Here is a 230,686-nt window from a genome sequence, read left to right as displayed (position 1 = left end):
AAGGTTCTGAGGTTGTAAAAATTACAGCGTTTGTAAAACCAGATCCTAATAAAGTGGTTCCAGCTAAAAGCTAAATATAGAAAACATGGGAGAAGGAGGAATTAGTAGTTTATTACCATTTGTATTAATGTTTGTGGTCGTGTATTTCTTTATGATTGCACCACAAATGAAACGTGCTAAAAAAGAAAAGAAATTTGCAGCCGAATTAAAACGTGGTGATCGTGTGATTACAAAAAGCGGATTACATGGTAAAATTGCAGATTTAAATGATAAAGACAACAGTTGTATTATAGAAACTATGGCTGGAAAATTAAAGTTTGATAGATCTGCTATTTCCATGGAAATGAGTACAAAACTTAATACACCTGCTACAGTAAAGTAAATCATAGTTTTATACTATAAATTAAAAAAGCTCCTGATAGGGAGCTTTTTTTTTGCACTTTACCCAGCTCCTAAAACTTAAATTTCAAATTTTTTTAAGGTTTCAGCTAAATAGTATAAAAAAATGTAAAACTGCCATTTTTAAAGGCATACAGCTATTTATTCTTCATAATTGGATTGGTACTATTTTATCAAAATCGTATAATATATGAGTGTTAAGTTAGGGTAAAAGGTTTTTAAATTGTCTTACTAATGTATTGTAAGTAATTTAAAATTAATTCATTATGTATTTGTTCCTCTTTATAGTCGGATTTTTGGTTCTTAATTGTTTGGTATTGTTTTTGTTTCAAGAAAAGAGTATCGCAGAAGATGATTCTAATATTTTATTTGAATTATATAATGATAGAACTGCTTTTAATGGTCAGTATAAATACACAAGAAGCTTTATGTTACCTTTTAAAAAAAGAATGAATTTTAAAGAAAAAAGAAAGTTTATCGAGTATAAACGCCGACAAGATTTAAATCTTGAAAGAATTCAATTAGAAAATAAACTTAGAATGTTAAACTATATTTCAGATTTTGAAATGTATTTAGATCAAAATAAGATTGATAAAAGTAAGTTCAATAAAATGAGAGCATTTTTAGATTTAAAGGTTTCTACGCAAAGAAGTATATTAGAATCTACAGAACGTATCTCTGGATTATGTGTCAACGAATAAAATAAATCTAGCAGTTTTTATACTTATCATTTAATCCTATGCCTTGCAAAATCATTGGTGTAATTTTTTCCAGTCTTGTTTGTTTTGTAGCTTCCCGTTTTGCAGAGTCAATATATTCGCAATACTCGCGCTGCTTGTAGGGCGACAAATTTTTAAATGCTGATTTTAAGTCTTTATTAGAGTTTAATATCAAGTTAAGTTCCTTGGGAATAACAGTTTCTTTTTTGCCTCTTTCCGGTTTAATTTCTTTACCTAGTTTCTGGTTTTCAATTGCTTCTTTTACATATTGTAAAACAATAGTTTTGTCTATTTGCTCTATCGTTTCAAAACGCATTTGTCGTAACGCTTTGGTTTTATTTTCTTGGGCGTTCACTAGTAAATTGTGCTTGTCTTTTAAAAATACACCATTAAAAAACCAAATTCCGAAATGATTCTTAAAAGCGCCTAATCCTAGAACATTTTTGCCATTTACAGTGTAAACAGGTGCGCTCCACTTAACGGTCTCTTCAACTTCTGTGGTTAAAATAATATTTCTCAGCTTACTTAATGCGTCACTAAAGTTTGGATGTTCTTCTACGTATTCTTCAACCGAATAAATCTTTTTCATCTGTTCAGAGTTTTATCATGGATTAAATTAATCACTCAATTTTAATTTTGTATTTATGTAAAAGCCCTTCAACCGTAAATAATGAAAAACGAGCGCCACTTAAATTGTTTTTTTCAGGATCTATTGAAAAGTTTTTAGCACTCCTAAAATCTACATTATTTAAATTTGCGTTCAAGAACGTACTGTTAAGTAAATCGCAATGATTAAAAACAGCAGAATTCAAATGACAATCTCTAAAATCTACACCTTGGATTTTACAATTTTCAAAAACTGTTTTTGCTAATTTTTTGTTATTAAACGACGCGTGATTAAGTTGGCAATTTTTAAAATTAAGTTCAAGAGCAAAATCGCTACATTTTTCAAAATCAATACCCAGCATTTTACAATCTTTAAAATGCACATTTTGTAAACCTGTGTCTGAAACTATAATCGAGCTCAAATCACAATCGTGAAATTCGCAATCAATAAATTGGCTATTCGACAAGTCGCTATTCTGAAAATCGCAATTTATAAATTTACATAACTCATAATCACCTTTTTCAAATTCATATTTTGAAAAGATTTTGTTTTCAAAAGTTTGCTCTTCTATAAAATTCTGCATGTTTCAATTAATGGGTTTAAGTGTAAATATAATTAATATGAGCTTAAGACAAGAATCTAAAAACCTGTCTAAAACCCGAATCAATCGTACTTTGCTCTTTTGTTAACTTAAGTTGAAATCTTAATTAGTTTCATTCAACAATAGAAGATTTAAAATAACCCACTTATTTCACCAGCTTCATTAATATCAATATCTTCTGATGATGGATGCGCTGGTAGACCAGGCATACGCATAATATCACCTGTTATTGGAATTAAAAAACCAGCACCAGCAGCTATTTCAATTTCACGCACAGTGATGATAAAATCTTTAGGTCTGCCCAGTAATTTAGGATTATCTGATAATGATTTTTGCGTTTTGGCGATGCAAATAGGTAAGTGGTTCAGACCTAAATGGGCTATTTTTTCCAATTGTACTTTTGCCTTATAGTTATAATCCACATGTTCAGCCCCGTAAATTTCAGTGGCAATTGTAGCTATTTTTTCTTTTACGCCAGACTTCCAATCATACAATGGCTTAAAATCCGATTTGTTTTCTTCTACAATTTCAATCACCTGTTTTGCTAATTCTAAAGCGCCTTCACCACCTTCTTGCCAAACATTGGCTAAGGCAACTCGAATGCCTTTGCGTTTAGCAAATGCCATGATGAATTCAATTTCAGCATCGGTATCAGATTCAAATTTATTAATCGCAATCACGGGCGCAACACCAAATTTACCAATGTTTTCAAGATGCTTTTCAAGGTTTGGAATTCCTTTTTCTAAGGCTTCTAAATTTTCTTCAGTTAATGATTTTAAATCTGAACCACCATGATATTTTAAGGCACGTATAGTGGTGGTTAATACCACTGCTTTGGGCTTTAAACCCGCACTTTGGCATTTAATATCAAAGAATTTCTCTGCACCCAAATCAAAACCAAAACCAGCTTCGGTCACTGTATATTCGGAATGCGACATACCCATTAACGTTGCAATAACCGAGTTGGTACCTTGGGCAATATTCGCAAAAGGACCGCCATGAATAATTGCTGGGTTGCCTTCAATAGTTTGCACCAAATTTGGTTTTATAGCATCCTTTAAAAGCACGGTCATGGCACCTTCGGCTTTTAAATCTCTTGCGTAAATGGGTGTTTTGTTAAAAGTATACCCAATAAAAATATTACCCAATCGAGTTTTTAAATCCATTAAATTTTCAGCTAAACAAAGAATAGCCATAATTTCAGAAGCCGCTGTAATATCAAACCCTGTTTCTCTTGGCACTCCAGAAGTTGTGCCACCTAAACCAACAATAATGCGTCTTAGTGCTCTATCGTTTAAATCTACAACACGTTTCCAACTTATCGTTCTGGGGTCTATATGTAACGAGTTTGTTTTACTTTGTATATTATTATCAATAAGAGCAGCTAATAAGTTATGTGCTTTCTCAATTGCCGAAAAATCGCCTGTAAAATGTAAGTTAATATCTTCCATTGGTAAAACTTGCGAGTAACCGCCACCAGTTGCACCACCTTTAATTCCAAATACAGGACCTAACGAGGGTTCTCTTAAAACCACTGTGGTTTTTTTATTTAAACGGTTTAAACTTTCAGATAATCCAATGGAGATAGTTGTTTTACCCTCTCCAGCTGGTGTGGGCGAAATAGCCGATACTAATACAAGATGACTCCTATCAGCCTTCTTTTTATCAATAAACTGCAACGGGATTTTTGCTTTATAATTCCCATACATTTCAATAGAATCAGCTGGAACTCCAAATTTTTTGGCAATGTCGATTATGGGTTTAAGAGTTACTGTTTTAGCAATTTGTAAATCAGTCATAAAGCAAGAATTTAGTTTGTAGAAAAATTAACGCTTTTAAAAGTATAAAATTTAGGAGATTAAAATCGTGATTTTTATCATAGTACAAACCTGTCAATTAAAAAGCAAAAACCCCAATAAAAATTGGGGTTTTGTAATATTTAAGAAAAGGAACTTACATGGTATAAAAAAACTGCTCGTTTACAATTTTACCATCGTTAACTTCAAACACGCATACTTCATCCAATTGCTGGCGACCACGGTCTTTAAACGTCACGTCATAACTCATTTTACTCGTAAAATGGTTACCAGCCACCACGGGATCTGTTATTTCACCACCATGAAACTCAACCACATTATCCAGCCATTGTTTACTTTTGTTCCACACATTTTGTTTACCCGTTATAACCTCGCCATAAGGTACCCCAGGCATTTCTTTGCTCGTTACATTATCGCCATAAAGTGCTTCAATACATTCCATATTTTTGCCCTCTCGACACATCTGTACCCACTTATTTGCTACCTCTTTTGTATTCATAATTTTAGTTTGTTTTTATTCATTAATAAAGGTACCAAAATTATAAGCAACGTATTCTTAATAAAATGTTATGTTTTTTAAGCTTCAATTATTTGGGCACCTGCCTGCCGGCAGGCAGGTTACCACAAGGGTCGCGCTTTACATTTATAGTTTTGCCTCGATGCTTGCCTCGGCAAAAGCTAACCATTACAATCGCTAACGCAAGTGTTTACATTGGTAAGGGGAATTGGGGTAGGTATTGGATGTTTTTACAAGGGCTGTTTATAAAATTTAATTTAAAGCCGCCTTATAGGTTTCTAAACAACGTTCTCTAGCAAATTTATGATCTACAATGGGTTCAGGATAAGTCAATTCTTGAAAATCTGGTACCCATTGTTTTATGTATTCTAATTTCTTGTCAAATTTGTCAATTTGAGTTGTAGGATTAAAAATTCTAAAATAGGGTGCAGCATCAACACCGCTACCTGCAACCCATTGCCAATTACCAACATTACTGGCCATTTCGTAATCGTGTAGTTTTTCGGCAAAATAAGCCTCTCCCCAGCGCCAATCAATAAGTAAATGCTTGCACAAAAAGCTTCCCACTAACATGCGAACACGGTTATGCATGAATCCTGTGGCATTGAGTTGTCGCATACCAGCATCCACTAACGGATAACCTGTTTTACCTTCACACCACGCTTTAAATTCAGTTTCGTTGTTCCGCCATTCAATACGATCGTATTTAGCTTTAAAGCTTTCGTTTTGTGTGTGTGGAAAATGCCAAAGAATACTCATAAAAAATTCGCGCCAAATAAGCTCTTGCCAAAATATTTCATTGTCTTCAGCAATGGCTTTTTCAACCATTTTTCTAATACTCACCGTTCCAAAACGTAAATGCGGCCCTAATCTCGACGTTGCATCTTTCGCTGGAAAGTTCCGTGTGGCTTCGTAGTTTTTTATTAAGCTTGGAGTAACAGTGTAGGGTGTTATATGTTGATCAGACGTTTTAAAACCAATATCTGATAAGCTTAAATTTGGTAAATCGGTATTGGATATTAAGTTGTCCAGTATGTTTTCCGAAGGGAATAGTTTAAAATCGAGATTTCTAAAGGTTTGTTTCCAAAGTTTCATGTAAGGTGTGTAAACCACATAAGGTTTCCCATCACTTTTTACAATCTCATCTTTTTCAAAAATAACTTGGTCTTTAAATGTTTTAAAAGCAATAGCGTTGTCTTTTAATAATGATGCCACTGCTTTATCTCTTGTTTTAGCATAAGGCTCGTAGTCATGATTGGTGTAAACTTCTTGAATGTTATATTCCTTAATCAGTTTATTATAAACTTCAATAGGTTTCCCTTGGTAAATCGCAATGCTGCTATTGTGCTCTTTCTGCAGCAAATTGCTCATATTTTGTAATGTTTCATGTATAAACGAAACACGAGCATCATCCTCGGGTAATTTTTCTAAAATCTCAGAATCAAAAATGAAAATGGGTAAAACAGGATGTTCAGATTGTAAGGCTTTATATAATCCTACATTATCTTCTAATCTTAAATCTCTTCTAAACCAAAATATGTTTATAGGTTTGCTCATTATTTATATTTACCAAACAGTTCTTCTAATTTTGTGGTTCTGTAATTAAAAATTTCTTCAAGTTTAGGTTTCACTAGAATAGGATGAACCAATTGTCCAAGCCAACCAAATGGTACTTTATAGTCAATAATATCTTCCATTTCAACACCACCATCAATAGCTTTTATAAAATGCTTGTGATGCCATAACGCGTAGGGTCCAAAACGCTGTTCGTCTACAAAATAATGTTTGTCTACACTATGTGTAATTTCGGTAACCCATTTGGTTTTTATGCCTAAAACAGGTGTTACAATATACTGAATTATTTGACCAGCAAACATAGGACGGTCTGCACCAGATAGTATATGAAATCCCATATAATCTGGCGTAATGGTTTTTAAATTTTTAGGGTCTGAAAGAAAGTCCCAAGCCTCCTCAATACTTATGGGTAAATTCTGCTTTTTATGTAGTCTGTAAATTTTCATTCTAATTATTTAGTAAAATGTAGCCATTTAAAGAGGAAGCAATGCATAACCAAATTAAATAGGGTAGGATTAAGAGGGTTAACAAACCCATTTTTTGAATATATTTTATGGCAAATACGGCCACCACAAAGGTTAATAATAATATGACCGTGAAGCCTAAACCAACAAGGTGCTGATTGAAAAAGATATAATTCCAAACAATGTTTAGCATAAATTGAATGGCAAATAAAACTAAAACATTACTCTTGGGTAACTTTTTATAGAGGTTGGCCATATAAATTGAAAAACAAAACATAATGGTAGTCCATGCCACACCAAAAACCCAACCTGGAGGTGTCCAAGGGGCTTGATTAAGATTTAAATACCAATCTGTTTGTGGGCCATTATCCATAAGCCAACTGCCTATGGCTAGGGCTCCAAAATTGAGTACTAGAAATACAGCGATGTATTTAAGAAGTTTCATGTTTTAACGAACTGATTTGTTGAGCGATTAATTGAGCTTCAGCGTATTTTTGGTCGCTAGCAGCTCTGTTTATCGATGATAACTTATGCCATTCAGCCATAAGTTTTTTAAATTTTGCTTCTAATTTTTCTTTTTTTGATTTCTTTTTAAATAATGAGAACATAGCAATTATTTTATGTGATTTGTGATTTTTGAACTCAATGGGTTTGTCGTTGAAAAATAATAATCAACGAAGTTTCCTGAAGGGTCTATTAAGTATTTTTGAAAGTTCCATTTGACTTTCGAATTTTTTATACCGTTGTTTTCTTTGGTTGTAAGCCAATAATATAAAGGATGTTGGTCTTTGCCTTTAACGTCAATCTTCTCAGTGATTAAAAAAGTTACACCATAATTTAATTCGCAAAATGATGATATGTCTTCTGCATTACCTGGTTCTTGCCCACCAAATTGATTACAAGGCACGCTAATAATTTGTAATTTATCTTGGTAAGTTTCATGTAATTCTTGAAGCGCTTTGTACTGTGGTGTAAAACCGCATTTAGAGGCTACATTGACAAAAAGTATATGCTTACCCTTAAATTTCGATAAGTCGATAGGTTCGCCATTTAAGGCATTTATTTTGATGCTATATAGACTATCTATTTCCATACTTTTTTGTGGTTTCGAATTTGATGATAATGTTGCGAGAAAAGCTTTTAGAGGGTTCATACTTATATTTTAAAACTTACAATGCCACAATCCATTTCGAATATTTGACCAGATATTGAAGATGAGCCATCAGATAGTAAAAACACAGCCATTTCTGCCACTTCTTCTGGAGAAAGGAACTTTTTGAGTGGATGACGTTCTGTTATGTTTTCAATCATTTTCTCGTTTCTCAACAATTTCGATGCAAGATCGGTATCTGTTACGGTTGGCGCTATGGCATTAATGCGTAAAGTCGGCGCTAATTCTGCTCCTAATGATTTTACTAGACCTTCAACGCCAGATTTTGCAACTGCTATGCTGGCATGATAGGGCATACCTAATTTGGCCGCCACCGTACTAAAAAGAACCACAGATGGGTGCTCTCCGTTTTTAAGAATCGGGAGGTATTTCTGTATCACTTTAACCGCACCAAGTACATTAATTTCAAAATCATTTTTAAAATCGTCTATACTTAAGCGAGCAATAGGTTTTAGGTTAATACTACCTGGGCAGTATACTAAACCATCTGCTGATTCAATTTCGGGTAAATCGTTCTGTATAATATCGCAACTGTAGTGTGTTAAATTTTGATGCGATATTTCGGGAGTACTTCTGCTAATGTTTATAACATTGCTATGAGCTAAAAGCTTTTCTACTAAAGCTTTTCCAATGCCCTTACTTCCACCAACTACTATTATTGTTTTCATAGGTTTCAGGGCATAGTTTATGTTATGGCCTGCCCTTTAGCCTTTTTTCAATTTTTTGCTTAATGACTGTTAAGCGCTTCATCAAGTCCATTATTTCAGGATCTTTGTCTTTTTTGTATATTGTGTTTAAGCTTAATATTAAATCTTTAACTTCTCTAGACGATTCGATGCGCTCACTTGTTGTTTTGAAAGTGTGCTTGCGTTTTTCGAACTCTAAAGCTTTTTCAATAATCTCCATAATTTGTTTTTAATCTTACTAAAATTGTGCGATTTGTGCACGAATTTGGCAATATAGTAAATTATGCGAGATTAACTATTTTTCTATAGATTTATTAGGAAATTTTTAATATTTCTTTAAAAGAATAGTCTGTTTTTAATAGTTAAGCAGTTAGAGGCGCACCTTTTAATCGCTTTTCTACCTTTCTTTTTATTACGGTTAAACGTTTCATGATATCCATGATTTTTTCGTCTTTTTTAACCTTGTAAATTTGGTTTAAATCCAAAATTAAGGCTTTGGCTTCTCTAGAGATTTTTACTCGGTCACTAGTAGATAAAGATCTCATTTTTCTTTTTTCAAATTCTAATGCTTTGTTTATTAAATCCATAATTTTAAGTGTTTATATAGTTCTGTAATTCTGTTATTTTTTCTGATGTATTAAATTGCCCGCCATAATAAGCCGTAACGGTTGAGGACGTGTCGTCCTTTATACCTCTTGAAGACACACATAAATGTTTGGCATCGATTATTACGGCAACATCATCGGTTTCTAAAATAGATTTTAACTCGTTCGCAATCTGGTTAGTTAAGCGCTCTTGCACCTGTGGTCGTTTGGCATAGTACTGAACAATTCTATTTAGTTTTGAAAGCCCAATAACTTTTCCAGATGATATATAAGCCACATGCGCTTTCCCTATAATGGGTACAAAATGATGCTCGCAGTTTGAATAAAACGTAATATTTTTTTCAATCAACATCTGGTTGTATTGGTACTTGTTGTCAAACAAAGCAACCTTTGGTTTATTGGCAGGGTTTAGTCCAGAGAAAATCTCATCAATATACATTTTAGCGACACGCTCGGGTGTTCCTTGTAATGAATCATCATTCAAATCTAAACCCATAACATCCATAATTTCTTCAAACAGAATAGCAATACGCGCTTTCTTTTCAGAATCCGAAAGTTTGAAAGCATCTGGTTTCATTGGTGTTTCTAAACCTGTAAATAAATGATCGTTTCCAATGTCTTCCAAAGTGAAACCATTCAATTTATTACCGTTTTTTTTAGTGATTAATTTTTCTATTTCCATAGCTTCTTTTTTATGTGCTGTCTTGAGGTTTTAATTCAATCAAAGCACGTTATTAACGTTTTGAAATATTGTTGTGCGTAATTTGCTTTTGTCTGCTGCATTTAAATCGTCCTTTTTCAAAAACTCTCAATTTTTCATGTTTGGTTTTTCTTCCTTGTACTCGCTTTCGCCAAAGCCTGAAACTACTTGGTTTCATTTCTTTTCTCATGAGCTCAATAACTTGTTGCTCATCGAGTTTAAATTGATATCTAATGGCTTCAAATGTGGTTCGGTCTTCCCAGGCCATTTCAATTATTCTATCAATTTCATTGATCGTTAAATTCATACGCCTAAAAAATTATATTTTTCATCGTACCTAATCTTTTCATCAAGCATTTTTCTGAAAAATGATTTGTTCTCTCTAAACGTTTTGTTATTTTTAAAGTGAATGTATCTTCCTTGAGCATGAATGCTTGCGCCGTTTGTTTTATAGATCACCAATTGATAGTATGGAATAGCCCAAGTATAGTTTTGTAATCCTTTATTAATGTAAATGAGAACCCCGTTTTTACGCAACTCGATGTTGGCGTAATTAATATCTGAAACAAGATTCATATATAACTGTAAATTTGGACTCACATCTTCAATGATCATACGCTTTGACCCAACACCTTTCATTTTAAATGCTTCTAAAAATGAAAAAGGCACACCTACCAAATCGCTTAGTAACTGCTTGTGTTCTTTATTAAAGTGTGTTGTGTTTAGTATCATTTTGTAATCTATTACTCAAATTTACAAAATGTTTAACTTTTTACGAAATAAATTAAACAAAAATTATCATAGCACTATTGATTTTTTCTATTATTTTGATTAAATAATTGAAAATGAGGAGATTGAAATTCTTAAAACCTATTTTTTACAATATGTTTTTTAAGAATTCTTTGGCTTTCTGCTTTTACTTTCTTGTTTTTTCGAAGATTCCAAAGAATGTCACCTGCTTTTTTACGACTAGATTCTAACGCTACAATAGGATACGGATAATCTTCGCCTAGTTTAAAATTGAATAACTGTTCTTCTAAAGGCGTCATTAAATAGGGCTGATGTGCTAAAGGCGTATCTAAAAGTTTTAGTTCTGGTACCCATTTTTTAATAAATGAAGCATCCGGATCGTGTTCTAAACTATTCTTTACGGGGTTGTAAATACGAAGCATATTAATTCCAGTTTCACCGGCTTGCATTTGTAATTGCGGAAAATGAATACCCGGTTCAAAATCAAGAAACATCTGCGATAAATGGGTGGTGGCTTCTTGCCAAGGTTGCCACAGATTGTGCGTTAAGAAAGATACTACCAAAGCTCTCATTCTAAAATTTAAATATCCTGTTTCGTTTAAACATCGCATGCAAGCATCAATGAGCGGATATCCAGTTTGACCTGTTTTCCAAGCCTCTAAATACTCTTGTGAAATACTTTTTTTAAGTTTATGAAACCCTTTATTGATACTGGCTTCTTCCATGGTATGTTCCATTTCAAATTTTTGTATAAAATGGGCTTGCCATCGTAAACGCGACATAAAGGCTTCTAAAGCTTTTTTATGTTTTGCCGTTTTTTTTAGATGATATGCTTGTTGATAGACTTCTCTTATTGATAAGTTGCCCCAAGCAATATAAGGTGAAATTCTACTACAACTCTTTCTAGCTAATTCTGGTTTTGAAATATGAAGCATATAATTAGGGTAGCGTGTTTCAAAGAAGGAATTTAAGTATTTCAAACCCATGCTTCGTCCACCTTTTTGGAATGCTGTAGTTTGAGGTGTAATTAAATTAGGGATTTTAAAATTTGCCTCAAGTATTTCAATGTCGCTAATACTCAATAACTGATTGGGTTTTGGTTGAAAAGGTAAAGCCTCAATTTCAAAAAAGGCATTGCAAAGCGCCGTCCATTGCTCCCGATTTTTTAATCCGCGCTGTACACCATTATTTATGTTTTCTATCCAATCAATAAGGTTGTTTTTGCAGAATCGTTTAAAGTTTTTATCGCGATTGTAGGTAACCAAAAGTCCTGTTTCTTGATGTGAAAAGATTTTGTTTATTTGATATTTTGTAAGTAATTGATTGAATACCGCGATTATATCGGATTGAACAATCAATACTTTTGAATCAAAACGTTTCAGTTCGTTATTTAAATCTACCAACGATTCTTTGATGAAATTCCAATGACGCTCGCTGTAATGTGAGTCGTTAATAAGTAAAGGCTCAAAACTATATAAAAACAATACCTTTTTACCAGTAGCTAGAGCATTAAAAATAGCCTCATTATCGTGCAAGCGCAAATCGCGTTTCAACCAAACAACATGTATTTGTGGCTTAATATTCATCTTGATGATTTATAATATGTTGAGCTCTTTTTTTGATTTCGTCTACATCTTGCGTTTTCATTTTATCTAAAACGCTGTACATCATTTTCATCCTAAAATTATCTTGTAATTGTGGTCTTTTAGAATCAAGAAAATGCCAGTATAGGCTATTGAATGGGCAGGCATCTTCTCCAATTTTTTTATTTTTATTGTAGTGGCAACTGTCACAGTAATTACTCATTTTGTTAATGTATGAAGCGGAAGATACATAGGGTTTTGTTGCTATTTTGCCACCATCAGCAAATTGACTCATGCCTCGCGTATTGGGGAGTTGCACCCATTCTACAGCATCTACATAAATCCCCAAGTACCAATGGTCCACTTCATCTGGGTGTGTTTCTGTTAATAGCGCATAATTTCCAGTAATCATTAAGCGTTGAATGTGATGTGCATACCCGGTTTCTAATGAATTATCAATAGCCTGCTTCAAGCAATTCATCTTGGTGTTTCCTGTCCAGAAAAAGTCAGGTAACTTATTTTGATTTTTCAGTTGGTTTTGATTCTTAAACTCTGGCATTAAAGCCCAATACATACCGCGCATGTATTCGCGCCATCCAATAACTTGCCTAATAAAACCTTCAACCTGAGAAATGTCGATATCCTCACCATGTTTACGATAGTAATTCAAAACACTCTGCACGACATCCTTAGCAGAAATAAGTTTTAAATTCATCGCAAAAGATAATCGGGAATGGAAGAGATATGTTTCATCTGTATGCATCGCATCTTGATAATCTCCAAAATGAATTAATAACTGTTCGCAAAAATATTTTAGTTGCTCTAAAGCTTGTGCTCTCGAAATAGGATAGGAGAAGGTTTTGGTATCAAATTCACCTATGGTTTTTATTTTAGATTTTTCAATATCAGAAACAATATCATCAACCTTGTTTTTAAATAATTTATAAGCAGGTATTTCAACATCGCCTTTCCATTTATTTCTATTGCTTTTATCGAAATTCCATTTACCACCTTCAGGTTGGCCTGCATGCATTAATATATCATGTTTTTTACGCATATCTCGATAAAAATTTTCCATGAGATACTGTTTCTTTCCTTTAAAGAAAGTTTGCAAATCGTAACGCTTTGTATAAAAATGTTCGGTAGAAAAAACGCTAGATTTTATGCTGAGCGAATTACAGTACTCCGCTAATTGCTGGTCTAATCGATATTCGTCGGGTTCCAGATATTCAAAGGTTTCAATGTTGTTTTTTTCTATTAATTGTGAAAGGTTATCCGTTAAATTCTGGGTGTTATTTGTATCGTTAATTTTATAATAAACAACTTCGTGCCCTTTGCTTTCTAAATCTTCGGAAAACTGACGCATTGCTGCGAAAAACCCAATAACTTTTTGAATGTGATGCGTAACATAATCAGTTTCTTGACGCATTTCAAACATACAATACAAAACACTATCGTTAGTTTCTTTAAACCACGAGTGTTTCATGTTGAGTTGATCGCCAAGTATGAGTCTAAGTGTTTTCATTTAGAAAAGGGTTTCTTGTAACCATAAGTTTTGAAATTTCCCATTTGGGTCATATCGTTCCGCTTGTAATTGCACATTAAATTTTCTATCTCTTGGATCGTTGCCTACACCCGATACATACATCCAGTTGCCATAGTTGCTATGTACATCAAAATCTATGAGCATCGATTCAAAATAGGCTGCACCAATTCTCCAGTCTAACATCAATTCTTTCGAAAAATATGAAGCTACATTCTGTCGACCTCTATTACTCATCCATCCTGTTTTTTTAAGCTCTAGCATATTCGCATTAACGAAAGGTGAGGCTGTTGTTCCATTTATCCAATGCTCGACCATAGATTGGTTGGTGTTCCAGTCGTAATTTTTATCAAGAATACCTCCAATTTTAAAAATGGCATTGCCGTGTTTTAACGAGATGTATTTAAAATAATCGCGCCAAATTAATTCGAAAATGAGCCAATACGTCGATTCGTTTTTAACGTGTTCTTTTTCGAATCTTTTAACTTCCCAATAAATTGTTCTAGGTGAAAGACTGCCGTTTGCTAACCACGGTGAAAATTTCGAACTAAAATCTGTCCCTATTAATCCGTTTCTTGTTTTCTTGTAAAAGCCCAATTTTTTAGATTCAAAAAAATAGTTGTCTAGTCTTATTAAAGCAGCGGTTTCTCCACCTTGAAATGGAAACGCGGTGTTCGCATGTGTTTCAAATTCGTCAAATCCCAAATTGCTAAGCGATGGGATTTCCGTTAGGTTATTAATTTCTAATGCTTGTTGAATTGAAAGCTCGGTTAAAGAAGGTCTTACTCGACTTTCTTTTTCTACTTTTTTTCTGAAGTTGGTAAAGACTTGAGGAATCTCTGGTATTTCTAAATTAATATCGGCTGGATGAAATAAAAACTGATTGTAAATCGCATGCCATGTTACGCTTTCAGGAAGTGAAGATTTTACATTATTAATCGTTTTACATTCTTGACTGGTCCATTCTTTTTGTAGATAAATGTTCCGTATTTGATAATCTGAAACTAGATTAGGTATGATTTTTTCAGGTTGAACGTGGTATACAAAAAGCTCAATATTTAAAGACTTAAGTTGCTGTTTTAAATCATGAATAGTTTCAATAAGAAATTTAGCTCTGTATTTTTCTGTTTTTCTGAATCCGAATGGGACTTTCTCGAAAAGCTGAGGTTCAAAACAAAATAAGCCTATAATTTTATCGTTTTCTGAAATAGCTTTATTTAATACGGCATTGTCATGAACGCGTAAATCGTTTTTAAACCAAACTAATCCTATGTTGTTTTGTTCCGTCTGCATCGTTCACTGCAATATTTTACATTCATCCAATTCTTTTCCCATTTTTTTCGCCAGCTGAATGGCTTTTCACAAACAACACATATTTTTTGTGGTAGGTTGTTTTTTTTATGATTGGACATCAACTAATTTGTTAATCATGCCGTTAAAAATTAATCCGTGAAAAGGCAACACAGTATACCAATAAAGCCTTCCCCAAAGTCCCCGAGGTCTAAAAGTTGCGGTTTGTTTTAGTAAATTATCTTCAATTTTAAATTCTAACCATGCTTCACCAGGCAATCGCATTTCAGCGTATAGTAGTAGTTTCTGTTGGTCTTTATCAGCAAAAATAACACGCCAAAAGTCTAGGGCATCACCTGCATCAAGTTCTGTAAGGCTTGTGCGCCCGCGTCTTAATCCAATACCACCAACAAGTTTATCGATATAACCCCGAATACGCCATAAAAAAGTACCATAATACCATCCAGTTGTACCACCAATGGCCCAAATTTTATCGATAGTTTTTTGCGCATCTGTAATTGGTCGTTCTTTATAATCTGTAAAGCATCCGTACTTGGGGACATTAACGTATTTATGCAATTGCTTTCCCAACCTGCCGCTACTTACCATAGAATCTTTCCAACTTGAGATGATGCTATTTTGCTCTATTTTTTCAAAAGCTAAGGCCACGGCTTCTTTGTAAGTTAAAGGGTTAACGTCTAATAATGAATTAATATCGCTGGCTTTTCCAATAATTTGAACTCCCATACTGTCTACCAAAGAAGTTGCTAATTTGTATGACGTTGAGGTTACAAAATACAACCAGTAAGATGACAATTTTGGGGTCATAACTGGCACCGTAAGAATGTATCTCTTTAAGCCTCTTACTTCAGCAAATTGTAACAGCATTTGTTTGTAGGTTAACACTTCCGGACCAAAAACATCGTAAGATTTATTGTATACTGCTTCGTTACCTGCGGCTCTGGTTAAAAATGCTAATACATCGCGAACCGCTAATGGTTGCGTTTTGGTATTTAGCCATTTAGGCGCAATCATTACTGGGAGTTTTTCAACAAGATCTCTTATGATTTCAAATGATGAACTACCGGAACCCACAATAATTCCAGCTTTAAAAATGGTTAAGGCATAGTTTGAAGATTCTAACAGCTCTTCAACGTTTTTTCTAGATTGTAAATGTTTTGAAAGCTTATCTTCATTGGTAATACCGCTTAAATAAATAACCTGCTTTACATCTGTAAATTCCAGAGCTTCTTTAAAATTAACGGCGCATCGCTCTTCTAACGATTTAAAATCTTTGGAGGTGTTAGACATAGAATGTATAAGATAATAAGCTATATCTATGTCTTTCGGGATGTTGTGTAGTGTTTCAGGTTTTAAAAAATCGACTTCAACAACATCAATCAGTTCTTCTTCAAAATAACTTTTCTCAGCTCGTAACTTGTCTCTAACGGCACAAACCACTTGATGCCCTTCATTAACTAAAAAGGGAACAATGCGTTTACCAATATATCCTGTTGCACCAGTTACAAGTATTTTCATGCCTTAGTTTAATACGCATTGCACGAATTATTACTAATTCGAAGATTAATTTAGAAACTAGCTTTTAGTTCTTTTGGGCGTTGGTAGCCATAGCGTGTTTTGGTTTCTGGAATCACGTATCCGTCTAAACCATTAATTGCAGCTACTTTGGCTTTTGTTAAGTTAACAAAACCATCGTCCTCCACCAAATCACCATTAATATATAAGCCCACAATTTTACCAATAACTAAAATGGTATTATTGGCTTTAATGTTATACTCTTCAACAAATTGCATTGCTAATTGAATAGGCGCTTCTTTTACAAAAGGTGCCAAAAACTCAGATTTATATTCTGATTTTAATTGAGTCGCATCAAATTCAGAGATTGAAGCATCATATTTTGCAGAGGTATGATGTGCTTCTTCTGTTATGTTTTGATGAATATGATTTATGGTATAAAATCCTGTGGATTTTAAGTTTTCGTAGGTGTTTCTAATGACTGTTGTTGGCCTTAAAAAGAAACCAAGCATAGCAGGACTTGAGCCTATATGCGTCACCGAACTAAAAACCGCTACATTTTCAATACCATCAACAGATTTTGTTCCGATAAGGTTGGCCGATTTGTATCCAGAACAACTATTTATCAAGTTGATTTTGTAGATATGCTCTAAATTCTCTATGTCGGATTCACTAAAATAAGTCATGATAATTTAAGATAATTATTGATTTGAATATCTTGAGCTTTTAAATCGAACATGAGGTTATAAAGACCAAAAAATGTACGATTAATGTAAATGAAGTGTTTCGAACCGCGATTACCATTCATCTTTTTTAAATCGGTACTTTTTGAATAACGTTCACCTAATTCGGCAATTTTACCAAAGAATTCGTCATCGGAAAAATCGAAAGTATCTTGATGAAAAGGCTGTGTGAACAAACTCAACATATCGTGAAACATGGCTGTAAAAAATTCTAACTCTTCTTTGCTATCGTCGTTTCTTAGAATTTCAAGTTCGTACAATTTATCAATAAAATACGCTTTGTTACTAATGTTTTCTTTTTTGGCTAGTTCAAAATAGGGTGTATAAAATGCCATAGGTATGGTTTTCATACACCCAAAGTCTAGTGCTATTAATTCTCCTTTTTCAGAAACTAAGAAATTCCCCGGATGCGGATCTGCATGTACTTTTTTCAGATTATGAATCTGGTACATGTAAAAATCCCAAAGTGCCTGTCCTAGTTTATTGGCTTTTTCTTGATCTTGATTGTATGCAGTAAACTCAGAGAGGTGCTCACCAACCATATAATCCATGGTAATGATGCGTTCTGAGGATAAATTTTCGTAATAGTTTGGAAACGATAAATTAGAAATGTGCGAACATGCTTTGGCAATTTCCTTGCTTTGTTCAATCTCTAAAATATAGTTGGTTTCTTCAACCAGTTTGTTTTCAACTTCCTTAAAGTATTTGTCAGAATCTTTTCCTTTAATATTAAACATACTCATAGCAACAGGTTTAACCATAGCTAAATCTGAAGCAATACTTTCCGCAACTCCTGGGTATTGGATTTTCACAGCAAGTTTTTTCCCATTCTTTTCTGCTAAGTGCACCTGACCGATGCTGGCAGCGTTTACAGAAGTTGCGTTGAAAGTATCGAAAATATCATTTGGATGTTTTCCAAAATATTTTTTAAATGTTTTGATTACTAATGGTGGCGATAATGGTGGTACCGAAAATTGTGCTAAAGAAAATTTCTCCACATAAGCCTGCGGAAGTATACTTTTTTCCATGCTTAGCATTTGTGCCACTTTAAGCGCACTTCCTTTGAGTTGTTTTAGCCCATCGTAAATATCGGTAGCATTGTTTTTGTTTAAACGTGCTTTGGCATCTTCTTCGGTACTTACAATCTTGTCGCCATAATATTTCAAATAATTCACGCCAACTTTAGCGCCCGTAGACACCAATTTGCTGGCACGTTGTATTTTTGAAGTAGGTATTCTATCTATAGTTTTCATAAGGTCTTAGTTCATTTGAAATTTTTCTTTAAACAGAAATTTTCCTAAATCTAACACGCTTTTTAAAGGTGCAATATCTAGCACATCAAAAGTGGTGTTGACTGATTTTTCGATAAAAATATCGGTCTTCTCGAAAGATGCCGAAGTATCATCAAGCCAAAATTTCATGGTGAGCAACAATTGTAACCACGCCGATTCTTTAAGGGCTTTATCTTGTATTTTTTCTATTTGTTCTTGCTTAATCTCTAACATTTGAATGCCCAAAGCACCAATGTATGCGGTAAAGTGTTGCTTTAAACCAGATAGCATTTTTAACCCTTTTAAGTCGCTTTTGTATTTGTCTAAAACGTGTGTTACATAACTGCGGTTGGCAGTCAGGTTTTCAAAGAAGGTGTAATAGAAACTTAATAGTTTGTTTCTAGCATCAAAAATGTTGTAATCCTCATTATTGTCAAGTGCTTCTAAAGAGTTTACAAAAAAGGCTTCGAAAATTCCTTTCTCTATAGCTTCGAACGATGCAAAATGTTCGTAGAATTTAGCCTCGTCAAAATTATTAGCTTTAGCGAAGGCGTAAACGCTTTTCGGATTTTGGTCGTGCTCTAACACATAACCCATATAATTGGTAATGATATCGTTTTTTGAAACTGTTTTTTTCTTTGCCATAACTTCTAAATTTGTTGTAAAGATATAAAATGTTTAACAAATAATAAAAAAAGTTAAACAAAATATTTGATAGCATGATAAGATAATCCTATAGTTGCCTAAAACTACGGGATTGCATTAGGGATTGTAGTGGTAGCTTTTGGCGAGGCGTGCATAGAGCCAAAACTTTAACGAAAAGCCCGACCCTTGGGGAATGCCCAAATAATTATTCTGTAATGTATTAAGTTGTTTTTTAAGCTTTTGTTAACACTAACCGATTTAATATTGATTAATTTTATGATGTTTAAAACTTAATTATTAATAACTACTAACATGAAAAAAATACTCTTATTATTTATGGCGTGTGCTACATTGTACACCGTTAACGCACAAGTGCAAACGCCAGCACCAAGCCCATTTTCTAAAATAGAACAAAAGGTGGGATTAACCGATGTTATTATTGAATACTCCAGACCAGGAGTGAAAGATCGTGTTATTTTTGGCGATTTAGTACCGTTTGACAAACCATGGCGAACCGGAGCAAATGCAAGAACCAAAATTACGTTTAGTACCGATGCGACTTTTGACGGACAAACGTTAAAAGCAGGATCTTACTCGATTTTTACCGTTCCTAGTGCAGAATCTTGGAATATCATTTTTTATAACGATGGTAAAGATTCTGGCACTCCAGAAGAATTCAACCCGGATTATGTAGCTGTAAAAACGACTGCAAAAATGTATCCTATACCATTCAATGTAGAGACGTTTACTATTGATATTAATAACATAACCAACACTGGTGGTAGACTGGAGTTTATTTGGGAAAAAACTTGGGTTGGAGTTGATTTTACGGTGCCAACAGATGCCGCGGTTATGGCAAGTATTAAAGACGTAATGAGTAGCGATTCGCCAAAAGCGCAAGATTATTTTGAATCGGCTGTTTACTATCTTGAGGCAAACCACGACATTAATAAAGCCGTTACTTGGATTGATAAAGCTGTGGACATGACAAAGGATAAACCTAAATTCTGGTTCATTCATCAACAAGCCTTAATTCATGCCAAAGCTGGTAATACTAAAGATGCAATCGCAGCAGCTAAAGCATCGTTAGAGCTAGCCAAAGAAGCCAAGTACGAAGCCTTCATTAAAAAGAACGAAGATGTTTTAAAAGAGTGGGGGGCAATGTAGATTAGATCTTTAGACTGGTTAGATTTTTAGACTAATTAGTTCTTCAGATTTATAGATATTTAAAAAAGCGTAATCCAATTTTGGGTTACGCTTTTTGTATTTGGGCGCCTGCCTGCCATCAGGCAGGCTACCACAAGGGTCACGCTTTTCGTTCATAGTTTTGGCTCGATGCACGCCTCGCCAAAAGCTAACCACTGCAATCGTTAGCGCGGGTATCCGCTAAAGTATGTGCTTTACGTTTAGTCCGAGTCCTCCAGAAAGAAAATGTCCTCAACAGGAACCTTAAAAAGCTTAGCAATTTTTAGCGAAAGCACCGTAGAAGGCACATATTTATTTTTCTCCATGGCATTTATGGTTTGCCTGCTCACACCAATTTTTTCGGCTAAATCGGCTTGCGTCATGTCATGAATGGCCCGCTGTACTTTTATACTATTCTTCATGGCTATTCGATTTTAGTTTAAGAAAATTAAAACGAAGGATAAAGAATACCAAAGGCGTAAACATATTGTAAACCAAAACATGAAAAAATGTTAAGTCGTAAATAAATAATATTGTAAAAATTAATACCGCGTAGTTGAAAATAATTGCCCAAACTAAAGAATCTTTGCGCAGCTTATAAATAAACTCATCTTCAATTTTTTCTTTTGAAAATCCAACTATAAGTCCGCCAAGAATTATGGCTATAGAGGCTATTTCGTTTGATACGCCCGTTTCAATAATGTTAGCAATGTTACCGTTGTAAGGTTCTAAAATACCTTCGTAAAATAAGGCCAATACTTTCATGCGCAGCGGTTCGTGGTCGTATCCTGAAGCGGCAATAACCAAACCGTAAATAATGCCCAGAATGAATAAAATCCATCCAAAGATTTTATACTTGTGTGGTAATAAATAATTTGTTTTCATGTGTTCGTTTTTTAGATGATTAAAATGATTGATGTAACAAAAGTAAAACAAACTTTACATTTAGACAAATAAAAATTACTTAAAGTCGTAAAAACTAAACTATTAGTTGGCTAATATTCTAAATTGATGAGGTTTCTAACCTGGTCTAAAGTCTTGATAAGTTGTTGGCTAAACTCAAAAGTCATCACATCGCTTTCGGTTTTTCCTTCTTGTAAGAGTTTAGTAAAATGTATGGCTTCGTAGTTGTAGCCAATAGTCTTGTAATTAAAATCTATTGTTTCAGCTGTACCTGTTTTCGGAATTAACGTTACCGTCGTGGGCATATGAAACATCGTATTTATTTTAATGGTACCACGTTCACAATAAAATATGGCTTCCGTTGCGGTGTCTTCAATCAAAGTACTTTTTAAAATGGCTTTTACGTCGTTACCATAATCAAAAACCATATGGCAAGACGAGTCTGCACCGTTTTCAAAATAAGTCGCTTCGGATTCAATAGATTTCGGTTTCCCTAAAGTGGAAAGTGCCGCAAAAATAGGGTAGATGCCAATGTCTAATAAACTTCCGCCACCTAATGCTTTATTAAATAGTCGCGAGGTATCATCAAACGGTCGGTTAAAACCAAAATCGGCTTCTAGTTTTAAAACCTTTCCGTAAGTTTCACTCTTGAGTGCTTTTAAAACATACTGGTAATGTGGTAAAAAGTAGGTCCAAAGTGCTTCCATAAGGAGCACGTTTTTTTCTTTGGCTTTTGCAATCATTTTTTCCACTTCATCGGCATTCATCGCAAAAGGTTTTTCGCATAACACAGCAATACCATGCTCTAAACATAGTAAGGTATTTTCATGGTGTAATGCGTGTGGTGTTGCAATATAAACGGCATCAATATTCGGGTCTTTGGCTAAGGCTTCGTAAGTGTCGTAAGCTTTCGGAGCTTTGTATTTGTTTGCAAAAGCATCAGCCTTTTCTTGATTTCTTGAGGCTACGGCGTACAGTTTACCGCCTTCAACGGTTAGTAAATCGGTTGCGAATTTATGGGCGATATTACCTAATCCTATAATGCCCCAATGTATGGTTTTAGCCATGTGCTGTTTTGTTGTTTGGTGTTACTATTTGTAATAAACAGGCAATTGCAATAACGATCATACAGCCTACAAAATTCAACCATAAAAATGGCAGATTTATGTATTCGTATTCGTTTAAAAAATACAGTGCAATCACGAATACTTGCGTTATTAACGCGGCGATAAAAACCGCATTGCCTTTTACAAATTTAAAAAAGAAAGCCAATAGAAAAATACCTAAAACATTCCCGTAAAAAATAGACCCAATAATGTTAACTAACTGTATTAAGTTTTCAGCAAGATTCGCCACACAAGCAACGCCTATGGCAATAATGCCCCATAAAAATGTAAACCAACGAGAAGCTGCAACCATTTCGATTTCGGTTTTTTCGCTGGTATTTCGTTTGTATAAATCCATGGCTGTTGTAGAGCCTAAAGCGTTTAATTCGCTGGCGGTACTCGACATGGCAGCACTTAAAATAACCGCGAGCAATAAGCCTATTAATCCGCGTGGGAGATTATTCAAAATAAAATGAATAAACACATAGTCTTTATCGTTACTTTCTACTTTTAGGTCTTGTTTTTCCGAAGCTTTATCAATGAGGGTTCTGGCTTCCTGTCTGATGTCTTCATTGGCGGCATTAGCTGCTGCAATAAATTTGGCAACCTCTGGATTATTTGAACTGGTGTAAGCTTCAATTATTTTTTGCTTGTCTCTAAAAATTAGTTGTTGCTCGTTTTGCAAGACTTTATATTCTTCAGCAAACTCTGAATTTAAAACCAATTCCGTTGCTGTGGGATTAAAATTTACAGGCGCTTCATTAAACTGATAAAACACAAAAACCATAACCCCAACCAAAAGAATAAAGAATTGCATAGGTACTTTTAAAAGTCCGTTGAAAATTAAACCCAATTGCATTTCTTTAACCGATTTCCCTGATAAGTATCGTTGCACCTGACTTTGGTCTGTCCCGAAATAAGACAGCATTAAAAAGGTTCCGCCAATAATACCACTCCAAAAGGTGTAGCGGTTATTTAAGCTAAACGAAAAATCTAAAACCTCCATTTTACCACTGGCACCAGCAATTTCTAAAGCTTTCGTGAAGGTAATATCTTGAGGTAGTTTATCGACTATTAAAAAGAAGGCGATAAGCATCCCAATAAAAATCACAACCATTTGATGCTTTTGAGTCACGTTTACAGCTCTGGTTCCACCAGAAACGGTATAAATAATCACTAAAAGCCCAATGGCAATATTTAATGTGAGTAAATCCCAACCTAATACCACCGATAAGATGATAGCAGGCGCAAAAATGGTAATGCCTGCCGCTAATCCGCGTTGGATTAAAAACAGAATAGCCGCTAGGGTTCTGGTTTTTAAATCGAAACGATTTTCAAGAAACTCGTAAGCGGTGTAAACTTTTAGGCGATGATACAAGGGAATAAACACCATGCAAATCACAATCATGGCAATAGGCAATCCGAAGTAGAATTGCACAAAGCCCATACCATCGTTAAAGGCTTGCCCAGGAGTTGATAGAAAGGTGATGGCGCTGGCTTGTGTTGCCATAACCGATAAACCAATAGTCCACCATTTTGAGGTGTTTCCGCCTCTTAAATAATCTTTTACATTTTGGCTACCTCGGGTTTGCCACGTGCCATATGCTACGATAACAATTAATGTTGCACCAAGAACCGACCAGTCAATCCAACTTAAAGTTTGCATGTTTTAAAAGGATTTGGTGATTAGGTAAAACACAATAAAATAAATGGCGTTGGCAATAAGCACAATAGAGTAGAGCCTATGCCATTTTTGTTTTGGTTCTTGTGCGTCGTCCATAAATTAATCGTTTAGTTTGGTGTTTGGTTTGATGTCGTTTTTACCTAAAGACAACATATTTGCAAATAGGCGATAAGCACCAGAAACACCAGCGGGAAACTCTCTAAAAAAGCTTAAACCTGTGTAAATGTAATGGCCTTTACCATGTTTGGCAATAAGTAAACTCCCATCTTTGGCAGTTTCACCTTGGTCGTTCATGGATAATACAGGGGTAAATTCACTACTCCATGAGTCCGGAAAGTATAAACCACGTTCTTGTGTCCAACCTTCAAAATCATTGGTTGTGATTTTATTTGGTGCGTTTAAAACCTCATGATTCGGATTTAAAAAACGTACTTCGGCATGTTCATCGGTTACTCTGTCTCGCGATAATTTTAAATCGAAAGGCGCTAGTGCATCCACTTTTAAGCGGTGCGAGGTGTTGTATTGCACAATCATATTACCGCCATTTTCAACAAAATCGAATAATTGTTGTTGTTTGAAATTCAAGTCTTCAAGGGTGTTGTACGCACGAATACCAACCACTATAGCATCAAATCTGCTTAGGGTTTCAGGATTTATCTCGTCTGGAGTAATCACACGCACGTTGTAACCTATTTGTTGTAAACTTTCAGGCACCACATCGCCGGCACCTTGAATGTAACCAATATTTTCACCTCGCTTTTTAATATCTAAACGCACAATTTTACTTTCACTAGGCAGTAAAACAGTTTGAAATGGAATGTGTTCATAGTTAATTTCAATCAACTCTTTAGTATATGCGGCATCGCCAACATGCACAATCGGACTTATAAATCCTTCGCTTTGATTTTTAGGCGGAATCACTGTAAAAACTAAAGTTTGCTCTTCGCCTTTATGGGCAATGTTTACTTTTTGCTTTTTCGGAAATACGCTCCAATCGTTCGGGTGGCATACTTCAACATCGCCTTCAAGGTTGTCTCTTCCGGCTTTGACAACTACCGTAATATCGCGTTGCGCATCCGAATTCAAAATAATCACCTTTTCGGTAATTTTTGCGGAAGCTTCGGGTATGATTTCAAACGGACGGTACAATTCACCTTTATCGGGTTTAGAATACCTCTGTATTATGGGTTTGGTAAAGGTTATGGGCGTGTTGTCTATCAACAAATTAAAATCGATGTTGTAGGTTCGTGGGGTTTCTGGCAAGCCTATTAAATTTGCGTCATCCACTTGGTACATGCCTAAAGTGCCTTTGGTATTCAACCAATAAGGTGTGGTAGGTTGCGCATCACTTTCAACTTTCAATACTTCTTTAAAATCGTATTTTACGTTGTTTTTTAGCGTGATGTTTTTTGCAATATTCAGGTCTCTGGCATTATTCAGGCTTTGTAATACCATAGGATAGTAGCTACGGTTAAGCACTTCAATATTCAAATTAACAATATCGTTTTGTGTGGCCCAATTGGTTTCGGCAGAAGCTTCTAAATACAAGCCTGCACACATTTGTATGATGTCTTTAAGTTCTTTGGTCTTTTGGGTTTTCCAGTGCTGGTCTTCCACTTTTTGTAGCCATTTGTAGGCTTCAACAAGCTGTGGAAGGTGGGCAGCAGGATTTTTAAAATTGAAGTTCTTTTCAACGCCATTTAAAATATTACCAACCGCTTTACCGCCTTTTACACGGTTCCATGAGGTATCGATGCCTTCAAAAACGCCAGTTTTGTTGGAAAGCGTGTCGCCTTTTAGCAACTCGATGTATTCTTGTTGTGTGCCACGTTGTGCTAGCGTTCCAAAACCCTGACTTAAATGCTGGCTACGTGCCAAGGCCGCCATTTCGTTATTGCTCACGCCTTCAAGTGGATAATACGTGCCTATATCGATACTCAGCATATTACTTTTATCTAGTTTATCGAAGGCTTCTTGACTGCCGTAGCGCCACCAACTCGTGTTGTAAAACAAACGATTGGGTTGCCACAGGCTGGTTTGATTAAGTTGCTCAGGATATGCTGTTTTATCGCTAGCAAGTTCAAAAGCTTCGAGACTCAATAGGGCAGAACTCGTGTGATGCCCGTGGGTTTCTCCTGCTCTTCGGTGGTCGAATCTATTGATTATCACATCGGGTTTAAATTGCCTAATGGCTAAAACCACATCGCTTAGCACTTGGTCTTTATTCCAAATTTGTAAGGTTTCGTCTGGGTGTTTGGAGTAACCAAAATCGTTGGCTCTGGTAAAACGTTGTTCGCCACCATCAACACCTCTTGCTGCCAAAAGTTCTTGGGTTCTAATGACACCTAAAAGCTCACTTATTTCTGGCCCGATTAGGTTTTGTCCGCCATCGCCACGCGTTAACGATAAGTACGCGGTTCGAGCTTTCACGTGGTTAGACATGTAAGCAATTAATCGGGTGTTTTCATCATCGGGATGCGCCGCCACGTATAACACCGAACCTAGAAAGTTAAGCTTTTGTATGGCTTGGTAAATCTCTGAAGATGCTGGTGTTTTGGGTTTTTGAGCGTGAGTAAACGCTAACGAAAAAGTAAATAATAAGGCGTAAAGTAACTGTTTTTGCATAATCTCGATTGGCTAAAGTTCAAATATAAAAAACAAACCAGCGCTAGGGCTGGTTTTAATTTTTATTTAACGCTTTTGTAAGGTTGTGTTTCGTAGCCTTTTCGACTGTGCTGAGACTTACGGCATAACACACCTCACAAAACGCACAACTAAATTTGTTTGAACTCTGTTTTTTTGGTTTCGGGTTTTACTTTTTCGGGTTCTGCAGGAATGATGGGTCTATCAAAATTATTGAAAAATAGGTTTTGAATAGAATCCATACGCTTCATCATGTTTTGGAGGTGTTGGTTGTGGTTCATAAACCCTTTCTGAAAGAAATTATCGGGATAAAAACCGCCTCCAGAAATGGAATCTTTTCCAAAAAAGTCATCAAAAAACGAATCGTTAAAAAAGTTGTGGTTGTTAAAATGCTGCTGAAATTGCACTTTTAAACTGTCGTTTAGCTTACCGTTAGAGGAGTAGCTGTAAGAGTAAATAGAATCGTAACGGGTTAGGTTACCATGCTCGTCGTACTCTTTATTTACGGTAATATTAGCGTCGGGTTTAAGCGCTTGGGCTTCGCTTTTTTGTTTGTCTTGTCCTGAACAATTAAAACATAACAAACAAAACAACGGTATAAGATACACTGTTTTCATTGGTTTATATTTTAAAATGATACAATCGTTAACAGCTGTATATTTTCAAAAAATATGCCAATGGGTTTTATGGAAAGTTTGAGTGGGTTGCGGTGTCATTTTGACAGAATCTGTGATTTGTGCTAGGTATATTTTGTTCGTTTAACGGTCTTGTATGTGTTTAGTTGCGTGGTTTAAATAACAAATTTAGAAAATACAAACCGAATATAAATTCCGCGAGGATTCTCTTAAATAGGCTAGAGCTAGCAATATATTTTATGCGGTGTTGTCCAAAGTTATTTTATTCTACTATTAATAATTCTTCTGTTTCTAAATAATATATATTTTTCAATGGATTAACTATTTTTCTAAATGATAATTGATGTTTACAACTGAATTTAATAATATTCTCGATTAATTCCGAATATTCACTTAATGCTTCTTCTTGGTTTAAAACTCTAATCATTTTGTCTGAATTGAGATAAATTTTGACATTTGCTGTCTTTTTTAATTTAGATAATCCATCTGTAATTGCACTCAAAATTATTTTTTCCTTTGATGCTAAATAAAATGATTTTGTGAAATTCTTTTGGTGCTTTAAATTATTTCTTTCGTATTTTAATAATAAAGCATACAATCCTTTACTATTTGAGTCATCTACTTTCACACTTAAATAAATTTCAACTAAAGGAATATCAGAATCTAGGTTTTCGGTTTTGTTTTTGGTAAAAGACAGATTCGTGTTCAGTATTTTGGAGATGTATTTATCAATTTCTCTCTGAAAAACCCCTAAATTTTTGTAATAAGTGAAGATTAAATTTCCGTTTTCTTCCTCAATATTTTTAAATCCAGCATTTTGATACCAGTTTATGGTTTTTGGTATTTTAGATAAATAACCTTCGTCATTTGTCATTCCAAAATGTTCCCAATAATATTCTGTATTATCTCTAAGATTCTCAATAAAAAAATCAACATTTTTTCTTTTACCATTATAAACCAAAGGATAGTCATAAACAATATTTAATTCCTCGTGCTTAATCAAACTTTCATAAATCATTTTTTCCTGTTCTGACCGAACAAAAGTATTATCCGAAGTTTGAATATTTAAATTACTCCTAAAGTGGATGTAATTTCCATTAATTCCACTGGTAACTTTATTTTCTTTTTTGGGTTGGCTTTTTTTTCTAAAATGCCACTGAAAAAAATCTCTATTTGTATCGTCAACTCTGCAATTTGGAATAATCTGTTTAAGATAGCCTTTGTCGTGTTGCTTTCTTAAAAATTGATTAAATTCTCTTTGATTATAAAATTTTGAAGATAGATATTTGTCTTTAATTGCGTATTCATATAATTCATTAGACCTAATCTCAACAGATGTGTAGGCGTCTTTCATTAAAGAATCCAGCCTTTCGCCAATACGCTTTAAAACCTTTAAATCTACTGGTAATTTCTTCACTTGATTTTTTGTCTAATTGTGGGCTATACTCCTGATATGAAATCGTTTTAATATTTTATATCAGAAGCTAAACGAAAATAGCAAATTTTTCCCACGAACCCAAAGTGAAATTTAAAAATTGAAGCTTAAATTTGAGTTAAAAACCAGTGCTATTGATTGCAAAGACTTATTCTTTTGCAATTTTTGGCTTTTGTTTCAGTTGTAGCGAATTGTAAATATGCATAGCTTTAAGCGTTGGCATTATTCGGTTCAGATTTTATCAATTCACGCGCAAAATCAATAAATAATTTATATGCTTTTGTAAATGAATAGTTGTCATCTGAATGTTTAACTGCTATATTTCTTTTTACCATAGTAGAACCAACTAACCTTTTAATACTATCTGCATCATTCAATTGCTTGTTAGATTTCACAATATCAGTCCAAGAGCTGTTTTTTATATAATCGACTATTTCGTCAATGTGAAAGTCCGAAAACCCTAATTCATCCATAAAATTCTTTCCGTCTTTATCTAGTTCATAACAGAAAATTGAAAAAAATATGCTTATATCACGAGAAGTGTTTTCATTTGTTTCTTCTGAAATTAGATAATAAAACTCTTGTGTGTTCTTTAATTCAAAACCAAACGACTTATCAAAAAACTCAGCATAGAAATCTTGATTATCCTTTACGATATCAAAGTAAGACTCGTCAATGGTTATAAATCTACCATCCATCAAAGATGTAACTATTTGTTTATGTTTATTCGGATACATTTTCTTTTTTCGCGATTTTAAGTTTTGGCATTATCAATTCTCCTTGTTCTGTTTTAAAGGAAATATTTCGATTCTCTTTGTCCTGCTGCACTTCATAATCTTCTTCAAAGATTAAACTGGTAACCATAAAGTAGTTGTCAAAATCAAAGTTTTTGTTTTCGTTTTCAAGTGATGTTTTGCACCAAGTAAAAAAGTCGTCAATGGGAAGTTTAGAGTTTAACTGAGATTTGTACTCACTTTTATTGAAAATCCATTGCTCTGCAATATCAGTTTCCTCTTCAATAAAGACATCTTCTTCATTTTTAAATTGGTCAAAATATTCTTTTGTGTTTTCGTAAATAAACGGATTATAGAGATTATCTCGTGTTGTATTGAAAAGCTCTGGTGGTTTAATTCCTTTATAGCAATTTCCGTTTGTTAAGTATAAGTGAAAACCTTGTAAATATTCACTTTCTGTTCTAATTCTATCTATAAGAGGTAAAAGTTCATTGCTTAAGATTGAAGACTGTTTACTAATATCTTTTACTACTTGCCTTAACAGATTATAAAGTTTTTCGAACTGTCTTCTTATGCTTTCGTCTGTATAATCAAAACGTTTGTTATTTGAAAATTGAGAAATATTTAGTAGTTCATTATAAATTGATTGAGAATGATTTGTATCTAAAATTGTGTTTAGTGGAATAATATAATAATCAATTAAATACCTAGCTTTTTGTACTTTTTCTTGATATTCAATTTTTCGAGTATTTGCTTTTAGTTCTCTAGATTCATTTAAGAGACTTATTGTATTATTTGTAACTGCATTTGAAAATTTCTTAATCTCGTTTGCCAAAGCTTCAATTCTATCCAGCAGAATGTTTTTGTCCTGATTGATACCTTCTTTTATATTTAAAAACAAAGTTCTGATAGATTGACCAAATTTTTCAATCTCTTCTGGAAGTAACGGCTTGAATTGTTGAAGAACAAACTCAAATAAAACGAAATAAGGTTCATTAATTACATAATCATCATTTTGTTCAACAAGTAATTTGTGTTCAAAAAGCTGATTCTCAATATCACTTCCAAATTCGATAAGTGCTTCAGAAACTTGACTTTTCAAGATAATTTCATTTTTAACTTGTATGTCAAAGAGTTGCCTTAGCAAGTCAAAATGAGTTGCCAAAAATTGTAATATGGTTTTTGGTTCTGACTTAAACATTGATTAAAATTTCTTGTTCTAAAAATCTATTTGTACGAGCAACTTGTTCTCTAATTTGAATAACGATTGAATCTTTTGAATTTTTTACAGGATTGCTCATTTTAGCTTTGTTTCCTTTTAACGATGCTGAATGTTTGTCGAAAAGTTCGTTGTAATTGGATGGCAAATACAATTTAGCATTAGTAAAGACTTTTTTTATTCGTAAATATTCATCAAGCCCATTAAAGTCAAAATCCACAAAGACTAAAACTTCCTTTGCTCTAATTTTTGAAATTGATTCTTTTCCGATTCTACCATATTTATGTATGTACAAATATTTGTTACCTAAGAGTTTTTCCGCATTTAAGAAAGTTTCTAAATTTTCTACAAAACAGATGTTATCAGCAATAATTGAATTAGGAATTACAGAAAATAAACCAAAATCAAGAGTTTGTTTTTTAATATCTACAAGTTGATTGTTTATCTTAACTGAATTAAAACCTCTTAACAAGAAAATTGGGCTATTATCAATTTTTGTTGCTTTTGAGTTTCTATATTTTTTAATATTTCCTGATTTGCTTTTACTAACGTTTTGTTCTGGAAATGATGTTTTAAAAAATTTTTCAAATTCATTTTCTTTAACGACTTTAATTTTAAAACCTCTTCCAAGTTTTAAAGATTCTAAAATTTCAGCACGAAGCAAGTTTTGAAAAGTATCAGATTTTAAAACGCTTTTAGGAATTGCTGATTTTGAAACTGATTTGCTTTCAAATAATAGTTTATATGTTTTGAAGTCAACTTCTTTCATTACACTTCAATCGGTTTTCTTAATATGACATTTCCATTCTTCTCGCTAACCACGATTTTACCTTTGTTTCTTCTGACTAAATAGTATTTGTCAAAACCATCATAAGGATGAAGTGGTGCAGCTGAAATTGGTATAAAATTATGTTCTTTACAAAAGTTTAATATTTCAATTCTGTTTGCTTCGTCAATAGTTCCAATTTCATCAACAAATAGGACAATTTTGTTTTCATCATCTTTTACAACTATTTGATTAATAATAGACATAATTAGAACCAAACGAATCATTTTATCTGTACCATCAGATTCAATTTGATTTTTTAGGTCAACAACTTTGTGTTGTCCTTTTTTATGTAGGTGAAGTTTAATATCAAATAAATCATTAAATGTAATTGTGGTTTGATTATCTAAATATTTATTAAGTGTGTTTAGATTTTCTGATTGGTCATCAAAAATTAATTCTGATGTTAAATCTCTAATTTGAATGATTTTATTTAAGTCCTTAATAAGTTTCTCATTCTCTACAATTTCAATTTTTAAGGTATCAATATCAGAGATTTTTATTTTCTTAATTTTCGAATTGAATTGATTTGTAATGAATGAGTTAAATTCTTCAAATCTTGAATAAATTGTACGACATGGATTTGCAAATTGGGTTGATATATTTTTAAGCAAACCATCAATTGCCTTTTGTTTGTCTTCCAATGTTACTAATTCAGAATCAACGTGTTTAATAAAATCAGTTTCGTTAGCGAAAGATGTTTCTGTTTTTAGTTTTAAGCGTTCAAATAAACTATCCTTTTTGAGTTTGATTTCTCTTCTTTCTTCAAAGTTTCTTTTGAGGTTTTTGTAAATATTGTCAAGTGAATCTGTTGATTGATATTCAATAGGTTTAATTCCAAGTTGTTCAAGTTCTACTTTCCAAGTTTGGATTTCTTCAATTCTTTTTTCTTTTTTAAATATCTCTTTACTCGCTTGTTCAATAGTCTCGTTAAGTTTTCTGATTTCTTCATCAATTAACTTAACGTCTTTAGTTGATTGTTCTTTTTGTTTTATTAGATTCTCAAATTCCACTTTAAGAGCTTCAAGTTCTTTTTCAAGAGTTGGAAGTTGTTTCAGTTTATGAGTTTTTTCCGTTAAAGTTTTGATTTTAAAGTTTATATCTGCTAAATCCTTTCTGTGTTTTTCTAAATCTTTGGCTATAGGTAATAGCTTGTCATTTATTTCTTTTTCTTTCTCTAGTTGCTTGATTTGTTTTTTTAATTCTTCAATAGATTCTATTGGTTTTCCTTTAAAATCATTTGGCAACTCAATAGCACCATCAAATAATTTCATCAAGTTTTCTGTTTGCTTGATTTTTACTGAAATATTGTCGGAAGATAAACTTGTTATATCTGTTGAAAGGATTCTATTTAGTAATTCTTTATTTTTTTGGTTATCTGAAATTTGATGAATTAGTTGGTACGAATAGCTATCAACTTGATTTTTAATTCTTGAAATTTTAGATTCAGATTTTTGGATATTACTTTCAATTTCTTTGCTACTGAGATTTTGGTTTTCTATTAAAGTTATTTGACTTTCAATGTTTTTTCTGTCTTTGTCTAAGTTTTGAAAAGACTGCTCTAGAAATTGTAAATCTTCAAAAGCTTTAATTTCAAGCACTAATTTCTCTTTTGAATCTAAATCTTTTTGTTTCTGTTCAATTTGATTGGTGATTTTTCCAATAAGTTGATTTAATTCTTTTTCTTTTGGATTAAGTGTTTCATTTAAGTGAGTTCGTTTTTCGGCTCTTTCGGTTTTCATTTTAGAAACTGAAGTACCAAGCTCAGAGTATAAAGAAGAATATTGTTGGTTAAAAGCAAAAATAAATTCAGATAGAATGGCACTTTTTCCTTTGTATTGATTTACCAATTCCTTGAAATCAGAAAAGCTACGTTGAATGCTTTTGATAACTTTTATGTCTCGATTGTGTTTTAATAAAGTTTGAATGTCTTTTTGATTTTTCTTTGAAAAAGAAACACTCTCATTTTCTTTGTTATCTGCTATAATTAAAGACTCTTTAAGGGAATCGTTATTGATTAATTTTGAGTTTATTAAGTATTTGTAGATTTTAGAAAAATTATTGCTAATACCACGTCCATCTTGATTTACGCTTTGATTTAGCCAAACAACTCCGTTGTTTCTTTTTCCTTTTTGGTATACAAAATTAAAAACGTCTCTACGATTAGAGAATTTGCTATGTTCTATTCCATTTGTAGCAAATTCAGATAGCAATGAGTCAAATTTTCTAATTTTTTGACCATTAGCAGTTTCCATAAAATAAAGTTCCTCTTTGTATTCGCTATCAATTTTATAGTAATCTAAATTGCCTTCGGCATTTTTCTTTACCAAAATAGAGTAGTAGCGATTTTTGAAGATTTCAAAGATTATAAAACTAGAATTTATTGAAGGGAAATAATGGTTGAAAGTAGTTTTGTCTCCTGTTCGATTTCCGCTAAAAGTCATTTCTCTTCCATCAATTATAAATAGAAAGTTTAGAGCGTAAATCAGCGTACTTTTTCCGATGTTGTTTGGTCCTACAATTTGAAGAGAATTACAATTGTCAAGTTCTATATCTGCTTTTGAGTAGATGTCAGAGTTTAATATAATAAGTCTTTTTAGCATTCAGTTATATCTAATTTTAGCTTGTTAAATTCATTTAAGAATTAAATTAATAAAAAGTCGTTTGCTTTGTTCGTCATTTTAGGGAATTCAATAATTAGCTTTTTATAAATAAAATAAAAATTTGATTTAATTAGCAAAACGAATTTCGTCAATTTTTCCCACAAACACAAAGTGAAACGCAAAAAATAAACTGAAAATTTTAAACTTCAATTGGAGTTATAAACCCGCGCTAGGGATTGCAGTGGCATCCTTTTTTTGAAAGATGAAAAACACACCTTATTAAGAACTCTAACTTAGCAGATAGCCGCGTCGTTCCTCCTCGCTATGACGTATAAAAAAGATATAGCGGAAAGCCCGACCCTTGTGGTAGCCGCCCAAAAACTAAAGCTTTATAGCCACTTTTTGCGTTTAAAATAAAACAGCATGCTTATAAACAGCACCACCATAACGCCCCAAAGGATGAAATAGGAGTATCTGTATTGGAGTTCTGGGATGTACTCGAAATTCATGCCGTAGATGCCCGCTATAAAGGTGAGCGGGATAAAAATGGATGCCATAATGGTGAGGACCTTCATGACTTCGTTCATTTTATTGCTTATGGTGGTCATGTACATATCCATTAAACTCCAAATCATTTCGCGGTAAATATCGATGTTTTCTGAGACTTGGATGAGGTGGTCGTACACATCGCGGTAAAAGGTGAGGGTGCTTGGTTGTATGAGTTTGTTATCGTTTTTTTCGATACGGTTAATGACCTCGCGAAGTGGGAATATGGCTTTACGCACCCGTAGGATTTCGCGTTTTAGGTTTTGTATGTTTTGGCTAATATCGTCATCGACATGGCCCGAGAAAATGGCGGTTTCAAAATTTTCGATTTTATCGCTTAAGGTATCGATAACGCTATAATAATGATCGACAATGGCATCGATTAATACATAGAGTAAATAATCGGATTCCATATCGCGCACACGCCCTTTACCTTGGCGGATGCGGTCGCGCACAGCATCGAACACATCGCCTTCTGATTCTTGAAACGAGAGCACGTAATTGTTACCCAACACAAAACTGACTTGCTCTGATACGATTTTTTCGTCGGTATCGTAATACAGCATTTTTAAAACTACAAAGAGGTAGTTTTCGTATTCGTCTATTTTTGGGCGTTGGGAGATGTTTACAATATCTTCTATTACCAATGGGTGTAACTCGTAATGTTTGCCTAGTTTTTCTATTTCGGCAACGTGGTTTAAACCATTAATATTAAGCCATGTTACGGTGTCTGAGAATTTAAAACCGAAGCTTTCTTCGACATCGCGAAGTTCTTTTTCTTTGCACTGCTGCTTGTTATAATCGAAAGACTCGATGAAGAGTTTTAGGGTAGATTTTTCGCCGGTATAGATGGCGCTTCCTGGTATTTGACCAACGAGTTTTTTAGATTTATGCTTCTTAGGTTTTTTCATGCTGTGTGTTTCACCTCTTAAATATATGGAATATTTTATACAGCTTCACCATCATCTTCGATGAATTCTTCGATAGCATCTTTCTCTACAAGCGTTACCGCTTTTTGTAAAATAAGGTTGTTTGGATAGGTTACTAAATCGCCATTTTCGAGACGTAAATGCAATTGAAAGGCACGAATATCTTCTATGATGGCTTCTAGTGGGAAATCTTTATCGTGAATGCATATTTTATCGCCTACTTTATAAGGAAACGAGAAAAACATGATGATTCCTGAAGTGACATTGCTTAAAATAGACCAAATGGCAAACATGGCAATACCTATAATGGCGAATACCGATGAAAAGAGAACCGCTAAATCTTTAAAATTGGCACCAAACACAAAAGATTCGATAACCAAAGCGATGATAAAAAGGGTTACGGTAACATACCTGCGAATAAGACGGATACGTGCCTCGTTAATGCCATTTTTTCTGGCCACCTTACTTATGGTGAAATTGGTGATAAACCTTATGATGAGTAAGGTGAGTAATACAAAGCCTGTAATGATAAGCTCGGTTTGGTAAGTTTCTAATAACATGCGGATGTTGTTAAATTTCGATGCAAAGATACAAGCTAAATTGAGACTGAAAAGCAATTTGAAAACTTATTATTTTAATTGAAGCAGGTCTCTTAAAGCTTCATCTTTATTGCTGTTTTTTTGCCAGTAAGCCGATTTTATGGTGTTAAGTTTGGTGGCTTTGGTGGTTAATGTTGTGGTGCTATTACCAAAACCGCTTTTTGAGGTTTCTTCCCAACCTAAAATCTCATAAGGAAATTCAGGATTGAAGGTGATAGCCAACGTACGGTTTAATTCTGGGTAATTTATGGTATAGGTATTGGCTTGTAAAGTTGCAGTAGCTTCATAGGCTTTTATGGGCACATGACGCAAACGGTGAAATTCTAGTGCTGGAATGATTTTTAAATTCCCAGTGGGTAAGGATTGCGGATTGATACGCAATTGGGTCCATAATTCGTTTTCCAGAATGGTTTTATCGAGTTTGAAATGTTGGTCGGCTTCTCCTTCGAAATAGGAATGCGACATGATTTCGAACTCGTTGCGGTTATTGAGTTGGGTGTACACGTGTCCGCACCATTCTTGTATGGAACTTGACACTTTTAGCGCGTGTTGATTATTAGCCACAGGGTAAAAGGTACTTTGCATGATGCTATACGGATAAATACCGGTGTTGAAATTTTTAGTGGCGTTGAGTTTTAAAACAGGTATGTTTGATTTGCTCGAGTTATTGGCTTTAACTTGCACGTCTGGAAGAAAATCTTCGGTAACATACACCATAACAGCAGTACCTTCGCGCAATTCGCCATAGCGTGCTTGCTCTAATTTATAAGATGATAATTCGGCTTCTCCGGCATACCAATAGGCTTTAAACTCTGGTGAGGTTTTTTGTTTGGCTTCCGCTTTAGGCGTTACGATATTACTCATGGTATGTATCGCAACGGGTGCAGCTTTGGTATTGTTTTGGCAAGATGCCAGTAATAACAACACACCAATAATAACCCAAAGGATGATTTCGGCTTTTAAGACTTTTACTAATTTGTTCATAATTTGCATACCATAAAATTACAACCCTAAGTTGTTTCTGCAATGGTATTTAACGTTTTGTAAACAAGATGAACGGGTAAACCCATCACATTGAAATATGAGCCTTCAATTTTGGTAACGCCTATTTGTCCTATCCATTCTTGAATGCCATAGGCGCCTGCTTTATCAAAAGGTTTATAGGTTTTGATGTAGTGCCAGATTTCATCATCGGTTAAGGATTTGAAGGTCACTTTTGTGATATTGTTCAGGGTTTTTTCGTAACCCAAACTGGTAAAGCAAACCGAAGTAATCACTTCGTGAGTGGCATCGCTTAACGATTTTAAAATGGCATAGGCTTCTTGTTCTTCTCGTGGTTTTCCTAAAGCGGTGTTGTTGTGCCATACGATGGTATCGCTGGTAATTAAAATGTCTTTGGGTTGTAAGGCTTCTTTAAACGGTAAGGCTTTAAGTTGGGCGAGGTAGTCGCTAATTTCAGCATGGGTTAGTCGCGGTGGGTATTCTTCAACGACGGGTTTGAGTTGAATTTCGAAATCGAGACCTAAATTTTTGAAAAACTCCTGCCTGCGCGGTGATCCTGAAGCGAGAATAATACGGTGGTTTTTAAGTTTTTCTTTGAGCATATTTGGGTTTATAATCTTTGTTTGTGTTTGCTAATTTGCACCCGAAGGCAACATTTACTTTTCTACAAAATAAACAAATAAAACAACAACGACAACATCCCGAAAAGCATCACCAATTTGTACATGAGGCTTAAATGCTTAAAGTCTTTTTTTGTTTTGGTACCAAAAGTTTTTACGGTGATGTAAAGCAACGGCCCCACAATAAAAACTAAAAAATAAATCACGGCTACAGGTTGCTTATACAGGTCTGTAATTACGTAATACACAAGGGCTGCCAGCGGAATAAAATTGAGCACCGTAAGGATGTTTTTAGCACGTTCTCTTCCAATGGCAATGGGTAAGGTATTCATGCCGGCTTTATAGTCGCCATCAATATCTTCAATGTCTTTAGCGATTTCGCGCAATAGGTTTATACCAAATGCAAAAAGGGCGTAATCTAAAATTACTTTAAAAAACACGACTTGAGTTTCTTGGTTTGTGGGTGTCATGGCAGGAATGAGTTCAAAAACCCCAACAATAATTAAACTTAAAGCCACCAATGCCGAAATCACCAGATTGCCAATTAAAATGCTGCGTTTTAAATACGAGGCATACACATAAAGCAATATGGAAATAATAACGAATATGGAAAAGAAAGGCGCTCTACCAACCCGATGCGATAAGTAAAACCCAATGCCAACACCAATGATATTCAATACAATAAAAGCATTAAAGGCTGTTTTTTCTGAAATCGATTTGCCAATAATCATGCGGTCGGGTTTATTGATGGTATCGGTTTCTACATCATAAATATCGTTAATGATATTTCCAGCAGCCGCAATACACACTGTGGCTAAAATTAACAATGAAATCCCCAAACCATCTAAAGTCGTTTGCACACCAAAAGGTTCTAAAAGTGCATATTTAATGAGTAATTGCACGACGGCAATCATCATTAAATTTTTCCAACGTATGAGGTTTAAAACATTCAAATTTTAAAAATTAGAAGCTAGTTTATCAATAAAAAACTTAAAGAAAAAAACCACAGGAATGGCGAGCAGCACAAAAACAATAATGGTTTTTCGGGTTCTTAATTGTTCCTGCTTTTTAATGTTATTTTTTATGGCTTGTTTCTCTGCTTTGGTAAGTGTTTTGTGCAAGAAATCGACTTGATGGTGGTAATGTGTTTCTCGGTTTAGTTTTTCTTTTAGCGACGAAAATGCTTTACGGGTAGACTGATTAAATACCTGTTGGTTATTTCCAAAACCAATGTATCCAAATCCGGTGCTATGTCTGCGTTTGTTTCGTGCCAAATTAAATTCTAATCGTAATTTGCACTATAATTACCGTTCCATTTTCCTTGTACTTTAAGGACCTGCTCAATCACATCTCTGGCAGCACCTTTACCACCTTTTTTATGTGATATGTATTTCGATATTTCTTTAATTTCAGGCACTGCATCTTGCGGGCAACAGGGTAAGCCTATGCCTTTCATTACAGGATAATCAGGAATGTCATCGCCCATATACAAGACGTTTTCAGATTTGATGCCTTTTTTCTGAAAGTAATCATCCAACTGCTCTATTTTATTCGAAGCGCCCAAGTAAATATCTTCAATACCTAAATTTTGCAACCGGATTTTCACACCCGGATTCGTACCGCCAGAAATCACACAAACATGATAACCTTTATCTACCGCCGTTTTTAGCGCGTAGCCATCTTTAATATTCATGGTTCGTAACATCTCGCCAGTGGTCGTTACCGTTACCGAACCGTCGGTTAAAACGCCATCAACGTCAAAAATAAATGTGGTAATGTGCTCTAAATATTCTTTATAACTTTTTTCTTCCATGGGTTTGTATAATAGATTCGGTAAGAGATTTATAAATGGCTTTATGTTGCTCGTTTTCTAAAAGTTTTAGGTGTTTTTTAATCGTTTTTTTATCGTTACGTTTTGCGGGTCCGGTTTGTGCTTTGTAAGGCGACATCTCTTGCACTTTTTTAGCAGTTTCCAGAATTAGTGGCTTCAACAAATCAAATTCCGCACCTTCGTGTTCGGTAATTTCGTGCCCAATACGGTAAAGCTGATTGGTAAAATTATTCACAAAAACAGCCGCCAGATGCAACACGCGCCTTTGGTCGCTATTAATGCGCTTGGTTGGGCTGCCTAAACTCCGCGCCAGTTGCTTTAAAACCGGATAACTTTTTTTATCAATCGTTTCAATACAAATAGGCACATTGGCAAAATCAACTTCGGCATTTTTACTTAAACTCTGTAGCGGATATAGCACCCCGCGTTTGTGTTTTTTATCCAAATCGTAAACACTCACACTTCCAGAGGTATGCACCACCAATTTATCATCAAATGGAATTTGGCGAGAAACCTCGGCAATAACATCATCGCTAACCGCCAAAATATAAACGTCGGCCGCTTTCAAAGCACTTATATCGTCGGTAATTTCTACAGCGTTAGCATACGGTTTTATGGCCGCCAAACTGCGGTTATACCATTGTATAACGCTAATGTCTTTTGCTTTTTCAAAGCCCTTAAAAAAATGGGTCGCTACATTTCCAGCACCCAGAATTACTACTGAAATCATAGCGCTAAAATACTAATGAATTATCAAATAAAACGCAGAATTATTAATTTTTGGGCGCATCCCTATCGGGTCGGGCTATTCACTGCAAGTCCTCGGTCGTGCCTCCCTGTGGGCTTTTCGTTGCTATCCCTTGCGCAACGGTTCGCAACGTGCCTTTTTTGCAGCTTTGTTTGGTCTCTATCTCAGGTTAAAACTTTGAGTTTTATCGTATCAATTCATGCCTTAAATCTTTAAAATAGCGTACTTTTGTGTATCATGAAAAACGATCTCAAAACCCGCGACGATGTCCATCTTTTAGTCTCCTCTTTTTACGTAAAAGTGAGAGCAGATCAGGTTTTAGGTCCGTTTTTTAACGACGTCATTAAAGATTGGGATGCGCATCTAGACCGACTGACCACCTTTTGGGAATCCAGCTTATTTATGACTCGTAGATTAGAACAACGCTATAAAGGCGACCCTTTAGAGGTGCATGTAAAAGTCGATAAAGAAAACAACCACAGCATCACCGAATTACACTTTGGCTTGTGGTTAAACTTATGGTTCCAAACCATCGATGAACTTTTTGAAGGCGAGAACGCCGAAAATGCCAAACGTCGCGCCAGAAAAATGGGCACTTTTTTGTATTTAAAAATTTTTGAAGCCAGAACAAGTCAATCGTAAAACAGTGGTCATTTTGTTTCAAGTGATGGCTTCAAACTTCAAAATTTCAATCAACTTTTTAAATACTTTAACACTTCTTAATAAACATTAATCCTTAAATTTGCAAAACCTTAATAAAGGGTACTGATTATGCAAAAAAAGCTCGCCAATATTTTATTTTCTACCAAACTTACTGCCGTTTTATTTATTGTGTTTGCTGCTGCTATGGCAACAGGAACCATTTTAGATGCAGGACAAGAAACATCGCCAACGCCATACACTCGAAATTTAATCTATAACGCTTGGTGGTTCGAGGCTATCATGGTATTTTTCGTTATTAATTTTACGGGTAATATTTTCAGATTCAGGCTGTACAAAAAAGAAAAATGGGCTACTTTCATTTTACATTTAGCCTTTATTTTTATTCTTTTAGGGGCTTTTATTACACGTTATGCAAGTTTTGAAGGCATGATGGCCATTCGCGAGGGCGCTTCAGAAAACACTTTTTTATCTCAAAAAACATACATCACCGCTTTCATTGATGGCGATTATATGATAGACGGCGTACCACAGCGTTTACCAATTGAGCGCGAAGTTGATTTTTCAGGACGCTTAGAAAACGATTTTAAAATAGAAACCAAATACGATCAGCAACCCGTAACTATCGAACTCGAGAAATTTATTGTTGGGGCTGAAGAAGATATTATCCCAGACGACAATGGCGAGGAATATTTAAAAGTTGTAGAGGCAGGACAAAACGGACCCCACAATCACTTCTTAAAAGTAGGGCAGGTGCAAAGTATTCACAATGTGCTTTTTGCTTTAAACAAACCAACCGATGGGGCTATAAATATTACTTTTCAAGGTGATTCGCTAAGTATTAATTCACCATTTGAGGGTGAATACATGACCATGGCAACTCGGGCACAAGGTAAATTGGTTGCCGATAGTTTACAGCCGCTTTATCTCCGTTCTAGATATGTTATTGGTAATATGCAAATGGTATTTCCAAAACCTGTAGTTAAAGGTGTTTTTGATGTGGTTCAAAAATCACAACTCCTAAAAAATGATGCCGATGGTGTGGTATTAAACGTTACTACTGGTGGTGAAACGAAACGTGTAGGGTTATTGGGAGGTAAAGGTATTAACGGTAATTTTAAACAGATACAAGTTGGCGGACTCGATTTGGCATTTAAATATGGCTCGAAAATTTTAGAGTTGCCTTTTGCGTTAAAATTAAACGATTTTGAAGCAGAACGCTACCCAGGAACCGAACGTGGTTATTCGGCATATTCTAGTGAAGTAACGGTTTTAGATGAGCGCTCTGAAAACTACGACTATAAAATTTATATGAATAATATTCTGGATCATGATGGTTACAGATTTTTTCAATCGAGTTTCGACCCAGATGAAAAAGGAACTATTCTCTCTGTAAATCATGATTATTGGGGTACCTTAATTACCTACATTGGGTATATGATGCTGTACTTTGGTTTAATGGCTATTTTATTTTCTAAGCACTCACGTTTTGGCGATTTAAAGCGTCATTTGGAAAGTGTTAAAAACAAAAAAGCAAAAGTACTGAGCATCTTTTTATTATTTGCGAGTTTAGGAGCTTTTGCTCAAGAACATTATGAAGGCGATGGTCACGACCATACGGCACCAACAAAAGCGCAAATCGATTCTATTTTAAGAGCGAATATCACACCAAAAGCACATGCCGATAAATTTGGGCATTTGGTGATTCAGGATTTAAGCGGACGAATGATGCCTGTAAATACTTTTGCATCAGAAATGCTGAGAAAATTAAGCAAGAATGACACTTATGAAGAATTTGATGCAAACCAAGTTTTTTTATCCATTCAAGAAAGTCCGATGCTTTGGTACAATGTGCCTATTATTTACTTAAAACCTAAGAAAGGCGATTCTATTAGAAAGCTTATTGGTGTTGATAAGGAAGTGAAATATGTGCCATTGGCCGATTTCTTTTCTAATCAAGGAGCGTATAAATTAGCGCCTTATTTAGATGAAGCTTATAAAGCACAAATACCAAATGGGTTTCAAAAGGAATTTAAAGAAACCGACCAACGTGTTAACTTGTTGTATAATACGATAGAAGGGATGTCCTTGAAGATTTTCCCAATTCCTGATGATGAAAATAACAAGTGGATTTCAAACTTCGATTTTAAAAGAGACGCCTCGAAAGTAACGGATTCGTTGTATGCTAATTTTATAAAAAATGGATTTAGAGCGTATTTATATACCTTAAATCAGGCCAAACAAACGGGCGATTTTTCGGAAGCTGAAAAGCTTTTAGGAGCTTTCACCAAAACCCAACACCGTTATGGTAGCGAAGTGATGCTGAGCGACGAAAAAGTTAAAGCCGAAGTGCTTTATAACAAATACGATATTTTTAAGAAGCTCTTTAGCTGGTATTTATATGCTGGAACTTTGCTGTTTGTATTATTAATTATGCAAATATTTAATGACAAGCGCAAGTTTGTAAATGTGTCTGTTACTGTTTTAAAATTTGTGGTTTTAGGCTTGTTCGTATTGCATACAGCGGGGTTAATTGCACGTTGGTACATTTCGGGCCATGCACCTTGGAGTGATGCCTACGAGTCTATGATTTACGTGGCTTGGGCAACCATGTTTTTTGGATTAGCCTTTGGGCGAAAAAGCGATTTAACCATTGCCGCAACCGCATTTGTTACCGCCATGATTTTAATGATTGCACATTGGAATTGGATGGATCCTGCAATTGCAAATCTGCAACCGGTTTTAAATAGTTATTGGTTAATGATTCATGTAGCGGTGATTGTTGCAAGTTACGGTCCGTTTACCTTGGGTATGATTTTAGGTATTGTATCCTTATTCTTAATGATATTTACCACCAAAAAGAATAAAGCCAAAATGGATTTAAACATTAAAGAATTAACCATTATAAACGAAATGGCGTTAACGGTTGGTTTGGTGATGCTTACCATTGGGAATTTTTTAGGCGGTATGTGGGCTAATGAAAGTTGGGGACGCTATTGGGGCTGGGATCCAAAAGAAACTTGGGCACTTATAAGTATTATGATTTATGCTTTTGTGATACATATGCGTTTGGTTCCTGGATTACGCGGACGATGGTTTTTTAACTTGATGTCTATTGTGGCGTTTGCTAGTATTTTAATGACCTATTTTGGTGTGAATTTCTACCTAGCCGGATTGCATAGTTATGCGAGTGGTGACCAAATAGTAAGTGTTAAATTTATTACTATTGCTTGTGTGCTAGTCGCTATTTTAGGCTTCTTTGGGTATCGTGGCTATGCGAAGTATTATAAGAAATAAGTATATAAATTCTTCGCGTAGAATTTGAATAAACGCTTCTATGCGTTCATTTTGTCTTGATACAAAACGAACCAAAAAATCAAGGTCAAGCCAAGGAATTTTTCAGTGAATACTGAAAACCGATTTGAAAACTCCGTGTCGAACGTTCGTTCTCCTTTTTTCGGAGCTTTTCTTCATCTATTCTGCGCCTTGACTTTCAATTCTATGAATTGATATGGGTGTCGTCTTTTTACCGATTTAATGTTTTGTGCTGCAATAAATATTAATTAAATTATGGCTAATGGCTAGATCGCGTTAGGGATTGCAGAGGAAAGCCCACAGCGAGGTACGAACGAGGACTTGTAACGGAAAGCCCGACCCTTGCGGTAACCTGCCTGCCGGCAGGCAGGCGCCCAGATCTACGTTGTTATTATTCCTAAAACATATTCGTAACCCAAACCGAAGGCGATGGCTAAACCGAAACTGATAAGGGTACCGATGAGGATGTACTCGGTGAGTTTGCGGTCTTTGGCTTTTGATAAATCGCTGAAACGGAAAACGGATTTGGCGGTGATTAGAAAGCCGACTCCTTCCCAATGGTTAGTGATGATGAATATGAAAACTAAAAGGCGCTCGAGGATGCCTATGTATGCGCCGGCGTCTTCGAGGGTAGCTTCTTTGTTGTATTCGGTTAAATCCCATTTGGAAATGATGGTTTTCATGATAATCGATGAGACTTTGGTTACACCTATGATACAGGTGAGGAATAATAGGGTTTCTGGAGCGAATAGTAGGTTGAAATTGATTTGGTACGATTCGTAAATTTGAATGACCAACGCAATGATGATAAGGTGTGCGAGTTGATCTAAACCAAATAAGAGCCTTTTATTGAATTTGCTGTTGAGGTGGAGTTTAATAACATCGATAATGTAATGCGAAATGGGGATTATAATAAGCGCTAACCAATATTTAAATTGAAATTGCAACACCACAATAAGCGTTAGGGCATGAATTAAAATATGCCAATACAAAAACTTCGATTTGTGTTTGTGGGTTTCTTTATGCAGTACCCATGTGTTGGGTTGAAGCACAAAATCGCCTATAACGTGGGCAAGAATTAGTTTGATGGCTAAGGTTAACATAGGGTTTGTATTTGGTTTTGGTAATACTTTAAGAGTTTTAAAATCTCATCAAATCCTGCTCGTTTAAGGCCTTGACTAATATTGCCTTGTGTTTTTTCTAAAATGTTGGCGATTTGATTTTGGTTTAAATCGGGATTTTCTAAAGTGGTTTTTACAAGAATTGCCGAGGTGCTAGACCAATTGTTTATGGTTAATTGAGCGAGATCGAGCATGAGGTTTATGGTGGTATCAAACAATTCGTTATTTGATTTTATGGCTAAAGTTGTTTTTTTAAGACTTTCAAAACACTCGCCAGAATACACAAAGGCACTGCCGTTAGATTCCGTAATATTATTGGATTGGAATGTTTTTTCGCCGATGCCAATGGCGAGACGAACGTCAATATTGTCAAATTGTTTTATGGTGGCTTTTATAAGCATACAGGCTTTTAAGGCGTGTTGGGGTTGCACTTCGAGTTGAAAACTATCGCCTCTATAAATTTCCCAAGTTTGTGGCGTATTACCAAAACTATTTAAAATTGTTTTAAGCGCATTTAGCCAAAGTTTAGGTGAACTTTCTTTAGAATTGATGATATCGCCTGTTATTATACTGGTCATGATTTGGTATATGATACTTTCAAAATTAGTTATTATAATTGAAATAATCAAAAATATTAGCTAAAAAACTAATAATTATAAATATAATCTAAAAAGCTAATAAATAAAATTATTAGTAAATATGATGATAATTTATAATATTAACTTATGAAGTAATACACATGGCACCTAATTTTATATGTTAGGATTTTACAATGCCAATTACAAACTAATATCTTTGCACTGCAATTAATAAAAAAGTAAAGCATATGAAACTATTCAAAGAATTTAAAGAGTTTGCAGTAAAGGGAAACATGATGGATATGGCCATTGGTATTATAATTGGTGCTTCTTTTAATAAAGTTATAGATGTTTTGGTAAAAAAAATACTGTTACCTCCGTTATCCTTATTGACCGATGGTGTGAATTTTCAGAATAAAAAAATCATTTTGAAAGAAGCCGTATTGGATGATTCAGGTAATGTTTTAACAGATGTGGTTGCTATAGGTTACGGCGCATTAGGAGAAGCTCTGTTAGATTTTATGATAATCGGCTTTACCGTATTTATTGTGGTTAAATTTTTAAATCGATTAAAAAATAGAGCTCAAGATACCAAAGATGAAACAGTTGTAACTCCAAAGGATATTGAACTTTTATCGAAGCTCACCGACTTGATGGAGGAGCAGAATAAGTTGTTGAAAACAAAACAATTGTAATGGCTAAAACAGGAAGAGAGAAGAACACCAAAAATAAAGCGAAGCATTCTAAATTGATGGCTCGAAAGAAAAACAAAAAGAAAAGTGAGGCTTTGCTTAGAAAGGAGCGTCTTAAAAATATTATTAAAAAAGCTCAAGAAAATAGCGGCTCCTAAATATGCAGATTTAAAATAAGTTATTTAAAAACAGAAGTTATATTTTTATAACTAATATCCTTAAAATCGTTTATAACTAAGTTGGCCATCGAGTAATCTTGGTTTTTTGAATGAAAACTATCGTACCCAACACAGTAAATACCTGCTGCATGAGCCGCATGAACACCATTAGTTGAATCTTCAATAACGATACATTCTTCTCTTCTAAAACCTGTAGCCTCGGCTGCTTTGATGAAAATTTCTGGATGTGGTTTCGATTGTTTTAAATCCCCACCACTAAATTTCGCTTTAAAATATGGGTTCAATTCAAAACGGTCAAAAATTTGATTGATGCTGGTCATAGCAGCAGAAGATGCTAAAACTAAAGTGAGTCCGTTATTGTAATAATCCTGAATCAATTCCAAAACACCATCAATAAGTCCTAAATCAGAGTTACTATAAAAGAAGTGTTTATAGTGTTTGCGTTTTATGGCTACTAAAGTTTCAGGAGATTGCTGGAGATTAAAATGGTCGCATAGGCGTTTGCATATATTTATGGTCGATTGCCCTGTAAAGGATTCATATAATTCAGTTGAAACCTCAATACCAATTTCATCAAACATATCATGATAGGCTTTATTATGCATAGGTTCGCTATCAATAATAACACCATCCATATCAAAAATAACCGCTTTTAACATCATCAATTTTTTTGCGAATATATGAGAATTGATAGGAAACTCATAGAAATCTATTTTGTTGTTTTAAATTATTTTCACAATATTTGTTACCTATGATTGTTTAATTTGACTTCCGTAAAGCATCGAGGTTCCTCTCGAGAAAAACAAAAGCTAAGTGTTATGTGCATTTGGTAATGATTTATATTTAATTACCCTCTTAATGCAATCAAATAAAATCACCTTAAAACAATTTATTAAATATTTCAAAATTGCCGTTACAGGTAAGCAAAAAGACTTCACTTCTGGAAGTATTCGGCGCGCCATATTTATGTTAGCAGTTCCAATGATTCTTGAGATGATCATGGAATCCATTTTCGCTTTAGTAGACATCATGTATGTTTCTCAAGTTAGTGTAAATGCTGTAGCTACAATTGGATTAACAGAGTCTATAATTACTTTAATTTATGCCATAGCTATTGGTTTAAGTATTGCTGCAACCGCTATTGTTGCTAGACGTGTAGGACAAAAAGATTTAAAAGGTGCATCAAATGCAGCAGTTCAAGTTATATTTTTAGGTGTTTTAGTGGCTACAATAGTCAGTGTAATTGGTATTATTTATCCTAAAGAGCTTTTAAGTTTAATGGGAGGAGAACCTGATTTAATAGAAGAGGGTTATGGCTATACTAAAGTGCTTTTAGGCGGTAACATAACTATTATGTTGTTGTTTTTAATTAATGCCATTTTTAGAGGAACTGGAGAAGCATCAATATCCATGTGGGTTTTAATTTTATCTAATGGGTTAAATATAATCCTAGATCCGATGTTTATTTTTGGTTTTGGACCCATTCCTGCTTATGGTGTTGAAGGAGCTGCAATTGCAACTACTATAGGGCGTGGAATAGCAGTATTATTTCAATTAGCAATTTTGTTTTATGGTTACAGTAAAATAAAAATTGGTATTAAAGACATGATAATCCGTGTGGGTGTTATGCTTAATTTAATTAAAGTGTCTATAGGAGGTATTGGACAGTTTTTGATAGGAACCTCATCTTGGGTGTTTTTAATGAGAATTGTTAGTGAATTTGGAAGCGAAGTACTCGCTGGCTATACCATTGCTATTCGTGTGATGTTATTTTCGTTAATGCCCGCGTGGGGTATGAGCAGTGCAGCGGCTTCATTAGTTGGTCAAAATTTAGGAGCTAAAAAACCTGAACGAGCAGAGCAATCTGTTTGGTTAACTTCAAAGTATTGCTCAATTTTTATGGGTACTGTTTCTGTATTATATCTTTTATTTGCACCACAAATTATTGAGATTTTTAATGATACTCCTGAAGTTGTGAAATATGGTAGCTTGTGTTTACGTATTATGACGGCACCGTTTATTTTTTATGGCTTTGGTATGATTGTAATCAATGCATTTAATGGGGCAGGAGATACTAAAACGCCAACGTATATCAATTTTGTATGTTATTGGTTACTGCAATTGCCTTTTGCATATTTTGCGGCTATTACTTTTAATTGTGGCCCTAGTGGTGTATTTTGGGCAGTAGCTTTAGGAGAAGTATTAATGACTATAATTGCTATTATATGGTTTAAAAAAGGCCATTGGAAGACCGTAAAAGTTTAATTTAAGACTAAATAAATATCAAACCGAAACAACATTTACACCCAAACAACAAGCATCAATCTGGTTATGATTTGGATGCGCTATCGAAAATATATAATCCTTTATTACCTTTTGTTTTTGTCAATAAATACCAGACCAAAACAATTGATTTTTCTAATCCTAAAGCGGTTAAGGCACTCAATACGGCTTTATTAATGAAGTATTATAATATTGACTTTTGGGAATTTCCGGATGCCAATTTATGTCCGCCGATACCTGGGCGAGTAGATTATATTCATCATATCGCTGATTTGCTTAAAGCATCAAAAATTGCAGATAACATTAAAGTTTTAGACATTGGCACAGGAGCTACATGCATCTACCCTCTTTTAGGACATGCTGAATATCAATGGCAATTTGTAGGAACTGAAATTGATAACCAAGCGCTTAAAAATGCTCAGAAAATTATAGATAAAAATAAATTGAATAAGACCATTGAACTTAGGTTGCAAAATGATGCCTCGCAAATTTTGAAAGGAGTATTAATTGAGAATGATGCGTTTTCGGTTGCTATTTGCAATCCGCCATTTCACAAATCTGAAGATGAAGCTATAGCGGCAACTTCAAGAAAGTTAAAAGGTTTAAATAGGGATAGTGAACAGGTTGTTAGAAACTTTTCTGGGACACATAATGAGCTCTGGTATAAAGGTGGTGAAAAGGCTTTTTTGCACAATTATCTTTACGAAAGTTCATTGTTTAAAACAAAATGCCATTGGTTTACAAGTCTAGTTTCTAAAAAAGACTTAGTGAAGGGTATGCATGTGTCGTTAAAGAAATTAGGGGCTACTGATATTAAAACCATTCCAATGGGGCAAGGGAATAAAATCTCGAGAATTGTAGCTTGGACGTATCAATAAAAAAGTACCGAAAATCAAAATTTAATTCTCGGTACTTGCGTGTTGAACTTTACTCTAAAGGGATTTGCTATTAATCTACTTGTTTCTTTCTATGATCGGTTTTTATAAAAATACCTGCTTGAAGGCGGTGTAAGTTCAATCCTTTGATTTTTCTATTTAAATATCCGAATTGCACATTTACTGATTTAGATAAGTTAATGCCCAATGCACCATACAATCTGTTTTCATCAATAATTTCATCGTCAATCGTTGCTAAAAATTCATCGTGAACTCTTATAAATAAGGTTTTATTTAATTTGATTTTTGTTCCTAATCTATATCGTAAACGATGTGAAGTTGATTTAAAATCTAATTTATGGAAAAAGCGTTGTTCCACTCTAAATCTGTGGTCTATAGGCAAATTACCTATTTTGTGTTTATAGACAAATTGCTCGAATACTCTGTTTTCATAAGTATGCGGTTTATCAGTATAAAAGCCGCCATCGATATCACCATAACCATAGCCTATTGTTGTAGTCAATTTTGGAGTTAGTTGATAATTTAAAGCGCCAAAAACTAAAATGAAATTGAAATTTTCTGCAACCTCGAACGTCCATAATTGAGCCAAGGTACTCGCACTAATTTTATCAGATATTTTATGGTTTCCCGCGTACGTGAACCAAGAACCTAGCATATCTTCTTGACTAGTTTGCGAATAACTATTAGAAATTGAGATGGTAAGTAATATGGCGGTTAGTAGGTATTTCATTTGATATAATTAAATAAGAAATATGGTGTTAAAATGGCCAAATTACTGGCACGAGTATTAGAGTTACTATTAAAAACATAAAGAGTAATGGCGCACCTACTTTTAGGTAATCCATAAATTTATATCCACCAGCGGTCATGACCATAGCGTTTGTAGTTGTGCCTATTGGTGTTAAAAATGCTGTAGAGGCACTAATCGCCACAACTATCATAAATGGTTCTGGATTTAGGTTTAATGAACTTGCGGCTAATATGGCAATTGGTGCCATAAGTACTGCAGTAGCGGAGTTATTTATAACTTGACTAAATGTGGTAGTTAATAAAAATACACCACCTAAAAGTGCTATAGGATGTATTGAGCCTAAGTAATCTACTAACCCGTTTGCAATAATTTGAGCGGTTCCTGTTTTTTGTAATGCGATGCCCATGGGTATCATAGCAGCAATCATTACAACACTGGTCCAACTAATGCCTTTATAAGCTTTAGAAATGGGTACGCAACCTGTTAACAATACAACACCTGCTGATATCAAGGCAGCGATAGAGCCAGGTACAACTTTAAATACCATGAATATGATCATGAGAATTAATGCTGCTAAAGCTATATAAGATTTGCTGTTAAGTTTTTCAACATTTTTAGCCATACCTTCTGGACTACCTATAATTACTAAATTTTCATGTTGTTTTTTAAGACCGTCTATATCTTCCCAAGTACCTCTAATTAAAAAGGCATCTCCAGCTTTTACAGTAATTTCTTTATCTAATAAAGGTTTTTGGTTTCTAGAAGCACCCAATAGTTGGATACCAAATCTTTTAAAGTAGTCTCCTAATTTATAACGTCTTCCTACTAAAATTGAATTAGGGTTAACAATGACTTCTGTCATACCAACCTCTTGATTTATTAGGTTGTTTTTAAGTTCATCAGTTATAGGATCTAGAGGTAAAAGTCCTAATCTGAAGGTTATCATCATCTTGTTAATGGCCTCAGTGTCTCCCTTTACTGTTATTATATCGTGATACATGAATTCTGTATTCGGATCTGGAAACTCAATAAAAGTTGGTACTTTCTTCAATAAATTAGGATGTCTTCTTCTTATACGAATAATAGAAGCATTATAATTTTTTTCAAATTGCCAATCTTTTATTTGAGTGTTTAATAAAGGTGAAATAGATCTTACACGTAATCTGTAATAACCGTTATCTATTTTGTAGGCTTCAATCCAATTGTGAAGCGTAGACTCAATATTAACTGGTTTATTATTAGTTTTATTCTTGGGTAATAATTTATAACCAACATATCTAAAATAGAGCAGTGCAATAACTAAAAGAGGTAGGCCTATTAAGCTGAACTCAAAAAATGAAAATCCATCAAATCCAGCTTCAATTAAGGCATTACTTGCTATGATGTTTGGAGGCGTACCGGTTAATGTTAGTAAGCCACCAGTATTTGAACCAAATGCTACAGGCATTAACATTTTAGAAGGTAATGTTCCAATGCTCCAAGCTGAAGATATGGTTAATGGCATTAATGTAGCTACCGTACCTGTATTACTCACAAATCCTGAAAGAACTCCTGCTCCTAAAGAAACTATGACCAATAATTTAGGCACACTTTTTCCTGCCCATTCTACAAACTTTTTACCAGCAAGTGCTGTCCAGCCCGTTTGTGCAATCCCTTCACCAATTATAAAAAGTGCAGCAATCATAATTACAGTTGGATTACTAAATCCGCTTAGCGTTTCCGTTGCATCAAGAATGCCTGTTAAAAACAAGCTTAACATAGAAATTAAAGCTACTATATCTGGTGTAAACTTTCCCCAAACAAACAGACCAATAGTAATTACTAAAATGGTGAGCATTAAATAGATCATATCTTAAATTTCTTTATTAGTTTTAGCACAGATTAAGTAGTGCTAATTAATTATGGGGTAAAATTACTGTGGATACGAACTAATAATTATGACGAATGTCATGCTTTACTTGAAGGTGTTATTTTTCAATTATTGCTATTTTTAGTGGGTATAAAATGAATAAAACATTAGCGAATACGTTTTCGTGATATTGAGTTTTGCGAAATTCTATATTTTAAGTAAATAAAATGATTTAGTTTTAAGGCTAAACGGTGAAATAAAAAACAAATTGAGTTATGAAATTAGACATTTTAGCCTTTGGAGCACATCCAGACGACGTAGAATTAGGTTGTGGTGCAACCTTGGCAAAGGAAGTTTCAAAAGGTAAAAAAGTAGGTATTATAGATTTAACTAGGGGAGAATTAGGTACTCGCGGCACTGCCGAAACCAGAGATGAAGAGGCCTTTAATGCTGCTAAAATATTAGGTGTTAGCATGCGCACCAATATGGAGTTTGCTGATGGGTTTTTTGTTAATAATAAAGAACACCAGTTAGCTATTATTACCATGATTAGAAAATACCAACCTGAAATTGTAATATGTAATGCTATTGATGATAGACATATTGACCACGGAAAAGGTAGTAAACTAGTTAGTGATGCTTGTTTTTTAAGTGGGTTGCTAAAAATTCAAACCTTAGATGAAGGTGAAATACAGAATCCATGGCGCCCAAAGCAAGTGTATCATTATATGCAATGGAAAAATTTAGAACCTGATGTTGCTGTTGATGTATCTGGTTTTATTGATAAAAAAATGGAAGCGGTATTAGCTTACAAAACGCAGTTTTACGATGCAAAAAGTAAAGCTCCAGAAACACCTATTTCGAGTAAAAACTTTACAGATAGTATTATTTATAGAGCAAAAGATTTAGGCAGATTAGTTGGGGTAGATCATGCAGAAGGTTTTACTACAGAACGTTATGCCGCGGTAGATAGTTTATTTGATTTAAAATAAAAAAACTTAATTAAAATATTAAAAAAGTCTTTGTAATAAAGATGGAAATCATTTACATTTGCACACGCATTACAAAATGCGCTTAAATGGTGGTTGTAGCTCAGTTGGTTAGAGCATTGGTTTGTGGTACCAAGGGTCGTGGGTTCGAATCCCATCATCCACCCAAAAAGTAAAAGCCTTTCAAATATTTGAAAGGCTTTTTTTGTGGCTTAATATTTTTTTAATCTAGTTTTAAACGTTCTTCTCTATTGGCAATTTCCCAAGCAGTATGAAATATAAGTTTTGATCGTGTTTCTAAAAAGTCATAATTAATTTTATCTGGCGTATCTGATGGTCTATGATAATCGGCATGAGTACCATTGAAATAGAAAATTACCGGAATATTGTTTTTTGCAAAATTATAATGATCAGAACGGTAATAAAAACGATTTGGGTCGTTGTCATCATTATAGGTATAATCAAATTCTAAGTTGAAGTATTTTTTATTAACTTCTTCAGATACATTATGTAACTCTTTACTCAATTTATCAGAACCAATAAGGTATAAATAGTTTTTACCTGAATCTTCATGTTTTGGGTCTACACGACCAATCATATCTATATTTAAATTAGCAACGGTATTGGCTAACGGAAAGATAGGGTCTTCATTGGCATAATAACGAGAACCGTAAAGTCCTATTTCTTCACCTGTAACATGTAAAAATACAATGGTGCGCTTAGGGCCATTTCCTGCTTTTTCAGCAGCTTTAAAAGCTTCAGCAATTTCTAATATGGCAACTGTTCCAGAGCCATCATCATCAGCGCCATTGTTTATTTCTCCATCCCTCTCAATGCCAATATGGTCTAAATGTGCAGAAATCACAATGACTTCTTCTGGTTTCTCACTGCCTTTTATGTATGCTATAACGTTTTCAGAATCTTTAATACCACTGCCAAAGTAACTTGCTGGAATTTCTTGAAAATAATCACCTTCAGAAATTGGAGACGGAATACCATTAGCCACGTAATGACTTTTAATAAACTCAATGGCTTTTTTCTGTCCTGGTTCTCCTGTTTTTCTGCCTTCAAACTCATCAGAAGCATAGGTGTAAAGCATGTCTTTAAGTTCAGCAGAAGTTATAGTAGCAGAATACGTTTCAGGATTAACCGTTTTTTCGGTTTTTGTTTTATTTTGTGACGAACTACATGACGTTAAGAAAACTGCAGCCAAAAAAAGAATGAGTAGCTTTTTCATATGAAATATAAATAGTTTAGTAAGCTATATTACGAAAATCAATTAAATGACTTGTTAATTTCAGTCTATTTTAACAGTTCATTATGCTCATCAATAACCAATCGGGTGTCTTGATTCGCAATTTGCCACGCGGTAGCAAAAATGAGTCTTGTGCGTTTTTCTAATAACGGATAATCAATTTTATCAGGTGTATCAGTAGCTCTGTGATAATCGTCGTGTTCGCCGTTAAAATAAAATATTACTGGAATGCCTTTATAGGCAAAATTGTAATGGTCAGACCTGTCATAATAATCATGTGCCTCACCTTCAATATTAAATCGATAATCGAGATTAATATTAAAATAGCTTTTGTTAACTTTTTCTGAAATATAATGAAGCTCTTTACTTAGTCTGTCGGCTCCAATTAAATACAAATAATCTTTATTGTTGGTATGGTATTTATCAACCCTTCCAATCATATCAATATTTAAATTAGTTACCGTATTTTCAAGCGGAAATACAGGGTATTGTGTATAGAATTCAGACCCTTTTTTACCAATTTCTTCACCAGTTAAATGCAGAAATAAAATACTGCGTTTAGGCGCTAAACCTTCTTTTTTTGCTATATGAAAGGCTTGTGCCATTTCCATTAATGCCACGGTGCCAGAGCCATCATCGTCTGCACCATTGTTTACGAGCCCATCTTCGGTAATTCCTAAATGGTCTAGATGTGCAGAAATAATTATCACTTCTTTAGGAAAATGAGAGCCTTCTATATAGGCTAATACGTTTTCAGAATCTTTGTACTTTCCATTAAAAAAACTAGATGGAATAGTTTGGTAGTAATTGGTACCTCCGAAAGGAGACATTATATTTTGATCTAAGTAATACGTCTTTAAAAATTCAGCAGCTAATTTCTGTCCTGGCTCTCCAACGCGTCTGCCTTCAAATTCGTTCGAAGAAAATTTATAAAGATGTGTTTTTAACTCATCAGCAGTAATGGTTTGGGCATATTTAATTACAGATGTACTATCAACAAGCTCAATGCTGTTTTTAAGATCTTCAATTTTAGCCGTGTATTTTTTGGTAGCGCAAGCACCAACTAACAAAAATATTGAGAGAATAAAAAAAGTTTTCATGTATATAATAAGCAATTGCCAAAACATACCACTTACAATAAATCTATGCTCTTCATGAAAGCATTAATTTATTCAGTCAGCATCATGGTTTGTTGGCAACAAATATACAAATTTATATAAAGAAAAAACTTACTACTCTATGATAATATCTTCTAATTCCGACTCGTCAAGGTCAATATCAAGGTTCTCTAATTCCTCCATAGATTCCTCTTCCAATTTGTTTTCTGTGGCTTCTATTGCATCAGTATTTACAACTTCTGTAGTATTGAAAATAGATTTGTAGGTTGTTATTGCCAGCGCAATTATGGTTAAAAGAAAAGTAAACTGAATAATCTTTTTAACTTTTCCTGCTTTTTTTGATAAGAAATAGGCAATTAAACCAAAGAATATGGCTGCTACTGCAGGTATAACAGCAAGATTTGAAATTGGTAATACCGAAAAAATAATAGCAAATAACGAAGCTATAAAGGCTAAAATTGTAAAGAGTTTTTTCATTGTCTATTCAATTAATTTTTAAGTCCTGATGCCGATTTTATTTTTAACTCACCTGTACCTACAGGAATTTTAAATTTTCCATAAACTGGAATTTTATTTTCGTCTGCAGTTAACCAAAGCGTGCCAGTTACCGTATTTGAACTTGCAGAACCTAAAGATATTTTATAACACGATTTACTACCTATAGCCGTAGGAATAGTTTCTTTGCCTAGATAAGTTACTTTTGCTTTTATCTCTTCTCGGTCAAATAAAATGGTAAATATTTTACTTGTGCCAGGGCTTAAATTAGTTAAATCGAAGGTTCTGATGGTATACAATGTTGAAATAATATCTTTTGTGTCCATACCAATAGAAACTGTTTTTTTCTCTTGCCAACCGCTTTTTTTAGTCTGAACTGTTTTTACTGTTTTGGTTTTATGACTAAAGGTGTACTTCATGTTTTTGTGGTAGCCACCTTCATTAATATCTCTATTGTATAAATATGGCCTTAACGAATTTGGGTTAACGTAACTTTCGTATAAGTCTCTAATTTTAAAAAAGTTATCCCATTTGCTGTATGTGGTGGCTTTACATTTTAAACGTAACAATTTGGCTTTCGAGGTTTGCACGGGAGTGGTTTCCATAGTTACTTCAGCCAAATCGGTTAAAATACCAGACATGTTATAAGAAGCCGTGTAAGTTAATTTTTCATTAAAACCAATGGCATTATTTTGTGCATGTAGTGTCAAAGAAACTAGAAACAAAAATAATAGGGCAATACGTGTCATAAATTATGATTTAGATTATAACGTACAATTAATCATTTATTGTGCCGAAAATACAATCCTTAAAATTATTATACTAATTTATTAAAGATATTATCATAGCATGGGTTAACTGACTTATATCATAGTTTTTAAACGGTTTTCGTAATAAGTTTACTAGGTAATTAATTTGTTGTACTCATGAAAAATATACTTTTACCAACAGACTTTTCTAAAAACTCAATAAATGCTATTTATTATGCTTTAGAGTTTTTAAAAGACAAAAAGTGTCAGTTTTATATCCTGAATGTACAAAAAGCATCGTCATTTATAACTGATGATATGATGGTGGTCAACTCATCTACTACCATCTATAAAACCCTTATTAATGCCGCTAAAAAATCTATAGACAACATCATTACTACTCTAAAAGAAGAATTTTATAATAATATACATGAATTTCATGCCATTGTCGATTATGATAATTTTATAGATTCCGTAAATCAAGTATGCGACAAACATCAAATCGATTTAATTATCATGGGTACTAAGGGTGCTTCCGGACTAGAAAAAGTGCTTTTTGGGAGTAATACCGTTCGGGTTATGCAACGGTGCCATACGCCGGCATTGGCCATCCCAGATAAGTATAAGTTCAATAAAATTAATCATGTGGCCTTTGCCACGACAAACTCTAAAAGGTTTCAAAAAGAAGAGCTTGAAATTTTAAACAAAATTATAACCACTAATAATGCCTCATTGCAAATTCTCCATTTGGCAGATCAAAATCATTTGGCCTATGATGCTTATGATAATATCGATTTTTTCGCAACCAACTTCAGTGATGCAGAGCACGAATATATCGATACACCAAGTAACGAAATGTTTAGCGTCGTAAGCGATTATATTCATAAAAACGGTGTTAATATGCTGGCCATTATGAATAAAAAGCACTCCTTTCTAGAACGTTTGTTTAAAACCCATGCCGTAGAACGCTATGCCTTTAAAATAGATATCCCGCTTTTGGTTATGCAGCATAAATAAAGTACAAATACTTTGTTAAAATAGCATCTTGGGTGTAACATTTCATGTTGATTTTCGTCAAATAAGTATCAATCAAAACATTAATCATCATGAGACAAGACAATCAATTATTAGTCATCACACATTTAAGTCAGTTAATAAGTTTAATAACTGGTTTTGGTAGCTTAATATTACCCTTAGTGTTGTGGCTTACACAAAAAGAAAAAGTGTATCAAATGGATACGCACGGTAAAAACATTATTAACTTCCAGTTAAGTTTAATTCTGTATTGCATTATCTGCATACCTTTAATATTACTCTTTGGTTTAGGCCTTTTAGGATTTATTGGTTTAGGTATTATTTCCATAGTATTTCCCATAGTAAATGCCATAAAGGCAAGCAGAGGAGAAGCACCAACATACCCATTATCTCTTAATTTTATTAGTTAGTTTAGTTAACCGAGATAATTAAGCGCTCACTTTTTAGTGGGCGTTTTTTTTATTTAAAATTTGGGCATTACCCCGTCGGGTCAGGCTTTTTGTTACAAGTCCTCGCTCGTACCTCGCTGTGGGCTTTCCACTTCAATCCTTAATGCGGGTATTTGCAGAATAAATAATAAATAAATCGTTGGTTTGCTTTTGGGGGAGGGTTCGTTTAACGTGTTTGGCTATGGTTTCGTTGCGTGAAAATCCGCGAGGATTTTCCGCCGTAAACCGAAGATAGTAAATTTGCGAGGGCTTTCCGAGAGGAAAGTCAGAAGCAATGAACTATAGGCGGTGTTGGCGGTAGTAAAATTGTTCCTTTTCATGATACTAATGATTACGTAATAAAAACCTTTGGATTTTTCCACTAGGTGTTTTAGGTAATTCTTTCACAAATTCTATCTCTCGAGGATAAACGTGTGCAGATAGTTTTCTCTTTACAATTTGTCGCATTTCTTCTGCAAGAGATTCGGAAGGTGTAAATCCAGCTTTAAGAACTACAAATGCTTTCACGATCTCACCTCGAAGTTTATCGGACACACCAATTACAGCTGTTTCCCCGACTGCCTCTTGGCTCATCAATATGCTTTCTATTTCATAAGGGCCAATGCGGTAACCTGAACTAGTGATAACATCATCATTTCTTCCTGTAAAAAAAATATATCCCTCCTGATCTTGACTGCCAGAATCACCAGTTAAATAGTATCTGCCATTGGCCTTGAAGCGATCCGCAGTTTTTTCCGGGTCTTTATAATAACCTTTGAATGAAAATAAAGGCGAGTTAAGAGTGTCAATAGCCAGTTGACCTTCATTTCCGTATGCCAGTTCATTTCCGGACTCGTCTAAGATAACTCCCTTAAACCCAGGCATGGAATGACCTGCGGAACCAGGTTTAAGCGGGCGTTGTAGTATCGGGAATTGAAGATTGGCCACCACCATACCCAATTCAGTCTGCCCATATTGGTCATGAATGGAAACGCCTAAATGTTCTTGCCCCCAGGATAATACTTCGGGATTGAGAGGCTCTCCAGCACATGAAGCTACACGTAGACAGAGTTTATCTTTAACCTCATTTGGTATACCCGATGATCGCATCACCCTGAACACGGTTGGAGAAGTGGCTAGATTAGTTACTTTAAGTTTTTTCAAAACATTAAAAGCAACCCCAACGTCAAATGGGGCATTTAAGAAAATGGTGGTTTGACCGATGAGTAAAGGGCCAACGACGGAATAAAACAGTCCATATGCCCAGCCAGGATCAGCCATATTCCAAAACACATCTTCGTCCCTAACATCCAATCCCCAACGCATATATATTTCTATTGATGCAAGTAATTTGGCTAATATCTCAACACCTTTAGGATCACCAGTGGTACCGGAAGTATATATTAATATAAAAGGGTCGTCTCCTGTGATTTTCACACGCTGAACATTATTGATTGCTTTTTCTATTGATGCCCAAAATGGAATATCCCCAGACGGTCCCTTATAATCGTCAACTCCTTCAACTACAATAATATCAGAAAGATGAGCGGGTTTACTTTTATCTTTTGTTTTTTTTACTTTATCCCTATTCTTTTTATCCGTGATAAGAACCGATGTCTCGCTATTCCTAAGCCGGTAATCGACTGCTTCTTCGCCAAAGGCCGTAAAAAGAGGTAATTGAACCGCTCCAAGCCGCCAAATAGCTAAAACCGCTATGAGCAATTCCGGTGATTTGGGAAGTAAAGTAGCCACTCGATCTCCCTTTCGAACGCCGAGATCTGTAAGTACTGAGGCAAACTTTGTTGAAAATTCTCCTAACTCGGTGAAAGTATATTTGGTTTCACTATCTGCACTTTCCTTATAAATCAAGGCTACTTTATTTGTTGAGCCTACGTGTTGGTCGCAAAGCAGGTATCCCAAGTCGACACCAGCACCACCATACGTATTGAATAGCTGGACGACTTTCTCATCTATATCTTTTGGGCGATTTGTATCAGTTTTATGCTTTTCTTCCATTTCTAATTGTTGCAGAGTCTTTTTATTATTACCGCCAACGCAAAGATAAAGTTCCGTTTCAATGAAATTTATTGATTGTTAAACGAAGTTAGCTATTTTTTCTGACAAAGTCAAGAGCTTACCTTTAGGTTACAAAAAAAGCAGCAACCTTATTAAAGATTACTGCTTAACTATCATGAGATTCCCAACTTCGTGGGAATAAATTAATTGTTCAACATAACAGGCATAACAAGCATAGTTACTTGTTCACCAGAATCCAAACCATCTACAGGGGTTAAAATACCTGCCCTATTTGGCATACTCATTTCCAATTGTACTTCATCAGAATTTAAATTGTTTAGCATTTCGGTTAAAAAGCGTGAGTTAAACCCAATTTGCATATCATCACCTTGATAATCACAGGTTAAACGCTCTTCGGCTTTGTTGCTATAATCAATATCTTCTGCAGAAATATTAAGTTCGGCACCAGCAATTTTCAATCGTATTTGATGTGTCGTTTTGTTAGAGAAAATACTAACACGACGTACCGAATTTAAAAATTGGTTTCTATCTATTACCAATCTATTCGGGTTCTCTTTTGGAATTACAGCTTCGTAATTTGGATATTTCCCGTCTATCAATCGGCAAATTAATACCGAGTTTTCAAACGTGAATTTGGCATTACTGTCGTTGTATTCAATAGCAATCTCATCGTCACTAGCGGCTAAAATCCCTTTTAATAAATTCAAAGGTTTTTTAGGCATAATAAATTCTGCAACTTGGTTTGCTTTAACGTCTTCACGCGTGTATTTTACCAATTTGTGTGCATCGGTGGCAACAAAAGTTAAACCTTCAGTAGAAAACTGAAAAAATACACCACTCATTACAGGGCGTAAATCGTCGTTACCAGCAGCAAAAATAGTCTTGCTAATTGCCGTGGCTAAAATATCTCCAGTAATTACTGTTTTACTCGGATCTTCCAAAGCCACAGCTTTCGGGAACTCATTGCCATCAGCGTAAGCTAAAGCATATTTACCATGATTTGAGCTAATTTCAATCGTGTTATTGTCTTCAACAACAAAAGTTAAGGGTTGCTCCGGAAAGGTTTTTAAAGTATCTAATAATAATCGTGCAGGTATAGCAACACTTCCTTTGCTTTCGCTTTCAACATCTAAAGTCGACGCCATTGTAGTTTCTAAATCGCTTGCAGAAACCGTTAAATGGTTATTATCTAATTCAAATAAAAAGTTGTCTAAAATCGGTAGGGTGTTCGAGCTATTAATTACACCGCCTAAAACCTGTAATTGTTTTAATAAATAAGTACTTGATACTATAAATTTCATCTATGTAAAATACGTTTTAGTTTATAAAATCGCTACTTACAAATATATTCCATACAGTCTATATTTCGAAACAAACTTATTAACATTTAAGAAGCGTATTTTTTCTTTCTGAAGTAGTTAAATATAAATCCGAAAACAAGTAGTAAAACAAGTGGTAGTAAGATGTTTATAAGTTGCAACTTGGTTTTTTCTGAGGCTATTTTTTGTTGATTTAAGAAGGCCATCGCAATTTCTTTGGAGCGAATGTTTATAAGTCCGTTATCGTCTAATAAATAATTCACGGCATTCAGTAAAAATTCTTTGTTGCCATAGGTTTGTCCTGTCCAGCGATCAAAACCTAATTCTTGAGGCACATTTCTAATCACATCATTTTTAATTACATCGCCATCGGCTATCACAATCATTTTTGTTGGAACGCTTTTAATTAACGCTTTTTGGATTTTAAAAGGAGGTATGCGGTTGCTGTAAACCGATTGGAATTCACCTTCTATCAAAACCGCCAAATTTTGGTTGCCTTTGTTAAACGATTGCGGATTTTGCTCTTGCCTTACCAAGCTTAAACTCACTTCTCTCGGTGTGCCTTCTAGTTTAGTAAGTGGCGCTGTTTCAAGAAGTATGGTTTTTTTAAGGCTGTTTTTTAAAGTATCGATGGGATTAGCAAAATCGAATTTCACTAAATTTAAATTGTTAACAATAGGGTGATTGCTGTTGGTATTTGCCAATGGTGAATAAGGCCATTTTAAATGCTGAAATTGCGACTGACTTCCTTCGCCCATAGCCAAAGTAATAGGAGCAGAGTATAGCGTACTAACCATGTATGGATTTATACGAACACCATATTTAAAGAAGAAATCAGTGAGGTTTAATTCTCTTGAAACGGCATAGTTTTTCCCAGTGTTGTTGTACAAACTGTCTTTTTCCATAACAACAGCATCAATGAGCCACAAACTTTTACCTCCGTTCATGGTGAATTGGTCTAATACAAATTTTTCGTCTTCGGTAAAGGCTTCTGTAGGTTTAGCTGAAATTATTAAATCGAAATCTTTAATCGCATTAAGTGTGTTTTGCGGATTAGTTGCCACACTATCAAGAGTAAAAGGGGCGATGTAATAATACTCGCCTAGTTTTTTAACAAAGTTGGCAATGTATTTGTCTTGTAATTGGTCGTTGCCTTTTAAAATGGCAATCTTGCGTCGTTTAGGGTTGATAAGCTTACTAAATCCATCAGCAAAAGCATACTCTAAATGTTGCACAGAATTGGAAACCAATTCTTGTTGCGAGGCACCAATTTTGTTTTTTACTAACGGAATAATAACCGTTTGTTCGTTATAACTAGCTAAAGCCCAAGGAAAAATAACAGCTTGTGTAGCTTTACCGTTTTCTTGAACGCTGAGTTGCATTGGAGTTAATCCACGTTGGGTAAGTTGCTGTATGTTGCGCTCTCGTGTGGATTCATTTTCAAGTGGATTTAAAAAGTTAAAAACAATATGGTTGTTTATCGTTGCAAACTCCTCCAATAACTGTTTTGTTTCCTTTTGAAGACGTCTGAATTCCGATGGAAAATCTTCGCCTTCTAAAAACACATCAATAACGATTGGCGAATCTAAATCTTTAATAATTTCGGTAGCAGACGCACTTAAAGTATAACGTTTATCGGCAGTTAAATCGAAACGTTTAAACAATTTACTGCTTAGTAGATTAATCGCAATTATAGCGATGATAAGAATGACTATATGTTTTACTGTTTTATTCAAAAGTCTTTTCTAATTGATAAGATCTTACCGATGTGACACTGTTATTTTCAAATTGAAGCTCAATACATTCTTGCATATTATTAAAAGCGCCCGGAACAAAACCCATGTTGTAATTCCATTTATCTGGTGAATTGGCTTTTATATTGTCATCCCATCCCAACCACTCTGGTTTCCCTAAAAGGGTTTCAATGTCATCTTTATTTTTCCCAATTAATAGGCTGTCTTTTAGCATTTGGTTAGCCATTTCATAGCGTAATGCTGGTTTTTCTTCCCAAGCTTCGGCATCAAAATATTTTTGATGATGATAGCTGCTAAAAATATTAAGCATGGGGTAAAACATATAGAAATACACTATGGGGCTTAATATTAAACTTACTAAAAACGTAAGCCATTTACGTTTATCGATGGTATTTAAAAATAGCCAAACACCAACAAATACAATAATTAAAAAAACAACAAATAAAGGCGTTACAATCATTTAGTTTGCTTTATTAATATTTATTTTGGTTAGCCATAAAAAGAAAAAGGTAACGCTTAAAAAATAGATGATATCACGCGTATCTAGTACACCACGGCTCATACTTTTAAAATGACTACTCATACCTAAATGTTCAACAAAATCGCTAGATAAAAATTCCGCAAGTCCTTCAAATCCAATATAAAAAACAAAGCAAATAAAAACAGCAGCAATAAAAGCTACAATTTGATTATCTGATAGTGTAGAAGCAAAAACTCCTATAGCGGTATAGCTCGCTACTAAAAAAAGTAATCCAAAATAAGAGCCTATTGTGCTGCCCATATCGATGTTCCCAACTGGATTTCCCAATTGATAAACGGTGTATACATATAGAAATGTTGGAATAAGCGCCATTAAAATTAAAATAAAAGCACCAAAATACTTTCCTAAAACGATATTGAAATGAGAAATGGGTTTTGTGAGTAATAGTTCTAGAGTGCCTTGTTTTTTCTCGTCGGAAAAACTGCGCATTGTTACGGCAGGAATTAAGAAAATTAAAATCCAAGGTGTTAATAAAAAGAAGGACGACAAATCTGCGAAACCATAATCTAAAATATTAAACTCGCCTTTAAAAAACCAAAGAAACAAGCCGTTTAGCACTAAAAAAATACCAATAACTAAATAGCCTATGGGCGATGCAAAAAATGAGTTTATTTCTTTTTTTAGTATAGCTAACATTAAATTTTTTTACTTTGAATTCACAAATGTAAAATTTATTTCTTGACTACGATATCAATCCTATTTTACTATATATGGTCATTGAATACTATGAGACTATTTATTCCAGAGTTTCCAATTTATCAACGCTCCAAGCTTCAGGTCTAATACTAAAAAGCGGTTTTATTTTACTCCATACTCTTTTAAAGAGTTCAGATTTTCTGTAGTTTTCTAATGCTTCTTCAGATTCCCAATGGCTATAAGTAAAAAATATGGTTGGGTCTTTTTTATCGCGATATAATTCTAAAAATTGGCAACCTTCAAAACCTCTAATTTGAGATTTGGTATTTTCAAAATTTTCAAGGAATACCTCAATATTTTGTTTGTAATACCCCATTTTCACTATTCTTACTAGCATATATTTTTATTAAATTAATAATCGGCAGCTTTGGTTATATTTTCAGGAATTTCAATACCTTTTGGTAACACAGGTTCTGGTATAAAGTTAACACTAACGGTATCCATTAAGCCTAAACCTAAAAGCGTTGAGGCACTACCAACCGTTGCACTATTACTCTTATAAACGGCAATTTCTAAAAAATCTCCCGAATTAAAAACAACAAGTTTTCTACCTTCATCGTTTCGTTTATTTTCAGGAATTTCGAAGTTTACAATATCACTGTATTTATTATAAATTTTCTTAAATGTATAGTTTCGTGCCGAAATTTCAAACTTACGTCCCTTCTGTACCGTTTCAAAAAAACCACGTTTTATATTGGTAACTACATTGCCGTAGTTATCAATGTATATGATGCTTCCTATGATCTGTGTTTTGTCATCATTTACATAAGGCACAATGTTTTTAATAGGCTTAATTTCAGAAATCGATTTACCTATAACTTCTAAAGTGCCACCACGTGCAATATGGCAAGCCACTTTAACAAATACATCCAATACCGGAAAACTGGTTTGAATCTTATCGTGTATATTTATTTCAACAATTTTTTCTGGTGCTATTTCAGAACAAATCATACTCATAATACCATTGTTAGCGCAAATAAAATAGTGCTCGTCTAACTTAATGGCAATATGTTTATTTTCAGGATTTATCTCAGAATCTATTCCAATAATATGGATGCTACCTTTCGGGAAACTTTTATATGCATTTTGAATTATGTAAGCCGCTTCTGGAATATTAAACGGCGAAACTGAATGCGAGATATCAACAATTTTAACATCGGGTAGCTCACTGTAAATAGCGCCTTTTGTAGCGCCAGCAAAGTAATCTTTTTCACCAAAATCGGTTGTTAATGTTATAATTGCCATGGGCAAATTGTTGATATGTTTTTAATGTTAACTCACCCAAAATTATGTATTTTTGAGTTTCACAAGATTGTATTACAAAACTAATAAATCATTTCATCTAAGTAAACATTATTTCAATATATTATAATTGTAAATCTTTAAACTAATAACACGCTTTTGAACGAAATTATTATCGAACTAGAAGAAATATCACCAAAAGAATTTTTTGGTCCTCAAAACACTAACATTGAACTTCTTAAAAAGTACTTCCCCAAATTAAAAATTGTTGCTCGCGGAAATAAACTAAAAGCTTTTGGCGATGAAGATTTATTGGAAGAATTCGACCGCCGTATTTCAATGCTATTAAAGCATTTTGCAAAGTATAACAAATTGGATGAAAACGTTATAGAGCGCGTTTTAACAAGCCAAAGTAGCGACGACTATACAACATCAAAGCAAAGCGGAGAGGTTATTGTTCATGGCGTTGGCGGAAAACTAATAAAAGCACAAACGGCAAACCAGCGCAAACTGGTAGAAAGTATGCGTAAAAACGATATGGTTTTTGCTATCGGTCCTGCAGGAACAGGTAAAACCTATACCGGTGTTGCATTGGCGGTTCAAGCCTTAAAAAATAAAGAAGTAAAACGTATTATTTTAACACGTCCGGCGGTAGAGGCAGGAGAAAATCTTGGGTTTTTACCTGGCGATTTAAAAGAAAAACTAGACCCATACATGCAACCGCTTTACGATGCGCTGCGCGATATGATAGCACCAGAAAAACTGGCTCATTACATTGAGAATGGTACCATTCAAATTGCACCATTGGCCTTTATGCGTGGGCGTACGCTCGATAACGCTTTCGTAATTTTAGACGAAGGACAAAACACCACACACGCCCAAATGAAAATGTTTTTAACGCGTATGGGTAAAAATGCAAAGTTCCTTTTAACTGGCGATCCAGGACAAATAGATTTACCGCGTCGCACCATTTCAGGGCTTAAAGAAGCGCTATTAATTTTAAAAAATGTAGAAGGCGTTGGCATGATTTTTCTAGACGATAAAGATGTCATCCGTCACAAACTCGTTAAAAAAGTTATTGCCGCTTATAAAAATATAGAAAACACAGAGTGATTTTTTTTGAAGCTAATTCCAGCTTTCGGCAGTCGCTCTCTGCGAGGAGCTCCAACAAATGCCTCAATCTGGGCTAGGGCTTTTTAGAAAAGTTTAAAACAAATAATAAAATAGGCCTATAGCAAAATGCTGGAAGCCAAAAGCAGTACTAATGAGTAACACTATAATCGACACCAATTTTAATTTTCCAGGACAAAAAAGCGTCTACAAAGGAAAAGTAAGAGAAGTATATAATATAAATGACCAAGAATTAATCATGATTGCCACAGACCGTCTGTCTGCGTTCGATGTGGTTATGCCAAAAGGCATTCCGTATAAAGGGCAAATACTCAATCAAATTGCTACTAAAATGATGGCAGCTACGCAAGATTTAGTGCCAAATTGGTTAACAGCAACACCAGACCCCAATGTAGCAGTAGGGCATTTGTGTGAGCCTTTTAAAGTAGAAATGGTTATTCGGGGGTACATGTCTGGACACGCTGCGCGAGAGTATAAAGCAGGAAAACGAATGCTTTGTGGTGTACCTATGCCAGAAGGTATGAAAGAAAACGATAAGTTTCCAGAGCCCATCATCACACCTGCCACCAAAGCAGAAATGGGAGACCATGATGAAGATATTTCTCGTGAAGATATTCTAAAACGTGGTATCGTCTCAGAAGAAGATTATGTAGTACTTGAAGATTATACTAGAAAGTTATTTCAACGCGGGTCTGAAATTGCAGCATCTCGTGGCTTAATATTAGTAGATACCAAATATGAATTTGGAAAAACCAAAGAGGGTAAAATTGTTTTAATTGATGAAATTCATACACCAGATTCGTCGCGTTATTTTTATGCCAATGGTTATCAAGAGCGTCAAGATAAAGGCGAAGCACAAAAACAACTATCTAAAGAGTTTGTTCGTCAATGGTTAATTGCTAATAACTTTCAAGGTTTAGAAGGGCAAATCGTTCCTTTTATGAGTGATGAGTATATTGAATCTGTTTCAGAACGCTATATTGAATTATACGAAAACATTACAGGAGAAACCTTTGTTAAGGCAGATGTTAGTAACATCCAAAAGCGCATTGAAGCTAATGTTTTGGCTTATTTAAAATAGAAACATCTAGCTAGAGTAAAAAAAAGACTTTGTATAAACAAGGTCTTTTTAGTTTTCAATCATAAAATCTTCATTAAATCCAAGGGGTGCTCTAGTATGTATTTAGCACCAGTATTTTTTAATTCGTCTTTGCTTCTAAATCCCCATAAAACACCAACAGCATACATATTAGCGTTAGTTGCCGTTTGCATGTCAATACCTGTATCGCCTATACAAATGATTTCTTCGGGTTTAATGTTTAAGTTTTTGCTTATCTCAATTGCCTTTATTGGATTTGGTTTTTTATGAGCTTCAAGACTTAATCCATGAATAGAATCAAAATAACCTGGAAATATTTTTTGCACAATTTTCTTAGTAAACTCATCTGCTTTATTAGATAGAACACTAAGTTTTAATTGACGTGCTTTTAATTGATCAAGCAATTCGATGATACCTTCGTAAGGCTTTGTTTTATTGGTACATTGGCTGCGATAGATATGCATCATATCATCAAAACTCCTGTTAATTTGTGCTTCATCGCGCTGGTTTTCTGGTAAGGCTTTTACAACGAGACTTCTTATACCGCTGCCAATAAAATTCTCGAAAGCTTCGTAACTATGTGTTGGGTAATTGTAATTGCGAAGCACCTCATTCATCGAATCACCTAAATCTTCAATTGAGTTTACAAGTGTTCCATCTAAATCGAATATAACGGCTTTAAAATTCATAAGTATTAAAAAAGTAAGTCTTAATAATTCATTTTAACAACTCTATCATTCAAAGGTTGTTCGTTTCTGTAATTATTAATGGGCATATTATTTCGCAGTTTTAAAACTTCTTCAACCGATAAAATAATAGGCTCTTTAAATACAATCCAATTAACACCTTCAGTACATGGTGGCGTGGTTAATGAGCCACCATACGAGTAATAATGTTTGTCTTCAAGAAATAGGCTCGATAAATCAATTTTTTGATGGATGTCTTTAACAGCGCCATTTTCAAGTGGTAAAAAACTCTCGAAAAATTCAAAAAGCTGACTTTCTTCGCCTTCTTCACCCAAAATACCTAAAACGGTAATACTTCCAGATTTACTAACATGCACCAGATGCATCTCTATGGGATATATAACACCGTTTATTTTATGTTCTGAGGGTTCGTGAAAATGGATTTGTTTTAAGTAAAATGTTTCGTTTTTATAGGTTATAGAATCGCCAGATTCAAAATCAAATTGAATGGAATGTCCGTTATTTTCAACCTTGCTAATAAGTGTTGTAGGTGTATATAAAATGTCTAATTTTCCTTTTGCGGGAATGGAGTCTGCATTGATATTAATGATGTTTATGGGTGATTGGTGCTTACCATCACAATCAGAGTTTTTTTCAATTTCTATCCAATGTTCAGGAGAAGTTTCACCAGAATAACTCCATTGGTGTTTGTGCTTACTATCGGCTGCTAGGGTTAATTTAGGCTCATGCTTACATGATACAAAAGCTAATAAAGTGGTACAAATAATAAGACTAAGTTTCGTGTTCATAATTTAGTGTTTTGATAAAACTGAAGCTACAAAATTACTAATATCATGTGCCTAAAAGCTTACATTTGTCATGTTTTGAAATTTTTTTACCAAATAGAGATTTTTTTCAGCGTCTTTGACCAGAAAACTGCATAGCCTCCCCTTTGCCAAATCCATAACTAATACCAAATGTTACAAAACGCCCGCGTTGCCTGCTATTAAATAAATAGAAATCGGATTGAGAGGTGATGGTTTCATTGATTCTTGTTGCAAAAACGTCGCGAATACTTAGGTTTAATATAACTTTTCCTTTGAGTATTTTTTTTCTCAATCCAAAGTCAGCAAAATAGTTTTCTGAGATATTGCTTTGCAAAGTTTTAAATTTAGAATTATAATTCCCTGATATTTCTAAATCAAATTGCGAGGGTAGTTTGAACTTGGTAGTTAGACTGGACGACCATTGATTGCCTTTAAAATCGAAACTCGTTGCTTCAAATACACCTTTTCTAGTAAAATAATTAATATTAAAATCACCATTAAAGGAAAACCAATCAGTTGGTGCGTATTTTCCGTTGGCCTCGAAACCTGTTGTGGAATTGGTACCCACATTTTCTGGCCTTGAGGTGCTAACATTATTCTCGAAAGTTGAAATACGATCTACAACATCAATAGTATACCTGTTGTACAAACTAAAATTTAAGGATGCTTTGCCTATTTTATGGATGCTTGTAATTTCATAAGAATCTGTGTATTCTGGCTGCAAATCGGGGTTTCCGGTGGAAATATTAAAGTTGTTTCGGATGTTTGAAAACGGATTTAATTCACGTAAACCTGGTCTTTTAATACGTTTTGAGTACCCAGCTTGTATGGAAAAGTTATCGCTAATTTTAAATGAAGAATGTATGCTAGGGAATAGGTTACTGTAGTTGTTACCGTTACTTTCGTTAGTGGTTTCTAATAAGGTGTTTAAATCGGTATGCTCTAGTCTTAAACCGAGTTTAAGCCCCCAAATATCACCTTCGTAAGCTGCTGTAGTATAAATACCAAGTACTTTTTGATCAAAATCGAAAACATTAGTTAAATCTGGGTTATTTACCCAAATACCATTTTCTAAATTGCTCACCGCAAAATCATTAGAAACACTATTTATAACATATTGCGAGCCAGTTTCAATGGTATATTTCTCTAAAAACGGGTGCGTATAATCCAATTTAAAAGTATAATCTTCTAACTTATAATCGGTTCTTGTTTTTTGTTGAAAATCATCGTCATCTCCCATAATAACAGTGTTCTCAAAATCTGAAAATTGATCTTTACGAAAAGAACTACCTAAAGCACTAAACAATAAGTTTTGGTCATCATGTCTTTTAAAGTTCTTCTTGTATTGTAGTTCATATCGAAGTTTCGGGTTGTCTGCTTCTGTAACTTCATCTCTTATCCAGCTGTTGGTGGTTGCATTAGAAGCGTCGGTTTCAGTAAAATTTGTATTCGAATATTGGTCTTCAAATTCATAAGCATAAGAACCAGATAGCGTAACCACATTTCTATCGTTAATATGATAATCGGTACCAATTAAGATATTTGCAAATTTTTCATCAAATTCACTTTCACCAATACTTCTAATGGTCGTATTATTTATCAAATCTTGATTGATTGATTTACGCTCGTCAGGGAAGGTACGAATACCAAAACCTAATTGACTAAAAAGGTTAAACTTTTCGGTTCTCTTGTTAACACTAAGTCCAAAACTATTGCTATTTGGGACGCCAAAATTTAAGGTTGCCGAACCATTTACACCTCGTTTTTCAGACTTTTTAATGATGATGTTGATGATTCCAGAAGTCCCTTCAGCATCATATTTGGCAGATGGATTGGTAATAACTTCTACTTGTTCAATCATATCTGCAGTAATGCTTCCAAGTGCGTTACCATCGGCACTGGCTAAAACAGATGGTTTCCCGTTAATGAGAATTTGTACACCTTGGCTACCTCTTAAACTAATTTCACCTTCAATATTTACATTTACCGATGGGATGCTGTTCAGCACTTCTAAAGAACTAGCGCCTGTAGAACTCAAATCTAACCCGACATTAAACACACGTTTATCAAGTTTGAATTCGGTTTGAGATTTTTCAGCACGAACCACTATTTCATCTAAAGCTTGACTGTCTTCAGATAGAATTATGGTATTTAAATCGATGGTGTTTTTTATAATTTCAAATTCAGAAATCGTTTTTGTTTTAAAACCCATAAAACTGACTTCAATTAAAAAATTGGTTTCGTTGGTTTTGAGTTGAAATGTACCGTCTTCACCAGAAATAGTGCCAGTTAGGGCTTGATTTGAGTTTTTATTTAAAATTGAAATCGTAGCGTACTCAATGGGTAGTTTATTGTTGCTTTCTAAGACTTTTCCTTTTATAAGAATTGGTGCATTTTGGGCTGATATACAACCGAACGTGAATACTAATAGGAATGTTAAAATAAATTTATGAGACATGTGTAGATGTGGTACAAGTGTTTTACTACAAATATAAGTTTAAAAGCTAAATTATTTTTTCTTTTTGCTTGATTTTGCAAGAGGGTTGAATTTTAAACACAAATCTAACCAATATGATAAATCTTGTTCGTTATCAAAACCATCTGGTGTAACGAAAATGTAGCCTTTCATGGGTCTTCCAGTAAAATCCATAGGCAAACATTCTGGTTTTTTTAATTCGGCTTGATAAACCATTTCGCCTATTCTTGCCATAAGCAAACTATCGCCATATTTTTTATCGATATGGATGCCGCAAAGCATTTTATCGTCCACCTTAAAGCATAAACCACCCATCATTTTTAATTCAGAAAAAAAAATGTGTTTATCCTTTAATTGACGCCTTATTCGGTCTGCTAAAAATTCATCATAAGCCATAAGTTAGTTTTTAAATTTATCAACCATTTTGCGGATCAAATTATAAACAAAATGGTTGGTTTTTGCATAATGAAATGAGATAAAGCAAACCACTATCATAAACAATAGGGCTCCTAGGATGGCAGTTTCAGGTTCTAATGCTTGTTTTAAATACCGCTTTAAACCATAGCCTGTAAAACTTCCATAAAGCAATATAAAATGTATCACATAAATAGATAAAGTTTTTTCGCCTATTCTTGCAATAATGGAGTGTTTTAAAAATTGTTCTAGCATGTAAAAAACACCAAATAGTATTAATACATTGCCTAATCTGGAAAATAGATAATTGTAGTTCGCACTCATTTTAAAAAGTTCAATATTGGTAATGTTGTAAAGTCCGATTAAAAACCAAGACGAGTAAAGCATTAAGAAGATTCCAACAATAAAGAATGTAAAAATAGTAATGAGTTTAAATCGTTCGCGATGCACGTGCCTAAAGAAAACAGTAGATATGAATGCCCCAAATGCTGAATATCCAAACCAAGGTAATATTGTAAAAACAGATCCGTTGGACGTTGTCATGTAATTTGCGATTACATTGGGAATATGATTTAAATTGATGTTGCGATAAAGTGGCTCGGTTACAAAGCAAATGCAACCAATTGTAAATAGTATAACTGAGAAAAGGTAGCTATATTTTTTAAGAATGATATGTAAAACTACTAAAAATATTAAGGATAATCCGATGCACTGTAAAACATCAATAACTAAAAAATAAGAATTAAAATAGCCTGATAACCAATGAAATATATTAACACGTAGGCTGTATCCAATGGCAAGTAAAAGCACCCCTCTAAATAAGCCTTTTTTTATTCTTGGTTTATCATCACCTTTAGCGTAGGCGCGAAGCAATAAATAGGTAAAAACCAAACCTGAAATAGTAAAAAAGGTTGGCGCAGTAATACCTCTGAAATAAGACCAAATGGTAAACGCAATGTCAGACTTGTCTTTATAAACAGGGGCTAACAAGGTGTCTATAAAATGACCTTGGAGCATCATTAAAATAGCAAATGCCCTAACAGCATCTATAAAATATAAGCGACTAGATTGAGCCATAAGTTGGTTTACAAGGATAAATATACTTTTAAATAATTAAAGTAGAACGTTTGTAAAGTGATATATTTATAAAATACTTATAGCTTTTATGGAGCAAATTATAAAGACTTTTTCTGATTATGCCTGGGGATTACCGTTGGTGATTTTATTAATAGGTGGCGGATGTTATCTGCTAATTTTATCAAAGTTTTTGCCTTTTAGATATTTAGGGCATGCCATTCAAGTTTTAAGAGGAAAATATGACGATCCAAATGATCCGGGACAAATTTCTCATTTTAAAGCCTTAACTACAGCCTTATCCTCAACCATCGGTATGGGTAATATTGCAGGAGTTGCAGTAGCAATTTCGGTAGGTGGTCCAGGAGCCATGTTTTGGATGTGGGTTAGCGCTATTGTGGGGATGTCTACAAAGTTTTTTACCTGTAGTTTAGCTGTGATGTATCGTGGCAAAGATAGTGCTGGTGAAATACAAGGCGGACCTATGTATTTTATTGTTGAAGGTTTAGGAAAGTCGTGGAAACCACTAGCAATCATGTTTAGTCTATTTGGAATGATTGGTGCTTTACCAGTTGTAAACGTTAATCAATTAACGCAGGCATTTAACGATATAGTTTTAACTCCAAACGGGGTTGAAGTAGGTTTAAAATCTAATCTCATTTTAGCTTTTGTATTAGTGTCTTTAACGTCGGTTATTATTTTAGGTGGGTTAAATCGAATTAGTCATGCCGCTTCTAAAATGGTGCCTTCCATGGTGCTATTGTATTTTGTTTTAGTGCTTTATATTTTAATTTCGAATTATAGTGTCGTTCCAAAGTATTTTCTTTTGATGTTTACAGATGCATTTTCGGCAAATTATTATGACGGCAATGCATTTATGGGCGGTGTTCTAGGGGCGTTAATTTTATTAGGAATTAGAAGAGGTGCATTTTCTAACGAAGCGGGAATTGGTACTGCTCCTATGGCGCATGGGGCTGCAAAAACCGATGAACCAGTACGTGAAGGTTTAGTCGCCATGTTAGGTCCGGCAATTGATACATTAATTGTTTGCACTTTAACCGCTTTAGCTATTTTAGTTACTGGAGTTTGGGAAACTACAAGCGATAATGGGGTGAGTTTAACAGCTTCGGCTTTCAATCATACTATGCCTGTTTATGGTAAATATATGCTAATGATTTGTGTGTTTATTTTCAGTATATCATCGCTGTTTTCGTATGCTTATTATGGTACTAAATGTCTCTCGTTTATAATTGGAGCAGATAAAAAACATTACTATAACTACATATATATTCTAAGTATTATTCTAGCAGCAACTACACCGTTTAGTGTCATGCTCAATTTAATTGATGGTGTTTTTGCGTTAATGGCTATACCTACCATGGTTGCTACCCTCATATTGGCGCCAAAAGTTGTAAAAGAATCTAAAAGTTACTTCAAAAGGTTAAAAGAGTTCTAGAAAATCAATTATTTTTTTATATTAGATCTCTTTCATTTTGTTTAATTGTTGCTAAATTGATATATTTATGCTAAAATAGTATATATGAAAGTTGATTTATGTCCCAATTGCGGATCAGACCATTATATAAAAAGCGGTGTTATTAATAATAGGCAGCGTTATAAATGTAAAAAATGCAGCTACTTTTTTACTGTTAACAAGATTGGAAAGAAGATTGATGATTATTACGTTAACAAATCACTACAGCTGTATTTAGAGGGTTTGTCTTATCGTGAGATAGAACGCATTTTAGGTATTTCGCATGTAAGTATTATGAATTGGGTTAAGAAATATAATATTAAGAGGCCTTATAATTCAAATTACCACCCAACCTATAAAATATTAAATGCTCCAGAATTAGCGAATTACTTCAGTAAAGTTGAAAATGTTAAAGGTGCTGGCGTTGTAGTTACCGAGCTAGGGGATAAGTTTATGCTCATAAAATGGGAGCGTTTTAAAGATTAATATATTAATTTAACATAAAAATATAGTGCTTTTCAGTTAACGAATTGTTTTTTAGAGTTTAGTAGTGCACACAAAACCAATTAATTACTAACTAAACCATTAAACAATGAAAAAAAAATCGTTTTTACTTCTTTTAGTATTAATGCTGATGGTCCCTTTTTTAGGAAGTAGTCAGGAAGAAACACAGGAAGTAGATCACTCTTACAAACCTATGCAAATTAGGCTAAATGAAGATGGTAGTAAATATTTACGATTTATTACTTGGCATCAAATGTGGTTACAAGCTGGAAGTGAACAAAAAGGATTGAGACATTCAATTAGAAGATCTCGTGTTCTAGCTTTTGCACAAATTTCTCCTAAATTTTTAATTCTCACACATTTCGGACTTAATAGTCTTGGTGCTGGTAACCTAACAGCAAACCCTAATTCTCAAACAGCAAACAACAGAAGTTTACTTTTTTTACATGATGCTTGGGCAGAATTTGCAATAGAACCGGGTAAATTACATGTCGGTACTGGTTTACATTACTGGAATGGTATTTCTAGACTATCTAACCAAAGTACTTTAAACATGATGACGCTGGATAATGCCGGTTCTGGTAATGCCGATGGGAGACTCTTTCCTTGGAATAATATCACAACAAGCGACCAATTTGCTCGTCATTTAGGAGTTTATGCCAAAGGGTCTTTGGGTAATTTTAGTTATAGAGTTGCTGCTAACAATGCAAGAACGAATATAGGTTCGTTGGGTGCTACGCCTTCTTTTCAAGTGAACAACGTTGATGGAGCTGGACTTTGGAATTTTGCTGGATATTTTAAATACGACCTTTTTGATAAAGAATCAGATAAACTTCCCTATCTAGTTGGAACGTATTTAGGGAAAAAGAAAGTATTTAGTATTGGTGCTGGATTCTTCCATCATCCTGATGCATTAGCTGTTGGCGATCTTGAAACTAGAGAATCTGTAACACATTTTGCGATGGATGCTTTTTATGACGCACCTTTAAATGATGATTTAGCTATAAACGCATTAGGAGCTTATTATAATTACAAATATGGAGATACCGACGGATTTAACTCTGGCGGATTAGTGCCGTCTTCTGGAAGTATTTTATATGGACAAGTAGGGATATTATTTAGAAAAGCTAAGCTTATGCCTTATCTGTCTTATAATTCTCAAAATTTAGATTTTACGCCTGATAATAGTAACGAATTGGGTATAGGTCTTAACTATTTTATTAATGGACATTTTGCCAAAATTACGGCGGAATACACCACTGGTTCAAAAGGAGCAATAGGTGCTGAATCTACGAACATTTTTAGACTTCAAACACATATTTTTCTATAATCAACTAATCTAACTAAAAAACAATATGTCAGAAAAACAAAAACACGCTACGGCGTACTGGAAAGAAAACCTGAAGTATTTAATAATACTGCTTTCTATATGGTTTATAGTGTCTTATGGATGCGGAATTTTATTCAGAGAAGCATTAAATGAAATTAGACTTGGTGGCTTTAAACTAGGCTTCTGGTTTGCGCAACAAGGATCTATTTATGTATTCGTAATTCTCATTTTCGTTTACGTACGATTAATGAACAAATTAGATAAAAAATACGGTTTCGACGAGTAACCCTAACTAAACTTAAAAACAAAATATTATGAGTGTACAAACTTGGACTTGGTTATTAGTAGGGATTACTTTTGCCTTATATTTCGGAATTGCAATTTGGGCTAGAGCTGGCTCAACAAAAGATTTTTATGTTGCAGGTGGGGGTGTTTCTCCTTTAGCAAATGGTATGGCTACAGCAGCCGACTGGATGAGTGCCGCGTCATTTATTAGTATGGCAGGAATCATTTCCTTTGCTGGTTATGATGGTTCTGTTTACCTCATGGGATGGACCGGTGGATACGTACTTCTTGCCTTACTCTTAGCACCGTATTTGCGTAAATTTGGAAAGTTCACGGTGCCAGATTTTATTGGCGATAGATACTATTCAAACACAGCAAGAACAGTAGCAGTAATTTGTGCGTTAATCGTTTCATTCACATACGTTGCAGGACAAATGAGAGGTGTTGGTATTGTATTTTCACAATTTCTACAAGTAGATATTAATTTAGGGGTAATAATTGGAATGGCAGTAGTGTTGACGTTCGCTCTTTTAGGAGGAATGAAAGGTATCACATACACCCAAGTTGCACAATACTGTGTTTTAATCTTTGCTTTTATGGTGCCTGCTTTTTTCATCTCGATGCAAATGACGGGTAATATCATTCCTCAAATTGGAATGGGTGGCAAAGTTGAAGGTGGCGCTTTCCTTTTAGATAAATTAGATACATTACATACAGAATTAGGATTTAACGAATATACAAGCGGAACAAAATCAACTTGGGATGTTTTTGCAATTACTTTAGCATTAATGACGGGTACAGCAGGATTACCGCACGTAATTGTGCGTTTCTTTACAGTGCCTAAAGTGAAAGATGCCCGTAAATCGGCAGGATTAGCTTTGTTATTTATTGCTATTTTATATACAACGGCACCTGCAATTGCAGTATTCTCTAGAACTAATTTAATTGAAACTGTAAGTAATAAATCTTATGCTGATATTCCAGAATGGTTTAAAAACTGGGAGAACACGGGTTTAATAGCTTGGGCAGATAAAAATGGAGATGGTAAAATTCAATACGTTGCTGGTGGTGCTTTAGATGGTAAAAAACCAGTTTATACGGATGCTAGAGGAGCTCACGGTGAGCGTTTAATCTCGAATGCAAACACAGCTGAAAACGAATTGTATGTAGATAGAGATATCATGGTATTGGCGAATCCTGAAATTGCCAACCTTCCTAATTGGGTGATTGCTTTAGTTGCAGCAGGTGGACTTGCAGCGGCTTTATCAACAGCAGCGGGATTATTACTGGTAATTTCAACATCTATTTCTCACGATTTAATTAAAAAACAATTAAAACCAGACATTTCGGATAAAGGTGAATTAACTGCAGCAAGAATTTCAATTTTTGTTGCAATTTTAATAGCAGGGTACTTCGGTATTAATCCACCAGGGTTTGTGGCAGCGGTAGTTGCCTTAGCATTCGGATTAGCCGCAGCATCATTTTTTCCAGCGATTATTTTAGGAATTTTTGATAAACGCATGAATAGCCAAGGTGCTATTTGGGGAATGGTTGTAGGTATTATTCTCATGTTGTTTTACATGATGAAGTTTAAACTAAACATGTTCGGTGGTGGCACAAGCGCAGATTGGTGGTTTGGTACGTCTCCAGAAGGATTCGGTACTATCGCTATGTGTGTCAATATCGTGATATCGTTAGTGGTATCTCGAATGACAGCAGCACCACCTCAAGATGTACAAGATATGGTAGAGAGCATTAGAATACCTTCAGGAGCAGGTGAAGCTTCTAGTCATTAAATGATTGTTCGTTATAGAACATAATTTTAATTAGTTAGTTAGAAAATCAGCATTACTATTTTGTAATGCTGATTTCTTATATTTATCAAAATAAGTTATCGCAGTAGTCAAAAACATTAATTTAATATGAAAAAGCGCCATGAACAAAAGCTAGTTGTCTTATCTATAGCGTTGTTTCTTATTTTTAATATTCCTTTTGTACTTATTTTTAATTTGGAAGGTGACATTTATGGCATCCCAACATTTTACTTTTCGGTCTTTTCCATTTGGTTATTGTCTATTGTTATCTCTTATATCGTACTAAAGAAGTATTATGAATAATTATGCATTAATCATCATAATCATAATTTACCTCGCAGTGTTATTTTACATTGCATTTCTTGCTGAAAAAAATCGACGAAGTAAATGGGTAAATAACCCTTATGTTTACACCTTATCCTTAGCAGTTTATTGTACGGCTTGGACCTATTACGGGAGTGTTGGTATTGCGGCCAATACAGGTATTAACTTTTTACCTATTTATCTGGGGCCTGTAATTGCGGCACCACTGTGGATTGTTCTGCTTAGGAAAATTATTAGAATTTCAAAACAACATAAAATATCATCCATCGCAGATTTTATATCGTTGCGCTACGGAAATAGTCGGATTCTAGGAGCTTTTGTAACGCTTATTTGTTTGTTTGGAACCATTCCGTATATATCCTTACAGCTTAAAGCAGTTTCTGAAACTTTCGAAATCATGTCAGATGAAACGAGTTATATTTCAACTGCCATCATTGACGATTCTACATTTTATGTTGCTCTCTTGTTAGCCATATTCGCAACTTTCTTCGGTACACAAAATACCGATGCTTCTGAGAAACACAAAGGCATTATTGTGTCGGTTGCTTTTGAGTCGGTATTAAAATTGGTATTTTTTTTAATTATAGGAGGTTATATAACTTTTTATCTGTTTGATGGCACTACTGATATTTATAACAAAATGTCTGTAACTGAAAATTTTAAACAATTAACTTCACTAAGTAGTGTTGAAAGTGGTTTTAATTGGTTTTTTATGATTGCGCTATCTTTTATGGCTATCTTTTTATTACCTCGACAATTTCAAGTTTCAGTTCTAGAAAATAGTAGAGAAAAGCATTTAAAAAAGGCTATTTGGTTGTTTCCTTTGTATTTATTGCTGTTTAATTTTTTCGTCATCTTTATTGCCTGGGCAGGAAAGCTCACATTTGGTGGAACACAAAACGCCGAGTATTATACTTTGCTATTGCCTTTAGAATATGGGAATTCCTTTTTGGCAACACTTGTTTTTTTGGGAGGTTTTTCGGCAGTAATTTCAATGGTAATTGTTTCAACCTTAGCGTTATCAACAATGGTGAGTAATAACTTAATTATTCCTTACGGCTTTCTAGATAAATTCATTCAAAATCAACCAGAGCGCAATTCTAAATACATAAAAAATATTCGTCGTATTTCCATTTTCACAATTATTATTTCAGCCTATTTCTTTTACGTATCGTTTTCAAAAGAGTTGTCCTTATATTCAATTGGCCTTATTTCATTCGTCATCATTTCACAGTTAGGTCCTTCGTTTTTCATTGGTTTATTTTGGAATCGAGGATCTTCAAAAGCTGCAATAATTGGTATGATTGTAGGATTATGTGTAGTTATATACACATTAGTTTTACCATTTACGCTGCAAGCTTATACGGGTAATGATGATTTTATTCAATACGGATTAAACGGCATTACAGCATTAAAACCTTACGCTTTATTTGGTATTGATTTTTTGAGTCCGCCGGCCCATGCTTTTTTCTGGAGTATGTCTCTTAATATTCTTACTTATCTCACCATTTCCTTGGTTGTTAAAGGTAACTACAGAGAACGTAATTATGCCGAAATGTTTGTAGACAGCAGAAACTTCGTTACACTCCAAGATAGCGCATTGGTATGGAAAGGTGAAGCTTATGTTGCTGATATAAAAAATGTATTGGTGCGTTTTTTAGGTGAAAAAAGAGCCACTCGTGCTTTAAATATTTTCTTTAAAAAGTATAACCTACCAGCAAATACACAGCTAGCAGATGCACGATTGATTAATTTTTCTGAAAAACTATTAACTGGAAGCATTGGTTCTGCCTCAGCTAAAATATTAATTGCCAGTGTGGTTAAAGAAGAACAAATTAGTTTAGTTGAAGTGTTGAAGATTTTGGAAGAATCAAAAGAGAATATTGTTAGTAATAAGGTTTTGTTAGAAAAGTCGAATGAGTTAACCCAATTATCCGCCAAACTTAAAGATGCTAACCAAGAACTCATTTCGAAAGACAAACAAAAAGATGAATTTTTAGACACTGTGGCACATGAGCTAAAAACACCAATTACAGGAATTCGGGCAGCTACTGAATTATTGATGGATGAAGAGGATGATATGCCAAAAGAAGTGAAAGCACAATTCTTAAAAAATATTCTTCAAGATTCCGATAGGTTAGGACGTTTAATAAACAATATTTTAGATTTTGAAAAACTTGAAACAGGTCGTTTAAATTTAGATTTAGGATATAACGATATTCAAAAAACCATAGTAAAAGCCATAAGTAGTATTTCGCAAATTGCTGCTAAAAAGGAAGTTCAGATAGTCAATAAAAACGTTCATACTTTTAAAACAAATTACGACGAAGACAGGATCTTGCAAGTGTTAACTAATTTGCTATCTAACGCCATAAAGTTTTGCGAGCCAAAAAAAGGAAAAATTACTGTTGATTATAAGTTGGGGAATGAGTATGTTGAAATCTCTGTATCCGACAATGGTAAAGGGATTCCGGAAGAAGATCACGATTTTATTTTTGATAAGTTTTATCAATCGCAGCACCAAAATACCATCAAACCACAGGGTAGTGGATTGGGTTTAGCAATCACTAAACAAATTGTTGAGAAACATCAAGGTAAAATTTGGGCAAAAAAAGGCATAAAAAAGGGCGCAATGCTTGTTTTTACGATACCTTTTAAGTAAATTGTAGTCGGAAAGTATGAAGAAGAAAATTTTAATTGTAGACGACGAACCAAATATCGTAATGTCGTTAGAATATACCTTCAAAAAACAAGACTTTGAAGTGTTTATTGCAAGAGATGGAAGTGAGGCATTAGAGATATTAAAACATCAAACACCAAATGTCGTGTTGTTAGATATTATGATGCCAAATGTAGATGGTTATCAAACTTTAACTCACATAAAAAGTACTGACAGTTTAAAAGATACCAAAGTGGTTTTTTTAACTGCAAAAAATAAAGCTTCAGATATTGAAAAGGGTTTAAAACTTGGAGCGGATAAATATTTAACCAAACCTTTTTCAGTAAAAAAAATAGTTTCAGAAATATTGGAGCTATTAGCTTAAAGATAGTCTTTATTGCTATTAAATATTGGTTTTGTGTGCAAACAAACAATGTTTAATTAAAGTTTAAAGACATGAAATTTCGCATCAACCCGTTAACGTCAGATATTTTAATTAGTATCTACGTTATTGTTACCCTTTATTTAAGATTTAAATTTGAAAGTGAAACGTATACAAGTCCTATGCTATCTGTAGTTATGGGAGTTTGTTTTGTGCTTATTATTTGGGTGCTTATAAAACTCAAAGTACTAAATCCAAATTGGTTTGGACTACTAAATTCTAAAAAATAGTAGTCATGAATTATCAAGAATTTTATCAAAATAGCTTAAAGCATCCAGAACAATTTTGGAGCCAACAAGCCCAAGAATTAGAATGGTTTAAATCGCCTAAAATCATCCTGTCTAAAGACAAACATGATTATTTTCAATGGTTTGTAGACGGCCAATTAAACTTGAGTTATTTATGCATTGACAAACATATTAAAGATGGTTTTGGCGAGCAAGATGCCATCATTTACGATTCACCAGTTACCAATACAAAAAAGCATATAAGCTTCAATCAATTACACTTTGAAGTTTCAAAACTAGCGGGCGGATTACAAAGTTTAGGTCTCGAGAAAGGAGACACTTGCATCATTTACATGCCCATGATTCCACAAGCCATTTATGCGATGTTAGCATGTGTTCGAATTGGGGTGATTCATTCTGTAGTATTTGGTGGTTTTGCACCTCACGAATTGGCTATTCGTATTGACGATTGCAAACCGAAAGCTATTATTACAGCATCCAATGGAATTGAAATAGAGAAGATTATTCCTTACAAACCATTTGTTGATGAAGCTATAACCAAAGCAGAGAACAAACCTGAACATGTGGTTGTTTTTGATAGACAATTAGGAGTTGAAATTCCTAAGAAATACTACGATATCGATTATAAATCTTTGGTTGAAAACTCACCTTCTGTCGACGCTGTTTCAGTGGGATCCGTTCACCCTTCATATATTTTATATACTTCTGGAACTACAGGAACACCCAAAGGCATTATAAGAGATACAGGCGGTTATGCAACAGCCTTAAAATTCTCAATGAAATATGTTTATGGTGTTGATGAAGGTGATACCTTTTGGGCAGCTAGCGATGTGGGTTGGGTTGTTGGGCATAGTTACATAGTTTACGGCCCATTACTCAATCGAAATACAACCATTTTATTTGAAGGTAAACCCATTAGAACACCTGATGCATCTACGTTTTGGCGTGTTATTAGTGAGCATAATGTTAAAGTGATGTTCACGGCACCTACAGCCATACGTGCCATTAAAAAAGAAGACCCAACAGGGCACATGATAAAGCGATTCGATATGTCTTGCTTGAAATATCAGTTTTTAGCGGGCGAACGTTGCGATGTAGCAACCTTAAACTGGACCCACGAAAAACTTAATGTTCCTGTAATTGATCATTGGTGGCAAACCGAAAGCGGATGGCCTATGCTAGCAAATATGGTAGGCGTTGAATTGCAAGAGGTAAAACCAGGCTCTGCAAGTTTTCCTGTATGTGGTTACGACATCAAGATATTAAACGAAGCAGGCGAAGAAGTAGAAGCAAGTGTAGAAGGTTATGTTGCTGTGAAATTACCATTGCCTCCAGGAACATTATCAAATCTTTGGGGAAACCCAAAGCGTTTTAAATCGGGATATTTAGAGCGTTTTCCTGGGTATTATTTCTCGGGTGATGGCGGCTATAAAGATGAAGATGATTATGTGTTTATCACAGGACGTGTTGACGATATTATAAATGTCGCAGGTCATCGTTTATCAACTGCAGAAATGGAAGAAATTGTGGCTTCAAACAAAGTGGTTGCTGAGTGTGCTGTTTTTGGAGTGCATTGTGAAATTAAAGGGCAAAAACCTCTCGGTTTAATTGTGCTTAAATCAAATGTTGATTCAGATAATAGTCAAATTCAGAAGGAAATTATTAAAGATGTTCGTAATGAAATTGGTGCAGTAGCTTCTTTTAAAGATGTTTTAATTGTTAACCGATTACCAAAAACACGAAGTGGAAAAATTCTTCGTAAATTACTGCGAAATATTGCAGACGAACGGCAGTATAACATCCCATCAACTATTGATGACGTTGCTATTATTAATGAAATTGAAGCTGTTTATAAAATTAACAATATAGGAATACATAAAAATTAAAAAATACTAAAATGAGTAATTATCACATAAAACATTTAGAAGAATACTACCAAGTCTATAGAAAATCAGTCAGAAATCCAGAAACCTTTTGGGAAGAAATAGCAGAAGAGCATTTCATGTGGCGTAAAAAATGGGATAACGTGTTAAGTTGGGATTTTACCAAGCCAGAAGTGAAATGGTTTGAAGGTGCCAAATTAAACATTACCGAGAACTGTATCGACAGACATTTATACACCAGAGGAGATAAAACAGCTATTATTTTTGAACCGAATAGCCCTGAAGAAAAGGCGCAACACATTAGCTACCGCGAACTTCACGAAAAGGTATGTCGCTTTGCGAATGTGCTAAAAAACAATGGTGTTGGAAAAGGGGACCGTGTATGTATTTATCTGCCTATGATTCCAGAATTAGCAGTATCTGTATTGGCATGTGCCCGTATTGGTGCTATCCATTCGGTAGTTTTTGCAGGTTTCTCATCAACGGCTTTAGCAACTAGAATTAACGATTGTGATTGTAAAATGGTAATAACAAGTGATGGGTCTTATAGAGGTTCAAAAACCATCGATTTAAAAGGTATTGTTGATGATGCTCTGGAAGATTGCCCTGGTGTTGATACCGTTTTAGTTGCCAAACGTATCAATTCAGAAATTAATATGAAAGCAGATCGCGATAAATGGCTACAACCTTTATTAGACGAAGCGCATCACGATTGCGAACCAGAAATCATGGATGCAGAAGACCCTCTTTTTATACTTTACACCTCAGGTTCAACAGGAAAGCCAAAAGGCATGGTGCATAGTACTGCTGGCTATATGGTATATACCGCTTATACATTTAAAAATGTATTTCAGTATAGAGAGCAAGATGTGTATTGGTGTACAGCCGATATTGGTTGGATAACAGGGCACAGTTATATCGTGTACGGACCATTATGTAATGGGGCTACTACTGTAATGTTTGAAGGTGTTCCAAGTTACCCTGATTTCGGTCGTTTCTGGGAAATTGTAGCAAAGCATAAAGTCAATCAATTTTATACCGCACCCACAGCAATACGTGCATTGGCTAAAGAAGGTGTTGAGCATTTAGAAAAACACGATTTATCGTCATTGAAAGTTTTAGGTACTGTTGGTGAGCCTATTAATGAAGAAGCGTGGCACTGGTATGATGATAACGTAGGAAAGAAAAAATCGCCAATTGTAGATACGTGGTGGCAAACCGAAACAGGAGGCATCATGATAACGCCTATTGCCTTCGCAACACCAACAAAACCTACCTACGCTACCTTGCCATTTATTGGTGTTCAACCGGCTTTAATGGATGAACACGGACAAGAGATTAAGGGGAATCAAGTAGATGGTAGATTGTGTATAAAATTCCCGTGGCCTAGTATGGCACGAACCATCTGGGGCAATCATCAACGTTATAAAGACACCTATTTCTCAGCATACGAAAACAAGTATTTTACAGGAGATGGTGCCTTACGCGATGAAGTGGGTTACTACAGAATAACAGGTAGAGTAGATGATGTTATTATCGTATCTGGTCATAATTTGGGAACTGCTCCAATTGAAGATGCCATTAACGAGCACCCAGCAGTTGCAGAAAGTGCTATTGTTGGCTTCCCACACGATATTAAAGGAAATGCATTGTACGGTTATGTTACTTTGAAAGAAACAGGAGAAAGTCGTGATCATAACAATCTTCGTAAAGAGATTAATCAAATCATCACTGAACAAATTGGGCCTATTGCTAAACTGGACAAAATACAGTTTACCAACGGATTACCAAAAACACGTTCAGGTAAAATTATGCGTCGTATCTTGAGAAAAATTGCAAGTAACGAAACCAGTAATTTAGGCGATACCAGTACGCTATTAAATCCAGAAGTGGTTCAGGAAATTATGGATAATGTTTTGTAATTTAACGGTTCGTAAGCATATAATAAATAATTAATGAAGTTTATCATTGCACTTTTGTTGGTGCTTGTTCAAGTAAAACATTCGTCAGCTCAAATCGAATATCCTATATCTTATGAAAAACCCGTGGTGAGTAATTACCACGGGTTTGATATAGTTGATGAATATATATGGTTAGAAACACAAGAAAACGATTCAGTAGTTGATTGGATTGAAAGTCAGAATAAAATATCAGAGAAATATTTAAAACGGCAAGTGGCGCAACACCATACAGACGAATACATGAATAAGTATTTGTACAGTTCTTTCGGTGACTTCGACGGTAAACTTAAGCGAAATATAGATGACGATTATTTTTTTAGTTATTTCATAACTAGTGGCAGTACAACACCGTCTTTATTTTATAAAAAAGGTGTGCATTCAAGATATTATATGCTAGTAAATTCAACATCAATTTCAAGAAAGGATAAAATTGACATTGATTACTATAAAATTTCTAAAAATAATACATGGCTAGCTTATAAATATAATAGAAACGGTAGTGATTGGCATGAAATAAGAGTTGTGAAAATCGATAAGAAAAGGCATTACCTTAATGTATTAAAACACACATTGAACTCGGGAATATACTGGTGGAATGATGGGTTCTTCTATAAAAAGTATCCTTTTGATTCAATTAACGCTACCTATAAAAAGCCAACAATTATGTATCATAAAGTTGATACTAAACAAGAGGATGACCAAATCATGTTTAAATCTTATAGTGATGATGAGGATATTTCAGTTGTAGGAACTAAAGATGAAAGTTTTTATATGGTAAAAAGAGAAAATACTAAAACTGAAATATATAATTATTATTTATTTAACCCTTTAAGAGAAAACATAAAACTTGGATTTAGTCCTTTTTTAATTAATACGAAATACGATCTTAATTTTTATAAAGCAACAGATTCATTGTTATATGCTACAACAGAGATTAATGATAAACAACAACTTATTTCTATTGATAAAGAAGAACCTACCAAGTTTAAATTAATATCTCCAAGTTATGATAACTATGAATTACAAAATTATGAGTTTTTAGAAGACTTTATTGTGGCTTCATACCATAGCTTCAATGGTTCCTTTTTGGTGAAATTTGATTATCAAGGCAAGGTCTTAAACGAATGTGTATTGCCTAAAGGTTTATCAGTAACCGATATGTATTATAGTAATAACTATGAAGCATTCTTCTTTTATTTATCATCCTACACAATACCTGAAGTTAGGTATAGATTAAATTTAGAAACTTTTAAGTATGAATTAGTAAGTGAAACCAATGTAAATTTCGATTTCAAAAATTATAAATTCAAACAAGATTATTATACCTCAAGCGATGGTACAAAAGTGCCTATTTTTATTGTGTATAAGGATTCTTTAAAACAGGATAAATCAACGCCATTTCTTATTAAAACTTATGGTGGCTATGGTAAAACAAATATTCCTAGCTACAATCCTGGAATTATATATTTTATAGAAAATGGTGGAGCTTTTGCTTATACGCACATAAGAGGAAGTGGGGGTTTTGGAAAGAAATGGGTTACTGATGGACAGCGTTTAAATAAGAAAAACGGAATCGCCGATTTTATATCAGCCGCTGAGTATTTAATAGAAAACAACTATACAGCACCAAAAAAAATAGCAATTACAGGAGCTTCACATGGTGGACTTATCACAGGCGCTGCATTAACTCAAAGACCAGATTTATTTGGAAGTGCCGTTATAAATGTGGGGGCATTAGATATGATTCGTTTTGAAAACTTCACTGTAGGATCAGCAGTAACTAATATTCAAGAATTTGGTAGCACCAAAAATTTAGCAGATTTTAATAATATATTGTCCTATTCTCCATATCATAATATTAACAACACGATAAATTATCCGCCTACATTATTGGTAACAGGTACGGATGATAACCGTGTGCCGCCATTTCATTCCTATAAGTTTGCCGCCAAATTGCAGAATGTGCCTTCTCAAAAAAATCCAATTTTGTTATGGGCAAAAGATAAAACAGGACATTCCGGTGCCAATACAAGAAGTGTTCAAATAAAGGAATACAATTATATTTATAGTTTTCTGTTTCATCAACTTAAATAAGTCGCTTAAAAGTCGATGCATAATAAATTCCGATAGTTAATCAGGATTATTAGTTATCAAGACTTTGGTTAAAGATTAAAAATAGATTTAGTAGCAATTATAGATCTTTTTAAATCATATAATTTTGGTGTTTAATATCATTTTATTAAAAAATACTATCTTCGAATCGCAAATGTTAGCTCATGACAAAATCAAGCAACTCAACATCTTGGATTCAAATTTTAAAGGAACTTGTAGAAGCTTATTTTAAAAGCTCAAACAAGAAATCTAGAACATGGCATCAACACGTTGTGCCCTACGAAGAAGGTTGGGCAGTGCGTCGCGAGGGCAACAAACGCATTACCTCAAAACACAGAAAGCAAAGTACAGCCATAAACAAAGCGAAAACCATTGCTAAACGACGTAAGGCAGATGTAATTATTCATCGCGCTAGTGGCGGCATTCGCGAACGTATCAACTACGATTAAAATAATAAATAAAATCTAGTTTAACCACTAGTATCACTAAAGTGTAGTTCCTGTTGGACTGTATCCCTCAAGGCAATGGCTTTGGTGTTTTTAGTTTTGAACTTAGGTTGTGCACATCATTTTTCAAAACCAACCATTAAAACCAAAAAAATAACGCAATTTCAAACCCTTTTTCTTTTGTCGTAATAAGGAAGCAATTTTTACGAAAAGTAGTGCCGTAATATAAGCGTCGCCTGAAGCCGTATGGCGGTCGTGTTTAGTAATTTTAAAAAGGTCGCTTAATTCGTCTAAACCGTAATGTTTTTGGTCTTTTACGTACTTTGTTTTTTTGTAAAGTTCGCCAGTATCAATCACTTTATTTTTCAGTTTTGGTAAGTTCATTCGTTTTAACGAGGCGTTAATCATCGCCACATCAAATGCGGCATGATGCGCCACAATAACAGCATTTCCCAGATAATTTAAAAAAGATTCAATAGCTTGACGCTCTTCAATCTTTGAGATATGCCCTTCTTTTAATAAACCATGAATTTTAACGGTTTCTGAATTAAAAGTGTCTTGATTTAAATAACATTCAAAAGTATCAGCTACATGAATCTGGAATTTAGTAACGCCAACAGCGCCTATAGATAGAATTCGATCACTTATAACATCCAAACCTGTGGTTTCGGTATCAAAAACTACAAATCGTACCGACTCTACATCTTTTGATTTATGTTTAAACGTGTCGAGATATCTATTGTAAAATTCTGGAAAGTCTGTATGATTCTTAAACCATCTCATATTACATTAACTGTGAAAGTTGAAATCGTACACGCAAAACCTCCTGAATCTCTTTAATTGGCTTAAAACAACTTTTTAGTTTCAACCTTTCAGCCTTACTCAAATGGTTTACGTCTATAAACCTTCCAGAATCGTTATGTTTTAAACCTTGTTGGGTTCGAAATCGCAGTAAAATATTAAAGGCATTAGCACAGGCTTCATAAGTGTCTTTGTTTTGCGGTTCTAAATCTGCTAGTTTTTGGTAACGCTCTAAAGTGCTATTGGTATGTTTTATGTTTTTGGAGAGCGTCAATACGCGGGCTGCATCAACTAAAGGCATGATGGCTCTAGCTTTAATATCAAATTGGTTTTTATGTTCACCTGAATCTTCAACTAAAAAATTCCTAAAAAAGCTCAAAGGCGGTGGGTTTTTCAATGCATTTCGAGCCATAAAATTTAAAAAGATTTCATACTGCTCTATAGCTTCAAAGATGCTTTTAGACATATCATCAACCAAGTGTTGATTTCCATAAACGTTATCAAAATCAAAAAAGATATTACAAAGCATCATTTTATCTTCATCAGGTCGAGTAATCCAATCTTCAAACTGTTGTTTCCATTCGGTAACCGATAAACACCATTTGGGGTTGCTTCCCATCATATCGGCAGGACATAATTCAAACCCAACAGTGTTTAGTTTATCGTTAATGGATTTAGCGAGTTTTAAAAAATAATGTTTTACATCATTACTATTTTTAACATCTTCGAAAACTAGAGCATTGTCTTGATCGGTGAGTAACAATTGCTCTTTTCTCCCTTGACTACCTAATGCTAACCACGCGAAGGTAGCCGGCGGTATCGTACTCATTTCAGCAATACTCAAATCTATAATGCGTTTGGTAATAGCTTCATTAATGGCCGAAATAATATTGGTAATAAACGCTATAGGAATATGTTGTTCTATGTAATTAGATAATAAGTTATGCGCCTTTTCTCGAATCTCTTGCAAGCGCTTAGCGCTTGTAGCATGTTTTATTTCTTTAATTAATACCGAAGGGTTATTACCATGAATCACAATAATATCATGTTCAGATAAAATACCAATCAGTTCAGATTCAACAGTACCATCTTGCGTAATACATAAATGCGATATACTGTGTTTTAGCATCGCAATTTGAGCTTCTGCAACCGTAATTTTAGGTGGAAAAGTAATGACTGGCGAAGACATAATGGTTTCCACAGCTTCGTCTATAGTACGTATTCCGGTGGCTATCTTATAGCGCAAATCTTTATCTGTAATAATACCAACAGGTTTCTTTTGTTGTGAAATAACTATCGAGCCTACTTTGTTTTCACTCATTATCAAAGCAGCTTCTTTTATGCTAATTTTGGCTTTACAGGTTATGGGGTTTTTAGAAAACGAAGCCGATTGTACCTCGGTAAAATTCGAACTGCTTTTTTGAGCTTGAGTGTCATAAGCAAAAAGGGCCCCTTTATCGGTTTCAGCATACGGATTTCGTGTATTGGTCGCAAAACTTGTTATCAAAAACTGGTTTGCCTCGTTGTTGTTAATAATGATGTTTTCTAATAATTTAGACGATACCGCATATATAATGCTTTCTTCCAAAGCTTTGGCGTCAAGCATATAATTGTCTTTTCTTATAAGTGCTCTAAGTCCAAAAATATCGCCTTCATCACATTGGTCCACTAGATTATCATCATGGTAAATACCAACAGCACCATCTTTTACCACATAAAAACAATCGTTTATGGCGTTGTTTTGTCTAAATATATAGGCATCTTTTTCAAAATGCAAAACAATCACTTCTTTAGATATCGCAAAGAGTTCCTCGGTATTTAAAGTATCAAAAGGCGGGAAGTGCTTTAAAAAATCAAGAATGCGTTCTGCAATGGTGTTCTTCATCTTACTAAAATATAGAAAATTAGCAGGAAAATATCTAAAATCAGCTATCTATTTGGTAAATAGATATAGCTAACAAAAAAAGCCCAGATACTTTAGCTAACACTAAAACACCTAGACTTTCAAATTATAAAAGTTCTTGCCTTAAATGACGTTATATCAATTTAAAATCTAAAAGCAATTCGCCTTCAATAAAAGCTTGTAGGTGGTCGCCCTTAACATTAAGACCTACACCACTTGCCGGTGTTCCTGTAAAAATCATATCTCCAGGTTCTAAGGTCATAAATTTCGAAACATAGGCTATAATTTCAACAAAATTATAAATCATATAATCGGTATTTCCAACTTGCTTTTGTTCACCATTAATGGTCAAGCTAAAATTTATATTATTCAAGTCTGGAAAGTTCGCAACTGGCTTAAATCCGTTTATTGGAGACGCACCATCAAACCCTTTAGCTAAAGCCCAAGGCCCTTTATTCGCTCTGCTCGCTGCCAAAACATCTTTTGCAGTATAATCAATGCCAATACCAATCTCACTAATGTAAGATGCTGCATCAGCCTCAGTAATATTTTTACCTCTTTTACCTATTTTTGCAACAAGTTCAACCTCGTAAGCTAACTCATTTGTAATAGCAGGAAACTCAATGTCTTTGTTACCTGTAACTATTGTGCTTTCTGCTTTTATAAAAATAAGTTGTGCCCCAGTTTTAAGTGCAGCAATCTCACTTTTATCATCTACATAATTCTTACCAATACCAATTAATTTCATGTGTTTGTTATGTTTTTATGGTTCATTTTTCAAGCCCTAAAAGTAGTAAATACTAGAAATTTAAATATGATAATTGTCAAGTTTTTTTGGGCATTACCGCGCTTGGGCGCGGTCGTGCTTTCCACTTTTAGTTTTGGCTCGATGCATCCGCTCGCCAAAAGCTAACCGTTGCAATCACTAATGCAGGTTACATTAAGCTTTTTCTTTACACATTTCACAAAATAATTTTCAATAAAAACATGTACCTTTCAATCTTGAAAAAGATATTATGCAGCACCTAAAAGAAACTCCTGAAAACAAGAAGAAAACAAAGCCAAAAGTAACTATGGCTCAAGCCTTTAAAACCATTATTTGGCCAAGGCGCAATCTGGTATTTATTGGCTTAATATTAATTGTTATTCGCAGTTTAGCTGGCTTAGTGTTGCCGTGGCAAAGTAAAGTATTGTTAGATGAGGTGGTGCCAAGTAAAGATATTTCACAAATTTATACTTTAATTACCATTGTGTTAATTGCTATTTTAATACAAGCAGTAACATCGTTTTCACTCACCAGAATTCTAAGTGTACAGGCACAGTATTTAATAAGTGAATTAAGGGCACAAGTTCAAAAAAAGGTATTATCGTTACCCATTAGTTTTTTCGATAACACCAAATCGGGCGCTTTAGTATCAAGAATCATGAGCGATGTAGAAGGGGTAAGAAACCTAATTGGAACTGGTTTGGTGCAATTGGTAGGCGGGTCGTTTACAGCCATAGTTTCTTTAATTATATTAATAAAACTCAATCCATGGATGACACTTTTCGTGTTTGTTCCTATTTCCATATTTGGTTATATCGCGTTACGAGCGTTTAAATACATAAGGCCGATATTCAGAGTTCGAGGAAAAATAAATGCCGAAGTTAAGGGGCGACTTACAGAAACTTTAGCGGGTGTTCGCGTTATAAAAGCGTTTAACGCTGAAGAGCAAGAGCATGAAATTTTCGAAAAAGGTGTCGATAAATTGTTTCAAAACGTTAAAAAGAGTTTAACAGCTACGGCTTTAATGACAAGTTCTTCAACTTTTTTAATTGGGGTTGCCACCACTGGTATTATGGGCATTGGTGGTTACTATATGATTCAAGAACAGATGACCACAGGAGATTTCTTGTTTTTTACCCTCATACTTGGCTTTATGATAGCACCCATTGTACAAATGAGTAATATTGGAAGTCAACTCACAGAAGCACTAGCTGGTTTAGATAGAACCGAAGAACTTATGAATATGGCTGCCGAAGAGGATGATAAAAATCGAAATATCACTCTTGAAAAATTGAATGGAGATATAGAATTTCACGATGTGTCTTTTGCCTACGAAGAAGATAAAGAGGTGTTACATAATATTAGTTTTAAAGCGCCTGCAGGTTCTGTAACGGCTTTAGTAGGTAGTTCGGGTTCTGGTAAATCAACCATTGCTGGGTTATCGGCAACTTTTTTAAATCCTAAATCTGGAAAAGTTACTATCGATAATCAAGATTTATCGAAAGTGAAATTAAATAGTTACCGAAAGTATTTAGGTGTTGTGTTGCAAGACGAATTTTTATTCGAAGGTACCATAAGAGAGAATATCATGTTTCCCAGACCAGATGCCACTGAAGAAGAATTACAAAACGCGGTTAATGCAGCCTATGTTAACGAATTTACTGATAGATTTGATCATGGTTTAGACACGCTAATTGGAGAACGTGGCGTAAAATTATCAGGAGGCCAACGTCAGCGTTTAGCCATTGCACGTGCCATTTTAGCAAACCCTAAAATCATCATTTTAGACGAAGCCACTTCAAATTTAGATACCGAAAGTGAAGCGCTTATTCAAAAAAGTTTGAATACCTTAGTAAAAGACCGTACTACCATTGTTATTGCACACAGATTGAGTACTATCAGAAAAGCAAATCAGATTTTAGTTATTGAAAGCGGACGTATTGTAGAACGTGGTACCCACGACGAGTTAATCAATCTTGGTGGCAGATATTATGATTTATATACTTACCAAGCAAAAATTTAAAACCAAATGAAAGTTTCAGATTTAAACCCTTCAGAATACAACATCTATTATAAAACCTATATTGATAAGGTTTCAAAAGAAGTTAATTTAAAGGATGGATTTATCAACGGACAAAACAATGTTATAAATTTTTTCAAAGACATTCCTGAAGATAAATTAGGGTATCGCTACGCCAAAGATAAATGGAGCATCAAGGAGGTACTTCAGCACATTATTGATACCGAACGTGTTTTTATGTATCGCTGTTTTAGAATTGCAAGACATGATAGCACACCTTTAGTTGGATTTGAACAGGACGATTTTATCAAACCTTCACGAGCTGATGAAAAATCCCTAAAATCATTAATTGAAGAGTATCAATCTGTGAGACTAAGTTTTATAGTGTTACTTAAAAGTTTAAATAATGTCGATTTGCAATGTCATGGTCATGCCAGTGGTAACCCATTGTCTGCAAGAGCGGCTGCATTTATAATTCTGGGTCATGAAATTCATCATATGGAGGTTATAAAAAAACGCTATCTGTAACTTATTAAATTACGCATTTATTGTTTTCGTTTTTTCTTTCATCAAGAAGAATACTAAAAACGAAAGGATACCAAAAACCGAAAAACCAATAAATAAAGGTAACACCGAAGTGTTTACATAATTGCCAATAAAATTCGCAATAGGAACTGCCATAACTGTAGAGATAAAACCATTTATTGCAGCACCAATACCTGCAATATGCCCCAGAGGTTGCATTGCAATGGCCCTTAAGTTTCCAAACAAAAATCCAACTGCAAAAAATTGCAGAGAGAAAAAACCGAGCAACACATAAATACTTGGATTATTTCCAGACCAAAACATAACAACGTATAATATTGATATTATCGCGTAGGCAATACATGCTTTATAAGCGATTTGTAGCATGCCATATTTAACAACTAATCGACTGTTTAAATATGTAGCAAGACCAACAGATATTGCTAAACTTGCAAAAATATAAGGGAACATTTCTGCTAATTGATATTGCTCTTGAAAAATTTGTTGTGAAGTACTTAAATACACCATAAACGAGCCTGTTATAAAGCCTGAAACAAATGTAAATGCTACCGCTTGTTTATGCTTAAAAAACTCAATGGTTCCATCAATAAAAAGATGTGATGAGAATTTAATTCTATTCTGTTTTGCTAAGGTTTCTGGCTGTCGTTTCCAAAACCAAAGCATAATGATTACTCCAAAGAGTAAATTAAAATAAAAGATAGATTCCCAGTTAAAAAAGGTTATTAAAGCTTGCCCTAAAGTTGGTGCAATAACTGGTACTAAAATGAAAAACATGACAACAATTGAAATAATTTTCGCCATATAATTACCGCTATAAGAATCACGAATCATAGAGAGTGCCAAACTTCTGGGAGACGATAAACCAATGCCTTGAAATACTCTAGCAACAATCATAACCTCGAAATTTCTAGTACTAACACAAACGATGCTGGCAATAATAAATACAATAAAGCCAATATAAACTATGGGTTTACGCCCAAAGCTATCTGATAGCGGACCAAAAAGAAGTTGCCCAAACCCTAAACCTAAAAAAATCATCGTAATAAGTAGTTGATTGTCGTTTGGATTTGTAACTCCCAAGGCACTACTAATTTGTGGTATCGCCGGTAATAAAGCATCTATCGACAAGGCGACGATAGACATTAACGATGCCATAAGTGCTACAAACTCTGGTTTAAATTTTTGGTTTTCTTCCATGGTGCAAAAGTAGATGATTTAATTTCGAATGCAATGCAACCTTCATTTAATAATACAATCATATTATTGTAAACATCTATACCAGTTTACTTTACTTTTTTTTAACCTTATCCATATGTAAGTGAGATTTATTTAGCTAAAATCTAGCTAGAAATTTTAATTTATATTTGACAGAGATTTGAAGAATATTTAAGACTATTTCGCTAGTTAGAAATTTTAAATAAAAATGATAAGAGAATTAAAATGGAGTTTACTATTTGTTATTACTAACATCGTACTTTTAGGCGGGTTAGACGGATACGCTCAAAAAAAGAAAGAAAATTTGAAATGGGGTATCTCTTATGGAATGGGCGCTCAAGATAGGTTTCCTTTTGATTTACCCGATTATAAACATGAAGTTTCGTTTTATAAAGTTGTTTTAAATTACAGATTCAAAAACAATACGAAATGGGCATTTGAAGTCAATCTAGAGCCTAGTTTTTATGTTGCCAAACATCAATTATTGAATAAATATTATGTAAAACCTAGTGATGCCGAGGATTATCGTGAGCAAAACGAGTTTTACATGCAGGAACGAACTATAAAGGAATACGTTCTAAACTGTGGTTTGATTGCCAGATATAAAATTTATGATGGTTTAAGTACATATGCCGTAGGAAGTGTTGGCCCTATGATTTCTAATAAAGAAACCGAAAGACTTGCTAAGGGATTTGCATTCTCAGATATTTTGGGTTTAGGGCTTTCTTTTGAAATAAATAAAATTCAACTAGATTTTAGGTATTCCTTAAGGCATACTTCCAATCTAGAAATGAAGCAACCCAATGGGGGACATAATACCACTAATACTGAGTTTTCAGTTTTATTTAAGCTATAGTATTTTAGCAAATTAATTGTAATCCTTTACACATTCTATTTTTAATTGCATATTTTTACTGTGCTATTATTAAACTATTTAGGATTTATCCATGCTAAAAATTTACGTCTCACTTAAAAGCATGTGCGTATGCATTTGTCTTTTTGCATTAAATTTAACTGGATTTTCACAGTCTAAAAATCAGTATCATCATTTAGTTGATTCTGCTGATGCTTATATTGACGACAATTCGCATAAAGCGTTAACTTTTCTTAACGCAATACCGGATCCCATAGAAGATAACATAAAAGGAAGGGTTGCCGATTATTACACTATTAAATCGCTCATTCATGACGATTTTAATGAGTATGCCAAACAATATCAATGCAATATTTTAGCACATAAATATGCTTTAAAGGAAAATAATTATTGTGTTGCAGGTGAAGCATGTATCGCTATTTTTTCAAATTTATATTACATTAAAAAAGACTCTCTAGCTTTCAAATATTTAGAAGAAGCAAAAACCTATTACACTAAATGTGACGATGTAAATGGTCCAATAATAATAGAACAACACCTAGCGTATGCCAAATTTTTAGATGGCGAATATGAATCCTGTAACGCACTTTTAGCACAAAGTTTAGAAAACTATAAAGCTATTAAAGATGATGCATATTATTATATGTTTGCCTTGTATATGCTTACCTCAAATCATATCTATTTGGGTAATTTAGATCAAGCCCAGTTTTATTATGAAGAGTTTAAAAAATTAAAAAATAACGCGACTATTGTAAAATACAATTTCTTCTCTTTTGAAGCTAATATTAATCTTTGTTTTGCCGATGTGTTTTTTGAAGACAAGAATATAGAACGAGCACTCATTCAATTAAAAAATGCAGCCAAACTAAAAGCCTATATGGCAGAAGATGCATTAAAAGATTATTATCAACTCTATGCTCAAGTACATAAAAATAAAGGTGAGATAAAACTATCAAAATCCTATATCGACTCACTCTTACATTTTCAAAGTAAGATGCATAATAATACAGTTGAAGCTAGTTTTGATATAAACAAAGCGTTGCTTGAAGTTGAAAATGAACTAATTTTTGAAAATAAAGAACAATCATTCTTAAGTAGTTTATTTGGAATTTTAGTATTTGTTTTGTTACTCTTTGGCCTGTTCAGTTACTTTTATTATCATAAACAGAAAAACAAATTCAGAACTTTTAATAGTGAAGCTATTAATAGCCTTAATTATTTGAAATCTAATAATCAGCAGCTAAATGTTAAGGTGCATGGATTGGAAGCCTATATAAAGGAATTAAAAGACGAGGTAAAGCATATATCCAGAACAGAATCTGTTGATAAGCAAAAGAATAAGATAAAAGAATTATATAAAAATTTACACATAAACTCTTCCACATTACTTGATAAAAGTGATAGTCATTTAGATATCATAAATAATTTGAATATTGATTTTTTTAAAAATATTCAAGATGCATATCCACAATTAAATAAGTCTGAAATTATTATTTGTTATTATTTGTTTATGAGATTTACTAATAAAGAAATAGCGCTTTTCTTAAATACGACGTTAAGATCTGTAGAAAGTAGACGCTATCGTATCGCAAAAAAAATTCATATTAATTCAAAAGAAACCTCGCTACTTGAACATTTACATGAAAAGTTTTCTGATACTTTGAATTTAAATTTACCCTTATAATGCTTTTTATCGACTTTTTATGACTTGCGTAGTGATTGAGTAGTGCGATTTATTTGTAATCGAGAAAATTTAGTGATATTTGGTGTAGCTATTATCAATTATATTAATTACCAAAAAAACTAAATGTTATTAAGGTTATAAAAACATTATTTGATATACTTGGGTTGGTTGTATCTCAAATAAATTTTATTATTCAACAAGTTTTGCGGTGATTAGTTAAGAACTTGTTTAAGTTCAAAATTTTGAAGTAAAATTAGGAGTCGGAAATTTTCTGACTCCTTTTTTTTATAAAGGAATATTTCCATGCTTACGTTTAGGTCGTTCAACCTTTTTATCTTCAAGCATAGCAAAAGCCTTAATCAACTTACGTCTGGTCGTTTCTGGTAATATAACTTCGTCTATAAACCCTCGACGTGCTGCCCTATATGGATTAGCGAATTTTCCGGCATATTCTGCTTCTTTTTCGGCTAATTTCTCTTCAGGATTTTCGGCTTCCGAAATTTCTTTTCTGAATATAATTTCACTCGCACCTTTGGCACCCATAACAGCTATTTCTGCACCTGGCCATGCGTAGTTTAAATCGGCGCCAATGTGTTTCGAGTTCATCACATCATAAGCTCCACCGTAAGCTTTTCTAGTAATAACAGTAACTCTTGGAACCGTGGCTTCACTTAAGGCGTATAATAATTTTGCACCATGAACAATAATACCATTCCATTCTTGATCGGTTCCTGGTAAAAATCCTGGAACATCTACCAGAACTAATAGTGGTATATTAAAACAATCGCAGAATCGTGTAAATCTTGCTGCTTTTCTAGAACTGTTAACTCCTAAAACACCAGCAAAAGCCATTGGCTGGTTCGCTATAATGCCTATACTTCTTCCTCCAAGTCTTGCAAAACCAACAATAATACTTCCTGCAAATTCTTTATGTATTTCATAGAAAGAGTCTTCGTCAATAATTCCAGAAATAACCTCGTGCATATCGTATGGCTTGTTGGGAGAATCTGGAACGATATTAGATAAAACATCTCTTATTTCATCTTCTATTTTAAACTCAATTTTTTTTGGAGCTTCCGTATTGTTTTGTGGTAGATAGCTCAATAACTTTTTAACATCTTCAAGACATTCTACATCATTTTCGGATGTTTTATGGGCTACACCAGATTTTGAAGCATGGGTTTGAGCGCCTCCCAACTCTTCGCTAGTAACTTCTTCGTTAGTTACTGTTTTTACAACATTAGGCCCTGTAACAAACATGTAGCTAGTATTTTCAACCATTAATGTGAAATCGGTCATGGCAGGGGAATACACTGCTCCACCGGCACAGGGCCCCATAATAGCGGATATTTGTGGTATTACCCCAGAAGCTTGAACATTTCTATAAAAGATATCGGCATAACCACCAAGTGATCGTACACCTTCTTGAATACGTGCACCACCAGAGTCATTCAAACCGATAATAGGTGCTCCAACTTTAACGGCCATATCCATAATTTTACAGATTTTTTCAGCATGTGTTTCGGAAAGTGAGCCCCCAAAAACCGTAAAATCTTGGGCATAGGTATAAACCAATCTACCCTTAATCGTGCCATATCCAGTAACCACACCATCGCCATAATATATTTGGTTTTCCATACCAAAATCTGTGGTTCGGTGTGTTACTAAAGCACCAATTTCTTCAAATGAGCCTTCGTCTAAAAGATAATCAATGCGTTCTCTTGCAGTTAGTTTTTTATTGGCATGTTGCTTTGCGATGCGTTTTTCACCGCCCCCTAATTTTGAAAGTGCAATGTGCTTATTGAGTTTATCGATCTTATCTTGCTTTGAATCCATATTTAATTATGTAGCGTTAAGAAGTTATAATTATTTAAAAATAAATTACTTAACAGGTAATCTTAAGAGTTTTTGGTCTTCAATATATTGTTTAACTGCAATTAGTGCTGCTAATTTGGCTTCGTTATCGGCTTCTTGTTTTAAAGCTTCTGGTGAATAATAGTTTTTCACAAAATGGGTGTCGAAATTCCCAGACCGAAAAGCGTCATGTTCGCACACATATTTACCAAAAGGTAAGGTGGTTTCTACACCTTTAACTTGGTAATTTTCTATAGCCTTAATCATAAGTTGAATGGCTTCCTCTCGAGTTTTTCCGTAAGTGATTAATTTAGAAAGCATCGGGTCGTAATAAATAGGAATATCCATACCTTCTTCGAATCCATTATCTACACGAATACCTTCACCAACAGGAATTTTATAAATTTTTAAATGCCCAACACTTGGCAAAAAATCATTCAATGGGTCTTCTGCATAAACTCTGAGTTCTAAAGCATGCCCGTTAATTTTTAATTCGTCTTGTTGCATGGGGAGTGCTTCACAGCGAGCCACTTTAATTTGCAGTTCTACCAAATCGACGCCTGAAATCAATTCTGTAACAGGATGTTCTACTTGTAATCTGGTATTCATTTCGAGGAAGTAAAAATTATGATCGGCATCCAATAAAAACTCAACAGTACCTGCACCTAAATAATCACAAGATTTAGCCACTTTAATAGCGGCATCTCCCATTTTTTGTCTGATGTCAGGTGTTAAAACACATGAGGGTGCTTCTTCTACTACCTTTTGATGACGTCTTTGAATACTACATTCGCGCTCAAAAAAGTGTAACACATTACCATGACTATCTGCCATAACTTGAATTTCGATATGTCTGGGCGAAGTGACATATTTCTCAATAAAAACAGAGCCATCGCCAAAGGCCGAAGTAGCTTCACTTATGGCGCGGTTCATTTGAGATTCTAAATCGCTTTCTTTTTCAACAACACGCATACCTTTTCCACCACCACCAGCGGATGCTTTTATTAAAATAGGAAATCCAATTTCTTTGGCAATTTCAAGGGCTTTTTTTATATCGGTAATAGCTTCATCAATGCCAGGAACCATAGGAATATCATAAGCTTTAACAGCTTCTTTTGCTGCTAGTTTACTTCCCATAATTTTTATGGCTTTGGATTTTGGACCAACAAAAATGATGTTATTATCTTCACATAATTCGGCAAAACTAGCGTTTTCACTTAAAAATCCGTATCCTGGATGAATAGCATCTACCTTTAAGTTTTTAGCGACCTCAATAATTTTGTCGCCACGTAAATACGATTGACTTGATGGGGCTTCACCAATGCAAACAGCTTCATTTGCATATTTTACGTGTGGTGCATTTCTATCGGCAGTGGAGAACACAGCAACTGTTTTAATGCCCATTTTGTGTGCAGTTTTCATTACTCGAATGGCAATCTCACCTCGGTTAGCGACTAAAAGTTTTTTCATCTTATTCGAACTCAATTAAAAGTTGGTTTTTTTCAACAGCATCACCATTTTTTACATTAACAGATTTAATAACACCTTGTCTTGGAGATGTAATGCTATTCTCCATTTTCATGGCTTCAAGAATAAATAAGGGGTCATTTTCATTAACTTCTTGTCCGGGTTTTACACTAATTTCAAGAATTAAACCAGGCATGGGTGCTTTAATAGAATTGATTTGTTTTGCTTTCCCAACTTCAAATCCCATGTCGTTTATGAGCACATCTAAAGCATTGGAAATATTAACATTGTAAGAATTATTATTAACTTTTACTTGATATTGTTTCGTGTTGAAATTTGCTTCGGTAATTTGAGCTTGATACGATTTGTTGTTGTGAAGAATATGGTAATTGTTGTTTGAAGTTTGAAGTGCATCTAAGTTGGAAACATCGGGTTCCGTAATCTTAAATTCAGAATTACTATTTACTAAAACTTTAAAACTTTTGCTCATAGTTTATAATTTGAATGTAGTAAATATAGCGAATTTATAAAGGTATTTCAATCTCGAAAAACACAATTACAATTGGAAATACTTAATTTATTTACGTTTTAAATAACGAATTCTCCTGATGCTTTTTTATGGCTTTTCTTGATAACATAATCCCTACAAATAAGGATAAGAAGGCTCCCACCCAAATACCAGGAATAAAGTCTATAAACAAGAAAAAATCATATGTGCCATGAAATACAATCGCGAGAAATAATCCGAATAGATTTAAAATTATTCTATTTTTTGCAAATTTAGCTTTTCCCATAAAATACCCCATTAATACACCAAAAGTAGCATGAGCAGGAACTGCAGTAAATGCTCTTAGCAATGCGGTATGGTAACCGCCTTCTAAGACATAAAAGATATTCTCGGTGGCAGCAAAACCCATAGAAACCATAACTGCATAAACAATACCATCGAAGGGTTCGTTAAATGCATTTTTAGTTTGGGAATAATATCTAATAATTACGTATTTACTAAATTCTTCAATTAAACCTACAACAAAAAAGGCTTTTAAAAATTGTTGGAATACACTTGTTTTATTAGGGAGCGGTAAAACAAAATCGAAAACATAATATAAAATAGAAGTAATGATTATACTAACTATAGCGCCTAAAATAAAATTATAGACGAGCAGATGCTTTGGTTCTTTCTCATATTTATCTTTAAAATATATATATAATATAATAACAAAAACGGGGGCGACTGCTACAAGTAATAAATTCATTTAATCAATGGCGTTCTTAATTTTTTCAAAAATGAGCTCGTAATACATTTTGTTTGACGGTACAAAATGGTTGCCGTTATTGCCTATGCTTTTTATGAGGGATTCAAAATGTTGAAGTGTTACTAATTTTAAAGCTTCAACCTCTTCCTCTTGCGGCTGTAATTTTGAAAGCGGCTCCTTTAAATGTGCCATGAATGTGTTATGGAATTCATTGTCTACAATGCCATTTTTGTAAGATTGGAAACATTCAAAAACACCAATTGGATTTAAATCGGATTCGATAAGTGTTAAGCCAATTTCTTCTTTGGTTTCTCTAATAGCGGCTTGTTTTGGTGTTTCGCCAGCATCAATATGTCCTGCCACTGAGACGTCCCACATTAACGGGCATATACTCTTTTTAGCAGAACGTTGTGATAGTAAAATCTCGCCCTGTTTTGTATAAAGCCAAAGATGTGCCGTGTGATGGTAGTACCCTTTTTGGTGGATTATTGATTTTAATTCGGATTTCCCGATGGGTTTTCCTTTTGAATCTACAATGTCGATATATTCTTCTTGCATGATTAAAATTGGTGAATTTGCATTAGGGATTGTAGCAAGCTACCGTGTAGCGCGAAAAGCCCGACCACGCCATAAAGGCGTGGTAATGCCCCAAAAAAGCCCTCGAAACTGAAGGCTTAAATTTTATTTAAAGTAACTAAACGATTCGCCTTCTTTTATGTTAAGAAGTGTTTCGTATATTAGTTTAATAACATTCTCTACATCATCTCTATGCACCATTTCTACAGTGGTATGCATATATCGAAGCGGCAATGAAATTAACGCTGAAGCCACACCACCGTTGCTGTAAGCAAAGGCATCGGTATCTGTTCCAGTTGCTCTTGATAAGGCAGAACGCTGGAAAGGTATTTTTTTGCTATCAGCAATGTCGGTAATTAAATCTCTCAGTTTTTGCTGAACGGCAGGGGCATAGGCCACCACAGGACCTTTACCAATTTCCAGATGTCCAGCAGTTTTCTTTTCAATCATTGGTGTTGTGGTATCATGAGTGACATCGGTAACAATAGCCACGTTAGGTTTTATGGTTTGGGTGATCATTTCGGCACCACGTAAGCCAATTTCTTCTTGTACGGCATTGGTAATGTACAACCCAAACGGTAATTCTTTTTTGTTTTCTTTAAGCAATCGTGCCACTTCAGCAATCATAAAACCGCCCATTCTGTTGTCTATAGCACGACAAACAAATTTATCTCCATTTAAAATATGAAACTCGTCTGGGTAGGTAATAACACAACCAACATGAACACCTAATTTTTCTACTTCTTCTTTGGTTGCACAGCCACAATCGATAAAAATATTATCAAGTTTTGGGGGTTCTTCTTTTGACTTGTTTCGGGTATGAATGGCTGGCCATCCAAAAACACCTTTTACAATGCCTTTTTTGTTGTGGATGTTCACTATTTTACTCGGCGCTATTTGATGGTCGCTTCCCCCATTACGAATCACATAAATCAATCCGTTATCTGAAATATAATTAACATACCATGAAATTTCATCGGCATGCCCTTCAATAACAACTTTGTATTTTGCTTTTGGGTTTATAACCCCAACAGCGGTTCCGTAAGTATCTGTTATAAACTCATCTACATAGGGTTTTAAATAATTCATCCATAATTTTTGTCCGTCCCATTCGTAGCCAGTTGGAGATGCGTTATTTAAGTATTTTGCTAAAAAGTCCATCGACTTTTTGTTAAGTATGCTCTTTTTTGCCATGTTTTAAAATTTTCAACTAAAATAACAATATTCGCCTTATTTTAAGGTTAAACAGGATGTAAATTAGTAATTTTGGCATGTTAAATGCTCCAGTATATTTTAATGAACTATTTAAAGTACATATTTCTATTATTTCCTTTGGTATTGCTTGCGCAAGAATTGGAAACGGTAAAGGATTCAATACCTAGGGAATATCTTATAATTGAAGGCGATTCTGTACCTCGAGTAACTATTGATTTGGATGAAGTGATGCTACTGCATAGGCTCAAATTTGATAGTAAGCAACAACGCATTCGTTATTTGATTTTAAGACGAAAAACCATAAAAGTGTATCCTTATGCTAAACTTGCTGCTGATCGATTAGATTCTATGAATCAACGCATGGCAACTTTGAAAAGAGCCCGTGATAAGAAGCGATATACTAAGCGTGTTCAAAAATACATTGAAGGTGAATTCTCAGATGAACTTAAAAAACTAACCCGTACTGAAGGCCAAATACTAGTCAAACTCATACATCGACAAACAGGAACCACGGCTTTTGATTTAATTAAAGAACTCCGTAGTGGCTGGCGTGCTTTTTGGTACAATACTACGGCAAGTATGTTTGATATTTCATTAAAACGTGAGTTCGACCCGCTGAATGAGAAAGAAGATTACTTAATTGAAGATATCTTGCAGCGCAATTTCCAGAGTGGTGTTTTAGAAAGACAAAAATCAGCTTTTAAAATTGACTTTTACGACTTAACCGAAAAGTGGATTTATAACAAAACTCCAGAGTAAATGCGTATACAATCGCCTTTTGAAGAACGACTAAATGCATTAACGCATGCCATTGGCGCATTGTTTGGAATAGTTGCCTTGGTTTTACTGATTGTTTACAATACACAAAAAAGCGATTGGAGTTTATTTAGTGTAATTGTTTACGGGATTTCAATCATTATTTTATTTACGGCTTCTACATTTTACCATGCAGTAAAAGGGGAGAAACGCAAGCATTATTTTAGAATTGTAGACCACATTAGTATTTACTTTCTAATTGCCGGAACCTATACGCCCGTTTGTTTAATTTCTTTAGAACAAAGTTTAGGCTGGACTCTCTTTTTTGTAGTTTGGGGTATTGCCGTTTTCGGTGTTATTTTGAAATTGTTTTTTACTGGCAGATTCGAGATATTTTCAACGTTGCTCTATCTCGTTATGGGCTGGTTAATTGTATTCGATTTCCCTAATTTATATGATACTGTTGGAGATGGCGGTGTGCTTTTTTTATTTGCAGGTGGTTTAGCTTATACGGTGGGCATCGTTTTTTACGCCATTCATAAAATACCATTCAATCATGTTATATGGCACTTATTTGTGTTGGCGGGAGCCATTTGTCACTTCTTTATGATTTTCTTATACGTAATTTAAAATTTATTCTTTCTTAACCAATTTAAAAGTACGCTCTTTGCCATCTTGTCTTATTTTTAAGATATAGATTCCAACTGATAGTGCACTACCGTTTAACGGCAAGCTATAGGTATCTTTATCTTCATTCATAGATAGGGTGTTTTCTAAAATAGAGCGTCCCAAAATGTCATAAAGGGCATATTCAATTAGTAAATTTTCATCTAAAGTTGCTATTCTTAACGATAAATCATTCACAAAAGGATTGGGATATACCGAAGCGTTGAAGCCTTCTTTTTCATCAATTACTAAGAACGGATCTGTTATCGTTATTTTTAATTCACTCAAACCATAGCAATTGCCCCCGTGGTTAGTGTTTGGAGTTATTAATACATATCTCGCTTTCGCGGAATTGAAATCAGGACCTTCATCACCTTCATAGGTCGATAAACCTGAAGCGCGATCCAAATTAAAGACACCTAAATTCGTCCAAGTCAAACCGTCTGTTGAAATATCGAGATTAAATTCATTGATACCATAATCTAAATGCTTGGGTTCGTTAGCATTCCAGAATTTTGTTTCGTTTAAAACATATTCATATCCTAAATCGTACATAATCCAGTGGGTTTCACCGTATGATACTTTAGGATTTGGCGATTTTTCACAAGACACCCAACCATCATACCAAGTGGTACCATGGCGGTCTGGGTAGCATTGCGATATCAAGACATTGAAGCATAATACGGCAAGTAGCAATAGGTATGTGTTTTTCGTTTTCATTATAGCATATTCATAAAACCAATTGGTGGCTCGTTCGAAGCTGTATCGTAAAATTTTGAAATGTTTGGTAAAACGGTTTGTAATTCTGATGCTGGCACCCCAAACCAAAGTGCAAGTTCGGCCATATATGAATCTGCTGCGGTTGTTGGTATCATCACACCATCTCGAAAACTATCGTCGCTGTTTAACGCTAGTGAAGGGTAATTTCCATAAATTTCTTTACCGTTTACTGCACCTCCCATCATAAAGGCATTTCCACCCCAAGCGTGGTCTGTTCCATTACCGTTCGAGGTTAAGGTTCTTGCAAAATCTGAAATACTGAAAGTGGTTACACAATCACTCACATTAAGTTCGGTCATCACGTCATTAAAATATTTTAATGCCTGATTTACCTGTTCTAGTTTATTGCTTTGATTGATTAGAAGTTCATCATGATGATCCCAACCTCCAATTTGAACAAAAAATATTTGTCTTGAAAACCCTAAAGTATCTCTTGAAGCTATAGTTTTTGCAACCATTCTAAGTTGGGCAGCTAAATTATTCATTTCAGGCAATGGCGCGCTAAATTCTAAAATAGTATCGATAGCAGCTTGAAATTCTAAATTGGCATCGTTTGATGTTTTTATGGTTTCCTTGTAGGCATTTTTAAAAATATCTTGATAATCTCTTTCTAGCATGGAGTTCAAAGCTGCGGTTTTTAGCTCGTTAAAGTAACCAGATTCTCCGTAGCCATTAATACCAATACTACCGTTATTACTTATGGTATAAGGTGTTATTTGATCGCCTCGTTGAAAAATGTTACTTCCTTGCAAGGAAATATTCATAGAAATATTCTGGTTGGAATTCATGGATTGCACCAAATCGGCTATTTTACCACCCCAACCTGTATTGGTCCTTTCGTGTGGTCTTCCTGTTTGCCATTGCTGAATTTGGTCGGCATGTGAGAATAAACCAAGCGGCGTTTTTACAACGCCATTTAAAACATCAGTCTTTGAAGAAGGCTCAATGAGCGTCCCTACATTTGCAAGAAAAGCTAAATTACCACTCTCAAATAATTGTTGTATATCTGGAATTGATGGATGTAAACCAAAAACTCTGCCGTCGCTTGTATTAGGGTTTATCCGTAAAATATCATTTTGAGGAATAGCTAAATTCGATCGCGAAGTTGCGTATTCACCGTATTCGCTGTCGCCTTTTGGTATAAGCATATTAAACGAATCATTACCACCACCAAGTAAAACACAAACTAAAGCTTTATAATCGCCACCAAAAGCTAGAGCTGAATTATCCATAGCTGATGCTGCCATAGCTTTCAGGTTTATTAAAGAAGAAAATAAAGTTGTATAACCCAAAGCCGCACAGGTATCTCCTATAAACTTTCTTCTTGATATATGATTTTTATGCTTCGTCATTTGGGGTTATTTTAAGATGGTGTAATCCGGACTTATTAAAATGAGATACAATGCTAATTTTACTCTTAAATCGGTGTATTCAAAATCTTCATTCCATCCATTCACAATGGGGTCTATGGTATCAATAATAACTTGTTTGGTTTCTGTAGATAGTTGTCCGCGTGTAAATAATTTATCCAATTGATTTACAAGAACCTCACTGTCTTTGGCGTAATAGTTTAAGGCTTCAAAATCTAGTGCGCGTCCTTCCATTTCTAAATCCCATGTGGTGAGCACTGAATAGTATTGAGGAAATGTCATCAAATCCACTTCGTTTATAAAATCTATACTTGACGCTGAATTATGAATTTCAAATTCAGGACCAACCAAATGGGCCGCAGCAAACTCTGAGTTAGGTACATAGGCAGGTAAAAAGAAATTAAACACATGTGGTGCACTTAAAGGCAACTGCCCTGTAGCTTGATAAAAGTTATAGCCAACATTCCAATTTTCGCTGGTGTCGTTGTTTAAATCAAGTTGTCTGACTACATTAAAATAACGAAGCATAGGTTCAATTAATTTGCCGCTCGACGGATTTTCAATCCAACTGCAACTTCTTGCTTCTTCATCTAAAAGAATTGCTTTTATCACTGCTTTCATATCGCCTCGAACACCTTTAGTATTATTAAAAGCTGCACTAACTCTAGAAATATAAGCAGGCGAGGGATTTGATTTTACGAGTTGTTGAATTAACCGAATGGCTATAAACGGACCTACATTTTGATGATTAAATAAATTATCAATGGCAGACTCAATATCTTGCATTCCCGATTGTCCATTTGGCACCACAACACCGTTTAGTAAATTTTTTGCTCCAGTTTCATGCCATTCGTCATACATAGCCATAGGCACATTTTTCATGGCTAAATAATGGTTTACGCCAAATTCAGCAGTTACTCCCCACGGATTATCCATAACTTTGGCAGGGCCAAGACCAGTAAAGATTTTTGCAAATTCTTTAATGTCATCGTTATCGTATGTCGGGATTCTGTCTCCGTTGCCGTCTAAAACATAACTTCCATCTTGATTTAATTCGTAAAGTCCTATGGTAAATAATTGCATGATTTCTCGAGCAAAATTTTCATCAGGATGAATGTTTTGCTCTGGGATACTTTTTGGGTTGTTGTAATGGCTTAGGTAAATACCCATCATTGGGTGTAAAATCATGTCTTTCAAAAGATTTTTGAAATTCCCGAAGGCATTATCTTTTAAAACATCATAATAATCGCCTAAGCCTACACCATAATCACCAACGTTTGAGTTTGATGAAATAACCATAATCTGGCTTAATGCTAACGCAATTCTTTGCCTTAGCATATCCTGGTTTCCTATATTACTATCCCACCAAGCGTATTGAAAATGGACCCAAAACGGACCAAAATAGTCGTCGGCATTACCACCATTGGCAACAAATCTATCTTGTGCTTGGTCGTAAATGGTTTGAGTAAGCTCTCCCATGGAAGGCGAGTTTAAATCAAATTGCGCATCTATCCAGTCTTCAAAAGAATTTTCAGAAACCGCTTTAATGTAATTTAAATCTGTTCCAAATGTAGCTTGAGCTAAAAAACGTGAGGTTTCTAATAAGCGTGCATCTAGTCCCGTACCATTAATGGTATTATCATCAAGCGCAATTTCATCCCAATTAGTTCTGCTTTCTTGATGGCTAGAAGTTACCGTAATTCCATTACTATGACCCGCACCTAAATAATCAGAATACTGTTGCGAAAAGATGCAAAGCGGAATACATAGCAAGAGGTAGATTAAGGGTCTTTTCATATCGCAATTATTGAAGCTAACTTGAAAAAATTGTAGGTTATTTTTACAAGCAGACTATCAAATATAGTTAAAAATCAGGTTAATAGCTTTGTTTTTCGATGAACGGCAAAAGAAGTTCATAATTATAATTAGAATTCTATATTTATTATTTACTTTGAATTTTAATGGATTATATGATTAATATAAAAGCTGCAAATACGATTTCCGATTATAAAAATATTGCAGATATAGCCGAGGTTATTTGGAGAGAACACTACATTCCTATTGTTGGAAAACCTCAAATTGACTACATGTTGCAAAAATTTCAATCGGCAAGTGCTATTGAAAAACAAGTAGAAGATGGATTTGAGTACTTCACGATTTATTTTGAAGATACTGCAGTAGGTTACTTGTCATTAAAACAAGAAGAAAACACACTATTTCTAAGTAAAATTTATGTGCTAAGCAGCCATAGAGGTAAAAAAATTGGGAAGGCGGCAATGCAATTTGTTGAAAATAAAACTAAAATCTATCAAAAAGAGCGCATCAGATTAACAGTAAATATTAATAATACGAATGCGATTAAAACTTACGAAAAGCTAGGTTTTATAAATGTGGGGCCTTTGGTTGCAGACATCGGTAATGGCTTTGTAATGGACGATTACCAAATGGTAAAAGAAATTAATAGTTAGAATCAGAATATTTTACAATTCACTTATATCAGGCATCATCACCCTTCAATAATCTCCTTATATTCCTCAAAAAAAGCTTCAAATAGGCTCATCTTTTCGTTAAAGAATTCCATAACCTCGCGCCATGAATTTTTGTTGTGAATGGAGACTTTTTGCTCTAAAGGCACATAAATTCTCGAGATTTCTTTATGATTTTCTAAAACATAAGCTTCTTCGTAAATCGCTTCTGGAAGGTACTCGTCAATAAGTATCGATTTTAAAGCCACCAATTTTTCCCAATATTTTATTCGGTGTTCTAGGTCGTCTTCCAAATCTAAAGCTACCAACGCTTTTTTATTATCAAAGTGAAATTTAAAACTAAAACCTTTCAGTTTGGTATCATACAATAGCCATTTCCTCGGGAACGATTTGCCAAAGCTCGTCCAGAAATCTTGTCTTAATTTTCGTGATTCTTCTTTGCTAAACATTAAAAAGGGTATTAGAAAATAGAGAATAGACAAAAGACATGTTATGGGTGCTCTTTATTCTTTTATCTCTATTCTTTGTTCTCATTTTAAATCAAATAAGCCACCCCAACGCCAAGAATGATAGCTATAAATTTCGATAAATTAAACTTATGGCCTTCGCCACTTTCAAAAAGAATGGTGGTAGAAATATGAAAAAAGATACCAATAACTACGGCGTTTATAGCATGCGCATAATTTGCAAGAAGGCTAGAATTATGCGACACCCAAGTACCAAATGGTGTCATGAGTGCAAACAACAACAAAAAGCTCCCAACTTGTATTTTACTGTAATTGGATTGCAATAAAAACATTGTAATTAACGTCGCAATAGGTATTTTATGCACCAAAACACCATAAACCATATCGTTATGGTCGTGTATTGAAAACCCTTCTAAAAAACTATGAATACACAAACTAATAAACAATAACCACGGAAAAGCCGTATCGTGCTTATGGATATGAACATGCCCGTGTTCTGCACCTTTCGAGAATAACTCTAAAATAATTTGCAACAAGATACCGCACATTATAAGTAACCCAGTTTGTTTGGTGTCTAAGTGACTATAAACTTCAGGAAGCAATTCAAAAAGTGTTAGTGCCAATAAAAAAGCACCACTAAAAGAAAGTAGTAACTTGGTGTTCCAAGATTTTTGCTTTTTGGTAATAAAGGCTAAAACAAAACCTAAAACTACCGCAAGTATGGGAAAAAGAAACTTATTCATTTATAAAACAATCACTCACAACAATGAGTATAATTTAAAGCCAATAGCGGCCTATTTAAAAATCATAATTAAACGTTCAGAAGTTTTAGCGCTAAACTTTCTAAGCTTATAGTCGCCAAAAATATCAAGTAAATATACGCCTGCCTGTTCAAAAAGTTCCTCAAAATCGGCTAAAGTAAACCCTCTAACACGTTCTTTAAAATGGTAAACTTTGGCATCGGCAGTAAAAGTAATATCTTTTATTATATATCCATTTTCAACATAACGTTTTAGGTTAAAATCAATACCATCAACAGTTTTCACCTCTTCTGGCACTAAATTATCAATCACAAATTCGCTATTCATAAAATCAATTACACCAAAACCATCGGCATTCAAATCTGCTTTAATCGCTTCAATCGTTTTTAAATTATCGGCATCATTTTCAAAATAACCAAAACTTGTAAATAAATTAAAAACCGCATCAAACTGCTTGTGGTAAGGTTTACACATATCATGCACATCAAAACGCAAACGGTGATTTTCAAATTTTTTAGCAAAAGCAATGCTATTTTCACTCAAATCTACACCCGTAACATCGTATCCAATTTTATTTAAATAGCGCGCATGTCGCCCTTTACCGCAGGCCAAATCAAGTATTTTTCCACCCTCCGGAATATTCAAATACTGGGTAAGCGTATCCATAAAAGCCTGCGCTTCGGTTTCGTTTCTATCCTTATATAAAATGTGGTAAAATGGCGTATCAAACCAAGAAGTAAACCAAGACGTTGTATTGTTAGTCATATGTTATTTTTGGGGTTACCCCTCGATCCCGATAACTATCGGGATGGGGGGTCAGGCTTTCCGCTATATCTTTTGTTTTTTGTCACCTTGTGCAATGCAGAAAGGTCTTTTTTATAAAAACAAAAGGATGCCGCTGCAATCCTTAACCCGAATTATCAATAAACTTTACGTTTGCCGCAAAATTACATTATTTTTGCAACCTATAAGATGTAAAAAGTCTATCAGACGAAAAAAATGGAAGAAAATTTCAATATGGTTGCCAAAACATTATTTGGCTTTGAAGAACTTTTAGAAAAAGAGCTTGTGCAATTAGGCGCACAACATGTAAAAAAAGGGGTTCGTAATGTGGCTTTTTCGGGCGATAAAGGCTTTATGTACAAAGCAAATTTAGCACTTCGCACCGCCATTAAAATTTTAAAACCCATCCATTCTTTTACCGTCAACAACGAGCAAGATCTGTATAATAAAATTTATGCAATGGATTGGTCGCCATACCTTAAGCCAACAGGCACTTTGGCTATTGATGCCACCGTGCATTCCGATTTGTTTACACACTCCCTTTATATCGCCCAAAAAACTAAAGATGCTATTGTCGATAAATTTAGAGATACCGACGGACAGCGTCCTAATGTCGATTTAAAATTCCCCGACCTAAAAATAAACGTGCATATTGATAGAAGAAAATGCACCATTTCTCTTGATTCTTCTGGAGATTCCTTACATAAACGAGGTTATAAAACGGCTACCAATATTGCACCAATAAACGAAGTATTGGCGGCTGGTTTAATTATGATGTCGGGTTGGGACGGTCAAACCGATTTCATGGACCCTATGTGCGGTTCTGGTACCATGCTTATTGAAGCTGCTATGATAGCCTGTAACATACCGCCAAACCTCATGCGTAAAGAATTTGCTTTCGAGCGATGGCAAGATTGGGACGTGGAGCTTTTTGAAAAAATTGAAGAATCCTTACTCGGAAAAACTCGAGATTTTCACCATAAAATAACAGGTTACGATAAAGCACCAAGCGCAGTAGCCAAAGCCAAAGAAAATGTAAAAAACGCCCAACTTGATGATTTTATTGAAGTCAAACACGAAGATTTCTTTAAAACTCAAAAAGGTGGCGACGAGAAATTGCACATGGTATTTAACCCTCCTTACGGCGAACGTTTAAATATCGATATGCAAGAGTTTTATGCCAATATTGGCGATACACTTAAACAAAATTACCCTGGCACCGATGCTTGGTTTATTACCTCAAATTTAGATGCGCTTAAGCATGTTGGATTAAGACCATCAAGAAAAATACAACTCTACAATGCCAAATTGGAAGCACGTTTGGTTAAGTATGTCATGTACGAAGGAAGCAAAAAAGGTAAGTACATGAAATAGAATTCCTGGGAACGCAGGAATCTCGTAAATTCAACCGTCATTACGAGGGAAGAATGACCGAAGTAATCTCATGATTGGAACTAAAAACAAACAGATTGCCGTGTCGTAAAAACTCCTCGCAATGACAAAACCCACCGTCATTACGAGGAAAGAGGAACGAATGACGTGGTAATCTTTCAAATTGAAGTTACACACTCATAAAACAAGTATTGAATTATTGTTTTTAATTACTAATTAGTAGATTGCCGCGTCGTAAAAACTCCTCGCAATGACGATGTTAATCAAAACAGAATAACCAACCATCAGATAAATCATTCCATTCTGGGTTTGTAGAATTAATCAAACCTTCTTTTCGTTTTCTGTTTCCAGATTTTATTTGTTTTTCTCTTGCAATAGCTTGATTGATATCATCAAACTCCTCGAAATAAATTAGTTTATCGCAATTATATTTATAAGTAAATCCTTTATAGGTTTTAGTTTTATGTTGATAGACGCGTTTTAATAAATCACTTGTCACTCCAACATATAAAACAGTCTTGTTTTTATTAGTCATAAGATATACAAATGATTTTTTCATGTTCTAAATATAATATTTTCCGTCATTAAGAGGGAACTATTATAAAAGTACTCTCATGAAAAATATCCGTCATTGCGAGGCACGAAGCAATCTCTCAAATCGAAGTTTTAAATTCTATAAAAAACTTTATTAAAATTTTAAGTACTATTAAAAAGATTGCCACGTCATGCTTCCTCGCAATGACGTTAAGTTTAAACAGATTGCCACGTCGTAAAAACTCCTCGCAATGACGATACAATTTAAAACAATGGCAACCGCTCAAACTGAGCAATTAAATACAACTTTCCACAAGCACGCGCATCAGATAAGGCATCATGATGTTTTAAAGCAATTTGATGCACTTTGCAACAAGCATCAAGTTTTGCAGGTTTATAGCCTTTTTTGCGGTAAATCTTAAGTGTGCATTCCCAACGATTGTTCATAATTAAATCGGACTGTGGAATGTTATAATCTTTCATAGTTTTAAGCAGCACGTTTCGGTCAAAAGCCTCATTGTGTGCCACGGTTACAATACCAGAAATTCGTTTTTTAATTTCAGGATATACACCTCTAAAATCGGGTGCAAATCTCGTATCGTCTTCAGTAATACCATGTACCTGAATGTTATGCCAATTGTAATCGTTGTTTGGTGGCTTAATTAAAGCATGAAACTCGTCAACAATAACACCATCTTTAAACGTTACAATCCCAACCGAACAAATGTGATGTCCTTTTGCGGTCTCGAAGTCTATAGCGGCGAATATGTTTGACATAGATTGGGCTTTGGAAGGTAAAGTTACAGATTTATGTTTTTAGTTGGGTTCAAGATTTTGCTTATCGGTTTTGTGTATGGCTCGTTGCGTGGTTAAGCCTTAAAGTTAGCAAACAAATCACAGATAGGAAATTCCAGCGGAATTTTCCAAATAAGCAACGACCAAAGCAATTAAATATACACGTTGTTAGCCTTTCGTTATTAATTTCTTCTAATTAGTTTCAAGTTTATTTAAGTGAGCTACCATTCCATTTTTCATAATAAATAAAGATGTAATTTCATTTAAACTATCTCTCACAAACTCTCCTTTAAGATAAATATCAGTCTGACCAAATATCTTATCTTTTGTTTCAAAATAGTAATAATCCATATCTTCAAGATCTCCATTCATAATGCCCACTAGACCATTGTCTTGTATCTGAATTTTATAGTTTAAATCTGGAATTGGACCATCGTACCCATCATACTTTACAACCTTAAAAGTACCCTCATATTCATTTAGTTGTGCCGTTGTTAGATGAACTAAATTGTGTGGTATAAAATCGGGAAGCGGTTCATTACTTTCAATAAGTGCGTTAATTTGTTTGTATGCATTAATTGCGTTTTCTCTAAATATTGTAACATGGTATGCCAAGTTTGTCCAGCCAGCATTTTGGTATAGAGCTACATCATTTTTATAATAAGGGTCATTCAGGAAAAAATTAATCATCTCATCTTCTAATTGAGGCCGATTTAATCTGTAATACCAATCTTTACTTTTGGCTAACTTGTCTATCACTCTATCTGTAATCAAGTCCAATCGCTTATCGAACTTGTCTATTTCGTATTTGTTATAAATATATATCTCGTGTAATGGTTCAATAACTGCTTTCAGTTTTTTTGGAACATTATCAACATTTTCTATGAGGTTGGTATATCCATTTGCATGAATTTTCATGTGGAAAGCGTCCATAATTGCAAATCTTAAAGCATTTCGATTTTCATTTTTATAATCATCATAGGTTAGTTTATCTGCTTTTACTAAGTTGATGATTGAATCTTGTGTTTTATAATAGGCAATTAGTTCGTCCGATTTTTGAATATCTAGTGCTAAATCATTTTGTACTTCTTTTAAAATAGAAACAATTTTATTTTCGGTTTTTCGCTGTTCGTTTTTATTATTTATTTGAAGCGCGATAAGAATACCTATAATAACAAGCACAATTTCGCCTATAGCGTATAGTAGATATTTGCTAAATTTATTTTCAGAGAGTAGGTTTTTGCGAATTTTTCTAAAGAATTTTATCATTGGTTAGCGGATTGTCAAAAATGAAGCACAACTTTAATGATATAACGTCATTTTAATGGCTTCCATCAGTCGATAAGCGAAGTTAGAATTTTCTCACTAAAAAATCAATACGTATTTGTGCTTAGATCAGAACTATTTATTTCACCTTCTTATAAAGCGGAATTCTATACGCTAAAAAATAACTGTAACCTGCACCAATGCGGCTACTATCGTACGTTTTTCCAAAACCAGGAATGTACACATTATCAAAATTATTAGGTACCGTTTGAGAAGCCGAAAATTTTAACTGCACGTTCAATCCTAAGTACAGATTGTTAAGAATTTCGGCTTTAAGTCCTAACATAATTTCTGCCCAAAATGCAGTAAGTCCGGTAAACTCTTGTTTAGTATCAGATGTTAATTGTGGAGTCCAGTATTGGTCTGTGCTATAAACCGTAAAGCTGTTTAAATCATGACTAAAAGTACTGGCGCCAACTCTAAAACCCGCGTAAATCATGTTATCCATGTCCAACCAGTTTTGGTATAGGTTGTAATCTATTCCTCCTTTAATGTAGCTACCTTTGGTAGTAATATTTAAATAATCGTTAACCGTGTTTTTTTCTTCAAATCCAAGTTCTCCAGCGATGTATAGTTTTTCTTTTAAACGATAATCGGCCATTACTTCAAAACCTGTGTAGTCATCATCAAACGATGTTCTGATAAGCTTGCCTATATCACCACCAACACGAAGTCCGTATTTCAGTTTTATTTTAGACGAATCGTCAGCTGCTTCTGCAATAGAATCATTTTGTGCATTAACAAACACACAGAATAATAACATACCAATGATGCTACTAATGCGAAATGTTAAAGTGTGTTGTTGTTTCATCTTCTACAGATTGGTTATCGGTTAAAGGTTCTCTGGAAAGCATCCAATTATCACCATCATCAACAATGGTAAGGGTTACATTTTTAAATATGGTTTTAAAGCCGCAGGCACGCGATACAAAAATGGTTTCACGACTATAATTTATCACAATTCGGTCTTGATTCCCATCAATAAAATCATCCGAACTATCATTGGGCGTTCCATTATCGTTTACCGTAGCTTCCTGGATGATAATATATTCCGTAGTACTGTCAGTAGTTTTTAGTGGTAAAATAAGATCATCGGTATCAGTAAAATAATATTCTGATATAAACTGTTCGTTATCAACACCTATTACCACAATATCAAATACATTTTTCTTGGTATCTGAGTCTTCAGCATCTAAAAAATCAATAATTAATCTTGGTGTAGTTGCCGTAGCATCCGGACAAATATCATCGCGTTCGCAACTATAATAACTTATTATTAAGGTGGTTAGAATAAGAATGAGGCCTGCTTTTTTCATGTATTTTATAAGCGGTTATGCGTTTATTTGTTTAGCGTTTTTCCAAAAGTACAACATTTTCTACATGGAATGTTTGCGGAAACATATCTACAGCTTGGGTTTTAATAACTTTATAATCGGCATCCATTAAAGCCAAATCTCTGGCTTGTGTGGCGCTATTGCAACTTACATAAACCACGCGATTAGGGGCAATGTTTAAAATTTGTTGTACCACATCTTTATGCATGCCGTCTCTTGGCGGATCGGTAATTATAACATCTGGATGCCCGTGGGTTTTAATAAAATCGTTATTAAAAACGTGTTTCATATCGCCCACAAAAAACTCAACGTTATTAATGTTATTTAATTGTGCATTTTCTTTGGCCGCGGTAATCGCATCTGGCACAGACTCTACACCAACTACTTTTTTAGCTTGTTTTGCAACAAACTGTGCAATGGTTCCTGTTCCCGTATATAAATCGTAAACCAATTCGTTGCCTGTTAATCCAGCGAAATGGCGTGTTATTTTATAGAGTTCGTATGCTTGTTCTGAGTTGGTTTGATAAAAAGATTTAGCGTTTATTTTAAATTTTAAACCTTCCATTTCTTCAAAAATGTGGTCTGTTCCTTTATAACAAATAACCTCTTGATCGTAAATAGTATCGTTAGCTTTACCATTAATAACGTATTGCAACGAGGTTATTTCAGGAAACGTGTCAGCAATAAAATCTAAAAGTACTTCTCGATTCGGTTTATCTTCTTTAAAAAATTGAATGAGTACCATAATCTCACCTGTAGTCGAGGTGCGAATCATCATGGTTCGCAATAACCCTGTTTGATTTCTGGTGTTGAAAAATTCTAGATTATTTTCAATCGCAAATTGCTTCACCGCGTTTCTAATAGCGTTTGAAGGATCTGCCTGTAAATGACATTTGTTAAGGTCCAAAATTTTGTCCCACATTCCTGGAATATGAAATCCAAGGGCGTTTCTATCACCTAAATCTTCATCTGATTGAACTTCTTCTTGAGTTAACCATCGGCTATCGCTAAAAGAAAACTCCATTTTATTTCTGTAAAAATACTGTTTTGCAGAACCTAGAATAGGTGTTACTTCTGGTAGTTCGATATGCCCTATACGGGTTAAATTATTGGTAACTTCCTTCTGCTTATAAAATAATTGGTGCTCATAGCCCATGTTTTGCCATTTGCAACCACCACAGGTTCCAAAATGTTCGCAAGCTGGTTCGGTTCTTTTATCCGAAAGTTTATGAAACACAGTGGCTTTACCTTCAAAATACGCTTTTCGCTTTTTAAAAGTTTGTACATCAACCACATCTCCAGGTACGGCATTTGGTAAAAAAATGACTTTACCATCTGGCGCTTTGGCAATCGTTTTTCCTTTTGCTGCAGCATCTAAAACTTCAACATTTTCAAAAACTTGCTTTCTTGCTTTATTTCTTCTAGACATGCTGCAAAAATAATAATAGCAAGTAATTAATATGACTTTATTTCCATTAACTTTAAGAGTTTTTAATTTTCATTCCGAATTAATTGAACCTTTTTTAAATTTTGCCGTCTTTAGAGTATGAAAGTAGTTAATATCCATAAGCGCATTATCAATCAACCTTTAGAAAAGGTGACAGCAATTTTTAAAACTCTAGCGACTTCAAACGACTTGGTTTGGCCTCATGAAAATTGGCCAGCCATTACATTTAAAGAAGGGTTGAAAATTGGAAGTAAAGGCGGTCATGGGCGCATTCGTTATACTATTATTGAGTTTGAAGCTGGCAAGCACATTAAGTTTAAGTTCACTAAACCCGATGGTTTTAACGGCACACATGCATTGAAAATCGATGCTTTAGATACTGATAAAACTGAAATATGCCACGAAATAAGAATGCATACATCATTTAAAGCCTCTTTTTTATGGACTTTTGTAATTAGGTGGCTTCATGATGCTTTAATAGAAGAGGCTTTTGATAAAGTTGAAAACTATTTCAATACGGAGAATAAAATAACTAAATATAATGCCTGGGTTAATTATTTACGAGGTGTTTATAAAAGAAGAGCAATTCAAACTAAAACAGTCTAATTGAAAACAGACCAAGATATTGATGAGGGTTTGGTTAAGGCTTATTTAGCAGGCGATAAAAAAGCAATGGCTGCATTAGTAAAACGATGGCATAAGCAGTTTTGCGATAAAGCCTATTGGATGGTTAAAGATAAAGATGTTGCTAAAGATATTGCTCAAGATAGTTGGACGATAATAATCAAAAATATAGCGAGCCTGAAACATCCAAAGCAATTTAAGTTTTGGGCTTATAGAATTGTAATTAATAAATCGACGGATTGGTTAAGGATACAATCTAAAAATCGGCAAAACAAGATTGATTACGGTACAGATGGTAGTGGACAAGAAATAACGGATACAGATTACAGCCAGTTGAAAACCAATTTATTTAAAGCCATTCAAGAATTGCCAGAAGGCCAAAAAGCAGTAATTAAATTATTTTACATAGAATCATACAGTATAAAGCAAATAAGTGAAATGCTAGATATTTCTGCAGGAACTACCAAATCAAGATTGTTTCATGCACGCGAAAAATTAAAACAAACTTTAAAACAGAAAAAATGAAAACTAATATGGAAGATATAGACAAATTAATAAAGGAAACTTTAACCCAAGAAGAAGCTAAATTTTACGAAGAACTAGAAGAACAAAATGTTCTTGAAATGGTTTTTGGTTTGTTTAAAGGAAAAAACAAATGGATTATGTACTTGATGAATTTTATGACCCTTGTGTTTTTTGGGTTGTTCATTTACTGTACCATTCAATTTTTTCATACAGAAATAACCAACGAAATGATAAAATGGGGCATAGGCGGTTTAGTATTTTTATTAGGGGTTAGTATGTTAAAAGTTTTTGCTTGGATGCAAATGGATAAAAATGCCCTATTAAGAGAAATGAAGCGTTTAGAACTTCAGGTATCGTCACTTTCGGCAAAAATTTCGAGTTAAGGTTTAAAGACATTAAATTATTTAGTAATTTGCGACCTCCTAGGGATGATTTCTCTCCCACGCTGAATTTTCGATACTCTTCGAAAGGATAAAGGTACAGAAGGAATGGTTATTTTAAATATCCATTTGTTTGGATATCAACGATTAAATTTATTTTAAAATGGCTGTTTTAGACCAATTAACTTCGCAACAAGCGATCGATTTAGAAAACAAGTATGGTGCTCACAATTACCAACCATTACCAGTTGTATTAACAAAAGGTGAAGGTGTATTTGTATGGGATGTAGAAGGTAAAAAGTATTACGATTTTTTATCGGCATACTCTGCCGTAAACCAAGGGCATTGTCACCCAAAAATTGTTAGTGCTATGGTGCAACAAGCACAAACATTAACATTAACCTCACGAGCATTTCATAACGATATGCTGGGAAAGTACGAGAAATTTGCATGCGAATTTTTCGGCTTTGATAAACTTCTCCCTATGAATACAGGCGCTGAAGCTGTAGAAACGGCTTTAAAACTATGTAGAAAATGGGCTTACGAAGTAAAAGGTATTGATGAAAATCAAGCTGAAATTGTGGTTTGTGAGAATAATTTCCATGGAAGAACTACAACAATTATATCGTTCTCAAATGATGCTGTAGCTCGTGAAAATTTCGGACCATACACTAATGGATTCATAAAAATTGAATATGATAATTTAAAAGCTTTAGAAGAGGTTTTAAAAAGTAATCCTAACGTAGCTGGGTTTTTAGTAGAACCTATTCAAGGTGAAGCTGGAGTTTACGTGCCAGGTGATGATTATTTAGCAAAAGCTAAAGCGCTATGCGAAACATATAATGTATTGTTTATTGCAGACGAAGTACAAACAGGAATAGCAAGAACGGGACGTTTATTGGCCACTTGTGGTAACTGTTCATGCGAGAACAAAAATTGCTCGGAAACGCCTGAGGTTAAACCAGATGTCTTGATACTTGGTAAAGCCATAAGTGGTGGTGTATATCCGGTTTCGGCAGTTTTAGCTAACGATGAGGTTATGAAGGTGATAAAACCAGGAAATCATGGCAGTACTTTTGGAGGAAACCCTGTTGCTGCCGCAGTTGCAATGGCTGCTCTAGAAGTTGTTAGAGATGAAAATTTAGCCAAAAATGCTTTCGAATTAGGTAATTTGTTCCGAAATGAATTGAATAAATATATCGCGTCGAGTAACATCGTAAAATTAGTAAGAGGTAAAGGATTGCTAAATGCTATTGTTATAAATGATACTGAAGATAGCGATACGGCATGGAATATTTGCTTAGCTTTAAGAGATAATGGATTACTGGCAAAACCAACCCATGGTAACATCATTCGCTTTGCGCCACCCTTGGTTATGACTAAAGAACAGTTGTTAGATTGTGTAAACATTATTACCAAAACACTTAAGCAATTTGAGAATTAATAAAGTGTTTAATGCAATATTTAGATATAAAAAAAGCGACCAACTGGTCGCTTTTTTTATAGATTTATAACTTATTGATTTTGCATTTGCTCCATCATTTCTTGCGATTGTCTCATAATTTCATCCCAACCAACAGTAGAAATTCTATAAATAGTCATTACAAAATAAAGAAGGTTTATAATTAAAATAACCAACGCTACAATTTTAGCGGTGTCCATGGCCTTAATGCTAGATACATCAAAATTTTCTGGGTTTAATTTGGCTTCTTTAAGTTTACTTTGCGCAATAAAAAATGCGATTCCTGATAATATAAATCCTAAACCACCAAAACAGCAGCATAAAAGACCTAAAATAGCTAAAACATAAACGAGTGTTGGATTGAGTTTTTGTTGTTCCATGAATAATATTTAATTGATTAATTTAATAGTATAACTAATAATAATGGTAGCAACCGTTAATATGGCAAGCCCTCCAATTATTTTACTAGAATGTTTAAATTTAAAGAAAATATTTATGCCAATACATATAAAAAGTACAATTAGGCTATAAATAGCAGGATACATATAAAAGGCCTCAATAAATTCACCTTGAAAAATAAGTACGACAGCGCGTTGCAAACCACAGCCTAAACATTCTATTCCTAGTAGTTTTTTATTTAAACAGGGCAGCATGTACTCCTCCATAATTTGAACTGTAAATATTTTATAGCTAAAATACTAAAAGCTTTAAGAGGAAGTAAAAGAGGACTATTATTTTTTATTAGCAACAATGATTTTTTTGCTAATTATTTGATTGCCGGCTGTTGTTACTTTTGCAATATAAACGCCATTGCTGAGTGAACTTGTTGAATACGTTTGTTTTCTATTACTAGATTGAAGTTTATCGTTTAGAATTAGTTTTCCTAAAATATCGTATAATTGAAATTTTGTTAATTCAATATTATTTTTTTTAATAATCTTAAGTATAGCGGTATTATTATTATGCAGTATTCTAAAGTTTTCAAAACTAGATTCGGTATTACTTAATACTTGCTCTGTAAATGTAATTTCAAATCGATCGTTGTATTCACCGCGTTCAAGATAAACTTCAAAGTCTTGTTCTTTCAAATCTACATATGTTTCATTTTCAATATCATGTACATAAATAGACTGGCTGTTGGTAAAATTTTGAATATCCGCAATGCGAATGCGAATTGGTGATTCTTCTGCAACTTTTATGACTAGAGGAATTTTTAATTCTTCGTTAAAAGTTGAGGCTTCAGCGAGATATGAATCATTATCTATAGTCCAATAGGCATCAGATGATAACACATCAGCAGCATTTATTTTAGATTCTAATCCGTAGTCAAAACCATCTGTAGCTGTAGGATGAAAGGTTTGAACCAATTGTCTTGTATAAAGGTCATTAAAATCAATATTCAGTCTAAAACGTTTATAAGCTTCAGGCATTATAGAAAATACCGATTGATTAACCTTAGATTTTTTATCTCCTGACGATTTAAAAAACTCACTGTTAGCTGCCGATTCTTTAACATAACTGCGATGTGAATTTTTAGCTTTTACAACACCATTAGCAGTACCTTCTACCATAAATCCTTGCCCAATGGGTATGTAACGTCTTGCAGTTTTTGTACCTATACCAGTATTGGCTACATTTACAGATCCATTGCCATCATAAGTATTGAAAACTGCAGGTATAAATGTTTCAACGAGCCCTGTCGCGTCTATTGTATAGGTCGCATAACCACCATTATATGCATTTATATAGTGAGAATTAACTGTTTGGTCTTGCTCCCAATAATAAAGCGTTCCGTTAATTACAGATGCGTTTTCTACGTCGTGTATATAAGCTAAAGCATCTAGAGCAGACGGGTAGGGATTTCCAACTAAAGTAAATTGGTTTGTAGCAACACTAACACCAATGGTTCCTGTATTAGGCTTACCTCTAAAATCATATCTCTGGGCATTAGCAGAACCAATGGTTCCTTTCATGGTATAACCTTCTCCTGGGTTTATGGTTGTATTGCCTTTTACATGAATCCATTCACCATAGTTATCAGAAGCTATAAATTTCCAAACCCAATGAGGCTCAATATTTAATGGACTTGATGTACCGTTATATGAATTTGTAGAATTATATGTTGCAGGAGTGGAGGTGATTAAGCCCGTTACATCATTTAAAAATGAAATTCCAAACGGATTATTTATATTATTACTTGTTTTACTTCCAATTGGTGAACACCAATAGTTGTATTCGTGTTCGCCAGCATTCGCTTCTTGATAAACACTTAACTCGCCCACACCAGAGTTTCCTGTGGTTCCTGAGCCTTGAATTACTTGAGCTTCACTGCGTAAATAGATGGTGCTTGCCGCTTCGTTTAAATTAATATCGTCTTCTACAAAAACAATTTCATCGTTAATAAAAACATACGAAGTATTGCGTACCGAAAGCTGTGAAAAACTTAGGTTGCAAATCATCATTACAAAAATGACTAATATGTGGCGCATAGATTTGGGGGCTATAACAGCGGCAAATATAATAAATTTTTTAATAATTATGCATTTTAACGATTAAAAATGCGTTTTGTCGTTGATTTTATCGATTTTATTCTGAATTTTATCGATGAAAAATCTATTTTTTGATGTAATTTGTGCTCTCAAAACTGATACGATAATCATGAAATATTTAAATTATTTTCTTATACTATTGGGCGCTTTTGTCGCGATGTACTCTAAAACTGTCGGCGGTGAAAATCAATTTTTTTTAATTGGCGGTATTGTTTTACTCATGATTGGTATTTATAGAATAGCCAAAACAGTACCCAGCAGGAACGATGAAGATGATAGAACCCTTTAAAAATAAATAATTATGAGTTTTAAAGTGGGAGATTTTGTATTGGTTCTTGATGAAGATTTATCAGGTAAGATAAAGCATATTTCTGGCCAAACCATTTCAATAGAAACGGATGACGGTTTTTTAATGAATTTTCAAGCTCATGAACTCGTAAAAGCGAATAAAAAAACATCTTTAAAATCTGAAGTCTTTTTGCATGCCAATATAAACGATGTAGTTACAGAAAAAGAGGCTCCCAAAAGAAAACAAGAGACTAAAAAGCGTGTAAAGGAGAGGTATGAACCTACTATGGAAGTCGATTTACATATCAATCAATTGGTAAAATCTAGCAAAGGCATGTCTAATCATGATATGCTTACTTTGCAATTAGATACCGCCAGACGGAAGTTAGATTTTGCCATCAATAAACGTATTCAAAAAATAGTGTTTATTCATGGTGTTGGCGAAGGTGTTTTAAGAATGGAGTTGGGATACTTATTTGGTAGGTACAACAATGTAAAATACTATGACGCCAATTACCAAAAATATGGACTAGGGGCAACCGAGGTTTACATTTATCAGAATGCACCTAAAACTTAAGGAAAATCTGGTGTTACCGACCTAGTTGCGGATAATGAACTGTCTTCTAATTCACCAAAATCTAAAACATCGAACGAAATGACTTCTAAATCAAAATCATAAACTAATAGCGTAACCGTATAAGTTTGTGTTATGGTGTGCGTTCTGTAAGCTGTAGCACTCGGAGCGCCTAAATTGGCTACTTCCTTATTTAAATAATCAGGACCTACCTCACTCACAGTTATATCGTTTGCTGGGTTTTGGTCTTGGGTGTCGTTTTCTTCATCACGGGTATCTATACCGTCACCATCATCATCGGTGTCTAAATAATCAGGCGTGCCATCACCATCGGTATCCTGTGCATCGCTTAAGTCGCCATCTCCATTTGGATCTGGGTTTTCATTTTTAGTTAAAATGTTATCACCATCATCATCGGCATCAATATAATCTGGCAACCCATCACCATCGGTATCATCATCTTCCAAATTACCATTACCGTTTCTATCTTCTAATGAAGCACTAATTCCATCGTTGTCATCTTCAGTTAAAACGGTTGTAACCGTAGTGGATCCACTGGTACTTTCGTAATCTTGTTTTACACTTATTTCCGAATTTGGTATCGCACTGCAAAACAAATCACTAGGTAAAGTAGTATTGTTGTAAATACGATAATTTAGCGGGTTGGAAGAACTTATAGTATAGGTACTTTCAAACATACCATCTGAATCTACTTCAAGAATATCATCTAAGGTTACATTTGTTAACTTTATAGATAAGGATTCAGAAGGGTCTTCTTTCGTTTTATAAAAAACCAAATCAGAGTCGCCACAAGCTTCAAAAGCGTCTTCAAAATCTAATTCAAAATCAATAACATCGCCATCATCACAAGAATTTATTGGTATGAAAACTATCACTAAAAAAACAAAAAATAATTGACGCATTGTATTTGGGTTTTAGGCAAAAATAATGGAATTGATATTTATAACGTAGCTTATTGATAATAATTTTATTTCAAGTATTTTTGAACTTTAAAAGCAATTGATTTTTTATGCGCTTTTAAAGAAATAAAGGTAATTCATATGAAGTCGGTTTATTTTGATAATGCAGCAACAACGCCAATGCGTGATGAAGTTGTGGATGCCATTGCTGAAGTTTTAAGAAATAACTTTGGTAATCCTTCATCTTCGCATAGTTTTGGAAGGGCTTCTAAAGTTTTAGTTGAAAAATCTAGGAAGTTGATTGCTAAACATCTTAATGTTTCAGCTGGCGAAATAGTATTTACATCTGGTGGTACCGAAGCAGATAATTTGGTGCTAAACAGTGCCGTTAAAGATTTAGGCGTAACCCATATTATTACGTCTAAAATAGAGCATCATGCCGTTTTACATACGGTTAAAAAACTCCAGAACGAATTTAAAATACAAGTAAGTTATTTAGATTTAGATGATAAGGGTGAAATAGATTTTAGTCAACTAGAGCACTTGTTGCAATCTGAATCTAAAACTTTGGTGAGCTTGATGCATATTAATAACGAAATTGGAAATATTTTAGATATTAAACGCGTTGCAGATTTATGCAAACAAAATCGAGCGCTTTTTCATTCGGATGCGGTTCAATCTGTGGGACATTATAATTTGGATTTACAGAATGTTCCTGTTGATTTTATTGCCGCTTCTGCACATAAATTTCATGGGCCAAAAGGTGTTGGGTTTGCTTTTATTAGAAAAAATTCAGGATTAAAACCTTTGATAGTTGGTGGTGAACAGGAGCGAGGGTTGCGTGCTGGAACAGAAAGTATCCATAACATTGTTGGTATGGAAGTGGCTATAAAAGAAGCTTATAATAAATTGAAAGAAGAAACGGTTTTTATTAAAGGATTGAAGCAATATTTTATTGATGAAATAAAAAAAGAAATCCCGCATGTAAAATTTAATGGATGTTCTGATGATTTGGAAAAGAGTACCTATACTTTGGTAAATGTTTGCTTACCAATTCCGGTTAAGAAGGAAGATATGTTATTGTTTCAATTAGATTTAAAAGGGATTGCTTGTTCTAAAGGAAGTGCTTGCCAAAGTGGAAGTTCTCAGGTTTCGCATGTATTGTCAGAAATTCTAAATGGCGAAGATTTACAAAAACCTTCTATTCGATTTTCATTTAGTAAATACAATACGAAAGCTGAAGTTGATTATGTAATAAGTGTTCTTAAGGCGTTTATAGGATAATTTAAAACGTCATGGTAGTTCTTACATTAAAAACGCGCGGTGTTAAGTAATTAGGAATCGCAATTTGTCTTTTACTACTCACATCTCTTACCCATGTATTTGTAATGGAGTTTTGAACATCAAAAATATTGAAGATTTCAAATCCAAAAGAAAGGGCTTTAAATGGTTTTTTCCAACCGCTAGCGAACTGTTTTTCAGAATCAACTAACACATATTGTAAACCAAAATCGGCACGTTTATAAGAAGGTAATCTATTTTGATAGTCATAAGGGTCTGCATAACTAGGAGAACCTCCAGGTAATCCGGTATTAAAAACAAGATTTAAGTACATTTTTAAATTTGGCATGTTGGGTACATAATCTTGAAAAAGTGCTGCAAATTTTAAACGCTGATCTGTTGGACGTGAAATATAACCTCGGTTATCTGTATTTTCTTCAGTTTTTAAATACCCAAAACTAAACCACGATTCTGTACCTGGAACAAACTCTCCGTTCAATCGCATATCTAAGCCATAAGCATAGGCCTTTGCATTATTATTGGCGCGATAACGGATACGAACATTCTCGAGCGTATAAGCATTAACATCTGATAAGTTTTTATAATAAACTTCTGAAGTTAACTTAAAAGGTCTGTCCCACATTTTAAAACTATAATCGTTTCCAAGAACAAGATGAAAAGATTTTTGTGCTTTTACATCTGCTTGAATCACACCATTGGCATCGCGTAATTCTCTATAAAAAGGCGGTTGATAATACATTCCTGTGGCAACTCTAAAAAGCATGTCTTTTTCCCAATCTGGTTTTATGGCGAATTGTGCACGCGGACTGAAAACGGTTTGATTTGAAGATGAAATACCATCACCACTAACCGACCAATTATGAGCTCGAATACCAGCATTATACCATACGTCGCTAGTACCCAATGTACTTCGCTTACTCCATTGTCCGTAAGCCTGAAAACGGTTAATTTTAGTATTGTTTGTAGCTCGAACATTCTGGTAAGGCTCTAACGGACCAGTAAAAGGTTCGTAGGGTTGCTCATTAGAATAGGTGTTTGGTGGTCTTACTGAAAATCCTGCAGAATCAATAACTTCCCATTCAATCAAACGATCTCTAATATCTTCATGCGTATATTTTACTGACCATTCAAAACGATTTTCTTTAACTTTAAAATCCCCTTTATGTTCAATAGTAGAAATTAAAGCATCTAAATCGTTTCTACCGTGGTTCAATTGGCTGCCAATACCTTGAGTAAATTCAACTTCACCTAAATTTTCATCACCAATATTACTATTTACCTCTCCTAAACTGTATTGTGCAAGAATATCAAAATACTCCTCTTCTGTAGTATGATAGGTTGAGGTTATTAAGTGAAGCGTTAAGTCGTCATTTGCAAAATAAGATCCTTTAAAAGCCCCAAACAGTGTTTGGTATTGGTCTTTTTCTTGTCCGTCGTAAAAAACGACTAGAGCTACAGGGTCACTTAATGTTCCAAAATTGGTTTGACGCGCTTGGGGTTCAAAATTGTATTTGTTAATTGAGGCACTTCCTAAAAAACTTAAATGAAATTTATTTGTGAATTTATAAGTAAAAAAAGCTTGTGCATCTCCAAAAGATGGATTGAAGTTTGTTTCGGTTTCTTTGGCATTCACTAATAAACTGTTATCGCGATAACGTAGACCTACAATTCCTGTAAATTTTGAATCTTTACTTATGTTTTCTACGGAGAGACTGCCTCCTAATAAACTCAAATCTGCATTGACTTCAAACTGATACGGATTTTTATACGTAATATCTAAAACCGACGATAGTTTATCCCCATACTTGGCTTGAAATCCACCAGCTGAAAAATCTACATTTTGTACCAAGTTTGTGTTTACAAAACTCAATCCTTCTTGTTGTCCAGAGCGCACTAAAAACGGGCGATACACTTCAATACCGTTTACATATACCAAGTTTTCATCGTAATTACCACCACGAACGGAGTACTGCGTACTTAATTCGTTATTGTTACTAACTCCTGGTAGGGTTAAAAGTATATTTTCTACACCTGCATTGGCACCAGGAATTTTTCTGATGGCTTCAGGTTTTATGGTTACAATACCTTCAACTTCTTTTTTTCTATTGCTTTTTACAACCACAGCAGCAATTTGTTCAACAGAAGTGCTCATTACCGGATTAAACTCTAGCTCCTCGCCGTTTTTTAAGTTAAAGGTGCTGGTAATTTTTTTGAAAGAAAGATGGGTGAATTCTATAACAACATCTTTATTAGCGGGAATTGAAATTATATAAAAGCCGTTGGCATTGGTTTCGGTTCCGTTGTTTTCAGTTTTAATGCTTACTTTCTCTATAGGAACATTATTTTCATCTAAAATAACTCCTTTAATGGTCGCATTTTGGGCAAAACTCAACGTTAAACCTGTTAAAATTATAAAGATGGTTAGTAGTTTTTTTGCCTTCAAAAGTGTTTCAAGTTTATTTTCTGTAAAATAACGTTTCAAAAGTAGAATTATTTCCAACATTATCGGTAACAATTACCTTTAAATTATTTTTAGTATCCGTTATAACGTTATCATTAAAATCGTGTGTGAGTGTTTTGGTTTTATAATCATATTCCATTAAAATCCACTTGCCATTTACGGTTGCTCGGTAATTTGAGATTCCTGATTCTTGGTCGTCAATTTTAACTTTTAAATATCTAAAATTACTTAACCATTGTTTGTCTTTGAAATTTTTAGCGGAAATAGTCGGACTTACGGTATCCATTGATAGGGCGTAGGTACCAAGTTTTTTGGTTCTGGCAATGAGTAAATGATCTTTTCTTTTGGTACTGGTATAAGCCGGATATTTATTATCACCCAATAATTTTGCTATGTATAGTGAGTTTCTGTCTTCAATTGAATATTTGCTAACATCAAAAGTAATATTAAAGTTCTTTTTTGCTGCTTTTACATCTTCATGCAGTTTTAGAGTATCATTTTTCACTTCAAAATCTATGTAAAAATCTTCATAAAAAGTGTCTTTATAAAAATCAACAGATACAATCCCTTCTTTTAAATGGGTTGTTTGCGAGCTATTGACAAAATACGGAGTTATCTTTGCAGGTTCTTGTTTTAAACTTTTATTTTTAGCTCCTTTTATATGAATTGTAACCCATGATTCGTTGTTTTTGTAATCAGCAACCCGAATTTTATAAACCGAATAAGTACTGTCTTTGATGTTTAAAACACCTTCATTTAGTGCGGGTTTTAAAATACTTAATGGATTGTTTTTTCTGAATAACTTTTGGATTCGTTGTCTTTTAGTTGCAAAGTGTTCGTAGTCAATTAACTGATTGATGTGTTTGGTTTCACTAAATGCAAAACGTTTAAAATCAATTTCAAAATTGCGAGTACCATTGTAAAAGGTTTGAATATTATAAACCCCATTTGAGTTTGCTGCCAAATCTTGTCTATCAAAAGTACCCACTGCAAATCCTATATTACCAATGGCTTCAATGTTTTCAGTAGTATAATCACCATTTTTTAAGGGCGTAAGTCTTATTTTTTGCTTGCTATTGGAACTATTTACGAAGGAATTATTATCCAAAGGATATACGTAAATTGATGTAATTATCGGATTAACACTGTCTTTTATATCAATACCAAAAAGCATAGGGTTTATGGGGCGTTCTTGCTTATCTCTTATTTCATAATGAAGATGTGGTCCACCAGAGCCACCCGAATTTCCGCTATAAGCAATTAGGCTATCTTTTTGTATTGGTAAATTCTCAGCTTTAGGAAACAACTCAATTTCGTACGATTCATTTTTGTATTGATGCTTTTTAACATAAGCTTCAATATCTGGTGAAAACTTTTGTAAATGCGCGTATACCGTTGTGTAACCGTTTGGGTGCGTAATGTAAAGCGCTTTACCGTAGCCATAATGCGAGACTTTAATTCTACTCACAAAACCACTGGCTGATGCTTTTACCTTTAATCCTGTTCGCTGTTGCGTTTTAATATCTAAACCCGAATGAAAATGATTAGAGCGCAACTCTGCAAACGTACCAGATAATACTAATGGAATATCCAATGGATTACTAAAATAGTCTTGCGGATAAGGGTTTTGTGCACTTAAGTAACTAGAAAAAACTAAAAAGAGGGATAGTATATATCGCATAAACGTGAATTGAGGCTAAATTATTAATTTGACCTGAAAGTGCAAAGCATAAATCAAAAATCAGGCCATGTTGCACTGTGAGTACAATGTGCCAAAGAAAATAAAATTTTATGAAAAAACAATTGTAATTTATCCTTAGGTATGTTAACTTTGTGAGGTAAGTATTGAATTTTGTAAATGGGTAATATTGAGAATATTGTAGATTCATTAGAAAACAAGATTAGTAAAGTATTACACAAACTAGAGCTTTTAAAGCTTGCTAATTTGAAATTAAATGAAGAATTAGAAGTTTCAAAGCAAGAAAATCTAGCCCAAAAAAAGCAGATAGCAAATTGGGAAGAAAAGTACGAAGCTCTTAAAATGGCAAATACAATACTTGGTAGTGACGATAATAAGAGAGAAACTAAGCTTAAAATAAATGCCTTAATTAGAGATATTGATCATTGTATTGCTCAACTCTCAGATTAAAGCTCATTAAATTCAATGTCAGAGAAGCTTAAAATAAAGCTGTCAATAGCTAATCGGGTATATCCTTTAACGATTGAGTCAAGTCAGGAAGAAGGATTGCGTAAAGCGGCTAAAAACATTGAAGCAATGATTAAGCAATTTGAGCAAAGTTATTCTGTTCGAGATAAACAAGATGTATTGGCTATGTGCGCTTTACAGTTTGCTTCTCAAGTTGAACAGAAGTCTATTGATAAAGCAAATGTAAATGAGCATGTAGAAGAAAAGCTAAATGCTTTAAATGACTTGTTGCAATCTCATTTGACCTCTTAAACGTTCTTTAAAATACATAAAAGTTACTGCCTACATTGGTTATTTTTTTTGATAAACTCAACGTTAATTCTTTAAAAAGGGTGAGTTTAAGTTGTAAAAGCATGCTGCATATATTGAATTTATTTCAATAACTAGCAGACCCTTGATCAGCTTGTTAGCCCTAAACTTGTTTTTAAGGAGTTTATACAAAACTTTATACTGGTGTAGGCTTTTTTATATATACAAATCAACTAAATTAAAGATGGATAACTCAATTATATTTGCAGTAGGAGGTGTTTTATTAGGGCTAATTATAGGCTTTATAATTTCAAAAATACTTGAAAAAAACAATGCTTCTAAACTGGTTAAAGAAGCTAAGAAAAATGCGACTTTAATACTTAAAGAAGCAAAAAGTGAAGGCGAGACTATTAAAAAAGATAAAATACTCCAAGCCAAAGAAAAATTTATTGAACTTAAAGGAGAACATGAAAAAGTCATTCTTGCAAGAGATAAGAAAATGGCTGAAGCTGAAAAGCGTACACGCGATAAAGAATCTCAGGTATCAAACGAACTTGCTAGAAATAAAAAGCTTAATGACAATCTAGAAAGTAAAATAAAAGATTACGACCATAGATTAGAAGTGCTTAATAAGAAGCAAGACGAGGTTGATAAATTACATAAAAGCCAAGTACAACAATTAGAAGTAATTTCGAGTCTTTCTGCCGAAGAAGCAAAAGAACAATTGGTGGAATCTTTAAAAGGTGAAGCTAAAAATGACGCGATGTCTTTTATCCAAAGTGCTATTGAAGAAGCTAAATTAACAGCCGAACAAGATGCGAAAAAAATTATAATCAACACCATTCAACGTATTGGTACGGAAGAAGCAGTAGACAACTGTGTATCTGTATTTAATATTGAATCTGATGATGTTAAAGGACGTATTATTGGTAGAGAAGGTAGAAATATTAGAGCCATTGAAGCAGCAACAGGTGTTGAAATTATTGTAGATGATACGCCCGAAGCTATAATCTTATCGTGCTTTGATTCTGTGCGTAGAGAGGTAGCCCGCTTATCGTTACACAAACTGGTAACAGACGGAAGAATACACCCTGCTAGAATTGAAGAGATTGTTAAGAAAACGCAAAAGCAAATAGAACAAGAAATTATTGAGGTAGGTAAGCGTACGGTAATAGATTTAGGGATACACAATTTAAACCCTGAGTTAATTAAAATGGTGGGTAGAATGAAATACCGTTCTTCTTACGGACAAAACTTACTACAACACTCGCGTGAAGTAGCTAAATTATGTGGAGTTATGGCTGCAGAATTAGGGCTAAACCCAAAATTAGCTAAACGCGCAGGATTATTGCACGATATTGGAAAAGTGCCAGATGCTGAAGCCGATATGGAAACACCGCATGCTATTTTAGGTATGCAATGGGCAGAGAAGTATGGTGAGAAAGATGAGGTTTGTAATGCTATTGGAGCGCATCACGATGAAATTGAAATGAAATCGCTTTTAGCACCAATTATTCAAGTTTGTGATGCTATTTCTGGAGCAAGACCTGGAGCACGACGTCAAGTGTTAGATAGTTACATTCAAAGATTAAAAGATTTAGAGGATATAGCTTTTGGTTTTGAAGGTGTTAAAAAAGCGTATGCTATACAAGCCGGAAGAGAACTGCGTGTTATTGTTGAAAGTGAAAAAGTAGATGATCAAAAAGCTGCAGATTTATCGTTTAGCATTTCTCAAAAAGTTCAGACAGATATGACTTATCCTGGACAAGTAAAAGTAACCGTTATTCGAGAAACTAGAGCAGTAAATATTGCTAAGTAATAAATTCCTGCGAATGCAGGAATCTTGTATATAAATTAAAATCCAGTTAGTATACTAGCTGGATTTTTTTATTTTTCCAACAGCTAACAGCTATTTCCTAGGATGATATTTCTCTACAACTTTAGTTAAATGGCTCTTATCTAAATGCACATATATTTCAGTAGTTGTGATACTTTCGTGTCCTAGCATTAATTGTATGGAGCGCAAATCAGCATTATTTTCTAAGAGGTGTGTTGCAAACGAGTGCCTAAAGGTATGAGGTGATATGCTTTTTTTAAGCCCAATTTTTTCTGCTAATTGTTTTATTATGGTAAAAATCATGGCTCGAGTGAGCTGCTTACCACGTCTGTTTAAGAATAAAGTATCTTCATGACCGGGTTGAATGTTCAAATGAATACGCACTTCCTTTCTATAAATGTTGATGTATTTCTGTGTCACATCAATTATAGGAACAAAACGTTGTTTATCACCTTTACCTGTTACCTTAATAAAGCCTTCATCAAAAAATAAATCTGAAATCTTAAGGTTAATAAGTTCGCTAACACGCAACCCGCAACCGTATAAAGTTTCTAACATCGCTCGGTTACGTTCGCCTTCAGGTTTACTTAAATCTATGGCTTTTATAATTTGATCTATTTCTTCTTCCGATAACGTGTCCGGAAGTTTTCTGCCAATTTTAGGCGACTCTATAAGTTCTAAAGGATTGTCTTTTCTATAATCTTCAAAAACCAAATAGCTAAAAAAACTTCGTAACCCTGAGATTAGTCGCGATTGCGATCGGGCATTCACGGTTTTAGCGGTTTCGTATATAAATTGTTGTATTGTTTCAGTTGTGATTGCAATTGGTGAAATACCGATACTGTGTCGTTCTAAATAGGCGACGAATTTATTGATGTCTAAGCTGTAATTATCAATAGAATTTTTAGATAAGCCACGTTCTATTTTCAAATAAAGTTGATAATCTTTAATTGCGTTTTTCCATTTCATTAAGGTAAAGGTAATTAATTCAATAGAATTATAAATACTGACTTTTTAGCAATTTCTTATGTTGATTCAGTATAAATTATTAATAACTGAAAAATTAATTATTTGATTTTAAATTAGTTAAGTTTTTGAGTTAATTAAATTGTTAATAATTGAGGTCGTTTGTAGTATTTTTCGAAAACAAATGTTGTTATTTGCTCTAATCAAACTAAAAACATTTTAAATTATGAGAAAATTATTTTTATTAGTTGCAATTGCACTTTTAAGTTTAACAAGCATGAATGCTCAGGAGCAAGCGATTAAAGCTAACCCAATTGGTTTAGCTTTTGGAGTTGCTAATGCAGGTTATGAGTTTTCAACAAACGATAACCAAACACTAACTATTGCTGGGTTGTATTATAATATTTCAGACGTTTCTGGATTTGGAGCAGGTTTGGAGTATAGATTTTACTTTTCTAGTGATGAAGCTTTAAGAGGTTGGCATGCAGGTCCTTCAGTTGGTTATTTCTCGTTAGAAGATGATTTTAACAATTCAGCTGGGTTCTTTTCAATAGGAGGAGAAGTGGGACATCAATGGATTTTTGGTGAGCATTTTGCACTTGATGTATTTGCAGGCTTAGGTTACGTCGCTGGAAGCTCTGATGATCTTGCGGTAACTATTAATTCTGCAGCAGTTAGCTTAGGTGTTGCTCTAGGTTACGCTTGGTAATTTAAAATATCAAATATCAAAAGGGAAGCATTTGGCTTCCCTTTTTTTATGCACAAATTTTAATATATTTACTTCATGAAAAAACTAATCATCATCAACGGTCCTAACTTAAATTTATTAGGAAAAAGAGAACCAAATATTTATGGAAGTTTATCTTTTACAGAGTTTTTAGAGGAGATAAAAGGTAAATATCAAAATGTACAAATAGATTATTTTCAATCGAACATAGAAGGAGAAATTATTGATAAATTACATGAAGTAGGTTTTAGTTATGATGGTATTATATTAAATGCGGCAGCCTATACACATACTTCTGTTGGCATTGGCGACGCCGTTAAAGCTATAGAAACGCTAGTAGTTGAAGTTCATATTTCTAATACTTTTAATAGAGAAGAATTCAGGCACCAATCCTTTATTTCGCCTAATGCGAGAGGTGTTATTCTTGGTTTTGGTTTGCAGAGTTATGAACTGGCTATTCAAAGTTTTTAATAGATTTCTTAGATTCTCAGAGCTTAAGATTAAAAGAAAAAAAAAGTTCCAGATAATTCTGGAACTTTTTAATTTATATCATATAAAATCTAACAATCTAAATTGTCTAGATATGAATCACTTCATCATATGCAGCAGCAACAGCTTCCATAACCGCCTCACTCATAGTAGGATGCGGGTGAATAGCTTTTAATACTTCATGACCAGTAGTTTCTAATTTTCTACCTAAAACAGCTTCAGCTATCATATCAGTTACTCCAGCACCTATCATGTGGCAACCTAACCATTCACCATATTTAGCATCAAAAATAACTTTTACAAAGCCTTCTTTGTTTCCTCCAGCACTTGCTTTACCAGAAGCTGAGAACGGGAATTTTCCAACTTTGATATCTAAACCTTTGTCTTTGGCTTGTTTTTCAGTTAAACCAACCGATGCGATTTCAGGCGTACAGTAAGTACATCCAGGAATGTTACCATAGTCTATAGGCTCTACATGCATGCCTGCAAGCTTTTCAACACAAAGGATACCTTCAGCAGAAGCTACGTGTGCTAAAGCAGGTCCAGGAGTTACATCTCCAATGGCGTAATATCCAGGAATATTTGTTTGGTAAAAATCGTTCACAATAATTTTATCTCTATCAACAACAATACCTACATCCTCTAAACCTATATTTTCAATATTTGTTTTTATGCCTACAGCACTTAAAATAATATCGGCTTCTAATACTTCTTCGCCTTTACTAGTTTTAACAGTAGCTTTAACGCCTTTGCCTGAAGTATCTACTTTTGTTACCTCTGCAGAAGTCATGATATTAATTCCAGATTTTTTAAACGAACGCTCTAATTGTTTAGATACATCCTCGTCTTCCACAGGAACAATATTCGGTAAGTATTCAACAATAGTTACCTCAGTACCCATTGAGTTATAAAAATAAGCAAACTCAACTCCAATTGCTCCAGAGCCAACTACAATCATTTTCTTTGGTTGTTTCTTTAAGCTCATAGCTTGTCTGTAACCAATTACCTTTTCTCCATCTTGAGGTAAACTTGGTAATTCGCGAGAACGAGCTCCAGTTGCTATAATAATATTATCGGCACTATACTCTTTTCCGTCAACATCAACCTTCTTACCAGGTTTTATTTTACCATAACCATCAATAACGTCTATTTTGTTTTTCTTCATTAGGAATTGTACACCTTTACTCATCCCATCAGCAACACCACGGCTTCGGTTTACCACCGCATCAAAATCATGCGCTGCATCTTTCACTTTTAAACCATAATCTTCAGCATGTTTAAGGTATTCAAAAACCTGTGCAGACTTTAATAATGCTTTTGTTGGAATACAACCCCAATTTAAACATACACCACCAAGATTTTCTTTTTCAACTATAGCGGTTTTAAAACCTAATTGCGATGCTCTAATAGCTGTTACATAACCACCAGGACCACTTCCAAGAACAATAATATCGTATTTACTCATTTGTTAAAGTTTAAGATGCGAATTTACAAAATCGAATTTGAATAAAGAATTTAGAGCCTAGAAATTTACATCTTTATACTACCTTTGTGTCGCAAGTTTTAATTTATGAATATACCTAGAACAAGTTATCCGCGAATTGTAATTATTGGCGGTGGTTTTGCCGGAGTTGCCTTAGCAAAGAAATTATCTAAACAAGAAGTGCAAGTTGTACTTTTGGATAAAAACAATTATCACACCTTTCAACCTTTATTATATCAAGTATCTACAGGTGGTTTAGAGCCTGATTCTATAGCTTATCCTATTCGAAAAATACTCAAAGATTTTCCTAACTTCTATTTTAGATTAGCTAATGTAGAAGAGATTGACACTGTAAAAAATAAGGTCATAACAAATATTGGTAAGTTAAAGTTCGACTATTTGGTAGTGGCGTCTGGTTCTACAACTAATTATTTTGGGAATGTTGAAGTAGAAAAGCATAGTATGGCAATGAAAACCATACCACAGTCTTTAGATTTAAGAAGTTTGATATTAGAAAATTTTGAAGAAGCACTACTAACCTCAGATTTAAATGAACGGAATGCCTTAATGAATTTTGTTATTGTTGGAGGCGGACCAACAGGCGTTGAACTTGCCGGTGCGTTGGCAGAAATTAAAAAAGGTATTCTTCCAAAAGATTACCCCGATTTAGATACCCGTTTGGCACAAATTCATATTGTTCAATCTAGTGATTGCATACTTAAAGGTATGAGTGACAATGCCTCAGCAAAAGCAGAAGATTTTCTTGAAAAGTTGGGCGTAAACATTTGGAAAAACGTAAGAGTTACCAATTACGATGGTAAAACCGTAACCACCAATACAGATTTAACCTTCGAGACAGCCACCTTAGTTTGGGCTGCAGGCGTAAAAGGCGCAACAATAAAGGGATTAGATGCTGAGGATTTTGTAACACGTGGCAACCGACTTTTAGTTAATCATTTTAATCAAGTTAAAGGATACAACAACATATTTGCAATAGGCGATATTGCCTGTTTGGTAAGCGAAGAGTTTCCAAATGGTTTCCCAATGATGGCGCAACCTGCTATTCAACAGGGCGAGCAACTAGGAGATAATATGTTAAGACTAATAGAAGAAAAACCTATGAAATCTTTTATTTATAAAGATAAAGGTGCCATGGCCACCATTGGAAGAAACAAAGCGGTAGTCGATTTAAAACGCTGGAAATTTCAAGGTGTTTTCGCTTGGTATGTTTGGATGTTTGTACATTTATTTTTCTTAATCGGCTTTAGAAACCGTATGGTGGTTTTTATAAACTGGGTATATAATTATGTTCGTTTTGATAGGGAAGCCCGCTTAATTATTCGTCCGTTTAAAAAGAAGTTAAAATCCTAGTTTTCAATTAATTTGGGCGAGCCCGATGAAAAATCGGGACAGGCTTTCAGCAGTCGCTTTTTTGTGTTGCATAATGCAACAACACAAAAAGAGCTCCAACAAATGCCTCAATCCTTCTCGCAGGGCATATTTGCTAGTTTTTAATTTTTAGATTAAGATTTATTCATCTTTACAAGAAAAAATCTTCATCAATTTTTTATGTAATGTTTATTTTGTTAGTGAATAACATACTGCCGACTGTCACAGGAACTAAGACTTTTTTCAAAGGTCATCAGTAAAATGTCGTTTCCCTTTATTTTGACTGAATTTATTCAGATTATATTGAGAAGAACTCCCTTTGGGGATAGATAACGATTCCCATGCATCGCCTTTTAATAGTTTTCCTAAAAACACCATTTGCCCAACATGATAGGAGTAATGAGCTAATTGCCGGTTAATAGCTTCAATAACAGTGTGTCCGCCGTTTCTAATGTATACAATTTGTTCTAAATGTTCCGTTTTTAAAGGTTTTATAGCATCAAATAAACAAAACCAACCACTTTCCCATGCAGCGATAATTTCTTCTTTAGAATTGAATGTATTAATAAATTCTTCATCTCTATATCGCCATTCTTTTTCACCATCTTCTGTTAAAAAATTAGTCCATCTACTAAGCATATTACCAACCATATGCTTTACAATTACAGCAATACTATTTGATTCCTCGTTAGGTTGCCACAACAACTGCTCAAAATCAAGCTGAGCTACAGTCCTATCGCCTAAGCTCTTGTAATATTCAAATTGTTTAATGATGCTAGATAGATAACTTTCCATATTGAAAGATAAATGAACAATTATTAAATTCTAAATCTCAATCCGATTGAATATACTCTTGAAATTTAGCTTTCTGTATTGAGGAGATGTTTATTAATAGTTGGGAATAAATTTTAATGCCACACCATTTATGCAATGGCGTTTCCCTGTAGTTTCTCTTGGTCCGTCATTAAAAACATGTCCTAAATGCCCGCCGCAAGTAGCACAATGCTCTTCAGTTCTTGCATAACCTAAATCGTAATCAGTAGAAAAAGCAACATTACCTTCTATTTCCCTATCAAAACTAGGCCACCCAGACCCAGAATCGTATTTATGCTCACTCTTAAATAATGGGGTATCACATCCTTTACAAACATAAACACCAGCCTGATAGTTTTTATTAAACGGACTGGAAAATGCTGCTTCTGTTCCACTTTTACGTAAAACATAATATTCTTTATCCGTTAATTGTGCTTTCCATTCCGCTTCAGTTTTGGTTATTTTAAAGTTTTCATTGGATTTTTCTTGTTTTTTCTGTGCTGAAGAGTTACAACTAAAAACAATGGTGATAACTAATAATATTAGTATTTTATTCATTTTTATGCAGTTTTATATCTTTAAGTCGCTTGTTCATTGTAAACATAACATTCATTTTAAACAAATTATAAAATTAAAGATCCTTTTCTAAATTTTTATTTGATGTGACCAATAAATATTTTTAGTGTCTCAATTTAATAAGGTACAATTTTTGTATTTTTAAGAATTCTATAAAACCCTTAGAAAGATGAAGATAAAGAATACACTTTTATTAATTTTAGTTGCAGCTTTTGTTATTGCTTGCGCTACAAATCCATTTACAGGTAAAAAGACTATGGCTTTAGTGCCTAATTCTCAATTGTTTCCTACGGCTTTTGCTCAGTACAGTCAATTTTTAAATGAAAATAAAGTTGTAACTGGAACAAAAGAATCAGAAATGATAACTCGCGTTGGACAGCGAATTGCTGTTGCTGCAGAACGATGGTTAAATGCTAATGGTCATCAATCTTATTTAGAAGATTATAAATGGGAATACAATCTAGTAGAAGATAATACGGTAAACGCTTGGTGTATGCCAGGTGGTAAAATTGTTTTTTATACAGGTATTTTACCTATTGCTCAAAATGAAGCAGGTGTTGCGGCTATCATGGGGCACGAGGTGGCGCATGCTTTAGCAAACCACGGACAACAACGTATGAGTGCAGGTATGTTACAACAATTTGGAGCGGTAGCAGGAAATATTGCCATTAAGGATGAAGAATCTAGAAATGCGTTTAACCAATATTATGGTATAGGGTCTCAATTAGGAATTATGTTACCTTTTAGCAGAAGTCATGAAACGGAGTCTGATCAAATAGGTATTTATTTAATGGCCATAGCGGGTTATAATCCTGATGAAGCCTCAAAGCTTTGGCAACGTATGAAAGCAAACAGTGGAGGGCAAGCACCACCTGAGTTTTTAAGTACACACCCATCAAACGATACAAGAATTGCGAACCTTAAAGCTTGGGCGCCAAAAGCAAGAGCAGAAGCGAAAAAGTTTGGGGTTACCTCATTTAGACAATAGAAACCCTTACGGATTAAAAATATTGATTATTTTAGGAGCTGCTCATAAAAGAGCAGCTTTTTTATTATGGCAGTTTTAGAAAAAGGAAGTAAAAAACTATTAAATGCTTGGGCTTTTTACGATTGGGCAAATTCAGTTTACACACTTACCATTGCATCTTCAATTTTCCCTATTTTTTATTCAGCATTATTTATTTCTGAAATAAAAACTGTTCAAGCTTTTGGATTCGAATTTAAAAGTACAGCGCTAATCACATTCGTAACAGCCTTCACATTTTTAGTTGTAGCTATTACCTCTCCAATTCTTTCTGGTATTGCTGATTATGTCGGAAATAAAAAGAACTTTTTAAAATTCTTTTGTTATGTTGGTAGTGCAGGTTGTATTGGTTTATACTGGTTTGATATTACTCCTGAAAGAATACATTTAAGTCTGCTATTTTACTTTATGGGTTTAATTGGCTATTGGGGAAGTTTGGTATTTTATAACTCTTATTTACCTGATATTGCGTTTCCAGAACAACAAGATCAAGTTAGTGCCAAAGGGTTTTCATTAGGGTATTTAGGAAGTGTGCTTTTACTGATTTTGAACTTATGTATGGTTATGTTTCCTCAATATTTTGGATTCGATATTAGTATATCTCAAACAATTATTGAAAATGGTACTGAAGCTGAAATTGCCAGCGCATTAAAAGCGGCTAAAGATGGGGCGTCTTTTGAAGCTATGAAAATATCATTTATAACAGTTGGTGTTTGGTGGGCTTTGTTTAGTCAATATTCTTTTTACTATTTACCTAAAGGTGTGTCTTCTGGTCATAAAGTAACAAAAGCCATTATTTTTAATGGATTAAAGGAGCTTCAACAAGTCTGGAAACAATTACAACTTAACCTTCGATTAAAACGGTATTTATACGCATTTTTTGTGTTTAGTATGGCAGTTCAAACCATTATGTTAGTAGCAGTTTATTTTGGCGAAGAAGAAATTTCTTGGGGAGGCGCTAGCGAAAAAACAATGGGTCTTATTGTAAGTATATTAGTCATACAATTGGTGGCCATTTTAGGGGCGTTTTTAACATCAAAAGCATCTTATAAATTTGGGAATATTAAAACGCTAATTGTAGTAAATGGCATTTGGATGGCGCTTTGTTTTTATGCTTATTTTATGCATACTCCTATGCAGTTTTATATTGCAGCAAGCATCGTTGGTTTAGTAATGGGTGGCGTACAATCTTTAGCACGTTCTACTTACTCTAAATTTTTACCGGAAACGGAGGATACCACATCATACTTTAGTTTTTATGATGTAGCAGAAAAAATAGGGATAGTTATAGGGATGGTCATTTTTGCATTTATTGATCAAATAACGGGTAGTATGAGAAATGGTATTTTATTTTTGTTTGTTTTCTTTTTAGCAGGAATTGTACTTTTATTAAGAGTGCCAAAAAATGAAATTAATTAGGTTTTATAAATAACAAAATCCTCTAATTTAAGAGGATTTTGTAAAACCTGTTGATTTTTTAATTGATGAATTAATTTTTATATAGGGTTAGGCTTCCATAATCTGAAGTTACTTTAATTTTATTTCCTGAAGATTTATTTCCACGATAACCAGAATAATACTTATCGGTAGATTCGACGATTTTTTGAGTAAACTCTAAATCATTATCATCATTTAATGAAGCATATTCTAAATCAATTTCAAAATCAAAATTATAACCAGGTGCGTAACCTATTTTGATACCAACATAATCAGATTCAATGTTTACGTTTCCAGCATTTTCTGTCATTCTATTAATTTTTATAGAACCGTAATCTGCTTTCAAGGACACGTTTTTGTATACCTCGCCAATTATAGTTGTTAGATAATCACCATTACCATTAATATTGTTGGCTTTATCAATTTTTAAATTACCGTAGTCGCAGTTGTAACTTATATCTTCAGCAACTTCAATTTTAGTGTTTGTGTAATCTGCATTAATGTTTAGATTTTTGGTTTTTGAAACTGTAAAATCGCTGTAATCTGCATTTATTTTGCCACTTTTAATGTATTCAAAATAGCAGCCTTTTGTGTAATCAAAGTTTAAAACATTATTGTCTGCCATGAGCTCTCTTGTGGTTATTTTTCCATAATCACAGTTTATTTCGGCTTTTCCTTCTAATTTTTCTAGGCTTATGTTGCCATAATCGTTATTTAAATTTACATTTCCGGTAATGGGCATTTTTACAATGTAATTAATTTTCATGTTTACATTGTTTTTATTATTCCATTTCCACCAAGATTTAGAGTTGTTTTTATTGAACTGTGTTTCAGCCGAAACCCAATCAACAGATGCTGAGAATTTTACGTCGATGTCGTTAAGTTTTTCTTCGACTTTTTCTTCGTCGTTACCAGAGGTTGTTATTGTAATTTCGAATACTATCCGGTTTTCGCCCCAAGTAACCACTTCAATATTACCATAACTATTTTTTACTTTTAAAGTAGCATTTTTGCTAACCTTAAATTCTTTGTTAATAGTTTTGGTTTTAGTGTGTTTGTCTTTTACCGCTGGTGAAGCAGAAATAAATAGTGGCAGCATTAGTAATGCTATAAATGTTTTAAAATGTAATGCTCGTTTCATGTGTTTGCTTTTTAATTAATGATTAATGTTGCATCTATAGTAATTTTAAATTACAGTTTCAGATGCTGCAAGATTTGATGATTTTTTTAATTCTTTTATATTTTCTATTTGCTCAAGTGTATTTTGTAAAATGTCTATTCTGTTTTGAAAATTTGAAATCATAGCATAAATAACTCTATTGTCGTCGCCACTTTCTATTAAATCGGTTTTTAATGAGTTATAGTCATTTTCTAATTTTTTAATTTGAAGTAAGGCATCATCAATAAGGTTTTTAACTTCAGGCGATGAAGCTGCATTAAGTTTGTTTAGCTCTTCATTTATTGTGAGTGTAAAAAAATCTTGAGTTTCAGCCATTTTAGGTGATACGCTAGCTAAATCTCCTGTATTATTTTCTTGCTGAGTTACAACAAAAATTGATAAAATTAGAGCTATTGATGCTGCAATGCCTAAGAATGGTTTCCAGAAATTTGTTTTAGTTTCTGAGTATTTAGTTAAGCTTTTGCTATCGTTTAATTTGCTCAGAAAACGTTTTTCATGACCTTCATTTGGCATTTCAATATCAAAATCGTTTTCTAATTTTTTAAAAACATTATCTAAAGTATTTTTATTCATAACCTTATAATTTATTAAGCAAAAGTTGTTGTTAATTTTTGTCTTAAACTTTCTTTTGCTCTTGAGATTGTTGTTCTGCAATTTGCATTAGTTAAATTCATGATTTCACTTATTTCTTCGTAATCATAACCTTCAATTAAATTTAAGGTTAGGGCAATTCTATAGTTGTCTTTTAATGTTTTCAGAGTATTTAAAATTTGTTGTGCTTTTAGGGTTGTAAACTCATAGTCACTCGAAATACCATCGGGACCGTCTTCAATTTTATATAACACATCATCCAATGGAACTTCTTTGTTTTTGTTATTTTTTTTATAATGATAGATACTGTTATTAACAACTATTCGCTTTAACCAAGACCCAAATGTTGCATGGTTTTTTAGGGTTTTTATTTTTGTAAATGCCATTAAAAACGAATCTTGCATAATATCTTCAGCTTCAAAATTGTTCTTCACAATTCTTAAACTGGTGTTAAACATAGCTTTGTAATACCGGTTATAAATTTCCAATTGCGCCGATTGGTTACCAGAAACACAAAGCTTGATTAATTGATCGTTATTTAATTCGGTTAGTTTCAAAAAATCAAGTTGTTATATTATAGATAAGTGTTTTTAATTTTTGTTACAGTTAGCCCAAAAAAAAAATCCTACGCTCATTTAGAATGTAGGATTTAAGTCGGTTAAGACAATTTTTTTTTGTCTCTTATTTAGATTTAAGTATGGTATGTGCCCAAACTACCGCTTCATCAAGTTCTGTAAATATTTCAAAGGGTTTTTTTAAAAATAATTTTTCAATTTCTGCATTACTTACCGCAAGATAAGTGTTGCCAACAACGGCAAACCCTACTAAACTTTCAATTTCAGATGAATCGTAGTAAATCTTTGGATCAACTGAATAGGAATTTACCCGATGTGTAATGTAAACAAATGGTTTTCCTTTGAAATGTTTTATAATCGCATCTGTTTGTAAATTATTTTTTTTAGCATCAATTTCTTCGCCCTCGTTGATGCGACAAATCACATAATTTTCGTAAAAATCTAATTCACAAAAATCTAATTGTTCTTGCATAGAATATTTAATAATAAAATTTCAGTATTGAATAATATTGTTATCTTGAAAACTTAAATTTATGATTCAGTAGGTTTTTCAGCTTTTTCAATACTTATACTCAATTCATTGGTTTTATCATCAAGTTCTATTTTAATATTGTCGCCTTCCTGAAGCTTCGAAGCAACAATTTCTTCAGCTAATGCATCTTCAACATATTTTTGAATAGCTCTTTTTAACGGTCTTGCTCCATATTGTTTATCGAAACCTTTTTCTGCGATATAGTCTTTGGCTTTATCTGTTAAGATTAAGTTGTAACCTAAACCTTTTATTCTTATTAAAAGTTTCTCTAACTCGATATCAATAATTTTATTAATATCTTCTTTTTCTAGTGCGTTGAATACAACCACGTCGTCTATTCTATTTAAAAATTCGGGTGCAAAAGATTTTTTCAAAGCGTTTTCAATAACACTTCTTGCGTTGGCATCCTCTTGTGCTTTTTGCGAAGCGGTGCCAAAACCAATACCGGTACCAAAATCTTTTAATTTTCGAGCTCCGATGTTCGAAGTCATTATAATTATCGTATTTCTAAAATCAATTTTTCTTCCTAAACTATCAGTTAAATAGCCATCGTCAAGTACTTGTAATAGCATATTAAATACGTCTGGATGTGCTTTTTCAATTTCGTCTAAAAGAATTACAGCATAGGGTTTTCTTCTTACTTTTTCTGTAAGCTGCCCACCTTCTTCATAGCCTACGTATCCCGGAGGTGCTCCAATTAATCTAGAAATCGCAAACTTCTCCATGTACTCACTCATGTCAATTCTAACAAGCGATTCTTCACTATCAAATAACTCTCTAGATAATACTTTGGCTAATTGGGTTTTACCAACCCCTGTTTGCCCCAAGAATATAAATGAACCAATGGGTTTGTTCGGGTCTTTTAAACCTGCTCTGTTACGCTGAATAGCTTTTACAACTTTGGCAACAGCTTCATCTTGACCTATAACTTTACCTTTTATGAGGTTAGGCAATTCTGCCAGTTTATTGATTTCGGTTTGAGCAATTCTGTTTACAGGAACACCTGTCATCATTGAAACGACATCGGCAACATTATCTTCAGTAACAATTTCGCGATGTTGTTTGGTTTCCTCTTCCCACTTTTCTTGGGCTATTGCGAGTTCTTTTTCAATGCGTTTTTCATCATCTCTAAGTTTAGCAGCTTCTTCGTATTTCTGTTTTCTAACTACAGCATTCTTCGATTCTTTTATGGCTTCTAGCTGCTTTTCAAGTTCTATTACCTGCTTTGGAACATCAATATTTGTGATGTGCACACGCGACCCAGCCTCATCCAACGCATCGATAGCTTTGTCTGGTAAAAATCGCTCAGTCATATACCTATTAGTTAACTTCACACAAGCTTCAATAGCTTCGGGTGTGTAATCCACATTATGATGCTCTTCGTATTTACCTTTAATGTTATTAAGAATTTCAATAGTTTCTTCAACTGTAGTTGGTTCAACAATTACTTTCTGGAATCGACGTTCTAAAGCACCATCTTTCTCAATATATTGTCTGTATTCATCTAATGTTGTGGCACCTATACATTGAATTTCTCCTCTAGCTAAAGCAGGTTTAAACATATTTGAAGCATCTAAACTTCCAGTGGCACCACCTGCACCTACAATGGTATGAATCTCATCAATAAATAAAATAACATCGTCATTTTTTTCAAGCTCGTTCATCACGGCTTTCATGCGTTCTTCAAACTGTCCTCTGTATTTTGTTCCAGCAACTAAGCTTGCCAAATCTAGAGTGACAACACGTTTATTGAACAAAATTCGAGACACTTTACGTTTCACAATTCTAAGAGCTAAACCTTCAGCAATGGCAGATTTACCAACTCCAGGTTCACCAATTAAAAGCGGGTTGTTTTTCTTTCTTCTACTTAATATCTGTGAAACACGCTGAATTTCTTTTTCTCTTCCTACTACAGGGTCTAACTTGCCTTCTTCTGCTAAAGCGGTTAAATCGCGTCCAAAATTATCTAAAACAGGTGTTTTAGACTTCTTATTAGACTTACCCGCTGGGGCATTAAAAATGTTTTCTTTTCCTGATTCGCCTTCTTGAGCACTGTCATCGTCTTGAAATTCAGATTTTGGCTCTATATAATCGTTATCGTTTGTAATCATAAGTTTAAATTGTTCTTTAACATTATCGTAGTCAACTTTTAATTTATTTAAAAGTTTGGTAGTTGGGTCGTTTTCATTTCTTAAAATGCATAACAATAAATGCGCCGTATTAATAGAGGTGCTTTGAAATAACTTAGCCTCTAAGAATGTTGTTTTTAAAGCGCGTTCTGCTTGCCTAGTAAGATGTAGGTTCTTTTTTTGATTTGAAGCCAGCGTAATATTAGGATTTGCCGGACTTAATATTTCTACTTTACGTCTTAGATGATTTAAATCAATATCTAAGGCATTTAGTATGTTTATTGCCTTCCCATTGCCGTCTCGTAAAAGTCCTAGCATAAGGTGTTCGGTGCCAATAAAATCATGACCTAAACGCAATGCTTCTTCTTTGCTATAAGCAATTACATCTTTTACTCTTGGGGAAAAATTATCATCCATAATAGTTGTCCTTTCTGCATTAAAAATAGTAAAACATTTTACTAAAGTCAAAAACTGTACCTTATTTATTCTGTAAAATGCTAATTGACGAAAAAATCTTTATAAAATCAAAATTTTAGAGTTCATACTTATTAACGAAATAAGTCGGCTAAATTGTTAATAAATTACATGAAAAAGGAGCGGTATTAGTCGTATCGTGACTACTGAAATTCTTATATTAGCATGTTTTGAAAAATACTTAAAATTAAATAAAATTATTTATGGCAGAAGGAGAAAAATTAATCCCTATTAATATTGAGGATGAAATGAAGTCGGCGTACATTGATTATTCAATGTCGGTCATTGTGTCACGTGCGTTACCAGATGTAAGAGATGGTTTAAAACCTGTACACAGACGTGTGCTTTATGGGATGCATGAATTGGGTGTAAGAGCAAATTCCGCACATAAAAAATCCGCAAGAATAGTTGGAGAAGTTTTAGGTAAATATCACCCACACGGTGATACTTCGGTATATGATGCCATGGTGCGTATGGCTCAAGAATGGAGTTTACGTTATATGCTTGTTGATGGGCAAGGAAATTTCGGTTCAATTGATGGAGATAGTCCAGCAGCGATGCGTTATACAGAAGCACGTATGCGTAAAATATCTGAAGACATGTTGGCAGATATTGACAAAGAAACCGTAGATCATAAATTAAATTTTGATGACACTCTACAAGAGCCAACGGTTTTGCCAACACGAATTCCAGGTCTATTGGTGAATGGGGCTTCTGGTATAGCAGTAGGTATGGCAACTAATATGCCACCGCATAATTTAACTGAAGTAGTAAATGGTACCATTGCATATATTGAAAATAACGATATTGAAATTGATGAACTGATACAACATGTTAAGGCTCCAGATTTCCCAACAGGAGGAACCATTTATGGCTACGACGGAGTAAAAGAAGCATTTCATACTGGTAGAGGGCGAATTGTGATTCGTGGTAAAGCCAATATTGAGGAGGTAAACGGAAGAGAATGCATCATAGTTGATGAAATTCCTTATCAAGTCAATAAAGCAGACATGATCAAGAAAACTGCGGATTTGGTTAACGATAAAAAGTTAGAAGGCATTTCAACAATTCGTGATGAATCAGATAGAAACGGAATGCGCATTGTTTACGTATTAAAACGTGATGCCATTCCAAATATCGTTTTAAATAAATTATATAAGTACACTGCCCTACAGTCTTCATTCAGTGTTAATAACATTGCATTGGTTAAAGGAAGACCGCAGTTGTTAAACTTAAAAGAATTAATCCATTATTTCGTTGAGCATAGACATGATGTAGTTGTCAGAAGAACGACTTATGAATTAAGAAAGGCAGAAGAGCGCGCTCATATATTAGAAGGTTTAATCATTGCTTCTGATAATATTGATGAAGTAATTGCAATAATTCGAGCATCTTCAAATGCCGATGAAGCGAGAAATAACTTGATTAAACGATTTGAGCTTACCGAAATTCAAGCTAAGGCGATTGTTGAAATGAGGTTACGCCAGCTTACTGGTTTAGAGCAAGATAAGTTGCGTTCAGAATACGAAGAGTTAATGAAAACAATAATCGATCTTAAAGATATTTTAGACAAAAAAGAACGTCGAATGGATATCATTAAAGAGGAGTTGGAAGTTATCAGAGATAAATACGGTGATGAGCGTCGATCAACGATTGAATATGCTGGAGGCGATTTAAGTATCGAGGACATGATTCCAGACGAGCAAGTAGTTATTACCATTTCTCATGCGGGATATATTAAACGTACTTCGTTAACTGAATATAAAACGCAAAATAGAGGTGGTGTAGGTCAAAAGGCTTCAACAACGAGAAATGAAGATTTCTTAGAGCATTTATTTGTTGGGACAAACCATCAATATATGTTGTTCTTCACCCAGAAAGGAAAATGTTTCTGGATGCGTGTTTATGAAATTCCAGAAGGAAGCAAAACGTCGAAAGGAAGAGCCATTCAGAACCTTATCAATATCGAACAAGATGATAAGGTAATGGCATTTATCTGTACTCAAGATTTAAAAGATGAAGATTACATTAATAACCATTATGTTATTATGGCTACTAAAAATGGTCAAGTTAAAAAGACATCTTTAGAGCAATACTCAAGACCAAGAACAAATGGGATTAATGCCATAACAATTAAAGATAACGATGAGCTTTTAGAAGCGAAGTTAACCACTGGAAACAGTCAAGTTATGTTGGCGCTTAAATCTGGTAAAGCTATCCGATTTGAAGAAGCTAAGACGCGTCCTATGGGTCGTGGAGCATCCGGTGTTAGAGGTATAAAGTTAGCTAATGCCAAAGACGAAGTAATTGGTATGGTAACCATTGAAAACCCTCAAGAAGAATCCGTTTTAGTGGTGTCTGAAAACGGATATGGAAAACGTACTTATATTGATGATCCGGAAGATGGAGAGCCAGTTTACAGAGTAACTAATCGAGGAGGGAAAGGTGTGAAAACTATATCTATTACCCCAAAAACGGGAAATCTAGTAGCTATTAAAAGTGTAACGGATAATGATGACTTAATGATTATCAATAAATCTGGTATTGCAATTCGAATGGTAGTTGCCGATTTAAGAGTTATGGGAAGAGCAACACAAGGGGTAAAACTCATAAACCTTAAAGGCAATGATTCTATTGCGGCAGTTGCTAAAGTAATGCATGATGAAGACGAAGTTGAAGATGTAGAAGGGGCTGAAAACACTGATGCTTCGAATGATGGCACAACTATTGATAACAATACAGACGATAATAACACTTAATATTAAACTTAACATTATTTAAAATGAAAAAACAAATTATTATAGCTTTAGCATTTTCGATAAGTGCATTTTCATTTGCACAAAAAAAAGAATTGAAAACTGTTGAAAAGGCTATTAAAAGCAAAAACTTTGCAGCTGCAAAAGAAGCATTAAAAAGTGCTGAAGCATTAATGGGTGCTATGGACGAGAATATGAAGTCTAAATATTATTATTTAACCGGAGTTGCATTATTTGCTGATGGTAAAGGAAGCTCTGCAGAAGTAGATCAAGCATTTGCCAGCTTTGACAAAGTTGAAACTGGTAGTTACAAGGAGGAAGTTGATGCTTTTAAAACCACCATGTATAACGACTTTTTAACTAAAGGTAATACGGCATATGAAGGTAAGGATTATGGCGCTGCTTCGGTACAATTTGAGCGTGCTTATAGAGCAAAAGCAACCGATACCTTATTTCTATATTATGCGGCAGCGACTGCTGTAAACGTAAAAGAGTACGATAGAGCGTTAAAACTTTACGAAGAACTTAAAGATTTAGGATATACTGGTATTGCAAAAGAGTATTATGCAACAGATAAAGAAACTGGCGAAGAAGTTGTATTAGATAAAGCTACTCGCGATTTATATGTTAGAGGAGGAAGCCATGTTAAACCAGGAGAGCGTTTAACAGAATCTAAAAAGCCAGAAATAGTTAAGAATATTGCTTTAATCTATATCTCGAATGGAGATAATGAAAAAGCACTTGCTGCAATTAAAGATGCCAGAGCAGAGAATCCTGACAATGTAGACTTAATTATTAATGAAGCCAATATTCATTTACAACTAAAAGATGAAGATAAATTTAAATCGTTAATAGAAGAAGCTATTACTAAAGATCCAGAAAATGCAGTACTTCACTATAATGTTGGAGTAGTTAGCATGAATAAAGGAGATTTAGATCAAGCTCAAAAATCTTACGAAAAAGTATTAAGCCTAGATCCAGCTTACACTAATGCCGCTTTAAATCTTTCAAACTTATTCATTGAAAAAGGAAATGTGGTTATTGAAGAAATGGGTAAATTAGGAATGAGTAAAGCTGATGATATTAAGTACGAGAAATTAAAAGAAGATAAAAACAATCTATTTTTAAAAGGTGCTGGAGTATTAACGACTTTTATAGATAATAACCCTGAAGCAAATGCTGATATTTTGACGCAGCTAAAAAACATCTATAATGCTTTAGGTGAAACTCAGAAATCAAAAGAGATTAGCGCTAAACTAGATGCTATGTCTGGAGGCGAATAAAGTAAAAATTTTTAAAGTTTTATTGTTGTAAAAAAAGCCGCTTTTTAGCGGCTTTTTTATATGATTTTTTTAATCACGCGTAATTTATGTGTGTGTGCTCCAGAATCCACATTATAAATACCAGAATGATCTAAGCGATCTATTCTAACCTTACCGTGTGCATGAATAATGTAGTTGTCTTTCATAATAATACCCACATGCACAATGGCTCCTTCGTCATTATCAAAAAAAGCTAAATCTCCAGGTTCACTTTCTTCAATAAAACTAAGCGCTTCACCTTGCGTTGCTTGTTGTGATGCATCACGTAACAATTTATAACCATTTAGTTTATAAACCATCTGTGTAAAACCAGAACAATCAATACCAAAAGGCGTTTTGCCTCCCCATAAATAAGGGGCATTTAGAAAAGTAAATGCCGAATTTATAAGGTTCGATTTTTCGTTCTTACCATCAAATAAGTTTCCATCGTATTTGTGATTTAACAAGGCTAATCCATTTAAGCAAGATCCTAAAGGAATTGGAAATAATTGTTGGTTATTATCTTCAATAAACTCGACTAAATCAGTAGATAATAGTGTCTTTTCGCTATTAAGAGATTTGTATTGCTCTTCAGTAATTTCTAGGTATTGTTTGTTGTCAATCCAACCTTCATATTTGTCAAATGCCAACCTAATTCTACTCCATTTTTTACGTTGCTCTAAAACTTTGAATAAGTCGCCATAAATCACCTGAGAAACTAATTCGCTTTTATCAGAAGGCTCATTTCGAAGTGGAACAATGCTTAAATTACAAATACCGTACTGCATTAATAAATTTTCGTAGTTATATATCTAAAAAAGAAATGGTCAATTCAATTTTTTTTATGGGCGTTCAATAATCATGGCAGATGCGCCTCCACCGCCATTGCAAATTGCAGCGGCTCCTATTTTAGCGTTATTTTGTTCTAATACATTTAATAGAGTAATTAGAATTCTAACTCCAGAACATCCAAGTGGATGACCAAGAGAAACAGCACCACCATTTACATTGACATTATTATCGTTAAGCTCTAAAATTTTCATATTCGCTAAACCAACTACTGCAAAGGCTTCATTAAATTCAAAAAAATCAACTTGATCAATAGATAATCCAGCTTTGTCCAATGCTTTAGGTAAAGCTTTAGCAGGAGCGGTTGTAAACCATTCTGGCTCGTGCGCTGCATCGGCATAACTTTTTATGATTGCCAAAGGTTTTAAACCTAGTTCTTCGGCCTTTTCTTTACTCATTAAAACCATTGCTCCAGCACCATCGTTAATTGTAGAGGCATTCGCAGCGGTTACTGTACCATCTTTTGAAAACGCTGGACGTAAGTGAGGGATTTTATCTAATTTAACATTGGTAAATTCTTCATCTACACTCACAATAATAGGTTCTCCTCGACGTTGAGGTACTTCAACAGATACAACTTCATTATTAAACTTGCCTGAGTCCCATGCTGCTTTAGAGCGATTGTAAGATTGAATTGCATAAGCATCTTGGTCTTCTCTAGAAAATTTATATTTAGTAGCACAGGCGTCTGCACATACACCCATGGCATTTTGATCGTAAGCATCCACTAATCCATCTTTTTGCATGCCATCAACTAGAGTTGCTGGTCCAAATTTCGTAGCACTTCTAGCATGAAGATAATGAGGAATAAGACTCATGTTTTCCATACCTCCGGCCACAACTATGTTGGCATCTCCTAAGGCTATAGCTTGAGCAGCTTGCATTACCGTTTTCATACCCGATGCACATACTTTGTTAATTGTAGTACAAGGCACCGTATTAGGTATGCCTGCGTAAATAGCAGCTTGTCTTGCAGGAGCTTGTCCTGTACCAGCTTGTACAACATTTCCCATTAATACTTCTTCAACCAAATTTGGGTCTAGTTGTATTTTATCTAAAGCACCTTTAATGGCAATTGCACCCAATTTAGGGGCAGGAATAGTTGATAATGAACCTAAAAAACTTCCAATTGGAGTTCTTGCAGCGGAAACAATTACGACTTCTCTATTCATCAATACAAACGTTTTAGTTTAGTACTTGCGAAAATAACGATTTTTTAGTAGAAATTTGAAACATTAGAGTATTATAAAAAATGGTATAAGCTTATAAATTTATTACATTTGATTTTTCGATGAGACATAAATTAAATCATAGCTTACTACTTAAGATTATGAATTGATGGATGTTATAAAACCTATAGAAAATATTGCCATTTAAAATATGAAAGACTTTATAAACAAATTGTACAAAAACCATTCTCTTATTTATAAAGTGCTTTTATTTATTAGTACCACCTTCTTAATTGTGTATCTATTCCCGAAAAGCGGTAAGTTTAAGTATAATTTTGAAAAAGGAAAACCTTGGCAATCTGAAAGTTTACAGGCGCCATTTGATTTTGCAATTAAAAAGACAAATGAAGAAATAAATGCTGAAAAAAAGAGTATTGTTGAAAATGCAACCTTGTATTTTGATGTAGATAATACCATATTACCAAAAGTTAGTAATGCCTATAAAGAGCAGTTTAAAAGTACGTTTTCAGATTCTATTCCAAGAAGAGATTCTAACTTGTTATTTAAGATTGGTGAAAATATAATTGCAGAGTTATATGACTTCGGTGTTTTAAGTGAAAGTTACGATTTTGCTAAAGATAGAGCTGTAGTTATTCTTGATGGAAGGGAAAAAACGCACGATGGTTTTTATTCTAATTTTATTGAGCAAAATGAGGTTTCTAGTGTTATAGAAAAGGCACTATCCAAAAATAATTTATCTAAATATAATACTGAATTTGTAGCATTATTTTTTGATTTAGTTGAACCCAATATCAATTTCAATAAAACATTTACTGATAAATCCATACAGGATGAAATTAGTAAAATTTCAGTTGCAAGAGGCAGTGTCGCGAAGGAAACTTTGATAGTTTCAAAAGGCGAGGTGGTTGAAGGGGATAAATATCAAATTTTAAAATCTTTACAAGCGGAATACGAATCGCAAGTTTGGAATGAAGCGAATTATAATTGGGTACTTTTTGCGTACACTTTGTTAGTGGCATTGGCTTTGTTAATGCTGCTTTTATTTTTAAGAAAGTATCGTAAATCGGTGTTCGAGAACAATACTAAAGTCACGTTTATATTCTTCAATATTTCATTGATGATATTTATTACCACTCTGGTGGTTAATTATGATTCTAAATATATTTATATTGTTCCTATTTGTATTCTTCCATTAGTCTTTAAAGCCTTTTTTGATGCTCGCCTAGGGCTCTTTGCACACGTACTTACGGTACTTCTATTAGGGTTTATTGTACCCAATAGTTACGAATATATGTTTCTACAAATTATTGCGGGAATTGTTACCATTTTAACGGTATCAGAATTATATAAAAGAGCGAACTTGTTTATTTCCGTAGGTCAAATTACACTTATCTATATCATTGCGTATTTTGCCTTTTTCGTGATTCACGAAGGCAGTGTTGAAACGCTAAAATGGGAAACTTTTATTTGGTTTATTTTATGTGGATTAGCAACATTGTTTGTGCAGCCACTTATTTATGCATACGAAAAGCTTTTTGGTCTGGTATCAGATGTATCGTTATTAGAATTGTCAGATACCAATTCAAAATTGCTTAAGGAATTGTCAAACAAAGCTCCTGGTACGTTTCATCATTCTTTAAATGTGGCAAATTTAGCTGAGGCATCGGCGAATGAAATTGGCGCTAATGCCATGTTAGTTAGGGTAGGTGCTTTGTATCATGATATAGGTAAAATGAAAAATCCAACTTATTTTACCGAAAATCAATCTACGGGAATTAATCCTCATGATGAATTATCATCAAAAGAAAGTGCAAGAATAATAACAGAGCATGTTATAAACGGCATTGAAACCGCAAGGAAAAACAATTTACCTGATCGCGTTATAGATTTCATAAGAACACATCACGGAACAAGTCTTGTCTATTATTTTTATATGAAAGAAACTAAGGATTACCCCGATGTTGAGGTGGATAAGACAGATTTTAGTTATCCAGGTCCGAAACCATTTAGTAAAGAAACAGCCATCTTGATGATGTGTGATAGTATAGAAGCTGCATCAAAAAGTTTAAAAGAACCTACATCGACTAAAATCGAAGCTTTTGTTGAAAACATAATTAATAAGCAGATTGAAGACGGACAATTTTTAAACGCAAATATTACCTTTAAAGAAATTCAAGCCATAAAAAAAGTGCTAAAACACAAGCTTGCAAATATTTACCATTTACGAATTGAGTACCCCGAATAAAAATTAAAAAAAGTAAATAAAATAGTTGCGTTCTTGTTGAGTTTAAATTACATTTGCAACCGCAATTTTATTGCATAAGTTCATATTGAATTTAGGAGAGGTGCCAGAGTGGTAATGGAGCAGATTGCTAATCTGTCAACGCGTAAGTGTTGCCCGGGTTCGAATCCCGGTCTCTCCGCAAATTTTTAGATAACCAAAAATCGGGGTGTAGCGTAGCCCGGTTATCGCGCCGCGTTTGGGACGCGGAGGTCGCAGGTTCGAATCCTGCCACCCCGACAAACTTCTCAGTAAGTAAACTAAAACACCAATAATGATTCAATTATTGGTGTTTTTTTGTTTTTATAGAATTGTGCTTTATTTTCTATATTAATCACACAAGCAATGTAATGATGGTAGTGAATGACAAAGATTGTATTATCTATATAATTCTTCTTAAATTGTCAAGGTCTTGAATAGTTCATATTTAATTTATGAAAATTAATTTTTACATCTTTTTATACTTTCTTTTAAATTCAATCTTAGCAAATAATTTATTTGCTCAAGAAATACCGCCTATTCAAAAATTTACACCCACAGATTATAAAGGTGAAAGCCAGAACTGGATGATTTCGCAAGCCAACAACAAATACATTTATATAGCAAATAATGAAGGTTTACTTGAGTATAACGGGGCTAAATGGACGAAATATTTATCTCCCAACAATACCATAATAAGAGCTGTAAAAGTTGTAGGTAAAAGAATTTATTCGGGCTGCTACATGGAATTTGGCTTCTGGGAACCTAATATGTTTGGTAGACTTCAATACCAAAGCTTACTCCCAAATTTCAAAGATACCATGATTGAAGATGAGCATATCTGGAATATCATTTCTTATGACGAATGGATTTTATTTCAAACATTCAATAGAATTTATTTTTATAACCCAAAAACAGGGGATACTTCAATAATTAAATCAAAAAATGGAATTTCAAGAGTTTTTAATACCCAAAATGTTATTTACTTTCATGTTTCTAATGAAGGTATTTATAAAATTGAAGAAGGTAAACCCAAGCTAATTATAGACGATTCACTTTTCATAGATGATAAGGTGGTAAATATCTTTTCATTAGAAGAAGGATTGCTGCTTCAAACACGGGATTCGGGTTTTTATACCTTAATTAATGGTAAAGCATCAGAGTGGGATGCTCCTGCACAAGAAATTCTAAAAAGTATGAATGTGCTTAGCAGCATTCAACTTAAAGATAAAAGCTTTGTAATAGGAACCATTAAAAACGGTATCATTTTTATAAGTGAATCTGGGGAGGTTCAATACCAACTTAATAGGAGTAATGGGCTTAATAACAATACAGCACTATCATTGTTTGAAGATGTTGATGAAAATTTATGGGTTGGTTTAGATAATGGTATAAATTGTATAAATATCAAATCTCCAATACGAGTTTTTAACGATGATGAAGGTAAAATAGGAACTGTTTACACGTCTATCGTTTTTAATGATTATTTGTATTTAGGTACAAACCAAGGTTTGTTTTATAAAAAATTAGATTCTCAGTCGTCTTTTGAGTTTGTTTTAGGTACATCCGGACAAGTTTGGAGTTTGTTTGCATATAGAAATGAACTGTTTTGCGGGCATCATTTAGGAACATTTATTATAAGTAATAACAGAGCGCAATTAGTAACAAATATACCTGGTACTTGGGGGTTTAAACCTATTCCAGGTGAGGGGAATATGTTATTAGAAGGCAATTATAATGGTCTTAATGTTTTAAAAAAAGAAGGAGGAGCATGGAAGCTGAAAAACAAAATAAAAGGGTTTGATAATTCCGCACGCTATTTTGAAATTACCGAAAATAATGAAGTTTGGGTAAGTCATGCTTATAAAGGTGTTTTTAAACTTAAAACAAATAGCAGTTTTACTGAAGTAAAAAATAGTGTGATTGATACTACAGCGCCAATTGACAAAAATTCTAGTTTAATTAAATATAAAGATCGAATTCTTTATGCTTATAAAGATGGTGTATTAGTTTATAACACGACAACAGGTAGATTTACAAAAGATACTTTACTTAGTTCGATAGTGACACAATCGCAATACACCTCAGGGAAATTAGTTGTTGATGATACTGAAAAACTATGGGCTTTTTCTAGTGATAATATTAGTTATGTAGATGTAAACGATTTAACAAGCGAATTTCAAATAAATAAAATTGCTATTCCTTATTCATTAAGAAAAGGTCAAATAGGTTATGAGAATATTACCAGAATTAAAAAAAATAAATATTTAATAGGAATCACTGATGGTTACCTCACTCTGGATATAGCTAAACAAAATAAAACCAACAACTACCAGTTGTATTTAAACTCTGTTATATTAAATTCGGTTGAAACTGCAGACATACCTGTTGATTTTGATAGTGCTGGAGAATTTGATTTCGAGAACAATTCAATAACATTTAATTATAGCGTTCCTGATTATAACAAATTTAATGTAGTGCAATACCAGTACAAACTTAATGGTAGATATAATCAATGGAGTGAATGGAATACGAAGTCTGAACTTACCTTTGAAAACTTACTGTTTGGTGAGTATAATTTAAATATTCGTGCAAAGGTTGGCAATAAATTATCAAGTAATATTATAAGTTACGATTTTAAAATTAACAGACCGTGGTTTTTATCAAATACAGCTATTTTTATGTATCTGGTGTTCTTATTTGGCTTTTCATTATTTATGCATAAAACCTATAAGAAATATTATAGAAAACTTCATGAAAACAAACAGCTTGAAAGTGAGCAATTGATTACTAAAATTAATAACGAAAAATTAAACCAAGAGATTGAAAGTAAAAATAGGGAGTTAGCAATTTCAACAATGAGTATTATTAAAAAGAATGAAGTTTTAAATAGTATTAAAAAGGAACTTAAGAAAAGTAAGCACCCCGACAACAAGGCTGCATTAGAGTTTATCGATAATAATTTAAACGACAAAAAAGATTGGTCGTTTTTTGAACAGGCATTTAATAATGCGGATAAAGATTTCTTAGATAAGATAAAACATGCCCATCCAAATTTAACTCCTAACGATTTACGATTTTGCGCTTATCTACGATTAAATCTATCATCGAAAGAAATGGCACCCTTGCTCAACATTTCTGTAAAGAGTGTAGAAACTAAACGTTATAGACTTAGAAAAAAACTAGGTTTAGAACACGATAGTAGTCTTGTTAACTATATCTTAAACTTTTAGACACACTACAAGTTCATTTTTCACCACGACATTACCACGACAAGCAACTAAATCGTTCCATAAACAAGAAGTTCAGAGAAAAATATTTAAAATTTCTAGTTTATTGTATTCACAGGGCTTTCAACTAGAATTATCATAATTATTCATATCGTAAATTACGATGTTCGTTTTTTATCGGCTAAAAAATTGTTGAATTATCAGTTTTAGAGGCTAAGTTTACAAATACTTAATTTTAAAGTAATTGATGAAATTGAGTTCTACTATACATTTGAAACTAAACTTAAAAACGACATTCGTATGAAACTAAAACTATGTAACCAAAAAATTAAAATCCTAATTCCCTTGTTATTCATGCTTGTCTCCGTTGTGTCAATGGCGCAATCTGAAAAAACAATAACAGGAAAGGTGTTATCTGCTGATGACAATATGCCACTGCCTGGTGCTTCTGTTATAGCAACCGGCACTGCAAATGGTGTGTCTACAGATTTCGATGGTAACTTTTCAATAACAGTACCTAATAATACGAATAATTTATCTGTGTCTTATATAGGGTACAAAACAAAAAATGTTGTAATAACTTCTAATACTTTAACGATTCTATTAAATGTAGATACAAGTCAACTAGACGAAGTTATAGTGGTTGGTTATGGTACACAAAGGAAAAGCGATATTGTAAATGCCGTAGCAGTTACAGATTTAACCAAAGCAACTTTGTCTCCAACGTCCGATGTAAATGAAATGCTTAGAGGTAGAATAGCAGGTTTACAAGTAGATGTGGGTGGAGGAACGTTACGACCCGGTGGAACATCAGAAATTATTTTTAGAGGGCAGGGTTCAATTGAAGGTAATGTAAGTGCGATATATGTAGTTGATGGTATTATAAGAGATGGTGGTATTGAAGATATAGATCCTGATGATATTGAATCTATTGAGTTTTTAAAAGATGCTTCCGCTCAAGCTATTTATGGTTCCAGAGGTGCTAACGGTGTCGTTTTAATTACTACTAAAAGAGGAAAGTCTGGTAAAATAAGTGTTAATTATCATGGTTTCATCACTACCAAATCAATAGAGCGAAATTTTGATGTTTATAGCGGACAAGAATTAGCTCAATTAAGACGTGAAGCTGTTAGAACAAATAGAGCAGGCGATACTTACCCAAATGATGAAGATATTTTTTCTGAAGTTGAGTTAGAGAATATAGCTAACAATCAATTTGTAGATTGGGAAAACGAACTTGTGAAAAAAGGTGTGGTAAATAGTCAAGCCATTAGTATTAGCGGTGGTACAGAATCCACAAAGGTTTTTGGTAGTATTAATTATTTTAAAGAAGAAGGTATCATTCCAACTTCAGCATATACTCGAAAAACGTTAAGATTAAATGTAGATCAAAAACTAAGCGATAAATTTTCTGTAAATTTTGATTTAAATCTTTTAAACGATGATACAGATCGTGCAGCAAATGTAAATGTCATTACAACGTCTCCGTTAGGAAGCGCTTATAACGACGATGGAAGTATAAAACAATTCCCTAGTGGCGAAGAATTATCGGCTGTAAATCCACTTTGGAACCTTCGCGAGCAAAACAATGAAGAAAAAGGAAACGATTTTGTAATTAATGTTACGCCTATTTGGCAAATTACAGATAATTTACAATATCAGTTAAAAACGAATGTTACAAGACGTACTTCAGAAAGAGGTCAGTACTTATCCTCTTTAAGTTCTGCAGGTGACGATGTTGATGGTATTGCTAGAATCGAAAACAGATTGTCTGAATCCTATTTAATTGAGAACATCTTAACATGGGATAAGGCATTTAATGATAACAATAAATTAAATATAACACTTGTTCAATCTGCACAAGAAAATAAGTTTTCAAGAACTTTTACAGAAGGTCAAGGTTTTACGAACGAAAGTCTGGGATACGATGGAATAACGAATGCTATTGGTAATGTAACAGTAGAACGTGATAAAAATAAACAACGATTAGCATCTTTTATGGCAAGAATGCGTTACAATTTCATGGATAAGTATTTATTCACTGTTACAACCAGATCGGATGGAGCTTCAGTAAACTCCGCAGATAATAAATGGAGTTTTAATCCAGCAGCATCATTTGCATGGAAAATTCATAAGGAAAGTTTTTTAGATGAAAGCAACTCCGTTGAAGAATTGAAATTAAGATTAAGTTATGGTTCTTTGGTTAACGATCTAGGTCGTGCGTATACATCCTTATTTACAGCCGAAGGGCAAAATTATATTTTTGATGGCGAATCGGCTTCAGGTTACTCCCCATCTGTGATTTTACCAAATACTGACCTAAAATTTGAGCGTATAACTACAGCGAATATTGGTTTAGATTTTTCATTATTTGAAAGAGTATTATCAGGAAATATAAACTGGTATGATGCAAGAACTACAGACTTATTATTAAGAAGAGGTGTGCCTTCAATTACTGGTTTTCAATATACTTTTTTCAATGCCGGTGAATTACAAAATACCGGTATAGAATTAGGATTAACAGCAAATATTTTTAACACAGAAGATTTTAAATGGTCTGTGTCTACAAACTGGTCAAATAACCGAAACAAACTTGTAAAGCTTTATAATGATGGTGATGGGAATCCTATAGAAAGAGATGATAGCTATGGTTATTACGTAGGGCAACCAGTAGGTGTTATTTACCAATATGATTTTGATGGTATTTGGCAAGAAGGAGATGATTTTGCAAATGCTCCTCAAGCCAATCCAGAATCATCATTAGTACAGGATAATTTAAGCCCTGGAGATATTAAGATTAAAGATACTAATGGTGTTGATGACGAAGGAAATTTGACAGGTATTCCGGATGGTAAAATTACACCAGAAGATCGTGTGTTTACAGATCCTAACCCAGATTGGTTCGGTTCACTTTCAACAACTCTTGCCTATAAAGGATTTGATTTGCTATTAGATTTTTATGCCGTAGAAGGCGCAACGAAAGTAAATCCATTTTTGTCAGAATTTAATAATGGTGGAACTTTGTCAGGGAAAGTAAATGGTGTGAAAGTAGATTATTATACACCAGAAAATCCTTCTTCATCATTTCCGAGACCAAACTTTGATGCGACACCTTTATATTTAAATGCTTTAGCTGTTCGTGATGCATCTTATATTAGATTAAGAACTGTAAGTTTAGGGTATACTTTATCTGAAACCGTTTCTGAAAGATTAAATTTTGATCAAATAAGATTTTACGTAACCGGAACTAATTTGTTTACAGATACAGATTATATCGGGTATAGTCCAGAGGTCAATATTAGAAGTACATTTTCTAATGCAGATACAGGATATCCCGACGCGACTAGTTTCACCTTTGGAGTAAAAGTTAAATTTTAAAAAAAAAGAAATTATGAATACAAAGAATTTTTACTTAAAATTAAAAAGTAGTTTCACACTACTTACGGTGGTGTTTTTTGTGGTGTCTTGTCAAGATTATCTCGAAGAACAACCCAGCACTTTAATAGATTCAGATTATATCTATACCACAGAAGAAGGCTTAAAATCTGGAGTAGTTAGTTTATACAAATTTGAAAGAGATCGTTACGACAGAAGGATAGAAGACTTCATGGGAGCAGTTCTTATGTCATCAAGAAGTGATTTAGCATTTAGCAGAACTGGTTATACCGGGTTAATGGGCAGATACCAAAGAGGTGTTTCTCCCGTAGATCAAGGCGCTAACTTTGTGTCTACCTTATTTTGGAAACACTATTATAACTTAGCCAACAAAGCAACGGCAATAATTAATGCAGCTGATGAAGCAACAGGAGTTGACGAAGATGTAAAAAATCAAGTACTAGCAGAAGCAAAATTTTTCAGAGCTCATTCTTATTTTTATTTATACAGAATGTTTAATAACATTTATGTAACAGACGAAACGATTTCGGTTGATAATGCATTTGATGTTATAAATAATAAATCTTCAGAAGAAGAGATTTTCGCACTCATTAATAGTGATTTAGATTTCGCAATTGAAAATTTAGATTGGACAGATACTTTTGGTCGTGTTACTAAAGGTACTGCTAAACATGTAAGAGCTAAAACTGCGATGTGGCAAGGCGATTGGACAGAAGCTAAAGATCAGGCAGTAACATTAATTCAAGAAGGTCCACATGAGTTGGTTTCAAGTACTTCAGATGTTTTTGAAGGAGATAGAAACAATTCAGAATCTTTGTTTGTAATACAATCTCAAGATGATTTATTGGGCGGTGGCGATAACACCATGATGAATGCTAATTATGTGACTCAATATTTTCAAATATCAGGAATCGAATCAAATATAGAGCAAGGTGGAAGAGGTTTTTCTCGTGTATTACCAAATCTTTATTTGTTAAATCTTTTAGCTGAAGACCCTAATGATACTCGAGATGATAATACTTATTTTAGACTAAAGTATTATTATACTTCGGGAGCTAATACGGGTCAAGAAATTGATATTTATCAACCTATTACCGATTTAAATAATCCGAGTAGTACTTATGCAAGATATTACCAAAGGTTGCATCCATCTTGTATCAAATTTGCACAAGAAGATGATAATCCAGATTCTTATTTAAATAGAAGTAATATAACAGTTTATAGATTAGCCGAAACCTATTTAATAGCTGCTGAAGCTATCATGAGGTCTACAGGTGATCCGCTTCCTTATGTTAATGCCATTAGAACGCGTGCAGGAGCTTCACCAGTAACTTCTGTAAATCAGCAAACTATTTTAGACGAGCGTGCACGTGAATTGGCTTTTGAAGGTCAAAGATGGTTTACACTTAAAAGAATGGGGCAAGACGTAATCGATTTTCAGATTACAAATTATGCTGGCGATGGTGAATATTTTCCAGCAAATTTAGGTGCTAAAGATCCGAGAACAAATTGGAAATCACATTTCATTAATTGGCCAATTGCTCAAATAGATTTAGATTTATTGGGGCCTGATTATCCTCAAAATGATGGTTACTAAATACTAAGAATAATTAATAGTAGAATTAACAATTTAGTTTAATTAGTTTGAGTTTTTGTTAGAATCTTTGGGCAAGAAATTGCCCTTAGATTTTATTATTAATTTGTAATTAAAGAAATTTATTAATAACAGAGCGTTTAGATTAGGTATGCGATATTTATATGTTTTTTGTTTTAGTTTGGCTTTATTGACCTGCAAATCTGTAGAAAAGAACAGTATTATATTTGCCGACAATCCAGTGGTTGCGCATCGAGGTGCTTGGAAAAGTAATAGTCTACCTGAAAACTCAATCGCAGCATTAAAACAGGCTATTGCATTAGATTGTACAGGGTCAGAATTTGATGTTAGAATGACATTAGATGACGTATTAATTGTAACTCATGATCCGCATTATAACGATTTGAAAATTGAGGAGACCACCTATGAGGAACTTTCAAAACACAAACTTTCAAACGGTGAAATCTTACCAACGCTAAAGCAATATATTTTAGCAGGAATTAATAACAATTCAAGTACTGGTTTAGTGTGCGAAATAAAACCATCTCCCATTGAAGGTAGAAATGCACTTATGGCAGAAAAGGTGGTGAACTTAGTTCGAGAATTAAAGGCTGAGCCTTATATTTTAACTTATATCAGCTTTAGTTACGACATTTTAAAAAGAATAAAAGAACTAGACCCTAACGCTAAAACTCAGTATTTAGATGGTTCGAAAACTCCAGAACAATTAAAAGCAGATGGTATTACTGGTTTAGATTATGAACTTAGTGTTTTTAAAAGGCATCCTGAATGGATTAAAAATTCAAAAGCACTAAACTTAGTTTTAAATGCATGGACAGTTAACAAGCCCGAAGATTTAGATTGGTTTTTGGCAAACGAGTTCGATTTGATAACAACCAACGAACCTGAATTACTTTTTGAAAGAATAGATAAAAGTGTTGTAAACCAAGGTTACAAATTGGTTTGGAGCGATGAGTTTAATTACAAAGGCAAACCAGATAGCACCAAATGGGCTTTTGATTATGGTTTTATAAGTAATAGAGAAGAACAGTATTTCACTGATAGTTTAAAAAATGCTAGGGTAGAAAATGGACATTTAATACTTGAAGCTCACAAAGAAAAAATTGCCAATAAAGATTTTAATAATGCCGAATTGAAAAATAAAAGTTGGATTAAATATGTTACTGAAATTGATACTGCTAAATATACATCGGCCAGAATAAATACAAACGGATTAGCTTCATGGAAATATGGACGTATTGAAGTGAAAGCTAAATTACCAAAAGGTATAGGTTTTTGGCCTGCCATATGGATGCTGGGTGAAAACAGAAAAGAAGTAGGTTGGCCAGAATGTGGTGAAATAGATATTATGGAGCACGTGGGTTTTAACCCAGATTCTATTTTTGGGACGATACATACAAAAGCTTATAATCACTTAACTAACAGCGAGAAAGGTAAGAAGGTTTTTATCCAAGATCCTTACGAAACATTTCATGTGTTTGCACTTGAATGGACTCCAGAAAAGATGGATTTTATTTTAGACGATGTGGTTTATAACCGAATTGAAAACGAGCATAAAACAACTGCTGAATGGCCATTCGACCAGAAATTTTATTTGATTATGAACGTTTCTGTTGGCGGTATGTTAGGCGGAAGAGAAGGCATTGACGACAGTGTTTTTCCGCAGCAAATGGTTGTGGATTATGTACGTGTTTTTCAAAAAAATGAATAAGTAAATGAAAACATATTTAGCCTTGTTAGTGATGAGTTTGTTAACCGTTTCAAGCTGTGAGGGTCAGGATTTTAGTGTCATGACATACAATATTCGTTTGGATATTGCTTCAGATGGTGAAAATGCATGGATGCATAGAAAAGACTTTTTAATTTCTCAGGTTTTATTTTTTAGTCCAGACATATTAGGCGTACAAGAAGCACGACCAAACCAAATGGACGATTTAAAAGTAGCTTTAAAAAACTTCAGCGCTTTCGGTATAGGAAGAGATGGTGGTAACGCAGGCGAATTTTCAACTATTTTTTACAATACACAAAAATTTGAGGTAGAACATGAGAATACCTTTTGGCTCTCTGAAACGCCTGAAAAGGTTTCTAAAGGATGGGACGCTGCATACCCCAGAATTTGCACTTATGGTTTGTTTACACCTTTAAATACCTCGAAGAAATTTTGGGTGTTTAATACCCATTTAGATCATGTTGGTGAACAAGCTCAACTAATGGGCATAAAAACAATTCAACAGAAAATAGCTGAAGTGAATACCAAAAATTATCCTGTTATTTTAATGGGCGATTTTAATGTAGAACCACATAGTTTGCTTATTAAAAAATTATCGGAAGACATGATAGACACCGAATCTGTGGCAAAAATAGCTTACGGACCCCAAGGCACGTTTAATGGTTTTAATTTTACTGAACCCGTTACCCGAAAAATTGATTACATATTCATATCGAAATCTGAAAACCTAAAAGTGAATAAGCAAGCTATTTTGAGTGATTCTAAAGCCTTGAAATACCCGTCTGATCATTTTCCGGTATATGCTGAATTTACAATAGAATAAATTAAGCATCAAGATTTCCGATAGTTTGCGTGAGGGATAGCAGTGGAAAGCCCAAAGCGAGGTACGAGCGAGGACTTGCAACGTATAGCCCGACCCTTTTTGGGGCACGCCCAAAATTTAAATGAATAATTAAGATGAAAAAAATAATTGTTTTTACCCTTTTAATTGGTTTGTATTCTTGTAAAGACAAGATGAGGTTTAACGAAAAAGATACACTTCCAAATATACTTTTAATAGTTGTTGACGACCAAGGATATGCCGATTTTGAACCGTTTGAAAATCATGATACAACAGTTGAAACGCCAAATATTGGTAAGTTAGGAAAATCGGGTATAGTTTATACTCAGGCTTATACCACGGCGCCTGTTTGTAGCCCATCGCGGGTTGGAATTTTAACGGGTAAAAACCAATTTAGGTGGGATGTAAAATCGAGCTGGGGACCAGGTTTACCAGATTCGGTTAAAACAATTGCAGAATATTTAAAGGACGCGGGGTATGCTACGGCGAGAATAGGCAAGAATGATTTGGGTAGAAATTTTCATAAATACAACGTTCGAGAATATCCGAATGCGCATGGTTACGATGAGTTTTTAGGCTTTAGTGCGCATGCGCATGATTATTGGTTACTTTCAAAAGAAATTAAAGATATAACGCCAGACCCTAACGGAACTAGTGCCGTGTTAGGACCGTTGATGCACAACAATGGCGAAAAAAGTTATAATGAAGGTTACCTGACAGATATATTAACCGATGAAGCTATTGACTACATTAAAAAACCTAAAGAGAACCCCTTTTTCTTAACGCTTTCTTACAGTTCTGTTCATCATTTAATTCACGAAGTGCCACAAAAATATTTAGATAAATATGGCGTAAAACCCATTAATAATTACCATCCTGATAGTTTAATGGCTTACGGTAAACACAAACCCGGTAGTTATGCTGCGTATTATGATAAATATTCTAGATTGGGAGACATACAAGATGACGATTTAAGAAAGTATTATTTGGCCAACTTAAATTGTTTGGATGATAATATAGGAAGGGTTTTAGAGTCTCTTAAAACTGAAGGATTAGAAAAAGAAACGCTGATAATTTACGTATCAGATAACGGCGGATCGCCATTAACTGGTGCTAATAATAGTCCGCTTACGGGTGGGAAATATTCGCTTTGGGAAGGAGGCATTCGAGTACCTTTGGCAATAAGTTGGCCTGATAAAATTAAACCGAATCAAGTAGAAACACAATATGTATCAGGTACCGATATTTTACCAACCGTAGCGTCTGTTGCAGGTATTACCTTAGATGATAAAACTATTGATGGCGTTAATTTATTAACACCCAAAAAAGACAGATTATTGGTTTGGAAATGGCAAAAAACTTGGGCAGTTAGATTAGGTGATTGGAAACTGACAAACTCAAATGAAAACCACTGGAAAAGTAGACCAAGTAATTTATACATAAAACCTATTAGTAACGATTTGTCTTTAAAATTATTTAATTTGAAAGAAGATTCAGGAGAACGAATTAATCTTTCAGATCAATATCCTGATAAAGTAAAAGCATTGGAAGAAGCTTATTTAAAATGGTGTAAAACCAATATTGGTAACTATTAAAATTTATTGAATGTTAAAAAAAAATCTATTATTTATACCTATACTGCTTATTGCAATAATTCTTTCTTGTATAGAAAACCACATTTCTGATGAAAAAACGGTCAACGGTTCAAGCAATTTAGATAAGGAAATAGAAAAAAAAGTAGATTCTGTTTTAAACTTAATGCAGCTAAATGAAAAAATTGGGCAATTGGTACAATATAGCGGTAAGTGGAATGCTACTGGTCCTTCATCTTCTAAAAGCGATCAATATAAGCTTGATAAACTAAAAAAAGGAGAAGTTGGGTCTATGCTGAATATTACATCGGTGGCTTCTATTAGAGAAACCCAGAAAATTGTAATGGAACATTCGCGACTTAAAATTCCATTAATTTTTGCTTATGATGTTATACATGGCTATAAAACAATTTTTCCCATTCCATTGGGTGAAAGTGCTAGCTGGGATTTAGATATTATAAAGCAAACCGCATCTGTTGCTGCGAAAGAAACAGCTGCATCTGGTATTCAATGGACATTTGCTCCTATGGTTGATATATCTCGGGATGCAAGATGGGGAAGAATTATGGAAGGTGCTGGAGAAGACACCTATTTAAATACGGTTGTTGGGGTTGCTAGAATACAAGGATTTCAAGGTAACGATTTATCGAAAACCAACACCATTGCAGCTTGCGCAAAACATTTTGCTGGTTATGGTTTTGCCGAAGCCGGACGCGACTACAATACTGTAAACATTGGCGATAATGAACTTCATAACACTATTTTACCGCCATTTAAAGCTGCTGCTGAAGCGGGTGTTGCAACGTTTATGAATTCGTTTAACGAAATCGACGGTATTCCATCAACTGGCAATAAAGTACTGCAAAGAGAAATTTTGAAATCAGGTTGGAATTGGAATGGATTCGTAGTGTCTGATTGGGGTTCTATAAAAGAAATGATAGCACATGGTTATGCTGAAGATAATAAACATGCTGCAGAAATTGCTTTAAATGCAGGAAGCGATATGGATATGGAATCGTATGTATATGAAGCACATTTGGAAGATTTAGTGAATGAGGAAAAAGTTTCGGAGCAGCTTATTGATGATTCTGTGAGACGTGTTTTGAGACTGAAATTTGAATTGGGATTGTTTGACGACCCTTTTAAATATTGTAATGATGAACGTGAAGAGACCGAAATTTATACAGAAGAGCATTTAGCAATTGCACGGGATGGGGCCAAAAAATCGATTGTTTTACTTAAAAATGAAACTAATTTATTACCACTTTCTAAAAATTTAAAAAGTATCGCTGTTATTGGTCCATTGGCCGATGATAAAGATACGCCATTAGGTAATTGGCGGGCTAAAGGGGAGTATAATTCGGCGGTTTCTGTGTTGGAAGGTGTAAAGCATGCAGTTGGTGAGCATACCAAAATTTATTATGAAAAAGGTGCTGAATTAACAATACCAACTTTAAAATCTGGACAGAATCAATTTTTACATCCTTTAAAATTTAATAATTCAGATACTTCTGGTATTCCTGCAGCGGTTGAAGCTGCTAAAAAAGCTGAAGTTGTTATAATGGCTATTGGCGAAAATGCATATCAGACCGGAGAAGGCAGAAGTCAAACCGAAATTGGGTTTTTTGGTGTTCAGCAGCAACTACTTGAAGCTGTTTATGCAGTTAATAAAAATGTAATTATTGTTTTAATGAATGGAAGACCAATGGATATTTCTTGGGCAGCCAATCATATGCCTTCAATTTTGGAGTGCTGGTTTTTAGGCTCAGAATCTGGTAATGCTATTGCCGATGTAATGTTTGGCGATTATAATCCATCTGGTAAATTACCGGTTTCTTTTCCTCGTAGTGTTGGTCAAGAACCACTATATTATAATCAGAAAAATACTGGAAGGCCATATAGCCAAAAACATGTTACATTTTCAGGATATACAGACTCACCTAAAACTCCTTTATATCCTTTTGGATATGGATTAAGTTATACTACATTTGAATATGAAAATTTAAAATTAGATAAAAGTGAAATCTCAAGAAGTGGCGAAATAAAGGTGTCAATCGAAATTACAAATACAGGATATCGAGATGGAGAAGAAGTAGTTCAGCTTTATATTAGAGATTTATTTGGTAGTTTAACTCGCCCGATAAAAGAATTGAAAGATTTTAAAAAATTAATGATCAAAGCCGGAGAAACGAAAATTGTAAATTTCACAATAAATGCTGAAAAGCTTAAGTTTTATACAGTTAATAAAAAATGGGAGGTTGAACCTGGAGATTTTAATGTTTGGGTTGGAGGCGACTCCAATGCTACATTAAAAGCAACTTTTACAGTTTTAGAATAAAGAGTTCGTAAGCTAAAATAAAATGACGTCGTAAGAAATATTGAAAGAACATACTATTTTTAAAAGAGAAACATTAGTAAAGCAGTTAGAAGAAAATTCTAATTGGGATGTGATTGTTATTGGTGGGGGTGCTACAGGATTAGGCGTTGCCCTAGATAGCATTACCCGTGGTTATAAAACCCTGCTTTTAGAGCAAGTAGATTTTGCGAAAGGGACTTCAAGCCGCAGCACTAAACTGGTTCATGGTGGCGTGCGATATTTAGCTCAAGGCAATATAGACTTGGTTAAAGAAGCCCTATATGAAAGAGGATTACTTTTAAAAAATGCATCGCATTTAGTGAGTAATCAATCCTTTATCATACCTAATTATAATTGGTGGGATAATTTGAAATATACTATTGGTCTTAAAATATATGATGCCTTAGCGGGAAAATTAAGTTTTGGTAAATCAACAAGAATCAGTAAAAAAGAAACGTTAAAAAGGCTAAGCACGATTAAAAATGGCAAATTAAAAGGTGGTGTCGTCTATCATGATGGGCAATTTGATGATTCGCGATTGGCTGTAAATATCGCTCAAACTTGTATAGAACATGGAGCAACCGCTTTAAATCATTTCAAAGTAAAACAGCTTCTAAAAAACGATAGGGGCGCGGTAAACGGTGTGGTGGCTGAAGATGCTGAAACTCGCAAAACATATGCTTTAAATGCCAAAGTCATTATAAATGCTACAGGCGTTTTTACCGATGAAATATTGAAAATGGATAATGCTGAAGCAAAAGATATTGTACGCCCAAGTCAAGGTATTCATTTGGTAATTGATAAATCTTTTTTGCCAGGAAACGATGCTATTATGATTCCAAAAACCAATGATGGCAGAGTGTTGTTTCTGGTACCATGGCATAATAAAATTGTGGTTGGAACTACCGATACCCTTTTAGATAGCCATAGTTTAGAGCCAAAAGCTTTAGATGCGGAGGTGGATTTTATCATCGCAACGGCTAACAATTATTTAACCAAAACACTGGCAAAAGAGGATGTATTGAGCATTTTTGCAGGGTTACGCCCATTAGCAGCACCAAAAGATAAATCTGAAAAAACAAAGGAAATTTCGAGAAGCCATAAAATTATTGTTTCAGATTCAGATTTAATTACCATTACGGGAGGTAAGTGGACGACTTACAGACGCATGGCTCAAGATACCATCAATAAAGCTATTTTTATTGGAAAATTACCTAAGCTAGCATGCGAAACTAAAGCCATTAAAATTCACGGAGCTATTATTCCTATTGAAATAAAATCTCATCAAAATGTTTACGGTAGTGATGAAAAGTTAATTCAAAATTTAATTAAAGAACAACCAGAATTAGGTGTACAATTACATAAAAGCTTACCTTTTACGAAAGCAGAGGTAGTTTGGGCTATTCGGAATGAAATGGCAAGAACTATTGAGGATGTGCTCGCCAGACGTGTTCGGACTCTGTTTTTAGATGCTAAAGCAACTCTTGAAATAATTCCAATAGTAGCCAAAATATTAAGTGAAGAATTAAATAAAGATACCATTTGGGAACAACAGCAAATTGAAGAGTTTAAATCTATTGCGAATCAATATGTTTTATAAATAATATTAATTAAAAGTAACTTTACTTTTTACCAACAGCTAAAAACTATAAACTAATTACAATGGAAAAATATATTCTTGCTTTAGACCAAGGAACTACCAGTTCGCGAGCCATTGTTTTCAATAAAAAAGGAAGCATTGTATCTGTGGCTCAAAAAGAGTTTACACAATTTTTTCCAAAACCAGGTTGGGTAGAACACGACCCCAATGAAATTTGGTCTACTCAAGCAGGCGTAGCCGCAGAAGCCATTGCAAAAAAAGGGTTAAATGTTGAAAACATCGCTGCTATAGGAATTACAAACCAACGCGAAACCGTTGTGGTTTGGGATAAAAACACAGGGCAACCTATCTATAATGCTATTGTTTGGCAAGATAAACGAACTTCTGATTACTGTGATGAACTTAAAAAACAAGGCAAAAGTGAGGTTATACGAGAAAAAACAGGGTTGGTTATAGATTCTTATTTTTCTGGAACTAAGGTGAAATGGATTTTAGATCATGTTGAAGGAGCAAGAACAAAAGCTGAATCTGGCGACTTAATTTTAGGAACTATTGATTCTTGGTTAATTTGGAATTTCACGAAAGGTGGCCAACATGTTACCGATGTAACAAATGCATCAAGAACCATGTTATTTAACATAAATACCATGGATTGGGATGATGATTTACTTGAATTATTTACCATTCCTAAAAGTATGTTACCTGAAGTCAAGCAGTCTAGTGAAGTATACGGACATACAAAATCAACTTTTTATGATGCCAATATCCCTATTTGTGGCATCGCGGGCGACCAACAGGCGGCATTATTCGGACAAATGTGTACCAAACCAGGTATGGTGAAGAATACCTATGGGACAGGATGTTTTATGCTTATGAATATTGGTGAAAAACCAATAGTTTCAAAAAACAATCTATTAACAACTGTTGCTTGGAAAATTAATGGAAAAACACAGTATGCCCTTGAAGGTAGTATATTTATTGCTGGTGCCGTGGTGCAGTGGTTACGTGATAGTTTAAAAATAATAAGAACCTCAAACGAGGTCGAAAAACTTGCCGATTCAGTTGAAAGTTCTGATGGTGTTTATTTTGTACCCGCCTTTGCAGGTTTAGGAGCACCACATTGGAATCAACAAGCACAAGGCACAATTTTCGGTCTAACACGAGGGAGTACAGATGCACATATAGCGCGTGCAGCAATCGAATCTATAGCCTACCAAACTATGGATGTTTTAAAAGCTATGGAGGCCGATTCTGGGCTTTCTATAAAAGAATTACGGGTAGATGGTGGTGCAACTGTAAATAATATGCTTATGCAGTTTCAAGCCGATGTTTTAAATACGGTGACTGTGCGTCCTAAAATAATAGAAACTACTGCAATGGGTGCCGCTTTTTTAGCGGGATTAGCTGTAGGCTATTGGAACAACCCTGAAGAGATTCAAGAGATATGGCAAACGGATACTTCTTTTAATCCAGCTACTGAAAGAAAGCAAATTGAAAATGAAATTAAAGGTTGGTATAAAGCCATTGATGCTTTAGAGTATTGGACTAAATCAAAATTTTAACCATAAAACTAAGAAAAATGACTCCGTTTGTAGCAGAAATTATTGGAACAGCTTTACTCATTTTATTAGGTGGTGGGGTTGTTGCCAATGTGGTATTGAATAAAACAATAGGTAATAATAGTGGCTGGATTGTCATCACTACGGGTTGGGCATTGGCAGTTTATGTAGCAGTTGTAGTTGCTGGTCCTTATAGTGGAGCGCACATTAATCCGGCTGTAAGTATAAGTTTAGCAATCGCAGGTAAATTTCCTTGGGAATCGGTACCGTTATATGTTGTTGCTCAAATGATTGGTGCCATGTTGGGGGCTTTTATGGTATGGCTTATGTATAAAAACCATTTTGATGCGACAGAAGATGGTGATTCTAAAAAAGCCGTTTTTTGTACTGCGCCAGCAATTAGAAATACCTTTTCAAATTTTATAAGTGAAGCAGTTGGTACTTTCGTTTTGATTTTTACCATTCTCTATTTCACAAATGCAACAATTAGTGATTCTCAAACTATTATTGGTTTAGGTTCATTGGGAGCATTGCCAGTTGCTTTATTAGTTTGGTCTATTGGTTTGTCTCTAGGCGGAACTACAGGTTATGCTATTAATCCTGCACGAGATTTAGGACCAAGAATTATGCATGCCATTCTTCCTATAAAAAATAAAGTGTCTAATGACTGGGGTTATGCGTGGATTCCTGTTATTGCACCCATTGTAGGTGCTTCTTTAGCTGCTTTATTGATGTTGGCATTATCTTAACTGGTTAACCAATTTGGTTTACCAAAAATTATGTATATTTGGGTAATCAGCTAACATTAAACCCAAAATCTTAACATAAATTCAGGTTTCTGAGTTTTTATGTCATAATTTATTTAGAAGTTTAAGTGTCTAATATGTTAGTTTGATCATGATTACGATCGGTAGGATATTCAATATAATCATATATTTTCCGTTCAAAATTTCAAAATAGTAAATCCAATCGAGCTAAAATGAAATACTACATTCTGGTTACAGCTGCATTTCTTTTTTTAATTTCTTGTGGAAACAATTCAATTTCAAAAGACATTTTTGTAAATAATGCGGAAGAATTAAATGATGCAATTAGTCAATCCAATCCTGGAGATGTCATAATTCTGGCCAATGGTATTTGGAAGGATGTTCCAATTAATTTCTTTGGAAATGGCACCGAAGAACAACCTATAACACTTCGCGCCGAAAATCCCGGAGAAGTATTTTTAGAAGGGCAATCTTATCTTCATTTAGGCGGACAGTATTTAATAGTTGATGGTTTATACTTCAGAAATGGGCATTCTCCTGAAAGTGCGGTTATTAGATATATGATTGGTAAAGATAGTGTTGCCAATAATTGCAGAGTAACTAGTACAGTTATTGAAAGTTTCAATAAACCAAACAGAGCTATAAACGATAAATGGATTGAGTTTTATGGTAGAAATAACCAACTAGATCATTGTTATATAGCTGGAAAATCAAATGATGGCGAAACATTGAGGGTGTTTTTTACAGGCAACAAACATATCAATACAAATCATCAAATAGTTAATAATTATTTTGGTCCACGTCCTAGAAAAGGTGGCCCCAGAGCAGAAACATTACGAATAGGTGATAGTAAAACTAGGTTTACTTCGGGTTATGTTAATGTTTCGAATAATTTCTTTGAAGCTTGTAATGGCGAAGTAGAAATTATTTCAGATAAAACCAATTACAACACCTTTAGCCATAATATTTTTTATAAAAGTGAAGGCTCTTTGGTACTTAGGCATAGTAATTACGCAAACGTTGATGGAAATCTATTTATAGGAGGTGATGATTCAGAATTTTATGGTGGTATTAGGGTTGTTAATACTGGTCATTGGATTACTAATAATTATTTCTACAAAATTAAAGGAGAGCAATTTAGAAGTCCGTTGGCCATAATGAACGGCATTCCAATGACACCTCTAAACCGATATTTACAAGTTGCAGATATAGTTGTAGCTTACAATACTTGGGTTGATTGTAAATCGCCTTGGCAAATAGGCGTAGGACAAAACTTAGCTAGCGCAGATGTACTTCCTATAAGTGAAATTCGGTCTGCACCACCTATTCGCTCAACCATTGCCAATAATCTCATTTATAATACCTCTAAAGATGCAAAACCATTAATAAACCATGATAATATGGATGGTATTCTTTTTAAGAATAATATTATTAATAATGGTGAAAATGAATATGCTGAATATGATGTGTTAAAAAACGAGCAGGTAAAAATGAAGCCGATTAATGACTGGTTATATGCTCCAGAAGATGCACAAAATGAAAGTATGAGTGATGTATTTATAGGGTATGATTTTGAAAAAATACAACAAGATATTTTTGGTAGTTCAAGATCGAAATCTAATAATAGGGTTGGGGCTATATCAAAATTATCCGGTGCCGAAGCATTTAAAATCGACAAGAAAAAGTATGGTCCAAAATGGTTTTCAGTTGAAAAAATTAAAGTTAAACCGAATATCTATAGTGTTTCTTCTGTTGAAGGTGAACTTGCTAAAATGATTAATGAAGCTAAAAGTGGCGATATTATTGAACTCACAGACGATATTTACACTATTGATTCTTCACTTAAAATTGATAAAGACATAATCATTCGATCTCAGGACGAGAACAAAGTTCAAATTTTATTTGAAGGCGATTCAGATACACCAGTTTTTGAAATGAATCCAAATGGTAATATCAGGCTTGAACATGTTTCAATCAAAGGTCAATCTAATCAATTGGCATTTGCTTCATTGCAAGAAAATATGTCATCTGCATATAAATTGTCCATTAATAATTGTGAAATTGAAGGTTTCGAGTATGTTCTAAAAGCTTCAAAAGGTTCATTCGCCGATTCAATTAATTTCAATAAAACAATACTTAAAAACTGTAAAAATGGTTTTGTATTAGCAGCAGATGAAAAAGGCGATTATAATGCAGAAATGGTAACGTTCAATCAATGTGAATTCAACAACATCAAACAGAATGTGATGCATTTTTATAGAGGCGGATATGATGAATCTACTATTGGTGGGTATTTAACGCTTACCAATAATACGTTTACCAATTGCGGAAGTCAAGAGAAAAGCGGTTTGTTAATTAAAACTCCCGGGATTATTAACGTTCAAATTTCCAACAATACGTTTAAAAATAATAATGTAAAATTTGTAGCTTTATTGTGGGGCGAAAAAAATAATCATCACAATAATAACACCCTCATTCAATCTGGTAAAATAAAGGTTGAAGACCAACAAAAACTAGAGATATTGTATTAAACTAACGCAAAATTACACCAACAAACTAACTAACCAACGTCATGAATAAAACTAAAACACTACTTAAAAACTTAGGTCCGGGGCTTTTGTTTGCAAGTATGGCCATAGGTACGTCACATTTAGTATTATCAACAAAAGCGGGAGCACAATATGGCTGGCTCATGGTTATTCCAATTATTTTAGCCAATGTGTTAAAGTATCCCTTTTTCGAATTTGGCATTCGCTATACCAACGTTACAGGAAAAAGCATTATTGAGGGATATCGCAATAGAGGTAGAGGCTATTTATGGCTTTATGCGCTTATAACTTTAGCAACATCTATTGCAAGTCCTGCGGCGTTAGTTTCTATTACGGCTGGTTTGGTAATTAATCTTTTCGGAATTCAAGGGGTTTCTATTGGTACCGTTGCGGTGTGTCTGTTTGTTTTCAACAGTGCTATCCTCATTATAGGTAAATATAAATTTTTAGAAAACACTTTAAAATTTTTAATTCCAATCTTGTTTATTGCGTTATTAGCGACTACAGTTTTGGTTATTAATAAAGGACCAATAACACCAATAACCAATTTTCAACCGCCTCAGTTTTTTGATGAATTGGGCGTGTTGTTTCTTATCACATTAATAGGTTGGATGCCTACTGCCGTTGAAGCAAGTAGTTGGTTAAGCCTTTGGAGCGCCGAGAAGTATAGAATTAATAAGAATAAACCGCCATTAAAGGAAGCACTTCAAGAGTTTAATTTCGGTTATTTAATGACCACAATTTTGGCAATTTTCTTTCTGGTTATTGGTGCCATGACGCTTTTTGGTTCTGGTACAGAATTAAGTGGTAGTGCAGTAATGTTTGCAGATCAGGTTATTCAACTTTTTACAACACACATAGGGAGTTGGGCGTATATTTTTATTGCGGTATCAGCATTTGCAACTATGTACAGTACTTGTTTGACCTGTCATGACGCTATTTCTAGAGTAAGTATTGATATCATCGATAAGTTGGCGAGTGAAAACAACAAATACACCGATAAAAAATATTATGCAATGGCAGTTATAATTCTTGCAATTATAAGCATTGTGGTTCTTTTTGCCTTAAGCGCAAATATGGGATTAATCATTTCTGTGGCAACCGCAGTTTCGTTTGTGTTGGCACCAATTGTTGGCTATATGAATTTAAAAAATGTTATGAGCAGTGATCTTCCTGAGGTCCTTCAACCGCATAAAAGGTTGCAACTACTAACCTATGCAGGTATCTTATTTTTGTCCTTACTTGCTATTTATTATGGATGGATTGTGCTTTTTTAATCAAAAAAATAAAGCTAATAGTCCTGAAGGGATTATAGGAATGCAAGCCACGGGTACTGGCAAAATAAGTTTTTTAAATTTGATGGTCGAAAATTGAGGTAAAACATATATCTTAAACATGTAACTTATATAAATCTAACAAAAAACAGAATAATAAGTATGGCAAAAAAATTAATAACATTCGGGGAAGTTATGATGCGTTTATCGCCACCAGGATATTCAAAGTTTTCTCAAGCAAGTTCTTTCGAGCTAGTTTACGGTGGAGGAGAAGCTAATGTTGCCATTTCGTGTGCATATCTTGGTATGAAAGCGGCTCATGTAACCCGTTTTCCAGATAATGCATTAGGAAAAGCAGCTACGCAATTTTTACGTAAACATTGGTTAAGCTCAGAACATGTTATTTATGGTGATAAAATGATGGGAAAATACTTTCTTGAAAAAGGTGCTGTGCACAGACCAAGTGAAGTGATTTACGAAAGAGAAGGGTCGGCATTCTCATTAATAGAACCTTCTATGATAGATTGGGAAGATGTTTTAAAAGATGCCGACTGGTTTCATTGGACAGGAATTACACCAGCCATTTCTGAAGGTGCTGCGATGTGCTGTTTAGATGCTATAAAAACTGCTAACAAGATGGGAATAACTGTTTCCGGTGATATTAATTCTCGAAGCAATATGTGGAAGTATGGAAAAACTATGCAAGAAATAATTCCCGAATTAGCTAAAAATTGTGATATCGTTATTACAAGCAGTAGAGGGATACAGGAGATGTTTGGTTTTGGAGAATCTGGGAGTAAATTTCAAGAATCTGCAAGAGAACTCATGAAAAGACACCCTAGAATTAAAAAAGTGGTTAGAAAAACAAGAAGAACCATAAGTGCTTCCCATCACCAAATACAAGGTAAAATATGGAATGGAAAGGATTATATTAAATCTGAAATGCTTAATATAACGCACATTATTGATCGCGTTGGAACTGGAGATGCTTTTGCTTCTGGTTTAATTTATGGTTTATTGCATTATGATAACGACCAACAAGCTATAAGTTTTGCTACGGCAGCCTGTGCTTTAAAACACACCGTTCCTGGCGATGTTAATTTGGTATCTGTAGATAATGTTACAAGCTTAATGGAAGGGGATACTTCAGGAGCTATAAAAAGATAGTTTTTATTGATATAATTTTATGTAAAAGCAAGTACAGGAATGGAAACTGATTCTTCCATTTCTTGAACTAAATCTTTGTCTAAAAACAAACTAAATTTTTTCGGCTGACTCCGTTCTAACATCGCGATTAAATCTGCATTTTCATTTTTAACAGTATTTAAAAGTCCAGATTTTACCTTACCAGATGCTATGGTGTTGAAGATGATCTCAGGATATGCCGATAATTTTGTAATTCTATTTTTGAATTTTTCCATGTTTTCCTTAGCTTCATTTTTATTGAGTTCATAAACATGAACCACCTCAATAAGTGCGGAAAAAGGTTTAGCAATTTCAATAAGTTTTATAATAGAATCAATATCTTTTTCTTCAAAATCGGTTGCGTAAATGATGGTGGAAAGACTATTGTAACTCACATTATTAGGTACAATAAGTAATGGCACATCAATTTTATGCAAAAGTGCATCAGCTATATTGCCTGAGAAGAATCCTCTTGTACTTTTATTATCTTTCATACCTAAAATAACCAAATCTGGATGAATTTTTTTTGAAAGCGAAAGTATACTTTCAGTAATTGAAGTTCCTTGAATGGCATGTATTATTATGGGCTTTTGGCGGAATTCATTTTTAAGATGTTTGGTACAATATTTTTTAACTAAATCCTTTTGTTCTTCTTGCATATGTTTTTTCAATATGGTTTTTGAATTAATAACTGCAAGATTCACCGGAGGTAAATCATAAACATGTAAAACATGAAGATCGGCTTTCATAATTAAACTGAAACGATAGACATAACGCAATGCTTGTGCACTGTTTTGACTGCAATCGGTTGCGTAAATTAATGATTTCATAACATCCTGTTTTAATCCTATAAAATTACTGTTCAAAATTGTTTTCTGAAATGATTTTTGTCATGTAAAATGCCGGTTTAAAAGTCTGATTTATGGCATTCATTTTAAATACATGACTCATAAAAAAAAGGTGCTAAATAAGCACCTCTCTATTCATTACGTAATTTAATTAAAAAGGAAATAATTAATTTTTCACTTTGAAAACTTTAGTTAAAATAGTTTCTAATAAACACCATTTTGTGAACGCCGATTGCATCATATTTACACCAATAAATACTGTAAACCAAATCCAATTTGGATGCACAAAAACGGTCAGTACCACGCTTAATAGCACCATAAAACCAACAATAACTCTAAAATATGTATTTAACATTTTACTTCGTTTTTTAAGATTATATAAATTTTTCAATAGGAACTACAATCGCTTTTAAGGGATTATTAGTTTCTAAGTTTGTATTAAATTCTTTAATTAAATGGAATAAGGCGTCAATGTTTTCGTCTTCTGTAAAAGAAAAAAACAAGCTCGATTCATTACTTCCTTTTTCACCTGAAAACCAATTAGAGGCCATTAATAATGAGGTTCCATTTTTGTATCCATCAATTTCTGAACTACTAAAGTTTTCAATATTTGCTTTTTTAAACAATTTCAAGACATCTTTCTGAAATTGTTCTACTGCTGTTACGATGACTAATTTCATTGTGTTAAATTTTTGTCATTCTGAAATATTTTCAGAAACTAATTATTTATAATTTTTCTTTTCTATCATATAATAAACAAGTGGCACAACCAACAAGGTTAAAACTGTTGATACGATAGTTCCTCCCATTAAGGAAATAGCTAATCCTTGGAATATTGGGTCAAATAAGATTACAAAGGCGCCAATTACAACGGTTCCTGCTGTTAATAGAATGGGTGTTGTACGCACTGCTCCAGCTTCAATTGCTGCTTGTTTTAATGGAACACCTTCAGCAGTTCTTAAGTTGATAAAGTCAATGAGTAATACCGAATTACGCACCATAATACCTGCTAAAGCAATCATTCCAATAAATGAGGTAGCCGTAAAAAATGCGCCCATAAGCCAATGGCCTAGAATAATTCCGATTAAGGATAACGGTATGGCAACCATCATAACTATTGGTGCTTTAAAATTTTGAAACCATCCTACAATTAAAATATAAATGAGAATAATAGCGCCTAAAAAGGCAATGCCTAAATCTCGAAAAACCTCCAAAGTTATTTGCCATTCACCATCCCATTTTACAGAGTAATCATCTTCAAAATCTGGCTGGCCTAAATACATTTCGTTAATCTCGTAGCCTTTTGGTAATGGAATTTTTTTTAGTTTTTCTTCCATCCCCAAAATTGCATAAGCGGGACTCTCTAATTCACCTGCCATATCGGCCATAACATAGACTACTCGTTTTTGGTTTTTGCGGTAAATGCTTTTTGCAGTGTTTGTTTCTGAAATCGCTACCAAGTCTGCAATAGGCACCATATTACCTTGTTTAGATTTCACCTGTAATTGGGAAATATCAGAAATTGTAGATTTTTCTTTTTCATCTAAAGCCAACAATAATCCAACTTGATTAACGGCATCTTCGTCATATAAGTTGGTTAGAATTCTGTTAGACAAAGCCATATTCATCGTATAAACTATCTGCTGCGGCGCAACTCCGTATAACATCGCTTTTTCTTTATTAATTTCGAATTGATATTCGGTTTGATCTGCTTCTACCATCCAATCGATATCCACAACATCTTCTGTGTTTTTCAAGATATCTTGTATACTATTGGCTATTTCAATTTGCTTGTTATACTCAGGTCCATAAACTTCAGCTACTATCGTTGATAAAACTGGAGGTCCTGGTGGTACTTCAACTAACTTCACGTTCGCATTATATTTTGAAGCTATGTTTTGAATATCTGGTCGCAGTAACTTCGCAATATCATGACTTTGTACTGAGCGTTCTTTTTTGTCCAATAAATTTACTTGAATATCGGCCATATTACTACCGCCACGTAAATCATAATGACGCACCAGTCCGTTAAAAGTAATTGGCGCCGAGGTTCCAATGTAGTTCTGGTAATTTACCACTTCTGGTCGGGTAGATAAATATTGTGCAATTTCTTGAGCTACAACGCCAGTTCTTTCTAGCGTTGTGCCTTCAGGCATATCTATGACTACTTGGAATTCATTTTTGTTATCAAAAGGCAGCATTTTTACCGCAACCGATTTTGTAAAAAACAAAACCATGGTGCCCATAAGTAACAGGAATGTTCCACCTAAAAACATCCAACGCTTTGTTTTGCTTTCTAATAGGGGTCTTTCAAACTTATTATAAATCCTATAAATAGCCGTGTTCTCAATTGCTTTTTCAGGCTTCTCTGCAACGCCTTTTTTGTCCTTTTCTCTCAAGAAAATATAACCCAAATATGGGGTTATTGTTAAAGCCACGAATAAGGATAATATCATGGCAATAGACGCTCCAATGGGCATTGGTGCCATATAAGGACCCATTAATCCAGATACAAACGCCATAGGTAGAACAGACGCTATTACTGTAAAGGTTGCCAATATAGTAGGGTTACCAACTTCATTTATAGCATATAAAGCAGCTTGTTTAAAAGGCAAACGTTTCATTTTAAAATGTCTATGCATGTTTTCGGCAATAATAATGGAGTCATCCACTACAATTCCGGTTACGAATACTAAAGCGAATAATGTGATTCGGTTTAGCGTGTAATCCAACATATAGTAACTCAACAAGGTTAAAGCAAACGTGATTGGAACGGATAAAAATACCACCAAACCACCGCGCCAACCCATCGCTAGCATAACCACAATAGTAACGGCAATAATAGAACCTATAAGGTGTAAGAGCAATTCTGATACTTTATGAGATGCTGTTTCACCGTAGTTTCTAGTAATTTCTACATGAACATCGTCAGGAATTAAGTTACTGCGTAAATGTTCTATCTTCTCAATAATAACTTCCGCAATTTTCATAGCATCGGCACCTTTTCTTTTAGCTACCGAAATGGTTACGGCAGGATATTCAGATTGATATTCCGAAGCTTTCTCACTGCCTTTACCAAAGCCTAAACTTACATAGTTTTGCGGTACTTCTGGTCCATCAATTATTGTAGCAATTTGCTTTAAGTAAATGGGCTGATTTTGTTGCACTCCCACTACCAAATTCTCTACATCGGTAACCGTTTCTAAAAACTTACCAGTATTTACTAAAAATTCGGTGTCATTCTTATCAAAACTCCCTGAGTTTAATTGACTGTTATTCGCGTTAATCATTTCAGAAACCATCAAGAAATCCAGTCCACTTGCTGCCAGTTTATCTTTATCTAAAACCACACGTAACTGGCGATTTCTCCCGCCAATTTTATGCGTCATGGCCACATCGTTTACCTTTTTAATTTCACTCTCTAACTCTTGTGCCATTTGGCCTAATTGGTAGTCGTCGTAGTTTTCGCTCCACAAGGTTAAACCCAACATAGGCACGTCGTCAATGGCACGAGTTTTTACCAACGGAAACGTTACACCTGCAGGCATTTCATCCATGTGCTTGTTAATTTCGTTATATAATTTCACGAAACTGCGTTCAATATCTTCGCCTACATAAAACTGAACAATCACCATGCCTTGCTCTTTCATCGACGTAGAATACACATATTCCACACCTTTTATGTTCGAAATGAGTTGTTCTAAAGGCTTAATAACTCGCGATTCTACCTCAGTCGGACTTGCACCAGGATAACCTACAAAAATGTCTGCCATAGGTACATCAATTTGTGGCTCTTCTTCACGCGGAATTAAAAACGAACTATACACACCAACTACCATAAACACAATCATTAACAAAACTGTTAACTTCGATTGTATAAAGATTTTGGCAATTTTACCTGCGATTCCTTCTTTCATTATTTTATTTTTTTTGGCGTTTAAACAGGCTATCCATTACAATCTTTTTTTGCCATTTATGGAAGCAAAAAAAGGATTTTCATTACTATCCTTAACGCAACCTTTTAGTTATTGAATTGAAATTTTAGCACCATTAAACAATTTTCCTTCGGCAGAAACAATGTAAGCTTCATCTGCATTTAATCCAGATAAGACTTCTACTTGGTTCTCAAACGTTCTGCCTAAACGCAACCAACGTAACAAGGCCGTATTGCTTTGGCTTACCGTATAGATTCCAGATAACTGTCCGTTTTTAACAATAGCTTCTGTCGGAACTAAAACCATTGCAGTTGCTGCTTTTCTCGCTACAGGAAATTGTACGGTAGCAAACATGCCCGATAAGATATTGGCTTCAGTTTCGTCTAAATCTATTTTTACTAAATATTGTCCTCCTGTGTTTTTTGCAGAAGTACTTACTTCTGTTACTTTTCCTTTAAGAGATTTGTTGATGGATTTCACCAAAACATCCACGGTTATTCCCGTTTTAATGCTTGAAATTTCTGTTTCTGGTACCATAGCTATCACTTCAAAAACCCCCGGTGTTTCTATGCTTATTAATGGCATTCCAGGATTTGCCATATCACCAACTTTTATAATTTTACTAGTAATAATTCCATTAAATGGAGCAGAAATATTGCTGTATGTAAATTGTGCATTAATTTCATTTTTCATTTGGTTTGCAGCTTCTAAACGCGCTTTAGCCATTTCAAAATTGGCGGTGATATCGTCCATTTCTTTTTGTGATGCACTATTGCTTGCAAATAAGTTTTTAAAACGGTTATAATCTTTTTGTGCATTATTAAAAGCAGCTGTAGCCTCGGTAATTCCGGCATTGACTTGTGCTTTTTTAGCTTGTAAATCGGCATTGTTAATGGAAACTAATAATTGTCCTTTGCGCACTTGGTCTCCAACATTTACATGTACTTTATTAACGTATCCCATCATTCTAGTGCTTAAATCGGCACTATTTTTAGCTTGTATTTTTCCACTAGTAGATAAAAACGGACTATTTCCATTTGCTTCCACTTGGTTTACTTTAACAGTAATTGCTGGTGAATTATCAGCAACGTTATTTTTGCCTTCGCTTCCACAACTTGCTAATATTAGTGTTACCAAAAGTGTTATGGCTGTATATGTTTTTTTCATCTTAAAAATTATTCTTTAGTTAAAAATTGTAAATACGCTTGTGTATAATTGTATTCAAAAATGGTTTGATAATATTCTAATTGTTTTTGAGCATATTGTGTTTCTGCCATTAACAAATCGGATGTTTTTTCTAAACCTTCTTTAAATCTGTTTGTTCGTATTCGTAACGATTCATCTGATTGTTCTAAAGCTAATTCAGTAAGTCTTAATTTGTTCTCAGCATCTAAAAATGCACGTTTTGCTTTATTTAATTCTAATTGACTTTGCGACACATACTGCTCATATTCTAACTTAGATTTTTCGTATTCTGCTTTGCTCTTTTGCGCTTTTCCGAAACGTTTCGAACCTTGAAAAAGATCCCAACTTAATTGTGCTCCAAACAAATAGCCATTGGCATCGGCTTGAAAGATTTGATCGTCATACATCTCATAACTACCGAAGGCATTTAATCTTGGTAAAAAAGCCATTTTATCGGCTTTATTCATGGCATCATAAGCTTGTGATGCTAATTCCATAGCTTTAATATCTGAACGATTTTCTGAAACTTTTTTATCTTCCAAAGTATAAGCAGATACGGTTAATTCATCTGTTGGTGCGTAAACAACGAAACTTTCATCATTCATTAAAAACGATAAGTAGTTGGATGCATTTTGCACGTTGCTTTTTGCCATTTGCAACTGGTTTTTTACCTCATTAACACGTACTTCAACATTCAGCACATCGGCACGTTGCAGATAGCCTTGTTTAAAACTATCATCAGCTAATTTTTTATTGGCATTGGCAGCTTCTAAGGCTTTTTCTAAAACATCAACCGCTTTGTATGCTAATTGCAACTGCATGTAGGCTTTATCTACTTCAAACGCTAAGTACTCTTGTGTGCGCTCTGTTTTTAAAGACATGGCTTCCATTTTAGATTTAGCGGCTTTTCGTTGAAACATGCCGTCTAGATTAATTAAAGGTTGCTGTATTTCTAGCTTAGTTGCGAAATTTTCAATTTGAGAAGGATCATTTAACAAAGCAGGATTGAAATCGTTTTGTGTTAAAATTTCCTGATTTAATTTAGAACCAAATGCCATTAAAGGATTTGTTGTTGCTATAGCTGTATGACTCGCTGTAATATTTGGTAAAAAAACCGCGTTAGTTTGTCTGTAATCTGCACGCGCTTGTTTAAATTCTTCATTGGAAATCTTAATACTTGTATTGTTTTCTAAAACTTTGGTTCTGACTTCAGTTTTAGATATAGGAATTAATTCTTGAGCTCTTACAGAAGAATGCAATCCTAAAATCAAAAGTGGTATATAAAAGAGTTTTTTCATTAATTGTTAATTTATAGTGCAAAAGTAAACCAGGAGATTAACGCAGTTAGTAACAAAGGTTACTTAGTAAAAAGGCACTTATAATTTCTTATAAATGCCTTTTATCAACCAACCAAAAAACTGACCATCACATCAGTTTACTTTTCTCATGTTTCCATGTATTCTATATACGTTAAGTAGTAGTATAAACACGCCATTATATATTTACAATTTACATTGTTCACGACTACTATTAATTATAAGGTTATATTCGTTTTCTGTTAAAAATTGAGGCGTATAAGTCCCTCCAGACTTTTCAATAGAAGTAATAAAGCTTCTTAAATGATTTCTAGATCCGCATTGCAGATTTTCAAAAACGTCTATAATTGCTGTGTTTGTTGTTACATTAATGAAGTTTTCTAAATCTACGATATCTAAATCTTCAATGGTAGCTCCAATTTGTAAGGCATTTGCTAAATCTATTTTGCCCTGTATTGCAAATTGATTATATAATTCTTGAAGATTTTGATTTTGAAATTCACCAGCGGGTAATAAGTTGTAATCAATTTTGTATACCTCTAATAAATTGGCGACAATATTAATATGCGTTTCTTCGCTTAATTTTATATTAGAAAATTGATTTAAAGCCCAAATATTACCTAGATATTCATAGGTGTCTCTTGCCAACTTTTCTTCTTCTAGCATAAAAACTAATGCTTCATAATCTGCTTGATTTAAATCTGTTCCAGTATTTGTTTCTTCATCAACTGTTTCTTCTGAAATGGGAATAGAATCTTCTTCATTATTATGGTCTTCACTACATGATATGAATAACATGACCGATGCAAAGACAGTAAAAATTATAAATAATTTAAAGTGGTTTATATTTTTCATGATTATTAGTAATGAGATAATAACTCAAATTTCAACAATAAAAATGAAATGCTCCGTTACATTTGTTACATAAAAAGCATCGATATGAGACTTTTTTTTTAACTATAAATGAAGTTGATTTATTTTAGTATCATGCTTTCCAAATTGAATTTGAGAGTCGTTTTATTTATCAAAACTTATACTCCAAATACCTCTTACCTGATTAACATCATATCCAATCGCTTTATCTTTTGGGTATAAAAGAGAAAGCTTTTTCAAAGTTGTATTTTGAATATCCTTATTAGGGCTACCATGACATTGCAAGCACATGGCATTAGTTGTAATTGGGTAATATACATGAACCTTAGTATTAATCTCTTCCACAATGGGTTTAGGTTCTTCGCTATTTTTTATATTGTTTTTGAAAGTGTTGATATAAGCTATTTCCTTTGTATTTGCTTGATTGTTACTATTTCTGGGTTTATCTGAAACACGCTTAATGTTGGCATTGTGTACAAGGGCCATACTGTCGGTTAGGGGGTAAGCCCTTTCGTTACAAAAGGATAAAGCCTCTAATGTTCCTTTTTTTTGAATAGTGCCCATTAAGTTTTTACCTAATACGGTTTTCGTTGCCAATGCATATTTTAAACCTCGTTCGCCGTATGGTAAATCTTGATAATTCAATTCATTTTGTGGATTATTTATACCGTAGTTTTTTCCCATGCCGTTTCTCATACCATTTCCCATGCCTTGACCTCGATTTTTACCGCGTTGTTTATTAAAATGGTCATCAAACCAATCGGGTTGATCAATTTCATAGTCATACATATATTCAGAAATTAGTTTGATTGTTTCTTCAGGATATACTTGTTTTGGCATCACACCAAAGCGTTTTACAGCACCAAACATTTTAGCATCATCCGCGTTTGGATTTTTTATCCAAGCTTGCATATCGGCAATAAATTCTTCTTTATTAGTTCCGTCGTTTATGTAATGCCTTTTAATTGCAATCATTGGCGGCCCAATTCTATCGTCATGACTTCCAGTTGGGCTATGGCAGATATAACAATTCGTTTCCATTAGCTTTTTACCTGGATGCTGATTGGCTTCAACTTGATTTTCAACAGCAGTGTAACTTTTGTTCTTTGAATTATTACAACCAAATACTAGTAATAATATGGCTAATACTGATAATGTATTTTTCATATTTTTTAAGATTTTAATACTTCTTTTAAAACTAAATCTTTATCAAGTTTTTTAGTACAGAAAAACCAATCTTCACATTCTAAATCATCGGTACCTGCCATTCTTTCTTCAGCTACACCACAAGACCCTGCAGGAGAAATGATAACATCGTCTCCAGGATTCCAATCTGCTGGAGTCGCCACATTAAATTTATCTGATGTTTGCATTGCTATTAATGCTCGGTAAATCTCATCGAAATTTCGACCTAAGCTTAACGGGTAATAAATAATTGCTCGAACGATGCCGTTTGGATCGATAAAGAATACGGCTCTTACGGCTTGAGTTATGCTTTCACCGGGTTGTATCATGCCGTATTTTTTAGCAACTTGCATGGAAATGTCTTCAATTAAAGGAAACTTAACTTCAATGTTTTTCATGCCCTTAAATTTAATTTTATCCTTAATGGTTCTTAACCATGCAATATGGCTGTAAATACCATCAATAGATAATCCTATGAGGTTACAGTTTGCTTTTTTGAATTTAGATTCTAAATGTGCAAACGTCATAAATTCTGAGGTGCATACTGGTGTAAAATCTGCAGGGTGACTAAAAAGAATGGCCCATTCGCCTTTGTAATCTGATGGGAAATTTATTTCACCTTGAGTGGTTACTGCTTTAAATTCGGGTGCTTTATCGCCAATTCTGGGCATTGAGAACACTTGTTCTTCTGTTTCTGATTCAATGGTATTCATGATTTCTTTGGATTAAATTAACTATATCAAATTTAAATCATATTAGACGTTTACTCTGTAACCAATGTTACCGTAGGTAAATTTCATCCTATGTTTTAGATTAAAAAATAAATAGTAGCAATTTTGTTAAATGGTGGAGGTTATTTCTAGAAAATTTTATTTTTAAAATCAGTGTTGTTGGTTAAAACTTTCATTGCTGCTTCATACCCAATAGCGAATATTTCATGAAGGTGTTTTTTGTCGAAGGTGCCGTATTTGCTGAGTTCTTTAGGATAGATGACTAAATCACAATCTTTAAATTTCAATTGGTCTTCTTTAACCTGTTTCAATTTAAAAGCGCGTTCTACAACATTGTGTGAATATTTTAATTCATTAATAGTTATTGGCACAAAACCATTAACATAAACACCAATTATCACGTCGCAAGTATCTTTAAGTAATTCCACAGGGAAATTATTTAGTGCGCCACCATCAACATAGTAATTATCGTTAATTTTTACAGGTGAAAAAAGCCCAGGAATGGCCGAAGAAGCTATCACAGGTTTTATAAGTTCACCAGCTTCAAAAACTTCAAGATTTCCATTTAAAATATTGGCAGCAGTAACTTTCAGATGTTTTTTTAAACTACCAAAATCGTCGTGCTTTAAGTAAGTTTTAAAACTAGAATAAAATTTTTCTGCATCGATAAAACCAGGTTTGTTTATGGCGAACTTTTTTAAGTCTATGATTTGAGTTTTACTAAAAAAAGTTAAGATATCATCCCATTTATAACCATAGGCATACAAAGCGCCTACAATGGCGCCAGCACTTGTGCCAGCGATATAGTTTGGTGATATACCATGCTCTTCAAGCGCTTTAATCGCACCAAGGTGTGCAGCGCCTCTAATACCACCGCCAGATAAAACTAAGCCCAGTTTCATTTGTGTCTTTTTTAAATAAAGAATATTAAATATGCGTTTAAAATAATAAAATTAAGCGAATTGATTTGAAGTCTTCGTAAAAGCAGACGTCAATTAATTTGAATCATTTTGAATATCTACTTTTAATTCTGGAATTTTAATAAGCTCGATGGTTGTTGAAGCTAAAATTACGTTATTATTTGTTGCTTCAAACGCTTTTCTAATTGCATCGTTTAACAAATCTTTTGTGATTCTTCTTTTTTTGTAATCAACTATGTATCGTAAATTAAATTCAATCCAATTATCGGTTAATTTTATCGCTAATGTAGGGTCTATTATGGCATCTTCAATGTAATATTTATTGACTACGTCTTGCCATTGCAATTTAGATTTGGATGTATATTCTGAAAGTATTTTACTAGCAATATCTTTAACTATAGATTTGGCTAAATCAATATCCGATCCGTATCTAATAGGTAAATTAAACTCGTCCCAAATAAAAGGGAAGTCTTGCGAATAGTTGTAAATAGGGCCTTTAAACACAAAAGCATTACTAAGTTTTACAATTCTACCGGTGTAATTATCACTGCTTACCCATTGGCCAATTTCCATCATGGTGGTGTAAATACTATCTACATCAATAACATCTCCTTTTATACCGTTAATTTCAATTCGATCTCCTGGTTTATAGACTTTAACTACGAAAATATACAGAGATCCGGCGATGCTCAGAATGAGTTCTTGCAGTGTAAAAGCAACTCCTGCCGAAAACAAACCAATAGCTAAAGTGAAGTCTTTTATATTACCCGTGAAATATGAAAATGATAATATTATAAGAATAATATATCCAATAATTTCGACACCTTTTTGCGTTTTATAACGTGCCGTGGTTTCGGTTATATTTTTCCTTAGAAAGCGTCTTAAAAACTGAATAAGTAATAAAACAACAGCAACTAGTATTACGTATTTTATAATACTGGCAACCACGGGATAATCCTGTAACCATTGTTTAATAATATCAATTTGTGTCATTGACTTGTGGAAGCTTAATAAATTTTGTAAAGTATTCTTATAAGATGAAGAGTTAATGATATAAAACTCAATAAATTATTCTGATTATTTGCCTTTGGTGCGCCATCTGGATAACCAAGGAATACTTCTAGTAAATAACCAAGCTAGAAATTTTGAAGATCCTTGTTCAATCATTTTTTCTTTACAAAAAGCTTGCATTTCCTTAGCATTACCTTTAAAGGTGAATTCGCCATTTACATAACAATAGCTACAATAATCAGCGCTTTTAGTGCCGTCTTTATTCAAGCCGCCATGTTGTGGATCTTTTTTCATGGGCATACCACAACTCTGACAAAATTTACTTGTTCTTATGGTTTCCATAGTTTTATGAATTAGGTTTTTGTAATAGTTTATTATCTCATTAAGATACGAATATAAAATGGAATTTAAAATGATAATAATCAATAAGTTATTGGTTTAAAAACCCTCGTTTTCTCGATAGAAATTCAATTTATTTCTAAGCATATTGATTTCATCTTGTAGGTTTTCAACTTTGCTAAGTAAATTTGAAATGGCATGAATGCCTTCAAGATTAATGTCTAATTCATAATGAAAACGAATAAGTTTTTCAATAGTTCTAATTTGATTACTCTTCACGAATTTAGATTTATCTGTGATAGTGATTTCTATCAATTCGTAAGTCTGTAAGGCATCAATAAACGATGCGGGAATATTATAACTTGTACATATTTGCTGAATTGATATGAGCTCTTTTGAATCCATGACTATCTTAATTTTGCTAACTCATTAAATAAATCTTTTTCTTTACTACTTAAGCGGGTTGGTAGCGTGATGTTATAGGTGATATACAAATCTCCAAACTCATTATCTTTTTTATAAACAGGAAATCCTTTTCCTTTAAGTTTCACTTGTGTTCCGTTTTGGGTTTCTGGTTTCACCTTTAATTTTACTTTACCATCATAGGTGTCAATAGTTACATCACCACCCAAGAGGGCTTTGTATAAATCTAAATTAACCGTGGTATACAGGTTGTTTTTATCGCGCTTAAAATTGGTGTTGTTAATGATGGTGAAGGTTATGTATAAATCGCCATTTGGACCACCATTAACACCTTTTCCGCCATGTCCTTTAATTTTTATAACCTGTCCGTTTTCTATACCAGCAGGAATGGTAATACGAATGTTTTTATTGTTAACCGTGAGTGTGCGCTTGTGTGTTTTATAAACATCGCTTAAATTAAGTTGTAATTCGGCATTAAAATCTTGCCCTCTAAATTTTACGCCTCGACCTTGCTGTCTGGAAGATCTGCCGCCAAACATAGATTCGAAGAAATCTGAAAAATCACTCTCGTTAAAAGACTCCGAATATTGTTGGCTCCCACCACTGCTTCGATATTGTTGCTGCTGTTTTTTTGCATTTTCGAAAGCTTCGGCATGCTGCCAATCTTTACCATATTGGTCGTATTTTTTACGATTTTCGGGGTTGCTGAGTACCTCATTGGCTTCGTTAATTTCTTTAAATTTTTTTTCAGCGACTTTATCGTTTGGGTTTAAATCTGGATGATATTTTCTAGCAAGTTTTCTGTATGCCTTTTTTATATCCTGCTCTGAAGCATTTTTGCTAAGTCCTAATATTTTATAATAATCTATAAAAGCCATTTTTAAAATTATTAAATAGACATTCGTGTAAGCGATGTGTACAATTTCAACCTAAAAGTAGCATCTTAAAAATACAATTAAAATGATAATAATCATAACAAAAAAATGCAAAACATGCCCTTTTAGCTAATGATTTTACCGTCTTCCATAGTAATTATTCGGTTGGTTCTTTTTGCAAAATCTTCGTCGTGGGTGACAATGAGTAACGAGAGTCCTTGTTCGTCACTTAACTGTTTAAAAATATTAAAAACATTATCAGAATTATGGCTATCCAGATTTCCTGTAGGCTCGTCGCCCATAATTATTGACGGATTATTTATTAAGGCTCGTGCTATAGCAACTCGTTGTTTTTCGCCTCCAGAAATTCGAGAAGCTCTTTTTTTTCCCAAATGATCTATGTGCAAAATACTTAGTTTTTGCATGGCATCGTGTTCTATTTCTTCAAAAGATTTTTCACCTAATTTTTTTGCGGGAAGCATTACATTTTCTAATACAGAAAACTCAGATAATAAATAATGAAATTGAAAAACAAAACCAATATGTTTGTTTCTTATAAAAGAAAGCTGGTCTCTGGTATTATTGGTAACTAGCTCATTGTTTAAATATAATTCGCCTTCATAGTCCGTATCCATTGTAGAAAGAATGTAAAGCAAAGTCGATTTACCACAACCTGATTTTCCCATTATGGAAGTGAATTCCCCTTTATTTATTTTAAAATTTATGTCCTTGAGTACATGAAAAAGCACAGGCTTTTTAAAGTATTTGTTAATATGTTTTGCTTCAAGTACAGTGCTCATGTTTATTGTCCTCTAATAATCGTTACAGGATCTATTTTTTTAGCTTTTTTAGAAGGCAAATACCCTGCTAAAAATGTTGAAATCATGGCAAATGTGATGCCTATAATATAAAACCAACCATTAAAATTAATGGGATACGTTTCTACGGTTGGTAGAGCCTCGGTTTCAAACGGGATGGTGTTTATTATGTTAGTAAATATTAAACCAATGAGTAAACCTATGAGACCTCCTACTAAGCCAATGATAATTGCTTGACTCATAAAAATATATTGTACGTCTTTACCAGAAAATCCTGTTGCTTTTAAAATGGCGATATCGTTCATTTTTTCATAAATAAGCATGTTTAGAATGTTATAAATACCAAAACCGGCTACAATAAGTAAGGTTACAGAAACAGCATAGGTAATAAGATTTCTTATGGTAGTTCCTGTTTCAAATTGGGCATTAGCAGTATTAATATCTATGGCTGTTAAATTAAACTGTTGTTCTATTTGTTGTGCCATAGGTAATGCAACATCTATGTTGTGAAGTTTTACATTTATATCTGTAATGTAATTTTCGGCTTCGCCTAATATACGCTGTACCGTTTTAAGATTTGCAAAACTTTGAATGGCATCAATATCGGCAATTCCACTTTGGTAAATACCAACTATTTTAAGAGGAAAAATATCGCCTTTTATGGTACTTATTTGTACACGGTCTCCAACCGTTAGTGACATTTTTTTTGCAACTCCAGCACCTAGTAAAATACCATTTTCTGTGTTGTGAAGTTTTTGTGTTGAACCTTCAACCACATAGTCATTAAAATTGAAAAGTTTAGCTTCATCGAGCGGTTGGATTCCCGTTAAATTACCTCCAAGTTCTATAGGTCCAGCAATATAAAATATGCTCGATTTTATCTGCGGAATGGCGCCTTTAACGTTTTCATCTTTCTTCAAATAATTGATGATTGGAAGTGCATTATGGATTTTTTTCTGACTAAACTTTGGTTTGATTGAATGCACCACATTAAAACTATTTTTAAAAGCATCGTATGTCGCAACGGGTTGTTTTTTAGAAGGTTCTATTTCGTTATATATATGAATATGAGGTGTTTGGTTTAGAATCAAATCGTCAAGCATACTATTCAAGCCTGTCATAAAACTCACTAAAGTGATGTATGCACCAATACCAAAAGTCACACCTAATGCCGCAGTTGCCGTTTGCTTTATTTTAGTGAGCAAATGGGTTTTTGCAATGTTTAGTATGACGTTCCAATTGGTCATTATTCTGGTTTATATATTCTGGTGCTTTCGGAGACTCCAGAAATAACTTCAACAATTTCCATATTTTGCAAACCAGTATGTATAGTAATTATACCTTCATCCGTTTTAATTTTATCACCTTCAATTACATATACTTTAGGAATTGTTAATACGTCTTTTTTATTCGAAATTACAATGTTGGCTTCTCCTGATAGTCCTGGATATAGTACATTCGGAGGGTTGTCAAAATAAGCTTCAACAGTAAATGTCTGGTTACGTTCATCTTTTTTAGGAAGAATTTTTGATATTTTTCCGGTAAACACCGTGTTTTTATAAGCGTCTAAACTTAACAGCACTTCTTGGTTTTTACTGATTTTTACAATATCTACTTCATCAACTAGAAGTTTAATAATGAAGGTCTTGGCACTTCCAATAGCTGCTAAAGGTTCTAAGGTTGAAATAATTTCACCAGGGTTTTTATAGAGTGCATATACTTTACCATCAATTTTGCTTTTAACAGTAAAATCTTTGGTGTTAATTAATGAAGATTGATAGTTGTTTGTGGCTTGTTTTAGGGTGGTTTCTAGTTCGTTTTTGGTTCTGCTGTATTTACTTTTTAGCGTTTGCAGATTATTGAATGCCAGTTGGTAATTTAGTTTTTTAGTGTCAAATATAACCTTAGAACCAATGTTTTGATCCCATAGATTTTTTTGTCTGAAGTAATTAATAGAATCGTTAATGAATTTAAGTTCTGCCGCATTAATTTCATCTGTTATACTACTTAAAATAGCGGCATTACCATTATAGTTTTCTTCGGCTAAATCTAACGCTAATTTTGCGTTTTGTGTATTTAATTTAGGTGTGTTATTTATAATCTGAATGAGTGGCTGGTTTTTTGAAATCAGACTGCCTTCTTCCAGTAAATTAGCATCTAAAATACCGCCAACTGCAGCATATACTTGGTATAAGCTATCTGGTTGAATAGTTGCCGATGCATAAATCGATTCTGTTAAATTTTTCTTTTCAGGAAATATATAATCTGAGTTTTTTAAGCAAGAAGTCACTAAAATAAAAACGATTAGAAAAACAGGATATTTATTCATGGTTTACTAATTAAAACTATCAAAATAAAAGTAAGTTTAATTCAAGGGTTTTGTGGAGTAAACTTAGTTACTGCCTTTGCTTTCCTGAAATTTCAAGATTATTAATTCTAAATACAATAGGAATACCTTCAGCTTCTAATTTGCTTGAAAACTGACTTATAAATTCTACATTTTTTCGTTCTTTATCTGCCATAATTTGTATGATGCCTTGAGTAAACTCATGGAGATAGAACTTGGCATCTGGTCCTTCTAGCTCTTCGTAAACACCTTCAACTTGAACAGATATCCATTGATTAACCGAGTCAATTTCATCAATACTTAATGAGACTAAGTTTTTTTTTCTCATAGCATCTATTTTCTGTCCTGCGGAAGAATAACAAATAATAAATTTTTCGGTTTTCGAATAAAAATAGGTAATGGGGATTACAATGGGATTTTCTCCAAACACATAGGCTAAATGACCAATATAATTTGATTCAATTATAGCCAAACAATCCTCTATGCTTAAGTTACGTATCATCACCTTTGTTTTAATACTTAATATTACTACTTTATGGTAGTATTAAATATGATAATTGTCAGGGTAATCAACATTTAAGAAGATTTTAGGATTTAAAGAAATGATGAAAAGATTATACCATACCTATTTGTTTTTGCGGTGTCTTTTTATTTTTTTAAACCGACGCTTATCTTTTAATGCCCAATAAATGCCTTTAACATCTGCAGCCCAAACATCGTACATAAAAATAAGGGCTATTTCTTCAATAGTTTCTACTAAACCAATGATAATCATGATGTAAAACAAGGTGTAATTTGGAGAAAAAAACAACGATGAAAGTATAAATACACTTTGCATAACTGCCGATAGTTTTGCGAGATAGGTATGAAATGCAGTGGCTTTTCCGTACTTATAATATGCAATAAACATTTGAACCATATAAGGCGTTAAGGCAATAAGTATTAAAGTGAGGTTGGTTTTTATAAAATGGGATTCAAAAACATACAATCCAACTAAACCTATAATAAGTGTAATTTGATCTCCAAACGAATCTAGCTGAGATCCTCTCGGGCTTGTTATTTTAAGCTTTCTAGCTAAAAAACCATCAATAGCGTCGGTAGAATAACTAACAAGTAAAAACCATGTAAAAATTAGGCGTTCATCAAACCAAATTAAAGCTATTAATAATGGTGCTGCTAAAATTCGGTAAAATGAAAACCAATCTGCGATATTGAAATTTTTAAATGTTAGCATATTTTGTTGTTAATACTCCATTTTAGCCCGAAGCATTATAAATTCATTTAAATTATTTAAATCTATGGCGCCTTCCAGTTTGTTGTTATTCATCACTGGAATAAATGGACGTTTTTCGCTTGTAATGGCTCGATAAGCGCTTGGTAAATCACTATTAAAGTTTATGGTTTTAAATGATTTGGTCATCAATTCTTTTACAGGTACCGATCTGTTTTTTGAATTTTTAATAATATCATCATGATAAAGAATCCCTTCAATAGCCCCATTTTTATTTACCACAACAAAATTAGTTTCACTTCCTGAAAGAAGAATGTCGACCACATCAGAAACCGTATTTTCAGGATGTAATGTGGTAATGTTTTTTAACATAGCCTCGTTTACCGTATGATTTTTAAGTAACATCATACTTTGCACATATTTGTTTTCGCCATAAGCGCCTAAAAAGATAATAAGCGCTATGAATATTAAAAAGGGGTTAAACAATAATCCAAATAACAAAAATAAAACGGCTATGAATTGGCCAACATTAGCGGCAATTTGTGTGGCTTTAACTCGGTTTATTTTCAGTGTTAAAAGTGCTCTAAACACCCGCCCGCCATCCATAGGAAAGGCAGGAATTAGGTTAAAAACAAACATGGCAACATTTACAATAAACAGATATAACAAGAAATTTTTAAGTGAGAAGTTTGAAAGATATTCTAAGGCTTCTCCTAAATTTTTGTTTGTAAAGTCTTGAATAGGAATTAAAAAGTATAAGAATATTGCAATAATAATATTCACTAATGGGCCCGCAATGGCAACTAAGAATTCTTGTTTAGGGTCTTCAGGGATTTTGTCTAAACTTGCAATTCCGCCAATGGGAAGTAACGTTATGCTTTTGGTGCCAATTCCGAAGCGTTTTGCGGTTAAAGCATGGCCTAATTCATGCAAAACCACGCAACAAAAAACAGCAAAAACTAAGGCGATATTAAACAATACACTTGCTGTAGTTCCACCTCTGTTTAATTCCTCAAAAACAATCCATACAATAAGGAAAAAGAAGGTCCAATGTATTTGGATTTTAATGTTTGAAATGTTGCCCAAATTTAAATTCGCTTTCATAAGCTTTTAAATTAAGTTTAAAGCAGTTTTAATCTATGTAAACTACTTCGTTAATATCCCAGGATTTGTCCTCGTTCCAGATAGCTACTAAATTGCTGTTTAAAAGTTTTGAAGTGATTTTGGGTGCATTCTTAACAAACTCTGCTGAAAGTACAATACGTTTAGGTTTTTGAGTTAAATAAGCAAGAATTTTACCTTCAGTATTGATTAAAACCTCAAAATAATCATGCTTAACTACAGGTTTACCTAAAATGTTATTGTATCCAATAGTATCTGTATTAACTTTTATTACAGTGGCCATTTTGTTTTTAAAATTAGAAGCATTTAAAAACTGTGGTTTAATGACTGTTTTTCCAGATTTATCGATAAAACCGAAGTACTTTATACCTTCTATTTCTTCTGTAAATTGGCATCTGTTCTCGGAAAAAGCTGGGTAATCGCCTTCTTCAAAACTAGAAACAGTTAAATCGTCTCTAAATTTTATAACTAAATCACCCTTCGTATCAATAAACCCCCATTGGTTATCCTTTTTAACAGCTGCTAAACTATCTTGAAAAGGCGCAACAAAGTCAATATTTTTTATGCTTTGCGAAAAACAAATAAAGGGCAGAATTAAAATAAAAAGGTGTATGTAAAATGAATTTTTCATGACAAAATATATTTATAGTTCACCTATAAATATAATTTGATTATAGGTGTTATGAAATGATTTTCATCATGAATGAGGGCTTTATATATGAGTGTTTATAATGGAAACGATATCATTTTTTTGTAAAACACCAGATTGTCTCCAAACCTGTTTCCCATTTTTAAAAAGGAGCATCGTTGGTACACCACGAACTTGATATTTTGCAGACAAAGTTTCGTTTTTATCTACATCTATTTTTACAATCTTTACGGTATCACCAAGTTCTTCCTTAACTTCTTTTAAAATAGGCGCAAGCATTTTACAGGGACCACACCAATCTGCAAAAAAATCTACTAAAACAATGGGATTGGATTTTAAAATGGAATTAAAACTACTTTTCATAATTATTCTTTTTTTAATTCTAAATCTAGTTGAGCTAACATGATTAGTTCCGATTTGTTTTTACGGGCATAACTGTTTGCAATGGCATGAGCTGTGCTAGAAATAAGCTGTTTTAAGTTTTTACTAAATAAATGTTCGTTATTTTTTTTAAATTTTATAAATGCTTCAAAGTATGTTTCTGGGTCTGGAGAGTCTTGTTGGTTTAAAGCTTCAAAAGTTAAATAAATTTGTTTAATGCCTTCATAATTATTGTGGTTTTTAAACTCCTCAGCCTTTATCCATTTGGTTTTTAAATATTTTTTAAAAGCATTAATTTCTTCTGCAACTACGCGCTTATCGGTTGCAGCTACGGCATAAAAAAGTTTACCTAAAACTTGGTAAAAGTCTATATCTTTTCTTTCCACTGGTAATTAATGTGTTACAATTAAGATTAACTCTAAAAGTAATATTTTATTGAGGTTTTTGCTATGATATTAATCAGTTTTACATCCATAGATTTTGATTTAAATTCGTACTTTTACCTTCATTTAATACCTTGATAGTTATAATTTATGTTTGGACAAGACCAAGAGATTTTTAACACCCTCCTCGGGGCCATTTCAGAAGGCGTTTTGGTGGTAGATAAAAATCAAAGCATTATGGAAACTAATTCCGCTTTAGAAACGATTTTTGGTTATTCAAACAAAGAACTTATAGGTCAGCCACTACAAGTTTTAATTCCTCAAAGATACCATGCAAACCATGGCGGTCATTTTAATAAGTTTATGCAAAAGCATGAAAAACGGCAAATGGGGAAGGGGCGCGACCTTTATGGTGTGCGTAAAGATGGTACAAACTTTCCAATAGAAATAGGCCTAAACCCATTCGAAATTTTTGGCAACACCTATGTGATGGCAATCATTATTGATATCTCTGAACGTAAAAAACAAGAAATTCAAATTGTTGAATTAAATTCTAGATTAGAGGAAAAAGTAGCGAATAGAACTGAGGCCTTAAAACAAGCATTAAATGAGCTAAAAGCTGCTAATAGAGAGCTTGAAGTTGAAAATAGTAAACGTGTTGAAGCTGAAGAGGAAACTAAAAAAGCTTTAAAAAAGGAAATAGAACTTAATGAGTTAAAAACAAAATTTTTATCGCTGGTTTCACACGAGTTTAAAACACCGTTAAGTGGAATTTTAACTTCAACTATGTTACTTGCAAAATATCAATTAACAGAGCAACAAGAGAAGCGAGATAAGCATATTAAGACCATAACAGACAAAGTACATTATTTAAATAATATTCTAAACGATTTTCTATCGGTTGAAAAGTTAGAAACTGGTAAAGTAACTTATAATTTTAGCGAATTTAAGCTCAGTAAAGTGGTGAATGAGGTGGTATACAATAGCAATATGTTGTTAAAAGAAGGCCAACAAATAAACTACCCAGACAATGTTGATGATATTTCACTTTTTCAGGATGAAAAAATAATTGAGTTAGCTTTGTCAAACTTAGTCCATAACGCCATAAAGTATTCACCTGAAAACAGTACGATAGATTTAAAAGTAAACCAAAAGGCTGGAGTAATTTCAATCATAGTAAAAGATGAGGGTATGGGCATTCCTGCTGAAGATCAAAAGAATATATTTAATCGTTATTTTAGAGCAGGAAACGCATTGCTTACTCAAGGTACTGGTATAGGATTAAATATTGTAAAGTCTCATTTAGAAAACCTAAATGGTTCAATTGCATTTGTTAGTAAAGAGGGTAAAGGTTCCACGTTTACATTGAAAGTGCCTAGTAAAGCATTATTAAATTAATTTAAAGTGATTTTGAAATTTGTTGAGATAAAATTATATTAAGGACATCTGACGAGATAAAGCGATAAAAAGAAATAAAACTGATGAAAAAAATATTACTCATAGAAGATGATACTGTTTTAAGAGAAAATACAGCCGAACTTCTAGAATTGTCTAACTATTCAGTTATAACAGCGCCTAATGGTAGCGTTGGATTAAATACTGCAAAAGAAAATCTACCAGATATTATAGTTTGCGATATTATGATGCCCGAATTAGATGGCTATGGTGTGTTACAAGGTCTTTCAAAAAGCGAGACAACAAAATATATTCCATTTATCTTTTTATCAGCAAAAACCGAGCGTAAAGATGTTAGGAAAGGGATGGATCTGGGTGCAGACGATTATATCACAAAACCTTTTAATGAAGCAGAATTAATTAGTGCTATAGAAAGTAGGCTTGCAAAAGCCGCTATTTTAAAAGAAGAAAGAGCTAATTATACAGAAGATTCTTCGATACCTTCTCAAGATGAATTAAAAACTTTAAATGATTTAAAAAATTATTTAGACGATAACGGGAAGATATTTAAATACGCAAAAGGCGATCTAATATACAGTGAAGGCGATAACTCTAATTACATTTATTTAGTTAGAAAAGGGGTTGTTAAAAATCATAAATTTGATGAAGATGGTAAAGAATTAATTACAGCTTTATTCAAGGAAGACGACTTGTTTGGTTATACCTCTTTTATTCAAAATATAGCGTATCAAGAGTCTGCAACAGCTATTAATAATGTTGAATTGATTGGGATTTCAAAAACCGATTTGAATGATATTTTAGAAAACAACCATAAAGTTTCACTAGAACTTATTGAGTTATTAGCAGAAAATCTATCAAGTACCAAAGAACAATTATTGCAAATGGCCTATAGTTCGGTTAACAAAAAAACCGCCGCTACAATTATTAGGTTTGCTGAAAAAATAAATAGAAAACCAAACGACCCCATTAAGATATCGAGGAATGATTTAGCCAGTGTAGCAGGCGTAGCTTCAGAAACTTTTATAAGAACATTGTCTAAATTCAAGAATGATGGATTAATTGAAATTGAAGGTAGAAATATTAAGGTTTTAAATCTTAACAAACTCAAGCAGATTTATTAAACTTTTGTGCGCTATTCAAAATGACCAATATCATTTTTTAACCAACATCTTGCATCTATTTTTGTTACAATAAGTAAAATTGTAATGAAAAACATTTTAATTCCTACAGATTTTTCTAGTAACTCATGGAATGCCATTGAATATGCCCTTAATTTTTTTGAGGGGCAGTCTTGTAATTTTTATTTATTACATGTTAATACAGTAACTAGTGGTTATGTTGTAGAAGATGCTGGTTATGCATTAACCAAAGATATTATTGATGATACTTTAATTAAGCCATCAAAAATTCAACTTAATAATTTACTAAAGCGCATTAGCGATTCTTCACTTAAAGGCAACCATCGATTTTTTAAAATTACCGATTATAATTTTTTTATAGAATCTATCAGAAAACACGTTGAAGAGAAAAAGATAGATTTGATTGTTATAGGAACAAAAGGCGCCACAGGATTAAAAAAACTTATTATTGGCAGCAATGCCGCTAGTGTTATCACAAGAGTACATTGCACAACTTTAGTAGTTCCTGAAAATGCAAAATTTGTTAAACCTAAAGAAATAGCGTTTCCAACCGATTTTTCGGCATTTTATTCTTCTGAATTATTGCGTCCATTTCAAGACATTTTAGAATTAGTTAATGCGTCAATAAGATTATTACACATCAATAAACGCGATTATGTACTTAATGCCGATCAGAAAAAAAATAAAGACTATTTAGATGATTATTTTAATCATTATAAACATAGTTTTCATTTTTTAACGAACAAAGATATTGAAGCTGCCATTCAATGCTTTGTAGAAAGTAGAGATATCGATTTGATAGTCATGGTAGCAAAAAACTTAAACTATTTCCAACGTATTTTATTCCATCCCTTGGTAGAAGAAATTACCTATCACACAGATATCCCGTTTTTAGTTTTACATGAATAAAACCTTCATTATGGAAAATATATCTATTTTTTTAGCTAAATTTTGGGGATGGTATCTCATTATCTTTTTTGTGATTTTAACTTTTAATCCTAAAAGAATCCGACAGATTTTTTTAGACCTTAAAGATGAAAAATTTTTAATTACAACCTCATTCATGGCCATTATTGTGGGCTTGTTAAACATCTTGTATCACAATATATGGGAACCTAACTGGAAATTTATTATAACCGCTATAGGTTGGGTAGCTTTAACCATAGGTTTGCTATTATTTATTTTCCCAAAACGCACCATTTCATTCTTAGAATTCGTTAACATTAAATTCGTTCAAGTCATTTACATGTTACTCTTCTTAACGGGAATATTTTTATTAAATATCGTATACGGCGTTGTACCGTATTAATTATAAGTAAATTGTATATTATTGTAAGTCAATAAGTTAAAATACTGTTGATGATATTCATCATATCTGTTGTTTCCATTTTAAATGGTTTTAAAAAGTAGAATACTTGCATTATGTTAAATCTATTTTACAAATCTGACGGTCGTCATAGCAATTTTGAAAATAACGCTTTACTTTAGTAACATTAATTAATCAAACGTTCTTTTGAATTTGGTTATAAAAATCAAAGATTTACAAATCGAAAGACCTTGTAAATCTGATGAGCGTTTAAAATTACTATGAAGCCAAAGCTTATTTTATGTTTTTTGTAAATCAAGGGTGTAGATAGAGTAAAGGTTAGATAATAAAATTAAACGCTTAAAACGAAACAGGAAGTTTAGGCTTCCTGTTTCTAGGTTATTGGCTATTAATTAATTCATGATTTAGCTGATGGGGATATAGGCTAAATCTTGTTGAGAGTTTAATAAAATTATTCCTTAGTTTAGTTAGAACTATATATCAAAATTAAACCCTCATGAAAAACGGTAAAACTTCAATCTTTACCGTTTTTTTTTATACCTAATTCTCAAGTTTCTAAACGATTATATCTGACCGTCGTCATAGTTTTCTCTTGATATACTTACTATATTTAAGAAACCCTCAAAAAGTATAGGTCATGAGAAAAATATTAATTCCAACAGATTTTTCAGAAAATGCTTTAAACGCCATTCATTATGCCTTAGAGCTTTTTAAGTACGAAATCAGCGTGTTTTATTTTATGCATGCCTATCAAGATGATATTTACATAAATGAGGCTTTATTAACACGCGAAACCCTTAGTCGAGCTACAAAGATTGTAAGCGATCAATCTAAAAAACAGTTAGAGGATTTAATTAAAGATATAAGAAAGCAACATCCCAATCCTAGATTTACCTATCGCATGGTTTCTTCAAACAATGTGCTGGTCGACGAGGCTGATAAAATAGTTGAAAATGAAAATATAGATATTATCGTCATGGGTACAAAAGGCAAATCGAACCATAAAAAATTAACCTTTGGTAGCCATACGTTGCAAGTGCTAAAATATGTGGAATGTCCGGTTTTAGCTATTCCTAGCAACTACAAATATATACAGCCTAAACACGCTGTATTTCCAACAAATTACTTAATTCCATACAAGCGAAGAGAGTTAAAATTGGTATGCGAAATGTTAGCGCCTTTCAGAACTAAGATAGATGTCATTTATGTTTCTAAAATTAAAAAATTATCTATGCGACAAGAGGATAATAAATCCTTTATTGAAGAAACACTTTGTAAAAATGAAACCAACTTTATAACGGTAAATAGAAAGCGTATTACCGAAGCTATTAACAGCTATATAAGCGATAATGGTGTTGATATGCTCATTATGGTTAACACCAGACATTCTCATTTAGAAAACATATTATTTCAATCTCCTATTGATGAAATAAGCTTAAATATTGGAATTCCATTTTTAGCTTTACAAAACATCGAAAGGAGGCATTAATTAATTTAAATACTCAAGTGATGAAAAAGATACTCCTTCCTACCGATTTCTCTGATAATGCATGGAATGCCATTGTATATGCTCTTAAATTGTTTAAAGACGAGGTGTGTACCTTTTATTTATTGAACACTTACACACCAGCTGTTTATCATATAGAATATGTGTTAGTTAATCCCGCGCAGTTTGGGTTGGTAGATTCAGAGCGCAGTACTTCCATGAATAAACTTGAAAAATTACACGATAAAATCAAGAAAACCTTACGGAACCCTAATCACAGAATAGAAAAAATGTCTGTTTTTAATTCCTTAATTCCAGAAATTAAAGATCAAATAAAAGAGAAAAAAATAGATTATATCGTTATGGGCACAAAAGGGGCCACTGGAGCCAAAGAAGTGCTTTTCGGATCGAATACGGTTCATGTTTTAAATCAAGTAAAATGCCCGGTTATAGCTGTTCCTGAAGATTTTAAATACGAAAAACCTCATGAGCTTTTGTTTCCAACAGATTTTGAGATTCAATATAAAAACAAACACTTAAGCTTAATTCTTAATATCGCTAAAAAGCACACCTCTAGAGTACATGTGCTTCACGTCTCTTATGGTTACGATTTAACAGAAATTCAAAAACAAAACAAAGCACTTTTGGAAAGCAAATTGAAAAAAGTAGCCAATATTTTTCATGATGTTAGTAACCAGAATGTAGAAGATGCTATTGCCAATTTTCAAATCAAGAATAAAGTAAACATGTTGATTATGATAAACAACAAACATTCCTTTTTTGAGAATTTGTTCTTTAAAAAATTAATTCATCACATCGGGTTTCATTTAAACATTCCGTTTTTAGTGATTCCCTCTAAAATCTTATAAACTATGGAAACGAATAATAGACATATTTTGTTACCAACTGATTTTTCAGATAATGCATGGAGTGCTATTGTATATGCCTTAAAACTATATGCGCTAGAAAGCTGTACATTTTATATACTGCATTCAGCACATAGCAGCCTCTCTTCCATATCAGATAAATACAGTAGGGTATATGAAGAAGTAAAAGAAAATGCAAATACCAATTTGCTAGAACTTAAAACTTTGGCAGAAACAGCTAATGCCAATGCAAACCACGATTTTGAGATTATTTTGAGTACCGAAAGTTTATATCGTGCCATTGACACCACCGTTAAAAAATATAATATTGACCTCGTAGTTATGGGTACCAAAGGAGCCACAGGGGCACAAGAGTTTTTGTTTGGTAGCAATACCGTAAAAATGATTAGTAAAATGAGGAGTTGTCCTATTTTAATTATTCCTGAAGATTATGATTTTGTAACACCAAAACAAATAGCTTTCCCATCAGATTTTAATCGGTTTTATGGCGCCACAGACTTAGATGCTTTAAAAGATCTGGCCTCACTTTATAACTCAAAAATTCGAGTTGTGCATATAGAAACCAAAGAAGAATTAACTGAGGTTCAAGAGCACAACATAACGACTTTGGAATCTTATTTTGGGGAATTTGAGCATTCGCTACATTGGGTTCCTGACTACTCAAAAAAAGCAAATGACATTAAAGGTTTTATAGCTGAATTAGAAATAGACATGCTGGCTATGGTAAACTACAAGCATAGTTTTATTGAGAAAATTTTTAACGAACCAGTTATTAAAAAGATTGGATTTAATCCAACCATACCGTTCTTGGTTATTCCTGGTTAGCCAAAATCGAATAGGTTTAATGCGTTGGTAAACAGTTAATTAAAAACACAAAACCATGAAACGAAATATATTATTACCTACCGATTTTTCTAAGAATGCGTGGTATGCGATACTTTATGCCTTAGAACTATACAAACGAGAAGCTTGCAATTTTTATATTCTTAACGTGTTTTCGGCAACCTCAAATATTATGGAAAGCCTCATGAATATGGAACCTGGAAGCGAATTGTATGAATCTGCAAAAGCTGAATCTGAAACGGGTTTAGCCAAAGTACTCGATATGATTGCCTTTAGAGATCATAAAAATCCAAGACACCATTTTATACCTGTAACCACATTTAATAATCCGCTAGAAGCCATAAAAAATATCGTGGAAGAAAAAGATATTGAAATGATTGTGATGGGCACCAGAGGCGAAACAAACTCCAAAAAAGTGGTGTATGGTAGTGTGGCATTAAATGTTATGGAAAAAGTAAGAAACTGTCCTGTAATTGTAGTGCCTGCAGAAGCCAAACATCATTTGCCTAAAGAAATTGTATTCCCAACAAGTTATAAAACCCACTATAAAAAGCGAGAGCTGAATTACTTGGTAGATATTGCAAAAACATGTGATGCCAATATTTGTGTTTTACATGTGTCTAGAAAGGCAGAGTTAGACGCTAAATTACTTGAGAATAAGAAACTTCTGGAAACCATTTTTGAAGATGTAAGCTATTCATTTCACCAATTAAGGCATATGGAAATACCTGTAGCTATTAACTGTTTTATAGAAAGTAGAGATAGCGATATGGTGGCGTTTATCAATAAAAAACACAGCTTTTTTGGTAGCATACTTACACAACCTTTGGTGAAAGATATTGCATTTCATTCGGTAGTACCCATTTTGGTAATGCATGATTTAAGAAATTAAAACTTTAAGACTATGAAAAATACAGGCATTTGGTTAGATAAAGAAAAGGCTCACATCGTAACTATTGAAAATGATGAAGTCCATTTTTCAACCATAAAATCAGAAGTTGAAAATTATCATGTTTCAGGCGGTTCTGGAACTAAATTTAAGGGAGGTCCTCAAGACGTCGTGCAGGATAGTAAATATTCCGATCGGGAAAAACAACAACTTAAAACATATTTTAAAACGATTGTATCTCACATAAATGAGTCCAACAAAATAGCCATTTTTGGTCCTGCTGAAACGCCTAACAAGTTTGTGAAAGAATTAAAAGAAAAATATAAACCTGTAGGGGCAAAAGTTGTAAATGTGGAACGATCAGATAGTATGACAGATAATCAAATAAAGGCCATGGTTCGCACTTTTTTTAAAAACCATTAATTACTGTTTTTTAAAACGTGATATATCATGAAGGAAAATCATATCGATATAATAAAATCATCAGGATTAACGGCTAAATTTTCATTGGAAAAATTGCGCAATTCCTTGAAGCGAACCGGTGCCAATAACGACATTATCGAACCCATTTTAGAAACAGTGGTAGACGAGTTGTATCAAGGCATTTCAACCAAAGAAATATATAATCGGGCATTTGCTTTACTCAAAAAAAAGAACAGTTATTTGGCTTCAAAATACAAACTCAAAAAAGCCATTTACGAATTAGGTCCTACGGGGTTTCCTTTTGAACGCTTTGTGGCAGCTGTTTTAAAATATTCAGGATATCATGTGCAAATCAACAATATTGTACAAGGGCATTGCGTAAAGCATGAAATTGATGTCATCGCCTCAAAACATAACGAAACCACCATTGTAGAGTGCAAGTTTCATGGTGAACCAGGTTTAAATTGCAACGTCAAAGTACCCTTATATATTAATTCCAGATATCGAGATGTCAAAGAAAAATGGAATGGTTATTCTAAAAATACACATAAGCTCACCCAAGGTTGGGTGGTTACTAACACACGTTTTACGGAGGATGCTTTGATTTACGGCAACTGTGTTGGTTTGTATTTGCTAAGTTGGGATTACCCCAAAAATGATGGTTTAAAAGATAGAATCGATAGGTTAAGTTTATATCCTATAACCGTTTCTACTTTATTGAATAACCGAGAAAAACAATTTTTATTAAGCAGAGATGTTGTGCTTTGTAGAGAATTGATTGGTGATGTTTTCTACCTCGATCATTTAGGGATTTCAGAAGTTAGAAAACAAAAAATACTAAACGAAATAAATCAATTGTGTAATCGCTAAAACTCATAAGATGGCAAATTATGCAAAAGTTCATTTTTTAGGCGGCACAGGAACTGTAACGGGTTCAAAATTTCTTATCGAAGCCTTCGGAAAAAATATCCTTATTGATTGTGGGATGTTTCAAGGACTAAAAGAATTGCGTGAACTCAACTGGCTCGACCTCCCTGTTGATGTTCCTTCCATAGACGTAGTATTGCTCACCCATGGGCATCTCGATCATGTAGGATACTTACCGCGATTAGTAAAACAAGGATTTACAGGAAATATAATTGGTACAGCACCAACGTTAGCCATTGCTGAAATTATACTTAAAGACAGTGCCAAAATTCACGAAGAAGATGCTAAAAAAGCCAATAAGGAAGGGTACACCAAACATCAACCCGCATTACCGTTTTATACCGTTAGAGATGTTGAAAAAACACTTGCCCTTTTTAAAGTTGAAGTTTTAGACCGATGGAAAACCTTATCAGGACAAATATCCTATCGTTTTCAACTTAATGGTCATATTCTTGGAGCTACTTTTATAGAGCTCGATATCAACGAAAAACGATTTGTTTTTTCAGGAGATATTGGGAGAAAGAACGATTATTTATTAGAAAACCCTAAAAAACCAGAGTGGGCAGATTATTTGTTTATTGAAAGTACTTATGGCAACAAACTCCACCCTGAAAATGATGTAGAAACCGAATTGGCCGCAGTAATTAAAGAGGTTATAAAAAACAAAGGCAATTTAATCATTCCGAGTTTCGCTGTCGAGCGTTTACAAACACTCATGTACATTCTCTGGAAATTATACAAGAAAAACAAAATCCCGAATATTCCCATTTTTATTGATAGTCCCATGGGCAATAATGTGTTAAGTGTTTTTGAAATGTTTCCAAAATGGCACAAATTATCAGATTCAGAATACGCAGCCATGTGCAACCATATCAACATCATTGAATCTTTTAAAGAAACCTGGGAAACTATTGACGATCAGCGGTCTAAAATTATAATTGCCGGAAGCGGCATGGTCACTGGCGGTCGTGTATTAACCTATTTACAACAACTTATAGACGTGGCTTCAACCACGGTTTTATTGGTGGGCTATCAAGCAGAAGGCACCAGAGGGCGCCAATTATTGGATGGCGCTCATGAAGTTAAACTCTACGGTAAATATTATCCCGTTAAAGCGTGTATTAAAAGTAACGAGAGCTTATCGGCGCATGCCGACCAAAACGGCTTGCTAGATTGGTTAAGCGAGATTAAAAACATTCCTGAGCAAACCTTTTTAATTCACGGAGAACCTTCGGCAATGAACACATTTAGTACAAAACTAAAAGACACGTTTGGTTGGCACATATGTACCCCCAAGCTGAATGAAATTATAAAACTAATGGTATAAAAATTTAAGAATATGGATGGTTTAAGCGAATTTAAAAACTTTTATCGCGATAAAAGTATTGAAGAGTTACAGATGGAGACTACCCAATGGAAATCGAATCTTGAATTCCAGAGCATCGAATTAGCGTTTTTAAAAAACCTATTGCAAGCCAATATTTACAGGTCTCATAACCCCAATTTATTCGAAATATTAGAACTTTTTAAACAAGAGATAGACGACATCCATTCCGAAGGTGTTCGTATTCTGGAAAGTGTAGATTGTCATATAGCGCATCTCGAAAAAGAGAAACAACATAAAAATTCTGATGGTTATCAGTTTTACATCGAAACGCACAAAAAATTAGATTACGATATCACTGTTTTTAATGAAGAAATCGATGTTTTAAAATTGCGCTTATTCGAGTTTATAGAAGGCACTGTAATTTAACATTTTTTTACATATTTATTAACAGTGAACTGATGGAAATCATTTCGTAATCTATTTGTAATCATTAAGTTAGATGTATTAGTTTAACTTAAAAATTAGTACCCATGACACTTATTAGATTTAACAACAGAAACAGATTATTCCCTTGGAATAATGGCTTAAAAAGATTTTTAAGCGACGAAAGTTTTTTAAGCGACGATTTCCTTGATGATGACAGTTTAATGCCAGCAATGAACGTTAAAGAGCATCAAGATGATTTTGAAATTGAGTTTGCTGCCCCTGGATTTAACAAAAAAGACTTCGAAGTAACTATTGAAGACGACATGTTAAATGTGTGTGCAGAAAAATCGAGAGAAGAGGAAGAAAAAGAAGAAGACTACACCCGTAGAGAGTTTAGTTATAATTCTTTTAAACGCTCGTTAAAATTGCCTAATTCAGTAAACCCAAACGAAGACATTAAGGCCGTTTACAAAAATGGCATTCTTAAATTGAAATTATTGAAAAAGGAAGAAGCTAAACAATTACCTAAAAAAGTAATTGAGATAGCATGATGTTAAAAGCAGAAAGCGGTCATGTAATGATTTGCTTTCTGCTTTTCTTAATGTTTGCTCAGATTTATTTAAACAGTCAATACTTATGAAAACACTAAAAAACCGCAAATACGTTGAATGGCTCAATGCAGATATCATGCATGAAGCCTCTCGTAATTGGTTATCAGAATTACGATTTATAAAAGATGAACAACAATTTCTTTCAAACCTGATTAAATCGTACACCCTACAGCTAATTGATGCATCGCATTTTGCAGAAAGCAAGAAAATAGTAGAGACTTTAGAAGCTTTACAAAAAAAGAATAAAAAATATATTGAAACCGTAAAAACGCACGAAAACGAATTGCTCATTATGGTTGATGGCATCGATCAATTACAAGAAGAAGAAGCCTATAGAAACAAGCACAGAACACTGCTGGTTAACATTAATTATTACTTTAAAGAATACAGAAAACTCAAAAAACAAGTGTTTCGCACCATTGAAGATATAATGAAACACGAAAAACAAAAGCGTTTGCTTCAATAATATACAATCTTAAAATTATGAAACGTATAATCCAAATAGTATTATCTTTTTTATTGATAGGTTGCTCATCAGTTGAAATTGTAGAAAACTGGAAAAACCCAGATATCGACGTATTCGAAACCAACAAAGTTTTAATAGTTGGCATCACTTCAAATGAAAAAGCGAAGCGTCAATTCGAAGAACAACTAAAACAAGAATACCAAGCCAGAGGTATTGAAGCCTATACCAGTTTGGAAGTGTTTCAACCCGATTTCACTACAAAAAAGCAATCAGAAGAAAGCATAAGTCAATTAGAAAGTAAATTAATTGCTAATAATTTTGATGCCATACTACTTACCAAAGTAATTGGAGTGGAAGATAAGATTGCTTACAAGAATAATTATGGCGATTACGATGAAACCCATAGGAGGTTTAAGGAAGATTTTTTAATGTATCAAGACATTTTTTATAACCCCGATTATTATAACGAATACAAAGTGTATCATACCGAATCTTCGTTGTATTGTCTCTGTCCTACAAAAGATAGAGAACTCATATGGAAGGGCTATATCGATATTACAGATCCGCAAAATATAAATGAAACCGTAACCGATTATGTAAAGCTGGTAACCATCGTTCTGGAAGAACAAGGGTTATTGGTTCCCGAAAGCATTCAAGAAGAGCGGGTAGGGGAAGCAGCCCTAAAATAGTATCAAACCGTATAAAAAAACCAAAAATATAGTCCTAAACCAGAGTTCCTAATTCTATAACGGCATGTTAACAAGATACCTTCCTATTTTCATCATATTGTCTTTGTTAGCAGAAGTTTTAGGAACTATAGGTGGTTTTGGCTCGTCGGTATATTTTGTGCCCATGGCCAGTTTCTTTTTCGATTTTCAATCGGTGTTAGGCATAACGGCGCTGTATCATTTATCCAGTAACATTTCCAAAATAGCCTTTTTCAAAAAAGGCTTCGATAAAAAAATAGTCCTCACTTTAGGTATTCCCGCCATTTTATTTGTGTCTATTGGTGCCTATTTAAGTCAGTTTTTCGATCCTAAAATACTCACCTATGTGCTTGGGTTTTTCCTCATTGCCTTAAGCCTATTGTTTCTTATTAATAAACACCTTAAAGTGAATGCTAAAACAAGCAATGCCATTATTGGTGGTTCGCTTTCCGGACTCAGCGCTGGGTTTTTAGGTACTGGTGGCGCCATTCGAGGCATTACTTTGGCGGCTTTTAAAATGAACAAAGACAAGTTTATTGCCACCTCTGCCATTATAGATTTAGGCGTCGATTTTAGCAGAACCATCGTTTACTATTACAATGGCTACATGCATAAACACGATTTGTATTTGGTGCCTATTCTAATAGGCGTAAGCATTGTAGGGACCTACATAGGCAAACGCATATTAAATAAAGTCTCTCAAGAGCAATTTAGAACCTTTGTGCTGGTGTTAATTTTAATTATTGGTGTGGTGAGTGTGGTTTCGAATTAGGGGTGTTATTGAGTTGGTAGTGTGAGAGTTAAAATACCATATCCAAAAAACCTCGCAATAAAAAATACAATTTAACTTTAGCAGCCCATTTTTTTTGAAAGAAATTTCATTAAAACATGGGTTACTCAAAATTCTTTTATAAATTTATTGTCTCCTAAATTAAATTAATATAGCGCCTCTTTTGAGTCGCTTTATTTATTGGATAAGAGTTTCTTTAAAAACTATAAATGGCCAAAAATACAAGCAAATAGGTTTTGAATTCAAAAAAGAATTATCATAAATGAGTTAAAAAACGTATCAAGCTAAGATTAAAGAGAATTGAATACTAAAGAATTTCCAAACATAGAATTGTTTACCGACGGAGGCGCCGAACCTAACCCAGGAAAAGGTGGTTTTGGTACAATATTAAAACATAAAGGACGACAAAAAGAATTTTTTGCTGGTTATGAACTGACTACTAATAATAGAATGGAGTTAATGGCTGTCATTTTTGGTTTAGAAAAGATTAAAACCAAAGCAAAGGTTACAGTTTACTCAGATTCTAAATACGTAGTAGATGGTATAGAAAAAGGTTGGGCTGCAAATTGGGAAAGGAGTAATTGGATTCGCAAAAAGGGGAATTTAGTGCTCAATAAAGATCTATGGGAACGATTACTTGATGTTATCGATAAACATGAAGTATCATTCAATTGGGTGAAAGGACATGATGGACATTTAGAAAATGAACGATGCGATTATTTAGCAAATCTAGGGATTAACTCAGAAAATAAAATAAAAGATGATGGGTACTTAGAGTACTTAGAAAATATTGAGCAATACCAAGAACAGAAAATAGAAAAAGAAGGCGATTTATGCAGAAAGTGTAACACGCCAACAATTAAAAAGAGCCCAAAAAAAAGAAAAATCAAACAAAACCAATCTTATTATTTTGAATATTATTTGTATTGCCCTAATTGCAAACAAATGTACTTTATAGAGGACGCAAAAAGAGAAGCACCCAGTGATGACACATTGTTTTAGCACTAAATAATTATAAAATTTTAACCTACAACCAAATGAAAATAGTATCCACGAGCACCAACCTAAGTGCATTAAACGATCAACAAAGAAAAGCCGTATTATCTGAGAAAAAGAGAGTTCTAGTACTTGCAGGAGCAGGTTCTGGTAAAACCAATACGCTCCTTCAAAAAATAAATTATTTAATAGACGACCAACAAGCAGATTCAAATAGTATACTAGCAATTACATTTACCAAAAATGCTGCGAACGAAATGATTGATCGTATGATTGTTTCTGCAGATAAAACAGGCTATTATAAACAAGTATTAGAAACAAATGGCATTACACAAAGACAAATAGGTCAAGAACGAAAAAAAATGCTTCAAAAATATACCTGGTTAAACCAAATAACCATGAAGACATTTCATAGCTTATGTTACCAAATTATGCGTAAAGATGGAGTGCATGTGTTTGATAATCAATTTAAAATTGTGCCTAAATCCAAAGATAATGATTCGGAGTTTGTTGGAAATACTTCCCCTGAAACAGAATCTGAAATCATTCAAAAAGTAACCATTGAGTTGTCTAAAAATAAGTCGTTTTTAATTGCTTTAAAGCGATATATTATTGACTATTTTGTAGATTATATTCGAGAAAATGAAGAGAAGAGTGAGTTTAGACCAGAAGGCAAGTTTTTTACAACCTTAAAAGGTGATAAAGTACGGTCTAAATCAGAACAATATATAGCAGACTGGTTGTTTCGTAATAGTATTGATTATCAATACGAACCTAATGTGCAAATAGAAAACAAAAATTTTCATCCAGATTTTTTTATTCCTCAAGCTAATTTGTATTTAGAGCATGTTAGTAAAAGAAGTCACCCTACTTTTTATAAGGTAATGGAATTTAAAAAGGCAGGTATACCATGTGTAAAAACCTTTGATAAGGCTACTCATAATTCAGCAGTTTTTAATCAAGTTCTCGACAGAGTTATTAAAGGTAGAATTTCTTCCGATTTGTCGTCTGCTACTGTTTTGCACTACGATGAGGAATTTGCTAGTTTTAAGAAGGAGCTTAGCAAGTTTTATAGGTCGGTATTAGATGTAAAAGCTCAAATAAGAAACTCTAATAAGAGTTTGGAAGTTATTGCCGAAACAGCAGCAAAAAGCAAACACAAGCGTGTTCGATTATTCTATCAAGTTGCTTTACCTATAATTAAAGCTTATGATGAGTATTGTATTAATTGTTCTTATTTAGATTTTGATGGATTAATAGAGTATTCCTTAAAATTGTTTAAAGAGCAACCAACCGTTAGAAATAGATACCAAAACCAGTTTAAATACCTTATGGTAGATGAGTTTCAAGATGTAAATAATAAGCAAGTAGAGTTTTTAAAATATCTAGTAAATGAAGATTCTCAACTTTTTTGTGTAGGTGATGATTGGCAAAGTATATATGGCTTTAGAGGATCTGAAATTGATTATATAGTAAATTTTAAAGAGCACTTTTCAAAACCAGAAATAATTACGTTAAACCTAAATTATCGCAGTACAGACCGTATTGTAAAGGCGTCAAATGAAATAATAAAAAAGAATAAACATCAAGTATCTAAAGATATTTCAGCTGTAAAAAAAGGAGGTGCTAAAATTGAAGTGCATTATGCCGAGGTTGATGGTGAATCCGAAAACTTTATTTGGGAAAAAATTGAGCATCACTTACAGGAGGGGATTCATCCAGAAGATATACTTGTTTTATATAGACGTAGTGCTATGAAGAATGATCTTCCTAACAAACTAAATAAAAGTGGTATTAAGGTTCAATTTAAAACCATTCATGGTGCAAAGGGGTTAGAGGCAAAAGTTGTTTTTATTTTAGGTCTGCACTCAGCACCTGGAGGATTCCCAGATCCTTGGATGCAAGATAAAATATATCATGTTATAAAAAAGACAAAGTTCGATACACTTTTAGAAGAAGAAAGAAGGTTGTTTTATGTAGCCTTAACACGTGCAAAAAGTCATTTGTATTTAATGTCGCAAAAAGGAAGCGTGTCAGAGTTTGTAAAGGATATTCCTAAAGAATTAATTCTTACAGAAGAAAGTAAATTATCAAGTATCGAAATCAAAATACCCTTATGTAATAAATGTGAATCAAAAGTTGAAGATCATTTTAAATATTGTCCAGAATGTGGTGATGCTATTGCTGATTCGCAATCTAAGAATGATTCTGAGATTCCAAATGAAAAAATAGAATTTTACAATAAGATAAAGGAAGAAGTTAAAAAAATACCATTAGAGTACGATGGATATTTACATAATGATATTTATAGAGCAAGATTAGAAAACCATAGAGCTTATGAGCCTTGGGGAGACGAAGAAACTAAACTATTAAAAGAATGCCATGAAAAGTTTTCAATCGACGAGCTTCGTGAATTATTTGGAAGAAGTAAAAGCGCTATTAACGGAAGGTTAGAAATGCTATAAACTTATACTATTTAGTCAAGTAACTAAAGATCGCATATAAAAAGGAATAAAAGACTTTTAAGATAAAGGGTTTTTTTAATGGATTTGGTCCATTTGCTACTTACGATTAGTTTATGTGAATAAAACGTATCCCATAAAAGCAATTAAATAAAGTCTCTCAAGAGCAATTTAGAACCATTGTGCTAGTGTTAATTTTAATTATTGGTGTGGTGAGCGGGGTTTCGAATTAGGAATGACATAATTAATTGGCTACTCTTTTTTATCGATTTTTTTTCGATAACCCTTAAAATCAAACAAACTTTATTTAAGCTTTTTATTATAAAATTTAAAAATAACATATGCTTGATAGCATATGAAAAAAATGATTATAAAAATAAAATTTGAGTCTTCTTCCCAGACAAAATTTCCCCAAATCATATAGAATACTAAACCTATAAAAAATATGATATTATCACGTTTGTACCCCCAAAGAAAATTCAATCGAAAAAGCCATAACCCCTTTGTTAAATTATGTTTCTTAAACTCCTTAATTGCCCTAGTGGGAAGTATGAATTCTATGATTCCTAAATTTTCAGGATATATAAAAATGCATGGTATATCATTTTCTTCATATACTCTTTTTTTTTCTCGATAACGATCTTTTTCTTTTTCTGAAACAAACCATTTGCCCAAGAACTCTACATAAATGCCATAATACGGCAGGTAAAAATCTGCTACCCTATGCGTCTTAGAGTCATTCTTTAATTTTAAAATAGGTACCTCAGTCTTAAAGGCAATACCTTCGTATTCAAAATATTCTTGTAAAAATAATTCACCCTCTGAGGGTTCATTTTTATCTTGTTTTATAATCTCCTTATTATTTTGAAATTCATTATTACATGGATAACATCTTTTATAATTGTCTTTTATATACTTTCCACAATCAATGCAATTTGCCATAAATGTTAATTATTTTCTACGTTTCGTATTTCCTGATTCATTAATCCGTACAATTATTTGATAATTTAGTCTATAACTTTAACCGGTCTTATTTCCTTTAGAAAGATTATGAAAAGAACATAATAACTCACCATTTTCTATAGCTGTTTCACCTCCTTTAGAATGAGGTAAAACGTGATCTGCTTGATATTTTGACCAACTTACTCTTGCCTCTTTTTCAGGCACATCTTCCCTTAAACATTGTTGACACAAGCCTTTACCTTTCCTATAAATTAAAATTCGTTGTAATTCAGAAAAAGCTCTATTTGTATCCTTCTCTTTTAATTCAATATTATTATCTGAAACATATTTAAAAAAGATTTGGCGTAATATCATATCTCTTACCTCTAAATCAGTTTCACCTTGTTGACGTCTGTTACTAAAGGTTAATAAATCTGTATCTGTACCTTCATCATAGGTTTTCCACCTCTTGTAAAAGTCATATACAAATCCTTTAATATTAGTTTTTGTCTCATCATCAAGAACGTAATACATTCTTAAATGACGAATCAACATATATATAGAGATTATAAAATACTCTGTTGAAAACTCTTTTATACCGTTATTATCATCTAACATAGTATCATCTTTAAAGATGCTGTAAAATGTATTAAGGTTAGTTTTTACATTAGTCGCTATTTTTTCATTTTCAAATGAATAATCTCCGATACCCTTTTTAGTTTTATATTCATTGATAAACTCGGTAATTTTCTTATCACTTAAATCTGTATAACCGCCCTCTTTTTCAATTAATAGAAAACGCGCCATAAATTGTAGGTGTTTCATCCTACCATTATCTACATCTAATAAATTGAAAAATGCCAGTTTATCTTTATTAGCGTCTATAGGTGTGTATGCTTCATAATCAAAAGTTAAGTCATCAGAATATTTTACGATAAAATTTCTACTTAAACTCGATAATTGAGCGTGTGCCACTTCCATATAATTTAAAGATTCACCTTGTTGTAAACGCCAGAATATTTCGGTTGCAATAATTTGATGTTCTACATTATTAGGTTCCTCTATGTTTTTAATTACATCTGCTTGATATTTAAGGGATTTATCAATAAACTTTCTAATTTCTGTATCTAAATCTTTATAGTATTTACCTGCTAAATCATCACCCAAATCTGAAAGTGTTTTAGGCAAAGGATATTTATTGTCAAAAAAGTCTTGAACCGTTGTAATACGTTGCTGGCCATCAACAATCTCACTCACAGTACCGCTATCGTCTTTACGTACTTCTCTAATAACTAATTTTGGTATGTAGTACCTTCTAAACAAACTATCCATTAAAGCTTGCTTTTTCTTTTTATTCCAAACTGCTTTTCGTTGATAAGGTGGTCTTGTAACGAAGTCTTCTTTGTACTCAAAAAAATCTTTAATACTAATTTCTGTAGGTACTATGGTATATTCTGTTTTAGGATTAAATGCCATTTATTATTGTTTGTTTATATTTTAAATTCTTTTTTTATAAACTGCTCAAAACCAAAACCAATTCCGCCAGATGATTCATCTCTTAGATAGTTATAACCAGTTTGTGTAGATATTTTTAATTCAATTAAGCCTTTATCCTCACGAAATCTAAATTTTCGTTTAGGATTTGTAACAGAACCTTCGGGTAAAAACACCCAAATAAAACCATCATTATGAGCTAATATGAGGTTTAAATCGCTTTCAAACTTTTCTGGCGAGATATTAAACCACCATAACGGAACTGCTTTGTTTATCTTAGAATAACTTGTATTTATTGACGATAAAGCATTGCCTTCTGCTTCCTTGTTTATTAGTTTAATTGCGTATTTTTTATTAAGTATTTCTGGTTGTTGCTCATTTTCTTCCTTAGTGTTATCTATTATAACTTCATCTTTTAGGTTAATCAATTTATTTCTATCTATGAGCAGATAAATTATTACTACTATTAAAGCGACGATTATTAGTATTAAAAAAGTAATCATTGTTTTAAAACTTTAAATAAACCTATTAACCTTAATTTTCTTGAACTTTTTACCCATACCCAAAGTTATTGCTGTGGCATCTTTGATAATTAATTCCCCTAATGCTAAGCCGGATATTGCTTCTTTAATTTCTTGAAACTCATTACCAGAAACACCAAATAAATCTTTGATGACTGCATCTGTAATGGATTGTTGTTTCATAATTAAAGGGTACTGTGCATTGGCATAGAAGTCGAAATATTTGGACTTATAACTATCCATATTTTGTGTTGCTAAAATGATACTCAGTCCTTTATTACGGCCAACTGCTATTAAATCTCTTAATGGTTTGTTGTCAAAGTCTAGCATATAATGCGCTTCATCTATAATGGTAAAATGACGAATTTCTACACATTCTTCTGAGACTTCTTGCTTTGGTAACTTTTCGTAAATGGTATTTAACTTAGATATTATAAAATATACTATTGCTTTTGCTAATGGACCATCTTTAGGGTAACCGTCCATTTTAACTATGAAACTATTATTTATAAGGTCTATGTTATCATCTTTAGCAAATAGATTATTTCTAATCAGTTGTTTTAAAACGGATTTAATACTATCATCTTTCTTTCGGTCTTTTTCATTTTGCAGATGGTTATATTCCTCTAAAATGATTTGAAAAGAAACTGGTTTGTTTTTAGTTTTTCTGTAAGACGCTATAACTGCTTCGGCTAATCGATTACTCATATTAGCACTCATACGTGCATTATCTATTGCACAAATGGCATTTGATAACTCGGAAGCATATAAATTGATTTCATTTTGTGTTTTACCTTCAAAATTTTTAAAAGGTGAAAATGGTAAAGGTTCCTTTATAGGGTCTAGAATTGCATCATCATCAATTTCAAAATGATTGAACCAAGCACGATTAGCAGGGTCTGAAAACTCACCTTTGTAGTCAAAAAATAAAAAGTTTACTGGGTATGCTGTTTCTACTGTTAATGAACGCATTTCTCGCATTAATACCGCTAATAAATTTGACTTACCTGAACCTGTAGAACCTGCTATTAATATTTGTGTATTTGGTATTTGCCTTCCGTTTAAATTTAAGGTTGCAGGCATATCTCCTTCAAACATACCAATATTTAAATCTAAAAAAGGCACACTACCAAAAGCTGTGTTACCAGATTTTGCCGTAATGCTTAACCAATTGTCTAAGTTGGTATCATCCATTAGGTATTTTAAACCTTGACGCATTTCATAGTTTATAATTCGACTACGGTTTGCTGCTACAGACCAATCTATATCTAAATGGTTGTAACGGTACTTTATAAGGCTTGACCACGTTAATTGTAAATTAAACTTGGTAAAAGTTGTTTCGTGGATTCTTAAACTATCCATTGCTAGTTTTTCAATATCTACCCAAGAGCGTTTATGCTTTTGGCTTAAACCAGCTGCTAAAGTTAAACGTTGTAATAGATTATTGTTTAGACTTAAATGTTTAGACTCTTGACGATACTCCTTTAAGTTGAGTTTTTTTTCAATTTTATGTTTTAATGGCAGAAGACTATCTATTAAACCTTCACTTTGCCGAATGTTATGTAGTGCTATTTCTTCCATTATTAATTATTTATTGTGTTACCAAAATACCCTTCTGCTACATCTGTCTTTTGAGCTTCTTTATCTCTTAACAATGTGTAACATTTTGAAATAAAAGGTTCGATTTTTTGTAAATCATTATCCGGTCGAACTTCACTATCTGAACTTAATAAGATAGTCTGATGCGATAATTCTGGAAAATAATTTTCTAAAAGCGTGCTTCTACTGGTTTCATCTAAAACTCCCATTACTGTATCTATCATAACAGGTGGGTCATAATCTCCAAACTCGTGTAAAGCTTTTAATAATACTTGCACTACTACTTGTGTAGATGCTGTATTGAGCTGACTTAAATATATCTCATTACCCGCTTTATGATAAATACTAAAGTTTAAATCTTTTAAATCTTCGGATAGTTCTACACGGTCTATTACATCTTGATAAGCGGCGAGATTTGCATTTAAATCTTGCTTCATCTTATCTTCTATTTTATCCTTTTTATTTTTAAGTAATGTATTTGCAACCTCATCAAATAATGGCTGTAATTTCTTTAAAGCTTCAAATTTTGGGTCTGGTTCTTCCGTTGTAGGAATATCAAATTGTTGTAAACGTTTTGTTATTTTTTTGAGGTCTTTATTTTTATCATCTATAAATGTTTTTAATCGTTTTATATCTGATTCATTTTCTTCATAAGCTTTTATTAAAGAATAATCTTTACCTGTAATTTGAGCTTTTAAATCTTCTATTTGCTTTTTTATTTTATGCGCATTTGCAATGTCTTTATCTAATGTTTCTTTGCGGTGAGTAATCGAATTATAAGGGTTTTGATAATTACCGTTTGCTAATTTCTTTAAGGCTTCTACTTCTGACGCTTGAAAATAATCATACTCTAAATCATCATTGTTATCATCTAAAGATTTTAATACTCTATCTGCCAACTGACTGATAGATACCTCTGCCAGATTATGTCCTTTTTCTGATAATACATTTACCGCTTTTACTAATACATTTTCTATAACCTCTTTGTTAAGATGAGAAAATGCATCTGCATTAGAAGACTCGCGTTCATTTACTATTAATGCAATATCATTTTGTAATACTTCTGATAATTTTGGAAGACTTACGTGTAACTCAAAGTTTTTGATAAATTCGTTTACATCTGTTTTGTATTGTTTCTCTTCTTGGTCTAAATTATTTAGTTCTTCCTCTAACTGCTTGACTTTATTATTTAGGGTAGATTCTTCGTTCATACCTGCTTTTAACGTATCGTATAATTCTTTATTAGATACTGAAAAATCTAAAGCTTCTTTACGCTTGCCTTTCAATTCCATAAGCTCTTCTTCTTCCTTACGTTTTTGCTCTACTAACTCTAAATATTCTTTTTTCTCATTTTCTAAATCGAGCGTTTGTGCTGTATAATCTTGGGTTAGGCTTTCTGCTGCTTTTGCAAAAGATAAATACCTATTGAAACCCATAACATTTTCAATATTTTCTCGAATCACACGATTAAGGCGGTCTTCTTTTAAAAGGTTTCCTGCCTCCATAGCATCAAATAGAAAATAACGACTTAATTCTTCAGGCAGATTTCCTTTTATGATTTTATTTACTTGCGCTTCTTGTTCTGCTCTTTGTGCCGCAGGTGTTGCTGTACCATACTGAAATATAGAACCATTCATATTTAACTTTACACTTTCTACAGGTTTTTTGGCCGTATTAAGCATATAGGTTCTTGTAAGTACATAGGACTGTTCTTGGTTGAGTACTCTACCTGAAAACAATAATTCTAACTCTATTTTTTCTTCTACTTTACCTAAAGCACCAGCATTAAGCAACTCTATAAAATCTCTTTCGTTTTTGATATTAAGACCATATAATGCGCCATAAATAGCATCAAAAAATGTTGTTTTACCACCACCATTTGCACCACCAATTAAAACAATAGGTTTGTCTGGGTCGGTTTCTAGATTTAAATCGAGTTCTAGATAGGTTTTAAAATTTTTAGCTCTTATCTTTTTTATAAGCATAACTATTTAATTTTTTGAAGGGCTTTCTCCATCATTTTCTTCAATGCCTTTTCATCTAAGTCCTCGTTTTTAATCTTTTTTTCGTGATAGCCTTTTAACAGATACTCTTTTAACCACTCTGGGTCTATTTCGTATTTAGCGCAAATGGTTTCAATAGTTGCCATATCGTCTTTACGAATGCCATAGTGTATAAATAATGAATCTAGTCCTTTGTTACTCATATTATAGCAGTTTTAAGTTAGTAAGGATGGGTCGAATGCTACCCAACCTGTTGTGTCGTTTGCTTTATCTATTAAATTATCAGCATATTTCCATACGCTGTAATCTGACTTGCTACGTGGTACAATTACACCACCCATTAACGGTTTATCTGTTGTTGATTTTTCTTTTAAATAATGATATAAAGCATTATGCTTTCTTGCGAAATTTGGGTCTGAATCTAATGTTTTAGTATCGAACAAGGCAATACTTCCGTTTTTTAATTTGATAACAAAATCTACATAAAAACCACGTGTAACCCCGTTTACATCTTCATAGGTTACTGCGAAATCTTCTTTGTTTTTATCACCGTTTTTATACCACCATTCTAAATGTGTTTTGTGCTGCTCTAAAAAACTTACAAATTCACGTTCTGGTCTGCTGGCACTTGTATATTCGTAAAAAGGTTCTAAAGCGTGCTGTTCTACATTCCTAAATTGGTAATACTCATTAAAAATACGCTCTTTGGGGACATCCCATTGCGTATGTTCTACACGCTTAGACATTTGAGCCGCTTTCTGCTGTAATAATGCCTCGTGTTTTTCTAATGCTTGGTCAATTAACTCTACAAGTTTAGGTCTGTGATTTTCAAATAAGATGACTTTAATGGCTCTAAATTCATCCATTAAGACATAGTCTTCAAATAACATTTTTAAACCTAACTCTAATACTGGTGTAGAATCTGCTTTTGCATAACCACCAACGTGGTCTCTACAAAACTGACGAAACAATACGTTTAATTCATTAGTTGTTTTCGCAAACTTCTCTTTGTCTTCTACTCGTGTAGCTCCTTCTACAATGGCTAATTCTACATCTTTAGGGATAGGAATTTCTATTTGGTCCACATCTAATTCTATAAATTTGGTAGCTAATTGTTTTTTATTAAACTCCTCAATAGTTAAACCGTTGGTTTGTGTTGCATCTCTAGTTAAACCAAAATACGCTTCTGCTGCTTGGTATAAACACTTTCTAAATTTAGACCCTAAACGATTACGTGTTAGACGCGTATTTACAAAAGTTGAATCTAATGCTAAGGGTTGATAATTCTCTATACGTGTTGCTCTGTTTTGAACAATATAATCGATGTCTTCTTGTACAATATGAATAACATCTTTACTTAAATTTGTATAAACATAGCCATTATTTAAAATAGGATTTACATAATGTTTTTGCTCTGGCATACGCAATATTCTACCAACGGTTTGTATCCCAAAATGCTCTTGCTTTATTTCTCTAAATATTAACAACACAGCTGCACGAGGACAATCCCAACCTAAGGCTATCGCTTGTTTAAATAGCAATACATCTGTAAAGGAATCTGCATCTTCAATGGCATCTAAATTTGATTTTTCCTTACTTAGCCAAACCGCTAAACGGTGGTTTTGGGTAGTAATATCTTTTACTTTTAAATAGGTTTCTACCTCTTCTATAATTTGATTATCTAAAGCTGATTCTTTTTTTGTTTCGTTAGGTAACTGTATCAACAACAAAGGGTTGATATTAGTACCTTGTTCTTTATAGGCTTGCGCAATTTCGTTGCGCTTTTTTAAGGCTTCATCTAATAATACTTGATTTAAAGAACGCCCTTGTTGGTTATGGTGGTCTAAAGCAGGGTTTAAGATTACATTCTTTTTAATCATTTCTGCTTCTATGACCTCATCACGCCTTATGGTATAGCCATAATCACTTTTAAATAAAGGTGTAGCAGATACATCTATTTCTATCTTAGCGTTTATTTTTTGTAGTAGCTCTTTTGCTTTTTTACCGTTTGCGTGATAGTGGGCTTCGTCTAAGATGCATACAATTTCAATATCATTAAGCATTGCGTTGTATACAAATTTTATTAAGTCTTTCCCTTGCTCATTTTCTTTGATGTATAGGTTATTGGCTTTGTTTACCGATTGCCAATTAATAAACAACATTTCGTTAGGTTGTAGTTTGCCAGCTGTAATGTCTTCAAACTGTATTGGCTTTATGGTGCGTAACTCCTCAAAATAATCTTTAAGCGAGAGGTAACTTTGTAAGTGTAATTGGTTGGGCGCAAACCAAATAAATGCCACTTTGCGTTTAGGCACATCTAAACGGTCTTGAATTTCGTTACACAATTGGTTAAGGTATGCCGCCATTGTTACGGTTTTACCAGCACCTGTTGGGGCTTTAAGCACCATTTTATGGTGTGCACCAGGTTTTTTAAGTAAGCTATACGTATCTCTTAATAAGCGGTCTACTGCTTCTTCTTGGTATTTTCTAAGTGTAATCATTTACTGCAAATCTAATTTTAGTTCTACATTCGTGTCCTCTTCGTTTAGCTCAGGAACAAACTCTTTATTTTCTTTTGGCAATACATTTTGATACGCCTTATAAATAGCCTCTGGAAGCGCTGCTAGTGTAATAATTTCTGATATCTCCTCAAATTCTTCGTGGTAAGCATATTGACCGTTAGCAAATACATATACTTTTATCTTTTCTTCTAGTGTATGTCTTTTTGCAAATTCCGTTAAACCTTCTACAGCCTCTTCAATATACACATCGTCGTATACCACATAAACATACTTTCCTTTATTATTGGTAAATAGTTTATGCCAATCTTGGTCTTTAAGTAGACTAGTTGTTTCTAAATAACAATCTTCCTTAATACATAATAACTCTGTTGCCAATTTTGTTAGTTTACGTTTATTCCTTAAAGAAGGCTTCCTTTCTACAAATGTGGTTTTGTAGTAGCGTAAGTTGTTATTTATTAAGCCATCTACTTTTTCTCCTTTCGTTTCGGTATAACCTTGAATTACACTTTTACTACGTTCATATGTGACATTTTTTGCAATATTATTTTCGTTATTAGTAACTAGAATTACATTAAGGTTCTCGTCATTTAAGCTATTTATTTCCATTGCAGCTTGAAGTGTAGTACCTGAGCCTGCAAAAAAATCAAGAATAAAATCACCCTTATTAACGGTATTTAATATTACTTCTTTAATTAAATCAATAGGTTTTGGATAAGGAAACGAAGAATTTCCTATTATATCTCTAAGCAATGTGGAACCTTTATTCGTGAAGAATTTTTTTTCAGACCATATAGTTGGAACATCACCACCAACGGTAAGATTTGCGCCAAATTTTAAAGTTGGCAAACCCTTTTCACTACCTATAACTTTAAGTTCTTTTTTTTCAATTTTATCTATTACGCCTGACGGCAAATACTGAATACTATATTCATTTTTGTTTATATTAGGTTTTCTTTTAGTAACTTTTATATAGCCTTTATCCCAATCTGAAATCAATCTATCTGAAACTAGACGCCAAACACAATTCTTACCTTTACTAGTAATAGGCCAAATTGCACGAGCATTATCGGGAATCGAATCAGTTTCGTATTTGTAATTTTCTTTAGCTTCTGTAAATTTGTTTTGTCTAATTAATTCTGTTAGAGAAGGACCTGTACCTAAAATTTTACCAGTTTTTTTGTCGACAAATATTGGATATACTTGATTTGGTCTTTGAATCTTAGAAAAAGTACTCAAGGTCAAACCTTCAAATGGGCTTCGAGAAACACCACCTGAAAAAGTGAGCTCTTTTGATTTAAAATCATCATTAACTATATAAACTAAATATTCTTGAAGGTAATTAAAGCCAGATGATGGTTTGCCTCCGGAAGTTTGTACTGTAATTG

The 230,686-nt window shown here is 33.7% G+C and carries 219 protein-coding genes, 3 tRNA genes and 1 other RNA gene (2 of these 223 cut by a window edge); 89 read left to right on the top strand and 134 right to left on the bottom strand.

Translation table 11 applies throughout. The annotated features are described in order from the left end of the window. From O5O44_RS12045 to O5O44_RS12035, 3 genes are all read left to right on the top strand, one after another. Window positions 1-74: the final stretch of a DUF1573 domain-containing protein gene (locus O5O44_RS12045; protein ID WP_019387318.1), read on the top strand. It extends 400 nt beyond the left edge of the window; the window shows 74 of its 474 coding nt (coding positions 401-474); its start codon lies off the left edge, out of view; its stop codon occupies window positions 72-74. An 11-nt stretch (window positions 75-85) separates the two neighbouring features. Continuing rightward, on the top strand, window positions 86-382 hold the full coding sequence (gene yajC, locus O5O44_RS12040) for a preprotein translocase subunit YajC (protein WP_026010015.1): 297 nt from the start codon (window positions 86-88) through the stop codon (window positions 380-382). A 283-nt stretch (window positions 383-665) separates the two neighbouring features. Next, window positions 666-1,100 carry a hypothetical protein gene (locus O5O44_RS12035; RefSeq protein WP_289194568.1) on the top strand — a complete coding sequence of 145 codons (435 nt, stop codon included), beginning with the start codon at window positions 666-668 and terminating at the stop codon, window positions 1,098-1,100. 7 nt (window positions 1,101-1,107) lie between these two features. On the opposite strand, the gene O5O44_RS12030 is transcribed toward O5O44_RS12035, so the two are convergent. From O5O44_RS12030 to O5O44_RS11920, 23 genes are all read right to left on the bottom strand, one after another. After that, complete coding sequence (locus tag O5O44_RS12030) at window positions 1,108-1,707, bottom strand: YdeI/OmpD-associated family protein (protein WP_289194567.1); 600 nt, start codon at window positions 1,705-1,707, stop codon at window positions 1,108-1,110. A 31-nt stretch (window positions 1,708-1,738) separates the two neighbouring features. Further along, a complete protein-coding gene (locus tag O5O44_RS12025; RefSeq protein ID WP_289194566.1) occupies window positions 1,739-2,308 on the bottom strand; it encodes a pentapeptide repeat-containing protein in 570 nt (189 codons plus the stop codon). Between the two features lie 149 nt (window positions 2,309-2,457). Next, a complete protein-coding gene (locus O5O44_RS12020; RefSeq protein WP_289194565.1) occupies window positions 2,458-4,125 on the bottom strand; it encodes a formate--tetrahydrofolate ligase in 1,668 nt (555 codons plus the stop codon). A 154-nt stretch (window positions 4,126-4,279) separates the two neighbouring features. Beyond that, window positions 4,280-4,642, bottom strand: coding sequence for a nuclear transport factor 2 family protein (locus tag O5O44_RS12015; protein ID WP_019387312.1), 363 nt, complete (start codon window positions 4,640-4,642; stop codon window positions 4,280-4,282). 270 nt (window positions 4,643-4,912) lie between these two features. Then, entirely contained in the window at window positions 4,913-6,217 is a 1,305-nt protein-coding gene (locus tag O5O44_RS12010) for a cryptochrome/photolyase family protein (protein ID WP_289194564.1), read from the bottom strand. After that, window positions 6,217-6,681, bottom strand: a complete 465-nt coding sequence (locus O5O44_RS12005; RefSeq protein WP_289194563.1) for an SRPBCC family protein — start codon at window positions 6,679-6,681, stop codon at window positions 6,217-6,219. The genes O5O44_RS12010 and O5O44_RS12005 overlap by 1 nt, the downstream gene beginning before the upstream one ends. Window position 6,682: 1 nt before the next feature. Beyond that, window positions 6,683-7,144 (bottom strand): TspO/MBR family protein, encoded by a 462-nt coding sequence (locus O5O44_RS12000; RefSeq protein ID WP_289194562.1) that lies wholly within the window; start codon window positions 7,142-7,144, stop codon window positions 6,683-6,685. Next, window positions 7,131-7,307, bottom strand: coding sequence for a Lacal_2735 family protein (locus O5O44_RS11995; protein WP_019387308.1), 177 nt, complete (start codon window positions 7,305-7,307; stop codon window positions 7,131-7,133). The genes O5O44_RS12000 and O5O44_RS11995 overlap by 14 nt, the downstream gene beginning before the upstream one ends. A gap of 5 nt (window positions 7,308-7,312) precedes the next feature. Beyond that, the gene (locus O5O44_RS11990; RefSeq protein WP_289194561.1) at window positions 7,313-7,852 is read right to left on the bottom strand and encodes a glutathione peroxidase; all 540 of its coding nucleotides are present in this window, start codon (window positions 7,850-7,852) and stop codon (window positions 7,313-7,315) included. 2 nt (window positions 7,853-7,854) lie between these two features. After that, a complete protein-coding gene (locus tag O5O44_RS11985; RefSeq protein WP_289194560.1) occupies window positions 7,855-8,538 on the bottom strand; it encodes an SDR family NAD(P)-dependent oxidoreductase in 684 nt (227 codons plus the stop codon). Between the two features lie 22 nt (window positions 8,539-8,560). Continuing rightward, entirely contained in the window at window positions 8,561-8,776 is a 216-nt protein-coding gene (locus tag O5O44_RS11980) for a hypothetical protein (protein ID WP_019387305.1), read from the bottom strand. A gap of 142 nt (window positions 8,777-8,918) precedes the next feature. Continuing rightward, complete coding sequence (locus tag O5O44_RS11975; protein WP_019387304.1) at window positions 8,919-9,143, bottom strand: hypothetical protein; 225 nt, start codon at window positions 9,141-9,143, stop codon at window positions 8,919-8,921. A 4-nt stretch (window positions 9,144-9,147) separates the two neighbouring features. Continuing rightward, window positions 9,148-9,843, bottom strand: a complete 696-nt coding sequence (gene folE, locus O5O44_RS11970) for a GTP cyclohydrolase I FolE (RefSeq protein WP_289194559.1) — start codon at window positions 9,841-9,843, stop codon at window positions 9,148-9,150. A gap of 52 nt (window positions 9,844-9,895) precedes the next feature. Further along, entirely contained in the window at window positions 9,896-10,168 is a 273-nt protein-coding gene (locus O5O44_RS11965) for a TIGR03643 family protein (RefSeq protein WP_289194558.1), read from the bottom strand. Continuing rightward, entirely contained in the window at window positions 10,165-10,593 is a 429-nt protein-coding gene (locus tag O5O44_RS11960) for a hypothetical protein (RefSeq protein WP_019387301.1), read from the bottom strand. Before O5O44_RS11960 ends, O5O44_RS11965 begins: the two co-directional genes overlap by 4 nt. A gap of 131 nt (window positions 10,594-10,724) precedes the next feature. Next, complete coding sequence (locus tag O5O44_RS11955) at window positions 10,725-12,197, bottom strand: cryptochrome/deoxyribodipyrimidine photo-lyase family protein (RefSeq protein ID WP_289194557.1); 1,473 nt, start codon at window positions 12,195-12,197, stop codon at window positions 10,725-10,727. Further along, on the bottom strand, window positions 12,187-13,719 hold the full coding sequence (locus O5O44_RS11950) for a cryptochrome/photolyase family protein (RefSeq protein WP_289194556.1): 1,533 nt from the start codon (window positions 13,717-13,719) through the stop codon (window positions 12,187-12,189). Before O5O44_RS11950 ends, O5O44_RS11955 begins: the two co-directional genes overlap by 11 nt. Beyond that, a complete protein-coding gene (locus O5O44_RS11945; RefSeq protein WP_289194555.1) occupies window positions 13,720-15,030 on the bottom strand; it encodes a DASH family cryptochrome in 1,311 nt (436 codons plus the stop codon). Beyond that, window positions 15,006-15,149 (bottom strand): DUF2256 domain-containing protein, encoded by a 144-nt coding sequence (locus tag O5O44_RS11940; protein ID WP_289194554.1) that lies wholly within the window; start codon window positions 15,147-15,149, stop codon window positions 15,006-15,008. Before O5O44_RS11940 ends, O5O44_RS11945 begins: the two co-directional genes overlap by 25 nt. Beyond that, window positions 15,136-16,566, bottom strand: a complete 1,431-nt coding sequence (locus tag O5O44_RS11935; RefSeq protein ID WP_289194553.1) for an SDR family oxidoreductase — start codon at window positions 16,564-16,566, stop codon at window positions 15,136-15,138. Before O5O44_RS11935 ends, O5O44_RS11940 begins: the two co-directional genes overlap by 14 nt. 50 nt (window positions 16,567-16,616) lie before the next feature. Further along, entirely contained in the window at window positions 16,617-17,249 is a 633-nt protein-coding gene (locus tag O5O44_RS11930; RefSeq protein ID WP_289194552.1) for a flavin reductase family protein, read from the bottom strand. After that, window positions 17,246-18,559: an ABC1 kinase family protein gene (locus O5O44_RS11925; protein WP_289194551.1), complete on the bottom strand. Its 1,314-nt coding sequence runs from the start codon at window positions 18,557-18,559 to the stop codon at window positions 17,246-17,248. Before O5O44_RS11925 ends, O5O44_RS11930 begins: the two co-directional genes overlap by 4 nt. Window positions 18,560-18,565: 6 nt before the next feature. Further along, the gene (locus O5O44_RS11920) at window positions 18,566-19,222 is read right to left on the bottom strand and encodes a TetR family transcriptional regulator C-terminal domain-containing protein (protein WP_019387294.1); all 657 of its coding nucleotides are present in this window, start codon (window positions 19,220-19,222) and stop codon (window positions 18,566-18,568) included. Window positions 19,223-19,534: 312 nt separating this feature from the next. On the opposite strand from O5O44_RS11920, the gene O5O44_RS11915 reads away from it, so the two are divergent. Next, the gene (locus O5O44_RS11915) at window positions 19,535-20,389 is read left to right on the top strand and encodes a DUF2911 domain-containing protein (protein WP_289194550.1); all 855 of its coding nucleotides are present in this window, start codon (window positions 19,535-19,537) and stop codon (window positions 20,387-20,389) included. A gap of 18 nt (window positions 20,390-20,407) precedes the next feature. Here the strand turns inward: O5O44_RS11915 and O5O44_RS11910 are convergent, their stop codons facing one another. From O5O44_RS11910 to O5O44_RS11815, 20 genes are all read right to left on the bottom strand, one after another. Then, window positions 20,408-20,545, bottom strand: coding sequence for a hypothetical protein (locus O5O44_RS11910; RefSeq protein ID WP_289194549.1), 138 nt, complete (start codon window positions 20,543-20,545; stop codon window positions 20,408-20,410). 83 nt (window positions 20,546-20,628) lie between these two features. Further along, complete coding sequence (locus tag O5O44_RS11905; RefSeq protein ID WP_019387291.1) at window positions 20,629-20,829, bottom strand: helix-turn-helix transcriptional regulator; 201 nt, start codon at window positions 20,827-20,829, stop codon at window positions 20,629-20,631. Beyond that, window positions 20,819-21,292: a hypothetical protein gene (locus O5O44_RS11900; protein WP_289194548.1), complete on the bottom strand. Its 474-nt coding sequence runs from the start codon at window positions 21,290-21,292 to the stop codon at window positions 20,819-20,821. Before O5O44_RS11900 ends, O5O44_RS11905 begins: the two co-directional genes overlap by 11 nt. Window positions 21,293-21,402: 110 nt before the next feature. Further along, the gene (locus O5O44_RS11895; RefSeq protein ID WP_289194547.1) at window positions 21,403-22,377 is read right to left on the bottom strand and encodes a Gfo/Idh/MocA family protein; all 975 of its coding nucleotides are present in this window, start codon (window positions 22,375-22,377) and stop codon (window positions 21,403-21,405) included. After that, window positions 22,370-24,082 carry a sodium:solute symporter family protein gene (locus O5O44_RS11890; RefSeq protein ID WP_289194546.1) on the bottom strand — a complete coding sequence of 571 codons (1,713 nt, stop codon included), beginning with the start codon at window positions 24,080-24,082 and terminating at the stop codon, window positions 22,370-22,372. Before O5O44_RS11890 ends, O5O44_RS11895 begins: the two co-directional genes overlap by 8 nt. A gap of 117 nt (window positions 24,083-24,199) precedes the next feature. Next, window positions 24,200-26,725: a PIG-L family deacetylase gene (locus O5O44_RS11885; protein WP_289194545.1), complete on the bottom strand. Its 2,526-nt coding sequence runs from the start codon at window positions 26,723-26,725 to the stop codon at window positions 24,200-24,202. 149 nt (window positions 26,726-26,874) lie between these two features. Next, complete coding sequence (locus O5O44_RS11880; protein ID WP_289194544.1) at window positions 26,875-27,360, bottom strand: hypothetical protein; 486 nt, start codon at window positions 27,358-27,360, stop codon at window positions 26,875-26,877. A 280-nt stretch (window positions 27,361-27,640) separates the two neighbouring features. Then, window positions 27,641-28,795, bottom strand: a complete 1,155-nt coding sequence (locus O5O44_RS11875; RefSeq protein WP_289194543.1) for a hypothetical protein — start codon at window positions 28,793-28,795, stop codon at window positions 27,641-27,643. A 227-nt stretch (window positions 28,796-29,022) separates the two neighbouring features. Further along, a complete protein-coding gene (locus O5O44_RS11870; protein ID WP_289194542.1) occupies window positions 29,023-29,550 on the bottom strand; it encodes a condensin complex protein MksE in 528 nt (175 codons plus the stop codon). After that, window positions 29,537-30,748 (bottom strand): hypothetical protein, encoded by a 1,212-nt coding sequence (locus tag O5O44_RS11865; protein ID WP_289194541.1) that lies wholly within the window; start codon window positions 30,746-30,748, stop codon window positions 29,537-29,539. The genes O5O44_RS11870 and O5O44_RS11865 overlap by 14 nt, the downstream gene beginning before the upstream one ends. Then, a complete protein-coding gene (locus O5O44_RS11860; RefSeq protein ID WP_289194540.1) occupies window positions 30,741-31,535 on the bottom strand; it encodes a hypothetical protein in 795 nt (264 codons plus the stop codon). Before O5O44_RS11860 ends, O5O44_RS11865 begins: the two co-directional genes overlap by 8 nt. Next, entirely contained in the window at window positions 31,535-34,195 is a 2,661-nt protein-coding gene (locus tag O5O44_RS11855) for an ATP-binding protein (protein WP_289194539.1), read from the bottom strand. The genes O5O44_RS11860 and O5O44_RS11855 overlap by 1 nt, the downstream gene beginning before the upstream one ends. 389 nt (window positions 34,196-34,584) lie before the next feature. Next, a complete protein-coding gene (gene corA / locus O5O44_RS11850) occupies window positions 34,585-35,652 on the bottom strand; it encodes a magnesium/cobalt transporter CorA (RefSeq protein ID WP_019387278.1) in 1,068 nt (355 codons plus the stop codon). Between the two features lie 35 nt (window positions 35,653-35,687). Beyond that, window positions 35,688-36,230 (bottom strand): mechanosensitive ion channel domain-containing protein, encoded by a 543-nt coding sequence (locus O5O44_RS11845; RefSeq protein ID WP_019387277.1) that lies wholly within the window; start codon window positions 36,228-36,230, stop codon window positions 35,688-35,690. A gap of 69 nt (window positions 36,231-36,299) precedes the next feature. Continuing rightward, window positions 36,300-37,262 carry a septum formation inhibitor Maf gene (locus O5O44_RS11840; RefSeq protein WP_289194538.1) on the bottom strand — a complete coding sequence of 321 codons (963 nt, stop codon included), beginning with the start codon at window positions 37,260-37,262 and terminating at the stop codon, window positions 36,300-36,302. Between the two features lie 17 nt (window positions 37,263-37,279). Next, window positions 37,280-37,873: a Maf-like protein gene (locus tag O5O44_RS11835; RefSeq protein WP_289194537.1), complete on the bottom strand. Its 594-nt coding sequence runs from the start codon at window positions 37,871-37,873 to the stop codon at window positions 37,280-37,282. A 62-nt stretch (window positions 37,874-37,935) separates the two neighbouring features. Beyond that, the gene (locus tag O5O44_RS11830) at window positions 37,936-38,844 is read right to left on the bottom strand and encodes a geranylgeranylglycerol-phosphate geranylgeranyltransferase (protein ID WP_434088350.1); all 909 of its coding nucleotides are present in this window, start codon (window positions 38,842-38,844) and stop codon (window positions 37,936-37,938) included. Between the two features lie 3 nt (window positions 38,845-38,847). Beyond that, window positions 38,848-39,165, bottom strand: coding sequence for a hypothetical protein (locus O5O44_RS11825; protein WP_289194536.1), 318 nt, complete (start codon window positions 39,163-39,165; stop codon window positions 38,848-38,850). Between the two features lie 8 nt (window positions 39,166-39,173). Next, complete coding sequence (locus O5O44_RS11820) at window positions 39,174-39,704, bottom strand: KdsC family phosphatase (RefSeq protein ID WP_019387272.1); 531 nt, start codon at window positions 39,702-39,704, stop codon at window positions 39,174-39,176. After that, window positions 39,685-40,452, bottom strand: a complete 768-nt coding sequence (locus tag O5O44_RS11815) for a Rossmann-like and DUF2520 domain-containing protein (protein ID WP_289194535.1) — start codon at window positions 40,450-40,452, stop codon at window positions 39,685-39,687. The genes O5O44_RS11820 and O5O44_RS11815 overlap by 20 nt, the downstream gene beginning before the upstream one ends. Before the next feature lie 255 nt (window positions 40,453-40,707). Here O5O44_RS11815 and O5O44_RS11810 point away from each other — a divergent pair, with 255 nt between their 5' ends. Further along, window positions 40,708-41,112 (top strand): group III truncated hemoglobin, encoded by a 405-nt coding sequence (locus O5O44_RS11810; RefSeq protein ID WP_289194534.1) that lies wholly within the window; start codon window positions 40,708-40,710, stop codon window positions 41,110-41,112. 129 nt (window positions 41,113-41,241) lie between these two features. After that, window positions 41,242-44,427 (top strand): cytochrome c biogenesis protein CcsA, encoded by a 3,186-nt coding sequence (locus tag O5O44_RS11805; protein WP_289194533.1) that lies wholly within the window; start codon window positions 41,242-41,244, stop codon window positions 44,425-44,427. Window positions 44,428-44,825: 398 nt separating this feature from the next. Here O5O44_RS11805 and O5O44_RS11800 read toward each other — a convergent pair whose 3' ends face one another. Together O5O44_RS11800 and O5O44_RS11795 are read right to left on the bottom strand one after the other, a co-directional pair. Next, complete coding sequence (locus tag O5O44_RS11800) at window positions 44,826-45,548, bottom strand: DUF3307 domain-containing protein (protein ID WP_289194532.1); 723 nt, start codon at window positions 45,546-45,548, stop codon at window positions 44,826-44,828. Further along, window positions 45,542-46,144 carry a transcriptional regulator gene (locus O5O44_RS11795; protein WP_289194531.1) on the bottom strand — a complete coding sequence of 201 codons (603 nt, stop codon included), beginning with the start codon at window positions 46,142-46,144 and terminating at the stop codon, window positions 45,542-45,544. Before O5O44_RS11795 ends, O5O44_RS11800 begins: the two co-directional genes overlap by 7 nt. A gap of 248 nt (window positions 46,145-46,392) precedes the next feature. Here O5O44_RS11795 and mscL point away from each other — a divergent pair, with 248 nt between their 5' ends. Both mscL and O5O44_RS11785 read left to right on the top strand, forming a co-directional pair. Continuing rightward, the gene (gene mscL, locus O5O44_RS11790; protein WP_289194530.1) at window positions 46,393-46,839 is read left to right on the top strand and encodes a large conductance mechanosensitive channel protein MscL; all 447 of its coding nucleotides are present in this window, start codon (window positions 46,393-46,395) and stop codon (window positions 46,837-46,839) included. Next, complete coding sequence (locus O5O44_RS11785) at window positions 46,839-46,994, top strand: hypothetical protein (protein WP_289194529.1); 156 nt, start codon at window positions 46,839-46,841, stop codon at window positions 46,992-46,994. The genes mscL and O5O44_RS11785 overlap by 1 nt, the downstream gene beginning before the upstream one ends. A 20-nt stretch (window positions 46,995-47,014) precedes the next feature. Here O5O44_RS11785 and O5O44_RS11780 read toward each other — a convergent pair whose 3' ends face one another. Further along, on the bottom strand, window positions 47,015-47,674 hold the full coding sequence (locus O5O44_RS11780; RefSeq protein ID WP_289196447.1) for an HAD family hydrolase: 660 nt from the start codon (window positions 47,672-47,674) through the stop codon (window positions 47,015-47,017). A gap of 199 nt (window positions 47,675-47,873) precedes the next feature. Here O5O44_RS11780 and O5O44_RS11775 point away from each other — a divergent pair, with 199 nt between their 5' ends. Together O5O44_RS11775 and rlmF are read left to right on the top strand one after the other, a co-directional pair. Beyond that, entirely contained in the window at window positions 47,874-49,280 is a 1,407-nt protein-coding gene (locus O5O44_RS11775; protein ID WP_289194528.1) for an MATE family efflux transporter, read from the top strand. 71 nt (window positions 49,281-49,351) lie between these two features. Beyond that, complete coding sequence (rlmF, locus tag O5O44_RS11770; protein ID WP_350494432.1) at window positions 49,352-50,176, top strand: 23S rRNA (adenine(1618)-N(6))-methyltransferase RlmF; 825 nt, start codon at window positions 49,352-49,354, stop codon at window positions 50,174-50,176. Between the two features lie 70 nt (window positions 50,177-50,246). Here rlmF and O5O44_RS11765 read toward each other — a convergent pair whose 3' ends face one another. After that, window positions 50,247-50,924: a DUF2490 domain-containing protein gene (locus O5O44_RS11765; RefSeq protein ID WP_289194527.1), complete on the bottom strand. Its 678-nt coding sequence runs from the start codon at window positions 50,922-50,924 to the stop codon at window positions 50,247-50,249. 28 nt (window positions 50,925-50,952) lie between these two features. Next, window positions 50,953-52,782 carry an SLC13 family permease gene (locus tag O5O44_RS11760; protein ID WP_019387260.1) on the bottom strand — a complete coding sequence of 610 codons (1,830 nt, stop codon included), beginning with the start codon at window positions 52,780-52,782 and terminating at the stop codon, window positions 50,953-50,955. Window positions 52,783-53,069: 287 nt separating this feature from the next. Between O5O44_RS11760 and bshB1 the strand changes: the two genes are divergently transcribed. Then, complete coding sequence (bshB1, locus tag O5O44_RS11755) at window positions 53,070-53,786, top strand: bacillithiol biosynthesis deacetylase BshB1 (RefSeq protein ID WP_289194526.1); 717 nt, start codon at window positions 53,070-53,072, stop codon at window positions 53,784-53,786. Between the two features lie 89 nt (window positions 53,787-53,875). Then, window positions 53,876-53,949 (top strand) — tRNA-His (locus O5O44_RS11750). 57 nt (window positions 53,950-54,006) lie between these two features. Here the strand turns inward: O5O44_RS11750 and O5O44_RS11745 are convergent. The 4 genes from O5O44_RS11745 to O5O44_RS11730 form a co-directional block, all read right to left on the bottom strand. Then, complete coding sequence (locus O5O44_RS11745) at window positions 54,007-55,020, bottom strand: M28 family metallopeptidase (protein WP_289194525.1); 1,014 nt, start codon at window positions 55,018-55,020, stop codon at window positions 54,007-54,009. Window positions 55,021-55,085: 65 nt separating this feature from the next. Then, window positions 55,086-56,138 (bottom strand): M28 family peptidase, encoded by a 1,053-nt coding sequence (locus O5O44_RS11740; protein ID WP_289194524.1) that lies wholly within the window; start codon window positions 56,136-56,138, stop codon window positions 55,086-55,088. 132 nt (window positions 56,139-56,270) lie between these two features. Continuing rightward, window positions 56,271-56,633 (bottom strand): FUSC family protein, encoded by a 363-nt coding sequence (locus O5O44_RS11735; protein WP_289194523.1) that lies wholly within the window; start codon window positions 56,631-56,633, stop codon window positions 56,271-56,273. An 11-nt stretch (window positions 56,634-56,644) separates the two neighbouring features. After that, on the bottom strand, window positions 56,645-57,400 hold the full coding sequence (locus O5O44_RS11730; protein ID WP_289194522.1) for a DUF3108 domain-containing protein: 756 nt from the start codon (window positions 57,398-57,400) through the stop codon (window positions 56,645-56,647). Between the two features lie 177 nt (window positions 57,401-57,577). Here O5O44_RS11730 and O5O44_RS11725 point away from each other — a divergent pair, with 177 nt between their 5' ends. Continuing rightward, a complete protein-coding gene (locus tag O5O44_RS11725; RefSeq protein WP_289194521.1) occupies window positions 57,578-58,417 on the top strand; it encodes a universal stress protein in 840 nt (279 codons plus the stop codon). An 89-nt stretch (window positions 58,418-58,506) separates the two neighbouring features. Continuing rightward, on the top strand, window positions 58,507-58,845 hold the full coding sequence (locus O5O44_RS11720) for a DUF4870 domain-containing protein (RefSeq protein ID WP_289194520.1): 339 nt from the start codon (window positions 58,507-58,509) through the stop codon (window positions 58,843-58,845). A 363-nt stretch (window positions 58,846-59,208) separates the two neighbouring features. Here the strand turns inward: O5O44_RS11720 and O5O44_RS11715 are convergent, their stop codons facing one another. The 7 genes from O5O44_RS11715 to O5O44_RS11685 all read right to left on the bottom strand — a co-directional run bounded on the left by O5O44_RS11715 (window position 59,209) and on the right by O5O44_RS11685 (window position 66,455). After that, window positions 59,209-60,879, bottom strand: coding sequence for an AMP-binding protein (locus O5O44_RS11715; RefSeq protein WP_289194519.1), 1,671 nt, complete (start codon window positions 60,877-60,879; stop codon window positions 59,209-59,211). A gap of 203 nt (window positions 60,880-61,082) precedes the next feature. Further along, complete coding sequence (gene dnaN / locus O5O44_RS11710) at window positions 61,083-62,201, bottom strand: DNA polymerase III subunit beta (protein ID WP_289194518.1); 1,119 nt, start codon at window positions 62,199-62,201, stop codon at window positions 61,083-61,085. 86 nt (window positions 62,202-62,287) lie between these two features. Next, window positions 62,288-63,955 carry a gliding motility-associated ABC transporter substrate-binding protein GldG gene (gene gldG / locus O5O44_RS11705; RefSeq protein ID WP_289194517.1) on the bottom strand — a complete coding sequence of 556 codons (1,668 nt, stop codon included), beginning with the start codon at window positions 63,953-63,955 and terminating at the stop codon, window positions 62,288-62,290. Continuing rightward, the gene (locus O5O44_RS11700; RefSeq protein WP_289194516.1) at window positions 63,948-64,433 is read right to left on the bottom strand and encodes a hypothetical protein; all 486 of its coding nucleotides are present in this window, start codon (window positions 64,431-64,433) and stop codon (window positions 63,948-63,950) included. The genes gldG and O5O44_RS11700 overlap by 8 nt, the downstream gene beginning before the upstream one ends. After that, window positions 64,434-65,150, bottom strand: coding sequence for a gliding motility-associated ABC transporter permease subunit GldF (gene gldF, locus O5O44_RS11695; protein WP_289194515.1), 717 nt, complete (start codon window positions 65,148-65,150; stop codon window positions 64,434-64,436). A gap of 100 nt (window positions 65,151-65,250) precedes the next feature. Next, window positions 65,251-65,547 carry a putative quinol monooxygenase gene (locus O5O44_RS11690; protein WP_289194514.1) on the bottom strand — a complete coding sequence of 99 codons (297 nt, stop codon included), beginning with the start codon at window positions 65,545-65,547 and terminating at the stop codon, window positions 65,251-65,253. A 14-nt stretch (window positions 65,548-65,561) separates the two neighbouring features. Further along, window positions 65,562-66,455 (bottom strand): SAM hydrolase/SAM-dependent halogenase family protein, encoded by an 894-nt coding sequence (locus O5O44_RS11685; protein WP_019387245.1) that lies wholly within the window; start codon window positions 66,453-66,455, stop codon window positions 65,562-65,564. A gap of 156 nt (window positions 66,456-66,611) precedes the next feature. Here O5O44_RS11685 and O5O44_RS11680 point away from each other — a divergent pair, with 156 nt between their 5' ends. Then, a complete protein-coding gene (locus O5O44_RS11680) occupies window positions 66,612-67,565 on the top strand; it encodes a PhoH family protein (protein WP_019387244.1) in 954 nt (317 codons plus the stop codon). A 151-nt stretch (window positions 67,566-67,716) separates the two neighbouring features. After that, window positions 67,717-68,664, top strand: coding sequence for a phosphoribosylaminoimidazolesuccinocarboxamide synthase (locus tag O5O44_RS11675; RefSeq protein WP_289194513.1), 948 nt, complete (start codon window positions 67,717-67,719; stop codon window positions 68,662-68,664). Window positions 68,665-68,723: 59 nt separating this feature from the next. Here the strand turns inward: O5O44_RS11675 and O5O44_RS11670 are convergent, their stop codons facing one another. From O5O44_RS11670 to O5O44_RS11650, 5 genes are all read right to left on the bottom strand, one after another. Next, window positions 68,724-69,371 carry an HAD family hydrolase gene (locus tag O5O44_RS11670; protein ID WP_289194512.1) on the bottom strand — a complete coding sequence of 216 codons (648 nt, stop codon included), beginning with the start codon at window positions 69,369-69,371 and terminating at the stop codon, window positions 68,724-68,726. A gap of 20 nt (window positions 69,372-69,391) precedes the next feature. Next, window positions 69,392-70,177: a carbonic anhydrase gene (locus O5O44_RS11665; RefSeq protein ID WP_289194511.1), complete on the bottom strand. Its 786-nt coding sequence runs from the start codon at window positions 70,175-70,177 to the stop codon at window positions 69,392-69,394. A gap of 106 nt (window positions 70,178-70,283) precedes the next feature. After that, the gene (locus tag O5O44_RS11660) at window positions 70,284-72,653 is read right to left on the bottom strand and encodes a TonB-dependent receptor (protein WP_289194510.1); all 2,370 of its coding nucleotides are present in this window, start codon (window positions 72,651-72,653) and stop codon (window positions 70,284-70,286) included. Between the two features lie 51 nt (window positions 72,654-72,704). Then, the gene (locus O5O44_RS11655; RefSeq protein WP_289194509.1) at window positions 72,705-73,067 is read right to left on the bottom strand and encodes a TfoX/Sxy family protein; all 363 of its coding nucleotides are present in this window, start codon (window positions 73,065-73,067) and stop codon (window positions 72,705-72,707) included. A gap of 3 nt (window positions 73,068-73,070) precedes the next feature. Beyond that, complete coding sequence (locus O5O44_RS11650; RefSeq protein WP_289194508.1) at window positions 73,071-74,162, bottom strand: heparan-alpha-glucosaminide N-acetyltransferase domain-containing protein; 1,092 nt, start codon at window positions 74,160-74,162, stop codon at window positions 73,071-73,073. Window positions 74,163-74,250: 88 nt separating this feature from the next. Here O5O44_RS11650 and O5O44_RS11645 point away from each other — a divergent pair, with 88 nt between their 5' ends. The 13 genes from O5O44_RS11645 (at window position 74,251) to O5O44_RS11585 (ending at window position 89,644) form a co-directional block, all read left to right on the top strand. Beyond that, complete coding sequence (locus O5O44_RS11645; protein ID WP_289194507.1) at window positions 74,251-75,615, top strand: alanine/glycine:cation symporter family protein; 1,365 nt, start codon at window positions 74,251-74,253, stop codon at window positions 75,613-75,615. Window positions 75,616-75,699: 84 nt separating this feature from the next. Further along, a complete protein-coding gene (locus O5O44_RS11640) occupies window positions 75,700-76,119 on the top strand; it encodes a transposase-like zinc-binding domain-containing protein (protein WP_289194506.1) in 420 nt (139 codons plus the stop codon). Window positions 76,120-76,225: 106 nt separating this feature from the next. Next, the gene (locus tag O5O44_RS11635; RefSeq protein WP_289194505.1) at window positions 76,226-77,467 is read left to right on the top strand and encodes a hypothetical protein; all 1,242 of its coding nucleotides are present in this window, start codon (window positions 76,226-76,228) and stop codon (window positions 77,465-77,467) included. 25 nt (window positions 77,468-77,492) lie between these two features. After that, entirely contained in the window at window positions 77,493-77,753 is a 261-nt protein-coding gene (locus O5O44_RS11630) for a DUF4212 domain-containing protein (RefSeq protein WP_019387234.1), read from the top strand. Window positions 77,754-77,781: 28 nt separating this feature from the next. Beyond that, window positions 77,782-79,548, top strand: a complete 1,767-nt coding sequence (locus O5O44_RS11625; RefSeq protein WP_289194504.1) for a sodium:solute symporter family protein — start codon at window positions 77,782-77,784, stop codon at window positions 79,546-79,548. A 126-nt stretch (window positions 79,549-79,674) separates the two neighbouring features. Beyond that, complete coding sequence (locus tag O5O44_RS11620) at window positions 79,675-79,869, top strand: hypothetical protein (protein ID WP_289194503.1); 195 nt, start codon at window positions 79,675-79,677, stop codon at window positions 79,867-79,869. Continuing rightward, a complete protein-coding gene (locus O5O44_RS11615; protein WP_289194502.1) occupies window positions 79,862-82,552 on the top strand; it encodes a sensor histidine kinase in 2,691 nt (896 codons plus the stop codon). Before O5O44_RS11620 ends, O5O44_RS11615 begins: the two co-directional genes overlap by 8 nt. Window positions 82,553-82,568: 16 nt before the next feature. Next, window positions 82,569-82,934: a response regulator transcription factor gene (locus tag O5O44_RS11610; RefSeq protein WP_289194501.1), complete on the top strand. Its 366-nt coding sequence runs from the start codon at window positions 82,569-82,571 to the stop codon at window positions 82,932-82,934. Between the two features lie 71 nt (window positions 82,935-83,005). Beyond that, window positions 83,006-83,221: a hypothetical protein gene (locus O5O44_RS11605; protein WP_289194500.1), complete on the top strand. Its 216-nt coding sequence runs from the start codon at window positions 83,006-83,008 to the stop codon at window positions 83,219-83,221. Window positions 83,222-83,226: 5 nt separating this feature from the next. Next, entirely contained in the window at window positions 83,227-85,125 is a 1,899-nt protein-coding gene (locus O5O44_RS11600) for an acetate--CoA ligase (RefSeq protein ID WP_289194499.1), read from the top strand. A gap of 11 nt (window positions 85,126-85,136) precedes the next feature. Continuing rightward, window positions 85,137-87,044 (top strand): acetate--CoA ligase, encoded by a 1,908-nt coding sequence (gene acs, locus O5O44_RS11595; protein ID WP_019387228.1) that lies wholly within the window; start codon window positions 85,137-85,139, stop codon window positions 87,042-87,044. Between the two features lie 33 nt (window positions 87,045-87,077). After that, entirely contained in the window at window positions 87,078-89,177 is a 2,100-nt protein-coding gene (locus O5O44_RS11590) for a prolyl oligopeptidase family serine peptidase (protein WP_289194498.1), read from the top strand. A gap of 182 nt (window positions 89,178-89,359) precedes the next feature. Continuing rightward, entirely contained in the window at window positions 89,360-89,644 is a 285-nt protein-coding gene (locus O5O44_RS11585) for a DUF2188 domain-containing protein (RefSeq protein ID WP_019387226.1), read from the top strand. 123 nt (window positions 89,645-89,767) lie between these two features. Here the strand turns inward: O5O44_RS11585 and O5O44_RS11580 are convergent, their stop codons facing one another. From O5O44_RS11580 to O5O44_RS11570, 3 genes are all read right to left on the bottom strand, one after another. Next, a complete protein-coding gene (locus O5O44_RS11580; protein ID WP_289194497.1) occupies window positions 89,768-90,424 on the bottom strand; it encodes a 3'-5' exonuclease in 657 nt (218 codons plus the stop codon). Between the two features lies 1 nt (window position 90,425). Next, the gene (locus O5O44_RS11575; RefSeq protein WP_289194496.1) at window positions 90,426-92,327 is read right to left on the bottom strand and encodes a DUF294 nucleotidyltransferase-like domain-containing protein; all 1,902 of its coding nucleotides are present in this window, start codon (window positions 92,325-92,327) and stop codon (window positions 90,426-90,428) included. A 151-nt stretch (window positions 92,328-92,478) separates the two neighbouring features. After that, on the bottom strand, window positions 92,479-93,093 hold the full coding sequence (locus O5O44_RS11570) for a fumarylacetoacetate hydrolase family protein (protein WP_019387223.1): 615 nt from the start codon (window positions 93,091-93,093) through the stop codon (window positions 92,479-92,481). Between the two features lie 268 nt (window positions 93,094-93,361). Between O5O44_RS11570 and O5O44_RS11565 the strand changes: the two genes are divergently transcribed. Next, window positions 93,362-95,134 (top strand): ABC transporter ATP-binding protein, encoded by a 1,773-nt coding sequence (locus tag O5O44_RS11565; RefSeq protein WP_289194495.1) that lies wholly within the window; start codon window positions 93,362-93,364, stop codon window positions 95,132-95,134. Between the two features lie 6 nt (window positions 95,135-95,140). After that, window positions 95,141-95,659 (top strand): DinB family protein, encoded by a 519-nt coding sequence (locus O5O44_RS11560; protein WP_289194494.1) that lies wholly within the window; start codon window positions 95,141-95,143, stop codon window positions 95,657-95,659. Between the two features lie 9 nt (window positions 95,660-95,668). Here O5O44_RS11560 and O5O44_RS11555 read toward each other — a convergent pair whose 3' ends face one another. Then, on the bottom strand, window positions 95,669-96,874 hold the full coding sequence (locus O5O44_RS11555; protein ID WP_289194493.1) for a multidrug effflux MFS transporter: 1,206 nt from the start codon (window positions 96,872-96,874) through the stop codon (window positions 95,669-95,671). 226 nt (window positions 96,875-97,100) lie between these two features. Between O5O44_RS11555 and O5O44_RS11550 the strand changes: the two genes are divergently transcribed. Then, on the top strand, window positions 97,101-97,748 hold the full coding sequence (locus tag O5O44_RS11550; RefSeq protein ID WP_289194492.1) for an acyloxyacyl hydrolase: 648 nt from the start codon (window positions 97,101-97,103) through the stop codon (window positions 97,746-97,748). A gap of 121 nt (window positions 97,749-97,869) precedes the next feature. Continuing rightward, a complete protein-coding gene (locus tag O5O44_RS11545) occupies window positions 97,870-99,450 on the top strand; it encodes a helix-turn-helix transcriptional regulator (protein WP_289194491.1) in 1,581 nt (526 codons plus the stop codon). Window positions 99,451-99,735: 285 nt separating this feature from the next. Here the strand turns inward: O5O44_RS11545 and O5O44_RS11540 are convergent, their stop codons facing one another. The 6 genes from O5O44_RS11540 to O5O44_RS11515 all read right to left on the bottom strand — a co-directional run bounded on the left by O5O44_RS11540 (window position 99,736) and on the right by O5O44_RS11515 (window position 105,797). Then, window positions 99,736-101,286 carry an acyl-CoA carboxylase subunit beta gene (locus tag O5O44_RS11540; protein ID WP_289194490.1) on the bottom strand — a complete coding sequence of 517 codons (1,551 nt, stop codon included), beginning with the start codon at window positions 101,284-101,286 and terminating at the stop codon, window positions 99,736-99,738. A gap of 45 nt (window positions 101,287-101,331) precedes the next feature. Continuing rightward, window positions 101,332-102,774: an acetyl-CoA carboxylase biotin carboxylase subunit gene (accC, locus tag O5O44_RS11535; RefSeq protein ID WP_289194489.1), complete on the bottom strand. Its 1,443-nt coding sequence runs from the start codon at window positions 102,772-102,774 to the stop codon at window positions 101,332-101,334. Window position 102,775: 1 nt separating this feature from the next. Further along, a complete protein-coding gene (locus O5O44_RS11530; protein WP_289194488.1) occupies window positions 102,776-103,261 on the bottom strand; it encodes an acyl-CoA carboxylase biotin carboxyl carrier protein subunit in 486 nt (161 codons plus the stop codon). 91 nt (window positions 103,262-103,352) lie between these two features. Continuing rightward, window positions 103,353-104,027, bottom strand: a complete 675-nt coding sequence (locus tag O5O44_RS11525; RefSeq protein ID WP_289194487.1) for a PrsW family intramembrane metalloprotease — start codon at window positions 104,025-104,027, stop codon at window positions 103,353-103,355. Beyond that, window positions 104,028-104,585, bottom strand: a complete 558-nt coding sequence (locus O5O44_RS11520) for an NUDIX hydrolase (protein WP_289194486.1) — start codon at window positions 104,583-104,585, stop codon at window positions 104,028-104,030. It lies immediately after the preceding gene. A gap of 123 nt (window positions 104,586-104,708) precedes the next feature. Next, the gene (locus O5O44_RS11515) at window positions 104,709-105,797 is read right to left on the bottom strand and encodes a M42 family metallopeptidase (RefSeq protein WP_289194485.1); all 1,089 of its coding nucleotides are present in this window, start codon (window positions 105,795-105,797) and stop codon (window positions 104,709-104,711) included. Between the two features lie 102 nt (window positions 105,798-105,899). Here O5O44_RS11515 and O5O44_RS11510 point away from each other — a divergent pair, with 102 nt between their 5' ends. Both O5O44_RS11510 and trhA read left to right on the top strand, forming a co-directional pair. Beyond that, window positions 105,900-106,577 carry a DUF4294 domain-containing protein gene (locus tag O5O44_RS11510; RefSeq protein ID WP_019387210.1) on the top strand — a complete coding sequence of 226 codons (678 nt, stop codon included), beginning with the start codon at window positions 105,900-105,902 and terminating at the stop codon, window positions 106,575-106,577. Next, window positions 106,578-107,204, top strand: a complete 627-nt coding sequence (gene trhA / locus O5O44_RS11505) for a PAQR family membrane homeostasis protein TrhA (RefSeq protein WP_289194484.1) — start codon at window positions 106,578-106,580, stop codon at window positions 107,202-107,204. A gap of 3 nt (window positions 107,205-107,207) precedes the next feature. Here the strand turns inward: trhA and O5O44_RS11500 are convergent, their stop codons facing one another. Genes O5O44_RS11500 through O5O44_RS11490 form a run of 3 tightly spaced genes read right to left on the bottom strand, consistent with a single transcriptional unit; the run spans window position 107,208 to window position 111,187 of the window. Further along, window positions 107,208-107,960 (bottom strand): T9SS type A sorting domain-containing protein, encoded by a 753-nt coding sequence (locus O5O44_RS11500; RefSeq protein ID WP_289194483.1) that lies wholly within the window; start codon window positions 107,958-107,960, stop codon window positions 107,208-107,210. Then, entirely contained in the window at window positions 107,960-109,372 is a 1,413-nt protein-coding gene (locus tag O5O44_RS11495) for a DUF1501 domain-containing protein (protein ID WP_289194482.1), read from the bottom strand. Before O5O44_RS11495 ends, O5O44_RS11500 begins: the two co-directional genes overlap by 1 nt. A gap of 6 nt (window positions 109,373-109,378) precedes the next feature. Continuing rightward, window positions 109,379-111,187: a DUF1800 domain-containing protein gene (locus tag O5O44_RS11490; protein ID WP_289194481.1), complete on the bottom strand. Its 1,809-nt coding sequence runs from the start codon at window positions 111,185-111,187 to the stop codon at window positions 109,379-109,381. 173 nt (window positions 111,188-111,360) lie between these two features. Between O5O44_RS11490 and O5O44_RS11485 the strand changes: the two genes are divergently transcribed. Further along, window positions 111,361-111,858, top strand: coding sequence for a GNAT family N-acetyltransferase (locus tag O5O44_RS11485; protein WP_289194480.1), 498 nt, complete (start codon window positions 111,361-111,363; stop codon window positions 111,856-111,858). A 38-nt stretch (window positions 111,859-111,896) separates the two neighbouring features. Here O5O44_RS11485 and O5O44_RS11480 read toward each other — a convergent pair whose 3' ends face one another. The 3 genes from O5O44_RS11480 to O5O44_RS11470 all read right to left on the bottom strand — a co-directional run bounded on the left by O5O44_RS11480 (window position 111,897) and on the right by O5O44_RS11470 (window position 113,869). Further along, window positions 111,897-112,325: a DUF4268 domain-containing protein gene (locus O5O44_RS11480; RefSeq protein WP_289194479.1), complete on the bottom strand. Its 429-nt coding sequence runs from the start codon at window positions 112,323-112,325 to the stop codon at window positions 111,897-111,899. An 86-nt stretch (window positions 112,326-112,411) separates the two neighbouring features. After that, a complete protein-coding gene (locus O5O44_RS11475) occupies window positions 112,412-113,086 on the bottom strand; it encodes a ZIP family metal transporter (protein WP_019387203.1) in 675 nt (224 codons plus the stop codon). A 51-nt stretch (window positions 113,087-113,137) separates the two neighbouring features. Further along, window positions 113,138-113,869, bottom strand: coding sequence for a class I SAM-dependent methyltransferase (locus tag O5O44_RS11470; protein WP_289194478.1), 732 nt, complete (start codon window positions 113,867-113,869; stop codon window positions 113,138-113,140). Window positions 113,870-114,103: 234 nt separating this feature from the next. Here O5O44_RS11470 and O5O44_RS11465 point away from each other — a divergent pair, with 234 nt between their 5' ends. Further along, entirely contained in the window at window positions 114,104-115,261 is a 1,158-nt protein-coding gene (locus O5O44_RS11465; protein WP_289194477.1) for a THUMP domain-containing class I SAM-dependent RNA methyltransferase, read from the top strand. Between the two features lie 277 nt (window positions 115,262-115,538). Here the strand turns inward: O5O44_RS11465 and O5O44_RS11460 are convergent, their stop codons facing one another. The 6 genes from O5O44_RS11460 to rlmD form a co-directional block, all read right to left on the bottom strand. Beyond that, on the bottom strand, window positions 115,539-115,838 hold the full coding sequence (locus O5O44_RS11460) for a GIY-YIG nuclease family protein (RefSeq protein ID WP_289194476.1): 300 nt from the start codon (window positions 115,836-115,838) through the stop codon (window positions 115,539-115,541). 239 nt (window positions 115,839-116,077) lie between these two features. Then, complete coding sequence (locus O5O44_RS11455) at window positions 116,078-116,590, bottom strand: 3'-5' exonuclease (RefSeq protein ID WP_289194475.1); 513 nt, start codon at window positions 116,588-116,590, stop codon at window positions 116,078-116,080. A 210-nt stretch (window positions 116,591-116,800) separates the two neighbouring features. Continuing rightward, window positions 116,801-117,877, bottom strand: a complete 1,077-nt coding sequence (locus O5O44_RS11450; protein WP_289194474.1) for a DUF6090 family protein — start codon at window positions 117,875-117,877, stop codon at window positions 116,801-116,803. A 136-nt stretch (window positions 117,878-118,013) separates the two neighbouring features. Continuing rightward, window positions 118,014-118,745, bottom strand: a complete 732-nt coding sequence (locus tag O5O44_RS11445; RefSeq protein ID WP_289194473.1) for a DUF6048 family protein — start codon at window positions 118,743-118,745, stop codon at window positions 118,014-118,016. Beyond that, window positions 118,711-119,250: a DUF6452 family protein gene (locus O5O44_RS11440; RefSeq protein ID WP_289194472.1), complete on the bottom strand. Its 540-nt coding sequence runs from the start codon at window positions 119,248-119,250 to the stop codon at window positions 118,711-118,713. Before O5O44_RS11440 ends, O5O44_RS11445 begins: the two co-directional genes overlap by 35 nt. 31 nt (window positions 119,251-119,281) lie before the next feature. Then, complete coding sequence (rlmD, locus tag O5O44_RS11435; RefSeq protein ID WP_289194471.1) at window positions 119,282-120,697, bottom strand: 23S rRNA (uracil(1939)-C(5))-methyltransferase RlmD; 1,416 nt, start codon at window positions 120,695-120,697, stop codon at window positions 119,282-119,284. A gap of 117 nt (window positions 120,698-120,814) precedes the next feature. Here rlmD and O5O44_RS11430 point away from each other — a divergent pair, with 117 nt between their 5' ends. From O5O44_RS11430 to rocD, 4 genes are all read left to right on the top strand, one after another. Further along, entirely contained in the window at window positions 120,815-121,321 is a 507-nt protein-coding gene (locus O5O44_RS11430) for a hypothetical protein (protein ID WP_289194470.1), read from the top strand. Further along, window positions 121,322-121,864 (top strand): RNA polymerase sigma factor, encoded by a 543-nt coding sequence (locus tag O5O44_RS11425; protein WP_289194469.1) that lies wholly within the window; start codon window positions 121,322-121,324, stop codon window positions 121,862-121,864. Continuing rightward, the gene (locus O5O44_RS11420) at window positions 121,861-122,247 is read left to right on the top strand and encodes a DUF6768 family protein (protein ID WP_019387192.1); all 387 of its coding nucleotides are present in this window, start codon (window positions 121,861-121,863) and stop codon (window positions 122,245-122,247) included. Before O5O44_RS11425 ends, O5O44_RS11420 begins: the two co-directional genes overlap by 4 nt. A 160-nt stretch (window positions 122,248-122,407) precedes the next feature. Beyond that, window positions 122,408-123,688, top strand: coding sequence for an ornithine--oxo-acid transaminase (gene rocD / locus O5O44_RS11415; RefSeq protein ID WP_289194468.1), 1,281 nt, complete (start codon window positions 122,408-122,410; stop codon window positions 123,686-123,688). A gap of 71 nt (window positions 123,689-123,759) precedes the next feature. Here rocD and O5O44_RS11410 read toward each other — a convergent pair whose 3' ends face one another. The 3 genes from O5O44_RS11410 to O5O44_RS11400 all read right to left on the bottom strand — a co-directional run bounded on the left by O5O44_RS11410 (window position 123,760) and on the right by O5O44_RS11400 (window position 126,195). Then, window positions 123,760-124,086 carry a CCC motif membrane protein gene (locus O5O44_RS11410; RefSeq protein WP_289194467.1) on the bottom strand — a complete coding sequence of 109 codons (327 nt, stop codon included), beginning with the start codon at window positions 124,084-124,086 and terminating at the stop codon, window positions 123,760-123,762. 9 nt (window positions 124,087-124,095) lie between these two features. Further along, window positions 124,096-124,359, bottom strand: a complete 264-nt coding sequence (locus O5O44_RS11405) for a DUF2752 domain-containing protein (protein WP_350494439.1) — start codon at window positions 124,357-124,359, stop codon at window positions 124,096-124,098. 78 nt (window positions 124,360-124,437) lie between these two features. Continuing rightward, on the bottom strand, window positions 124,438-126,195 hold the full coding sequence (locus O5O44_RS11400; RefSeq protein ID WP_289194465.1) for a DUF8693 domain-containing protein: 1,758 nt from the start codon (window positions 126,193-126,195) through the stop codon (window positions 124,438-124,440). 169 nt (window positions 126,196-126,364) lie between these two features. On the opposite strand from O5O44_RS11400, the gene O5O44_RS11395 reads away from it, so the two are divergent. Both O5O44_RS11395 and O5O44_RS11390 read left to right on the top strand, forming a co-directional pair. After that, on the top strand, window positions 126,365-126,544 hold the full coding sequence (locus tag O5O44_RS11395; protein ID WP_289194464.1) for a hypothetical protein: 180 nt from the start codon (window positions 126,365-126,367) through the stop codon (window positions 126,542-126,544). A gap of 12 nt (window positions 126,545-126,556) precedes the next feature. Further along, window positions 126,557-127,120: a DUF8465 domain-containing protein gene (locus O5O44_RS11390; protein WP_289194463.1), complete on the top strand. Its 564-nt coding sequence runs from the start codon at window positions 126,557-126,559 to the stop codon at window positions 127,118-127,120. On the opposite strand, the gene O5O44_RS11385 is transcribed toward O5O44_RS11390, so the two are convergent. Continuing rightward, window positions 127,117-128,040, bottom strand: coding sequence for a hypothetical protein (locus tag O5O44_RS11385; RefSeq protein ID WP_289194462.1), 924 nt, complete (start codon window positions 128,038-128,040; stop codon window positions 127,117-127,119). The two genes, O5O44_RS11390 and O5O44_RS11385, sit on opposite strands and share 4 nt — an antisense overlap. A 138-nt stretch (window positions 128,041-128,178) precedes the next feature. On the opposite strand from O5O44_RS11385, the gene O5O44_RS11380 reads away from it, so the two are divergent. Continuing rightward, complete coding sequence (locus O5O44_RS11380) at window positions 128,179-129,321, top strand: cysteine desulfurase family protein (protein WP_289194461.1); 1,143 nt, start codon at window positions 128,179-128,181, stop codon at window positions 129,319-129,321. A gap of 1 nt (window position 129,322) precedes the next feature. Here O5O44_RS11380 and O5O44_RS11375 read toward each other — a convergent pair whose 3' ends face one another. Further along, window positions 129,323-131,842 (bottom strand): TonB-dependent receptor, encoded by a 2,520-nt coding sequence (locus O5O44_RS11375; RefSeq protein WP_289194460.1) that lies wholly within the window; start codon window positions 131,840-131,842, stop codon window positions 129,323-129,325. Beyond that, window positions 131,796-133,481, bottom strand: a complete 1,686-nt coding sequence (locus O5O44_RS11370) for a M23 family metallopeptidase (protein WP_289194459.1) — start codon at window positions 133,479-133,481, stop codon at window positions 131,796-131,798. Before O5O44_RS11370 ends, O5O44_RS11375 begins: the two co-directional genes overlap by 47 nt. Before the next feature lie 177 nt (window positions 133,482-133,658). On the opposite strand from O5O44_RS11370, the gene O5O44_RS11365 reads away from it, so the two are divergent. The 4 genes from O5O44_RS11365 (at window position 133,659) to rny (ending at window position 136,074) form a co-directional block, all read left to right on the top strand. Next, window positions 133,659-133,949, top strand: a complete 291-nt coding sequence (locus O5O44_RS11365) for a coiled-coil domain-containing protein (RefSeq protein WP_019387181.1) — start codon at window positions 133,659-133,661, stop codon at window positions 133,947-133,949. Window positions 133,950-133,964: 15 nt separating this feature from the next. After that, window positions 133,965-134,258: a cell division protein ZapA gene (locus O5O44_RS11360; RefSeq protein ID WP_019387180.1), complete on the top strand. Its 294-nt coding sequence runs from the start codon at window positions 133,965-133,967 to the stop codon at window positions 134,256-134,258. A 55-nt stretch (window positions 134,259-134,313) separates the two neighbouring features. Beyond that, a non-coding RNA gene (gene ssrS / locus O5O44_RS11355) (6S RNA) lies at window positions 134,314-134,441 on the top strand. Window positions 134,442-134,499: 58 nt separating this feature from the next. Then, window positions 134,500-136,074 carry a ribonuclease Y gene (rny, locus tag O5O44_RS11350; protein ID WP_019387179.1) on the top strand — a complete coding sequence of 525 codons (1,575 nt, stop codon included), beginning with the start codon at window positions 134,500-134,502 and terminating at the stop codon, window positions 136,072-136,074. Between the two features lie 90 nt (window positions 136,075-136,164). On the opposite strand, the gene xerD is transcribed toward rny, so the two are convergent. Further along, window positions 136,165-137,061, bottom strand: coding sequence for a site-specific tyrosine recombinase XerD (xerD, locus tag O5O44_RS11345; protein WP_289194458.1), 897 nt, complete (start codon window positions 137,059-137,061; stop codon window positions 136,165-136,167). A gap of 223 nt (window positions 137,062-137,284) precedes the next feature. Here xerD and O5O44_RS11340 point away from each other — a divergent pair, with 223 nt between their 5' ends. Next, window positions 137,285-137,767, top strand: coding sequence for a DUF3575 domain-containing protein (locus tag O5O44_RS11340; protein ID WP_289194457.1), 483 nt, complete (start codon window positions 137,285-137,287; stop codon window positions 137,765-137,767). Window positions 137,768-137,842: 75 nt separating this feature from the next. Then, window positions 137,843-138,256 (top strand): type II 3-dehydroquinate dehydratase, encoded by a 414-nt coding sequence (gene aroQ, locus O5O44_RS11335; protein ID WP_289194456.1) that lies wholly within the window; start codon window positions 137,843-137,845, stop codon window positions 138,254-138,256. Between the two features lie 106 nt (window positions 138,257-138,362). Here aroQ and lpdA read toward each other — a convergent pair whose 3' ends face one another. After that, window positions 138,363-139,739: a dihydrolipoyl dehydrogenase gene (gene lpdA / locus O5O44_RS11330; RefSeq protein ID WP_289194455.1), complete on the bottom strand. Its 1,377-nt coding sequence runs from the start codon at window positions 139,737-139,739 to the stop codon at window positions 138,363-138,365. 105 nt (window positions 139,740-139,844) lie between these two features. On the opposite strand from lpdA, the gene O5O44_RS11325 reads away from it, so the two are divergent. Further along, entirely contained in the window at window positions 139,845-141,128 is a 1,284-nt protein-coding gene (locus tag O5O44_RS11325) for an NAD(P)/FAD-dependent oxidoreductase (protein WP_289194454.1), read from the top strand. 261 nt (window positions 141,129-141,389) lie between these two features. On the opposite strand, the gene O5O44_RS11320 is transcribed toward O5O44_RS11325, so the two are convergent. After that, on the bottom strand, window positions 141,390-141,941 hold the full coding sequence (locus O5O44_RS11320; protein ID WP_289194453.1) for a DUF1572 family protein: 552 nt from the start codon (window positions 141,939-141,941) through the stop codon (window positions 141,390-141,392). A gap of 93 nt (window positions 141,942-142,034) precedes the next feature. Next, window positions 142,035-142,517: a peptide-methionine (R)-S-oxide reductase MsrB gene (msrB, locus tag O5O44_RS11315; protein ID WP_289194452.1), complete on the bottom strand. Its 483-nt coding sequence runs from the start codon at window positions 142,515-142,517 to the stop codon at window positions 142,035-142,037. A gap of 187 nt (window positions 142,518-142,704) precedes the next feature. Between msrB and O5O44_RS11310 the strand changes: the two genes are divergently transcribed. Both O5O44_RS11310 and O5O44_RS11305 read left to right on the top strand, forming a co-directional pair. Continuing rightward, window positions 142,705-143,523, top strand: a complete 819-nt coding sequence (locus tag O5O44_RS11310) for a M48 family metallopeptidase (protein WP_019387171.1) — start codon at window positions 142,705-142,707, stop codon at window positions 143,521-143,523. 66 nt (window positions 143,524-143,589) lie between these two features. After that, complete coding sequence (locus O5O44_RS11305) at window positions 143,590-144,978, top strand: MFS transporter (RefSeq protein ID WP_019387170.1); 1,389 nt, start codon at window positions 143,590-143,592, stop codon at window positions 144,976-144,978. 70 nt (window positions 144,979-145,048) lie between these two features. On the opposite strand, the gene O5O44_RS11300 is transcribed toward O5O44_RS11305, so the two are convergent. The 5 genes from O5O44_RS11300 to O5O44_RS11280 form a co-directional block, all read right to left on the bottom strand. Then, window positions 145,049-146,137, bottom strand: coding sequence for a DUF4097 family beta strand repeat-containing protein (locus tag O5O44_RS11300; protein WP_289194451.1), 1,089 nt, complete (start codon window positions 146,135-146,137; stop codon window positions 145,049-145,051). A 45-nt stretch (window positions 146,138-146,182) separates the two neighbouring features. After that, window positions 146,183-146,749 carry a hypothetical protein gene (locus tag O5O44_RS11295; RefSeq protein WP_289194450.1) on the bottom strand — a complete coding sequence of 189 codons (567 nt, stop codon included), beginning with the start codon at window positions 146,747-146,749 and terminating at the stop codon, window positions 146,183-146,185. Window positions 146,750-146,763: 14 nt separating this feature from the next. Then, on the bottom strand, window positions 146,764-147,324 hold the full coding sequence (locus O5O44_RS11290) for an RNA polymerase sigma factor (RefSeq protein ID WP_289194449.1): 561 nt from the start codon (window positions 147,322-147,324) through the stop codon (window positions 146,764-146,766). Window positions 147,325-147,448: 124 nt separating this feature from the next. Then, entirely contained in the window at window positions 147,449-147,814 is a 366-nt protein-coding gene (locus O5O44_RS11285) for a hypothetical protein (RefSeq protein WP_289194448.1), read from the bottom strand. A 59-nt stretch (window positions 147,815-147,873) separates the two neighbouring features. Then, on the bottom strand, window positions 147,874-150,420 hold the full coding sequence (locus tag O5O44_RS11280) for an ATP-dependent Clp protease ATP-binding subunit (RefSeq protein ID WP_019387165.1): 2,547 nt from the start codon (window positions 150,418-150,420) through the stop codon (window positions 147,874-147,876). Window positions 150,421-150,680: 260 nt separating this feature from the next. On the opposite strand from O5O44_RS11280, the gene gyrA reads away from it, so the two are divergent. Both gyrA and O5O44_RS11270 read left to right on the top strand, forming a co-directional pair. Then, entirely contained in the window at window positions 150,681-153,236 is a 2,556-nt protein-coding gene (gene gyrA, locus O5O44_RS11275; protein WP_289194447.1) for a DNA gyrase subunit A, read from the top strand. A gap of 23 nt (window positions 153,237-153,259) precedes the next feature. Continuing rightward, window positions 153,260-154,516 (top strand): tetratricopeptide repeat protein, encoded by a 1,257-nt coding sequence (locus O5O44_RS11270; protein ID WP_019387163.1) that lies wholly within the window; start codon window positions 153,260-153,262, stop codon window positions 154,514-154,516. A 56-nt stretch (window positions 154,517-154,572) separates the two neighbouring features. Here the strand turns inward: O5O44_RS11270 and O5O44_RS11265 are convergent, their stop codons facing one another. Both O5O44_RS11265 and O5O44_RS11260 read right to left on the bottom strand, forming a co-directional pair. Continuing rightward, entirely contained in the window at window positions 154,573-155,322 is a 750-nt protein-coding gene (locus tag O5O44_RS11265; protein WP_289194446.1) for a C40 family peptidase, read from the bottom strand. Between the two features lie 54 nt (window positions 155,323-155,376). Continuing rightward, complete coding sequence (locus O5O44_RS11260; RefSeq protein ID WP_289194445.1) at window positions 155,377-156,555, bottom strand: acetyl-CoA C-acyltransferase; 1,179 nt, start codon at window positions 156,553-156,555, stop codon at window positions 155,377-155,379. A gap of 208 nt (window positions 156,556-156,763) precedes the next feature. Between O5O44_RS11260 and O5O44_RS11255 the strand changes: the two genes are divergently transcribed. From O5O44_RS11255 to O5O44_RS11180, 16 genes are all read left to right on the top strand, one after another. Then, window positions 156,764-158,818, top strand: coding sequence for an HD family phosphohydrolase (locus O5O44_RS11255; RefSeq protein WP_289194444.1), 2,055 nt, complete (start codon window positions 156,764-156,766; stop codon window positions 158,816-158,818). A 94-nt stretch (window positions 158,819-158,912) separates the two neighbouring features. Beyond that, a tRNA-Ser gene (locus O5O44_RS11250) sits at window positions 158,913-158,996 on the top strand. Between the two features lie 23 nt (window positions 158,997-159,019). Further along, a tRNA-Pro gene (locus O5O44_RS11245) sits at window positions 159,020-159,094 on the top strand. 194 nt (window positions 159,095-159,288) lie between these two features. Next, window positions 159,289-162,066: a helix-turn-helix and ligand-binding sensor domain-containing protein gene (locus O5O44_RS11240; RefSeq protein WP_289194443.1), complete on the top strand. Its 2,778-nt coding sequence runs from the start codon at window positions 159,289-159,291 to the stop codon at window positions 162,064-162,066. Window positions 162,067-162,363: 297 nt separating this feature from the next. After that, window positions 162,364-165,441: a SusC/RagA family TonB-linked outer membrane protein gene (locus O5O44_RS11235; RefSeq protein ID WP_289194442.1), complete on the top strand. Its 3,078-nt coding sequence runs from the start codon at window positions 162,364-162,366 to the stop codon at window positions 165,439-165,441. 13 nt (window positions 165,442-165,454) lie between these two features. Then, entirely contained in the window at window positions 165,455-167,056 is a 1,602-nt protein-coding gene (locus O5O44_RS11230; protein ID WP_289194441.1) for a RagB/SusD family nutrient uptake outer membrane protein, read from the top strand. 148 nt (window positions 167,057-167,204) lie between these two features. Next, window positions 167,205-168,785, top strand: a complete 1,581-nt coding sequence (locus O5O44_RS11225) for a glycerophosphodiester phosphodiesterase family protein (protein WP_289194440.1) — start codon at window positions 167,205-167,207, stop codon at window positions 168,783-168,785. A gap of 4 nt (window positions 168,786-168,789) precedes the next feature. Then, entirely contained in the window at window positions 168,790-169,626 is an 837-nt protein-coding gene (locus O5O44_RS11220) for an endonuclease/exonuclease/phosphatase family protein (RefSeq protein WP_289194439.1), read from the top strand. Between the two features lie 134 nt (window positions 169,627-169,760). After that, window positions 169,761-171,239 carry a sulfatase family protein gene (locus O5O44_RS11215; protein WP_289194438.1) on the top strand — a complete coding sequence of 493 codons (1,479 nt, stop codon included), beginning with the start codon at window positions 169,761-169,763 and terminating at the stop codon, window positions 171,237-171,239. Window positions 171,240-171,249: 10 nt separating this feature from the next. Continuing rightward, on the top strand, window positions 171,250-173,574 hold the full coding sequence (gene bglX, locus O5O44_RS11210; RefSeq protein WP_289194437.1) for a beta-glucosidase BglX: 2,325 nt from the start codon (window positions 171,250-171,252) through the stop codon (window positions 173,572-173,574). A gap of 40 nt (window positions 173,575-173,614) precedes the next feature. Next, on the top strand, window positions 173,615-175,192 hold the full coding sequence (locus O5O44_RS11205; RefSeq protein WP_289194436.1) for a glycerol-3-phosphate dehydrogenase/oxidase: 1,578 nt from the start codon (window positions 173,615-173,617) through the stop codon (window positions 175,190-175,192). A 62-nt stretch (window positions 175,193-175,254) separates the two neighbouring features. After that, window positions 175,255-176,754: a glycerol kinase GlpK gene (glpK, locus tag O5O44_RS11200; RefSeq protein ID WP_289194435.1), complete on the top strand. Its 1,500-nt coding sequence runs from the start codon at window positions 175,255-175,257 to the stop codon at window positions 176,752-176,754. A 17-nt stretch (window positions 176,755-176,771) separates the two neighbouring features. Beyond that, the gene (locus O5O44_RS11195) at window positions 176,772-177,500 is read left to right on the top strand and encodes an MIP/aquaporin family protein (RefSeq protein WP_289194434.1); all 729 of its coding nucleotides are present in this window, start codon (window positions 176,772-176,774) and stop codon (window positions 177,498-177,500) included. Window positions 177,501-177,730: 230 nt separating this feature from the next. Continuing rightward, window positions 177,731-180,049 (top strand): chondroitinase-B domain-containing protein, encoded by a 2,319-nt coding sequence (locus O5O44_RS11190; RefSeq protein WP_289194433.1) that lies wholly within the window; start codon window positions 177,731-177,733, stop codon window positions 180,047-180,049. 41 nt (window positions 180,050-180,090) lie between these two features. Continuing rightward, a complete protein-coding gene (locus O5O44_RS11185) occupies window positions 180,091-181,344 on the top strand; it encodes an NRAMP family divalent metal transporter (protein ID WP_289194432.1) in 1,254 nt (417 codons plus the stop codon). Window positions 181,345-181,503: 159 nt separating this feature from the next. Next, window positions 181,504-182,508 (top strand): sugar kinase, encoded by a 1,005-nt coding sequence (locus O5O44_RS11180; RefSeq protein ID WP_019387619.1) that lies wholly within the window; start codon window positions 181,504-181,506, stop codon window positions 182,506-182,508. 17 nt (window positions 182,509-182,525) lie between these two features. Here the strand turns inward: O5O44_RS11180 and O5O44_RS11175 are convergent, their stop codons facing one another. From O5O44_RS11175 to O5O44_RS11065, 23 genes are all read right to left on the bottom strand, one after another. Continuing rightward, entirely contained in the window at window positions 182,526-183,356 is an 831-nt protein-coding gene (locus O5O44_RS11175) for a universal stress protein (RefSeq protein WP_289194431.1), read from the bottom strand. 184 nt (window positions 183,357-183,540) lie between these two features. Continuing rightward, on the bottom strand, window positions 183,541-183,729 hold the full coding sequence (locus O5O44_RS11170; protein ID WP_026010044.1) for a YgaP family membrane protein: 189 nt from the start codon (window positions 183,727-183,729) through the stop codon (window positions 183,541-183,543). A gap of 19 nt (window positions 183,730-183,748) precedes the next feature. Next, a complete protein-coding gene (locus O5O44_RS11165; RefSeq protein WP_019387616.1) occupies window positions 183,749-184,054 on the bottom strand; it encodes a hypothetical protein in 306 nt (101 codons plus the stop codon). Window positions 184,055-184,096: 42 nt separating this feature from the next. Further along, window positions 184,097-187,291, bottom strand: a complete 3,195-nt coding sequence (locus tag O5O44_RS11160) for an efflux RND transporter permease subunit (RefSeq protein WP_289194430.1) — start codon at window positions 187,289-187,291, stop codon at window positions 184,097-184,099. Between the two features lie 108 nt (window positions 187,292-187,399). Beyond that, complete coding sequence (locus tag O5O44_RS11155; RefSeq protein WP_289194429.1) at window positions 187,400-188,476, bottom strand: efflux RND transporter periplasmic adaptor subunit; 1,077 nt, start codon at window positions 188,474-188,476, stop codon at window positions 187,400-187,402. Between the two features lie 8 nt (window positions 188,477-188,484). Next, window positions 188,485-189,792, bottom strand: coding sequence for a TolC family protein (locus O5O44_RS11150; RefSeq protein WP_289194428.1), 1,308 nt, complete (start codon window positions 189,790-189,792; stop codon window positions 188,485-188,487). A gap of 204 nt (window positions 189,793-189,996) precedes the next feature. Continuing rightward, window positions 189,997-190,665: a DUF2202 domain-containing protein gene (locus O5O44_RS11145; protein WP_289194427.1), complete on the bottom strand. Its 669-nt coding sequence runs from the start codon at window positions 190,663-190,665 to the stop codon at window positions 189,997-189,999. 162 nt (window positions 190,666-190,827) lie between these two features. Continuing rightward, window positions 190,828-191,850 carry a Tll0287-like domain-containing protein gene (locus O5O44_RS11140; protein WP_289194426.1) on the bottom strand — a complete coding sequence of 341 codons (1,023 nt, stop codon included), beginning with the start codon at window positions 191,848-191,850 and terminating at the stop codon, window positions 190,828-190,830. A gap of 5 nt (window positions 191,851-191,855) precedes the next feature. Beyond that, window positions 191,856-192,581, bottom strand: coding sequence for a peroxiredoxin (locus tag O5O44_RS11135; protein ID WP_289194425.1), 726 nt, complete (start codon window positions 192,579-192,581; stop codon window positions 191,856-191,858). Window positions 192,582-192,727: 146 nt separating this feature from the next. Next, the gene (locus tag O5O44_RS11130; RefSeq protein ID WP_289194424.1) at window positions 192,728-193,501 is read right to left on the bottom strand and encodes a patatin-like phospholipase family protein; all 774 of its coding nucleotides are present in this window, start codon (window positions 193,499-193,501) and stop codon (window positions 192,728-192,730) included. A gap of 93 nt (window positions 193,502-193,594) precedes the next feature. After that, window positions 193,595-194,512: a mechanosensitive ion channel family protein gene (locus O5O44_RS11125; protein WP_289194423.1), complete on the bottom strand. Its 918-nt coding sequence runs from the start codon at window positions 194,510-194,512 to the stop codon at window positions 193,595-193,597. Between the two features lie 84 nt (window positions 194,513-194,596). Next, a complete protein-coding gene (locus tag O5O44_RS11120; protein WP_035106256.1) occupies window positions 194,597-194,872 on the bottom strand; it encodes a zinc ribbon domain-containing protein in 276 nt (91 codons plus the stop codon). 96 nt (window positions 194,873-194,968) lie between these two features. Then, complete coding sequence (locus O5O44_RS11115) at window positions 194,969-195,274, bottom strand: chaperone modulator CbpM (RefSeq protein WP_289194422.1); 306 nt, start codon at window positions 195,272-195,274, stop codon at window positions 194,969-194,971. Window positions 195,275-195,276: 2 nt separating this feature from the next. Further along, complete coding sequence (locus tag O5O44_RS11110) at window positions 195,277-196,170, bottom strand: DnaJ C-terminal domain-containing protein (RefSeq protein WP_289194421.1); 894 nt, start codon at window positions 196,168-196,170, stop codon at window positions 195,277-195,279. Between the two features lie 122 nt (window positions 196,171-196,292). Beyond that, window positions 196,293-196,967, bottom strand: a complete 675-nt coding sequence (locus O5O44_RS11105) for an ABC transporter ATP-binding protein (RefSeq protein ID WP_289194420.1) — start codon at window positions 196,965-196,967, stop codon at window positions 196,293-196,295. A 2-nt stretch (window positions 196,968-196,969) separates the two neighbouring features. Next, on the bottom strand, window positions 196,970-198,232 hold the full coding sequence (locus O5O44_RS11100; RefSeq protein ID WP_019387603.1) for an ABC transporter permease: 1,263 nt from the start codon (window positions 198,230-198,232) through the stop codon (window positions 196,970-196,972). Then, a complete protein-coding gene (locus O5O44_RS11095; RefSeq protein WP_289194419.1) occupies window positions 198,232-199,314 on the bottom strand; it encodes an efflux RND transporter periplasmic adaptor subunit in 1,083 nt (360 codons plus the stop codon). The genes O5O44_RS11100 and O5O44_RS11095 overlap by 1 nt, the downstream gene beginning before the upstream one ends. A gap of 67 nt (window positions 199,315-199,381) precedes the next feature. After that, window positions 199,382-199,834 (bottom strand): pyridoxamine 5'-phosphate oxidase family protein, encoded by a 453-nt coding sequence (locus O5O44_RS11090; protein WP_289194418.1) that lies wholly within the window; start codon window positions 199,832-199,834, stop codon window positions 199,382-199,384. Between the two features lie 123 nt (window positions 199,835-199,957). After that, on the bottom strand, window positions 199,958-200,566 hold the full coding sequence (locus O5O44_RS11085) for a CDP-alcohol phosphatidyltransferase family protein (RefSeq protein ID WP_289194417.1): 609 nt from the start codon (window positions 200,564-200,566) through the stop codon (window positions 199,958-199,960). A 9-nt stretch (window positions 200,567-200,575) separates the two neighbouring features. After that, a complete protein-coding gene (locus tag O5O44_RS11080) occupies window positions 200,576-201,667 on the bottom strand; it encodes a site-2 protease family protein (protein WP_289194416.1) in 1,092 nt (363 codons plus the stop codon). Window positions 201,668-201,695: 28 nt separating this feature from the next. Then, entirely contained in the window at window positions 201,696-202,316 is a 621-nt protein-coding gene (locus O5O44_RS11075; protein WP_289194415.1) for a WG repeat-containing protein, read from the bottom strand. A gap of 81 nt (window positions 202,317-202,397) precedes the next feature. After that, entirely contained in the window at window positions 202,398-202,697 is a 300-nt protein-coding gene (gene trxA / locus O5O44_RS11070; RefSeq protein ID WP_289194414.1) for a thioredoxin, read from the bottom strand. A gap of 2 nt (window positions 202,698-202,699) precedes the next feature. Then, window positions 202,700-203,101, bottom strand: coding sequence for a hypothetical protein (locus tag O5O44_RS11065; protein WP_019387596.1), 402 nt, complete (start codon window positions 203,099-203,101; stop codon window positions 202,700-202,702). 147 nt (window positions 203,102-203,248) lie between these two features. Here O5O44_RS11065 and O5O44_RS11060 point away from each other — a divergent pair, with 147 nt between their 5' ends. From O5O44_RS11060 to O5O44_RS10975, 18 genes are all read left to right on the top strand, one after another. Beyond that, entirely contained in the window at window positions 203,249-204,496 is a 1,248-nt protein-coding gene (locus tag O5O44_RS11060) for a PAS domain-containing sensor histidine kinase (RefSeq protein ID WP_289194413.1), read from the top strand. An 83-nt stretch (window positions 204,497-204,579) separates the two neighbouring features. Then, window positions 204,580-205,635, top strand: coding sequence for a response regulator (locus O5O44_RS11055; protein ID WP_289194412.1), 1,056 nt, complete (start codon window positions 204,580-204,582; stop codon window positions 205,633-205,635). A gap of 84 nt (window positions 205,636-205,719) precedes the next feature. Then, window positions 205,720-206,562, top strand: coding sequence for a universal stress protein (locus O5O44_RS11050; protein WP_289194411.1), 843 nt, complete (start codon window positions 205,720-205,722; stop codon window positions 206,560-206,562). A gap of 10 nt (window positions 206,563-206,572) precedes the next feature. Further along, window positions 206,573-206,962, top strand: coding sequence for a hypothetical protein (locus tag O5O44_RS11045; RefSeq protein WP_143148074.1), 390 nt, complete (start codon window positions 206,573-206,575; stop codon window positions 206,960-206,962). Between the two features lie 655 nt (window positions 206,963-207,617). After that, window positions 207,618-208,469, top strand: coding sequence for a universal stress protein (locus O5O44_RS11040; RefSeq protein ID WP_289194410.1), 852 nt, complete (start codon window positions 207,618-207,620; stop codon window positions 208,467-208,469). 20 nt (window positions 208,470-208,489) lie between these two features. Next, a complete protein-coding gene (locus O5O44_RS11035; RefSeq protein ID WP_289194409.1) occupies window positions 208,490-209,335 on the top strand; it encodes a universal stress protein in 846 nt (281 codons plus the stop codon). 3 nt (window positions 209,336-209,338) lie between these two features. Continuing rightward, window positions 209,339-210,178, top strand: coding sequence for a universal stress protein (locus O5O44_RS11030; protein WP_289194408.1), 840 nt, complete (start codon window positions 209,339-209,341; stop codon window positions 210,176-210,178). 55 nt (window positions 210,179-210,233) lie between these two features. Further along, window positions 210,234-211,088, top strand: coding sequence for a universal stress protein (locus O5O44_RS11025; protein WP_289194407.1), 855 nt, complete (start codon window positions 210,234-210,236; stop codon window positions 211,086-211,088). Between the two features lie 12 nt (window positions 211,089-211,100). After that, on the top strand, window positions 211,101-211,508 hold the full coding sequence (locus O5O44_RS11020; protein WP_289194406.1) for a hypothetical protein: 408 nt from the start codon (window positions 211,101-211,103) through the stop codon (window positions 211,506-211,508). 27 nt (window positions 211,509-211,535) lie between these two features. Continuing rightward, entirely contained in the window at window positions 211,536-212,378 is an 843-nt protein-coding gene (locus O5O44_RS11015; protein ID WP_019387586.1) for a restriction endonuclease, read from the top strand. Window positions 212,379-212,388: 10 nt separating this feature from the next. Next, a complete protein-coding gene (locus tag O5O44_RS11010) occupies window positions 212,389-213,762 on the top strand; it encodes an MBL fold metallo-hydrolase RNA specificity domain-containing protein (RefSeq protein ID WP_289194405.1) in 1,374 nt (457 codons plus the stop codon). Between the two features lie 12 nt (window positions 213,763-213,774). Next, window positions 213,775-214,188 carry a hypothetical protein gene (locus O5O44_RS11005; RefSeq protein WP_289194404.1) on the top strand — a complete coding sequence of 138 codons (414 nt, stop codon included), beginning with the start codon at window positions 213,775-213,777 and terminating at the stop codon, window positions 214,186-214,188. A 104-nt stretch (window positions 214,189-214,292) separates the two neighbouring features. Further along, window positions 214,293-214,739 (top strand): Hsp20/alpha crystallin family protein, encoded by a 447-nt coding sequence (locus O5O44_RS11000; protein WP_289194403.1) that lies wholly within the window; start codon window positions 214,293-214,295, stop codon window positions 214,737-214,739. Window positions 214,740-214,824: 85 nt separating this feature from the next. After that, window positions 214,825-215,265 carry a hypothetical protein gene (locus tag O5O44_RS10995; RefSeq protein ID WP_019387582.1) on the top strand — a complete coding sequence of 147 codons (441 nt, stop codon included), beginning with the start codon at window positions 214,825-214,827 and terminating at the stop codon, window positions 215,263-215,265. A 17-nt stretch (window positions 215,266-215,282) separates the two neighbouring features. Beyond that, on the top strand, window positions 215,283-215,954 hold the full coding sequence (locus tag O5O44_RS10990; RefSeq protein WP_289194402.1) for a hypothetical protein: 672 nt from the start codon (window positions 215,283-215,285) through the stop codon (window positions 215,952-215,954). Window positions 215,955-216,018: 64 nt separating this feature from the next. Then, window positions 216,019-216,744: a sulfite exporter TauE/SafE family protein gene (locus O5O44_RS10985; RefSeq protein ID WP_289194401.1), complete on the top strand. Its 726-nt coding sequence runs from the start codon at window positions 216,019-216,021 to the stop codon at window positions 216,742-216,744. 318 nt (window positions 216,745-217,062) lie between these two features. Then, window positions 217,063-217,764: a ribonuclease HI gene (rnhA, locus tag O5O44_RS10980; protein ID WP_289194400.1), complete on the top strand. Its 702-nt coding sequence runs from the start codon at window positions 217,063-217,065 to the stop codon at window positions 217,762-217,764. Between the two features lie 35 nt (window positions 217,765-217,799). Further along, complete coding sequence (locus O5O44_RS10975) at window positions 217,800-220,223, top strand: UvrD-helicase domain-containing protein (RefSeq protein ID WP_289194399.1); 2,424 nt, start codon at window positions 217,800-217,802, stop codon at window positions 220,221-220,223. A 300-nt stretch (window positions 220,224-220,523) separates the two neighbouring features. On the opposite strand, the gene O5O44_RS10970 is transcribed toward O5O44_RS10975, so the two are convergent. From O5O44_RS10970 to O5O44_RS10935, 8 genes are all read right to left on the bottom strand, one after another. After that, window positions 220,524-221,162 carry a hypothetical protein gene (locus tag O5O44_RS10970; protein ID WP_289194398.1) on the bottom strand — a complete coding sequence of 213 codons (639 nt, stop codon included), beginning with the start codon at window positions 221,160-221,162 and terminating at the stop codon, window positions 220,524-220,526. 78 nt (window positions 221,163-221,240) lie between these two features. Continuing rightward, window positions 221,241-222,638: an HNH endonuclease family protein gene (locus O5O44_RS10965; RefSeq protein WP_289194397.1), complete on the bottom strand. Its 1,398-nt coding sequence runs from the start codon at window positions 222,636-222,638 to the stop codon at window positions 221,241-221,243. 14 nt (window positions 222,639-222,652) lie between these two features. Then, complete coding sequence (locus O5O44_RS10960) at window positions 222,653-223,159, bottom strand: hypothetical protein (RefSeq protein WP_289194396.1); 507 nt, start codon at window positions 223,157-223,159, stop codon at window positions 222,653-222,655. 12 nt (window positions 223,160-223,171) lie between these two features. Continuing rightward, entirely contained in the window at window positions 223,172-224,758 is a 1,587-nt protein-coding gene (locus O5O44_RS10955; RefSeq protein ID WP_289194395.1) for an ATP-binding protein, read from the bottom strand. A gap of 2 nt (window positions 224,759-224,760) precedes the next feature. Continuing rightward, on the bottom strand, window positions 224,761-226,761 hold the full coding sequence (locus O5O44_RS10950; RefSeq protein WP_289194394.1) for an AAA family ATPase: 2,001 nt from the start codon (window positions 226,759-226,761) through the stop codon (window positions 224,761-224,763). A 2-nt stretch (window positions 226,762-226,763) separates the two neighbouring features. After that, a complete protein-coding gene (locus tag O5O44_RS10945) occupies window positions 226,764-226,982 on the bottom strand; it encodes a DNA modification system-associated small protein (RefSeq protein ID WP_289194393.1) in 219 nt (72 codons plus the stop codon). Window positions 226,983-226,994: 12 nt separating this feature from the next. After that, complete coding sequence (locus tag O5O44_RS10940; protein ID WP_289194392.1) at window positions 226,995-229,280, bottom strand: DEAD/DEAH box helicase; 2,286 nt, start codon at window positions 229,278-229,280, stop codon at window positions 226,995-226,997. Then, window positions 229,281-230,686, bottom strand: the 3' portion of a protein-coding gene (locus tag O5O44_RS10935) for a site-specific DNA-methyltransferase (protein ID WP_289194391.1). It continues 538 nt past the right edge of the window; the window shows 1,406 of its 1,944 coding nt (coding positions 539-1,944); its start codon lies beyond the right edge, outside the window; the stop codon is at window positions 229,281-229,283. It abuts the gene before it with no gap.

It is taken from the genome of Algibacter luteus (genome assembly GCF_030344935.1).
Lineage (GTDB): Bacteria > Bacteroidota > Bacteroidia > Flavobacteriales > Flavobacteriaceae > Arenitalea > Arenitalea lutea.
Note: the sequence above shows the minus strand (reverse complement) of the source record. Positions and strands in the feature narration are given on the sequence as shown.

Excerpts from the sequence above, each read along its gene's own strand:
- O5O44_RS11860 (WP_289194540.1), bottom strand. The coding sequence starts at position 31,535 with ATGAAAGAAGTTGACTTCAAAACATATAAACTATTATTTGAAAGCAAA.
- O5O44_RS11985 (WP_289194560.1), bottom strand. The coding sequence starts at position 8,538 with ATGAAAACAATAATAGTAGTTGGTGGAAGTAAGGGCATTGGAAAAGCT.
- O5O44_RS10990 (WP_289194402.1), top strand. The coding sequence starts at position 215,283 with ATGAAACGTATAATCCAAATAGTATTATCTTTTTTATTGATAGGTTGC.
- O5O44_RS11485 (WP_289194480.1), top strand. The coding sequence starts at position 111,361 with ATGATTAATATAAAAGCTGCAAATACGATTTCCGATTATAAAAATATT.
- O5O44_RS11570 (WP_019387223.1), bottom strand. The coding sequence starts at position 93,093 with ATGAAATTAATTGGTATTGGTAAGAATTATGTAGATGATAAAAGTGAG.
- O5O44_RS11555 (WP_289194493.1), bottom strand. The coding sequence starts at position 96,874 with ATGGAAGAAAACCAAAAATTTAAACCAGAGTTTGTAGCACTTATGGCA.
- O5O44_RS11740 (WP_289194524.1), bottom strand. The coding sequence starts at position 56,138 with ATGAAAACTTTTTTTATTCTCTCAATATTTTTGTTAGTTGGTGCTTGC.
- O5O44_RS11025 (WP_289194407.1), top strand. The coding sequence starts at position 210,234 with ATGAAACGAAATATATTATTACCTACCGATTTTTCTAAGAATGCGTGG.
- O5O44_RS11365 (WP_019387181.1), top strand. The coding sequence starts at position 133,659 with ATGGGTAATATTGAGAATATTGTAGATTCATTAGAAAACAAGATTAGT.
- O5O44_RS11120 (WP_035106256.1), bottom strand. The coding sequence starts at position 194,872 with ATGGAAACCATAAGAACAAGTAAATTTTGTCAGAGTTGTGGTATGCCC.
- O5O44_RS11560 (WP_289194494.1), top strand. The coding sequence starts at position 95,141 with ATGAAAGTTTCAGATTTAAACCCTTCAGAATACAACATCTATTATAAA.
- O5O44_RS11090 (WP_289194418.1), bottom strand. The coding sequence starts at position 199,834 with ATGATACGTAACTTAAGCATAGAGGATTGTTTGGCTATAATTGAATCA.
- lpdA (WP_289194455.1), bottom strand. The coding sequence starts at position 139,739 with ATGAGTAAATACGATATTATTGTTCTTGGAAGTGGTCCTGGTGGTTAT.
- dnaN (WP_289194518.1), bottom strand. The coding sequence starts at position 62,201 with ATGAAATTTATAGTATCAAGTACTTATTTATTAAAACAATTACAGGTT.
- O5O44_RS11100 (WP_019387603.1), bottom strand. The coding sequence starts at position 198,232 with ATGACCAATTGGAACGTCATACTAAACATTGCAAAAACCCATTTGCTC.
- glpK (WP_289194435.1), top strand. The coding sequence starts at position 175,255 with ATGGAAAAATATATTCTTGCTTTAGACCAAGGAACTACCAGTTCGCGA.
- O5O44_RS11370 (WP_289194459.1), bottom strand. The coding sequence starts at position 133,481 with ATGCGATATATACTATCCCTCTTTTTAGTTTTTTCTAGTTACTTAAGT.
- O5O44_RS11050 (WP_289194411.1), top strand. The coding sequence starts at position 205,720 with ATGAAAAACATTTTAATTCCTACAGATTTTTCTAGTAACTCATGGAAT.
- O5O44_RS11520 (WP_289194486.1), bottom strand. The coding sequence starts at position 104,585 with ATGCAAGAAGAATATATCGACATTGTAGATTCAAAAGGAAAACCCATC.
- O5O44_RS11760 (WP_019387260.1), bottom strand. The coding sequence starts at position 52,782 with ATGCTCACCATTTTAGTAATTACTATTGGTCTGTTTGTTTGGGGAAAG.
- O5O44_RS10970 (WP_289194398.1), bottom strand. The coding sequence starts at position 221,162 with ATGGCAAATTGCATTGATTGTGGAAAGTATATAAAAGACAATTATAAA.
- O5O44_RS11605 (WP_289194500.1), top strand. The coding sequence starts at position 83,006 with ATGAAATTTCGCATCAACCCGTTAACGTCAGATATTTTAATTAGTATC.
- O5O44_RS11815 (WP_289194535.1), bottom strand. The coding sequence starts at position 40,452 with ATGATTTCAGTAGTAATTCTGGGTGCTGGAAATGTAGCGACCCATTTT.
- O5O44_RS11420 (WP_019387192.1), top strand. The coding sequence starts at position 121,861 with ATGAAAACTAATATGGAAGATATAGACAAATTAATAAAGGAAACTTTA.
- O5O44_RS11375 (WP_289194460.1), bottom strand. The coding sequence starts at position 131,842 with ATGTTGGAAATAATTCTACTTTTGAAACGTTATTTTACAGAAAATAAA.
- O5O44_RS11890 (WP_289194546.1), bottom strand. The coding sequence starts at position 24,082 with ATGCAAACTTTAAGTTGGATTGACTGGTCGGTTCTTGGTGCAACATTA.
- O5O44_RS11735 (WP_289194523.1), bottom strand. The coding sequence starts at position 56,633 with ATGAAAAAACTCTTTACAATTTTAGCCTTTATAGCTTCGTTATTTGCT.
- O5O44_RS11785 (WP_289194529.1), top strand. The coding sequence starts at position 46,839 with ATGGCTAAAACAGGAAGAGAGAAGAACACCAAAAATAAAGCGAAGCAT.
- O5O44_RS11965 (WP_289194558.1), bottom strand. The coding sequence starts at position 10,168 with ATGAATTTAACGATCAATGAAATTGATAGAATAATTGAAATGGCCTGG.
- O5O44_RS11690 (WP_289194514.1), bottom strand. The coding sequence starts at position 65,547 with ATGCTAGTAAGAATAGTGAAAATGGGGTATTACAAACAAAATATTGAG.
- O5O44_RS11060 (WP_289194413.1), top strand. The coding sequence starts at position 203,249 with ATGTTTGGACAAGACCAAGAGATTTTTAACACCCTCCTCGGGGCCATT.
- O5O44_RS11165 (WP_019387616.1), bottom strand. The coding sequence starts at position 184,054 with ATGAAATTAGTCATCGTAACAGCAGTAGAACAATTTCAGAAAGATGTC.
- O5O44_RS11020 (WP_289194406.1), top strand. The coding sequence starts at position 211,101 with ATGAAAAATACAGGCATTTGGTTAGATAAAGAAAAGGCTCACATCGTA.
- O5O44_RS11220 (WP_289194439.1), top strand. The coding sequence starts at position 168,790 with ATGAAAACATATTTAGCCTTGTTAGTGATGAGTTTGTTAACCGTTTCA.
- O5O44_RS11920 (WP_019387294.1), bottom strand. The coding sequence starts at position 19,222 with ATGGCAAAGAAAAAAACAGTTTCAAAAAACGATATCATTACCAATTAT.
- O5O44_RS11700 (WP_289194516.1), bottom strand. The coding sequence starts at position 64,433 with ATGATTGTAACGCCTTTATTTGTTGTTTTTTTAATTATTGTATTTGTT.
- O5O44_RS11730 (WP_289194522.1), bottom strand. The coding sequence starts at position 57,400 with ATGACACGTATTGCCCTATTATTTTTGTTTCTAGTTTCTTTGACACTA.
- O5O44_RS11835 (WP_289194537.1), bottom strand. The coding sequence starts at position 37,873 with ATGCTCAAAGAAAAACTTAAAAACCACCGTATTATTCTCGCTTCAGGA.
- O5O44_RS11820 (WP_019387272.1), bottom strand. The coding sequence starts at position 39,704 with ATGGAAGAAAAAAGTTATAAAGAATATTTAGAGCACATTACCACATTT.
- gldF (WP_289194515.1), bottom strand. The coding sequence starts at position 65,150 with ATGTTAGCTATACTAAAAAAAGAAATAAACTCATTTTTTGCATCGCCC.
- O5O44_RS11310 (WP_019387171.1), top strand. The coding sequence starts at position 142,705 with ATGAAGATAAAGAATACACTTTTATTAATTTTAGTTGCAGCTTTTGTT.
- acs (WP_019387228.1), top strand. The coding sequence starts at position 85,137 with ATGAGTAATTATCACATAAAACATTTAGAAGAATACTACCAAGTCTAT.
- O5O44_RS11780 (WP_289196447.1), bottom strand. The coding sequence starts at position 47,674 with ATGTTAAAAGCGGTTATTTTTGATATGGATGGTGTTATTATTGATAGC.
- rlmD (WP_289194471.1), bottom strand. The coding sequence starts at position 120,697 with ATGTCTAGAAGAAATAAAGCAAGAAAGCAAGTTTTTGAAAATGTTGAA.
- O5O44_RS11340 (WP_289194457.1), top strand. The coding sequence starts at position 137,285 with ATGAGAAAATTATTTTTATTAGTTGCAATTGCACTTTTAAGTTTAACA.
- O5O44_RS11005 (WP_289194404.1), top strand. The coding sequence starts at position 213,775 with ATGGATGGTTTAAGCGAATTTAAAAACTTTTATCGCGATAAAAGTATT.
- O5O44_RS11045 (WP_143148074.1), top strand. The coding sequence starts at position 206,573 with ATGGAAAATATATCTATTTTTTTAGCTAAATTTTGGGGATGGTATCTC.
- O5O44_RS11885 (WP_289194545.1), bottom strand. The coding sequence starts at position 26,725 with ATGCAAAAACAGTTACTTTACGCCTTATTATTTACTTTTTCGTTAGCG.
- O5O44_RS11410 (WP_289194467.1), bottom strand. The coding sequence starts at position 124,086 with ATGGAACAACAAAAACTCAATCCAACACTCGTTTATGTTTTAGCTATT.
- O5O44_RS11960 (WP_019387301.1), bottom strand. The coding sequence starts at position 10,593 with ATGATACTAAACACAACACACTTTAATAAAGAACACAAGCAGTTACTA.
- trhA (WP_289194484.1), top strand. The coding sequence starts at position 106,578 with ATGCGTATACAATCGCCTTTTGAAGAACGACTAAATGCATTAACGCAT.
- O5O44_RS11950 (WP_289194556.1), bottom strand. The coding sequence starts at position 13,719 with ATGAAAACACTTAGACTCATACTTGGCGATCAACTCAACATGAAACAC.
- O5O44_RS11895 (WP_289194547.1), bottom strand. The coding sequence starts at position 22,377 with ATGGCTAAAACCATACATTGGGGCATTATAGGATTAGGTAATATCGCC.
- O5O44_RS11180 (WP_019387619.1), top strand. The coding sequence starts at position 181,504 with ATGGCAAAAAAATTAATAACATTCGGGGAAGTTATGATGCGTTTATCG.
- O5O44_RS11625 (WP_289194504.1), top strand. The coding sequence starts at position 77,782 with ATGAGTGTACAAACTTGGACTTGGTTATTAGTAGGGATTACTTTTGCC.
- O5O44_RS11795 (WP_289194531.1), bottom strand. The coding sequence starts at position 46,144 with ATGACCAGTATAATAACAGGCGATATCATCAATTCTAAAGAAAGTTCA.
- O5O44_RS11635 (WP_289194505.1), top strand. The coding sequence starts at position 76,226 with ATGAAAAAAAAATCGTTTTTACTTCTTTTAGTATTAATGCTGATGGTC.
- O5O44_RS11400 (WP_289194465.1), bottom strand. The coding sequence starts at position 126,195 with ATGCGCCACATATTAGTCATTTTTGTAATGATGATTTGCAACCTAAGT.
- bglX (WP_289194437.1), top strand. The coding sequence starts at position 171,250 with ATGTTAAAAAAAAATCTATTATTTATACCTATACTGCTTATTGCAATA.
- O5O44_RS11935 (WP_289194553.1), bottom strand. The coding sequence starts at position 16,566 with ATGAAAATACTTGTAACTGGTGCAACAGGATATATTGGTAAACGCATT.
- O5O44_RS10960 (WP_289194396.1), bottom strand. The coding sequence starts at position 223,159 with ATGATTACTTTTTTAATACTAATAATCGTCGCTTTAATAGTAGTAATA.
- O5O44_RS11105 (WP_289194420.1), bottom strand. The coding sequence starts at position 196,967 with ATGAGCACTGTACTTGAAGCAAAACATATTAACAAATACTTTAAAAAG.
- O5O44_RS11840 (WP_289194538.1), bottom strand. The coding sequence starts at position 37,262 with ATGCAAATTATGAACAAATTAGTAAAAGTCTTAAAAGCCGAAATCATC.
- O5O44_RS11525 (WP_289194487.1), bottom strand. The coding sequence starts at position 104,027 with ATGAATTTATTACTTGTAGCAGTCGCCCCCGTTTTTGTTATTATATTA.
- O5O44_RS12015 (WP_019387312.1), bottom strand. The coding sequence starts at position 4,642 with ATGAATACAAAAGAGGTAGCAAATAAGTGGGTACAGATGTGTCGAGAG.
- O5O44_RS11470 (WP_289194478.1), bottom strand. The coding sequence starts at position 113,869 with ATGACTAACAATACAACGTCTTGGTTTACTTCTTGGTTTGATACGCCA.
- mscL (WP_289194530.1), top strand. The coding sequence starts at position 46,393 with ATGAAACTATTCAAAGAATTTAAAGAGTTTGCAGTAAAGGGAAACATG.
- O5O44_RS11175 (WP_289194431.1), bottom strand. The coding sequence starts at position 183,356 with ATGAAATCATTAATTTACGCAACCGATTGCAGTCAAAACAGTGCACAA.
- O5O44_RS11285 (WP_289194448.1), bottom strand. The coding sequence starts at position 147,814 with ATGCAAGAACAATTAGATTTTTGTGAATTAGATTTTTACGAAAATTAT.
- O5O44_RS11170 (WP_026010044.1), bottom strand. The coding sequence starts at position 183,729 with ATGTTAAATACATATTTTAGAGTTATTGTTGGTTTTATGGTGCTATTA.
- accC (WP_289194489.1), bottom strand. The coding sequence starts at position 102,774 with ATGAAAAAACTTTTAGTCGCTAACCGAGGTGAGATTGCCATTCGAGTA.
- O5O44_RS11085 (WP_289194417.1), bottom strand. The coding sequence starts at position 200,566 with ATGCTAACATTTAAAAATTTCAATATCGCAGATTGGTTTTCATTTTAC.
- O5O44_RS11600 (WP_289194499.1), top strand. The coding sequence starts at position 83,227 with ATGAATTATCAAGAATTTTATCAAAATAGCTTAAAGCATCCAGAACAA.
- O5O44_RS11360 (WP_019387180.1), top strand. The coding sequence starts at position 133,965 with ATGTCAGAGAAGCTTAAAATAAAGCTGTCAATAGCTAATCGGGTATAT.
- O5O44_RS11010 (WP_289194405.1), top strand. The coding sequence starts at position 212,389 with ATGGCAAATTATGCAAAAGTTCATTTTTTAGGCGGCACAGGAACTGTA.
- O5O44_RS11325 (WP_289194454.1), top strand. The coding sequence starts at position 139,845 with ATGAATATACCTAGAACAAGTTATCCGCGAATTGTAATTATTGGCGGT.
- O5O44_RS11235 (WP_289194442.1), top strand. The coding sequence starts at position 162,364 with ATGAAACTAAAACTATGTAACCAAAAAATTAAAATCCTAATTCCCTTG.
- O5O44_RS11035 (WP_289194409.1), top strand. The coding sequence starts at position 208,490 with ATGAAAAAGATACTCCTTCCTACCGATTTCTCTGATAATGCATGGAAT.
- O5O44_RS11140 (WP_289194426.1), bottom strand. The coding sequence starts at position 191,850 with ATGAAAAATACATTATCAGTATTAGCCATATTATTACTAGTATTTGGT.
- O5O44_RS11765 (WP_289194527.1), bottom strand. The coding sequence starts at position 50,924 with ATGAAATACCTACTAACCGCCATATTACTTACCATCTCAATTTCTAAT.
- O5O44_RS11580 (WP_289194497.1), bottom strand. The coding sequence starts at position 90,424 with ATGAGATGGTTTAAGAATCATACAGACTTTCCAGAATTTTACAATAGA.
- O5O44_RS11510 (WP_019387210.1), top strand. The coding sequence starts at position 105,900 with ATGAACTATTTAAAGTACATATTTCTATTATTTCCTTTGGTATTGCTT.
- O5O44_RS11665 (WP_289194511.1), bottom strand. The coding sequence starts at position 70,177 with ATGAACACGAAACTTAGTCTTATTATTTGTACCACTTTATTAGCTTTT.
- O5O44_RS11450 (WP_289194474.1), bottom strand. The coding sequence starts at position 117,877 with ATGATAAAATTCTTTAGAAAAATTCGCAAAAACCTACTCTCTGAAAAT.
- O5O44_RS10955 (WP_289194395.1), bottom strand. The coding sequence starts at position 224,758 with ATGGAAGAAATAGCACTACATAACATTCGGCAAAGTGAAGGTTTAATA.
- folE (WP_289194559.1), bottom strand. The coding sequence starts at position 9,843 with ATGGAAATAGAAAAATTAATCACTAAAAAAAACGGTAATAAATTGAAT.
- O5O44_RS11515 (WP_289194485.1), bottom strand. The coding sequence starts at position 105,797 with ATGGCAAAAAAGAGCATACTTAACAAAAAGTCGATGGACTTTTTAGCA.
- O5O44_RS11130 (WP_289194424.1), bottom strand. The coding sequence starts at position 193,501 with ATGAAACTGGGCTTAGTTTTATCTGGCGGTGGTATTAGAGGCGCTGCA.
- gyrA (WP_289194447.1), top strand. The coding sequence starts at position 150,681 with ATGGCAGAAGGAGAAAAATTAATCCCTATTAATATTGAGGATGAAATG.
- O5O44_RS11185 (WP_289194432.1), top strand. The coding sequence starts at position 180,091 with ATGAATAAAACTAAAACACTACTTAAAAACTTAGGTCCGGGGCTTTTG.
- O5O44_RS11430 (WP_289194470.1), top strand. The coding sequence starts at position 120,815 with ATGAAAGTAGTTAATATCCATAAGCGCATTATCAATCAACCTTTAGAA.
- O5O44_RS11990 (WP_289194561.1), bottom strand. The coding sequence starts at position 7,852 with ATGAACCCTCTAAAAGCTTTTCTCGCAACATTATCATCAAATTCGAAA.
- O5O44_RS11240 (WP_289194443.1), top strand. The coding sequence starts at position 159,289 with ATGAAAATTAATTTTTACATCTTTTTATACTTTCTTTTAAATTCAATC.
- O5O44_RS11955 (WP_289194557.1), bottom strand. The coding sequence starts at position 12,197 with ATGAATATTAAGCCACAAATACATGTTGTTTGGTTGAAACGCGATTTG.
- O5O44_RS12010 (WP_289194564.1), bottom strand. The coding sequence starts at position 6,217 with ATGAGCAAACCTATAAACATATTTTGGTTTAGAAGAGATTTAAGATTA.
- O5O44_RS11190 (WP_289194433.1), top strand. The coding sequence starts at position 177,731 with ATGAAATACTACATTCTGGTTACAGCTGCATTTCTTTTTTTAATTTCT.
- O5O44_RS10950 (WP_289194394.1), bottom strand. The coding sequence starts at position 226,761 with ATGCTTATAAAAAAGATAAGAGCTAAAAATTTTAAAACCTATCTAGAA.
- O5O44_RS12030 (WP_289194567.1), bottom strand. The coding sequence starts at position 1,707 with ATGAAAAAGATTTATTCGGTTGAAGAATACGTAGAAGAACATCCAAAC.
- O5O44_RS11585 (WP_019387226.1), top strand. The coding sequence starts at position 89,360 with ATGACAAAATCAAGCAACTCAACATCTTGGATTCAAATTTTAAAGGAA.
- O5O44_RS11475 (WP_019387203.1), bottom strand. The coding sequence starts at position 113,086 with ATGAATAAGTTTCTTTTTCCCATACTTGCGGTAGTTTTAGGTTTTGTT.
- O5O44_RS11995 (WP_019387308.1), bottom strand. The coding sequence starts at position 7,307 with ATGTTCTCATTATTTAAAAAGAAATCAAAAAAAGAAAAATTAGAAGCA.
- O5O44_RS11305 (WP_019387170.1), top strand. The coding sequence starts at position 143,590 with ATGGCAGTTTTAGAAAAAGGAAGTAAAAAACTATTAAATGCTTGGGCT.
- O5O44_RS11225 (WP_289194440.1), top strand. The coding sequence starts at position 167,205 with ATGCGATATTTATATGTTTTTTGTTTTAGTTTGGCTTTATTGACCTGC.
- O5O44_RS11715 (WP_289194519.1), bottom strand. The coding sequence starts at position 60,879 with ATGGAAGAAAAGCATAAAACTGATACAAATCGCCCAAAAGATATAGAT.
- O5O44_RS11540 (WP_289194490.1), bottom strand. The coding sequence starts at position 101,286 with ATGGATTCAAAGCAAGATAAGATCGATAAACTCAATAAGCACATTGCA.
- O5O44_RS11500 (WP_289194483.1), bottom strand. The coding sequence starts at position 107,960 with ATGAAAACGAAAAACACATACCTATTGCTACTTGCCGTATTATGCTTC.
- O5O44_RS11110 (WP_289194421.1), bottom strand. The coding sequence starts at position 196,170 with ATGGCTTTTATAGATTATTATAAAATATTAGGACTTAGCAAAAATGCT.
- O5O44_RS11125 (WP_289194423.1), bottom strand. The coding sequence starts at position 194,512 with ATGACACAAATTGATATTATTAAACAATGGTTACAGGATTATCCCGTG.
- O5O44_RS11550 (WP_289194492.1), top strand. The coding sequence starts at position 97,101 with ATGATAAGAGAATTAAAATGGAGTTTACTATTTGTTATTACTAACATC.
- O5O44_RS11135 (WP_289194425.1), bottom strand. The coding sequence starts at position 192,581 with ATGAATACCATTGAATCAGAAACAGAAGAACAAGTGTTCTCAATGCCC.
- O5O44_RS11880 (WP_289194544.1), bottom strand. The coding sequence starts at position 27,360 with ATGAAAACAGTGTATCTTATACCGTTGTTTTGTTTGTTATGTTTTAAT.
- O5O44_RS11160 (WP_289194430.1), bottom strand. The coding sequence starts at position 187,291 with ATGAAAGAAGGAATCGCAGGTAAAATTGCCAAAATCTTTATACAATCG.
- O5O44_RS11870 (WP_289194542.1), bottom strand. The coding sequence starts at position 29,550 with ATGTATCCGAATAAACATAAACAAATAGTTACATCTTTGATGGATGGT.
- O5O44_RS10940 (WP_289194392.1), bottom strand. The coding sequence starts at position 229,280 with ATGATTACACTTAGAAAATACCAAGAAGAAGCAGTAGACCGCTTATTA.
- O5O44_RS11800 (WP_289194532.1), bottom strand. The coding sequence starts at position 45,548 with ATGTTAACCTTAGCCATCAAACTAATTCTTGCCCACGTTATAGGCGAT.
- O5O44_RS11655 (WP_289194509.1), bottom strand. The coding sequence starts at position 73,067 with ATGGCTTATGATGAATTTTTAGCAGACCGAATAAGGCGTCAATTAAAG.
- rny (WP_019387179.1), top strand. The coding sequence starts at position 134,500 with ATGGATAACTCAATTATATTTGCAGTAGGAGGTGTTTTATTAGGGCTA.
- O5O44_RS11390 (WP_289194463.1), top strand. The coding sequence starts at position 126,557 with ATGAGTTTTAAAGTGGGAGATTTTGTATTGGTTCTTGATGAAGATTTA.
- O5O44_RS11115 (WP_289194422.1), bottom strand. The coding sequence starts at position 195,274 with ATGGATTCAAAAGAGCTCATATCAATTCAGCAAATATGTACAAGTTAT.
- rocD (WP_289194468.1), top strand. The coding sequence starts at position 122,408 with ATGGCTGTTTTAGACCAATTAACTTCGCAACAAGCGATCGATTTAGAA.
- O5O44_RS11295 (WP_289194450.1), bottom strand. The coding sequence starts at position 146,749 with ATGAATAAAAATACTTTAGATAATGTTTTTAAAAAATTAGAAAACGAT.
- O5O44_RS11725 (WP_289194521.1), top strand. The coding sequence starts at position 57,578 with ATGAAAAATATACTTTTACCAACAGACTTTTCTAAAAACTCAATAAAT.
- O5O44_RS11455 (WP_289194475.1), bottom strand. The coding sequence starts at position 116,590 with ATGTCAAACATATTCGCCGCTATAGACTTCGAGACCGCAAAAGGACAT.
- O5O44_RS10965 (WP_289194397.1), bottom strand. The coding sequence starts at position 222,638 with ATGGCATTTAATCCTAAAACAGAATATACCATAGTACCTACAGAAATT.
- aroQ (WP_289194456.1), top strand. The coding sequence starts at position 137,843 with ATGAAAAAACTAATCATCATCAACGGTCCTAACTTAAATTTATTAGGA.
- O5O44_RS11670 (WP_289194512.1), bottom strand. The coding sequence starts at position 69,371 with ATGAATTTTAAAGCCGTTATATTCGATTTAGATGGAACACTTGTAAAC.
- O5O44_RS11610 (WP_289194501.1), top strand. The coding sequence starts at position 82,569 with ATGAAGAAGAAAATTTTAATTGTAGACGACGAACCAAATATCGTAATG.
- msrB (WP_289194452.1), bottom strand. The coding sequence starts at position 142,517 with ATGAATAAAATACTAATATTATTAGTTATCACCATTGTTTTTAGTTGT.
- O5O44_RS11675 (WP_289194513.1), top strand. The coding sequence starts at position 67,717 with ATGAGTAACACTATAATCGACACCAATTTTAATTTTCCAGGACAAAAA.
- O5O44_RS11590 (WP_289194498.1), top strand. The coding sequence starts at position 87,078 with ATGAAGTTTATCATTGCACTTTTGTTGGTGCTTGTTCAAGTAAAACAT.
- yajC (WP_026010015.1), top strand. The coding sequence starts at position 86 with ATGGGAGAAGGAGGAATTAGTAGTTTATTACCATTTGTATTAATGTTT.
- O5O44_RS11620 (WP_289194503.1), top strand. The coding sequence starts at position 79,675 with ATGAAAAAGCGCCATGAACAAAAGCTAGTTGTCTTATCTATAGCGTTG.
- trxA (WP_289194414.1), bottom strand. The coding sequence starts at position 202,697 with ATGAAAAGTAGTTTTAATTCCATTTTAAAATCCAATCCCATTGTTTTA.
- O5O44_RS11030 (WP_289194408.1), top strand. The coding sequence starts at position 209,339 with ATGGAAACGAATAATAGACATATTTTGTTACCAACTGATTTTTCAGAT.
- O5O44_RS11775 (WP_289194528.1), top strand. The coding sequence starts at position 47,874 with ATGCAATCAAATAAAATCACCTTAAAACAATTTATTAAATATTTCAAA.
- O5O44_RS11545 (WP_289194491.1), top strand. The coding sequence starts at position 97,870 with ATGTGCGTATGCATTTGTCTTTTTGCATTAAATTTAACTGGATTTTCA.
- O5O44_RS11385 (WP_289194462.1), bottom strand. The coding sequence starts at position 128,040 with ATGCGTCAATTATTTTTTGTTTTTTTAGTGATAGTTTTCATACCAATA.
- O5O44_RS10975 (WP_289194399.1), top strand. The coding sequence starts at position 217,800 with ATGAAAATAGTATCCACGAGCACCAACCTAAGTGCATTAAACGATCAA.
- O5O44_RS11040 (WP_289194410.1), top strand. The coding sequence starts at position 207,618 with ATGAGAAAAATATTAATTCCAACAGATTTTTCAGAAAATGCTTTAAAC.
- O5O44_RS11055 (WP_289194412.1), top strand. The coding sequence starts at position 204,580 with ATGAAAAAAATATTACTCATAGAAGATGATACTGTTTTAAGAGAAAAT.
- O5O44_RS11015 (WP_019387586.1), top strand. The coding sequence starts at position 211,536 with ATGAAGGAAAATCATATCGATATAATAAAATCATCAGGATTAACGGCT.
- O5O44_RS11845 (WP_019387277.1), bottom strand. The coding sequence starts at position 36,230 with ATGTTATTAGAAACTTACCAAACCGAGCTTATCATTACAGGCTTTGTA.
- O5O44_RS11650 (WP_289194508.1), bottom strand. The coding sequence starts at position 74,162 with ATGGCTCAATCTAGTCGCTTATATTTTATAGATGCTGTTAGGGCATTT.
- O5O44_RS12000 (WP_289194562.1), bottom strand. The coding sequence starts at position 7,144 with ATGAAACTTCTTAAATACATCGCTGTATTTCTAGTACTCAATTTTGGA.
- O5O44_RS11940 (WP_289194554.1), bottom strand. The coding sequence starts at position 15,149 with ATGTCCAATCATAAAAAAAACAACCTACCACAAAAAATATGTGTTGTT.
- O5O44_RS11805 (WP_289194533.1), top strand. The coding sequence starts at position 41,242 with ATGCAAAAAAAGCTCGCCAATATTTTATTTTCTACCAAACTTACTGCC.
- O5O44_RS11215 (WP_289194438.1), top strand. The coding sequence starts at position 169,761 with ATGAAAAAAATAATTGTTTTTACCCTTTTAATTGGTTTGTATTCTTGT.
- O5O44_RS12035 (WP_289194568.1), top strand. The coding sequence starts at position 666 with ATGTATTTGTTCCTCTTTATAGTCGGATTTTTGGTTCTTAATTGTTTG.
- O5O44_RS11320 (WP_289194453.1), bottom strand. The coding sequence starts at position 141,941 with ATGGAAAGTTATCTATCTAGCATCATTAAACAATTTGAATATTACAAG.
- O5O44_RS11810 (WP_289194534.1), top strand. The coding sequence starts at position 40,708 with ATGAAAAACGATCTCAAAACCCGCGACGATGTCCATCTTTTAGTCTCC.
- O5O44_RS11380 (WP_289194461.1), top strand. The coding sequence starts at position 128,179 with ATGAAGTCGGTTTATTTTGATAATGCAGCAACAACGCCAATGCGTGAT.
- O5O44_RS11645 (WP_289194507.1), top strand. The coding sequence starts at position 74,251 with ATGGAGCAAATTATAAAGACTTTTTCTGATTATGCCTGGGGATTACCG.
- O5O44_RS11075 (WP_289194415.1), bottom strand. The coding sequence starts at position 202,316 with ATGAAAAATTCATTTTACATACACCTTTTTATTTTAATTCTGCCCTTT.
- O5O44_RS11440 (WP_289194472.1), bottom strand. The coding sequence starts at position 119,250 with ATGAAAAAAGCAGGCCTCATTCTTATTCTAACCACCTTAATAATAAGT.
- O5O44_RS11640 (WP_289194506.1), top strand. The coding sequence starts at position 75,700 with ATGAAAGTTGATTTATGTCCCAATTGCGGATCAGACCATTATATAAAA.
- O5O44_RS11490 (WP_289194481.1), bottom strand. The coding sequence starts at position 111,187 with ATGAAAAGACCCTTAATCTACCTCTTGCTATGTATTCCGCTTTGCATC.
- O5O44_RS11155 (WP_289194429.1), bottom strand. The coding sequence starts at position 188,476 with ATGAAAAAAACATATACAGCCATAACACTTTTGGTAACACTAATATTA.
- O5O44_RS11615 (WP_289194502.1), top strand. The coding sequence starts at position 79,862 with ATGAATAATTATGCATTAATCATCATAATCATAATTTACCTCGCAGTG.
- O5O44_RS11195 (WP_289194434.1), top strand. The coding sequence starts at position 176,772 with ATGACTCCGTTTGTAGCAGAAATTATTGGAACAGCTTTACTCATTTTA.
- corA (WP_019387278.1), bottom strand. The coding sequence starts at position 35,652 with ATGAAAAAACCTAAGAAGCATAAATCTAAAAAACTCGTTGGTCAAATA.
- O5O44_RS11300 (WP_289194451.1), bottom strand. The coding sequence starts at position 146,137 with ATGAAACGAGCATTACATTTTAAAACATTTATAGCATTACTAATGCTG.
- O5O44_RS11465 (WP_289194477.1), top strand. The coding sequence starts at position 114,104 with ATGGAAGAAAATTTCAATATGGTTGCCAAAACATTATTTGGCTTTGAA.
- O5O44_RS11080 (WP_289194416.1), bottom strand. The coding sequence starts at position 201,667 with ATGAAAGCGAATTTAAATTTGGGCAACATTTCAAACATTAAAATCCAA.
- O5O44_RS11270 (WP_019387163.1), top strand. The coding sequence starts at position 153,260 with ATGAAAAAACAAATTATTATAGCTTTAGCATTTTCGATAAGTGCATTT.
- O5O44_RS11230 (WP_289194441.1), top strand. The coding sequence starts at position 165,455 with ATGAATACAAAGAATTTTTACTTAAAATTAAAAAGTAGTTTCACACTA.
- O5O44_RS11405 (WP_350494439.1), bottom strand. The coding sequence starts at position 124,359 with ATGCTGCCCTGTTTAAATAAAAAACTACTAGGAATAGAATGTTTAGGC.
- O5O44_RS11445 (WP_289194473.1), bottom strand. The coding sequence starts at position 118,745 with ATGAAACAACAACACACTTTAACATTTCGCATTAGTAGCATCATTGGT.
- O5O44_RS11685 (WP_019387245.1), bottom strand. The coding sequence starts at position 66,455 with ATGGCAATTATAACATTAACAACCGATTTTGGTGAAAAAGATTACTTT.
- O5O44_RS11495 (WP_289194482.1), bottom strand. The coding sequence starts at position 109,372 with ATGACGAAGCATAAAAATCATATATCAAGAAGAAAGTTTATAGGAGAT.
- O5O44_RS11000 (WP_289194403.1), top strand. The coding sequence starts at position 214,293 with ATGACACTTATTAGATTTAACAACAGAAACAGATTATTCCCTTGGAAT.
- O5O44_RS11255 (WP_289194444.1), top strand. The coding sequence starts at position 156,764 with ATGAAAGACTTTATAAACAAATTGTACAAAAACCATTCTCTTATTTAT.
- O5O44_RS12005 (WP_289194563.1), bottom strand. The coding sequence starts at position 6,681 with ATGAAAATTTACAGACTACATAAAAAGCAGAATTTACCCATAAGTATT.
- O5O44_RS11905 (WP_019387291.1), bottom strand. The coding sequence starts at position 20,829 with ATGAAGAATAGTATAAAAGTACAGCGGGCCATTCATGACATGACGCAA.
- O5O44_RS11745 (WP_289194525.1), bottom strand. The coding sequence starts at position 55,020 with ATGAAAAAGCTACTCATTCTTTTTTTGGCTGCAGTTTTCTTAACGTCA.
- O5O44_RS12020 (WP_289194565.1), bottom strand. The coding sequence starts at position 4,125 with ATGACTGATTTACAAATTGCTAAAACAGTAACTCTTAAACCCATAATC.
- O5O44_RS11530 (WP_289194488.1), bottom strand. The coding sequence starts at position 103,261 with ATGAGCAAAAGTTTTAAAGTTTTAGTAAATAGTAATTCTGAATTTAAG.
- O5O44_RS11855 (WP_289194539.1), bottom strand. The coding sequence starts at position 34,195 with ATGCTAAAAAGACTTATTATATTAAACTCTGACATCTACTCAAAAGCA.
- O5O44_RS11480 (WP_289194479.1), bottom strand. The coding sequence starts at position 112,325 with ATGTTTAGCAAAGAAGAATCACGAAAATTAAGACAAGATTTCTGGACG.
- O5O44_RS11900 (WP_289194548.1), bottom strand. The coding sequence starts at position 21,292 with ATGAAAACAAATTATTTATTACCACACAAGTATAAAATCTTTGGATGG.
- O5O44_RS11395 (WP_289194464.1), top strand. The coding sequence starts at position 126,365 with ATGAAATATTTAAATTATTTTCTTATACTATTGGGCGCTTTTGTCGCG.
- O5O44_RS10945 (WP_289194393.1), bottom strand. The coding sequence starts at position 226,982 with ATGAGTAACAAAGGACTAGATTCATTATTTATACACTATGGCATTCGT.
- O5O44_RS11280 (WP_019387165.1), bottom strand. The coding sequence starts at position 150,420 with ATGGATGATAATTTTTCCCCAAGAGTAAAAGATGTAATTGCTTATAGC.
- O5O44_RS11575 (WP_289194496.1), bottom strand. The coding sequence starts at position 92,327 with ATGAAGAACACCATTGCAGAACGCATTCTTGATTTTTTAAAGCACTTC.
- O5O44_RS11660 (WP_289194510.1), bottom strand. The coding sequence starts at position 72,653 with ATGTCTCATAAATTTATTTTAACATTCCTATTAGTATTCACGTTCGGT.
- O5O44_RS11630 (WP_019387234.1), top strand. The coding sequence starts at position 77,493 with ATGTCAGAAAAACAAAAACACGCTACGGCGTACTGGAAAGAAAACCTG.
- O5O44_RS10985 (WP_289194401.1), top strand. The coding sequence starts at position 216,019 with ATGTTAACAAGATACCTTCCTATTTTCATCATATTGTCTTTGTTAGCA.
- O5O44_RS11260 (WP_289194445.1), bottom strand. The coding sequence starts at position 156,555 with ATGAATAGAGAAGTCGTAATTGTTTCCGCTGCAAGAACTCCAATTGGA.
- O5O44_RS11265 (WP_289194446.1), bottom strand. The coding sequence starts at position 155,322 with ATGCAGTACGGTATTTGTAATTTAAGCATTGTTCCACTTCGAAATGAG.
- O5O44_RS11915 (WP_289194550.1), top strand. The coding sequence starts at position 19,535 with ATGAAAAAAATACTCTTATTATTTATGGCGTGTGCTACATTGTACACC.
- xerD (WP_289194458.1), bottom strand. The coding sequence starts at position 137,061 with ATGAAATGGAAAAACGCAATTAAAGATTATCAACTTTATTTGAAAATA.
- O5O44_RS11975 (WP_019387304.1), bottom strand. The coding sequence starts at position 9,143 with ATGGATTTAATAAACAAAGCATTAGAATTTGAAAAAAGAAAAATGAGA.
- O5O44_RS11945 (WP_289194555.1), bottom strand. The coding sequence starts at position 15,030 with ATGCAGACGGAACAAAACAACATAGGATTAGTTTGGTTTAAAAACGAT.
- O5O44_RS11910 (WP_289194549.1), bottom strand. The coding sequence starts at position 20,545 with ATGAACGAAAAGCGTGACCCTTGTGGTAGCCTGCCTGATGGCAGGCAG.
- bshB1 (WP_289194526.1), top strand. The coding sequence starts at position 53,070 with ATGAAATTAGACATTTTAGCCTTTGGAGCACATCCAGACGACGTAGAA.
- O5O44_RS11930 (WP_289194552.1), bottom strand. The coding sequence starts at position 17,249 with ATGACTTATTTTAGTGAATCCGACATAGAGAATTTAGAGCATATCTAC.
- O5O44_RS11720 (WP_289194520.1), top strand. The coding sequence starts at position 58,507 with ATGAGACAAGACAATCAATTATTAGTCATCACACATTTAAGTCAGTTA.
- O5O44_RS11980 (WP_019387305.1), bottom strand. The coding sequence starts at position 8,776 with ATGGAGATTATTGAAAAAGCTTTAGAGTTCGAAAAACGCAAGCACACT.
- O5O44_RS11145 (WP_289194427.1), bottom strand. The coding sequence starts at position 190,665 with ATGAAAAATATAAACCACTTTAAATTATTTATAATTTTTACTGTCTTT.
- O5O44_RS11460 (WP_289194476.1), bottom strand. The coding sequence starts at position 115,838 with ATGAAAAAATCATTTGTATATCTTATGACTAATAAAAACAAGACTGTT.
- O5O44_RS11150 (WP_289194428.1), bottom strand. The coding sequence starts at position 189,792 with ATGAAAAAACTCTTTTATATACCACTTTTGATTTTAGGATTGCATTCT.
- O5O44_RS10995 (WP_019387582.1), top strand. The coding sequence starts at position 214,825 with ATGAAAACACTAAAAAACCGCAAATACGTTGAATGGCTCAATGCAGAT.
- O5O44_RS11865 (WP_289194541.1), bottom strand. The coding sequence starts at position 30,748 with ATGTTTAAGTCAGAACCAAAAACCATATTACAATTTTTGGCAACTCAT.
- O5O44_RS12025 (WP_289194566.1), bottom strand. The coding sequence starts at position 2,308 with ATGCAGAATTTTATAGAAGAGCAAACTTTTGAAAACAAAATCTTTTCA.
- O5O44_RS11095 (WP_289194419.1), bottom strand. The coding sequence starts at position 199,314 with ATGAATAAATATCCTGTTTTTCTAATCGTTTTTATTTTAGTGACTTCT.
- O5O44_RS11565 (WP_289194495.1), top strand. The coding sequence starts at position 93,362 with ATGCAGCACCTAAAAGAAACTCCTGAAAACAAGAAGAAAACAAAGCCA.
- O5O44_RS11925 (WP_289194551.1), bottom strand. The coding sequence starts at position 18,559 with ATGAAAACTATAGATAGAATACCTACTTCAAAAATACAACGTGCCAGC.